The 230,686-nt window shown below is 43.3% G+C and carries 181 protein-coding genes, 1 pseudogene and 1 riboswitch; of the genes and pseudogenes, 92 read left to right on the top strand and 90 right to left on the bottom strand.

Annotated features, from left to right (window positions below; all coding sequences use genetic code 11):
• Positions 1 to 308 precede the first annotated feature (308 nt).
• Positions 309 to 776 (top strand): response regulator, encoded by a 468-nt coding sequence (locus tag LZG71_RS19335; RefSeq protein WP_233823119.1) that lies wholly within the window; start codon positions 309 to 311, stop codon positions 774 to 776.
• 362 nt (positions 777 to 1,138) lie between these two features.
• Positions 1,139 to 1,270 carry a hypothetical protein gene (locus tag LZG71_RS30495; protein WP_255713129.1) on the top strand — a complete coding sequence of 44 codons (132 nt, stop codon included), beginning with the start codon at positions 1,139 to 1,141 and terminating at the stop codon, positions 1,268 to 1,270.
• A gap of 71 nt (positions 1,271 to 1,341) precedes the next feature.
• On the opposite strand, the gene LZG71_RS19330 is transcribed toward LZG71_RS30495, so the two are convergent.
• A complete protein-coding gene (locus LZG71_RS19330) occupies positions 1,342 to 2,199 on the bottom strand; it encodes a dienelactone hydrolase family protein (protein WP_233823117.1) in 858 nt (285 codons plus the stop codon).
• Positions 2,200 to 2,362: 163 nt separating this feature from the next.
• On the opposite strand from LZG71_RS19330, the gene LZG71_RS19325 reads away from it, so the two are divergent.
• Positions 2,363 to 2,788: an SRPBCC domain-containing protein gene (locus LZG71_RS19325; RefSeq protein ID WP_233823115.1), complete on the top strand. Its 426-nt coding sequence runs from the start codon at positions 2,363 to 2,365 to the stop codon at positions 2,786 to 2,788.
• Positions 2,789 to 2,790: 2 nt separating this feature from the next.
• Here the strand turns inward: LZG71_RS19325 and LZG71_RS19320 are convergent, their stop codons facing one another.
• Positions 2,791 to 3,378 (bottom strand): hypothetical protein, encoded by a 588-nt coding sequence (locus LZG71_RS19320; RefSeq protein WP_233823113.1) that lies wholly within the window; start codon positions 3,376 to 3,378, stop codon positions 2,791 to 2,793.
• Between the two features lie 125 nt (positions 3,379 to 3,503).
• On the opposite strand from LZG71_RS19320, the gene LZG71_RS19315 reads away from it, so the two are divergent.
• Both LZG71_RS19315 and LZG71_RS19310 read left to right on the top strand, forming a co-directional pair.
• Entirely contained in the window at positions 3,504 to 3,815 is a 312-nt protein-coding gene (locus tag LZG71_RS19315; protein ID WP_233823111.1) for a MerR family transcriptional regulator, read from the top strand.
• A gap of 63 nt (positions 3,816 to 3,878) precedes the next feature.
• On the top strand, positions 3,879 to 5,105 hold the full coding sequence (locus LZG71_RS19310) for a M28 family peptidase (RefSeq protein ID WP_233823109.1): 1,227 nt from the start codon (positions 3,879 to 3,881) through the stop codon (positions 5,103 to 5,105).
• Between the two features lie 53 nt (positions 5,106 to 5,158).
• Here LZG71_RS19310 and LZG71_RS19305 read toward each other — a convergent pair whose 3' ends face one another.
• Positions 5,159 to 5,671, bottom strand: coding sequence for a metallophosphoesterase (locus tag LZG71_RS19305; protein WP_233823107.1), 513 nt, complete (start codon positions 5,669 to 5,671; stop codon positions 5,159 to 5,161).
• 276 nt (positions 5,672 to 5,947) lie between these two features.
• Between LZG71_RS19305 and LZG71_RS19300 the strand changes: the two genes are divergently transcribed.
• The 5 genes from LZG71_RS19300 to LZG71_RS19280 all read left to right on the top strand — a co-directional run bounded on the left by LZG71_RS19300 (position 5,948) and on the right by LZG71_RS19280 (position 12,308).
• Positions 5,948 to 8,785, top strand: a complete 2,838-nt coding sequence (locus LZG71_RS19300; RefSeq protein WP_310587764.1) for an outer membrane beta-barrel family protein — start codon at positions 5,948 to 5,950, stop codon at positions 8,783 to 8,785.
• A 31-nt stretch (positions 8,786 to 8,816) separates the two neighbouring features.
• Positions 8,817 to 9,551 (top strand): GLPGLI family protein, encoded by a 735-nt coding sequence (locus LZG71_RS19295; protein ID WP_233823105.1) that lies wholly within the window; start codon positions 8,817 to 8,819, stop codon positions 9,549 to 9,551.
• 184 nt (positions 9,552 to 9,735) lie between these two features.
• The gene (locus LZG71_RS19290) at positions 9,736 to 10,623 is read left to right on the top strand and encodes an OmpA family protein (RefSeq protein ID WP_233823103.1); all 888 of its coding nucleotides are present in this window, start codon (positions 9,736 to 9,738) and stop codon (positions 10,621 to 10,623) included.
• 124 nt (positions 10,624 to 10,747) lie between these two features.
• Positions 10,748 to 11,701 (top strand): threonine/serine dehydratase, encoded by a 954-nt coding sequence (locus LZG71_RS19285; RefSeq protein WP_233823101.1) that lies wholly within the window; start codon positions 10,748 to 10,750, stop codon positions 11,699 to 11,701.
• Positions 11,702 to 11,825: 124 nt separating this feature from the next.
• A complete protein-coding gene (locus LZG71_RS19280; RefSeq protein ID WP_233823099.1) occupies positions 11,826 to 12,308 on the top strand; it encodes a hypothetical protein in 483 nt (160 codons plus the stop codon).
• A gap of 105 nt (positions 12,309 to 12,413) precedes the next feature.
• Here LZG71_RS19280 and LZG71_RS19275 read toward each other — a convergent pair whose 3' ends face one another.
• The 7 genes from LZG71_RS19275 to LZG71_RS19245 all read right to left on the bottom strand — a co-directional run bounded on the left by LZG71_RS19275 (position 12,414) and on the right by LZG71_RS19245 (position 26,015).
• Positions 12,414 to 12,836, bottom strand: coding sequence for a hypothetical protein (locus LZG71_RS19275; RefSeq protein WP_233823098.1), 423 nt, complete (start codon positions 12,834 to 12,836; stop codon positions 12,414 to 12,416).
• 112 nt (positions 12,837 to 12,948) lie between these two features.
• On the bottom strand, positions 12,949 to 14,343 hold the full coding sequence (locus LZG71_RS19270; protein WP_409013643.1) for a BspA family leucine-rich repeat surface protein: 1,395 nt from the start codon (positions 14,341 to 14,343) through the stop codon (positions 12,949 to 12,951).
• On the bottom strand, positions 14,307 to 14,966 hold the full coding sequence (locus tag LZG71_RS19265) for a DUF285 domain-containing protein (RefSeq protein ID WP_233823094.1): 660 nt from the start codon (positions 14,964 to 14,966) through the stop codon (positions 14,307 to 14,309). The genes LZG71_RS19270 and LZG71_RS19265 overlap by 37 nt, the downstream gene beginning before the upstream one ends.
• A gap of 61 nt (positions 14,967 to 15,027) precedes the next feature.
• The gene (locus tag LZG71_RS19260) at positions 15,028 to 16,356 is read right to left on the bottom strand and encodes a hypothetical protein (protein WP_233823092.1); all 1,329 of its coding nucleotides are present in this window, start codon (positions 16,354 to 16,356) and stop codon (positions 15,028 to 15,030) included.
• Between the two features lie 69 nt (positions 16,357 to 16,425).
• The gene (locus LZG71_RS19255) at positions 16,426 to 18,459 is read right to left on the bottom strand and encodes a fibronectin type III domain-containing protein (RefSeq protein WP_233823090.1); all 2,034 of its coding nucleotides are present in this window, start codon (positions 18,457 to 18,459) and stop codon (positions 16,426 to 16,428) included.
• Position 18,460: 1 nt separating this feature from the next.
• Positions 18,461 to 24,331, bottom strand: coding sequence for a carboxypeptidase regulatory-like domain-containing protein (locus tag LZG71_RS19250; RefSeq protein WP_233823088.1), 5,871 nt, complete (start codon positions 24,329 to 24,331; stop codon positions 18,461 to 18,463).
• A gap of 4 nt (positions 24,332 to 24,335) precedes the next feature.
• Positions 24,336 to 26,015 (bottom strand): outer membrane beta-barrel family protein, encoded by a 1,680-nt coding sequence (locus LZG71_RS19245; RefSeq protein ID WP_233823087.1) that lies wholly within the window; start codon positions 26,013 to 26,015, stop codon positions 24,336 to 24,338.
• Between the two features lie 280 nt (positions 26,016 to 26,295).
• Between LZG71_RS19245 and LZG71_RS19240 the strand changes: the two genes are divergently transcribed.
• Positions 26,296 to 26,469, top strand: coding sequence for a hypothetical protein (locus LZG71_RS19240; RefSeq protein ID WP_233823085.1), 174 nt, complete (start codon positions 26,296 to 26,298; stop codon positions 26,467 to 26,469).
• Between the two features lie 213 nt (positions 26,470 to 26,682).
• On the opposite strand, the gene LZG71_RS19235 is transcribed toward LZG71_RS19240, so the two are convergent.
• Both LZG71_RS19235 and LZG71_RS19230 read right to left on the bottom strand, forming a co-directional pair.
• The gene (locus LZG71_RS19235) at positions 26,683 to 27,426 is read right to left on the bottom strand and encodes a LytTR family DNA-binding domain-containing protein (RefSeq protein WP_233823084.1); all 744 of its coding nucleotides are present in this window, start codon (positions 27,424 to 27,426) and stop codon (positions 26,683 to 26,685) included.
• A gap of 396 nt (positions 27,427 to 27,822) precedes the next feature.
• Positions 27,823 to 28,491: a hypothetical protein gene (locus LZG71_RS19230; protein WP_233823082.1), complete on the bottom strand. Its 669-nt coding sequence runs from the start codon at positions 28,489 to 28,491 to the stop codon at positions 27,823 to 27,825.
• A 398-nt stretch (positions 28,492 to 28,889) separates the two neighbouring features.
• Here LZG71_RS19230 and LZG71_RS19225 point away from each other — a divergent pair, with 398 nt between their 5' ends.
• Both LZG71_RS19225 and LZG71_RS19220 read left to right on the top strand, forming a co-directional pair.
• The gene (locus LZG71_RS19225; protein WP_233823080.1) at positions 28,890 to 31,103 is read left to right on the top strand and encodes a tetratricopeptide repeat protein; all 2,214 of its coding nucleotides are present in this window, start codon (positions 28,890 to 28,892) and stop codon (positions 31,101 to 31,103) included.
• Positions 31,104 to 31,378: 275 nt separating this feature from the next.
• Positions 31,379 to 33,592 carry a tetratricopeptide repeat protein gene (locus tag LZG71_RS19220; protein WP_233823078.1) on the top strand — a complete coding sequence of 738 codons (2,214 nt, stop codon included), beginning with the start codon at positions 31,379 to 31,381 and terminating at the stop codon, positions 33,590 to 33,592.
• Positions 33,593 to 33,805: 213 nt separating this feature from the next.
• Here the strand turns inward: LZG71_RS19220 and LZG71_RS19215 are convergent, their stop codons facing one another.
• Positions 33,806 to 34,339, bottom strand: a complete 534-nt coding sequence (locus LZG71_RS19215; RefSeq protein WP_233823076.1) for a YceI family protein — start codon at positions 34,337 to 34,339, stop codon at positions 33,806 to 33,808.
• Between the two features lie 260 nt (positions 34,340 to 34,599).
• Between LZG71_RS19215 and LZG71_RS19210 the strand changes: the two genes are divergently transcribed.
• Positions 34,600 to 34,992 (top strand): helix-turn-helix domain-containing protein, encoded by a 393-nt coding sequence (locus LZG71_RS19210; RefSeq protein ID WP_233823074.1) that lies wholly within the window; start codon positions 34,600 to 34,602, stop codon positions 34,990 to 34,992.
• A 109-nt stretch (positions 34,993 to 35,101) separates the two neighbouring features.
• Here the strand turns inward: LZG71_RS19210 and LZG71_RS19205 are convergent, their stop codons facing one another.
• A complete protein-coding gene (locus LZG71_RS19205) occupies positions 35,102 to 35,425 on the bottom strand; it encodes a nuclear transport factor 2 family protein (protein ID WP_233823072.1) in 324 nt (107 codons plus the stop codon).
• 68 nt (positions 35,426 to 35,493) lie between these two features.
• Positions 35,494 to 36,282 (bottom strand): SDR family oxidoreductase, encoded by a 789-nt coding sequence (locus LZG71_RS19200; RefSeq protein WP_233823230.1) that lies wholly within the window; start codon positions 36,280 to 36,282, stop codon positions 35,494 to 35,496.
• Between the two features lie 128 nt (positions 36,283 to 36,410).
• On the opposite strand from LZG71_RS19200, the gene LZG71_RS19195 reads away from it, so the two are divergent.
• The gene (locus LZG71_RS19195) at positions 36,411 to 36,770 is read left to right on the top strand and encodes a helix-turn-helix domain-containing protein (protein ID WP_233823070.1); all 360 of its coding nucleotides are present in this window, start codon (positions 36,411 to 36,413) and stop codon (positions 36,768 to 36,770) included.
• A gap of 79 nt (positions 36,771 to 36,849) precedes the next feature.
• Here the strand turns inward: LZG71_RS19195 and LZG71_RS19190 are convergent, their stop codons facing one another.
• The 3 genes from LZG71_RS19190 to LZG71_RS19180 are packed head-to-tail and all read right to left on the bottom strand — an operon-like array spanning position 36,850 to position 38,240.
• On the bottom strand, positions 36,850 to 37,269 hold the full coding sequence (locus LZG71_RS19190) for a hypothetical protein (protein ID WP_233823068.1): 420 nt from the start codon (positions 37,267 to 37,269) through the stop codon (positions 36,850 to 36,852).
• Between the two features lie 44 nt (positions 37,270 to 37,313).
• The gene (locus tag LZG71_RS19185) at positions 37,314 to 37,832 is read right to left on the bottom strand and encodes a histidine phosphatase family protein (protein WP_233823066.1); all 519 of its coding nucleotides are present in this window, start codon (positions 37,830 to 37,832) and stop codon (positions 37,314 to 37,316) included.
• 57 nt (positions 37,833 to 37,889) lie between these two features.
• Complete coding sequence (locus LZG71_RS19180) at positions 37,890 to 38,240, bottom strand: helix-turn-helix domain-containing protein (RefSeq protein ID WP_233823064.1); 351 nt, start codon at positions 38,238 to 38,240, stop codon at positions 37,890 to 37,892.
• A 23-nt stretch (positions 38,241 to 38,263) separates the two neighbouring features.
• Here LZG71_RS19180 and LZG71_RS30620 point away from each other — a divergent pair, with 23 nt between their 5' ends.
• Positions 38,264 to 39,235, top strand: a complete 972-nt coding sequence (locus tag LZG71_RS30620; RefSeq protein ID WP_233823062.1) for a DNA alkylation repair protein — start codon at positions 38,264 to 38,266, stop codon at positions 39,233 to 39,235.
• A 537-nt stretch (positions 39,236 to 39,772) separates the two neighbouring features.
• Here the strand turns inward: LZG71_RS30620 and LZG71_RS19170 are convergent.
• Both LZG71_RS19170 and LZG71_RS19165 read right to left on the bottom strand, forming a co-directional pair.
• Positions 39,773 to 41,275 carry a RagB/SusD family nutrient uptake outer membrane protein gene (locus LZG71_RS19170; RefSeq protein WP_233823060.1) on the bottom strand — a complete coding sequence of 501 codons (1,503 nt, stop codon included), beginning with the start codon at positions 41,273 to 41,275 and terminating at the stop codon, positions 39,773 to 39,775.
• Positions 41,276 to 41,294: 19 nt separating this feature from the next.
• Complete coding sequence (locus LZG71_RS19165) at positions 41,295 to 44,468, bottom strand: TonB-dependent receptor (RefSeq protein WP_233823058.1); 3,174 nt, start codon at positions 44,466 to 44,468, stop codon at positions 41,295 to 41,297.
• A 734-nt stretch (positions 44,469 to 45,202) separates the two neighbouring features.
• On the opposite strand from LZG71_RS19165, the gene LZG71_RS19160 reads away from it, so the two are divergent.
• Together LZG71_RS19160 and LZG71_RS19155 are read left to right on the top strand one after the other, a co-directional pair.
• Positions 45,203 to 45,403 (top strand): hypothetical protein, encoded by a 201-nt coding sequence (locus tag LZG71_RS19160; protein ID WP_233823056.1) that lies wholly within the window; start codon positions 45,203 to 45,205, stop codon positions 45,401 to 45,403.
• A 74-nt stretch (positions 45,404 to 45,477) separates the two neighbouring features.
• A complete protein-coding gene (locus LZG71_RS19155) occupies positions 45,478 to 45,600 on the top strand; it encodes a trehalase family glycosidase (RefSeq protein ID WP_304488665.1) in 123 nt (40 codons plus the stop codon).
• A gap of 24 nt (positions 45,601 to 45,624) precedes the next feature.
• Here the strand turns inward: LZG71_RS19155 and LZG71_RS19150 are convergent, their stop codons facing one another.
• Positions 45,625 to 46,977, bottom strand: coding sequence for an ATP-binding protein (locus LZG71_RS19150; RefSeq protein ID WP_233823054.1), 1,353 nt, complete (start codon positions 46,975 to 46,977; stop codon positions 45,625 to 45,627).
• A 257-nt stretch (positions 46,978 to 47,234) separates the two neighbouring features.
• Positions 47,235 to 47,600 (bottom strand): YtxH domain-containing protein, encoded by a 366-nt coding sequence (locus LZG71_RS19145; protein WP_233823053.1) that lies wholly within the window; start codon positions 47,598 to 47,600, stop codon positions 47,235 to 47,237.
• 215 nt (positions 47,601 to 47,815) lie between these two features.
• On the opposite strand from LZG71_RS19145, the gene LZG71_RS19140 reads away from it, so the two are divergent.
• Complete coding sequence (locus tag LZG71_RS19140; RefSeq protein WP_233823052.1) at positions 47,816 to 48,067, top strand: hypothetical protein; 252 nt, start codon at positions 47,816 to 47,818, stop codon at positions 48,065 to 48,067.
• Positions 48,068 to 48,227: 160 nt separating this feature from the next.
• On the opposite strand, the gene LZG71_RS19135 is transcribed toward LZG71_RS19140, so the two are convergent.
• A complete protein-coding gene (locus tag LZG71_RS19135; protein ID WP_233823051.1) occupies positions 48,228 to 48,779 on the bottom strand; it encodes a dihydrofolate reductase family protein in 552 nt (183 codons plus the stop codon).
• Between the two features lie 1,160 nt (positions 48,780 to 49,939).
• On the opposite strand from LZG71_RS19135, the gene LZG71_RS19130 reads away from it, so the two are divergent.
• A complete protein-coding gene (locus tag LZG71_RS19130; RefSeq protein WP_233823050.1) occupies positions 49,940 to 52,960 on the top strand; it encodes a DUF6923 family protein in 3,021 nt (1,006 codons plus the stop codon).
• A gap of 191 nt (positions 52,961 to 53,151) precedes the next feature.
• On the opposite strand, the gene LZG71_RS19125 is transcribed toward LZG71_RS19130, so the two are convergent.
• The 5 genes from LZG71_RS19125 to LZG71_RS19105 form a co-directional block, all read right to left on the bottom strand.
• Positions 53,152 to 53,967, bottom strand: coding sequence for a hypothetical protein (locus LZG71_RS19125; protein ID WP_233823048.1), 816 nt, complete (start codon positions 53,965 to 53,967; stop codon positions 53,152 to 53,154).
• A gap of 83 nt (positions 53,968 to 54,050) precedes the next feature.
• Positions 54,051 to 54,662 (bottom strand): hypothetical protein, encoded by a 612-nt coding sequence (locus tag LZG71_RS19120; protein WP_233823046.1) that lies wholly within the window; start codon positions 54,660 to 54,662, stop codon positions 54,051 to 54,053.
• Between the two features lie 134 nt (positions 54,663 to 54,796).
• Positions 54,797 to 54,985: a hypothetical protein gene (locus tag LZG71_RS19115; protein WP_233823044.1), complete on the bottom strand. Its 189-nt coding sequence runs from the start codon at positions 54,983 to 54,985 to the stop codon at positions 54,797 to 54,799.
• 298 nt (positions 54,986 to 55,283) lie between these two features.
• Complete coding sequence (locus tag LZG71_RS19110) at positions 55,284 to 56,624, bottom strand: S41 family peptidase (RefSeq protein ID WP_233823042.1); 1,341 nt, start codon at positions 56,622 to 56,624, stop codon at positions 55,284 to 55,286.
• Positions 56,625 to 57,023: 399 nt separating this feature from the next.
• Positions 57,024 to 58,838, bottom strand: coding sequence for an alkaline phosphatase (locus LZG71_RS19105; RefSeq protein ID WP_233823041.1), 1,815 nt, complete (start codon positions 58,836 to 58,838; stop codon positions 57,024 to 57,026).
• A gap of 441 nt (positions 58,839 to 59,279) precedes the next feature.
• Here LZG71_RS19105 and LZG71_RS19100 point away from each other — a divergent pair, with 441 nt between their 5' ends.
• The 3 genes from LZG71_RS19100 (at position 59,280) to LZG71_RS19090 (ending at position 64,103) form a co-directional block, all read left to right on the top strand.
• Entirely contained in the window at positions 59,280 to 62,492 is a 3,213-nt protein-coding gene (locus LZG71_RS19100; RefSeq protein ID WP_409013641.1) for a carboxypeptidase regulatory-like domain-containing protein, read from the top strand.
• Positions 62,493 to 62,665: 173 nt separating this feature from the next.
• Entirely contained in the window at positions 62,666 to 63,226 is a 561-nt protein-coding gene (locus LZG71_RS19095; protein WP_233823040.1) for a hypothetical protein, read from the top strand.
• A 16-nt stretch (positions 63,227 to 63,242) separates the two neighbouring features.
• Positions 63,243 to 64,103: a glycerophosphodiester phosphodiesterase family protein gene (locus LZG71_RS19090; protein ID WP_233823039.1), complete on the top strand. Its 861-nt coding sequence runs from the start codon at positions 63,243 to 63,245 to the stop codon at positions 64,101 to 64,103.
• A gap of 149 nt (positions 64,104 to 64,252) precedes the next feature.
• Here the strand turns inward: LZG71_RS19090 and LZG71_RS19085 are convergent, their stop codons facing one another.
• The 3 genes from LZG71_RS19085 to LZG71_RS19075 all read right to left on the bottom strand — a co-directional run bounded on the left by LZG71_RS19085 (position 64,253) and on the right by LZG71_RS19075 (position 70,319).
• Positions 64,253 to 67,093, bottom strand: a complete 2,841-nt coding sequence (locus LZG71_RS19085; protein WP_233823038.1) for a DUF6923 family protein — start codon at positions 67,091 to 67,093, stop codon at positions 64,253 to 64,255.
• A 597-nt stretch (positions 67,094 to 67,690) separates the two neighbouring features.
• Positions 67,691 to 68,920, bottom strand: coding sequence for a M14 family metallopeptidase (locus tag LZG71_RS19080; protein WP_233823037.1), 1,230 nt, complete (start codon positions 68,918 to 68,920; stop codon positions 67,691 to 67,693).
• Between the two features lie 208 nt (positions 68,921 to 69,128).
• Positions 69,129 to 70,319, bottom strand: coding sequence for a winged helix-turn-helix domain-containing protein (locus LZG71_RS19075; RefSeq protein ID WP_233823036.1), 1,191 nt, complete (start codon positions 70,317 to 70,319; stop codon positions 69,129 to 69,131).
• Between the two features lie 132 nt (positions 70,320 to 70,451).
• Between LZG71_RS19075 and LZG71_RS19070 the strand changes: the two genes are divergently transcribed.
• On the top strand, positions 70,452 to 71,012 hold the full coding sequence (locus LZG71_RS19070; protein WP_233823035.1) for a 2'-5' RNA ligase family protein: 561 nt from the start codon (positions 70,452 to 70,454) through the stop codon (positions 71,010 to 71,012).
• A 33-nt stretch (positions 71,013 to 71,045) separates the two neighbouring features.
• Here LZG71_RS19070 and LZG71_RS19065 read toward each other — a convergent pair whose 3' ends face one another.
• On the bottom strand, positions 71,046 to 71,618 hold the full coding sequence (locus tag LZG71_RS19065) for a cupin domain-containing protein (protein WP_233823034.1): 573 nt from the start codon (positions 71,616 to 71,618) through the stop codon (positions 71,046 to 71,048).
• Positions 71,619 to 71,860: 242 nt separating this feature from the next.
• Here LZG71_RS19065 and LZG71_RS19060 point away from each other — a divergent pair, with 242 nt between their 5' ends.
• Positions 71,861 to 72,133, top strand: a complete 273-nt coding sequence (locus LZG71_RS19060; protein ID WP_233823033.1) for a hypothetical protein — start codon at positions 71,861 to 71,863, stop codon at positions 72,131 to 72,133.
• A gap of 130 nt (positions 72,134 to 72,263) precedes the next feature.
• Here the strand turns inward: LZG71_RS19060 and LZG71_RS19055 are convergent, their stop codons facing one another.
• The 5 genes from LZG71_RS19055 to LZG71_RS19035 all read right to left on the bottom strand — a co-directional run bounded on the left by LZG71_RS19055 (position 72,264) and on the right by LZG71_RS19035 (position 75,224).
• Entirely contained in the window at positions 72,264 to 72,788 is a 525-nt protein-coding gene (locus LZG71_RS19055) for an antibiotic biosynthesis monooxygenase (protein ID WP_233823032.1), read from the bottom strand.
• A 24-nt stretch (positions 72,789 to 72,812) separates the two neighbouring features.
• Positions 72,813 to 72,986, bottom strand: a complete 174-nt coding sequence (locus LZG71_RS19050) for a hypothetical protein (protein ID WP_233823031.1) — start codon at positions 72,984 to 72,986, stop codon at positions 72,813 to 72,815.
• A gap of 222 nt (positions 72,987 to 73,208) precedes the next feature.
• Positions 73,209 to 73,682: a Dps family protein gene (locus tag LZG71_RS19045; protein ID WP_233823030.1), complete on the bottom strand. Its 474-nt coding sequence runs from the start codon at positions 73,680 to 73,682 to the stop codon at positions 73,209 to 73,211.
• Between the two features lie 209 nt (positions 73,683 to 73,891).
• Positions 73,892 to 74,272 carry a hypothetical protein gene (locus LZG71_RS19040; protein WP_233823029.1) on the bottom strand — a complete coding sequence of 127 codons (381 nt, stop codon included), beginning with the start codon at positions 74,270 to 74,272 and terminating at the stop codon, positions 73,892 to 73,894.
• 193 nt (positions 74,273 to 74,465) lie between these two features.
• Positions 74,466 to 75,224 (bottom strand): DUF72 domain-containing protein, encoded by a 759-nt coding sequence (locus LZG71_RS19035; protein ID WP_233823028.1) that lies wholly within the window; start codon positions 75,222 to 75,224, stop codon positions 74,466 to 74,468.
• Positions 75,225 to 75,379: 155 nt separating this feature from the next.
• Between LZG71_RS19035 and LZG71_RS19030 the strand changes: the two are divergent.
• The 3 genes and pseudogenes from LZG71_RS19030 to LZG71_RS19025 form a co-directional block, all read left to right on the top strand.
• Positions 75,380 to 75,829: pseudogene (locus LZG71_RS19030) on the top strand ((2Fe-2S)-binding protein); the annotation flags it as partial.
• A gap of 7 nt (positions 75,830 to 75,836) precedes the next feature.
• Positions 75,837 to 75,950, top strand: a complete 114-nt coding sequence (locus LZG71_RS30700; RefSeq protein WP_409013640.1) for a hypothetical protein — start codon at positions 75,837 to 75,839, stop codon at positions 75,948 to 75,950.
• Between the two features lie 6 nt (positions 75,951 to 75,956).
• Complete coding sequence (locus LZG71_RS19025; protein WP_233823026.1) at positions 75,957 to 76,223, top strand: response regulator; 267 nt, start codon at positions 75,957 to 75,959, stop codon at positions 76,221 to 76,223.
• Between the two features lie 69 nt (positions 76,224 to 76,292).
• Here LZG71_RS19025 and LZG71_RS19020 read toward each other — a convergent pair whose 3' ends face one another.
• The 9 genes from LZG71_RS19020 to LZG71_RS18980 form a co-directional block, all read right to left on the bottom strand.
• Entirely contained in the window at positions 76,293 to 77,873 is a 1,581-nt protein-coding gene (locus LZG71_RS19020; RefSeq protein ID WP_233823024.1) for a RagB/SusD family nutrient uptake outer membrane protein, read from the bottom strand.
• Between the two features lie 32 nt (positions 77,874 to 77,905).
• Positions 77,906 to 81,400 (bottom strand): TonB-dependent receptor, encoded by a 3,495-nt coding sequence (locus LZG71_RS19015; protein ID WP_233823023.1) that lies wholly within the window; start codon positions 81,398 to 81,400, stop codon positions 77,906 to 77,908.
• Positions 81,393 to 82,400 carry a FecR family protein gene (locus tag LZG71_RS19010; protein WP_233823022.1) on the bottom strand — a complete coding sequence of 336 codons (1,008 nt, stop codon included), beginning with the start codon at positions 82,398 to 82,400 and terminating at the stop codon, positions 81,393 to 81,395. Before LZG71_RS19010 ends, LZG71_RS19015 begins: the two co-directional genes overlap by 8 nt.
• A gap of 154 nt (positions 82,401 to 82,554) precedes the next feature.
• Positions 82,555 to 83,211: an RNA polymerase sigma-70 factor gene (locus LZG71_RS19005; RefSeq protein ID WP_233823021.1), complete on the bottom strand. Its 657-nt coding sequence runs from the start codon at positions 83,209 to 83,211 to the stop codon at positions 82,555 to 82,557.
• A 214-nt stretch (positions 83,212 to 83,425) separates the two neighbouring features.
• Positions 83,426 to 89,329, bottom strand: coding sequence for an Ig-like domain-containing protein (locus tag LZG71_RS19000; RefSeq protein ID WP_233823020.1), 5,904 nt, complete (start codon positions 89,327 to 89,329; stop codon positions 83,426 to 83,428).
• Positions 89,330 to 89,730: 401 nt separating this feature from the next.
• Complete coding sequence (locus tag LZG71_RS18995) at positions 89,731 to 90,120, bottom strand: hypothetical protein (protein WP_233823018.1); 390 nt, start codon at positions 90,118 to 90,120, stop codon at positions 89,731 to 89,733.
• 32 nt (positions 90,121 to 90,152) lie between these two features.
• Positions 90,153 to 90,383 carry a hypothetical protein gene (locus tag LZG71_RS18990; RefSeq protein WP_233823016.1) on the bottom strand — a complete coding sequence of 77 codons (231 nt, stop codon included), beginning with the start codon at positions 90,381 to 90,383 and terminating at the stop codon, positions 90,153 to 90,155.
• 58 nt (positions 90,384 to 90,441) lie between these two features.
• Entirely contained in the window at positions 90,442 to 92,181 is a 1,740-nt protein-coding gene (locus LZG71_RS18985; RefSeq protein ID WP_233823014.1) for a M6 family metalloprotease domain-containing protein, read from the bottom strand.
• A gap of 481 nt (positions 92,182 to 92,662) precedes the next feature.
• The gene (locus tag LZG71_RS18980; RefSeq protein ID WP_233823012.1) at positions 92,663 to 93,010 is read right to left on the bottom strand and encodes a helix-turn-helix domain-containing protein; all 348 of its coding nucleotides are present in this window, start codon (positions 93,008 to 93,010) and stop codon (positions 92,663 to 92,665) included.
• Positions 93,011 to 93,144: 134 nt separating this feature from the next.
• On the opposite strand from LZG71_RS18980, the gene LZG71_RS18975 reads away from it, so the two are divergent.
• From LZG71_RS18975 to LZG71_RS18945, 7 genes are all read left to right on the top strand, one after another.
• Positions 93,145 to 94,152: an LLM class flavin-dependent oxidoreductase gene (locus LZG71_RS18975; RefSeq protein ID WP_233823010.1), complete on the top strand. Its 1,008-nt coding sequence runs from the start codon at positions 93,145 to 93,147 to the stop codon at positions 94,150 to 94,152.
• Between the two features lie 211 nt (positions 94,153 to 94,363).
• Entirely contained in the window at positions 94,364 to 95,098 is a 735-nt protein-coding gene (locus LZG71_RS18970) for a DUF481 domain-containing protein (protein WP_233823008.1), read from the top strand.
• 92 nt (positions 95,099 to 95,190) lie between these two features.
• On the top strand, positions 95,191 to 95,760 hold the full coding sequence (locus tag LZG71_RS18965; protein WP_233823006.1) for a Crp/Fnr family transcriptional regulator: 570 nt from the start codon (positions 95,191 to 95,193) through the stop codon (positions 95,758 to 95,760).
• A 532-nt stretch (positions 95,761 to 96,292) separates the two neighbouring features.
• On the top strand, positions 96,293 to 97,675 hold the full coding sequence (locus LZG71_RS18960; protein WP_233823004.1) for a TolC family protein: 1,383 nt from the start codon (positions 96,293 to 96,295) through the stop codon (positions 97,673 to 97,675).
• A 27-nt stretch (positions 97,676 to 97,702) separates the two neighbouring features.
• Complete coding sequence (locus LZG71_RS18955) at positions 97,703 to 98,662, top strand: HlyD family secretion protein (RefSeq protein WP_233823002.1); 960 nt, start codon at positions 97,703 to 97,705, stop codon at positions 98,660 to 98,662.
• A 23-nt stretch (positions 98,663 to 98,685) separates the two neighbouring features.
• Positions 98,686 to 99,861 (top strand): ABC transporter permease, encoded by a 1,176-nt coding sequence (locus tag LZG71_RS18950; RefSeq protein ID WP_233823000.1) that lies wholly within the window; start codon positions 98,686 to 98,688, stop codon positions 99,859 to 99,861.
• Positions 99,862 to 100,357: 496 nt separating this feature from the next.
• Positions 100,358 to 101,374, top strand: a complete 1,017-nt coding sequence (locus LZG71_RS18945; RefSeq protein ID WP_233822998.1) for an FAD:protein FMN transferase — start codon at positions 100,358 to 100,360, stop codon at positions 101,372 to 101,374.
• A 44-nt stretch (positions 101,375 to 101,418) separates the two neighbouring features.
• On the opposite strand, the gene LZG71_RS18940 is transcribed toward LZG71_RS18945, so the two are convergent.
• Positions 101,419 to 101,646 carry a hypothetical protein gene (locus LZG71_RS18940; RefSeq protein ID WP_233822996.1) on the bottom strand — a complete coding sequence of 76 codons (228 nt, stop codon included), beginning with the start codon at positions 101,644 to 101,646 and terminating at the stop codon, positions 101,419 to 101,421.
• Between the two features lie 36 nt (positions 101,647 to 101,682).
• On the opposite strand from LZG71_RS18940, the gene LZG71_RS18935 reads away from it, so the two are divergent.
• Together LZG71_RS18935 and LZG71_RS18930 are read left to right on the top strand one after the other, a co-directional pair.
• Complete coding sequence (locus LZG71_RS18935; RefSeq protein WP_233822994.1) at positions 101,683 to 103,107, top strand: prolyl oligopeptidase family serine peptidase; 1,425 nt, start codon at positions 101,683 to 101,685, stop codon at positions 103,105 to 103,107.
• Between the two features lie 383 nt (positions 103,108 to 103,490).
• Entirely contained in the window at positions 103,491 to 104,399 is a 909-nt protein-coding gene (locus LZG71_RS18930) for an RES domain-containing protein (protein WP_233822992.1), read from the top strand.
• Between the two features lie 133 nt (positions 104,400 to 104,532).
• Here LZG71_RS18930 and LZG71_RS18925 read toward each other — a convergent pair whose 3' ends face one another.
• Complete coding sequence (locus LZG71_RS18925; RefSeq protein WP_233822990.1) at positions 104,533 to 104,955, bottom strand: hypothetical protein; 423 nt, start codon at positions 104,953 to 104,955, stop codon at positions 104,533 to 104,535.
• A gap of 368 nt (positions 104,956 to 105,323) precedes the next feature.
• Here LZG71_RS18925 and LZG71_RS18920 point away from each other — a divergent pair, with 368 nt between their 5' ends.
• The 8 genes from LZG71_RS18920 (at position 105,324) to LZG71_RS18885 (ending at position 115,003) form a co-directional block, all read left to right on the top strand.
• Entirely contained in the window at positions 105,324 to 106,622 is a 1,299-nt protein-coding gene (locus LZG71_RS18920) for a TolC family protein (RefSeq protein WP_233822988.1), read from the top strand.
• Positions 106,623 to 106,673: 51 nt separating this feature from the next.
• Entirely contained in the window at positions 106,674 to 107,774 is a 1,101-nt protein-coding gene (locus tag LZG71_RS18915; protein ID WP_233822986.1) for an efflux RND transporter periplasmic adaptor subunit, read from the top strand.
• Positions 107,775 to 107,783: 9 nt separating this feature from the next.
• Entirely contained in the window at positions 107,784 to 110,882 is a 3,099-nt protein-coding gene (locus LZG71_RS18910) for an efflux RND transporter permease subunit (protein ID WP_233822984.1), read from the top strand.
• Positions 110,883 to 110,981: 99 nt separating this feature from the next.
• Positions 110,982 to 112,463: a capsule assembly Wzi family protein gene (locus LZG71_RS18905; protein ID WP_233822982.1), complete on the top strand. Its 1,482-nt coding sequence runs from the start codon at positions 110,982 to 110,984 to the stop codon at positions 112,461 to 112,463.
• Between the two features lie 137 nt (positions 112,464 to 112,600).
• A complete protein-coding gene (locus tag LZG71_RS18900; RefSeq protein WP_233822979.1) occupies positions 112,601 to 113,428 on the top strand; it encodes an SDR family oxidoreductase in 828 nt (275 codons plus the stop codon).
• Positions 113,425 to 113,733 (top strand): hypothetical protein, encoded by a 309-nt coding sequence (locus LZG71_RS18895; RefSeq protein WP_233822977.1) that lies wholly within the window; start codon positions 113,425 to 113,427, stop codon positions 113,731 to 113,733. The genes LZG71_RS18900 and LZG71_RS18895 overlap by 4 nt, the downstream gene beginning before the upstream one ends.
• A gap of 16 nt (positions 113,734 to 113,749) precedes the next feature.
• Entirely contained in the window at positions 113,750 to 114,673 is a 924-nt protein-coding gene (locus LZG71_RS18890; protein ID WP_233822975.1) for an AraC family transcriptional regulator, read from the top strand.
• 6 nt (positions 114,674 to 114,679) lie between these two features.
• A complete protein-coding gene (locus LZG71_RS18885) occupies positions 114,680 to 115,003 on the top strand; it encodes a hypothetical protein (protein WP_233822973.1) in 324 nt (107 codons plus the stop codon).
• A 16-nt stretch (positions 115,004 to 115,019) separates the two neighbouring features.
• On the opposite strand, the gene LZG71_RS18880 is transcribed toward LZG71_RS18885, so the two are convergent.
• Positions 115,020 to 115,430, bottom strand: coding sequence for a DoxX family protein (locus tag LZG71_RS18880; protein ID WP_233822971.1), 411 nt, complete (start codon positions 115,428 to 115,430; stop codon positions 115,020 to 115,022).
• 122 nt (positions 115,431 to 115,552) lie between these two features.
• Here LZG71_RS18880 and LZG71_RS18875 point away from each other — a divergent pair, with 122 nt between their 5' ends.
• Positions 115,553 to 115,891, top strand: a complete 339-nt coding sequence (locus LZG71_RS18875) for a helix-turn-helix domain-containing protein (protein ID WP_233822969.1) — start codon at positions 115,553 to 115,555, stop codon at positions 115,889 to 115,891.
• Between the two features lie 81 nt (positions 115,892 to 115,972).
• Here LZG71_RS18875 and LZG71_RS18870 read toward each other — a convergent pair whose 3' ends face one another.
• Positions 115,973 to 116,407 carry a carboxymuconolactone decarboxylase family protein gene (locus LZG71_RS18870; protein ID WP_233822967.1) on the bottom strand — a complete coding sequence of 145 codons (435 nt, stop codon included), beginning with the start codon at positions 116,405 to 116,407 and terminating at the stop codon, positions 115,973 to 115,975.
• Between the two features lie 145 nt (positions 116,408 to 116,552).
• Between LZG71_RS18870 and LZG71_RS18865 the strand changes: the two genes are divergently transcribed.
• On the top strand, positions 116,553 to 118,016 hold the full coding sequence (locus LZG71_RS18865; protein ID WP_233822965.1) for a PLP-dependent aminotransferase family protein: 1,464 nt from the start codon (positions 116,553 to 116,555) through the stop codon (positions 118,014 to 118,016).
• 206 nt (positions 118,017 to 118,222) lie between these two features.
• Positions 118,223 to 120,019, top strand: coding sequence for a PQQ-dependent sugar dehydrogenase (locus LZG71_RS18860; protein WP_233822963.1), 1,797 nt, complete (start codon positions 118,223 to 118,225; stop codon positions 120,017 to 120,019).
• 33 nt (positions 120,020 to 120,052) lie between these two features.
• On the opposite strand, the gene LZG71_RS18855 is transcribed toward LZG71_RS18860, so the two are convergent.
• The 7 genes from LZG71_RS18855 to katE all read right to left on the bottom strand — a co-directional run bounded on the left by LZG71_RS18855 (position 120,053) and on the right by katE (position 127,787).
• Positions 120,053 to 120,595, bottom strand: a complete 543-nt coding sequence (locus LZG71_RS18855; protein ID WP_233822961.1) for a cupin domain-containing protein — start codon at positions 120,593 to 120,595, stop codon at positions 120,053 to 120,055.
• 307 nt (positions 120,596 to 120,902) lie between these two features.
• A complete protein-coding gene (msrA, locus tag LZG71_RS18850) occupies positions 120,903 to 121,394 on the bottom strand; it encodes a peptide-methionine (S)-S-oxide reductase MsrA (protein WP_233822958.1) in 492 nt (163 codons plus the stop codon).
• Positions 121,395 to 121,515: 121 nt separating this feature from the next.
• Positions 121,516 to 123,066: a DNA recombination protein RmuC gene (gene rmuC / locus LZG71_RS18845; RefSeq protein WP_233822956.1), complete on the bottom strand. Its 1,551-nt coding sequence runs from the start codon at positions 123,064 to 123,066 to the stop codon at positions 121,516 to 121,518.
• A 187-nt stretch (positions 123,067 to 123,253) separates the two neighbouring features.
• Positions 123,254 to 123,844, bottom strand: a complete 591-nt coding sequence (locus tag LZG71_RS18840) for a transposase (protein WP_233822954.1) — start codon at positions 123,842 to 123,844, stop codon at positions 123,254 to 123,256.
• A gap of 241 nt (positions 123,845 to 124,085) precedes the next feature.
• Positions 124,086 to 124,718, bottom strand: coding sequence for a hypothetical protein (locus LZG71_RS30565; RefSeq protein WP_304488664.1), 633 nt, complete (start codon positions 124,716 to 124,718; stop codon positions 124,086 to 124,088).
• A gap of 311 nt (positions 124,719 to 125,029) precedes the next feature.
• Positions 125,030 to 125,488, bottom strand: coding sequence for a hypothetical protein (locus LZG71_RS18830; RefSeq protein WP_233822952.1), 459 nt, complete (start codon positions 125,486 to 125,488; stop codon positions 125,030 to 125,032).
• Between the two features lie 115 nt (positions 125,489 to 125,603).
• The gene (katE, locus tag LZG71_RS18825) at positions 125,604 to 127,787 is read right to left on the bottom strand and encodes a catalase HPII (RefSeq protein ID WP_233822950.1); all 2,184 of its coding nucleotides are present in this window, start codon (positions 127,785 to 127,787) and stop codon (positions 125,604 to 125,606) included.
• A 256-nt stretch (positions 127,788 to 128,043) separates the two neighbouring features.
• Here katE and LZG71_RS18820 point away from each other — a divergent pair, with 256 nt between their 5' ends.
• Both LZG71_RS18820 and LZG71_RS18815 read left to right on the top strand, forming a co-directional pair.
• Entirely contained in the window at positions 128,044 to 128,217 is a 174-nt protein-coding gene (locus LZG71_RS18820; protein ID WP_233822949.1) for a hypothetical protein, read from the top strand.
• A gap of 54 nt (positions 128,218 to 128,271) precedes the next feature.
• Positions 128,272 to 128,799 carry a hypothetical protein gene (locus LZG71_RS18815; RefSeq protein ID WP_233822947.1) on the top strand — a complete coding sequence of 176 codons (528 nt, stop codon included), beginning with the start codon at positions 128,272 to 128,274 and terminating at the stop codon, positions 128,797 to 128,799.
• Positions 128,800 to 128,871: 72 nt separating this feature from the next.
• On the opposite strand, the gene LZG71_RS18810 is transcribed toward LZG71_RS18815, so the two are convergent.
• The gene (locus tag LZG71_RS18810) at positions 128,872 to 129,351 is read right to left on the bottom strand and encodes a hypothetical protein (protein WP_233822945.1); all 480 of its coding nucleotides are present in this window, start codon (positions 129,349 to 129,351) and stop codon (positions 128,872 to 128,874) included.
• Positions 129,352 to 129,688: 337 nt separating this feature from the next.
• Between LZG71_RS18810 and LZG71_RS18805 the strand changes: the two genes are divergently transcribed.
• Together LZG71_RS18805 and LZG71_RS18800 are read left to right on the top strand one after the other, a co-directional pair.
• On the top strand, positions 129,689 to 129,988 hold the full coding sequence (locus tag LZG71_RS18805) for a hypothetical protein (RefSeq protein ID WP_233822943.1): 300 nt from the start codon (positions 129,689 to 129,691) through the stop codon (positions 129,986 to 129,988).
• Between the two features lie 243 nt (positions 129,989 to 130,231).
• Positions 130,232 to 131,272 (top strand): YncE family protein, encoded by a 1,041-nt coding sequence (locus LZG71_RS18800; protein WP_233822941.1) that lies wholly within the window; start codon positions 130,232 to 130,234, stop codon positions 131,270 to 131,272.
• A 70-nt stretch (positions 131,273 to 131,342) separates the two neighbouring features.
• On the opposite strand, the gene LZG71_RS18795 is transcribed toward LZG71_RS18800, so the two are convergent.
• Together LZG71_RS18795 and purL are read right to left on the bottom strand one after the other, a co-directional pair.
• Positions 131,343 to 132,656 (bottom strand): DUF2268 domain-containing putative Zn-dependent protease, encoded by a 1,314-nt coding sequence (locus tag LZG71_RS18795; RefSeq protein WP_233822940.1) that lies wholly within the window; start codon positions 132,654 to 132,656, stop codon positions 131,343 to 131,345.
• A 593-nt stretch (positions 132,657 to 133,249) separates the two neighbouring features.
• The gene (gene purL / locus LZG71_RS18790) at positions 133,250 to 136,915 is read right to left on the bottom strand and encodes a phosphoribosylformylglycinamidine synthase (protein WP_233822938.1); all 3,666 of its coding nucleotides are present in this window, start codon (positions 136,913 to 136,915) and stop codon (positions 133,250 to 133,252) included.
• 647 nt (positions 136,916 to 137,562) lie between these two features.
• Here purL and LZG71_RS18785 point away from each other — a divergent pair.
• The 3 genes from LZG71_RS18785 (at position 137,563) to LZG71_RS18775 (ending at position 140,290) form a co-directional block, all read left to right on the top strand.
• Entirely contained in the window at positions 137,563 to 138,234 is a 672-nt protein-coding gene (locus LZG71_RS18785) for a hypothetical protein (RefSeq protein ID WP_233822936.1), read from the top strand.
• A 173-nt stretch (positions 138,235 to 138,407) separates the two neighbouring features.
• Positions 138,408 to 139,667, top strand: a complete 1,260-nt coding sequence (locus LZG71_RS18780; RefSeq protein ID WP_233822934.1) for a GTP pyrophosphokinase family protein — start codon at positions 138,408 to 138,410, stop codon at positions 139,665 to 139,667.
• A 194-nt stretch (positions 139,668 to 139,861) separates the two neighbouring features.
• Positions 139,862 to 140,290, top strand: a complete 429-nt coding sequence (locus LZG71_RS18775; protein WP_233822932.1) for an SRPBCC domain-containing protein — start codon at positions 139,862 to 139,864, stop codon at positions 140,288 to 140,290.
• Positions 140,291 to 140,365: 75 nt separating this feature from the next.
• On the opposite strand, the gene LZG71_RS18770 is transcribed toward LZG71_RS18775, so the two are convergent.
• Both LZG71_RS18770 and LZG71_RS18765 read right to left on the bottom strand, forming a co-directional pair.
• A complete protein-coding gene (locus LZG71_RS18770; protein WP_233822930.1) occupies positions 140,366 to 140,941 on the bottom strand; it encodes a hypothetical protein in 576 nt (191 codons plus the stop codon).
• 53 nt (positions 140,942 to 140,994) lie between these two features.
• Positions 140,995 to 142,209, bottom strand: a complete 1,215-nt coding sequence (locus tag LZG71_RS18765; protein WP_233822928.1) for an ATP-binding protein — start codon at positions 142,207 to 142,209, stop codon at positions 140,995 to 140,997.
• Positions 142,210 to 142,449: 240 nt separating this feature from the next.
• On the opposite strand from LZG71_RS18765, the gene LZG71_RS18760 reads away from it, so the two are divergent.
• The gene (locus LZG71_RS18760; RefSeq protein WP_233822926.1) at positions 142,450 to 143,724 is read left to right on the top strand and encodes an erythromycin esterase family protein; all 1,275 of its coding nucleotides are present in this window, start codon (positions 142,450 to 142,452) and stop codon (positions 143,722 to 143,724) included.
• Positions 143,725 to 143,908: 184 nt separating this feature from the next.
• The gene (locus tag LZG71_RS18755; RefSeq protein ID WP_233822925.1) at positions 143,909 to 144,133 is read left to right on the top strand and encodes a hypothetical protein; all 225 of its coding nucleotides are present in this window, start codon (positions 143,909 to 143,911) and stop codon (positions 144,131 to 144,133) included.
• 235 nt (positions 144,134 to 144,368) lie between these two features.
• On the opposite strand, the gene LZG71_RS18750 is transcribed toward LZG71_RS18755, so the two are convergent.
• The 4 genes from LZG71_RS18750 to LZG71_RS18735 form a co-directional block, all read right to left on the bottom strand.
• Entirely contained in the window at positions 144,369 to 145,178 is an 810-nt protein-coding gene (locus LZG71_RS18750) for a DUF4397 domain-containing protein (protein WP_233822923.1), read from the bottom strand.
• A gap of 19 nt (positions 145,179 to 145,197) precedes the next feature.
• Positions 145,198 to 147,948 carry a TonB-dependent receptor gene (locus LZG71_RS18745; protein ID WP_233822921.1) on the bottom strand — a complete coding sequence of 917 codons (2,751 nt, stop codon included), beginning with the start codon at positions 147,946 to 147,948 and terminating at the stop codon, positions 145,198 to 145,200.
• Between the two features lie 457 nt (positions 147,949 to 148,405).
• Positions 148,406 to 149,047: a YceI family protein gene (locus LZG71_RS18740; protein ID WP_233822919.1), complete on the bottom strand. Its 642-nt coding sequence runs from the start codon at positions 149,045 to 149,047 to the stop codon at positions 148,406 to 148,408.
• A gap of 221 nt (positions 149,048 to 149,268) precedes the next feature.
• A riboswitch (SAM riboswitch) is annotated at positions 149,269 to 149,370 on the bottom strand.
• Positions 149,371 to 149,513: 143 nt separating this feature from the next.
• Entirely contained in the window at positions 149,514 to 150,827 is a 1,314-nt protein-coding gene (locus tag LZG71_RS18735) for a hypothetical protein (protein WP_233822917.1), read from the bottom strand.
• Positions 150,828 to 151,139: 312 nt separating this feature from the next.
• Here LZG71_RS18735 and LZG71_RS18730 point away from each other — a divergent pair, with 312 nt between their 5' ends.
• The 3 genes from LZG71_RS18730 (at position 151,140) to LZG71_RS18720 (ending at position 154,023) form a co-directional block, all read left to right on the top strand.
• A complete protein-coding gene (locus LZG71_RS18730) occupies positions 151,140 to 152,453 on the top strand; it encodes a peroxiredoxin (RefSeq protein ID WP_233822915.1) in 1,314 nt (437 codons plus the stop codon).
• 144 nt (positions 152,454 to 152,597) lie between these two features.
• On the top strand, positions 152,598 to 153,053 hold the full coding sequence (locus LZG71_RS18725; RefSeq protein WP_233822913.1) for a protein-disulfide reductase DsbD domain-containing protein: 456 nt from the start codon (positions 152,598 to 152,600) through the stop codon (positions 153,051 to 153,053).
• A gap of 16 nt (positions 153,054 to 153,069) precedes the next feature.
• Entirely contained in the window at positions 153,070 to 154,023 is a 954-nt protein-coding gene (locus LZG71_RS18720) for a cytochrome-c peroxidase (protein WP_233822911.1), read from the top strand.
• 4 nt (positions 154,024 to 154,027) lie between these two features.
• Here the strand turns inward: LZG71_RS18720 and LZG71_RS18715 are convergent, their stop codons facing one another.
• On the bottom strand, positions 154,028 to 154,867 hold the full coding sequence (locus LZG71_RS18715; RefSeq protein WP_233822908.1) for an AraC family transcriptional regulator: 840 nt from the start codon (positions 154,865 to 154,867) through the stop codon (positions 154,028 to 154,030).
• 89 nt (positions 154,868 to 154,956) lie between these two features.
• Here LZG71_RS18715 and LZG71_RS18710 point away from each other — a divergent pair, with 89 nt between their 5' ends.
• From LZG71_RS18710 to LZG71_RS18700, 3 genes are all read left to right on the top strand, one after another.
• A complete protein-coding gene (locus LZG71_RS18710) occupies positions 154,957 to 155,898 on the top strand; it encodes an NADP-dependent oxidoreductase (protein WP_233822906.1) in 942 nt (313 codons plus the stop codon).
• A gap of 134 nt (positions 155,899 to 156,032) precedes the next feature.
• Positions 156,033 to 157,301, top strand: coding sequence for a YihY/virulence factor BrkB family protein (locus tag LZG71_RS18705; RefSeq protein ID WP_233822904.1), 1,269 nt, complete (start codon positions 156,033 to 156,035; stop codon positions 157,299 to 157,301).
• A gap of 251 nt (positions 157,302 to 157,552) precedes the next feature.
• The gene (locus LZG71_RS18700) at positions 157,553 to 157,975 is read left to right on the top strand and encodes an SRPBCC family protein (protein ID WP_233822902.1); all 423 of its coding nucleotides are present in this window, start codon (positions 157,553 to 157,555) and stop codon (positions 157,973 to 157,975) included.
• Between the two features lie 49 nt (positions 157,976 to 158,024).
• On the opposite strand, the gene LZG71_RS18695 is transcribed toward LZG71_RS18700, so the two are convergent.
• Complete coding sequence (locus LZG71_RS18695) at positions 158,025 to 160,259, bottom strand: hypothetical protein (RefSeq protein ID WP_233822899.1); 2,235 nt, start codon at positions 160,257 to 160,259, stop codon at positions 158,025 to 158,027.
• Positions 160,260 to 160,686: 427 nt separating this feature from the next.
• Between LZG71_RS18695 and LZG71_RS18690 the strand changes: the two genes are divergently transcribed.
• Positions 160,687 to 162,813 (top strand): ATP-binding protein, encoded by a 2,127-nt coding sequence (locus tag LZG71_RS18690; protein ID WP_233822897.1) that lies wholly within the window; start codon positions 160,687 to 160,689, stop codon positions 162,811 to 162,813.
• Positions 162,814 to 162,827: 14 nt separating this feature from the next.
• Here LZG71_RS18690 and LZG71_RS18685 read toward each other — a convergent pair whose 3' ends face one another.
• Positions 162,828 to 163,985 (bottom strand): hypothetical protein, encoded by a 1,158-nt coding sequence (locus LZG71_RS18685; protein ID WP_233822895.1) that lies wholly within the window; start codon positions 163,983 to 163,985, stop codon positions 162,828 to 162,830.
• A gap of 192 nt (positions 163,986 to 164,177) precedes the next feature.
• On the opposite strand from LZG71_RS18685, the gene LZG71_RS18680 reads away from it, so the two are divergent.
• Complete coding sequence (locus LZG71_RS18680) at positions 164,178 to 164,840, top strand: DUF5683 domain-containing protein (RefSeq protein ID WP_233822894.1); 663 nt, start codon at positions 164,178 to 164,180, stop codon at positions 164,838 to 164,840.
• Here LZG71_RS18680 and LZG71_RS30485 read toward each other — a convergent pair.
• The gene (locus LZG71_RS30485) at positions 164,832 to 164,966 is read right to left on the bottom strand and encodes a hypothetical protein (protein ID WP_255713126.1); all 135 of its coding nucleotides are present in this window, start codon (positions 164,964 to 164,966) and stop codon (positions 164,832 to 164,834) included. The two genes, LZG71_RS18680 and LZG71_RS30485, sit on opposite strands and share 9 nt — an antisense overlap.
• 243 nt (positions 164,967 to 165,209) lie before the next feature.
• Between LZG71_RS30485 and LZG71_RS18675 the strand changes: the two genes are divergently transcribed.
• A complete protein-coding gene (locus LZG71_RS18675; RefSeq protein ID WP_233822892.1) occupies positions 165,210 to 166,211 on the top strand; it encodes a glycoside hydrolase family 43 protein in 1,002 nt (333 codons plus the stop codon).
• A gap of 76 nt (positions 166,212 to 166,287) precedes the next feature.
• Here the strand turns inward: LZG71_RS18675 and LZG71_RS18670 are convergent, their stop codons facing one another.
• Positions 166,288 to 166,641: a hypothetical protein gene (locus LZG71_RS18670; RefSeq protein WP_233822890.1), complete on the bottom strand. Its 354-nt coding sequence runs from the start codon at positions 166,639 to 166,641 to the stop codon at positions 166,288 to 166,290.
• A gap of 149 nt (positions 166,642 to 166,790) precedes the next feature.
• On the opposite strand from LZG71_RS18670, the gene LZG71_RS18665 reads away from it, so the two are divergent.
• Both LZG71_RS18665 and LZG71_RS18660 read left to right on the top strand, forming a co-directional pair.
• Entirely contained in the window at positions 166,791 to 167,801 is a 1,011-nt protein-coding gene (locus tag LZG71_RS18665) for a fatty acid desaturase (protein ID WP_233822888.1), read from the top strand.
• Positions 167,801 to 168,415, top strand: coding sequence for a hypothetical protein (locus LZG71_RS18660; RefSeq protein ID WP_233822886.1), 615 nt, complete (start codon positions 167,801 to 167,803; stop codon positions 168,413 to 168,415). The genes LZG71_RS18665 and LZG71_RS18660 overlap by 1 nt, the downstream gene beginning before the upstream one ends.
• Positions 168,416 to 168,419: 4 nt before the next feature.
• Here the strand turns inward: LZG71_RS18660 and LZG71_RS18655 are convergent, their stop codons facing one another.
• Positions 168,420 to 169,457, bottom strand: coding sequence for an acyloxyacyl hydrolase (locus tag LZG71_RS18655; protein ID WP_233822884.1), 1,038 nt, complete (start codon positions 169,455 to 169,457; stop codon positions 168,420 to 168,422).
• Positions 169,454 to 170,476, bottom strand: coding sequence for a fatty acid desaturase (locus LZG71_RS18650; protein ID WP_233822881.1), 1,023 nt, complete (start codon positions 170,474 to 170,476; stop codon positions 169,454 to 169,456). Before LZG71_RS18650 ends, LZG71_RS18655 begins: the two co-directional genes overlap by 4 nt.
• Before the next feature lie 153 nt (positions 170,477 to 170,629).
• Here LZG71_RS18650 and LZG71_RS18645 point away from each other — a divergent pair, with 153 nt between their 5' ends.
• From LZG71_RS18645 to LZG71_RS18630, 4 genes are all read left to right on the top strand, one after another.
• A complete protein-coding gene (locus LZG71_RS18645) occupies positions 170,630 to 172,018 on the top strand; it encodes a serine hydrolase (protein WP_233822879.1) in 1,389 nt (462 codons plus the stop codon).
• A 240-nt stretch (positions 172,019 to 172,258) separates the two neighbouring features.
• Positions 172,259 to 173,611: a TolC family protein gene (locus tag LZG71_RS18640; RefSeq protein WP_233822877.1), complete on the top strand. Its 1,353-nt coding sequence runs from the start codon at positions 172,259 to 172,261 to the stop codon at positions 173,609 to 173,611.
• Between the two features lie 40 nt (positions 173,612 to 173,651).
• Positions 173,652 to 174,713 carry an efflux RND transporter periplasmic adaptor subunit gene (locus tag LZG71_RS18635; RefSeq protein ID WP_233822875.1) on the top strand — a complete coding sequence of 354 codons (1,062 nt, stop codon included), beginning with the start codon at positions 173,652 to 173,654 and terminating at the stop codon, positions 174,711 to 174,713.
• 35 nt (positions 174,714 to 174,748) lie between these two features.
• On the top strand, positions 174,749 to 177,904 hold the full coding sequence (locus tag LZG71_RS18630; RefSeq protein ID WP_233822873.1) for an efflux RND transporter permease subunit: 3,156 nt from the start codon (positions 174,749 to 174,751) through the stop codon (positions 177,902 to 177,904).
• A 133-nt stretch (positions 177,905 to 178,037) separates the two neighbouring features.
• Here LZG71_RS18630 and LZG71_RS18625 read toward each other — a convergent pair whose 3' ends face one another.
• Positions 178,038 to 180,353 (bottom strand): T9SS type A sorting domain-containing protein, encoded by a 2,316-nt coding sequence (locus LZG71_RS18625; protein ID WP_233822871.1) that lies wholly within the window; start codon positions 180,351 to 180,353, stop codon positions 178,038 to 178,040.
• A gap of 377 nt (positions 180,354 to 180,730) precedes the next feature.
• On the opposite strand from LZG71_RS18625, the gene LZG71_RS18620 reads away from it, so the two are divergent.
• The 4 genes from LZG71_RS18620 to LZG71_RS18605 all read left to right on the top strand — a co-directional run bounded on the left by LZG71_RS18620 (position 180,731) and on the right by LZG71_RS18605 (position 185,251).
• Positions 180,731 to 181,807, top strand: a complete 1,077-nt coding sequence (locus tag LZG71_RS18620) for a sensor histidine kinase (RefSeq protein WP_233822869.1) — start codon at positions 180,731 to 180,733, stop codon at positions 181,805 to 181,807.
• Positions 181,788 to 182,552, top strand: a complete 765-nt coding sequence (locus LZG71_RS18615) for a LytTR family DNA-binding domain-containing protein (protein ID WP_233822867.1) — start codon at positions 181,788 to 181,790, stop codon at positions 182,550 to 182,552. Before LZG71_RS18620 ends, LZG71_RS18615 begins: the two co-directional genes overlap by 20 nt.
• Before the next feature lie 95 nt (positions 182,553 to 182,647).
• Complete coding sequence (locus LZG71_RS18610; RefSeq protein WP_233822865.1) at positions 182,648 to 184,438, top strand: FAD/NAD(P)-binding protein; 1,791 nt, start codon at positions 182,648 to 182,650, stop codon at positions 184,436 to 184,438.
• An 18-nt stretch (positions 184,439 to 184,456) separates the two neighbouring features.
• The gene (locus LZG71_RS18605) at positions 184,457 to 185,251 is read left to right on the top strand and encodes an MOSC domain-containing protein (RefSeq protein WP_233822863.1); all 795 of its coding nucleotides are present in this window, start codon (positions 184,457 to 184,459) and stop codon (positions 185,249 to 185,251) included.
• A 34-nt stretch (positions 185,252 to 185,285) separates the two neighbouring features.
• Here LZG71_RS18605 and LZG71_RS18600 read toward each other — a convergent pair whose 3' ends face one another.
• Genes LZG71_RS18600 through LZG71_RS18590 form a run of 3 tightly spaced genes read right to left on the bottom strand, consistent with a single transcriptional unit; the run spans position 185,286 to position 188,801 of the window.
• Positions 185,286 to 185,981, bottom strand: a complete 696-nt coding sequence (locus LZG71_RS18600) for an ABC transporter ATP-binding protein (protein ID WP_233822861.1) — start codon at positions 185,979 to 185,981, stop codon at positions 185,286 to 185,288.
• Positions 185,974 to 187,365 (bottom strand): DUF3526 domain-containing protein, encoded by a 1,392-nt coding sequence (locus LZG71_RS18595; RefSeq protein WP_233822859.1) that lies wholly within the window; start codon positions 187,363 to 187,365, stop codon positions 185,974 to 185,976. The genes LZG71_RS18600 and LZG71_RS18595 overlap by 8 nt, the downstream gene beginning before the upstream one ends.
• Positions 187,362 to 188,801: a DUF3526 domain-containing protein gene (locus LZG71_RS18590; protein ID WP_233822858.1), complete on the bottom strand. Its 1,440-nt coding sequence runs from the start codon at positions 188,799 to 188,801 to the stop codon at positions 187,362 to 187,364. The genes LZG71_RS18595 and LZG71_RS18590 overlap by 4 nt, the downstream gene beginning before the upstream one ends.
• A 417-nt stretch (positions 188,802 to 189,218) precedes the next feature.
• On the opposite strand from LZG71_RS18590, the gene LZG71_RS18585 reads away from it, so the two are divergent.
• From LZG71_RS18585 to LZG71_RS18540, 10 genes are all read left to right on the top strand, one after another.
• Positions 189,219 to 189,869: a hypothetical protein gene (locus tag LZG71_RS18585; protein ID WP_233822856.1), complete on the top strand. Its 651-nt coding sequence runs from the start codon at positions 189,219 to 189,221 to the stop codon at positions 189,867 to 189,869.
• A 33-nt stretch (positions 189,870 to 189,902) separates the two neighbouring features.
• On the top strand, positions 189,903 to 190,418 hold the full coding sequence (locus LZG71_RS18580) for a phage tail protein (protein WP_233822853.1): 516 nt from the start codon (positions 189,903 to 189,905) through the stop codon (positions 190,416 to 190,418).
• 45 nt (positions 190,419 to 190,463) lie between these two features.
• A complete protein-coding gene (locus LZG71_RS18575; RefSeq protein WP_233822852.1) occupies positions 190,464 to 190,985 on the top strand; it encodes a phage tail protein in 522 nt (173 codons plus the stop codon).
• Positions 190,986 to 191,041: 56 nt separating this feature from the next.
• Positions 191,042 to 191,560 (top strand): phage tail protein, encoded by a 519-nt coding sequence (locus tag LZG71_RS18570; protein WP_233822850.1) that lies wholly within the window; start codon positions 191,042 to 191,044, stop codon positions 191,558 to 191,560.
• Positions 191,561 to 191,590: 30 nt separating this feature from the next.
• Entirely contained in the window at positions 191,591 to 192,088 is a 498-nt protein-coding gene (locus LZG71_RS18565) for a GNAT family N-acetyltransferase (RefSeq protein WP_233822848.1), read from the top strand.
• Positions 192,070 to 192,378, top strand: a complete 309-nt coding sequence (locus tag LZG71_RS18560; RefSeq protein ID WP_233822846.1) for a DUF6916 family protein — start codon at positions 192,070 to 192,072, stop codon at positions 192,376 to 192,378. Before LZG71_RS18565 ends, LZG71_RS18560 begins: the two co-directional genes overlap by 19 nt.
• A 40-nt stretch (positions 192,379 to 192,418) precedes the next feature.
• Entirely contained in the window at positions 192,419 to 196,372 is a 3,954-nt protein-coding gene (locus LZG71_RS18555) for an Ig-like domain-containing protein (protein WP_233822844.1), read from the top strand.
• Positions 196,373 to 196,556: 184 nt separating this feature from the next.
• Entirely contained in the window at positions 196,557 to 197,540 is a 984-nt protein-coding gene (locus LZG71_RS18550; protein ID WP_233822842.1) for a 2-hydroxyacid dehydrogenase, read from the top strand.
• Between the two features lie 172 nt (positions 197,541 to 197,712).
• A complete protein-coding gene (locus LZG71_RS18545) occupies positions 197,713 to 198,900 on the top strand; it encodes a two-component regulator propeller domain-containing protein (RefSeq protein WP_233822840.1) in 1,188 nt (395 codons plus the stop codon).
• A 69-nt stretch (positions 198,901 to 198,969) separates the two neighbouring features.
• Entirely contained in the window at positions 198,970 to 200,073 is a 1,104-nt protein-coding gene (locus LZG71_RS18540; protein ID WP_233822838.1) for a sialidase family protein, read from the top strand.
• Between the two features lie 411 nt (positions 200,074 to 200,484).
• Here the strand turns inward: LZG71_RS18540 and LZG71_RS18535 are convergent, their stop codons facing one another.
• Genes LZG71_RS18535 through lpxK form a run of 4 tightly spaced genes read right to left on the bottom strand, consistent with a single transcriptional unit; the run spans position 200,485 to position 207,104 of the window.
• The gene (locus LZG71_RS18535; protein WP_233822836.1) at positions 200,485 to 203,397 is read right to left on the bottom strand and encodes a PD-(D/E)XK nuclease family protein; all 2,913 of its coding nucleotides are present in this window, start codon (positions 203,395 to 203,397) and stop codon (positions 200,485 to 200,487) included.
• A 45-nt stretch (positions 203,398 to 203,442) separates the two neighbouring features.
• Positions 203,443 to 204,036 (bottom strand): tRNA-(ms[2]io[6]A)-hydroxylase, encoded by a 594-nt coding sequence (locus tag LZG71_RS18530; protein WP_233822834.1) that lies wholly within the window; start codon positions 204,034 to 204,036, stop codon positions 203,443 to 203,445.
• 12 nt (positions 204,037 to 204,048) lie between these two features.
• Positions 204,049 to 206,037 carry a putative porin gene (locus LZG71_RS18525; RefSeq protein ID WP_233822832.1) on the bottom strand — a complete coding sequence of 663 codons (1,989 nt, stop codon included), beginning with the start codon at positions 206,035 to 206,037 and terminating at the stop codon, positions 204,049 to 204,051.
• Between the two features lie 35 nt (positions 206,038 to 206,072).
• Positions 206,073 to 207,104 carry a tetraacyldisaccharide 4'-kinase gene (gene lpxK, locus LZG71_RS18520; RefSeq protein ID WP_233822830.1) on the bottom strand — a complete coding sequence of 344 codons (1,032 nt, stop codon included), beginning with the start codon at positions 207,102 to 207,104 and terminating at the stop codon, positions 206,073 to 206,075.
• A gap of 65 nt (positions 207,105 to 207,169) precedes the next feature.
• On the opposite strand from lpxK, the gene menC reads away from it, so the two are divergent.
• Positions 207,170 to 208,252: an o-succinylbenzoate synthase gene (gene menC / locus LZG71_RS18515; RefSeq protein ID WP_233822828.1), complete on the top strand. Its 1,083-nt coding sequence runs from the start codon at positions 207,170 to 207,172 to the stop codon at positions 208,250 to 208,252.
• A gap of 52 nt (positions 208,253 to 208,304) precedes the next feature.
• Here menC and hemF read toward each other — a convergent pair whose 3' ends face one another.
• The 4 genes from hemF to LZG71_RS18495 form a co-directional block, all read right to left on the bottom strand.
• On the bottom strand, positions 208,305 to 209,228 hold the full coding sequence (gene hemF, locus LZG71_RS18510; RefSeq protein ID WP_233822826.1) for an oxygen-dependent coproporphyrinogen oxidase: 924 nt from the start codon (positions 209,226 to 209,228) through the stop codon (positions 208,305 to 208,307).
• Between the two features lie 206 nt (positions 209,229 to 209,434).
• On the bottom strand, positions 209,435 to 210,850 hold the full coding sequence (locus LZG71_RS18505; RefSeq protein WP_233822824.1) for a M56 family metallopeptidase: 1,416 nt from the start codon (positions 210,848 to 210,850) through the stop codon (positions 209,435 to 209,437).
• 51 nt (positions 210,851 to 210,901) lie between these two features.
• Entirely contained in the window at positions 210,902 to 212,350 is a 1,449-nt protein-coding gene (locus LZG71_RS18500) for a TlpA disulfide reductase family protein (protein ID WP_233822822.1), read from the bottom strand.
• A gap of 37 nt (positions 212,351 to 212,387) precedes the next feature.
• Entirely contained in the window at positions 212,388 to 212,762 is a 375-nt protein-coding gene (locus LZG71_RS18495) for a BlaI/MecI/CopY family transcriptional regulator (RefSeq protein ID WP_233823226.1), read from the bottom strand.
• Positions 212,763 to 213,578: 816 nt separating this feature from the next.
• Between LZG71_RS18495 and LZG71_RS18490 the strand changes: the two genes are divergently transcribed.
• Together LZG71_RS18490 and LZG71_RS18485 are read left to right on the top strand one after the other, a co-directional pair.
• Positions 213,579 to 216,908: a TonB-dependent receptor gene (locus LZG71_RS18490; RefSeq protein ID WP_233822821.1), complete on the top strand. Its 3,330-nt coding sequence runs from the start codon at positions 213,579 to 213,581 to the stop codon at positions 216,906 to 216,908.
• Positions 216,909 to 216,914: 6 nt separating this feature from the next.
• The gene (locus LZG71_RS18485; RefSeq protein ID WP_233822819.1) at positions 216,915 to 218,687 is read left to right on the top strand and encodes a RagB/SusD family nutrient uptake outer membrane protein; all 1,773 of its coding nucleotides are present in this window, start codon (positions 216,915 to 216,917) and stop codon (positions 218,685 to 218,687) included.
• Positions 218,688 to 218,864: 177 nt separating this feature from the next.
• Here the strand turns inward: LZG71_RS18485 and LZG71_RS18480 are convergent, their stop codons facing one another.
• Entirely contained in the window at positions 218,865 to 219,299 is a 435-nt protein-coding gene (locus tag LZG71_RS18480; RefSeq protein WP_233822817.1) for a PepSY-like domain-containing protein, read from the bottom strand.
• A 159-nt stretch (positions 219,300 to 219,458) separates the two neighbouring features.
• Here LZG71_RS18480 and LZG71_RS18475 point away from each other — a divergent pair, with 159 nt between their 5' ends.
• A complete protein-coding gene (locus LZG71_RS18475) occupies positions 219,459 to 221,783 on the top strand; it encodes a TonB-dependent receptor (protein ID WP_233822815.1) in 2,325 nt (774 codons plus the stop codon).
• 58 nt (positions 221,784 to 221,841) lie between these two features.
• Here LZG71_RS18475 and LZG71_RS18470 read toward each other — a convergent pair whose 3' ends face one another.
• Complete coding sequence (locus LZG71_RS18470; RefSeq protein ID WP_233822813.1) at positions 221,842 to 222,360, bottom strand: HEAT repeat domain-containing protein; 519 nt, start codon at positions 222,358 to 222,360, stop codon at positions 221,842 to 221,844.
• A 31-nt stretch (positions 222,361 to 222,391) separates the two neighbouring features.
• Entirely contained in the window at positions 222,392 to 223,975 is a 1,584-nt protein-coding gene (locus tag LZG71_RS18465) for a Na+/H+ antiporter (RefSeq protein ID WP_233822811.1), read from the bottom strand.
• Positions 223,976 to 224,428: 453 nt separating this feature from the next.
• Between LZG71_RS18465 and ligD the strand changes: the two genes are divergently transcribed.
• Together ligD and LZG71_RS18455 are read left to right on the top strand one after the other, a co-directional pair.
• Complete coding sequence (gene ligD, locus LZG71_RS18460) at positions 224,429 to 227,116, top strand: DNA ligase D (RefSeq protein ID WP_233822809.1); 2,688 nt, start codon at positions 224,429 to 224,431, stop codon at positions 227,114 to 227,116.
• A gap of 139 nt (positions 227,117 to 227,255) precedes the next feature.
• Positions 227,256 to 227,552 carry a hypothetical protein gene (locus LZG71_RS18455; RefSeq protein ID WP_233822807.1) on the top strand — a complete coding sequence of 99 codons (297 nt, stop codon included), beginning with the start codon at positions 227,256 to 227,258 and terminating at the stop codon, positions 227,550 to 227,552.
• Positions 227,553 to 227,915: 363 nt separating this feature from the next.
• Here the strand turns inward: LZG71_RS18455 and LZG71_RS18450 are convergent, their stop codons facing one another.
• Positions 227,916 to 229,889: a sensor histidine kinase gene (locus LZG71_RS18450; protein ID WP_233822805.1), complete on the bottom strand. Its 1,974-nt coding sequence runs from the start codon at positions 229,887 to 229,889 to the stop codon at positions 227,916 to 227,918.
• Between the two features lie 25 nt (positions 229,890 to 229,914).
• A complete protein-coding gene (locus LZG71_RS18445; protein WP_233822803.1) occupies positions 229,915 to 230,559 on the bottom strand; it encodes a response regulator transcription factor in 645 nt (214 codons plus the stop codon).
• Positions 230,560 to 230,686: the final 127 nt, after the last annotated feature.

Here is a 230,686-nt window from a genome sequence, read left to right as displayed (position 1 = left end):
TTTTTCCCTTAATCTAAATTATAGATATTGTCGTCATTTTTATGATTTGGGTAACATAAATTTACAATAATCCATGTTGTTTTAAGTTTGGGAGCATAATTGTTCGGCAACTTATGTAAAAGTATGTGTCTATTTAGAAGTAACAAAATATTTTAGTTGTTTGCCACTAATTGATTACCATGATTTTCTCTGAAATCAGCTACAAAACTACTGCGCGGATCTTGTAGAATAATTATACAGGTTCTGAAAAAGTAAATTATCTTTGCCAGCCCTTAGATTTAATACTCCGAGATCAAGAAAATGACCCTATGGAACGCTCAGAAAAAATAAGCATATTATACGTAGACGACGAAATTAACAATCTGAATTCCTTTAAGGCGGCCTTTCGGAGAGACTTTAATGTGTTGTTGGCATCATCGGGACAGGAGGGGCTGGCGATTCTGGAGAAAAATGTTATTCATGTGATCATCACAGATCAGAGGATGCCGGAAATGACCGGTGTAGATTTTCTGATTGAGGTGTTGAAGAAGTACACCGAGCCGATTAGAATTTTGCTTACAGGCTATACTGATATTAACGCAGTAATTGATGCTGTGAACAAGGGGCACATCTACTATTATCTCAATAAGCCATGGGATGAGCAGCAGCTCAAAATTATTATAAAGAATGCCTACGAGATTTTCAGGCTAAGGGAGGAGAACAAGGAGTTGATCAGCAAGCTTATTGATGCCAATAATCAGCTGGAATTTTTGTTGCGCCAGAAACTGATCTCCTGAGCCCCAGGTGTTGTAAAGAACGGGCCAATTTAATTTTACGTATAAACGCTGTCCTCTTTTGTAGTAAAAGAGGTTTAAGCTCACGGAAGATATAAGTTATAAGTGATAGTAGGGTTGTCATTACCACCGCCAGGAAAAGTATTGCCGCGAAAAGTAGGTTGCCTACAGCTTTAAAAAAAATGACTACATCCATAACTCACATCTATTGTTTCCATGTGCTGGTTTAAAAATCGTACCAGGCCTCATTTAGCTTATGAATTTTTAGCGTTTTGCTACTGCTGGTATTGTTTTTGTAAGATGGAGAATGATGAATTGCTTATAAGGCATTCAAATCATTCAGAATTCATAAACCATTAGTCAATATGAAAAAGATCGTAGCAGTAGGTGTGGTAACAGGCGTTGTTGTTTTTGCATTTTTCAGAAACTTTTCCAAAAAGGTAAACAGGACGCTCGCTGAGAGGAGAGAAGATAAACTTGTACCCGAAGTTTGGTAACAGGTCAGATAGTAAAAAAGGGGCATCGGATCTTTCAAGTCCAATGCCCCTTTTTTTATAAACCATTGGTTTTATGAAATGTTTTTTTGAAAAAATTCCAGCGTTCTTTCCCAGGCCAGTTTAGCAGCCTCAGGGTTATAGCGGGTTGGTGCTGAATCGTTTAAGAAAGCATGTTGTGCACCTTCGTAGACATAGAGTTCATATTTTTTTCCGGCAGTTTTTAAAGCTTCTTCATATGCCGGAATCCCCGCGTTGATACGTTCGTCCAGTCCCCCGTAATGTAACTGAACCGCGGCCTTGATCTTTGGCACATCCGCTGCCTCGGGCTGTCGTCCGTAATATGCTATCGCTGCGTTCAAATGCGGATCATTCACAGCAAGCTGATTAGACAAAGCTCCGCCCCAACAAAAGCCTATGGTAGCTGTTTTTCCATTGCTGTCAGGTTGGATTCGCAAATACTCAAGTCCTTTCAGAAAATTATTCAGGTTTTTGGGAGCTTCAATTTTAGCAAAAAGCGCCCGGGCATCATCCTCATTTTCCGGGGTGCCTCCAAATGGTGCAAGTGCGTCCACGGCAAGTGCGATGTACCCCGCCTTTGCAATCCTGCGTGCTACGTCTTTGGTGTGTGGGTTGAGCCCTCGGTTTTCATGAATCACAACAACACTGCCTTTTTTCGCTTTGGTTTTAGGCTTTGCCAGATAGCCCTTCATAGTGGAGTCATCGCCGGGATAAGTGATGTCGCTGGTGATAATATCGTCATCGTTTTCCGAAATCGTTGCGGCTTGTGCGTAGTTTACTTCCAGCATGGGAAGAAGTGCTAAGGCCGCCGCCGAACTCCCGGTAAGTTTAGCGAGCTTTTTAAGGAATGCGTCTCTGGTTAGAGGCTTGTGCGTGTATTCGTCAAAAAGATTTATGATGCGTTGATCCATGAACGTAAGAGATTAGTAGTTAACGTAAATATAATTAAATATTGCTAAGCGGAGAACGTGCTTGAAGGTGCCAGTGTTTATCCAGCGTATGCCTGGCACCGTATTTTATATGTGACTAACAGGCATGATCGTACATCAAGTCTGCATAATTTAAGTCTTTGTAATGAAAAAGCTGAATGTAAAAAATAAGGTACTCATAGAAGCACCGCTGACTAAAGTATGGGAAGTGCTCATCGCACCCAAATTCATCCGTCAATGGGATGCGCTACCCGAAGATTTTCAGGACTATTATCTGGAAACTGGCAGGGAGATAGAATGGGCAGGCTCTTCTAAAATGGTGGTAACAGAAATGGTAGCACAGGAAACTTTAAAGTTATCGCTTTACCAAACCAAGTGGGATTTATCTCCTTCGGAGTGCGATATTTCGTTTACCTATTCCCTTAAAGCCGATGCAGAGCAGACAGCGCTTTCGATACAGATCGGGGATTTTGCACAACTGAACAACGGACTGGAGTATTACGAATCCTACACAGAATCTGCTACAAAAGTCCTGACGAAGATTAAGGCTCTCGCCGAAAATAAGGTGTAGTTTCAAAGTGAATAGGCAAGTCCAACACGAACACCCGTATTGAGCAAACTTTGACGTGTACCTGTGTCGTCGGGAAAGCTGACAAATGCATGTCGTTGCAAAAAGGGATTGATCACGAAAGATATCCTTTTTATGTTTATCTGCCCGCCAAGGCCGAGTCCTAAACCTATGCCCGACTGCTTGTCGATGGAATTTTTCTTATTCAATTCCACATCAACCAGTGCGCCACCGTGTACAAAAAGGTATTTTAGGAAATTAAGATGGGCATAAACAGGGACTGATAGGAGTTCCACCTTCTCTTCTCTTGATGTGGCTGGTATGTTTGGAGGTAAGTTGGACGAAATAACGTACTTGTGCCTGGCATATTCAAGTCCGGTTTCAAATGTAATGGCTTTTTTGCTTTTCAATATGTACCGCATTCCAAATGCCGAAGATCCTTTGCTTTCAAAATCAGCTCCGCCCACAACATTTCTGTTGTATACTGGCAGGGCTGCCGAGTAGGCATAAGTGGCCATTAATTTACCGGCGTTTTGAGCAAAAATATTACCACTGAACAGACAAATAACGAGGACGGTTATAAAGGATTTCATAAATTCACTGGTTTACTTGTCCATCTCAGCTCTGAGTCGAGAATTGGTACAAATAAAATAAATTATTTAGAAACATTTTAATTAAATAACGGGCTAACTACTTTTGTTATCTAAGCTTTCGGAATATGGAATCAAACGAAAAAATATACTACGACACCAATGAGGTTGCCGAAATGGTAGGGTGTGAAGCTTCGGCGCTTCGTTTTTGGGAGAAAAAATTTCCTCAGTTAAATCCTAAACGAGACAGCCGAAATCGTAGACGCTATACGGAAAGGGATATTGAGGTCATTCGTAAAATAATGCATCAGAAGGATAAGCAGGGAAGGACCATCAAAGGAGCAAGAGAGCAGTTGAGGCGGAAAGAAGAATCTCAACTACTGATTCAGCGCCTGTTGCGTGTTCGTAAGTTTCTCACTGACATCCAGGAAAAGCTCTGATTCCGGTTTGAGCGGAACTTGTTATTCCGCACAGAAAATTATTAGAATTTAGCCCACAAAATAATGAAATCAGTAATCGTTACTGCCCTTGCTTTATGTACTTCTTTATCCGGGTTCGCTCAGGATTTCAAGACAATGGATATCAAAAAACATATTGAGTTTCTTGCGTCCGATGATCTGGAAGGCAGAGGTACAGGTAGCCTTGGAGAGATCAAAGCGGCTAATTACATAGCAGACCAATTTAAAAACATTGGCTTAAAACCTGCCGGAAAAGACAATTCTTTTTTCCAGCCATTTCAGGTAACATATGCTGTGGATGGTCATCCGCATACCGTTACCGGACGGAACGTTATTGGCTTTCTTGACAATGGAGCGCAAAAAACGATCATCGTCGGGGCACATTATGACCATTTGGGTAAAGGTTACCAGAGCGGCTCATTGTCGCCCGACAGCAAAAATCAGATACACAACGGGGCAGACGATAACGCGTCTGGAACAACCGGGTTGATCGAACTTGCCAGACATTTTGCGGGGAATAACAATGCAGAAAAGCACAACCTGTTGTTTATGGCATTTTCCGGGGAAGAACTGGGGCTGCTTGGATCCAAATATTTTACGGATTCGCCTACTATTCCGCTCACATCGGTGTCTTCTATGATCAACATGGATATGATTGGCAGACTGGACGATGCCAAAGGAATTATTATCTCGGGATGGGGAACGAGCCCTGTTTGGGGAAGGGTAATCCCCGCTGTTGCCGAGAAAAGTAAAATAAGATACACGGTTGATTCGTCGGGAGTAGGAGCTTCGGATCACACCTCATTTTACCTAAAAAATATTCCTGTTGTACAGTTCTTTACAGGTTCACATGGTGATTATCACAAAACCAGTGATGACGCCGACAAAATCAATTTTGAAGGAGAAGCAAGAATATTAAAGCTTATAGCAGGAGTTTTGGAGAAAGTGGATGCAGAAGCAAAGGAACCTGAGTTTGTGGTTGCCGGCAATACGCATTCTGGCAGAACAACTTCCAATTTTAAGGTTACACTCGGGGTAATGCCTGATTACAGCTATCAGGGAAAAGGGTTGAAGATTGACGGGGTTACCAAGTCAAGACCTGCGGAGGTGGCTGGTATACAGGCCGGTGACGTTATAGTGAAGTTGGCAGGAAAGGATATCGCGACGATTTACGACTACATGGAAATTCTTGGAAAATATGAGAAAGGGCAAAGTGTGGAAGCCGAGTTCCTGAGAGATAACGTTAAAAAGACAACGAAGGTGACTTTCTGATTTTCCTCAAAATATTTGATTCAAACCCGGTGTCTTTTCAGGCATCGGGTTTTTTATGGTTCGATGGCTCCGCGTTTGCCTAATTCTACAACCTCCATCTGGCTTATTACACCTTCATGAAGATTAAAGCGAAGCAGCGTGCGCATCTTGTGAAATCCTTCTTTTCCCGCCGCTCCCGGGTTTATATACAGCATGTTTGACATCTCCTTATCCCTTATCACGCGTAATATGTGCGAATGTCCACATATGAAAATGTCCGGTGCATCGCTTTTCAACGCTGGTAAAACCGCAGGATTATAACGAGGCGGCGCTCCTCCAATATGTGTCATCCATATCCGGAAACCTTCGATTTCAAAATGCAGGTTTTCGTGCGTTCTTCTTTGAATTTCTTTGTCATCAATGTTTCCAAACACGATTCTGGTCGGCTTGAATGCTTCAAGCTGGTCAATAATTTTTACGGATCCAATATCTCCTGCGTGCCAGATCTCATCACATTGTGAGAGATGATTGAGCACGCGATTGTCCATAAAACCATGTGTGTCAGATAGTAAACCTATTCTTTTCATTATAACGACAATCTTTTATTTCAGGTAACTTGCTGATGGGGAATTTGAAACGGCTGCAAAAATAACAAATTATATTTTTTATTGATTTAAGTAAATTATATATACTATTTATTTAAATTGCGATCAGTTACATCTTAAATAAAGTTAAATATTACTTTTATTAGTAATAAAGTGGGTTACAACTAATTTTATAGTTGGAATTATGTAACCAATTTTATAGTATTGCACCATTGTATTTTACTAGTTACACTCTCTTACCCTTAATCACATTTAGCCTTGAAAAAAATCCTACTTCTGCTATTGTGTAGTCTCGCAGGACTAACCACTCATGCTCAGTCGGGCCGGTTCACTATGAAAGGTGTCATAGCAGATACCGCCGGCGTCGGGCTTCCGGAAGCCACGGTCATGTTGTTATTGCCAAAAGATTCTTCCCTTGTCAACTTTGGAAGGACCGACAAGCAAGGCGCATTTGAATTCCGTAATGTAAAACGGGTTCCTTATTTGCTCAAAGTGTCTTATGTAGGCTATTTGCCTTACCAGCAAAATGTTACCCCCAAAGAAGGTGATGTAACGGATCTTGGGAAAATGAACATGAAATTTCTTAATCAGGATCTTTATGAGGTCGTTATCAAAACGGCACGAGCACCGTTGAGTATACGTGGCGATACCGTTGAGTATGATCCGCGAGCATTTAAAGTACCACCGGGCGCAAGTGTAGAAGATCTTTTACGCAGACTTCCAGGAATGCAGATTGAGCAGGATGGAAGTATTAAAGCGCAGGGCGAGTCGGTGAAACGTGTAACGGTTGACGGTAAGCGGTTTTTTGGAGACGATGTAAAGGCTGCAACCAAAAATCTTCCGGCAGAAGCCATATCCAAAGTTCAGGTATTTAATGACAAAACAGAGCAGTCACGTATCACAGGTGTCGACGATGGGAAGCATGAGAAAACGCTCAATTTACAGTTAAAAGACAGTCATAAGAAAGGAGGATTTGGTAAAGCCTCGGTCGGAGTGGGGACGGACAAACGGCTCGAAGGCAAGATTAATTATAACCGTTTTAATGAGAAGAATCAGTTTTCTGTCATTGGTTTGGGAAGTAATACCAATACAGGAGGGATGTCGTGGGATGATTACCAGGATTTTAAAGGTAGCCAGTCGTTCAACTGGGGAGATGATGGTGATTTTGGATTTGGAGGGGGCAGTTACATATCGTTTGGCGGAGACAATGACGAAGAAAGTCTCACGATTCAGGCAGGCCGTGGTGGTCAAAACCGCGGATTTAATAAAAACTGGGCCGGAGGAGCCAATTATAACTACGACGAGAAGAAAACCAAATTCAATACAAGTTATTATTACAATCAAACAAGCCAGGATTTGGACGGAATATCGCGGAGGACTAACTTTTTGAACAATTCAGCGTTTACAACACTGGATACAAATGGTCGCCGAAATTACAATGCCAATCATCGCGGTGGGTTGAGATTTGAAAAAACATTGGATTCGCTTAACACCCTCATTATATTGAGTAACATGCGGATAGGGAATGGTACAACGGATTATGCAAGCCATCAGGAATATTACCGGGGACAGCAGGATGTGGATCAGCTGTCGACGATGAGTGATGTGAACAACTACTCCGATTTCAACTCGTTCGCTTTGGGTAATACCGCCATATTCAGACACAAGTTTAAAAAGAAAGGGCGGAATTTTGCGGCCAGTTTTGGTTATAATATTAATAACTCAGACGGAAATTCAATTCAAAAATCCATGAACAGGTTTTTTGGATCTTCCCAAACCTTGCCAGATAGTGTCATCAACATCAATCAAACTAACGAAACTAAGAGTTTAAGGAATCAGATCAAAAGCAGCATTTTGTATATAGAGCCCTTATCCAAGAAGTTTATTCTGGAAAGTTTCTATAATTTCAGTCTGAAAACAGATGACGTCGATCGGGATGTGTTTGATGTAAAGGAAGCGGGCAGAGAAATGAATACCAACCTGAGCCGTTACTACAAGAATAAATCGACATTCAACAGATTGGGAACATCATTACGCTACTCCAACAATGGACTTAATATCTCGGCGGGTTTGGGAGCTCAGGAGATACATCTGAATGGAGATTTTGCGGTGAACCAGTCCGATCCCGTGCGGACCAATATTGACCGGAAATTCTTTAATTGGACTCCGAATCTCTCACTGAATTATGACTTGAAGAATAACAGGTATCTGTATGGAGGGTACAACGTAAATGTATCTGAGCCCAGTATCAGCGACTTGCAGCCTATTGTGGATAATAGTAACCCGCTTTATATTCGTGTTGGTAATCCCAGCCTGGTTCCTACACTTACACACTCGGGTAATTTGGGCTTCCAGTATTTTAATCCCGGCAGCTTTGTCCAAATGTTTTTTGGATTGTACTACAACAAATATGAAAATCAGGTGATATACAACCAAACTGTATCAGAAAACCTGGTAACAACTACAAGGGCAGAGAATATAAGTGGAGGAAATAGCTTTAACGCATATGGAAACTATGGTTTCCCAATCGTCAAAACAAAAAGTAACTTAAGCTTAAATGCCTCATATTACAGGAGTAACAATCTTACTAACATCAATGCTGTGCTCAACGAGACGAATACCAATGGTTATAACATGGGATTGAGATTGGATTATACGCCTAGCGATAAATTTACGATCTATACCAACGCAGGTTGGAATATCAGTGATACGAAATATTCCATCAGTTCGGGCCAGGATCAGAAAATTGTGAATACAAACTACGGTGCGGAAATGAATTTCAAAATGCCAAAGGATATTTATTTCAACAGCAGGTTTTCATACAATTCTTATGTGAACAAACGTTTCGGATTTGACCAGTCAATGCCAATTCTTAATTTGTCGGTTTACAAAACGATGCTGAAAAGTAAAAAAGGAGAAATTCGTTTGTCTGCTTATGACCTTTTCAACAAAAACAGAGGTATATCGCAGTCCGCTTTTGGCAACGTGGTGTCGCAGGAGCAGGTGCGTACACTTGCACGGTACTTTATGTTGAGCTTTACCTACAACATGCGCGGGGTTAATAACTCGGTTCGTCGCAAGGGATATGGTTTTTAACAGATATTCTAAAACATTAAAATCGATTTTGATGAAACAAATAGCCATTTTTATAATTTTTATAGTGAGTCATGCACTGGCTCAGGCTCAATCGCACGAAGGTGTAGTGACGTATGAGCGTGTACAATATTGGACAAAGGTTATATCCCGGCTTGACTTTTTGAGTCAGGAGGAAAAAGATCGGGCGACATTAACCTGGGGTAAGCAGGATGAGTGGAAAACAAAAACAACTCTTTATTTCAATCAAAAGGAGAGTAAATATGAGGAGGTAAAAGAAGAAGGTGGATGGGGCCGACCGGATGATTTTCTTATTTATCGGAATTTCGAAAATGAAAAAATTACGGACTTGGAAACCATTTCAGGTAAAACCTATCTGGTAGAAGATAGTCTGAGAGCTCCTCAGTGGAAGGTCATGAATAAAATTAAAGAGATTAAGGGTTATTTGTGTATGATGGCTGTATCTAAGGATACTATTAAAAACCAGACAATTACAGCCTGGTTTTCCAACGATATCGCCGTACAGGCCGGGCCTGAGAAATACTTTGGACTTCCAGGTCTCATTTTAGAACTGGATATTAATGACGGAGATGTGGTAATTACCGCCGAAAAGGTTGAATTGAAGCCGGTTACCAGCGAACTAATGGCATTACCAAAAAAAATGAAAGGGAAAAAAGTAAATCAAGGCCAATATGACGTTATTCTAGCCGACCTAATGAAGACGAGTATTAAAGGCAGACGAAATCCTTTTTGGTCTATCCGCTATTAGAGGACTGATTGGTGAATTAATTAGAAAGAAATTAGAAAAATCAGATTGTCTTAGGCAATCTGATTTTTTTGTACCTTTGCGTTTTAGAATGCAATATGCCTGCCGTCTGGCTTGATTTTTGAGGCAGTTAAAGTATGTATCCTTTTAACCAGTGTTTATTATACCAAAAATAACCCTTAGTATTATGAGAAATACGCTTGTAGCCGTAGCTATGCTATTTGTTCTTGGATCCTGCGCCAGTAAGAAAAAAATGCTTGCTGTTCAGACCAAGGCAAATGAAATTCAAATCCAGCTTGACAAAGCAAGAGCAGATCTTAACGACTGTGATAGCAGAACGGCAAGTTTGAACAATGACCTTAAACTTAAAAATGACGAACTGACCAGCAAAACTTCTAAAATGAAGGAGCTGGAAGATCAGATCGAATTTTTGAAGAAAAACAACAACAACCTTCTGGATCGTATGTCTGATCTTTCTGTGATCAGCAAAGAAGGTTCTGAAAGTATCAAAAAATCACTTGCTATGATGGATGCGCAAGGCGGACAAATCCGTGATCTAAACGCTAGTATTCAGCGTAAAGACTCATTGAACATGGCACTTGTACTTAACCTGAAACGTTCTTTGCAAGATGTTAGCGATGAAGATGTTCAGATCGAAGTGAAAAAAGGGGTGGTTTATGTATCTCTTTCCGACAAGATGTTATTCCGTTCAGGAAGCTCAGTGATCAATACTCAGGCTGAAACAGTTTTGGGTAAAGTGGCTAAAATCCTTAACGATTACAAAGACATCGACATCCTTATTGAAGGCCACACGGATAATGTGCCTATCGCTACTGATAAAGTATCTGACAACTGGGATCTTAGCGTATTGCGTGCTACTTCCGTTGCTCGTACATTGCAGAAGAAATATGGTGTTGAGCCAGTTCGTATGATTGCAGGTGGCCGTGGTGAGTATCTTCCCAAAGTGTCGAATGATTCAGCACCTAACCGTAGCCTGAACCGTCGTACAGAAATCATCATTACTCCTAAAATGGATCAGTTCTTTAACCTGTATACACCAAACGCAGGTAAATAATCAGATTTAAATTTTGTTAAAAGCCTGTCGGGTCAACCGACAGGCTTTTTGCATTTTGGGAATAACTCAATTAACTTGGAAGCGATATAATTTACTCAATTCGATTATCTCTAAAATTCAGAATATGCTGGAAAATGCCCCGAACCGGGAAGATATAATTCAGGCTCACGAACTAGTAAAGCCGTACATTCATCGCACACCGATTTTTACGTCTGCTTTTTTGAATGAAAGAACCGGAAGCAGGTTGTATTTCAAATGTGAAAACCTTCAAAAAATTGGCGCTTTTAAAGCCCGCGGCGGACTTAATGCTGTACTGACACTTACAGAGGAACAGAGAAAAAATGGCGTAGCAACGCATTCCTCCGGAAACCATGCACAGGCAATTGCTTACGCCGCAGCCATGGTCGGCGCCAAAGCTTATATCGTAATGCCCGACAACTCACCTCTTGTGAAAATTAAAGCTGTGGAAGGCTACGGTGCAGCCATCACATTCTGTAAAAATACACCGGAAGAACGGGAAAGAACGGTGGCAGAAATTGTAGCAAAAACGGGTGCAACTTTCATACATCCCTTCAATAATTATGAGGTGATGACAGGGCAGGCAACTACTGCAAAAGAGCTTATAGAAGATGTGTCCGGGCATCTGGACGTGATCATTGCGCCGGTTGGAGGTGGAGGTTTGTTGAGTGGAACAGCCTTGTCGGCTCGTTATTTTTCTCCGGGGACACAGGTTTTTGCAGGTGAACCCGAAGGCGCTGCGGATGCCATTTTATCCTTTCGCAGTGGGAAAATTGAAAAAGCGCCTTATGTAAAAACCATTGCTGACGGACTGCTGACTTATCTGGGAGATAAAACATTTCCTGTCATAAAAGAACATGTGACCGATATCCTGACTGTATCTGATGAGGAAATTGTGGATGCAATGCGGTTTTTATGGGAACGAATGAAACTTGTTGTAGAGCCTTCGGGCGCGGTATCACTTGCAGCGGTTTTGAAAAATAGAGCAATTTTCGAGAGGAAAACCGTTGGGATAATTATCTCTGGCGGAAATGTAGATCTGGGCAAGTTGCCATTTTAAGTTTCCCTGCAAAAAAAACAATAATAAACTGCCCGGAAGGCCGTTTTATGCTAAAAAAATAAACAGTAATAAACAATACACTTTTTACCTTTGGATTTTCAAAGCTTACACCAATCACTATAATATGAAAAAGTTAATTTTTTGCTGTCTGGTTGTTCTAATGGGGGCCTGCAAGGATAAAGACAAAGAGGTGGATCCGGAAAATAATTTTGCAGCGGAGTTCGTAGGCAATTATTACACTCTTTATATAGACGGTCAGATACTGTCGGAGCATACGTGGGATGTGGAGCGCCTTGACAATAACAGGCTTAAAATTGCTTACACACAGAACAGGTCGACAACAATTTCGGGGCAAAACGTACCTATTCTTACCCAAAAGTGGAATCTTACCAATGTAACAACCACCTCTGGCGATCAGTTTTCAATTAACGAAACCGTTGATGTAGAGCAAAGCTCTGGGGCTGCTTTGAAGCAAAAGGTAGTAGGAGTGGGCACGAAAGTGATCAATGCAAGTGGTGTGCAGCAGATTAATATTGAAATGGCACTTACCAACACAGCTACTGGTGTTGAAGAGAAACTTCCTTATCTGGAATTCAAGAAAAAATAGGTAAGTTGAAATTACGCGCTAAGCCGTCTCCTCTTTGGTAGACGGCTTTTTTTTGCCCCGGCAGGGTTTGCTCTCAAATATTTTACCAAAACGCTCTTCTGAACTCTATTTAGTTAAATTCTTCAAAGAATTTAACTCCTGTAATTCAATGGGTTGAAACAGGAATAAGGAATCATTGAAGGATACACTTCCGCGCGAGTAGACCTTGAATCCCATGTAAGTTCCGGCTTCGCCTGTACCCAATCTCAGATTTCTGCCAGTTTTTAAGAAAACAATGGGAACAATAGACCTCGCGTTTTCTCTCGACAAATAGCGGAAATTTCCTGTCAGGGTATCGCCCTTTACATTACCGGTAATCTTGCCGTCATCTTTTGATTTATCATCGTATATAATTTGATAATCACCGTGAAAGAAATCCTTTGATATTTCCAGCTTCAATAGTGCAGTCTGCCCTTTATCCGGCGAAATGGCTTTGTAATACTTCGTATCATATTCCGGACCGCAGCCATTTAAAATTAACAATATCAAAAAATAAACTCTTTTCATCACTTCAAATACCCTGTTATCTGGCTCTAATCCGAAGTGAATTTAGTAAACCATGCTGGTTGTTAGTGGTTTTCGGGCTGAAATGTTTTGTTGGTTACTTGCTGATGACAATTTTCTGGCTTTTGCGCGTACCATCCTTCTGAAACGTACTCAGCATGTAAACGCCGGAAGGAAAGCGGGTCATTGAAATTTCCTCTCTATTCAGGCTGCCATTTGTGACATTCTGGTTTAGTACAATACGACCATTTGAGTCGAAAATGCTGATGGAATTGATATTGCCACCCTCATTATTAATGAAAAGCCTGTCAGAAGTTGGATTAGGATATGCAAGACCGGGCGAAGATTCCATTTCAGATTTTGAGACTTCGGCAAGATTGGATTCCTCAGGACTACCAGCTATCTCGTTGGCACCCATGCGACATCCCGTACAGTTGGAACAGTCCTTTCTGTCGCCAAGTATAACCCAGTAATACCGGGAAACGATCAGATTGCGAAAAGTAGAACCTTTGCAGTAAGTAAGTGTAGCCGCGCCCAGAACAACTCCACTTTGCAATATTTGACTTTCCCAATTAATAAATATCTGGCCATAATTATCGGTAGACATGGCTGTTGAATCCAACATTTGATACATACTTTTAACATTGCCAACCTGCCAGTTTCCAAGAGGCTGATTAAAGGAAGGCGCACTAAGAAACATGTAGGCCATATCTGTAACGGCTGCTGTATTCCAGTTTCCAACGGGTTGGTTGAAGGAAGTGGCGTGATCAAACATGTGCGACATATCCGTTACTGCGGACGTATTCCAATTTGCGATTGGTTGATTGAAAGCACTTGCATTGATGAACATATACGACATATTTTTTACTGAAGCTGTATTCCACGATCCGATCGGTTGATTGAAGAGTGGAAGCCCGTAAAACATTTTAGACATGTCAGTTACTTTTCCGGTATTCCATCCGCCGATGGGTTGATTGAATGCCTTGGTCATGGAAAACATCAAATGCATACTCGTGACATTTTGGGTGTTCCAGTTTCCAATGGGCTGATTGAAAACATAATTATGGCAAAACATTGCCGTCATGTCTGTCACATTCCCGGTATCCCAACCTGCGAGAGGTTGGTTAAAAACCTTCGAAAAATAGAACATTGCGCTCATGTTTTTTACCTTGGAAGTATTCCAACTGCCAATTGCCTGATTGAAAGCTTGTGCGGAATCAAACATGCCTTTCATAGTCAGCACATTTGCTGTATTCCAATTGCCAATGGGTTGGTTGAAAGCCCCTGCACTATTGAACATGTATGACATATCGGTAACATTTGCCGTATTCCAGTTTCCAAGGGGTTTGTTGAAAGAACCCGTGGCGTAGAACATATTAGACATATTTGTGACCTTTGAAGTGTTCCAATTTCCTATTTCCTGGTTAAAATTCCTGGCAAAGCGAAACAACCGGCTCATGTCGGTAACATTGCCTGTGTTCCAATTCCATATAGGTTGTTGAACTTTTGCGCGCTGCTAAACAGGCTACTCATTGTTCTCACATTACCTGTGTTCCAGGAGTTAAAAGTTGCATTGCCCGTCATCAGGAGACAATTTTCAAACATGCTGCTCATATCGATTACTTGTGACAGATTGGGAATATCCGTTGCAATTACATTCATATTGTGGCAATTTTTGAAGGCAGCCCCCATGGATGACCAAACAATACTTCCCCACTTATCCACGCTGATAAGCTTTTTACTTTCACTTTCATACATCATAAACCGATGGAAGGTGCCGCTGCCGGGGCCAACTCTAACCTGATAAGTCCCTGGCGCCGGGAAATCAATTCGGGTTGCACCATTGCCAACTAGCTGGCCGTATACGGTTCGTCCACCCACACGTCCCGTCCAGAAAATGGTATAGTTACGACCCCATCCCGGAAATATAATGTGTTTTGAGGTTGGGTTTTCACGAGAGGTGGTTTGCCAGGTTGTGATAAATGGCAAAGCCTGGGTTTGCGCTTTTACGGCATTAAGGGTCATGAGCGACAATGCCATTACAAATACGATGGCAATGCAATTCCTATTAGTCTGGAGAACCATTTTTTTGAAGATTGAGACGATCGTTTTCATGATATATTAAGTTTTTGAAATTGAAATATTTACAATCCATAAGGAGCCACGAATCCAATTATCAGTTTACATGTTTGGGTGTTTTGAAGGTTTTATCTGCACCATAAGTGGTAACTCCGTTCATTGTGACAAATGCCCGGTAATGGTAGAGGTTATCATCGATTAGTCCCTGTGCATACACCTGGAAGGATTTGGGGAATGTGGTAACATTTCCGAAAAACATATATCTGCCATTGCTGATCGTCGGGTTTGCAGTCTCCGACCAGCACACTCCGTAGTGCGTGATAGCTGCGCTTCCTCTGGCTGTAATTTTTCCGCTGAGATAGGCAGAGTAGTCGTAGGCTTTGGCGTCACCAGTCTCAACGGTCGGTTGAAGTTCACTGGTTCGGAAGGTTTTGTTTTCCCCATAAGTAGTTACACCGTTCATGGTCACGAAAGCACGATAATGATATGTCGTCGATAATTGCAGGTTGAAAAACGGAAACGAATAAGACCTGGGAACTTCACTCACATCTTCGCTAAGGAATGCCTTGAAATCCCCGATTGTCGGGTTTTCTTTTGTAGCGAGGCAAATACCGTATTGGGTTATGGGCGAAGTTCCTTTGGCTGTGATCTGTCCGAACAGCAATGAAAAAGTAGAGTTAACCCTCGCTTCTCCGGTCTGAACTTGCGGTTGGACTTCATTCGTCGTTCTAAAATTCAGGTCTGCCCCATAGCTCGTTACACCGTTGGAAATTACATAAGCTCTGAAATGGTAAGCGGTGTTGGGCGACAGACCACGCGCCTCCGTAGAAAAGGAAGTGGGCACAGCGGCAATGTCACCTTTAACTTGATATTTGGACGCAGAAGCCGTGGTAGGATTGGCTGTGCCGCTCCATACAATACCATACTCTGATATCGGGTAACTTCCTTTGGCTAAGACACTTCCTTTTAGTGTAGCCGAGTTAATTGTAACCGCCTCAAAACTCTCTGTCTTGACAACAGGCTGCTGAACATTGGAGGTTTTAAACTTCACACCCTCGCTAAACACCGGTCCGGTTTCAAGCAGGGCAAATGCATGGATATAATATTCGGTTGCAGTTTGCAAGCCGGTTAGCGAAGCATTGATGGCGATAGGCGTAGGCGTGGCTCTATCGATGGCTCCTTTTTTGATACTTCCATCGCCTATGACGGGAGCATCCGCAGAAAGAGACATTGTAAATCCGTAATCAAGAATTTCCTGATTACCCGATTTGGTTATGGCCGACGATATTTTGGCCGTGTTCACACCAACTTCGGTAACACTCACATCGGCAAGCGTAGGAGGGAGTAGGTCCAGTTTTTCTTCACAAGCCGGATGCAGGCATAAAGAAAAAACAGCTAGCAGGATTGTATGTATAATGCGTTTCATGATGTTGATTGTTAAAAGGTTTTACTGAAACCAGAGTGATCGTAACTCACTAAATATTTCGTTTTTGATCTAATCTCTACGTGCGCTTTTTTCAATTCCCAATGGACTTTTTGAGCCTCTTCCGCTGATTTGCATGGTGTAGAAATATTGCTGGCCTGGCTTGGCAGTGGAGTTGACATATAACTCTTTTCCGGGTTGTATTTCGGCGAGAAGGGCAGGTTCTTTTTGACCAGGAGTGCGAACGAACAAAAGGTATTTATCTACTCCGGTCACCAATACATCGTTCCAGGTGATTTCAATGCCTTTGCTGGTTTGTCGGACATAAATTTCCGGTGCGCGCAATGTGAGTTTAGGCGTATCCATTTTCTTTGCTCCGAGTGCATTTCCTTCAACTCCAAACTGGTCGGAGGACGTTACCGCATAGGCATAGCTGAGTCCCGGTGTGGCTGTTTTATCAACAAAAACAACTTCTCTGGTCAATTCCTGATTGATTTTTCTGAAACCATCCGCCCGTAATGCTTCTGCCGATAGCTCTGTATCTTTCGGTTTGATGGCTGCTCCCAATGCCTTCCGGTACACGGTATAGCCGCGGATATATTCATCATAAGCCACCATGTCTTTCCAGCGCAAGGTAATTTTTCCGGTTTCTGCATAACCTTCAACATCGTATGGTGTTTTGGGTAAAATCGCTACCGCCGGACTGCCAAATACAATATTGGAAAGCTCGCTCGTGCGGTTTTCGTAATTGATTGTTTTGATGGCATATTTATAAACCAGGCGACTGTTATGAACCGTAGTGTCAATGAAAACGGAATCCTGCAAAAGATTGGAAACCTGCTCAAACTGATCTTTTCCCTGTAACGTACGAAATACCTGATACCCGCTCACTTCCGGCGATGGCACTGGTTTCCAGGAGATAACTGCATTACCTGTTTGGTTGTAAACGATCTTTACACGCTCAGGTGCTTCAATAGGTCTTTTTTTGACAAACATGCGGTGAGATACGTAAGCCGAAGGTTCCGACAAACTTCCACGAATGCTCAGCATTTTGAAACGATAATGGTATAAAGTATTGGGTAAAACCCTCGTATCGGTATACGAAGTAGCCGATGCCGGAATGGTGTCCAGCAAGGCGAAACCTTCGGATGGAAGTTTACTACGTTCAATGACGATACCGCCCAGAAATGAAATATCTCCCACTGTTTTCCAGGAAATAAAAATACCATTGGAAGTATCCTTAACAGTGGCAATAGGTATTTGTGCCAAGCTTCTGAAATTTCTTGAAATCAGGGAAACGGTATCGGATAAAGGTCCGGGCAGATTCAAAAGCGTTTGCGGTTCCATGTAAAGCCCGTATGAAAGTCCGGGTTTAACCTTCTGCTGCCAGGTGAAAGTGATATTTTCATTCTTTTCGTCCCGGTTAGCAAAAGCATAACCTGCTTTTTTGAATGGTGCATTGGCTCTTTCTCTCAGCCAGATCTGTCCGAGCATCACATCAGGAGATGTTGCCTGATTCAGTTTCCAGGTAATGATCATGGAAGAGTCGTTTTCTACAACGGCTTGTAATTCTGGTTTTGCAATAACAGGAGGAGTGCCGAGTATAAGACTTGCTTCAACGGTTTTATTACCTTTTCCGTCCACTGTGATGAATTCAGCTTTGTAACGTACATCTTTGGCGCCCGACTTTTTAACTTCTGCATCTTTATAAACCGCACCCATCGCCACAGAAAAATCCGGGTTTAGTACGATCAGCCCGTAGTCGGTTAGGAGATGATGTTTTTTTACAAATTCCCAGGCTTCCTGTTCGGTCTTCAAATTCTTTTGAACCTGAATGTCCTTCAAAATATCTTTGCCCGCCTTGCTCTTGAAGTCTTCGGGAGTAAGCGCAGCCTGCACGCTACCCATCGGTTTAAAATCCTCCTTTCCAATTGCACGGAACAGGTTTACGCCCGTTATGGACTGCATCGGAGTTTGCGCCGATAGTCGTCTGTCGGCCAGGTACACATAAACAGCATCCTTGCCCTCCTTAACACCGATTTGCCCGAAGCCCGGTAAGGTACATGTGATTAAAAGGATCAGTAACAGAATATTTGACCGTTTCATTTTACTCGGAAAGTTTTAGTGATAAACTCAAACCATTTGTGGAACTGTAAGCAACACGAGCTGCACCGCTGGCGCAAATCTTGAAACCGCAGGGCACCGGTATTGGCCATGCAAAAGCAAAGAAGTTACAGCCGCCGTCACATCCAATATGCCCACGTATCGTTCCCGAAAGATTACCTTCGATACCCCATCTGTTACTGCCATAATAACCTTCCAGTCCTCCCGCAAATCGTACATCAGCAGATGCAATGTCTCCAAAAGGTGAGATTGACACTCTGGCTCCGGCACGCCAATCTGAGGCTATTTTTAATCCATAACTGTTGGATTTAAAGTTGGCATAGACCTCGCACATTCCGCTATTTTTATACCAGGCCGATGCGCTGGCTGGTCCTAACCGAGCCGTATAAGGACCCAGGTCAATCGACGAATGTGTTCCGAAATATCCGCCATAAAGCCTTCCGTTGGTAAGCGCATAATCAGGAATTCCGCTCAGTGAAGTATGTGTACTTTTCGGCACGTTCCATCCGGCTGCAATTGTAACGCCGGTGTCGAATATTCCTAAAATACGGGTTTTGGAATAACCAGCTACAAACCAGTAATTGCTTCCTGTACCTGTGTAAAGTTCGAGGTGAACACCAGATTTACTTTCTACATCTATTCCTTTCATCAGACTAAATCCTGCGCCGAATTCGCCGTCGATGAAGAATTGTTTTTTGTTAAAATCCAGTTTCATCGTAGCTGAGCCCAGCGTCCACGCATCAAGTACTTTCACGCCCGCATTTCCTTCGAAGATTGGCCCGCCTGGTGCAGAGGTGATTTTAATGGCGATCGGATCCAGCGCAACCACACCATAAGGATCTGGCGCAATAGTGATTCGCCCGCCTGCATTGATGCTGTAAATATTCTCAGCAAAATCGAAATCAAATCCACCGGTTAGCCCATCTAGTTTTACCAAACCAATAGGAATCACCACTTTGGCATCAAACTTGGCACCAACGCGGATACCGGAATTTCCTTGCGATCCGCCATTTATGGTTTGAAGACGATTCTTTTTCTCATACCAGAATTCGAGACCGACGCCAGGAATACCCGCCAGTTTCATGGCACCTTTGCCTCTGAATTCAGTATCATTGAGTTTGAGTTTCGCTTCCAATGCAATTGCGGATGCCAGATTGAAGTTAATCCCCAGTTCATCAATCCGTGGCGCCTGGCCTTTTCTGAAATAAAGTGTTCCGTCTGCCCCGATGCCAAACATGGGGATGTTCAACCTGAATTTTCCGCCGACTGTGATTTGAGAAACATTGGATGCAAAACCGAATTTTGTAATGCCCAATTTGGCCATGCCGGCGAAATCCACTTCGACATCCGTTTCGGCAACAACCGAGAAATCGCCGTTTGTGGCTACACTGAAATGGTCGAGCACAATACGCTGATTAATCCATTTCGGCAGGTTGATCGTACCGGCGCCAATGAAGCGGTAATGCGTACTTCCGGATATTTTCTGAATCGTAAAATCCTTACCTGCTGTGGTTTGGAATTTCACCTGACCGAAAATGTCCACGCCAGTTGAAGGGAGCAGGAACGTCCCGCCTGTAAGCTGTTCGCCATTGATACCCAGTTCCTTCACCGCAATTTTTGCCACATCGGACGACGGGATCGGCATTTCCATTTCCCCGTTTAATTTGAGGCCGTACTGGTTGATGCTCACTCCGCTTAGTTTCAGCTTCCAGGTAATTAAAGTTAGCGTAGGCTGCGGGTTCAGATTAACGCTCACATCTTTGATCTCACCCCGTTTACTAATCACAAAACGTTCCAGTTTCAACTCCTGATTGCTCAGGATGGGCACGTTATCAATCTTGACTTTACCTTTCAGGTTTAACCCTTCTTTGTCAATGGTGCAGCCCGGGAGATCAGGAATCACCTTTATGCCGTACAAACTCCAACCTTCGGCGGGTCCTGTTATTCCAAGTGATGTGAGTGATGCAGTACCGGCGCTGGTGATTGGCGCGATGATGTTGTCGGCATTGCCGGTTTTTATTTTAACCGGTATAGAAGGTAAGGTTATACCCGAGATAGCTGAGAAAGTCGCCCCCCAATCAATTTCCGCTTCACCGGCGATTTCGCCTTCCGTACGGTTGTTTGGGGAAGTTGGACGTACCCGAAGACCGCCCTGATTTTTTAATTTAATAACCAGATAATCAAATACTTTTAGTTTGATTTCGGAAACATCTGTAACCAGTTCTCCTCCTTTTGGATAAATGCTGTTGCCCTCCTTAATGATTGTTTTGTCCGTGAAACGAAGTGTTTGACCTGCATTACCCGCTTTTTTGAAAATCGGATTATCAGGCAAGTCTTTCAGCTCACCCGATATAATAAACTCGTTGGCGCCGGGACCTTGTTTTGAACGATGCAACACAAGTTTGAAACCCAGAAGTTTGGATGCGTTGAAACCGGGATCGGTCAGTGTAAAATCAATTGGGTATGCTTCATTCGCCTTAAATTGCTGCGACTTTTCTCCGGCAAGCAAACCTTCCTTGCTGGCAATGAGCGTGTATTCTCCAACAGGAATGCCGGAAAGCGAATATTTGCCTTGCTGGTCGGTTTTGGCATAAATGTGCTCCATGCCTTCCACGGCCACTACTGCATCAGCTACCGGCGAATTGCCCTGTTTTACCAAACCGGTTGCTTTGGATCCCGCTTTCAGGCTTACTTCCACCGAGAGCGTATCCTTTGAAGCTTCCAGAATAACTTCGGCTTTTCGGGTTTCGTAGAAAGAACCTTCCGGTCCGCTTACAACGATGGCTGCATTTCCACCCGCAACGTCTTCTACAATGGCAACACCAGATGCATTGGTAACGGAAATCTTCTCTCCGCCTTCTGCCGATGCATTTGCGCCGGCAATCGGCTTGCCCGTAGCTGCATCTTTAACCAGCGCTTTCACGAAAAACTTACTCATCACGATCACATGACCGGATGAAATAGACGAAGAAGCCATTCCGTCCGAGAATACATCAAAGTAGTTTTGAGCAGCTGTTGTAAGTGTAGCCGATGCGCTTGTTGAAGCAATATTCCTGAACTGATTTTGAGCGCCTGGTTTTGGAGGTGCAGGCGTTTCTGGTTTTTTAGGGGTAATCTTTTGTCCCGCATAAATGCCGGTTCCGTTGAAGTTCAGCTGTGCCGTACTGGTCGACTGTGTCCATTTGCCCACGGCAGCGTTGACTGAGGTGGCAGAAGTATTTGATACCGCAGATCCTTTTTGTTTGGATTCAGCTTTTAGCTCCACCACATACTCCGTATCACGGAAACCAGGTTTGCGGGCGATAAGCGTATGTTTCCCTTCGGTTTGACTACCCGTAAAACTGCCATCTCCTTCACTATAAAATGCTTTACCGCCACTTTTCCAGTTGAGCGATGCATCGGCAAGCGGCTCTCCGTTTACATCCACCACTTTACCTACAACCGTGATCAGCTCGGCATTGATAAACAACGGATCAATATTTTCGCGTACACCGCGCTGCGACAGATATAGGTCTTTGTCGTGGATCGTCTGCTTTCCTTTAAAGTTAACCATGACCTCGACGGCTTCCGGGTTTAACGGAATGTTTTCAACTTTGAATTTGCCGAGGCTGTCTGTTACAGCTGATCTGTCATTTAGATTATAAGTAACTCCGATCATACCATTAGACAGTCTGGTCGATTCACCGGTACGGCTTCCTTTTTTTCGAATCGTTACCACCGCGCCTGCTACGGGCACTTCACCATTTTTGGTGAGTACACGGCCTTCTACGACGGGCAGTGATACATTGGCTACAAAACTTTTTTCAAGAAAAACAACCTGATCAGACTCCGAGAGATTAGGACCCACATTTGACAAGTCGATCAGATTCAGATTATGAACTGTTTTGTTAATTCCTTCTCCTTCAATCACCACAGAATACGAATCTGCAAATCCCTGACTGTAAAACAATCTGGGCCAGAAAGAACCACTTTTCCCCATGGCAACAACTTCCGCTGGCTGCCCCGTGATGCTATCCTTCATCACTTCGTGTAAGAGATTCTGATTTGTGGAAGCACCGTTATAAAATCCGGCGGTACGTTCAAGCCTCACTTTCGGCAGTTCGAGTTCTGATCCTTCTTCGTTTGTTACCTTCACACGCAAGCGGAAAGTTTTGGCGAGTCCGACCAATTCACCGAAATCATATGTGCCATCCTGACCCGCAACCAACGGAATATCGTAATCTGCAAATTCAAAATAACGGTTTTCGATTTTCAGATACACGTCGTATCCGTCCGGAATATGATCCATGTAATTCAGCTCAAATTCACCGGCGCTATTGGTATTGGTTTGTCCCAACAAAATTTCATCCTGCACCTTCTTTCCATCAGTCCAGAAAATCATCGGAGCAGCCTGAGCTGGCTTTCCGGATTTTGATTTCTTTCTCAGATAAACGCTGATTTTCGTTTGTGATAAAGGATAACGTTTTTCATCAGCAAGTGAAAGGATTTTTTCCTGCTGACGCTGGCGCTGCGTGAGCATGTTCACTATATCTGTTTTTGCGCGACTTGCCAGCGTAATAGAAACCGTACGCATTGTGGTAGCACCACCGCCCAGCGCATACACGGCATTTGAACTATTATTGGCAGAATTGTTCTGAGTACCATTTTCTTTGCCCGCAGCCTTGCTCACCACATTGGACGCTCGTGCCTGAACCGCAGATGCAAGCTCAAATGCTTTGAAATTAACATTGCCGATTCCAGCTCCTGATTCACTCGGGAAATCGGGTTCTTTCACAGCGGCGGGTGGAGGTGTCGGTACGAAACCAGCCTCCGATTTTCTGAAAGCCCACACCAGCTTTCCTTTAAATTTATTGATGACAAGATCCCGAATTTGCGTATCCCGGGTAAATCTGACGTCAGACAACGCTATGCGCCCTCCTTTCTTAGGTTTTTCTTCTTTTTTCAACAAAGGAACCGTGGCAATTTGGCCTGGTAGAAAAGGTTTGTAGGTAAATGCCCTTACTTCACTTCGGCCATTGTTCCGGAAAGCTGTTTTGCTGCTTGGATCCACCGCGGACACCGCCCAGGCATAACGGCGACCAAGAACAAGCGCGTGATCCGACGGTCCGTAAACATATACACTGCCCACAATTTCCTGATCAAAAATCGGTGATCCGGATGCTTCGTATATCACGTTCGGGTCTATACGTCGTCCGTCTCCTTCAAACATTTCTACAATTCTTAGTCTGTAACGGGTGCTCAGGTCGGAGCCGGCAGGTTGTGTCCAGGAAAAAATAACGTTCTGTGGTTGAAACGCCTTCACCTCCGCATCCTGAAAAGGTTGGATCAATATGGGAGGCTCTGTATTTCGCATGAAAATGGTGGTACAACCGGCAGGATTGGCCATGGAAACAGGAACGTTTGTGCGCCCCGGTGTGTGATCATAAGCGCGTACACAAATGGAATACATTCCTTCGGGAACACGATCGGAGTTTTTGATTTGTCGCTGATCCGTACCAATGTAAACGAGTCTGTTCGGATCATAGATGTCCATGATCTCGTCCGGAAAAAGCTGCCGGGTTTCAAGGGGATTTAATACAATTGGTGTAGCTGGTACGTAATCCGGACTGGTGTAAATACGGACGCCGTTGTCTTCTCCCCGAACTTCTGCACGGATGTAAATACGCTGTTGTTGCTGGCCGAGGTTCTGTACAGTCACAATCATCTTGCCCGGGCCGGATGGCGACGGGCGATAGTCGGTGAGGCTGGTGGAGTAGGGAGGGAGCACGTTGAGCGTCAGCCGGATGGAGGTGTTCTGAGCTTTTCCTTCCAAACAGCCAAATAAAAACAGAATGTAAAATATAAGCCTTTTCATAATATCAGAAATTGAAAGTGTAACCCAGTTCACCCGTTAACTCAGAGTATTTTATCGGCTCCCTGTCGGAATATGTCAAGCTGTTATCCATTGCATTCACCCTGAGCGCGAACCGGTGGCCTTTGGCGGGCATGTAGGCCAGATTTCCACCCAGGTTCCATATTCGTCCGTTTCCCTGCATGGGTTTGGTAACGATGTAACTGTTGCTGCTGCTGAGCGCCAGTTTGTTCTTTAAAAATGACTTTGAAAAACCCAGGTTGGCACTGTAATTTTTGATGGTACCAATTGCGAGTTCGTTGGAGGTGTAGTTTAGTCCTGAGCTGATGGTCAGGCCAAGGCTGTTAAGCGTGAGATTATGGTTCAGAAACACAACCTGTGATAAAATGTTGGCTGCTTGCAAGGTATCCTTATTGAGATCTTTCAGACTACTCAGGTTATACGACAGAATTACAACCTGCGCCATCGTTTTTCCGGGCAAAATCAGTCGTGGCGTTACCGAAACGTTACTATTGGTTTGTGCGAGCAGATACCTGTTTTCGACCATGGTGACCGTGGGTTCAGCATTGGAAGTATAATTGGCATAATTGGCATCCAGTCCCAATCTGTCTGTAATGTCCCATGAAAGATTGGCCAGCCCAATGATCCGGCTCGTTGTCGCGGCCTTTTGTTTTTTTACATTGTCCTTCTGAATCCCGAAACTTCCTGCAAACCGCAATTTTCCATTTAGGGCGTTAAATGAAGGATTCAGGGTAATGTTTCTTAAATCATCCTGAAAAAAATACGCGCCCATCGACTGAAAATTTGGATCGACATATTTATAAATGAGTTTCAGGGAAAAGTGCTTGCTCGTGTAACCAACGCCTCCGTTGTATGCTACGTAATATTCCGTTGTACCGTTGACTTTCAGAATGTCAGAAATGCTTTTTATAAATTTTCGCGTTGAATCAATTTCAACCACCAGATCCGACTGACTGTCCCTGGTGTAAACGCTGATACCACCATCTCCGAATACTTCAAATTTCTTTAAAAAGCTGACTTTGAAACTGCTACCAAGCACCGAATTGGCGGACGGTCTGATACGCGCTGAGTCACGATCAATGCCAAAGTCCTTTTCACGATCCTTTGCTTGTAAAAAACTCAGATCGATAAAACTGGCTTCCGTTCCGTAGCCGACTTTCACCGCAGTGCCATATCTCGAAAAGCTGTAAGGTCGCATAGCTCCGGTTGTGGTGTCTACCGTCGTGGCGCGGTTTAGTCTGCCGGTCATCAGCCCGAATCGTAATTTACCAGGGCTTAACTCAACACCTCCACCTAACATCGTATGACCTGCAAGGGTATACGGCGAAAAGCTGATGTTGCGGTATCCGCCGTGTACCGTGATCCATTTGTAAGTCGGGCTGAGTCCGAACTGATTAAATGGTTGGCTGAAAGACCTTTCCTGTTCAGTGAATGTAAAAGAAATGGGGATGCGGATTCCGTAAAGAGCAATCGTTGGACTGCCCGATACAACCCATGACAAGGGGCTTCTCCTGGGAGCAATTCCCTTTGAATTATACCCGATCGCGCGAACATCAATCGCACCGCTGACGGTGACTGGTTTCTGGGTTCCGATCTGTGTCAGATCCTGAGCAGTTGCCTGAATCGCAAAGAATGATAATCCGAGAAATAGAAAACGAGTTTCCATGATGACTGTTTTTCCTGGTTGCGTTATAAATGAGCCGTTGGTAACAGCATTAGCCGATGGTATCATGATCTCTCTGCCTGGCCGCTATCTTGTTGGTTCGCGACGATTACAAAGGACGTTTATTAGATTGCGTGGGTCATTTGAATTTGCTGCAAATGCATTTGAAAATGTGTCACAGCCAATCAGAGACTGATTATTGATTTAAATCTATGCACCTTTCAAGTCACTTTTTGGGACAATGATTGAAGGGGGTATTTTAGTTAGTGAACTGTGTGTTAGTATGATTGAAGCAGAAACTTTATCACAAACGAACAAAAGAATCCCAGGTAAGAAGCATCTTACTTTACGCCAACACGCTTTTCAAATCATCGAAAAATGGGAAATTGTAGTATTTTGCGTGGGTATTCAACCCAACAATTACTTACTTAAAAATCATAAAGGATATGGAGAATAAACAGAATGGCTTCCCGATAATCATGGTTATTATTGCTGTAATTGTAGGCAGCGGACTATACAGAGAGTTCGACTTTGAAACATTCAGATTCAGGAAAGTAGGGTTAGGGATTGTCTATCTGATAACCTTTGTAGCTGCGATAATTATGATAGTGAGGAGCAGGATTGTCAAAAGATAGTTCTTGACCTTCCGGCGACGTTTATCGGAACCGCTTTAAAACAGCCTTGCCAACAAAGCTTCCTTTTTTTGAGAAGAAACCTCTATTTCCGATCCGTCGGATAGTTCCAAAGTCCCGCCATCACCTTTGCGGTATTTCACAACGAAGTCAAGATTGACGATCACAGACCTGTTGATTCGCATGAAATGGGTGTCATCCAGAACAGGCTCAAATTCTTTCAGTGTTTTCGAAACCACAATTTTTCGGGTATCCGTCAGCATGAAAACGCTGTAATTACTCATTGCTTCCACCCTGATGATGTTGGCCTTGTCAATAAGGTACACGCCTTCGGCTGTTGGCAGAGCAAGGCGGTTGTTGGGTTTCTTCTCCGGCTTTGCAACTTTGTATGCTGTCTTTTCATTCACCCGCTTTTTCAGACGAACCATTGCCGTTTGCAGATCTTCCTCGTCGATGGGTTTCAGCAGATAATCCACCGCACTTAAGCGCAGCGCTTTCAACGTATAGCTGTCATAGGCAGTAGTGAAAATGACTTCGAAATCAAAGCTTCCCAAACGTTCCAAAAACTGAAATCCATTTAGTCCGGGCATTTCCACATCCAGAAAAAGGACGTCAATATGGAGTGCGGAAATCGCATCTACCGCCAGCGTGGATTCATTGAACACACCCACGACCTGCAACTCGCTTTCAAAATCGGCAAGTTTGTGGACCAGCAATTTGCTCCCCCGTATTTCGTCGTCTAATATTGCAGCTCTCAGCATGGTTCGGGTTTTATAGTTCAATTTGGGTTATTTATTCCTTATACGCAACTCATCGGCATTTTGCAGGTAAACTCATTTCGGCTTCTGTAATATGTGACATACCCACCCCGCCCCTCGGGCACCCCTCCAAGGAGGGGAATCGGATGCCAACCCCCTCCTTGGAGGGGCGGTCCGCCGCGCGGTGCCCGAAAGGGCGGGGTGGGTTCGCCGATGCGGTGGACAAAACACAAAAAAATAAGCTTTCCAATAAATCTTTAAATGCGCTTACCCTTGTCTTAATGATCAGGCGAAGATTTTTGAACTCAACCTTAAAAGGTGCTACTATCGTAGAAGAATTAGATATTTTCAGGAATTTAGATTGTTGGATAAAGGAACGGTTTCTTTTCCATCCCTTTATTCCATAATCAAATCCCTTCTTTATTTGGAAATTCCCAATACGACCTGGTCTCCGGATTCTACCAGCATGCCTGCAACATTTTTACCATTAAAATTCCAGCTCGGAACCACTACACCCATGTACTCATCTTTATTGGTTTTGAATCCATAATTATCCAAAGTATAAGACGCATAACGTTTGCCATCAATCCATTGTAGTACTTGTTGACTGCCGTCCATTTCAATTTTAAAACCAAGCGTTTCTATCCAATATGTTTTGTTCATAATTGGAAGCGCATCTGTTTTTTTAACCAGTGTGGCCTGGCTCAGTTGGTTGGCAGCTCCTTTGTAAGTAAAGTCGTAGGATTGCAGTTGTAGATTTCCGCTGGCGTCCTTTCTCAGGGTAAAAGTATAAACAGACTCCCCATTTGAGTTGTAGTCAAACTTAAAAGTAGAATTTTCAACCTTTACCTCGTTAATTCTTAGTGCTCCTTGCAAATGTGCAGAGGACTTTACGACATCTCCTTCCTTGGTAAAAGACATAATCGCCAATCTGTTGCCGCCCGTTTTATGCTCTGCTACCAGGTAATAATTGGTAAGATCGTTGGTTGTAATCTCTGTGCTTACCGGATCTGCTGATTTTTCTTTGCAACTGCTTAATACCAATATTAGTACCGGAAGCATTTTACAGATGTTGATTAGATTTTTCATGATTTTACGTTTTGAAAGTTGTTTAAGAAAAAGTAAGTGTCCTGTTTATTGCCGTGGAGATACTTTTAAAGGATATCTACCGCTAATTCGATGAATCAAACTTAGATTCCTTTTAAATGATATTTTATGACACTGATTGAAGTGTGCCTTTTAGTTAGTGAACAGTACCGGACTATGAGTGAAGTAAAAATGCTGTTAAATAGCGGCCATTCAGTCCGAAAACTGGTGTGACGGGACATTAAAGCAGCCACTTATTTTATGCTGGAATCCGCATTGATTGAACCAGGTGTTTAAACCAGTGGAGTGGTAGTTTGGGTTATTGAAAGGCTGTCAATAGTCTATTAAATATTTTTACCTTTAACCTTGGTGATATCATACACATACCCAACGCCATACAGATGTACCGGTCAGCAATTTTTTTGAAAATTAGCCTCTTCTTTATACTGCTCATCCTGCCTGGCACTGTTGCTTGTTATGCTCAAAGTTATAAGATAGATTCCCTCTCACTGCTACTAAAAAGCCATCCAAAGCAGGATGACAAGCGGGCTGAGCTGCTGTTACTTCTGGCAACAGAGGGGATGAAATTCGATCCCAAGCAGGGCCTCCCGCATGCGGATGAAGTTCTTTCTTTTCAAAATGCCATCAAAAACAAAAACTATGTAGCCAGCGCTCACCGGACAAAGGCGGGTATCTTTTTGTACCTGTCAAGATTTCCAGAATCTTTGGAGTCATACAATAGGGCAATTACAGTTGATAAAATTCTGAAAAATGAGGTAGGAATAGGTGCAGCGCTGGGGAACATTGGTATCGTGTATATGACACAAGGTAAGTTTCCCGAAGCACTCAAATACTTTCTGCAAGCTCTCAAAAAGCAGGAGGAATTAAAAAATGAGCTCTATGTCGGCATTATGTTGACCAATGCCGGAATTGTTTATACTGAGATGGGGGACTATAAGGAGGCAATGAGTCATTATCAGCGTGCTTTATCTGTTTTTAAGAAATACAAACATTTTGTTGGTCAGGCAAATACATTGGGAAATATTGGTATCGTTCATTCCAAAATGAATAATTTAGATGAGGCCATTAAATACAGCAAACTTGCTATCCAAATAGGTGATTCAATAGGGAATACAAGGATAAGTGCCCGTGAAAACGGCAATCTTTCCGGCTATTACAGTAAACAACGCCAGCCGGATCAGGCTTTAAAATATGGTTCAATAGCGATCCAGAAAAATGAGAAAATTAATAATATAAAAAGCCTGGGATTTAATTATCAAAATTTCTCAGATGCCTATTACCAAAAGAAGAATTATGCACTTTCTAAATCCTATGCGCTAAATGCACTGAAAATAGGACAGGAAGTTAATGTGACCGACCTGAAAAGGGATGCCAGTCTGGGTCTGAGCGAAGTATATACCGCACTCAATATGCCGGACAGCGCATTTCGCTATTATAAAATGTATAAAGAGTATGGAGATAGTATCAGTAATGATCAAAAGAAAAATGAGATTACCCGAATGGGTATGCAATATGAATTCGACAAAACGGAGGCGGTTTACCGGGAAAAGCAAATTTTGGCAGAGGGGCAATTGAAACAACAGCAATTACAACTGGCCCTGAACCGCGCCGAACTGCAAAGAGGTTTGCAACAAACAGCATTACAAAAAGCACTTCTTGAAAACGAAAAATTAGTCAGTGAGGAAAAACAAAAACAGCTGATTATTTCTCAAAACAATGAAAAATTACAGTCAAATAAGCTGAATCTTCTTTCTCAGCAACAGAGGTTCGACCAGCTTGAAATAAGGCAACTTTGGCTCTACGGGATTTTGGCAATAGTCTCGCTGTTAACAGTATTGATATATTTACTAAATCTTTCCAGGATCAGGAAGCTGAAATTTGCCAGCACACTTCAACTTCGGGAAGCCGAACAGAATAACCTGAAACTGGAACACCAGTATCAATTGTCAGAAAGTGAATTGCGCGCAATTCGTTCGCAAATGAATCCCCATTTCATTTTTAATGTGCTGAATTCTATTGAGTCGTACATCATGGACAACGACAAAAGAACGGCTTCCAGATTGGTACAAAAATTTGCTTCACTGAGCCGTTTGATTCTGGAAAATTCGATCAAAAGTTTGATCCCCGCAGATAAGGAATGGAAAGCTTTACGCTTGTACACAGAACTGGAAGCAATGCGTTACAATAATTCCTTTACATACAGCTTTGAGCATGCACCGGAAATATCTTTAAGCACGATTTTGCTACCTCCGATGTTAATCCAGCCGTTGATCGAAAATGCTATTTTGCATGGCATCATCGGTCAGGCAATAACTGATGCGCACATTTCAGTGACCATGGTGCAGTCAGAACAAACCCTTATCATTAAGGTGTCCGACAACGGCATTGGTTTAAATAGGACCTCTAATAAAACGCTGGTTAACGTAGTCAAAGAAAAATCGATAGGTTTAAAATCCATCCGAGAAAGGATCAAGCTGCTAAATTTACAGTATCCGGGTTCAGCAAGTTTCTCGGTGGATGAAGGTCCTGAACAGCGCGGAACTATTGCGGTGATTTCCCTGCCGGTACTGGGCGTCGGTTCTGGTGAAATTTAAACACTTTGCCCCGATGCTGTGATCGTCTTACATAAATGGAGAATGCCGGACTATGAGTGAAGTGAAAATGCTGGCAAATAGCAGCGATTCAGCCCGAAAACTGATGTGACAGGACATTTAATGAGCTGTTGATTTACTACCAGAATCCGGATTGATTGAACGAAGGGTTTAAACCAGTGGAGTGGTAGTTAGGGTTATTGAAAGGCTGCCAATACTCTACAAAATTTTTTATCTTTAACCTTGGTGATATCATACACATACCCAACGCCATACAGATGTACCGGTCAGCAATTTTTTTGAAAATTACCCTCCTCTTTGTACTGCTAATCCTGCCTGGCGCTGTTGCCTGTTATGCGCAAAATAGCAAAATTGATTCCCTTTCATCACTCCTGAAAAACCAGCCACAGCAGGATGACAGGAGAGCTGAGCTGCTGTTACTTCTGGCAGCGGAAACCATGAAGCTGAACCCCAAACAGGCGCTTCAATACCCGGATGAGGTTCTTGCGTTCCAGAACAATATCAAAGACAAAAAAAGTGTCTCCGGCGCACATCGGAGTAAGGCAGCCATTATGATGTATCTTTCGCGACATCCAGAAGCTTTGGAATCATACAATAACGGTTTGTCCGTTGATAAGTCCATCAATCACGAGGTCGGTATTGCTGCTGGATTAGCAAACATTGGTTTGGTTTATATGACGCAATCCAAATTTTCCGAAGCATTGAAATACTTTTTGCCAGCACTTAAAATGCAGGAAAAGCTAAAAAATGAGCTTAATGCGGCAATTGTGTTGGTGAATATTGGCATTGTTCATACCGAAATGCGTGACTATGATCAGGCCTTGAAGAACTATGAAAAAGCCTTGCCTATTTTCAAAAAATACAAGCACACTCTGGGCCAGACACATGTATTGAGCAACTTTGCTATTCTGCACATGAAAAACAAAAATCTTCATGAAGCCATAAAATACAGTAAGCAAGCTTTGCAAATTGCAGATTCAACCGGAGATATACGTACTGCTGCACGTGAAAATGGTAATCTTTCAGGTTATTACAGTGAACTGCGCCAGCCGGATCTTGCTCTAACCTATGGCACCAAAGCCATAGCCGTTAATGAGAAAATCAATAATAAAAAGAGCCTTGGGTTTAACTATCAGAACTTCTCGGACGCCTATTTTCAGAAACATGACTATATAAAGGCAAAATCTTATGCCCTCAATGCATTAAAAATTGCCCGCGAAGTGGATGTTGCAGATCTTAAAAGAGCTGCAAGTCTGGGTTTGAGTGAAGTTTACACGGCGATGAATATGCCCGATAGTGCTTTTAACTACTACAAACTTTATAAAGTGACTTCCGACAGCATTCTAAACGACGAGAAGAAAAATGAAATTACCCGAATGGGTATGCAATATGAATTCGACAAAACGGAGGCGGTTTACCGGGAAAAGCAAATTTTGGCAGAGGGGCAATTGAAACAACAGCAATTACAACTGGCCCTGAACCGCGCCGAACTGCAAAAAGGTTTACAACAAACAGCATTACAAAAAGCACTTCTTGAAAACGAAAAATTAGTCAGTGAGGAAAAGCAAAAGCAGCTTATTATTTCTCAAAACAATGAAAAATTACAGTCAAACAAGCTGAATCTTCTTTCTCAGCAACAGAAGTTCGACCAGCTTGAAATAAGGCAACTTTGGCTCTACGGGATTTTGGCAATAGTCTCGCTGTTAACAGTATTGATATATTTACTAAATCTTTCGAGGATCAGGAAGCTGAAATTTGCGAACACACTTCAACTTCGGGAAGCCGAACAGAATAACCTGAAACTGGAACACCAGTATCAATTGTCAGAAAGTGAATTGCGCGCAATTCGTTCGCAAATGAATCCCCATTTTATTTTTAACGTACTCAACTCTATTGAGTCGTATATCATGGATAATGACAAAAGAACAGCTTCCAGATTGGTACAAAAATTTGCTTCGCTGAGCCGTTTGATTCTGGAAAATTCCATCAAAAGTTTGATTCCGGCAGATAAGGAATGGAAAGCTTTACGCTTGTATACAGAACTGGAAGCAATGCGTTACAATAATTCCTTTACATACAGCTTTGAGCATGCACCTGAAATATCTTTAAGCACGATTTTGCTACCTCCGATGTTGATCCAGCCGTTGATCGAAAATGCTATTTTGCATGGCATCATCGGTCAGGCAATAACTGATGCGCACATTTCAGTGACCATGGAGCAGTTGGAACAAACCCTTATCATTAAGGTGTCCGACAACGGCATTGGTTTAAATAGTACCTCTAATAAAACGCTGGTTAACGTAGTCAAAGAAAAATCGATAGGTTTAAAATCCATCCGAGAAAGGATCAAGCTGCTAAATTTACAGTATCCGGGTTCAGCAAGTTTCTCGGTAGAGGAAGGTCCTGAACAGCGCGGAACTATTGCGGTGATTTCCCTGCCGGTACTGGGCGTCGGTTCTGGTGAAATTTAAACACTTTCGCCCGATGCTGTGATCGGCTAATATACATGGGGCAAGCACCAATTACATGTGCGTACTATGCTTTAGGAGGGCTGGTAAGTGTCCTTGTTATCAAACGGCTCAGGACAAGGTAATTAAAGTCGGTCTTGCCGCATAGTGATTTAAGCGGGCAGACAACCGCATTTGAAAAAAGCGCACCGCTGTAATACGGTACGCTTTTCTTTTCTATACTTGTTTCGCAAGCTGAATGTTTGCAACGATCTTGATTTTTTCTCCCAATGCTAATCCGCCCGTTTCTGTCAGCGAATTGAAAGTTACATTGAAATCCTTTCTGTCGATTGTGCCGGTCACTTCAAATCCTACTTTTGTATTGCCCCAGGGATCCCTTTCAGTTCCTCCATATTCGGCTTCCAGTTCAACCTCTTTTGTAATTCCTTTAATGGTGAGGTTACCTGTCAGCTTATAAATATCTCCTTTCGTTTTAGTAAAAGCTGTTGATACAAACGTGAACTGCGGATAGGTTTCCACTTCAAAAAAATCTGCATTGCGTAAATGCTCGTCTCTTCCCGGCTGACCCGTATCCACACTATTGACATCAATCGTAAATTCGATCGCCGCATTTTCAAACTGATCTCCTTCGGTAAGGGCGCTGCCGCTGAAAGACTTAAAAGATCCCGTAACTGTTGAGATAACAAGGTGTTTTACCTTGAAGAGTACTTCTGAATGTAACGCATCTACATTCCAAATTGTCTTTGACATTTTAAATGAATTTAATTGTTTGAGTTAACTATTTATTGGCCGTACTATCGGTTTGAAAGCTATTTTTAATGTTTTTATCAGTTTAACGAGTCTGAAATTTTAACAACCTGACTCGGTTGTTGCTTAGCGATTTCATCAACGCTTCTGTTCACGGAAGTACTTGTTTGGCGGGTCAAAATTAGATACATTTGCTATGCATTATATATTAGTATACAAAAGGATACCGGTATCCTTTTGTATACCTTAAATAAGAAATGGGAATGAAAAAGCCGATTCACACCATCGAAACCTGCAATCAAAGTATTGGTGCAGTTCGGGACGCATTGTATGTTTTGAACGGAAAATGGAAATTACCGCTTATCGTCGCACTGGCAGGTGGCCCCAAACGGTTTAAAGAGATCCAGCGGGAGTTGAAGGATATCACGCCGAGGGTATTGTCGAAGGAGTTGAGAGATTTGGAGCAAAACGAATTCGTAACACGCAAGGTATTCGATACCGTACCGGTTTCTGTGACCTATGAATTAACAGAATACAGCAGCTGCCTCGATGAGATTATTGAGTCCCTTCGGGTTTTCGGCATGAGCCACAGAGAAAGGATCATTGGGGGACTTCATAAAGACCCGGAGTTGGTACTGCAAAGCGAAGAAGTTTAGAGCGGATTCAAAAAGTTGCCCCGGAAAGCGGATGGTGCGTCACCCGTTTTAACCCGGATGACGCATTAGCTCATAGTCCGAAATACAATTTTGCTTCACTGGTGTCTACTTAACCTGTAATCTTTAATGAGCTGATTAGCGCGTCATTTAGTTCGAAGTGATATTCCATCACAGCCGGACTTCCGGGGAATGTACCGGACACTTCTACTGTAAGTTTCCCTTTTGAGCCGGTTTGCTGGAAATCAATTGGTTTCGACTGCATCTGATATTTTTCCCCCGCTTCCTGAATCCACTTCTTGATTTCATCTCTACCTAAGTAAGACAAACCTTCATCAGAAACGGTTGCGTTTTCTGTAAAGTAATTCGCAAATGTTGTCGTGTCCAGGTTGTTTTGTGCTTTAATAAAGCCCTCTATATTTTCTGAAAATTTCATGATTATAAAAATATTTATGTTGATTGAAAATACTTTTGATGGTAAATAAGACATTGAGTAGTAGCTAACTAAACCGTGGGTATCGTCCCGCCGTCGATCACATACTCGGTGCCGGTGAGGTAAGCCGCCCTTGGTGACACCAGAAAACCGACAAGCTCTGCAACTTCCTGTGGCCAGGCCGCTCTGCCGAAGGGAATGCCGCCAAGTGCATCCATGACCCCGTTTGCAGCTTGCTCCACAGTTCCTCCCGAGCTTTCGGCAATGCGCTCCATCATTCTGCTGGATGCAGTCGTCATAATCCAGCCTGGCGATACCGTGAGCACACGCACACCTTTTGGAGAAACTTCATTCGAGAGACTTTTACTGTAATTGACCAGAGCTGCTTTTGCCGCGGCATAAGGAAGTGTGGAGTCATACAAAGGCAATTTTGCCTGAATGGAGGCGATATGAATAATCACACCTTCTCCATGTGCAATCATTCCCGGCAAAAAACCGCGGTCCAGTCGGACAGGAGCTAGTAAATTGGTCTGAAATGATAGCTCCCAATCCTCATCGGACAACACCGCAAAACCGCCGCCAGGCGTTTCAGAACCACCCATATTATTGATCAGGATGTCCAGCCTTCCAAACTTAGAAAGCACTTCGTGAACCACTTTTTGTGTACCATCCGGTTTGCTCAGATCGGCCGCTATAAAGTAGGCACCATTGTCCCCATCTTCGGGTTTGTTTCTTGCAGTAATGATCACTTTTGCACCAGCTTTCAGAAGACGCTCTGTGATCGCTTTCCCTGCGCCTTTGCTTCCACCGGTCACCAGCGCGACTTTACTAGATAACTCATTTTCAAAATTAAATTCCATCACTTTTCCGTTTTGTTCAGTACAAATTTCGGCAGTATGACCATTGCCGGCAAGTACGGACATACGATTCACATAGGGATAAATTTAGCCCTATTGAGCAATCAGACGCATATGTTTATATTTGCAATATGTACGAAAGAAAAACATTGCCCGACCTTAACTGCGGACTCGACCTGATTGGCGAAGTGCTTTATGGTAAGTGGAAAATACGCCTTTTGTGGTTTATCAACGAAGGCTTTCAACGTCCCAGCGAGCTGCAACGGAAGATTCCGGGGGCATCCCGGCGCGTGCTCAATGTACAGTTGAAAGAACTCGAAAACCATGAGCTGGTAGGCAAAATAATTTACCCCGTGGTCCCGCCAAAAGTGGAATATTACCTCACCGATTTCGGAAAATCATTAATTCCCGTCATTGGTGCGATAGGGCAGTGGGGGGATGCAAACGACCAGCGTTTGCGGACGCTCATTCTTAAAAACATCGGGTCTTAGCAAATCAGATGTGGGGCGATGGATTTCCTGTTTTGTTCGAAACCGTGTGGTTATCTCCAGCAACTTCGGATATGGTTGTCTAAGCGAGATAACACGAACCGGAATTAGCCCTGGTTCTTTCGGGAATATCGTCCATATCAGCATTGCCGTCACCCGTTCCTTCCAAAATTTGCTGTACATTATTCCAAAAACAATATCCAGGGAACATGAATCCGTAGCATACGCCCTGGAAAAATGAGCATAGCGAAACCAGGTGCCTTGCTAAAAGCATTATTCCTTCTTTAAGGTCTGTTTCTGAAAGGGAACCGTACCCCAACCTGATGCCGTTATTCGAAGAATCATTACTGTAATGATCTGGTGGCAGAATTTTGATCCCGCTTGAAGCCATCTTTTCGCTGATCTGTGACCAATCCTGTTTTTGTTTAGGCTGTATCCAGATGGCCAGGCCACGTTCCGGCACTGTATAATCTGCTTTGTCTTTTAAATAGGAGTTAAGCAACGAAACCTTTTTAATTCGTAATGATTCCGTAAGTACGTTTCATATCAATTAATATTGAGTACAAAATAGTTGTTTCTCTGCGGCTGGTTTTTGTAATAATGGATGACAAAAAGTTTACCGTAATCGCTTTCCTCCATCACTTCCAAACTGGCACCGGACACCAGCGTATTAATAAATTCCGGAACCGTATTGCCATGACCGATCACAACGATATTTTCAAGAGGTTCCTGATCAATTTGTGTCAACAACGACCTTACTTTGAATGGATCATAATCCCGGATGGTTACAGTATTGCGAATTGCAATACCGTTTGCCGTCATTTTTGTTCTTTTGTACGGTGTGGAAAATACAGCGTTTACTTTAACGTCTTTAAGTAGCGAATCCAGCGTGGATGCCATTTTCATTCCTTTCTGCGAAAGCTCAGGATCCCTGGTGCCATCGACCGCCTTCTGCGCATGTCGCATCAAAAAAATACGCACAGGTAAATCCTGCGCCAATAAGCTTTGTAAAGAACCCAAGGTGAGGCATGTCAACAGCAGAAATCGGAATAGGTGAGTTTTCATCGGAAAATGGATTAGGGAACAAAGAAAACATTCTGTTTCGAATTTCGGTGAACGGCATTAATTAACAGGAAATTGACTTTTTTCGGATACAAGCAATTTTCCCCAATCATTGAGTTGCCAAAGAACTTCAACAAGTTTTTTACCTGTTTCTGTGAGTGAGTATTCCACTCTGGGAGGAAGCTCGTTGAATGATTGTTTTGTCAAAATTCCGTCCGTTACCATTTCATTCAACTGCTGGTTTAAAACCCGTCTATCAACCTTGGCAATTCCTCGTAACATTTCACTGGGACGTTTTTCTCCCTCGTTTATCCGCCACACGATCGGGATTTTCCACTTTCCGCTGATGGAATTAACTGCTATTTCTAACGGACAGATTTTCTCTTCTATGGCTCGTGGTGCTGGTTTCATATAATTGACTTTTTTATCCCTATGTGATAAAAATATGCGCTATTGTTTATTCCATATACCTTCCTGACATTCGCAAAAATAAGGAGAATATCCTTCCCGTTCCTGTTGTATTTGTAGTCGCGCGGGACAGTATGGCTACCTGCAAAATTATGGATGCAGATAGCAGGCATGCAGAAATATTAGCAAGATATATGATAGAAGAAAAACGCAAAGGCGCTCGTTCAACCAAGGATATTCCTGTTGAAATATTGGTACAGCTCAACAAGGGAGTGATTCAAACTGCTAATTTGGTGGAATGGTTGGCGGTAGACCAACGAGAACTGCTTAAAAATGTATTGGCTGAATCTGGCAGGAATGACTACCTAAGTTACGTACTGAAATGTGTTGATGGATTGAACAAACAAACCGTTAATACCATTAATGAGGCAATAGGAGTAGGGCTGTTGCAGCAATCTATTGAAAACACAGACTTTGAATTGCTGGATATCCTGGCCCGGCATCCGTCAGACCTGGTTCGGTGTTGGGCTACTTATACGATTGGGAAGAACAACAATTTGAGTATAAACGAGAAGCTAAAACAAATCCAGGCCTTTGCCGCCGACAAGCATTTTGGGGTTCGTGAAATTTGCTGGATGGCGGTGCGCGAAAGCATAGCCGGAAATTTAAGTGAAAGTTTGTCGCTGTTATCCGCATGGACCAATAACGAGGATGAAAATGTGAGAAGGTTTGTAAGCGAAGCAACCAGACCCAGAGGCGTGTGGTGTGCGCACATTGAAACATTGAAACAGGATCCGGCGCAGGGGCTTATCATTCTGGAACCGCTGAAATCCGACAATTCGAGATATGTGCAGGATAGCGTAGGAAATTGGCTGAACGATGCTAGCAAAACGCAGCCAGAATTCGTAAAGAATTTGTGCGCCAGTTGGAAGCAGCAAAGCCAATCAAAAGAAACGAGCTACATCATCAGAAAAGCACTGAGAACAATTGGGAAGTAGCGGTTTTTAAATGATTGTATTTCCACAAACCGTTCCTACGGAACGGTGGTTTATGATTTGATCACGTTATTACTACCAACGAAACGTCCCCATCGGGACGTCTGGTCGGTAGAATAGCCAATCTACCTAATCCGGCTTCGTTCCGTAGGAACGTCTTGTGATTACGCGGATCTGCCTTCGCCGATGCTGGTGCATTTGGCGCGCATTATGAATACTTTTCTATGATAGATCTCACACTATCGTATTTCTCACAAACCGTTCCCACGGAACGGCGCTTTATGATTTAATCACGTTATTACTACCGACAAAACGTCCCTATCGGGACGTCCCTTAATTTATTTCATTACTTTACTACCGCACGGTGGACCGTCAACGAAACGTCCCCATCGGGACGTCTTGTTGGTAGAAATAGCCAACCTACCTAATCCGGCTACGTTCCATAGGAACGTCTTGTGCTTCCAGAACAAGGTGATTTTAAAAAAAAAAGCCCCGCAAATCAAAGATTTACAGGGCTTTTCGCACGCTAACAATACACATCTATTGCAGATTTGGATTGTTGTTGATCTCGTTCAACGGGATCGGGAAGAGGTAGTATTTACTGTTGGGAACCAGTGCCGTTCCGTCGGGGAATTTGGTGATCCAATGTCCCAAAACGTTGACCGTGTTTCCACGGGTATCTACAAACTTCTCGGTTGTTTCCTTTCTTACAGGTGCGGTTTGGGTTCTCAGGATGTCGTACAGACGGAAACCTTCGCCCCAAAGTTCTTTGCGGCGTTCCAGTAAAATCTCTTCGATCAAACCGTTTTTATCAAGTCCGGCCGGCAAATCAGCCAGGTTTCTTTTACGTCTCAGTTCATTCAGCGTTTCTATTGCTGCCGGAAGATTGCCCAATCTCGCTTCGCTTTCCGCTTCAATCAGCAGTTGTTCTGACGAACGCATCAGCACAATATGCCCCTCATGGTTGGGATATTTATTTCTGAATTTTTTGTAGCGGTAACCTCTGTAAAGTGCCTCGGTTGGTTGTTTGGCAATTTCGAACAATGATTTACGAATATCTGCCGGGTCAAATAAAGCGATGAAATTCGGATCCGGCATGATGCTGTTGTAGCCGTAATAAAGGTTCGTTCCGGTTGCATCTGTTGCGTACGGTGTCGTTTCGATATACGCCAGATACGACGAGCCTCCCTTATTCTGCGTCACCGTTTGCGGGTGTCCCCAGATCCATTCAGAATTGCTGACGTCACTGAATCCTTCGGTGTATTGTTGCGGCGTCATAATCGGATAGCCGACGCGGGCTTTGGCAGCATAATCTCTCGCCAGATCCCACTTTTCCTGAGTCAGATACGTGCGGGCAAATAGTCCGTATACCACGTTCAGATCAGGGCGGTTTTTAACAGTACGCTCAAATCCAGACAGCAGTTTTTCGGCTTCTGTCAAATCGCTGATCACCTGATCGTAAACTTCTTTCACCGTTGCAAGTGGCTTGGGTTCGGTAAGTGGTGTGGTGGGTTCTGTGTAAATCGGAACGGCTTTCGCATTTGCATCCTTCACGTACGTAAACTGATATTGCCGTACCAGATTCAGGTAATTGTGCCCACGTAGTGCATACGCCTGTCCTTTGAGGTGTTTCAAACTTGCCTTGCTCGTTTCGTCGATTTTGACATTGGCAATAATATTGTTGCTGTGATCGATCGACGTGTACTGTAAGGTCCAGAAGAAGAGTGCCCGGCGGGTTGTATTGTCGAACGGATCGCGGTAAGGGTAGGAGTCTCTGAAACCGTAACGTCCGTCACGTGCAAAAGCATCTTCACCCATTACATCATGCGTGAGAAAAACGGTGGGCAAACCCGGATTGTCCTGAGAAGTGCTGTTTTCGAGCAAAAAGCGAATTGAGCCGTTAACGAATGCGTCAATATTGGCCTCGGAGGAGAATACTTCCGGAGTGGTAATTTGTGTCGCCGGAGCGGTGTCGAAAAAGTCGTCGCGGCAAGAAGTAAATGAAGCAAGCGCAACGAGTAAATAACTGAATTTCCGTATCATAGTTTGATAAGAGTTGTAGTTAAAATGATACATTTAAGACTGCTGAGAATGACTTTTGTGCGGGATAACGGTAGAAAGTAGAGCCGGAAATGTTTTGCTCAGGATCCAATCCTTTGTGTCCGTAAAAGGTCAGAAGGTTATCCCCAACCAGCCGTATCTTCACATCGCTCAATGCCAGCTTGGATACCAGTCCACGCGGCAATGTGTAGGACAAGGCGACATTTTTCAACCTCGCGTAGGTAGCGTCATACAAGAATCTTGTGGAAGGAATGGTGTTCCAGGCATCGGAGACGTAGGATAGGCGAGGGTATTCGGTATTCGGGTTCTCTGGCGTCCATCGATTAAGTGCTTCCTGCGACCAGGCACGACCGGGTGCATTGCCCAAATGTGTTACCATCGGCTGGTCTCCGTCAAATATTTTTCCGCCAATGCTATATGCCAGCAGGAATGAGAAATCGAAGTTTTTGTAAGAAATGCTGTTGTTAAAACCGCCGTAGAAATCGGGTAGGGAGCTTCCCTGAAAGTAAGGAGTGGCTTCTGTCTGGTTTTCTGTGGTTGTTCTGCCGGTAACATTTTTGTTTTCATCTAAAACGTCTTTGTACCAGGTTGCCTTGCCATTTGCCGGATTTACGCCCGCCCATTCTTTGATGTAGAAATCGTAAATAGATCCGCCTTCAACCAGCTTTTTGGTATTTCCGTATTGACCAATGGAACCCGTCAGGATTTCTTTTTGAGGCAACTTGGTGATCTTGTTGATGTAGTGTCCAAAGTTCAGGGTGGCATTCCATCTGAAATCTTTGTTGCGAATGATTACACCAGTGATTTGTCCGTCGATACCTCTGTTGCTTAGTGAACCGATATTGGCATCAATTCCACTGTAACCGGTTGATGGTGAAAGTGGTTTGTTGAAAAGTAAGTCTTTTGACTGGCGATCGAAAACATCCAGCTGTGCTACGATCCTGTTATTGAACAGGGCAACGTCAACACCAAAATTGAGATTGAGGTTAGTTTCCCATTTCAGATCCGGAGTGGGAAGATCGGACGGTAGCAATCCAAGTTTATCCAAACTGTTGTAAATGGAATAGAAACCTCCGTAGGCATAGTTTCCGACATTGTCGTTACCCTGGGCTCCATAACTTGCCCGCAGATTCAGGTTATCCAGATTGGATACATTTTTAAGAAATGCCTCTTCTTTGATATTCCAGGCAGCGCCAACCGACCAAAAATTTCCCCATCTGGTTTGTTTGCTGAATCGGGATGACCCGTCGCGGCGATAGCTGGTCGAGAAGTGATAACGTCCCAGGTAATCATAATCCAGTTTGGCAAGTCCGCTGGCAAGTCGATAGTCAGATGACGTTCCGTTGAATACGCCGCTGAGTGTACCGGCAGATGGTTCGGTTTTTCCCAAAACCTGAAAACCAGTGCGGCTTCCGGATAATTCAGAATTGTTGTTTACATAAATTTCCGGTCCTGCGAGCAGGCTCAATGCGTGGTTTGCGCCCAGGTTTAATGAATAATTCAGGAAACTGTTTACGGTGTAGTTCAGTGTACGGCTCGAACTTCTGGATGCTGTTCCTGCACCGTCGGTAATTACCCCTGTGCTGTAATAGGAGTGGGAGTAGGTGTGCGAGGTACCGGCACGGTAATCCACATTTGCAGTGGTTTTAATGAACAAACCTGGCAAAAATGTAAGCGTGAAATTGGTTCCAAGCAGCACCGCATCTGTCTGGTCGCCCGAGATCGCGTTTTCAGCAGAACCCAGAATGTTGGAACCGCTGGATGCCGTTGTCGGGCGATATCTTCCGTAATCCCATCTCTTGTTTCCCTGCTCATCCAAAATGAATGTCCCGTCCGCATTGCGTTCGTAAACGGGGTAAATGTTGGATATCAAACGTTGGAAATTGGCGAAATTTCCCGTGTTGCTGTCGCTTTGGTTTGGCGATTTTTGCAAACCTGATGACAAGGAAACGGTAGCTCCGGCATCAAGCCAGTTGTTTATTTTCGACTGTAAATTGGTACGCAGATTGAATCGACGGAAATCAGAAGTTCTGATCCACCCTTGTTCATTCAGATAACCCGCTGAAAGGAAATATTTGGTATTGGCACTTCCGCCACTGATGCTCAGGTCGTACTGCTGGCGAATACCGGGGCGTGAAATGGACTTGCCCCAGTCGTCGTTCCAGAGTGCCGTTGCACCGTCCACCAACCTTCCATCCAGCCCAACCGGCTTCGGGAAGTTCGGACCGAAAACGTTGACTTTAAGTGAACCATCCACCAGATAATCCGTCGCATATTGTGCCGCTACTTCGGCGGTTTTGCCCTGGTCTACCTGCGTGTTGCGGATTGCTTCCCATTGTAATTCGTAATAATCTTTTGCCGACAAATATTCATAATCTTTAACGGCACGACCGGTAAAACCGTAGTTGACAGAGAAATTGAAAGTCGGTTTGGAGTTCAGTGAGCCCGATTTCGTCGTAACAACAATGACTCCGTTCGCACCTCTCGAGCCATAAAGCGCACTTGCTGTTGCGTCTTTCAATACCGAGATAGACTGAATATCTCTTGGATTTAAATTGTTGGCATTGGCTCCCGGAATCCCGTCAACCACATAAAGCGGCGCTGTTGAAGCATTTACCGAACCTACGCCACGTACAAACAATTCGGCATCCGCTCCGGGCTGTCCTGCCGAGGCGATGGATTGTAGTCCCGGTATTGTTCCCTGCAAAGCTTTTCCTATGGTGGTAATTTGCAGGTTTTCAAGGTCTTTGGCGTTCACAACGGCAACCGATCCTGTGTAGCTCGACCTTTTGGAAGTGGTGTAACCAACAACAACAGTCTCGTCCAGCTGATTGGTGGTTTCGGATAACTGAATATGAAGTGGTTCAGAGCTGTTTCCCGTTGAGATTTCCTGTGTTTTGTATCCCAGATAACTCGCCGCAAGCGTCAAGGGCAGTGCTTTGCTAGTGGAGATGCTGAATTTCCCGTTTGCATCGGTAACCGTTCCAGAAGTGGTTGATTTAATGGCAATGGTAGCACCAACAACCGCCTGATTTTTTTCGTCAAAAACGGTTCCTCTTACTACATTTTGTCCAAAGCCGGCCAAACTGCTGGTCAGCAAAATTATAAATGTGTATTGTAATCTCAGGAGCGGAGCCGTGCGCCAGCTTCGTAATAATGGTAATTTATTTTTCATAAGTTGGGATTGTTGTTGCTTTGGATGTTATCGTTTCGGATTGAAAAACCCGGCTGGGAAGCTGGCCCCGGATTTTTGCTGGCTTACAAAGAAAATCCGCCAGTTATGCACCGCGGATGAAGTAAAATTCATAGTGGTATTTCGATTAAGAATATATAGCCCATAAGTTTAATAGACAAAACAAATGGTTTTGATTCAGACTGACGAAAAAAATCTTCATTGTTTTTTTATCGTACCACAAGCTTTGCGTTTACTTCCCGGGTCAGTTATATTTTTTCATTTCATAGATCAATTCTCTTCAAAATCGCTCTGCAAAAATGGCTGGACTTTTGTCTGGAAGATGCTCTTCATGTGAGTCAAAATGCTGATCCGGGATTGGAAACTTCGCTTATCCTGGTGAACTGCCACTTAAATCCGGAATTGCTTAATGGTTATAATAATGTGGGCATAAATGTATTCAAAAGTCCCAGAGTCATTTTGCTGCCGGTTGTATGATTACTTCCTGAAAGCTAGTGTTGTAACAACACAAATCGGTTCATGGTAATAGTTCGGTAGTAGAATTATATGGACGTATCCGGGTTTAAAACATACAATAGGATTGATTCACTGATGGATGTGGTTAATTTTTCATTAGAATGCCGGGTTGTTCTCTTTTATCCCAAACCTCGGGCCGATCATCGCCCTTTTTCCAGCTCTGCTGTTTGCTTCACTCGACGGGCCCGATCAGGTTTTGTATGTTGCTGGTCATGTACCTGGGTGTACAGGCATTTGAAAGCAGTGTAGCGACACCTCTGGTTCAGAAAAAAATGATCAACATGCCTCCGGCTCTGGTGTTCGGCTCTCAGCTTGTGATCGGAGCTTTTGGCGGTTTGCTGGGTCTTACACTCACAATCCCGATTATGGCGATGCTGATGGTACTGGTCAAAATGGTGTAAGTACAGGATATTCTGAAAGACGATTCTGTAAAAGTAATTGCCTGACGCACATGTTATTCTGACATTCTGGGTGGATGCTCGAAAAATACAATGTGTCACATACCAGCCTGACCGCGGGCGGTGGTGAATATGCAAACCAGGAAGGATTCGGCTGGACAAACGCGGTGTTTCTGAGAATGAAAAACCGGGAACGCTAAATAAATCAGAGTGAAGGGGTTGGGCTAAACCGCTGGTAAATATACGCTGAATACAGCCCCTTTGTCTTTTTGTCCCCTGGCGGATATAGCACCACCATGGCTGGCGATCACTTTTTCGCAGATTGCCAGGCCAATACCCGTTCCGGGGAATTCGCGCGTGCTGTGAAGCCTGCGAAACAGCTGGAACATTTTTCCCGCCTGTTCCTGATCAAATCCGATACCATTGTCTGCCACTTCTATCAAATGGTAGTTGTCGCAAATTCTGGCGAGACTAACATCCGCAGGTAAATCCTTTTTGGGCACCGTTTTGTGGCGGATCTCTATCTGCACGGGCGTGTCGTTCCTTCTGAATTTGAGTGAATTCATAATCAGGTTTTGAAAAACCTGGCACAGCTGCGTGTGATCGGCCTCTACCATGGGTAAAGGATCGCATTTCAAAACCGCTTTTGTTTCGGAGATAGCCAGTTCAAGATCATAAAGCACAGTTTGCATTACCTGGTCCATTGAAATAACACCTTTGGACTGTTTGCCCGATGATATTTTTGAAAAGCTCAGCAGACTGGTCAATAGTTGCGACATACGGAGCGCGGCAAGCTGGATCTTAGCCATATATTCTGCTCCTTCACCCAGGCTGCCCGAATATCGCCGCATAACCAGATCGCTGAATGACTGGATCTTGCGCAACGGTTCCTGCAAGTCGTGCGATGCCACAAAGGCAAACTGTTCCAGATCCAGATTCGACTTTTTCAGATCATCGTTATTTTCCGTGACCTTCCTGTTCAAGTCCGAAAGTTCCTTATTTACACTTGTAAGATGATAGGTGCGCTGGCTAAGCAAATCTTCCAGCCGGCCTTCAAAATCCAATTCGAAGTCAGACGATTCGGAACGGAGTTTTCTGACTTCAAGAAGCCGCACAATTTGCTTTGAAAGTACTTTAAGTGCCGAAAGCTGCTGATCCGAAAGCTGTCTGGGTGTGTTGTCAATTACACAGAATGAGCCCAGAGCGAAACCATTACTGTCGACAAGAGGAACACCTGCGTAAAAAATCACGTGCGGATTACCATTTACCAATGGATTATCGGCAAACCTTTCGTCTTTTCTGGAATCATTGATGACCATGGTCTGGTCAGGTGTGGTAATTGCATGAGAGCAAAAGGACAGGTTTCGGTGCGTTTCACTTACCGGAAGTCCGTGCCTCGATTTAAACCATTGCCTTTCTTCGTCGACCAGAGAAACCAGTGAGATAGGCGTATGGCATATTTCCGAAGCCAACCTGGTCAGTTCGTCGTAATCCTGCTCTGGCAGCGAATCCAAAATATTGTAACTGCGAAGGGCAGCAATTCTCTTCTCCTCGTGTTCAGCGGTGGCCCCATTCATAAGTTACTATTGACAGCCTGCATTATCGTTGGTTCGTTTTTTAGTCAGAAATTGTAGTTTCTGCTGACAAGTTTACAAATATCACGCCAGCCGGGGAGGGGATGTGTATCTTTTTCAAAAACTGTTTCTTATTGTAATTTATGAATTGCTAAACTTAGTAACTCAGCTCATTGGGTGTAGGTTTCAAATCAAAAAATGAGGACCAACCGGCAGGTTAGCCCTCATTTTATATCCTTAACAAGTGGTATTACGACCTGTTAAAAGCGGGATTTTATTCTGTCAACAATGGAGTTCGCCTCACCCGAAACTTCCGATACTTTATCTTCCGCCTGGTCAGCATAATCATTCAATTTATCTTCCGCCTCATTGGCCAGTGAATTGGCTTTGGTCGACACCTTGTCCAGATTCTTTCCAACTTTATCCCCGGCTTTGCTCAATTCAGATTCAAGATCCTCTGCATGACCGCTCACGGCTCCTGTAAGTATATCCAGTGTATCCTTTCCGGATCTTGGTGCTAAAAGGATACCCGCGATTGCTCCCAGGGCAACTCCGGCCAATAAGCCAGCGAAGAATTCTTTGTTAGCAATGGACTCGTCGTATCGGTTCAGTTTTTTGATCTTCATGTTATTTAGTGTTAATCTGAAAAATTTAAGATGACTATAAAAAATACATGCCACAGGTTTCCGAAAGGCGTGCATCTGGTGCGGGATGTTGAATTCTGGCAGTAGCTGCACGGCCATCCTCCGAAGTGGTAACAATATGTTAACCTGGTGGGTACGCAATAATTCAGCGACGGTAATTATATTTAGACATCATAAATCAACCCAAATAAGTCAGGATGAAATCTCTTTTTCAAGATCTGGATCAGATAAGCAAAAGAATTCTGGTCATAGCATTGTCTGTATCCGCCCTTCTGCTGAGCGGAAGCGTATTACTAATCACAGCTTCACGGTCATTTGCACAGGAGAAAACGAAACAGTCCGCTCACCCCATGATCGGTTTGGGTTGCGACGATTCCAATGTTTATTATTTTGACTCCAACTACGAATTCAGGCGCAAGCCAAAAAATATTGCCAAATACGACATGTAATTGCAGGACTAGCATAGCCTTTTCTTGTTTGGGGTGGTTTTGAATTGAATTCAGTGTAGAGGCGAGGCCTGGTCGGAAAGCGAATGCTTGTCCTTTCCAAGATTTTCAATCGAAGCTGTTGAGTTCTCCTTTTGGCAATTCCTTGCTCGTAGCTCGTCGTCTACTCACGTGTCGGTTCGTAGTAGAATATCGTTGCACCTGAGCTCAGCGATTTTGTCTTTATGAGTTTTAACATGATCCTGTCCGTGATCTTGTCAAAAAGTTTGAGCCCTTTTCCTTCGATGACGGGGTGAATACAAATCTGTAATTCGTCAACAAGATGACTGTTCAGAAGTTGAACGATCAGGCTCCTGCTTCCAATAAGAATGTCCCTGCCTACTTGTTGTCTGAGTTCCAGCACTTCTTCGTCAAGAGGTCTCTTTACAAGTTCTGCACTTTCCCAACCCGTGTCTGTCAGCGTGTTGGAAAAAACAAGTTTTGGAATTTTGTCCATTGAGACGGCAAAGTCATCCATAGATTTTTCCCCGGAAGGATTTTGCAACAGTGTTTGCCAATATTGCATGAGCTGGTAGGTCGTCCGCCCATACAATATAACACCACCACCATCCATCAAATCAGCATAATGCTGATGCAGTCCCTCGTCTGCAACGCCAGTCGTATGATCGCAAACACCATCAAGTGTCATATTGAATGCTGCAATTACTTTTCTCATGTTTAATTAGTGGCTTGTTTTGAATTAATAATAAATACCTGATAATCAACATTGTAAAAATATGATATATATCTATGATTGCAACCAACGGTCCGATCGCTCTATGATTACCCTTAACGACTGAAGGTAGTCCCGGATCTTTATCATGCCATAGAATATATTGGAACAATGGCTGTTGCTGCATTTGACATCGGTTCGGAGCCTATCCGGAGCGTTCTAAATCTGCGTGTTCACGGGATGAGCAAAAGGTGGCATATCGGTAGACAGCATATTGAATCATATGAGCAACACATAGTCTTTTAACGACAGTTTGTAATGCACCCTATCAATGTCTTCGATATGATCTTCGTGATATTTCATCCATACCTTGCGTCATTCGAGCGAAACTTCCACTAAGGATACATGGTAGAAATTCTTATGTATCGATTAATTTCTGCACGAAAATGTTAGCTCAATCCTTCAAAAACAAAATATTGATACCATATTGACAAGATTTTCAACCTATTTCTGGTTCATTCGTATATATATTGCGCACTGTTAAGTAGTATTAATTACTGTGATATTATAGAATTGCAGCGGCTGTGGTATCGACAGGGTATGGCAGATTTCTGCGGTTGGTCGTAATTTTTCAAATATACCTCCACATACAATACAAGACTTATCTATCAAAATTGTCTGCGATTCGTGAGGATCTGATATCAGTTGATTCGACTGCTTGTGATGACAACAAATAGATACGGATTTTAATCGAACAAAAATCTTAATTCTTTATTATCCTTTTTAAAATTCATGCTATACACACCATCCAAAAAGCGTGATAACTATACCTGTTTTGGATGATCATTAAGTCTCATTTGATGAAATTTAGTTCAATTTTTTTTAACCAAACACAAAAACTGATGAAGTGATATAAAGCCGGATGATCAATTGGATGATACTTATTATTATAAGTTAAAACAACTAAATAACAATTATGAACAAACTCTATTCAACCTGTTTTACACGCCCGGATAGCTTTTCATCACGACGAAGGAGACATTGCAGCGTACGCGAATCATTGGTTTCGGCAAAACGGATACGGGTAAAAAGCAAATAACTCCTCTGATCTGTCTACATCAAACTGAACGAAAAACTAAACACCTTACTTAAAACCATTGCATATGGGAACAGCTAACTTTTACAGCAGAATGCTAAGAACAGCATCAATTAATTTGATTCTAATTCTGAATATTTCCTTTACCTGGGCGCAAACACCTACCCCATTTGAATGCTCTAATCTTGCGTATCAAGTGAGCGGGCCTAATGACGAAAACTCGATTCTTTATAGCTACAATGTATCCACAGGCGCCCGAACCCTGCTGGGGGCGCTCCCGGCGAGAGTTAATGCCATAGGTTACAATACATTGGATAATTATATCTGGGGTGTCAATGTCCTGACCAATCAGGTAGTCAAGATTGGTTCTAATGCTGCCCTTACAAGCTACACAATTCCTAATTTACCACCTCCGGCGGTCTCAGCATACTACAATGTCGGGGAGGTCTTTGGAGACGGCTACCTGTTCATATACAGCAGGCTGGCTACAACATATTACGTAGTCGACATCAATCCAGCCAGGGCATCCACTTATCTGCAACTGGTTGATCCAACAGCCGCTTATACACTGGATACCGCTCCGTTCGGAAATACTTTAGCCGGCGCTGCTACGACTCTGCAGATATCAGATATCGTCTACAATGCTTCAAGTGGGCTGTTAACTGGTATTATTGACGCACAAAGTGCAACCAATGCGTACCGCAGATTTACCATTAATCCGGTCACGCAACAGGTAACAATTACGGCAACAACAATTGCGGGAGGCGGCATCCAAAATGATGAAAAGGTGGCCTTTGGTTCGATTTTTATCGATCAGACGGCCAATTCATTTTATGTGTTTGCCAATACATTGGGAGGATTTTACCAGGTCAATACGGCTACAAATGCCGCCACTCTGATATCGACAGCTGCCACAGGAGGTGCAAACAATAATGACGGAGCAAGTTGCCCCAATGCAATCTTGAATACATCTGTTTCCGGCACAGTATTCCATGATCCGAATGCAGGAAATGTTAACAACAGCACAGGAGATCCCAATACAACACCTTCCGGAATTTACGCCAATTTGATCGGAACTGACGGAAACGTCGTTGCTGTTGCTTCCGTAAACTCATCTGGGTTTTATAGTTTTCCGGGTATTCCAGCCGGCGATTATCACGTGGTGCTAAGCACTACAAATGGAACGCCAGGTAGTACGGCCCCGGCACCAAGCCTTCCTGCTGGCTGGGTAAATACAGGAGAATTCAATGGTGCTGAGAATACAGGAACCACAGCCCCGGTAGACGGAATCAGTCCGGTTTTTACAGTCGGAGTTAACAGCACAGATATCAATTTCGGTATCCAACAGCCACCGGTAGCTGATACGAAATCGTTTACGTTATCTACAACACCAGTAGCTAATTCCACAATTTCGCTAAACGCTGGAGGTAACGTAGATACGGGTAATGTTCCTGGAAATTTAACAGGGAATGACCCGGATGGGGGTATTTTGAACAGCACTTCCACTGAACCATATGATGTTACCATCAATACCTTACCAGGAAATGGTACACTGATTTACGATGGAGTACCAATCACGACGTCTGGTTTCATGATTTCCGACTACGATCCGACAAAACTGGAATTCGAGTTTACAGGTTCGGGTTATAGCAGTACATCGTTCACCTATTCTGTTCATGATGCTGCCGGATCGGTAAGCCCATCTGTTCCTTACACGATCGGGTGGACCGGAGACATTGCCGCGCCAATCCTTTCTGGTACGGTATTCCATGATCCGAATGGAGGTAATGTAAACAACAGCACAGGAAGCCCCAACACTGTCCCTTCCGGACTGTATGCCAATCTGGTTGGAACCAATGGAAATGTCGTAGCGGTAGCGCTCGTGAATGCTGACGGGACTTATGAATTCACTGCTGACATCGCACCCGGAGATTATACGGTGGTTTTGAGTACCACAGATGGTGAGGTAGGTGAGGCAGCACCTGAAGCAAGCCTCCCGACAGGATGGATGAATACGGGCGAGTTCAATGGTGCGGAAAATACAGGTAGTACAATTCCTGTTGATGGAATCAGCCCTCCATTCACATTCGCAGGGAATAGCACTAATATCAATTTTGGTATCCAGCAGCCACCGACAGCAACAACTATTATAAATCCTGCCAGCGATCCGGGAGAATTTTCCGCCACACCGCCAAGCGGATTTGACCCCGTGACCGGTTACTTGTCTATACCTTATACTTCTTTACTACCCTTCGCAGGAACAGACCCGGAGGATGGAGCAATAGACCTGGAGGCGAATACACTGGTTATTGGCAACATCAATTCGAATACGCAGATATTCTATGACTATGGTGCTGGAAATGGAGGTGTGGTTCAGATAACCCCAAACACTACTATTCCTAACTTTGACCCGGATATGCTGGTGTTCTATGGAGCGCTTGGCAGTGGTAGTGGCAGCAATCCGTTAGGTTTCCAGTACCAGGTCCTGGATGCCATGGGAGCGATTTCAGCCTCTGCAAACTATGTTTTCTCATCTAGCTCCGCTTTGCCCGTGACTCTTTCAAGCTTTACTGCGAAGATCGGGGAAGGCAATACAGTCGATCTGGCCTGGACTACCACAGAAGAAGTCAATAGTGATAAGTTCGAGGTGGAGCACAGTATCAATGGGAAAAATTGGACCTTAATTGCTTCGGTTGGTTCGAAAGGAGAAAGTAAGAAATTGTCCGGATATAGCTATGTACACGCTAAACCGTCTAACGGTGAGAATTTGTACCGGCTGAGAATGGTAGATATGGACGGAACATACGCATTCAGTTCGATCAGAGCAGTATCTGTTGAAAATGCAACGGCCCGTATCTCAACTTATCCTAATCCTGTTCAGGAGGAGCTGACCATCGAAGGATTAAGCGGAACGGAGACTATTAAGGTTCTGAATGTATCTGGACGCGTCCTGATTGAAAGTCGCAACAAGGCGGGTGACAACAAGAAAACGCTTAACATCGGATCTCTCCCTGGTGGGATTTATCTGATCAATATTCAAGCGACTGATGGTTCGTCTGTTTCACAAAAGGTGATAAAAAACAACTAGTTATCCGATTGACGAGTCCCTGGATTGATTTCCAGGGACTCGTATAAATCCATCTTGGATGAACTTGTCGTTCGGCGCCGTTCTGGTACGTTTGAACGAAATCGGTCTCTGACCGAAAACATCTGAAATTAGTACAATATATCGAAGTCGGTTGGAGCTATTCGTCTGCCAGTATAACAGTAAATCCCAGGCTAGCAGATGTACTTTTGTGTATCAAAAAGAACCAAAGACATGAGTTCCTCTTTTTCATTTTCTATGTGATTAGTTGTATGCCAACCTCTTACTTTACCTATATGTTTTGATGTGGTATTGGTATTAAATACTTTTAATTCATCCATTGTCTGTTTTATTTCGTCTGGTAAATTCTTTAAATTTATCAATAACTTTTCTAGTAAAAAATCGGCAACAGCTTTTGTCGCTATATCCATTGAAACTTTAAAAGATAAATAGTCTGGAAGCAAACACATCTGTTCGTGCCGCAAAAGGTTAAGTTTTAAAACTATTGGTTGAAATGTTTTAGAATGTCGGAAATGGTCAACTAAAATCTGTTTTTTAGCGTCAATCAAATACTGCTTGTATTCTGATTTTAGAAAATGTACTTTTTCCCGGTCAGAGTTAAAAACTGCATACAATGGCATCAAATCTTTACGCAAAGAAGGAACTAAAATGTTTTTGTAATAATCAAAGCTTTCTTCTGCCGCTTTCAGTTGAGGTAAGTATTGTTTGTCATTTTCAATTAAACTTTCTTCTATTCGCCTTAGTTGATTTGGGCGTTCGGACATGTAGCTTTCAAATTGCGACGAAGTCAAAATCTCTTTGAACTTAACTTCTTCATAGTCTAATTCTTCCCATGTCGAGAAATAATATTTGGAAGAACCAGAATTTTTTTCTCGTTCATATATAAATACTTTCTCAGCCTGGTCTTTGGTTAGCTCAATACAATTCAGAGCTTTATAGCGATTCTGTAAAGCTTCAATCTCCCATTCGTGCTCGTGAAATGCTGTCATAGTATATCTGCTGACGTTAAAGTACTTGCGTTGTGGTTGGAATAGAATTCCGTCAGCCGAAATAATGCCCGGCTGGGCTTCTCTTATCGTCTCATTGAAATATTTTCATGAACCCATTTTGCTTCTTCCTCCGGAGTGACCTTGTCCAATGTGCTGCCAAATCTGCTAAATGTTGCTTGAGCAAAGTCATAAGGTTTGCTATCTTCAAAATAAGGACCGACAACTCCTAACATCCAGCCATCTTCTGCTGCCCAATGTGGTTCATTCATTCTGTATTTAAAAACTTCATAATGAACCAGGTTATTCTTTCCGTCAAAATCCAACGTTACTCTTTTGATATGTTCAATTTCGTCCGGGTGAGCATCGAGTTCTGTTGGGAATTCTAACCAATTTGAAAGATGACTTTCAGCTCCTGAGATTAGATTATAGTATTCATTGGGAAAAAGATTTGTCTTGTCGTAGTCAGCCAAAAGTTGAAATGCAGTCTCTCTTGTAACTATATTTTTAGCATACGGCAGAACATCAGCCTCGGTTACTTCCTGTCCGCTTTCAAGTTTATCATAAAGTTCTTTAACCCTGTCAAACCGTTCAGCGTTAAGTTTGCTATTCTGTTTTCTGACGGTTACAAATCTATATATGGCAAAAGTTACAATGGCCGCAACCACCAATCCAATCGCCATAAAAACTATTTTCATTCCTCTTCAATTTTGAATTCGTGTTTCTGAGAGTTTTAGTTGGTAGCCTTGCTTACATGGATATTATATTTCTCAGGCGGTTGGAGAACGATGACGCTTGGACGTAGTCTGGAGACTACGCCTAACTTGGGAGTTTAGTCTCGGGCTATTTGCGCGGTGATCTCTTCCACTGTATCATTAACGTAAACGTAGTTCCCATTTGTGAGCAAAAGGTAAGCCCTTTCTTCACCTGTCTGAGAAGCACTATAATAGACAATTGAATTCACGTTGTAGTAAAACTCAGATTGATAGTTGGTATCTACGACTTTAATAAATTTTGCCATTTCTTATAAAGGTTAGTTTGGTCAAAGATTCTGTTAGGCCGCTATTAATATTGAATAACCCACCAACTGTCAAAATAAAATTTCCGAGTAAATAATTCTCTTAGATTTAATCGCTGTATTTCCTTCTATAATTTGTCTAGTTGTATTTTCCATTCGGATCCTTTTTTCTAGCCTATAACGATTTGCGGCTTGGCGAAGTGGCGGAAATCGAAGAACAAAAGTTAAGTTTTGCATAAATGCTCAATAGAAGAACTGATGTTGAGGTTTGCACTTCAGCCCCGTTATTGCCAAACCGATGTTAACGGCTGTTATTCTTTTCAGCAAGTTTAATACCTAGACTAAGTTGTACGTCTTTTTTGTTAATCAAATCCGCAACAGTTGGTTTGATAATGTAATCAGGAATTATTCCTCTGTCAATATTATTTTTGTCAGTTGTAACCATTGTGTATTTGGTTGTTGGAGTGAACACGATAAATTTGGAATAGGGAAGTGACGTTTCGATAAAATTTCCAGAAGTATTTCCGCAATAAGTACCACCTGTTTCTTCACCTATGAAAATCGCCCGGTTGTTATTTTTTACTATTGTGCAAAATTCACTTGTTACCGAAAAGCTCAGTCCGTTAATTAGTATATAAACCTTCCCTGGGAAGTAGTTATTTTTCGGTTGTTGAAGTGATAAATTTGGATGTTCTTTTTCATCTAATATTTTTGAAGACGTTTCGAGCTGTTGATAATAGTGGAATGTTGTGTCACATAAATAGGAATATAACAAAGCACCATAAGTATCACGTCCGCCACCATTTAGTCTAAGGTCTATGATTAAAGAGGTTATTTTCTTTGTCTTTATTTCATTAAATGTAGAATTAAGAAAATCTGCGAAATCAATATTAGCACTTTGTAAATCATCGTTTGCAAATGTTCTGATTGTCAATAAGGCAATGTTCTGATGTAAAAATTTTAAATCAACTAATTTATCATCATTGTTGTCTGTCAGGCTCTTACATTGAATTTCTTTTTCATGAACTGCATTGACTGTTGTTTTTAGTAATTGACCGTTGCTGTTTTTATAGGTAATCATATATTCCTTATGTTGACCGTAGACTAAACTGAAATAGAACCAAAATGAGTGGTTCAAAATCCAATATTTTTTTGCTTCTATCTTGCCGTCGGAAACGATATAATTAAAAAGGTTTTTTTTGATAGCCGAGATGCTTACGCCATTAATTTCAGTTATTTCTGTTCCCGAAGGAAAGCCTAACAAATTTGAACAATCCACATAAGTCTTGTCCTCTGTAAAATAGAGCGATAATGGAAAATGCTTTTCCTTTACATCAATTAATTGTCGCAGGCTGTCAGGAGCTGAACAGTTTAAATGACCATCTTCTATATGGCTCAATATCAATTTGAGTGTCTTGTAAAAATCTTTCTCTGATGTGCGACTGTCGATTTCCTGAATGCAGTCGTCAAATAGCTTGTTGATAGAAGCCTTGCTTTTAAATCTGTAAAGCGAAGGATAATTTTCTTCAAGAGACTTTTTGAGAAAAATTAAATCGTTTCTGTACCCTGTGCATTGCTCGGACTGTCCAAACACAGGGTTTGAAAGTAAAGAAAAGAGTATGATTATTTTAAATAGTTTCATCTTATACGGAATGTCAAATATAACAGCTGCCAACTCCGTAATATGATTTTGCAAAATCAAATACCCTAATCACTTGACAAAAACGCGATACGAAGCCAAACCAAAATCTAGTAGAGAACCCGCCAGTGCAGCAAAACCAAAATTTGTAATCATCAAAGAGGGTAATATCCTTACAGCAATTAACAAATCATTTCCTGCCACACGAAATTGTCAAGAAAAATATTATTACCGGCTAGTTACATCCCAAAAGGGCATAATCTAATAATCCTACTCCATCCAAAAACAGAAAAGCCATCACACCAAAAGCATAACGCTCGTTGGCATGATGGCCTTTTTTAATGAAGGGTTTAGCTAGTTGGAGTAGAAACTACACCGATGCGCTATGTTACATCAAAGGTTTTATTTCCCAATCAGCTTCATCAGCTTGTGGTATATCTCCGTATTCTCATATACGCCGCGGAAATCGAGAGAGTGGGGGCCGTAGGCGAAAACGGGTACCATGATTCCGGTGTGGTCGTCGGTGCTGAAATGTCCGTCTACATAACCGGTTTTCAGATTGCCGTCGAGTAGGGTCAAGCCGCCCGTTTCATGGTCTGCGGTGACGATGACCAACGTTTCTCCGTTGCTGTCTGCAAATTTGAGCGCTTCGCCAACGAGTCTGTCGAAATCCAGCATTTCGGTAACAGCATAACTCACAATATTGGCATGTCCGCCGTAGTCGATCTGAGCGCCTTCGGCCATCATGAAGAAACCGGGCTTGTGTCCTTTAAAACTGTCGATGGATTTTTTGAAAGCATCAGCCAGGAAGTTGCCTCTGCCGTTGGTCACGGACTTGGCATTCTGTTCGTCAAGCAATACAAAAGGCGTTTGAAGAGATGCCAGATCCTTCCACTGATTGGAGACCTGAACGCCCACGTCTTTGAGCTTCTGATCGGTTCCGGTTTTTTGAAAATGCGCATAACCACCACCAATCAGCACATCGACTTTACCAGAAAGATAATCCTTGGCAATACTGTCCTGCATGCTTCTTTCCGGACGGTGGGCATAGAACGAAGCCGGCGTGGCGTCCGTAATATCACCCGAAGAAATCAGCGCCGTTTTTCTGCCCGTTTCCTGAATGTCAGCGATGATCGACCGTGAGGCAACCAGATTAGAGTCCACACCAATCGCCCGGTTTCTTGTTTTTTTACCCGTTGCAAAAGCAGTAGCTCCGGCAGCAGAATCGGTGATGTAATTATCGGAAGAGGCGGTTTTGGAAAAACCAATATTTAAAAATTGAGCAAGATTCAATTTGCCCGCATTTCCGGTGAGACCGGCATGTATTTGCGCCAGACCCATTCCGTCGCCAATCAGCAAAATGATGTTCTTCACCGCACCTTTGGAGTCGTTGTTCCGATAGGTCGGTTTGTATGGTTCGTAAAAACTTTCCGCCTGAAATTCCGCGTTCTTTCTGCCTTTCAGGAAAGTGCCCAGTGCCGTAACCTTGTCGGTATTGATGTAGTCAGCCCCCAGATTCATCAGCACTTTCCAGGTATTGATGTTATCCGGACTTGCCCAAAACCGAAACGGCTTTTTGTTCTCATGCGCCCGGCGAATCACCTCGGTCAGTTTTTTGCGGTCGGCCTCCACGGGAATTCCTTTGCCGTTCCATTTGGAATAGAAACCAAAATCCTGGCTGATGAGTCCGATTCGTTGCAGCTGGTTCGCTGTGTAAGTCACATTCGGGCGGCCATCAAATGAGATAAAAGACGGATAATTTTCAAAAGCGCCCGGTGCAGGTACATTACCACTCACTACAATTTGGATCGAGCCATTCTCAGCAAACAATTCCTGATGTGGTGCAAGCAACTTCACCAGCGCCTTCAATGTAGGCTCGGATGATGTTTTCAGATCAATGAGCAATTGTAATTTTTTATCAGCATAAATCTGCCCTTTGTTTTTGCCCGCGGCTTTCAGGATCGGTTGCAGATACAGCTTATCCAGCGTGCGTTCGCTGTCGATTTCCCGGCTTTCGTGTGCAACAAACAAGGTATCATTTCTCAGAAAAACATCCGCCTCTATCGAACCAAACTTTTGCTGGTATGCCAAAGTAAATGGAGCAGCCTGAAGATAATCGTTATGCGAATGTCCCTGCGGAAATGCGGTGCTATTGAGTTGCTGAGCAGAGACTTTCAGACTCGTGATAAGGCATAAGGTTAGAAGGTATTTTTTCATGGTGGATATGGGCATTGAGGTTGTTTTAATCTTGAAAATGTATGGCAGATAGCTGCAAACCAAATGCGATTGGCTAAATAAGGTATGGCGCTATCTTTAAAATAACCACAAAGATGGTTTGACGTTTGTCCACGAAAAAGGCGTTGAGAGATTCTTAACAATTAGTTAAAAAACCAAATTAAGGGTTCGGCAGGCAACAGGTTTCAGTTTTGTTTGATGCCAGGGAATTTGCTATGCGGCTAATTGGTAAGAAAGCCATTTCAGTTGTGCTTTATCTTACAAAATGTCGATTTATGATAGTTTCAGGAGATTTTAGGACTATTACACAAGCATGTCGCTTGCACGAAAACCTTCACAATTCGGTAATGATTTGGTAACCTGACGGCGTAGAAAAATATCTTCATTTGTCGAATTATTTAATACACAAATGAAAATTGTCTTATGCTAAGAAGAAATTTACTCCTATTCATCATGCTCGCGTTTGCCTGTGTTTTTACAGGCGCAAACGTATGGGCTCAAACTACGCAGGCATCTATTTCAGGTACGATATCCGACGGTAGCAATGCTGAACTTCCGGGTGCAACGGTGCAGGTTCGTAATGAATCAACCGGTTTTTCTACTGGGACAACTACAAATGCAAAGGGAGAATATGCATTCAAAGAATTGCCATTGGGTGGTCCTTATACTGTTACTGTGAGCTTTATAGGTTACGGCGAACAAAAGCAAACGGGCTATATGCTGAATCAGGGAGATGCGATTAAAATAAAAATCAGCATGAAAGAATCTGATCAGACGCTGGAAGTGGTGCAGGTTGTTGCGTCTGGTTTGAAGAATAAAATCGAAAACATTGGTGCATCTACGGCCATTTCGGCAAAGGATATTACCAGACTTCCTGTAAACGGAAGGAATTTTACGTCATTGATGGACCTTTCTCCATTGAGCCGTGGCGGTAATATTTCTGGTCAGTTGGGATCTTCTACCAACTACACCATTGACGGTATGAACGCGAAAAACCCAACGTCTGCCGGTGCTACAACCAGCCGAAGCGGCGCTCCTTATTCCATTTCGATTGAAGCCGTTCGTGAATTTCAGGTAGTAACCAACCAGTATGACGTTACTTATGGTCGTGCGGGTGGTGGAACTGTGAGCGCGGTAACGAAATCCGGAACGAATAAACTGAGCGGAAGTGTGTTCAATTACAGCCGCGCCAACTGGTTGTCGAGCAAATACGATATTCGTGGAAACAGAATCAATAACAAGTTTTCTACAAACCAATTCGGATTTTCATTGGGCGGCCCGATCATCAAAGACAAGTTACACTTTTTTGTAGCCTGGGATCATCAGCAGGATTCACGTCCATTTGTGATTGCAGATATTCAGTCACCAATTGATGAGAACCGTTTCAACACGACCAGAGCGACATTGGATCAATTTGTAGGAATAGCACGTTCGAAATATGGCGTTGCCAATACAGATCAGTACGGTACATTTGACAAAAAGAGAGGTTCTGATGCAGCTTTTGCACGTATCGACTGGCAGATTAACAGAAATAACTTGCTGACAATCCGTAACAACTACACCAATGACAGAAACAAACTTGGGCTTACGGATAACTCATCGATCAATATTTACGAATCGACCGGTAACGATTACAACGTCGACAACAGCTTACTTGCTTCGTTGCGTTCTTCGATCAATTCCCGTGTAACGAACGAGTTGAAGATTCAGCATTTGTACACGTTCCAGGAAAGTAGTCCGGGTGACCAGCTTCCGGGCGCGAACATTCCCCGTGCAATTGTTGAGAACGTGAACTCAGTCTTGAGTGACGGGAGTTCAAAGGCAATAGGCAGCATCCAAATGGGAGGCCACCGTTTTGCGCAGGAAGGTTTTACCAACAATGTATTACAACTGGTTGATAATTTGTATTACAACACAGATAAAGTTCAGTACACTTTTGGTGTGGATCTGATGTACACAGGCTCAAAGTCAACCTATGGTAGTGAAGTAAATGGCCGTTTCCATTACACGGTAGATGCGCCTAACAACAGGACTGCGCTGCAACAATTTGAAGACCTTAAACCATACCGTTACTACCGCGAAGTGCCTTTGATGGACGATTGGTCGGTAAAAGGGAACATTCTGAATGCCGGGATTTATGGTCAGCTGAAAACACAGCTTGCGCCCGGTCTTGATGTGGTTGCCGGTCTTCGTTTGGACTACGCACATTACCCGACTTCCCCACTTAATCAGGAACTCTTCGACGAATTGCAGATCCGTACCGATCACCGCCTGAAATCATTTGTGGTTCAGCCTCGCGCACAGTTTACCTGGGATATTAATGAGCGTCATACCGATATCATCCGTTTGGGTGGTGGTATTTTCGCATCAGATATCAACAACTATGTGCTGATCAATAACCTGACATTTGACGGTAAACACCTTGCAACCGTGGATGTACGCGGTGCCAATGTTCCTACACCGGATTTTGCAGCATACAGAAATAATTACAACAGCATTCCAAGTCTGACGGCCTTGCAAGTGCCAACGATCAATACCAACGGTCCTGATGCGAGAGTGCCGGTGATGTACAAAGCCAATGCTTCTTACAGCCATTATTTTACGGATAAACTGAGAGTGGGTGTTGCCGGATACATGACTTTGGGCCGCAACAATTACTTTTATGTAGACCGCAACATGGTGGATCAGCCATTCTTCCGTTTGGCAAATGAGGACAACAGAGGGGTTTTTGTGCCTTTGGAGTCGATGCCGAACAATGGTGCCGGAGACTGGTTACAGGGACGTAAAAGTACGAAATTCGGACGTGTATTGGAATTGAACAGCGAAGGGAAAGTAAACCAGTTTGCTTTTGTTGCAGATGCAACGTATCGCTATTTCAGAGACGGGGAGATTACGGCGAGCTATACTTACAATGATACCCGAGACAACGCTTCGTACAACGGGAACGTGGCGAATACCGCGACACTTTCATTGCCTGTGAAAGATGATCCGAGAGATTTGAGCATGATGACGGCTTCGGACAACCATTTCCGCCATAAAATTGTATTCTACGGTTCATTACCCTCTTTTTACGGTGTCACAGTGGGACTTAGATATTCAGGAATTGGTGGAACAAGGTACACGCTACGTTCCGGAGCGAACAGTAATGGTGACTTCGTTACCGGGGATAATGACCTTGCCTTTGTATTTGACAGAAACAATCCGGCAGTACCTGAGAACGTAAGAAAAGGACTTCAGGCGATTCTTGACAATCCGAATGCAAGCCAGAGTGTGAAAGATTATATCACGAAATATTCTGGCAAAATGGCGGAAAGAAACGGTGGTATCAATGGTTTCTATGGCATATTTGACCTGCGTGCGATGAAGAAATTCAACTTCTACAAAAGCCATGCACTCGAACTTTCTGTTGATATTTTCAACGTAGCCAACTTCCTTAACAAAGACTGGGGAACGAACAAATCTTTGGGTAGTCAGGCATTGTACGCGTTGGGTATTCCAGCAAGTGAGGGTGTTCCCGCAAAAGCTGGATTTGATAAAGCCAACCAGAGTTTTGTATACCGTGTCAATACGGCTGGCGTGGTTACGCCATCAGGTAATCCGTTCCAGTTCCAGTTGGGATTGCGTTATAGTTTTTAATTTTTTAGGCTGATCAGGAGGTGTCCGTGTTAAGATCGGGCACCTCTTTTTCTTTTAACAAGTAACTGAAATTGGATTTGTGCTGGAATTATAGAAACGTGTTTTGATAGTAATCGTGTAAATTAGAAGTGATAATCGTATTCTAAACTTTTAGGTAATATCAATTCTAACACATGATTTTTCTGTCAAAAAATAATTCGTCTACATTGTTACTTTTAGTGATGATGTTCATGTTGCCTCTCGGCGTCAACGCGCAGGATATGAAGTCCATAACGTTTAACTTTCCAAGAAACGCATCAGGAAATGCAGTTATACTGACGGACTTTTTGCAAAAAGATGTGAGGTATTCTCAAGAATGTGAATGTAACAGCGAATTTGGATTTTTTTACTTCAAAGTGTCTTATCCCAATCTCGTTGACAGCATTTCATACTATGGTACGTTAAGCACCGATAGATCAGAAAAAATAATTGAAAATATAAAGAAAACCAAGAGTTACTGGTCTTTCAAAAAGGGCAAAAATAATAGTGCTTCCAAATGGTTTATCTACCCCTATTTTGATTTTGGGGATGACAGAAATATTAAAAATACCTGTACGGAAGCGGAGAAGAAATTACAGGATGCGGTTATGATGTTTGCCGAGAATACTGGGCAAACGGAGTTATCTCTAAGAAGGAAAGATGGGGTTTTGTTAAGAGAAAAAATTAATAGTCAGCGAGAGATTAAGTGTAACTAAATGATATGCAATTAATATGAAAAAAATAGTTTTTATTCTCCTGTGCTCATCAGGCATGGTTTTCGGACAGGGAACGCTCGACAAACAGGGACACAGGGGAGCCCGCGGATTGATGCCTGAAAATACAATTCCGGCCATGATGAAAGCCATACAGGTAGGAGTGAACACGCTTGAACTGGATGTGGTTATTTCGAAAGATAACCAGGTGGTGGTTTCACATGATACTTATTTGTCGTCGGATTTTATGCGTCATGCAGACGGAAGTGACATTAGTGCAGCAGAGGCAAAACAGCTTATTTTGTTTCAAATGCCATATGATGAGATTAAAAGGTTTGACGCCGGAAGCAAGCCACATCCACAATTTCCCAGGCAGGAAAAAATCAAAACCTATCGTCCATTACTTTCTGAGCTGATCGATTCTGTGGAAACTTATGCGACTCAAAAAGGCATAAAACCATTGAAATACAACATTGAAATAAAATCCGCTCCACAGGGCGACGGTAAGCACCATCCGTCTCCACAGGAATTTGTTGCGCTTGTGATGCAGGTATGCGAAAGTAAGAAACTTGGGGAACGGTTGACAATCCAGTCGTTTGATGTGCGTCCGTTGAAAGTGCTGCATGAAAACTATCCTGACGTCACGATTTCTTACCTGACGGCTAATGCTAAATCCATAAACGAGAATTTGCAACTCCTTGGCTTCACCCCGGAAATTTACAGTCCGTATTACAAAACGGTAAATGCTGCTTCTGTAAAGGAATGTCATGATAAAAAGATGCAGATCGTTCCCTGGACAGTTAATACCAAAGAAGAGATCAAACAGCTGACTGATATCGGCGTGGATGGTATCATATCTGACTACCCGGATTTATTCTGATTGCATTTTGCAAGTTGGTCTTTCAGACAGTTTTCCGTAGTCATTTTTTAAACATAAAAACCAGAGACTATCGCATGCTATATGCTGATAATCTCTGGTTTTTTTAGAATACAAACACCTACACCGAATGCGTGTAATTGATCAGGAACTTAATCTTTCAAAATCCTGTGCGATACCGTTTCGCCAAGGGGATTTGTTACCACAATGATGTAAATTCCAGTCTTCAATACGGAAATGTCATATCTGAAACTATTTCCATTGTTCGTGGTGGCAGCAATTTTAATTCCTGTTGAGCTGATTATTTCAATAAGTTCCCCTCCTGTAAGGCCGTTTATCGTTACAAAATCCTTTGTTGGATTCGGTGAGAAAACCAACGAGCTACCATTTTCATTTGCGACACTGACAATCCGGCTGTAAGCGAATGTCTGATCAGTATCAATCATTTTAAGGCGGTAGTAATTGGTGCCTTTCGATACTGCTGCGTCAACAAAAGTGTAGTTTTTTTGCGTACTGCTTTCGCCTGCGGCTTTCTGTTCTCCTATTTTAATCCAGCTGTTCGCATCGCCGCTGCGTTCAATTTCAAAGCGGTCAGCGTTTGACTCTCCTGTTGTGGTCCACAATAGCTGCACAGTTTGCCCTTCATTTTTTGCCTGAAATGAAGTGAGTTTCACTGGTAACGGACTTGTCCATTCCACCTTGTAGACTACGGGAGCGGACTTCGCGCCGGCGGCATCAATCACCACATATTCAAAGTCAAAACCAGTGTATCCGCTTCCATTAAGCGTTGCTGCAAGTTCGGCAAAGTCAAAATCTGTTATGACGGCGTTGTCAGTTGAGGTAGATAGCACCGTTGATCCGTAGCTGATACTAAGTGACGGTGAAGCTCCATCAATCGCCGTGAATTGGAACGTGCTTCCCAAAATCTGGACGGTCGGTTTTGGAGCATCAGGCGATGTAGACGAGCCGAAATTGGCATATGCTCCATCTTGTGGGTCAGAACCAGTGAGTGGTTTGAAAACATAAATATCTCCCGGACGTGGTGTTGGTATCATGTCGTTTACCGGCACGGCTGTGGGAGCCTGATTAATACCGAAGTTCACATTAGGCAAATTACCCGTAACCGTGATCGTTATGATACCGTTCGCATCTCCGTCACTTCCTGCTGTGGTACCAACATACTCGCCAGTTGACAACCAGTTTCCTCCTACAGGAAGGGAAGCCTGCGCAGGAGCATCGGCTCCGGTAACAACTGCTGCGTTACTCAACTGCACAGTGTAACTTCCATGTAAAACATTCGTAAAACTGAAAGTGCCATTGGCTGCAACTTCCTGTGAAGAAAGGATTTTTCCTGCGCTGGATACAAGCAATGCATATAGTCCCTGCTCCGTATATGGACTTCCGTTTACAATTTCGTCTGTCAGGCCATTGGCATCTACAAAAACATTTCCGCTCACAGTGACCATTGGCAGATAGTTCGCCGTAATTGTTGCAGGATTGCTCACCGCGCCAGTGCTGTTTTTGATTGTGTAACTGATGGGAGTTGGGCTTGTTAGAAAACCTTCCTCGGGCGTGAATGTTATATTACCCGAAGCATCTACTTTCCAGATTCCCTGACCGGGTACACTGATCTGATCAATGTCGCCATCGCCATCTGTATCTTCTGCAATGGCTGCGGGAATTGAAGCAGGAGGGATCAGGTTGATCGTCGAAACAACCAGCGTTGTGCCGGTTGGAGCAGTATCATTACTGTTGATGGTTGGCAGTACGGCAGGTTGTCCCGGCGTGACTCCCGTGATTTGATCATTAACAGCCGTAGGCGGAGTGCATATGGTTACTGCGATGGTTGCCGCAGCGGACAGGTTGCCCTGGTTATCGGCAATGCTGTATGTCGCTGTGGCCGTTCCTGATACAAAGCCTGCGGCAGGCTGAAACTGAATAACTCCGGAGGTTGTATTTACTGAAAAAGTCCCCTGTGTTACATTCAGTGAAGTAACTCTTTGGTTGCCCGAATTGATAAGCCGAACAGAACTGTTGTTTAACGGATACGTTCCGGCAGCATCATTACCCGCTACATTTATGTTGACAGGTGTGGTGCTCGACGCCGGACTACATGCCTGGTCGTTACTGGCGCTTGGCTGGATAATGGCCGAAGAACAACGTGCACCGTCACCGGGTGCTTTCCCCGCCAACGCGCTGGAATAGAGTGTCGTGGTTACGGGTGTGTTTGTCGGAAGAGAATGCGGTGTAGCAATTCTGTAAATTCTGCCACTGGCGTTGTTGCTGATAAACAGGTTTCCCAGGTTATCCATAAAGGCGGTACCAAAAGAATCAGTTTCTCCTGGTTCGAACCCGGATGTGTTTCCAAGTATCGTCATAGTATTAGCCACAGGATCAAACTGAAACAACTGTCTGGCAGGATTGCTAGTAACTCCATAGATTTTTCCGTCAACGGGGCTAAACGCAAAGTCATTGATAGCGGAAGTGTACGTGAGTTTTTGGGTAGCCACAAGGTAATTGGGCGATGATGGGTTCAGGTCAATTGAGACAAATCTATTTGATCCAAACAGATACAGAATGCCTGCGGGACTTACATCGCCAGCCGCATAAGCACCGCTTGCAACGTCGCCCGTCATGTTCAAAAGTTCAATATTTCCATTGGCACCGACTTTCGCAATCTGGCTGGTATTGTATCTGTAACCATACAGGTAATTGTCAATCGTATTGTAGCCAAAGGCGTTTAAAAATCTCTGATTGGCAGTTATAGTTGGTAAGATGTCGGCCTTGATGAGGTTGCTTGCACCTGTTGTCAGGTTGAATGAATAAAGACTGGTAATGTTATTTCCACTTACGGAGTTGTTGGTGAGGATGTATCCCAGACCAGTCGAGCATTCGAATGTGGACAGCTGTTGGGCAGCTGTTTTAAAAAACATGGTAGCCATTACAAGAACGGCAAAGAGTATTCGTTTTTTTTGGATAAAATTTTGTTTCACTGGTAATTCATTTTGGATGGATAAAATAACGACGAGAAACAGAGGGGGGGCATTACAATAGTATGTGGTTGGCAGGTAAGATGCATTTCATAACAATGTAGTACCTATGAATAATTTGATGATAACTATTCATAGATAAATACAATTAATATAATCGAATTTTTCTAATAATGTAACCAAATGTATATAAAATGGGAACAAATACAAACTCGTAACTGGCGTCGCAGTGTACAATAATATCGTGTTGAGTCGCTGTTTTCTACAAAAACTACCTGTAAGTCATGAACTTAATCAAATTTGAGCTTTCTCGAATTCGTACAATTTTAGCTATAAAAATTTAGTGTAAGTCTCGTAGCAGATCGATGTACAGTCTATTTGTTGGAGTGCCATGAGCATAGCCGGTATTGCGGGGAGCTGCAAATAGTGGCCTTTATTGATGTGAACAACTTTTGGGGTATAAGAGCAAAAAGACGGTTAAAAGCAAAACCTGCCGCTCGTTAAAGCCAGCAGGTTTATTTTGGTTTTTAAAATATGCTTTTCCTGTGGTGTCGCCGGTTTCCATTTGCCTACACCTGGCAAAACATCTTTTCAAACAAATTATTTGGAACCAACAAACTCATTCAATAAACGCGCAAGTTCTTCGGCAGATACCCGTCCTTTGGTGCGGATGAACTCCGGGTCTGTAGCGTCACCAATTTCATAAACCAGAGATTCGGCGCCGTATGTTTCGAACAGGTAACTAAAGGAAGTGTATGTCGGTGGTTCAGAATACAACGGTTTGATGTTTGGTAAATATCCCGGAATACGCTCTTTCAGTGAAGAAAGCCAGTTAGGTACCAGGTCCGGGACATTGCCTTTTCTTGCGGGTTCAACCACATAATAGATGTCGTCGAAAGTCGAGTGGAAGTCTATTGACGCCAAAAGCTTTTTATCTCCGGTAATTTCTTTTTTCAGAAAATCCCTCACTGCTTTCGTCTCGGGTTGGTTAAATGCCGACCAGTCGCGGTTGAGGTCTATACCACCTGCATTGTGCCGCCAAAAACCTTCATCCACACCATCGGGATTCAGGAGTGGTAACACAATAACCTGAAACTGATCCCTCAAAGATTTCGTTGCCGCATTTTCGGAAAGAAGTGCTTCCGTGAACGCCACCAGCGCTTTGTGTCCAGTAACTTCGGGCGGATGCTGTCTGCCCAGTATCACCAGATAATTTTTGCTTTGATCGTTGCCGAATCGGAATGCCTGAATTGGCCTGCCCAGTGTACTTTTTCCAATTGAAAATGATTTTACTCCCTGCTTTTTTTCGAGATTCTTAATCCATTGATCAACGTGTGCGGATGTGGTCAGTTCCTGTGCTGCAACCCATATCGTGTCTTTTCCGGGATTCACCTCATACAACCGGATTCCGTTTTCTTCTTTAAAGGTCAGCTGCTCCCAATGTGTGCCGTCTTTGCTTATTTTGGGCTCGTACCTGTGTTTTACTTTGTCAGGATAAGAAAAGGAAAAACGGACCGGACCGTCCTGGTTGGCCCAGACTTTAAACGCATACCATGGACTTCCATTCACTGGTGTATTTTCCGGCTCAATGCGCAAATCATACGTGCGTTTCCCGATCTCGTTTGCCTTATTCAACCTGGCACCAGTAAAGTCATTTGAAAAAAATACCTGTTCCTTTTCAAAAGGAAATATGCCTTTCCACTGTTTTTCAACGGGTCTGCTTTCAGTTGGTACACCTTGTATAGGGCCTTGTCCTTTAAACTGCGCCAGGCTTTCAGAACCTGCTCCGGAAATTGCCAATGCGGTCAACATCACCTGTATTAATTTCATTTTATTTGTTTTAATGAATGCTTTCCATGAAGATTTTCGCTGCCTGCGTGTAGAAATGAGAGCTTCTAACCCCGCAACTTGTAAAAACGCAAAGGTAGGAAGCAAGTTTGGATTATAGACCATTAAATATATCAATATTATAGACTATTATTTCATTAGACATTGGTTCACTGAATGTCTTTTCCTATAAATACTTAAGATGAATCTTCTAGGAAAAGCGCCCGCTGATCGTCTCCAAATACGCATCATTATTGGATCTGCTGAATATCACCTCACGGCATTGGTTGAAGCTCACAAAAGCTTTGAGGCTTTGGATTAGCTTTTCTAAAATCAGCGGGTCAACGTCGCCGGGTTCAAAGTGGATGTTATGGACAATCAGCACCTTATTCTTCCGATCGGCTTTGGCATCCATCCTTGCAATGAATTTATCTCCTGTAAGTATGGGCAATGAAAAGTACCCGTACTTGCGTTTGGGAGCAGGTACGAAACATTCGATCTGATAATCAAAATCGAAGAAATCTTTGAGCCGATGCCGGAATACGTTCAGGATATCAAACGGGGAAAGGATGAAAACGTCACTGGAAATTTCAAAGTTAAATTCCTGTTTCGGAAGCATGTATAGCGGTCCTTTCAAGTCATCCACCACCACCATTTTGACCTCGCCTGCCTGAACCATTTTTTGGAGTTCGCTCTTGATCAGGTTGTTTTTTACACGGCAGGCACGCCAGGCCATCTCTTTGGCTGACGAAATCCCCAGCGCCCCTAATGTTCTGTGAATGATGTAACGGGCATATTCTTCATCGGCAGGCATGGTTAAGTCTGTTTCCTGCGGAACAAAATCGAGAGGTAGTCCGTAAACTTTTTTGAAGGTCTTCGTCCGGCCAATCATGAGCTCACCCTCCAGATAAAGTCTTTCGAGTGTAACCTTTGCCGGACGCCAATCCCACCATCCCGTGCTGGCTTCGATGCGATCATTCTCGAAATCCCCGACCATCACGCGTTCTTCCCTTTTTACCCGATCCAGAATCTGCTTCTCCAAACTCGCTTCCTGGTCTGTTATGGGTTTATGCTGGTTTTTGAAAGCTTTTTTGACAGGTAATGTAAAGCGAAAATCGTGCATGGGAATGTAGCCTGCATCCGAGGCAAAATACTCGAATATGCTGCAATCATCGCAAAGGTCTGCAAGCCACTGAGGTTGGTAGCCAGGTATACGCGCGGCCATCACATGGTGATGCGCCCGTTCCACAACGTAATTCGTATCCAGCTGCACAAATCCCAGATGGTCTATCACACGGTATACGGCCTCAATTCCCGTTCCAAATTGTGCTTTGCGGGCAAGTCCTGCCGCATTCAGAATAATCTTTCTTGCTTCCTGCCGGGTTAGTGTAGTAGCTTCCATGATACGAAGATAGGACTTTTGGATACGTGTATCTTGTGAAATACCTATTCGGAGATGAATGGCACTATATTGGTGAATCGGTTTTGTTATGATTTCAGGAGCTCAGTTTGTGAATACTTAACATCCACCTTTATGCAACAAATATCCTTTCCAAGTGAACCGCTGGCATCAAAGCCACTTGTTGCTACATTTTGTATTACGCCCTCGGCACAAAGCTATTTTAACCAGTTACGCAAGCTGCATTTCCCTGCCGAACGCAATTATCTGAATGCACATCTTACACTTTTCCATGCCCTGCCTGACAAACCGTGGATTTTTGAAGACCTACAAAAGCTGTCAGACAATCAACAGCCATTTGATGCAACAGTTCAGAGCATTATGTCCCTGGGAGGTGGAACCGCTTTTAAAATTATTTCTCCTGAGCTTCCATCACTTCACCAAAAACTTCAAAGGATCTGGTTTGAGCACATGACAAATCAGGACCGGGAAAAGAGAAACTTTCACATCACCGTTCAGAATAAGGTGGAACCTGCCGAAGCCAAAAAATTACAGACTGATTTGATGCAAAGTTTTCAACCTTTCGGCTTTACCGTTCATGGTATTCAGCTCTGGAGGTATCACAATGGCCCGTGGGAGTATTTAACGAAATTTGACTTTACGAATCAGCCAACATCTCAGATACGGGCCATGTAATCGGTTTGTAATTGTATTGGCTGCGAACAACAGTTAAAACTTCTTGAAATATTCCAGTGGCGGACCAACTCGGCGAAAGCCGTGTTTTTTTCTAAAATCATCCTGTTCTTCCTCAGATTTGCCCTTCATTGCTCCTGATGCAATCGCGGTAAAAAAAGCCTCCATCTGTCCCGCAGGCTGGAAAGTGATAAGCATTCTGGCTATTCCTTCACTTGTTTTGGTAAATGTATGCGGCACACCTCTTGGCCCAAAAACACTGTCACCTGTTTTTGCCTTATAGATCTCTTCGCCGACTTTAATATTAAATTCCCCTTCCAGAATATACCACCATTCATCCTGATTGTCATGAATGTGCAGTGTCGGTCCGCCATTTTTGACCCTTGTAGACTCAAAGGTGTATATATCTCCGTCGGTATCTTTTGATGAGACTTTGGTGTAAAAGGTATCACCTTCCAGCAGCGTAATGCTTTTACCGAAACGGTCTTGCCCACCTTTTACTGTAAATCCCTTTATGGGTCTTACCTGATTAAAAAATCCGGCTTTATGCCCCGAAAGCATCGTGACCGGCAGAGCCATAGACAGGTTGAGAAATTCGTATCGTTTCATGATATGCAAGTGATGATGGAAAACCTTCTATCAAGTTAACGAGCAGCTGCATCAAAGTCTAGTAGCATTTATTTACCGGCATTTCCATTGACCTGCACATCGCATTTTATACAGGGTATGATCCAACAGGCAGACCGAATCCAACGATCCGATTTGCCTGTTGGACGAATACTTGAAAGGATTAACCTCAGTGATCAGGAGATTTGGCATAGATAAATTATTCACACCCAAATTCTACAATCATGGAAAACACCGGACTAAGTTTCAAATATGAACTCGAAAAGAAAACACCCCGTATCGGAGCAGGACATTACATCAAAAATACGGGTACGAAGGTTTGCCGAATTCTGATCGGGTTCAACAGTGGTCATTATGAGGCGATTGATCTGAGCGAATGGCTTGCTGGAAATCCCAAAGATGTGATAGAAACCAACTTTGGCGTTCACGCTGATTTAACCAATAAATTACCTCAGCGCAAGTTGTTTGCTGTGCCTGCTAAAAGTAGTCAACAGTGATACCCAGTTCAGAGGGTCTTAGCGAAACGCTGACAGAAGTGCACGATGAGCAGGGATTGATGGTGACGAGGGCTTTTTTTACTAAAATTCTACCTTTCTAAAATGAATCCGTTTTTCTACCAGAGCCTGTCTATCTGCCACTCCGCAGCCACGGTTTCAAAATTTTTGTTACTTGCGGCATAACCACCCATGTTAATAGTGTAACCATGCACGATGCGATAATGAGAACACGAAGCAGTATTGGAAGCGGCTGAATGTGGGGACCGATGGTTAAGGACAAAAACAGGCTGGTCGGAAAGACACCACACAAGGTAGCAATCGCCATTTTCCAGCGGGGAGGCGGCGTTGGTGAACGAAACCAGGCTTCCAATCCAGTCAGCTGACGATAATTTGGCTCCTCTGTGAGCGTGGAGGCGTAGGCTTCCCAATCTTTAAAAAGCTGCGAATTATAAAATGCATCGCGCTCAGCTTCATCTGCGAAAGTTCTGAGAATACCGATTTCCCGACTGTCGGTTCCGGGTAATGGAGAGATCATGCCGGCTCCCTGCACACCGCCGTGCAAAAACGATTCGCCGAGAAAATGGCGGAGTGCTTCTGTAAATTCCTTTTCTTTTCCCGGAAGAACTCTGCGCGTAATGGCAACATGTATAGGCATGATATTCAGGTTTTTAATTCTTCATTACACCAGCTTGCTGTAAACAGCCTTCGCTTCTTGCAAAGCTCCTAAGCAAATATTCTTCACAGTATTCACACAACTTAGTAAGTCCACAGATTTCGGGCCAGCCTCTTCCAGCTGATCCAGGTACTCGCTGAGCAGAGGAGTCAGTCCCATAATGCCGATGCTCGTTTTCATATGTTTCTGGTGATTGAATCCTCGGCCTGGCTGAACCGCTCGAAAATACTTATTTTCGGTCGTATATTCCTATCACAGGAATACGAAAGCTAAGTTATCAATTTTGGTATAAAACCACTGAATTGAGCTCATAAACACTTTTAAGTAAAAAATACGAAAAAACCGCTGAGCTATTCAGCGGTTTTGAGGGGAGAAGTGTTATGGTTTTCTGAAATGTTTTATTCAGGCAAAATGAGCGCGTAACATCCAAGCCATTTCTTCATGTGTTTCCAGCAGTCCCGTGATGAAATCACTCGTTCCGGCATCGTGGTATTCGTTGGCAAATGGGTTAATGTTTCCGCGAATGAATGTGATGATACTTTCGTGGTCTTCAAGCAATTCTTTTATAAATCCGGCGCTGTCATTTTTATTGGCGGTGGCCTCTGTAAGGTGGGTTAGCTGCAAAAGCTGCGTTAATGTAGCTGGTGCATAGTGGCCGATCTTACGTATACGTTCGGCAACGCTGTCCATCACATCGTCCAGTTGCTGGTACTGCGCTTCGAAAAATAAATGCATGGCATGAAAGTCGGCGCCTTCGATGTTCCAGTGGGCATTTCTGGTTTTGGTATACAATACAAATTCATCCGCAAGTAATTTCGCCAGCTGGGCTGAAACCGCGTTTCTATTTTCTTCTGAAATTCCAATGTTCGCTTTCATGATCTGATTATTTAGAAGTATGCTTTTCTTTTTTTGTGATAAACAAAATTATACTTTTTAAAGTCTGATCAGTTGTAATTTTCGGTGAACAGGCAAATAGCGTCGTTGAAAGAAGATGATGATATGGTGATTCAGGTAAATTTTGAAAAGCGATCGCTAACTAACAGGGCCGGTGAAAACAGACCGGATTCGGACGCAGTCAGATCCAACTACCTCTTTTTAATGTGGGTCAGTTCAATAGGTAGTCCAATACTATTTCCGAAGCCATGGTCTAGGAAAGATAACGCATGCCCACTGAATCTGATCCGCAAACCATTCTTTTGATACTCTTCTGGTAAATTACAGGGAACGAGGGGTTGTGTTAACCCATCCGCATCATCATTTTTGATAAAATAGCTGTCAAAAGTGGTGCCATCCTGTCTGGTATTTGTCATGGAAAAAACAAATGTATCCACATTTTTCAAAACTCTGAAACAGTTCGCACCTGTTACATTTGTACAGCCCGTAAGCTCAGCAGGACCCAAATCATCCGCTTTATTACAACCCATTAACAACACAAAAGCTAGCTGGAAAAGAAGACTTGTTTTCATAATTTCAAGATTGTTTTGTACGATGACTCATCAGTCGGGCAAATGGTTGGAAGGGAAGATTATTTGATATTACGACAGTCTAAAATAGGATTTGCTGGGTTCTATAGGATGTTTTTCATTCACTTTAACAAGTATTTGTTTGGTTTGACGTAATAGGATGATGACTTTGATTTGGTGCTATACCAATGATGTATCATTCGTCCTCAGCCATAAATTTTTCAAGCGTTCTTAAATTCTCCAGTGCGGCACCCATGGTATTGTTGAAATAGACATAAACGGTTTTTCCCGCATCCTGCCATGCGCTTACATAACCTGCATACTCGTAAAGAAATCCCTGGTCGTAGCTTCCCTTGTAATTTCCGTTTGGTCCATGGAAACGAAGGTAGATTATGTCGGCATCCAGCTCCTGGTGTGGCGACTGGCTGCCTGATTTGTCATGATAAACCATAGCCAACTGGTTTGTATTCAGAAGATCAAAGGTACGGGATGTATACCACGACGGACTTCGGAACTCAACTGCCACAGACCAGCGATTTTTATTGAAATGTTGCAAAGTTTCAAGCAGGGAAGATACTTCTTGGAACAAGGCGGCTTTAACAGATGGTGGAAATTGCACAAGAATACAACCGGCTTTTTCTCTGGCTGGTTCGATTACTTCAAAAAACCTTTCCACATCGACCTCATTGAATTTCAGTGACGGACTGTGAGAAATCTGTTTCCACAATTTGAAGGTGAAACGGAAATCCTGGCGAACCGCCCGGGTCCATTCGCCAATGGTCGCCGGCCTTGGCAGCTTGTAAAAAATGGAATTGATTTCAATCGAATTAAACAGCTTTCCATACACCATCATCCGGCTCTGGCCTTCGAATTCGGCAGGATAGGCCTGTCTGTTTTTATACGGCAAAACCAGCCCGCTGGTTCCCAGATAAATTTCTCCCCGCTTAGCCATCATTTAATAAATATTTCATTCACCGGAGCTTTCTATTAAAATCACGCCGTGTAAAATTTTCACATGTTCATGGAATAACTTCAACCTTGCCATGCGCTCCTCAAACCTCAAAAGTGAGAAATTGAGGAAATTCCGGATCGCGGATTCTCATTATTCCGATGGCACGCTTATTATGTCTTGCTACGCACGCTAACCAATTAAACACGGAATTTGTGCTCACAAAATCTTCCACCCACTCAACCCTTGATGCAATAGCACCAGGCGACGTGACTTTGCTTATAAACGGGCAGCAGGTTTCATTATAACTGGCTCCATGGGTGAGCTTGCTGGATGCGATCAGAGAATATGCGAACCTTACCGGAACGAAGAAAGGGTGCGATCATGGCCAGTGTGGCGCATGTACGGTGCTTTGTGATGGTGAACGTATGCTTAGCTGTCTTACGCTGGCTGTTATGAAGGATGGTTCAGAGATTACCACCATTGAAGGTATCGGAACAAGCGGGGACATGCATCCTTCACAGAAGGCGTTCATTGAGTATGACGCTTTTCAATATGGTTATTGCACTCCGGGGCAAATTTGCAGCGTGATAGGGATGTTGGGTGAGGGTAACAGGAATGGGGCTCGCAATTTGTAAAAAAATAGCAGAACGTCATCAGGGAAAAATGTGGTGTGAATCGGAACAGGGAAAACCTTTTACTTTACCATATATCAAAACTACTATGAGCTAACAAATCATGAGAAAGTATAAGATAGCAATGCTGATTTTATCTGACCTGAATATGCCAGGGAAAAATGGCTATGATATTTTATCAGAGATGCAATCCGATGATAAGTACGCAGCTATTAAAGTGGTCATTACGTCCACCTCTTCAATTAAGTCGGTCAGAGATAAATGCCTAGAATTGGGAGCGTTCGATTTTATTCCAAAACCGGAAACCTTCATTGATTACAGCTCTTTTGTAACTGAGTTGTATACCAGGGTGGAAAACACCGCGATTTAGTCCTTATTTATAGCTAAAAACGCCCCGCTGACAGATAGATGTCGGCGGGGCGTTTTTAGCTATTGTCAGTTAGTTCCAGTCGTTGGCGATGTCTTTTGCCACAAGCGGATTGGTGTTTTTCTCGGATAAAGGTATAGGGAATAATACATGTTTATCTTGGAAAAAAGGCTGGCTGGAAGTTGGATACTTCGCTTTCTTTTCCGCGTTCAGTGTCTGTTTAGCAACTCCCCAGCGAATCAGATCAAACCAGCGTACCTGTTCGCCGGATAGTTCAAGCTGGCGTTCGAGCATAATCTTTTTAATCGCTTCCTCCTTACTTCCCAGATTGGTATAGGCAAATGCACCGGATCGGGTTCTTACCTGGTTTATCAGCGGAAGGGCGTCAGCGATCTTGCCGTTATTGATCTGCGCTTCGGCGAGCATCAGCAGCACATCGGCGTAGCGTATTACCTGTGAGTTAATATCCGACTGAGGCAGTTCACCTTTCTCTTTGTACTCGTATGGTTCATATTTTCTCCAACGGAAACCGTTGCCGTTTTCAGCATATGGGTAAGGCTTTGCACCACCAGGACAGTTATCGCAATAAGTCACATCGCCGCCACTTGTTTTGTCTCCGTAAAAAGTATTTTTCGCTCTCGGATCCACATAAACTTTGCCGGATTCGTCGGAATACGTAAATGCTTTTACGGCTGCATCCGAGATGAATACGTTACGCCAGTCGTTCCAGCCATATTCCATGGCGCGTCCGGTCAATGTGTTCTTACCACTTCCTGATCCTTCCTGAGAACCGAACATATAGTATGGACTTCCTTCGGCCCAGCCGCCCCATGCTTTATGAGGGATATCAAAAACTGTTTCGGCATTTTTTACAGGTGATTTGGTAAACAGTTCGTCAAGATTTTGCACCAGGCTGTACGTGTATGGAGCTTTGGTAAGCAAGTCAAACTGTGTTGCTGCTTCTGCATATTTTTTCTGAAACAAATAGGATTTACCCAGCAGCGCAACAGCTGCTCCTTTGGTTACCCGGCCCAGATCGGCCGTTGCATAAGTGACAGGCAGGCCGCTGATCGCATTTTTCAGATCTGATTCGATCTGCTTCCAGTTATCCTCCACAGTAGCTCTCGATAGATAAAATTCGCTGTTGCCGCCGTAGTCTGTACGAATAGGAACACGGCCCCAGAGTGTTACCAGCAAAAACTCCGCATAGGCTTTCAGAAAGTAGGCCTCCGAAATGTACTGGGTAAGTTTTGCTTTCTCGGCATCAGAAGCCGGAACCACTTTTGCCGCCTTGTCAATCACCAGATTGGATCTGAAAGTGAGCTTGTAAGCGGTAGACCAAAGGTCATTAATCTGAGCATGATTGGCCGCATAGCTATAATCATGAAGCTGCAAAACATCTCCCAAAAGCGGTGCATCAGCCTCAGCCTCATTACCGGTCAGATCCATGAGATAGTAGAAGTCTCTTGAATAAAGCCCTTTGTAGAGCATCAGACCATAGGCTGCTGTGAGCGATTCCGAAATGGTTGCTGGTGTTGTGAAATAGGTGTCGTCGTTATAACTCGCTTGGTTTTTTACATTATCCAGTGAGTTGTCGCAGCCGGCTAAGGCCAGGCAGGCCAGCGTTCCGAGCGAAAGTATTTGCTTTTTCATTATCGGTAAAATGAAGTTGAATGAAAAGAATTTTAAAACCCAACCTGTAATCCAAGAAGGAAAGTCCTTGGCTGTGGATATTGACCTGTATCGACGCCTTTTGTGAAAATAAACGATTTCGCATCGTTAACACTGGCGCTCACCTCCGGATCATATCCTTTGTAGTTGGTGACAGTCAGCAAATTCATCGCCGTTGCGTATACCCGGAAGCTGGAAAACACTTTACCAACTGTGGAGTTTAACACCGTTTTTGGTACCGAAAATCCGAGTGTGAGATTACGAAGACGCATAAACGAGCCATTTTCAAGGAAACGATCAGAGGCACGCAGGTTGGACGGTGTGTTCTGTCCTGATCTTGGCATATCCGTTACATCACCGTCTTTTTTCCATGCATCCAATACCGCAGTTGAGGAGTTAAACGGTCGGGTTGTTCCTTCTGTCCAGTAGCGCAGTGCGTTGTATACTTTCACATCTCCGATACCAGCCAGTCCCATCGAAAGGTCAAACGCTTTGTAAGCCAAGTTGACAGAGCCGCCGTAAGTCCAGACAGGAATTGCAGAACCTAAAAACGCCTGATCCAGATCTGTAATTTGTCCGTCACCGTTCAAATCTTTGTAAACGATATCACCCGCTTTCAAACCGTCCTGATAACTTTTGAATCCTTTGCCGACCGCCAGTTCGTTGTATCGGGCAACCTCAGCAGTGCTTGACACCACTTTGTCAACCTGGAAACCGTAAAAGGATCCGATTGCTGCGCCAACGTCTGTTTTGGTAATGTTGATCCCACCGTTTGTGGTTCCGCTTACAATAGGTCCGCCGCTTCCAAGAGACACCACATTATTCTTGTTGTAACCCGTGTTGGCAGATACGCTGTAACTAAAATCTCCTGCCTGTCCTGCATATGAAAGTGCCACTTCAAAACCTTTATTGATCGCATTGGCTGCATTTTGAACCATACTTGCATCGTTGTAAACATCTCCGAGTCCTGTAGATACCGGCAGTTTTACGTCCAGGAGAAGATCCTTACTATCACGTTTGTAGAAGTCCAGACTAACCTGCAATCTGTTGCGTAGCAGACCAAAGTCAAGACCGAAATCTGTCTGTGTTGTTTCCTCCCATTTCAGGAAAGGGTTTGGGACTCTGGTAACTGTTGCACCTTGCTGGAACGCTTTGCTTTCTCCGAAGGAATAAACAATGTTGTTGTTTCCATAACCGCGATATACAGTTGGGTCGGTAAGGAAAAGTCCGATGTTGGCATTTCCGGTGATCCCCCAGCTACCTCTGATTTTAAGATCGGAGATGAAGGAAACATTTTTCATAAATCCTTCATTGGCAACTTTCCAGGCTACACCAACCGACGGGAAATTACCTTTCCTGAACGCTTTTCCAAATGCGGGATTGATGTCCTGGCGCAGAGAAGCGTTGATCAGGTATCGGTCGTGAAATCCGTAGGTTACGCGTCCAAAATAGGAGCGGGAGGCGTAAATTCCGGATCCGGTACCGGTAATGCTGTTCGATTTAGATACGCCGATTTGTTTGATCAGATCATTCGTAAATCCCGATCCTGTCATATTCACACTCCGGCTTCTGTTGCCTTCGTTGTAGGTATTACCAGCCATTACCGAAAAGTCGTGAAGCCCGATTGTTCTCGTATAGCTCAGGATGTTTTCAATAATCGGTGAAACAGAAAAACCGTAACTCTCATCAATTTTGCGATCTGTTTTAAGGTTGCCATTCAGATACTCACCAGTATAGTTGTAGCTGTTTGTATTGGAAAGACCAATGTTAGCCTGCGTTCTGAATTTAAGACCGTTGATGATATCCACTTCACCCCAAAGCTGAAACAAATTGGAAACACCTCTTGAAAGTTTCTCCGTCAGGTAAATTCCCGGCAACGGATTGAGGGCATCATTCTGATCCAGAATGGTAGTAACTCTGCTGTAACCACCAAGGTTTGTAGGATCCATGGTTGGTGCGTAAGGTGGCATGCGAAGTGTTTCCACAAAGCTGGCCACATTTCCGGTTGTTCTGTTGTATCTGAAATTGATGGTCTGTCCAAGTCGAATTCTTTTGCCGATCTGCTCTTCAAGCTGCGTACGTAAATTGATACGCTGATAACCGTAGTCTTTCATAATCCCTTCCTGATCCGTATATCCGGCTGAGAAATTATAGGTTGCTTTGTCGCTTCCGCCTGTTACGTTCACATGGTGTTCAGTTATTTTTCCATTGCGAAAAATCTCCTTTTGCCAGTCTGTTCTCGTAACCAATACATCAGGCGTGTTCAGCTTGTCGGGTACTTTGTTTCCCTGCGCTTCATCAATGTCCTTCACCAGTTGCACATATTGAGGAGCATCAAGCATATCAAGTTTTTTCCATGCCTGCGCTATCCCTACATAGCCATTGTAGGTTACTCTCGGCGTGCCGGCTTTCCCTTTTTTAGTGGTGATCAATACCACGCCATTTGCTGCGGACGCGCCATAAATGGCCACAGATGCCGCATCTTTTAAAACCGTAATGTCCTGAATGTCATAAGGACTAACCGAGTTGATATCTCCGCCCTGAATTCCGTCGATCACATACAGAGGATCGGAATTGGTGAGCGAACCTACACCGCGAATAATGATTTTGGCGTTGGAACCCGGTAGTCCGCCTGTATTAACGATCTGTACACCAGCTATTTTTCCTTGTAAAAGCTGCTGCGCGGATGTGGCTGAAACATCTCCGAATTCTTTACGGCCCACCACTGCAACTGCTCCGGTGAGGTCTTTCTTCTTAGCCGTTCCGTAACCTATTACGACCACTTCTTCCAACGCTTTGGTATCAACTGCCAGTGAAACATCAATAATAGAACGATCACCAACATTCTCTTCCTTAGGTAGATATCCTACGAATGAAAAAATCAAAACCACGTTGGAGCTTGTGCTGCTTATTTGATACTGACCGGATATATCTGTCGTGACGCCTCGTTGTGAGCCTTTTATCACCACACTCACGCCAGGTAGTCCGTCGCCTCTTTCGTCGGTTACTTTACCTTTCACAGTAATTTCTTCCGGACTAAGTTTTGCATTTCTGGAAACAAGCACATCGGGTGTGTTAAAAGTCTCAGGCGAAGTTGCCGGTGAAGTGGTGGCGCTCTCGATGGTAGCAACAGCAGATTCTACGGTCTTTTTTTCATATCGCGAAACGATTACATATGCTTCCTTTCCTGCTTTTTTGAATCGAAGGTTAAAGGGTTTTAGCAAATCACTTAACTGCTTTTCGAGCTTGTTTCCCTCCTGGTGGTATTCAGCGCCGGTAATCATAATATTTCTCACCGTTTCTTCTTCAAACAATATGCTCACCTGATGTTGCTTACCCAGGTCGATCAATAGGTCTTTAAGGTTTTTTGCTCTGTTACGGTTTTCCGTATGCTGTGTACGCGCTGGCACCTGCTGACTTGCAAGGGAAATTGCCTGCGCAGTACAAAGCTGCTGAACAGATAACATGGTCAGCACGATGCGGGTTTTTTGTAGAAATCTGCTACTCATGATTTAAATTGGTTTCTGATTTTCTCAATTCTATAAATTCATTATGTTTTACCACTTCCAGATGTAACAGCTCGGATAATATGGCAAGCAGGTCATCGGCTTGTCTGGCTTTATACACACCGCCAATCCGGCGTTTTCCAAGAACGGGATCAAGAATACGCACCTTCACTTTAAAGCGGTCGTTCATTTGCTCAACTGCCTCAGACAAAAGCGTATTGTTGAAATAGAACATGTCCTGCTTCCAGGCCACAAATTCGGCTGGCGCTGCGGCTGTGAGTGTAGCTTTGCCATTTTTTTCGGAAGAAAACAAGTTGCCTGGTTTCATGTAAAGCTGTTTTCCTTTTGGCAGGCTCAGTTTTACTTTTCCTTTTGTTAAAAAAACCTTGGTTCCTCTTTCACGGGAGAAAGCGACAAACTCGGTTCCGAGGACTTCAATGCGATAATCGTTGTCCATTTTTACGATGAAACGACTGTCGTTTTCTGTGTGCACAACCTTAAACTCGGCTTCTCCTTCCAGGATCACTTCCCGGTTTCCCGATCCAAAACCTAACCTTGGTATACGTAATACCGAATTGGCGTTCAATACCACGCCTGTTCCGTCGGAAAGCTGATAGGACGCGATCTGACCATTTTCTGAGATCAGCGATTTGTACATCAGTTCTTTTCTGAAAACAAAACCGGCTACCAGCACAAAACATGCTGCCACCGCGCCCCAGAGCCATTCTGTTCTGATGACTTTTGATCTGACTTTTTCTGTCGGTGCCAAAATCGGTTCTTTGTCCACCGCTTCGTTATGAATGAAGGCAACGTATTCGGACAGAGCCGCTTCTACTTTTGGTGAGAACTGCGGATGGCGGGTTTCCCATTCGTCCAGATAGTGATAATAAAGCTCTTCGTTCTGCGGGTCAGCGAGCCATTCTTCAACGAGCTTACGCTGAATGGATGTGGTCCTTCCGTCGAAAAAATCGAACAGGACATCCTTTGATAGTGATTCTTTCATTTTATACTTTTTAGCTTTTACAGTCCGGACAGGACTGTTTTGATAATTTCAGAGCAACTGCAAAACCGTTGTCGTGCGACAAGGCGATGTTCATTTTAGCATTGTAGAGAACAGACAATTACAGTCTTCTCAACCCCATGCCGGGTTTGCATTTTTATTGAAGCAACAGCGCCAGGAATAAAAACCAGCTGTCTTTAAGTCCGTTACGGAGCCGGGCAATTGCGCGTGTGATGAGCGCTTCCACCGATTTTGGAGTGATCTGCAGTTCGGCGGCGATTTCTTCCAGGGTTTTGCCTTCCACACGTTTCAGCAGATACGCTTTGCGGCATTGAGGCGGCATCTCCTGTACAATACGTTCCACCTGCTGGTGCAATTCACTGTAAAGCAATGCATCACACGGATTAAGAGCCTGTGCAACAAAAGGGGTTACTGATGTTTCAAGAGGGGAGGTGCGGTTCATATCCCATTTCAGATAATTGTAGGACCGGTTCCGTACAGCCTTGTAAAGATAAGCCCGGTAGGAGGTCGTGATGAGCTCGAATGTGCGGCTCTGCCAGAACGCTGCAAATACTTCGGAAACGATGTCTTCTGCAACTTCATCCGAGTGTACAAATCGTATGGCGTGGTTGCAAAGGTTTGTGTAGTATCTGCGAAACAGGAGCTCGCATCCTTTCTGAGGATTTTGACCAAACATTTCACGAATAAGGTATTCATCATGAAGCATTACCGGCTCGTGATCGGTCAGGGGAAGATCCGGATGCTCACTCGCAGCTGATTCGGGTCCCAATTTTTTTATAGAATTAATTGCCATACGCATCTGATTATTCTTACTGTGGATTTACAGTTTAATCATACAGACAAGACAACCTACTACATCCCCATACTATAAATAATATTTTTTTTTCATCAAATAATTCAATTGAAAAAAGAGGAATGGGGTTATACTGATCACATCATGAAAAAGTCCGGATCAACTTATGCTGACCCGGACTTAAGACATTGAACTGATAAAAATACTTTAAGAATTACTGCTTAATAACTTTTACCGATACTGACTCTTTAATTGTGCCTGCTTTGATAATATACAGACCGCTGTTTTTGCCAAGAGGCAGAACATGTTCCTCATTCTCAACAGGATTGTCTACTAACTTCCTGAACAGAACGCGCCCGTTCAGATCGCTCACCACAATGCGGACAGGACTTGATTCTGAACCGCTGATGACGATATTTGCTTGGTCACCTGCTACCGGATTTCCAAGCACGGTAACACTTAGCCGGCCCGAAGTTGCATCACTCACTGATGCTCCAAGTCGTGCATTTGCTTGTGTAGCGGGTTCCAGACCATAAATCAACTGACCTTTGTAGTAAACCGTTATTTTATCATTCTCCGCAAATGAACCTGCCGATTTGAAGGAATAATCATTGGTTTCATCAAAAGCTGACCAATTCGATTTTCCGATTCTATACTGAATATTGCCTGTGCTGCTCAGCGGATATAGTTTACCAAGAGATGCCGCCGTTTTCAGTTCGAAATAGGTATCGGCATTTGCTCTTTGCTGATTGTTTACAAACTGTCCGGAAATATTTCCGTTGCCTAGTTTGGCGAAGTCAATCCAATGATTGAGGCTGGCCGTACCATCTGCTGTGAACCAGTACCGGATCGAAAGATCAGAGTAGTCGACAGGCACATTTCCTTTGTTCTCAATTTTCAGCCAGGTGCTCAGTGACGTTGGGGCCGCATTGGTGTTTTTATTTTCGGAATAAACCCTCAAATCAGTTACCGATACTATCGTATCGGGTTCAGTGCCCCACCAAAGTTTACCATTTCTGTACAAAGTGATGTGATCGTTTACCGCATAAGAAGAACCATTTTTGAATGAATAATCATCGCTTTCTGCAAGATTTTCCCAGTTGGTATTCGCAAACCGTGACTGTATCACACCCGAGTTTCCTCCTGCATTCAAATTTCCTGCCGAAGTGTTAAACTGATATTCAATGTATCCCAGAGCGCCCTGACGCGGTTTGTCAAGTTCAACGTAGTTCATGGAAACCTTGTTATTTCCCATCTCGGCATAATCAATCCATTTGTTTATTCCTGAATAATTTTCAGCGGTAATCCAATAGCGTGCTGTAAGTTCGCTGTAAGGAATCGCAGCCGGGCTTTCATTAACTATACTCAGGAAAGGTTTGATGTTATTGTTATTTACCTGACCATTGTCGCCGTCTTTGTAAAGTACTTTCAAACCAGATGAAACAACAAGCGTACGGCTAACAGTGGCAGCTGCGCTATATGCTTCATTGCCGTTCTGAGAAGCGGTAATTACAGTAGTTCCTGGTGCTACGACCTGTATTTTTCCATTGGAAATAATGGCAACCGTAGTATCAGAACTTGCATAGCTAACCGGTAAACCAGAAGTTGCTACCGCGCCAGCATCAAAAACGGCGTCTCCAACAATTTTCGGTGTCAGGCTGTCCAAAGAAATCGTTTGTGCGGTTTGTGGGGGAGGAGCGATCGTCAGACAGAAATCATCTAATACAAGCTGTCCTGTCGGACCTGCTTTCGAAGCCCAGATACCGATGGTTGCGGCATTTGCAGGTGCGAATTTAGTGGTTGAATATTTGGTATACACCGTTGCAACAGAGGCTGGCGTAGACGGATGTACCTGGAACTGTATTTTTGCACTCTCTATTTTTACGCCCTGAGCATCATAGAAATCTAGCCCAATTCCGGCCCACCATGGGAGTATCAATTGTGCTGCATTGGCAGGGTTTGGCGTTCCTTCCACTTTGGCCCAAACATCAAAAGTAATTTCCGAACCACCGGTTATTGAGATTGATTTCCCATAATTAATCGCTCCCTGATCGGCTGTAATTACGGCGCTTTTCAATCCACTTGTAGCAGATGTGCCAATTTTTGCTGCCGAGACATTCGGATTTCTGATCCAGTTTACAAAGCCACTTTCAAAACCATTGTTCGTCATGATACCGCATGCTCCCGCACTGACCACAGTGATGGCTGAACCAGAAGAAATACCGCTTGCATCTTGTGCTGTTGCAGCAATGGTGGCTGTACCAATAGCGATGGCGGTCACGATTCCGGTACTGCTTACTGTTGCAACAGATGGATCTGATGAACTCCAAATCACCGTTTTATTGCTTGCAATTGCAGGAGCAACGGTTGCTTTAATCGAAGTCGTATCGCCCACACCAACTGTTGCAGTCGTTTTATTAAGAACTACCGATGTCAGCAACACATTGGAAGAAGTAATCACACTGCTTGCTGTTTTTGCGCCATCCTGCGTGGTCACCGTAATGGTTGCATTGCCTGGTGAAACACCTGTCAACACGCCACTCTGATTAACCGAAACAATACCTGCATCTGAGCTGGACCAGGTGATGGCTTTGTTTGTAGCATTTGCCGGTTGTATACTTGCAACAAGGGTTATTGAATTGTTTACACCAACGGCGCCAGTTGCAGGAAGGGTCACGCCGGTTACTGCAATGTTGGCAGCTGTGACTGTTGAAGAGGCAGTTTTTCCACTTTCGTTGGTCGTAGCAGTAATGACCGCGGAACCCGGAGATTCACCTTTAAGAAGTCCGTTTGCATCAACACTTACAATGGAAGTATTTGACGAGGTCCACGTTACCCTTTGATTGGTCGCGTTTGCTGGTAATACCGTTGCTGCTAGTCTTGTTGTATCACCCACACCCACAAATGCAGTTGCAGGGTTTACAGCAACAGAGCTAAGCGGATTTAGCCCGATTTCTATTGCATTGATTGCAGGATAGTTCAGGTTTGCAATCGGTCTGAAAACCAGTGCGATCTGTCCTTGTGCTGTGGATTTAACTTCAAATTCACGCACAATCCCTTTGTATTTGCCACCTGCTTGTGTTAAAATATCAAAGTTTTTAAGCAACGTATCGGCAACGGTGTTGGCTGTTACGTTAAATTTCCTTTTTCCAGCCGTGATGACGGTTGATAGCTCTGCAAAATGCAAGCGTACCACATACTTGGAGTTGGGAATCAGATTTTCGTAGCGGTAGGTCATCGGCGATCCGGTGTTACGCTGCGTTTTATACGCATCCGCTGGTGCGGGTCTTACCACGCCGCTGAGGTCTATTGCCGTGGTAACAGTCGAGGTCCACATGTTTGGAGATTGCGGGTTGTCGGCTATAAAGTTGCCGATTGTTGGTCCGCCGCAATTGTTCGCGATTACGGTTGTCCCAACTGTCAATACACCTGTTGCCGTTTTGGCTCCGTCCTCCGTGGTAACGGTTATGGTGGTAGTGCCCAGTTTTAATCCTGTCACAAGTCCGCTTGAATTGATCCTTGCCACCGTGGTATCAGACGAAGCCCAGCTCACGTTTTTGTTGAGCGCATTGGCAGGTAAAATTGTAGCCGTCAGATTTTTACTTGTGCTCAATCCAATGCTGATGGCCGAGTCCAGCAATACGCTTGCCACATGAATAACAGGAGTGACTTTTATACTGCTTTGGGCAGTTTTGCCTCCATCTTGTGTCGTTACTGTAATATTTGCAATACCAGTACTCACGCCCGTAACTAATCCGGTTGCGTTTACAGTCGCAATGTTGTTGTCGGACGAGGTCCAGCTTACTGCATTATTAGAAGGATACGCCGGTGTCAGCGTTGCTTTCAGTTGTTTGGTTAAACCTACTATCACAGAATCCGCGGCAGGAGTTACCGCAACAGAAACAACCGGTCCGCCGGAAGGCTCGCCAACGAAAATTCCGTTCCCTGCGATCCCAAGATAAACTCTGCCGTGCAAATCGGCCGTCATGTTACTCACAATACCCGGAACAGGGTTTGCGATGGTGGTCCATGTAGCTCCGTTGTCATCAGAACGGAAAACTCCGTAGGTAACACCGTTGATCGGCGTGCTTTCGGAACTGACATAAAGTACCGGATTGGAGGAAGCTGTTGTATCAGCTTTCCCCACTGCAATCCATTTCACTTTGGTGATACCCGCAGGATTCACTTTTGTAAAAGTATTGCCTGCATCTGTAGAGTGAAAAAGTCCGTCACCGGAGAAAGAAATCCACAAATCACCTTCGATACCTGGTGTGGTTTCAACGTTCATTTGCGCGACATTTCCCACATTAGGCAAGTTGGTAGCAGCGGTAGGCGCAAAACTTACACCGCCATTCGTACTGACGTACATTTTACCAGCTGCATAAATGTAAAAGAGATCTCCGTTCACCTTGTCCGCGGCAAGCGGATTCATGCCTGCCCAGATTTGGTATATGTCTCCGGGTTTTAGCACAGCATTGGGTACTCCGCCGGCTGGTGTCCAGGTTGTTCCCAGATTCGAAGATTGATAGGTGAGGCCTCCCTGCGTTACCCAAACCATTTTTCTGCTTGTGGCTGAAACGGCAATACGTCCGCGTGCTCCGGGTAATGAAGCAAATTTGGTATAGGATGTGCCGCCATCGGTAGAATAACCACCAATGCCCGATCCGTTCCAGCCGTCACTACCTACACGAGCTATAAAATTGGGGTCGGAATACTGAATTGCTCCGCCGGAAGTATTGCAACCTGTATTGGTCGCAAAAAAACTTGATATTCCTTTGGCAGGGGGTGTATCAAGCGTCTTGTGATCAAAACCGCCTACATCACCGGTCGTAGATACCAGAAAATTTGGTCCCGAAGGTGGCGCTACCAGCGGTCCTGCTACTACTATTTCTTCCAGACCGTTGTTACGAAGTTTCCAGGTAACCTGGCTTGCCCATACATTGGTCGTTTGTCCTACATCGAGCATGTCGGTGAACCACACCTGCCCTTCATTGAAAGGATCCCATACAAATCCGTTGACATCATGCCCGATATTTCCGTTTGCTCCATTGCCAGCTGAATGAGGTGCTTCCGTTACGTCACGTGTTGCTGGCACCATTGGCGTCCAGCTTCCGCTGCTTCCGCCGTTTGTGCTTCTGTAAGCCACATCGTGGTTCCAGGTTCCGGAGGTTGCTATAATGATCTCGTTACTATTTACCGGGTTCACACCAACGGTACTATACTGTTTACCGGCGGCCGGAGTAATGTCAATCCAACTGTTTCCATTCCATTTATTCACGGTCGTGCCTTCCTCTTTTACATTCCAGTCCCGAAGGGTTTGCGTTACATAAAATGTACCATCGTTACTGATGCTCGCACGACGTGGTCGGATGGGGCTGCCCGGCATTAATGTAAATGTATTTCCGGCATCGGTGCTGCGATAAACGCCATTGAGACTTCCAAAAAAGATATTTTTTGTGACGCCGTTAAGTGTTCCTCCACTTTTATCAAAAAAGATAAATCTGCCTGCCACGTTGTCGGCTAAGGAAGTATTCACTTTTGTCCAGGATCCCACGGCTCCTGCCGCTGTACTTTTATAAGTGCCGTTCGCGCGTGTTGTCACATACACCACATTGCTGTTGTTGGGATCAACCACCAGGCGGTCTGTGAAAGTCTGGTCGCTGTTTGGCAGCACCGTAATCGGAAGCTGACAGTCAGTCCAGGTAGCACCCCGGTCCACCGACTTCATTACCGTGCCGGTCCCGGTACCACCACCGGGCACAGTTCCTTTTCCAGTCTGGTGTGTGGCATAAAGTATGTTTCCTGTTATGTCATTCGGATCAAAGGCAAGATCTCCGCATCGGGCTGCCACTTCCCAGTTCCAGTATGTGGTCGGTATCTTATCGTACCACATCAGGTCTTCCCATTTTTGAGTGGCGTGGTTCCAACGGTAAGGTGTGCCTACATCGGTCGTGATAAAATAGAGATTGGGCACTTTGGGATGCGCCTTCAAGCTCGTCACATTGCCGCCACCGCCCATCCGCACCGACTTCCAATTGTAAGTCTGTGCATTAGTTACAAAATTCAGGGTTCCTGTGAGTGCAATCAACAGGATCAGGATTCGGATTGATGTTTTCATAAATGTTGTTTTAGTAAGAAATAAACTGTGTTACCTCATTAGAAAAACAACCTCTATGCAAGGTTCTTTTTTTGTAGAAAAAAGTCGGCTATTATAGAAATAAGTTTCAATAATTCGACAACACATCTCCATACAGACAAGTAAAAACGGAAATCCCCATATTATAACTTCATATTTTACAAAAAAATAAAGTTTAATGTATCAGGATGGTTTGACTGCCACCGGATCTGAGGTCATGAAATGAATGGTGAAAGCCTGCACATGCCCCTGCCATAAAAAACAAAAAGTTACAAAGCCCCGAAATCAGCGATTTAGCAAGGCTTTGTAACTTGAATTATCTCCACGATTATGTCATCTGCCGGTATTCCTGCTGTTTCCGAACAGGAACTGATTCGGCATGATCATTTCCCGGATCCTTTGGACGTTGGCTGCCTCGGAGGGACAGGGCCATCGTTCTCATTTTGACTGCCTGATTCACCTGATGGAGGAGGCTGGATTTCGTCATCCGAACCCGAGTCCATTGCAGCATCTGTTGGCAATGGAGGTGGTTGGGACGAGGTGTCCTCATCGGTGAAATCTAAACCTGCTTCCATGTTGGCACTAGCAGGTGGTGCGGGAACCATCCCGGCAAGTGCGTCTGTATTTCCTTCGTCGTGAGGTGGCGGCGGAAGTACTTGCGTTTCGAAGGCAGCTGAATTGCTGGCATCTGTTCCCTGGCTGGACATGCCACCCTGAATGGCTTTAAGCCCTTCAATGGTGTCTGACTCATATGTTATTTTATAATACGACATAAGTAATCCTTTTTGATTTTGAAGTTCAAAAACTAGGACATGTAAACACCTGTGATTGTGTTGGCCGTAATTTCGACATTTACACCCCGGCCGCTTGCAACTGCTGCGGTTAAAATAGAGATCACGTTCGTTACGCCATCGGTAGATGTAGGCTTAATGCTCAGCCAGCCGGTCATGCCGGGTACATCATTGATAATGGCATGGCAATTTTTGGACGACGCATAAGAAGAAACATATCTGACAGTTTTACCATAGTACCACATAATAATAGAATTTAAGAGGTTAGAAAATGATTGAAAAGAGATTTTAAAATTGGATTGGTCAGGACATGTATACGCCACTCACTTCACCATTTGCTTCAAAAAGTACATTCACGTTTCTTTTGTAAGCGACCGCCGTTTTCAGAATGACCAGCATATTCGTTATCCCATCTGTCGACGTTGGTCTGATTCTGCGCCATCCCGGATAACCGTCGATGATTGTATGTGCCCACTTCGTACTGTCGTCCGCACTCACGTAACTCACTTTTTTGCCATAGACCCAGCCGGCATTTCCCAGTGCCTTAAAGGTCATGATCGCTCCCGGAGCAGAGATTTCCGTAATTTTCAAATCCGAATTGGTATTGTCCCACCACTTGCTATTGGGACTGCTGGTGTCGTTGAACTGCGTATTACCGGGTGAGCCAAACAAATCATTCGCATCCCCGCCGTTCACAAGGCGTTCCATATCAAACAGATTATCGGCCTGTTCCAACGAACATTCATAATGCTGGGCGGCGGTCATTTGCTGATGACTGTTGTTCCCGTTTTCATCCACATGCCATATTGCAAGTCCGGCATCCGGCAGGGAACTGTCCCGGCCTGTCCTTTGTCGGTTTTCGACAATGAAGTATTCCGTGGCATTTTTTGAATGAATATAGAACTCATTATTTGTAGCATTCAGACTTGCCGTGATACCCGGAGTAATTGTCGTCAGACTCGTACTCCAGCCTGCTTCGTTTTTCAGATAGGCACCTACCTGCACCGGATTGAGATCGCTGCCTCCATAACACATGAGGCAAAAATGTCCGATCCCATAGGAAGAATTAGCGCCACTGTCGTAGTCGTACAGATCGGGAAAGTTGCAGATCATGTGACCATTCTCATGGCAAAAAGTGCGGAGGGCGAGCGTGCTGCCCATGTTTGTGATCTGATAATCCGAAAACTTTTTACCTCCTCCTGCATCAAATGTACTTGCCAGAGACCATTGGTGTGGCCAGAGTCCCTCACTCCAGTTGTTCACCCTTGCGCCTGCATAAAATACATTCAGTGCATAAATGTAGCCGCTGCCATCGGATGTTAACTGGGCAAAATTGAAACCCTGCGCTTTTAAATGGTTTAATGCTTCAACGATGAGCTGGCGTGCCCTTGTACCAAAGCCGATGGCAGGATCGGTGTAATAGGAACGGTTGTGTGTTGCCGTGTAATACTGCGTTACAACATTGGTATAAGTGAGCCTGCCTCTTGAATTGTCGAAAAAATAATCCTTCACTGAACCATTGTTTCCATAGCCGGAGTAACCCGTTTTATTGCAAAAATCGGTAACTTCCTGTCTGCTGATGGTTTGCGGTACATCCGGAAATTCGATCAGTATGCAAAGGCCGACATAGTTTCCAACCGTTGGCGCGAGCATTGGACCAGCGCTCAGTCCGGCGTTCAGGCTTCTCATTTGCTGCGCTTTCTTTTCCTCTCGCCGTTTTTTCCAGCGCGGTTCCGGTCCCTGCAATAAATTGGAAGTGCTTGCTACACCACGCGCCACACTGGCAGAAGCGCGAACATGTTTTTCAAGATTGAGTGAGGCCGGGTCCACCTTGCCGACAATGGCATTGCTGACCGGTGACAGGTCTTTGTCGTTCGTAATCTCCGCGTAAGTGTAAAAACCAGATTGTGGATCCTTGACAACCGTGTATCCATCATCCGTTTCGAAGTGGGCAAAAAACTGATTGCCGCTGCCTATTACCTCCACCGTGCTTCCATCGGGATTGGTAAATGTAAATCGCTCGTTTAAAAAGGGTGCTGCCATTTGATCTTGGTTTAAGGTTAGAAAATAGTTTGAGAAGATTTATTTATCGTTGAGGCGTAAGGAATCAGAATGCTGCCAAACGCACAGAGATTGGAAAAGCGAGATAGTACAGGGCACAGTGAACCGGGCAGAAAATTCCTGCGGCAGATACATTTTATGTATAGTGGGGTTGCAGCTCCGACGATTTTAAGATCTGTCAGAAATGAGATAGCCTTAGCCTTATTCCACGCTTGGAACGGTGAAAATCAGCTCTTTAAAATGATGGGGTTATTTATTGCAGGAAACCGGGTTGTAACTCTGGTTTAAAACGCTGGGACGTTTTACCAGGTTGATTTATAATTACTTATAAATCATTTAACTTGTTCGAAAGGTAAGACGCTTTAATCTTGACTCCAAATTTTATTATTGATATTGAGTAAGCGGTAAGGTGGGCTTGACTGAAGAATCCAGGCCCGTTGAGTTTCATTATGCAGATAGACAATTAATCTTCAAGTACCTTCTTTTTATGATTCAGCCCCCAATCTTTGAGTGAATAAATAATCGGTGTCAGTGTATCGGCATAAGGCTCCAATACATAACTGATCTTCACGGGATACTCGTTGAGGATGTTACGCTTTATAAGTTTATGCTGCTCAAGGTCTTTCAGCTCCTTGGCCAAAACTTTGGGAGTGATGCCGGGAATGCTATCCTGTATATCGGTAAACCGGTCATTGCCAACGCCCACGGAGATGATGATAGACAACTTCCATTTGCCACTGATTACGTCAAGCGCATCACGGACAGGCTTCACCGTGTTAAGGCAATCGCAGTACATTTTCTTTTGTGCCATGAGCTTCGCCGTTAATTGATTTACTTTCCTTTGGTATAGTACTATACAAAGTAAAGCAAAATGTTGTAAATTTGCAAAACGGATTTTCCCGCGGTCGTTGTGGCGGAAAATTTCGACAAAATAAAAAGCAATACATGAAACATATAGATTATTCGATTTTAGAGCTTGCGCTTGTTCCGCAAGGCAGTACGATCAAACAGACACTGAATAATTCACTCGCTCTGGCAAAAGAAGCGGAGAAATTAAATTATAAACGATATTGGTTTGCAGAGCATCACAATTCCGGACACATAGCCAGTAGTGCAACCAGTATTCTGATCGGTTATGTTGCGGAAAATACTGAGACGATCAGAGTGGGTTCAGGTGGTATCATGCTTCCAAATCATTCTCCCTTAATTGTCGCCGAACAGTTTGGGACGTTGGCTCATTTGTATCCCAACCGCATAGACTTAGGACTAGGAAGGGCTCCCGGCACAGACCAATTGACGGCTCAGGCTATCCGTTCCGATTTCAGGCAGGCAGCGCAATTATTTCCGCAGGAAGTTGCCAAGATTCAGGAATACTTTTCGGTTGAAAACAAAAGTTCAAAAGTGAGAGCCGGTGTTGCCGAAGGCACCGATGTCCCGATATATATCCTGGGATCCAGTACAGACAGCGCATATTTGTCTGCTGCAAAAGGTTTGCCCTATGCATTTGCCAGTCACTTTGCGTCGACACATTTAAATAGTGCCTTAAAGATTTATCGGGAACAGTTTCGGCCTTCGGAGTTTCTGCAAAAACCTTACACAATGGCCGGTGTCAACGTATTTGTTGCTGACACTGATGAACAGGCTCAGCAACTTTTCACTACGTTGATCAGGATGTTTATAGGTGTGCTTACCGGAAATTCGGAAGGTTTACATCCGCCAACAGAACTGACCTATGATTTGAGAGATGCATTGACACATCCTACTTTACAGCAAATGCTCAAATATTCCTTTGTGGGAAGCAAGGCAACGGTTAAAACAGAAATTCAGGCATTCCTTGAAGAAACGGAGGTGGATGAGCTCATCATGGTTTCAACAGCCTACGCCACCGAAGACAGGATCAAATCGGCAAAGTTATTTGCCGAAGTGATGGAGGAAATAAATGAACACCAATAAATAACTTGATGGTAGCAGCTAACCTTTGATTGAATTACCCAAAGTGTTGTATTTATCCTGACAAACGGTCATAGCAAATGGCCGTTTGTTTTTTGTTTCATCACATGTAAAGGATTGGTATTGTTCTTTAACTGAAACCGAATTTTGATGCATTTCTGATGGCATTTGCCTGTGAAATGCCAATCTTTGTCGGCCACCATCACTCAATACAATGAAATACAAGCTCATCGTTTTTTGCTTTTTTACCTGCATTTGTACTGTCTACGGACAATTTAGTGACTCTCTCAATCATCGTGTCAGACTGTCGACCTCCGGGACATTTAATAAAACTGCCGATGGCACAACCTATCTTCTGAACAACAGTGCCAATTACAGCGTGAAAAAGAAACGTTTTGTGATGAATTCCAACGCTGCCTGGCTTAACGGAGGTACTTTGGACACGAGGACCAATAACGATTTCAACAGCTCAGTAGACTTTAATGTATACAACCAAAAGATTCCGGATTTCTATTACTGGGGACTTGTCAACTTTACTTCCAGTTTCTCTCTGAAAATCAGTGAGCAGGTTCAGTCCGGAGCAGGACTTGCATACCGGGTTTTTAACAAAGAAGGATTCATGTTCAGTGTCAGCGACGGATTGCTGTTTGAACACAGCAACATCACCCAGCCAGACAGTGTGAAAGTGAGATACCAGACAGTGCGAAACTCACTGAGACTGCAACTCAATTGGAAACATAAGGAACTGGTAACGGTGACCGGTGCTGGTTTCTGGCAGCCATCGCTCATAGATCGAAAAGACCACATTGTAACCAGCAATCTGAACATCGGTTTTAAAATTTGGAAATGGGTAACGCTCAACACCGCCCTGAACTACAACCTGATCAGCCGGACTAAGAAGGAGAACTTTATCCTTACTTACGGTATCGCTTTTGAGCGGTTTTTTTAGACAGATTTTATCCGTTTGTTCGTATTGCCAAAAGCTGTATTTTTTGGAAATGCGCCATGATCTCGACATATTAGGCAGACAAAGTCGGAACCATGGATATTACACAATACTTCAAACACATCACACCCATTTCAGAAGTTGCGGAAGCGGGTATCATATCAGGTTTTCAGCGGTTGGAATATCCCAGAAAAAAACATCTTTGCGAGCAGGGACAGTTTGTCAACCATCTGTATTTTATTGAAAGTGGATTGGTGAGGATGTATTACATTAACAAGCAAGGAAAGGATGTAACCTATGGATTTTATACAGAAGGACAATTTGTGACAGTCCCGGAAAGTTTTTTTGGACGAACAGCAAGCCGTTATTATCTGGAATTGCTGGAAGACTGCACTTTACATTCCGTAAGCCACAGCGGATTGATGAACCTGATGGAGAATTTTCTGGAAATAAGGCTTATTGAAAACCATGTTCTGCGAGAATTTCTTCTCAAAACCTCCGACCGTATCGTTGCCCTTCAATTTCTAAGTGCCGAAGAGCGCTACCAAAAACTGAACGAATCGCAGCCAAGCATTTTACAGCGCGCACCTCTCGGCAACATCGCCTCCTACCTCGGAATAACACAAGAAACGCTAAGCCGCATCCGGGCTAAGCGGACGGTGTGATATGTTGTTGATGAGGGACACAGAGTTGCACAGAGAAAAGGAGAGAGTCACAAAGATTTTAGTATCGGTATATCTTTAACCTTATTACCATAAATCTCAGCATAATCATAGGGCAAACGCATTTAGGCTTTTGTCAACTGAAATATAGCAATTGCGGCGGATGTTCTGTCCGTTGGGCAATTACCCACCCCGCCCTTTGGGCACCGCGCGGCGGACCGCCCCTCCAAGGAGGGGAATGGAGTGCAAATCCCCTCCTTGGAGGGGTGCCCGATAGGGCGGGGTGGGTAAATTAAAAAGAATAGAGCTATCCAACAAAATCTTTAAATGCGTTTACCCTTACACAATCAAAATTCCCCTCGCGTCCATTGCGCAAAACCTTAGCGCCTATTGCGGTTAAACTTTCATTTCCACAAAATCCACCTTGCCCACACAGCACTCTTCACCACCCTCAAAGCGTTTTTTGATTTAGATCAAAAGAAACAACCCTGAACATGAGGAATTTTGCATCATCATAAAATGCAAATCGAACCTTATGAACAGGATATTGAAATGGGGACTTGGGCTGGCTACTTTTTTTAGCCCAACCTTGCAAGCACAGCAGGCACCCAATCTGGAAGAACTCGTATCAGCAGCACTTCAAAAAGATCACAGCCTTGCTATAAAGCAACTGGATATTGGCCTCACACATGTAGATCAGCAAAAACTCAGAGAGGTTTATTTACCTCATCTGGATTTGTCGGGCAAATATGCCTTTATGGCTGCAGGGATCAACGCCAAAGCGCCTGCCAACTCCGTTCCTGAACTTGGAATAGCGTTACCGGCTCTGGATGATGCTTTTACGAACCGTGCGAATCTGGTAACCGGCGGTCTGAAAGCCGATGTGGTTTTGTACACAGGTGGAAAAGTTCCGGCACTCAAAAAAGCCTTGATCGAAAAGGAAAAAGGGCAGACTGCGATGCTGGAAAAAGACAGACAGCAGATTATAGCTGATGTCAGTACCGCTTACGACCAGCTTGCTCTGCTCAAACAGGTGAAACTGGTTTTGGACGAAAGTAAAAACAGGTTACGCCTCAATGCTGAAACCGCTGAAAAAGCTTTTGGATATGGTTTGATTACGAAATTTGAATACCAAAAAATAGAAGTAGCGCAGGCTCAGCTCGATGCCAAAATACAGCAGTATGAAGGAAAACGTACGCTGCTCATTCATTTGCTGCATACATATACGGGTTTAGAGACCGATCGTATCGCACTCATTAATAATGAACTTACACCACTCAACGAGTCGGCAGACGATCGCTCGATCATGGGCAGACCAGAGATTGCGGCGCTCAACGCGAGTATCAACGCGCACCGTTATCAGATAGACGCCGCAAAGAGCTGGTGGAAACCAAAAGTACAGGCTTCAACATCATTGGGTTATCTGAATATGTTCGGGATTCAGTTGAAAGCAAAAGAGCCTTTCCCAACCGGGAATACCATGACTTTGAAAACAAATAAACTGGAATTGATGCCCAATTTTAACATTGGGGTTGGCTTTAAATGGGATTTGTTTGATGGAAATAAGGGTAAAAGGGAAGTGCAGCAAAGCAAAATTGAGCTGCAAAAAGTAGAACATGAACGTGAAGAAGCCATGGAAAAACTGGAACTCAATCTGATCAAACAAGAAACAGAAATGAGTTCTGCCAGGGCGGAAATATATGTCAGGGAAAAACAGAGGCAGACTTCCCTGAACGCCTTGACACAGGCAGCGAAAGAATTCAAAACCGGGCTTATCAAAACCACGGATCTGGTGGGAGCGGAGACAGACTACCAAACCGCAGCATTGGAATACTTGCAATCAGTTTTTAACCAGCGCCGTGTAGCGGTGGAGTTGTTAAAAGCGACCGGCAGCCTGAATGTCGCCTCCATTCAATAAAATACCAAACTGAAAAATCGAAATATCATGAATACGAAATCAATCTTCGCCTATATCACTATCGCAGGCTTTTCGCTGATCGGTATAAGTTGCTCGCAACAGCCGGAGCGCCCGTTGGAAGGAAAAGTAAAAAGAGAAACACTGGCTTTTTCACCCAAAGTGACCGGCCGTATTTTGAAAGTATATGTACAGGAAGGCGACCTCGTTAAACGTGGAGACACACTCGCTATGCTGGATGTCCCGGAGGTGAATGCCAAACTGGCTCAGGCCAAAGGAGCTGTAAAAGCAACCGGAGCACAAAGATCGCTAAGCCGTAACGGCGCAACCGAAAACCAGCTTAAACAGCTTCGCGCCAAACAATCGGGTATGCAGCAGCAATTTGCCTTTGCCGAAAAATCATTTGCCAGAGCCCAGGCCATGTTTGCCGACAGCATGATTACGCCACAGGCACACGATGAAATGATTGCCAAATACCAGGGAGCCAAAGCACAGCTGGAAGCTGTAAATGCGGAATTAAATGAAGCGCAAAAAGGAGTGCGGGTAGAAACCCAAAATGCAACCCAGGGACAGGCAGACCAGGCGCTGGGCGTATTGCAGGAGGTGGAAGTGGCGTATTCGGAACGTTACATCATTGCTACAAATGACATGCAATTGGAAACGGTAAGTCTGCGTGAAGGAGAACTTGCAACAGCTGGCTACCCGCTTTTTAGCGGCTATTTGCCGGGAACCACTTACTTCCGTTTTACCATTCCGGAAAGCCGTATTGCCGCTTATAAAAAGGGGGATGAAATCGCAATAAAGATTCCTTATTCCAAAACGGAAACGAAGGGTAGAATACAGAATATCAAACAGTTGAATCGGTATGCAGACGTAACCACTGCTTATCCCGACTACCAGATTGAGGATGCAGTATATGAATTAAAAATAACTCCGGCAGATGTGAAACAGGCCGAAAACCTGTTGGCCAATGCTACCGTGGTACTTTAAGTTTCTCCTAAAAAGTAATTAAAATGAAGAATTTCATCCCAATGGTGAAAAGAGAGTTTAAACTCTTTTTCGGCAATAGCACGTTACTTTCTGTAATGATATTTGCACCCATTATTTACGCGGTACTGATCGGTTTTGTATACAAAGAAGGAAAGGTTGTGAACCTTCCGGTGATTGTGGTCGACGAAGACAACAGTCCGCTGAGCAACCACCTGATGGACATGATCGAAGACAACGAACGCCTTCATATCGTGAAAGTGAAGCCTGAGAATACGGGCACGCAACAGGATCTGATCAATGAAAATGCGGTGCTTGCGATTACCATTCCGGAGCGTTTCGAAGCAGATATTTTGCAAAAAAGATATCCGGAAGTGAATACGTTCATCAATACCTCGAACCTGCTTACGGCCAATATGGCTTCTCAGGGTGTGCAGACCGTAATGGGCACTTTTAATGCAGGAATTGAAATACAGGGATTGATGAAAAAAGGAGTTTCTGCTTCACAGGCAGGTACGCAATATGAAACTTTTAAGGCAAATTACATACGGCTTTTTAACCCGACCGGAAACTACTTCACCTTCATGTGGCCGGCTGTGCTTGCGGTTGTTTTGCAGCAGGTTTTGTTGCTGGCTTTCGCTGTCAGTTTTGCGGCTGAGGTTCAAAACAAAACTTTCGGGTCAGAATTGATGGGATATACACGCAATGCCGGTCTTGCAGTTTTTGTAAAATCGTTACCGATATGGTTGCTTACAATTGGTATTCTGGGTTTTTATTACATCATGCATGGTGTGTTCAGGGCACCGATTCCGTTGTCGATTGAGCCATTTTTGGTTACCACCTCGCTGTTTGTATTGGCCATTACTTTTATGGGAATACTGTTCAGTGTCATCATTCCCGATGCACTCAAAGCGACGCAAATTCTAATGATGTTCTCAACCCCGGCGTTCCTGATCGGTGGTTTCAGCTGGCCGTTGGCATCCATGCCGGAAGGCGTTCAGTTTATTGCCAATCTGATCCCGTTGACTCCGTTTTTGAATGCACATAAAATACTGTTGATTGAGCACGGCACATTGCAAAATGTATTGCCGTACATTAAACATCTTGGAATACAGATCGCTGTTTACGGAGTTCTCGCATTGGCAGCTTTACAATTTAGAATGTGGCGTACAGGTTTGTTGGAAAAGAGGATAGAGGCATAAGAAATAAATCAAGAACAAAAGAATGAGAGACCAGTCGGAAATCTGTAATGGATTAGTGGCTGGTCTTTTTTTAATTAAGACATACGTAAAGTAAAAAATATGGTTCGTTATGATTTGCAGTGGGTGAGATAAAAATCGGATTTATCGCATTTCGATAGATTTTACTTTTTTGTCTTGACACAAAAAAGTAACAAAAAAAGTCAAGGCTGAATGCAAATCTTAACGGGAAACGACTCCCTCATCACCTGAACAAAAAAAACTCCTCCTACCGTCGTCAAACAGTTTTTTGTTTTTAACGGGCTGAGCAAGTCGTTTCCCTAATTTGCATAAGGCCGATCCCAATCCCAAAGTCACTATTTTCGGTTGGCGAAAAAGTATTCTATCCATTATGATCCATCTAGAACCGTAAAAATATAGCTATAACGTTATCCGGAGCAGGGCAGGCTGCGAATTATTTCTCAAATTGCCGGTCAGAATATCTTTTAGAACGATAAAAATGAACATCGCGTTTTTGAGAAAATATACACTGAAGCCCCAACTTGTACTTTTCGTTTTCCTGATTTTAAGTAGCTTGAACGCCCAGGCACAGGTGTTACGCAAACGAACCACCATGCTCATGGGAAGCAAGTTTGACATCACCGTTGTCGCCAATGATTCTGCTGAGGCGGTACAGTCTATTGATTTGGTCGTGGCTGAAATAAGTCGCATTGAAAACCTGATCTCGGAATGGATTCCTGGGACGCAGGTTTCGGAGATAAACAGAAATGCAGGAATCCAGCCTGTAAAAGTGAATAAAGAGGTTTTTGAATTGACACAAAGAGCGATTAAACTTTCGGAGATGACAGGCGGCGCTTTTGATATCAGTTTTGCAGCGATGGATAAAATCTGGAAGTTTGATGGTTCCATGACCGAAATGCCAACGCCGGAAGCGGTCAAAAAATCGGTTGAGAAAGTAGGTTACCAAAACATCGTTCTGGACAGTACCAATTCTACTGTTTTTCTTCGCCTGGAAGGAATGAAGATCGGTTTTGGGTCAATAGGAAAAGGATATGCTGCCGACAAGGGCCGGAGTCTGATGTTGGAACGAGGCATCAAAGCGGGCATTGTGAATGCGTCGGGCGACATGACCACCTGGGGAACACAGCCAGATGGCAGCGACTGGAACATTGGCATTACGAATCCAGGAAAACCAAACCAACTTTTAGGAACCATTCAATTGCAGCATGGTGCGCTGACAACTTCGGGGAGTTACGAGAATTATGTCACTTTTAATGGCAAGAGGTATTCCCACATCATCAATCCCGCCACAGGTTATCCCGCAACGGGACTGAGCAGCGTAACGGTATTCGGACCAAGTGCAGAAATGGCAAACGGGTTCAGTACCTCGCTCATGGTTTTGGGTAAGGAGGCAGGTTTGGAGTTAATCAGAAAACATCCTGACTACAATTGTATTCTGGTTACTGACAAGGGGAAAGTGTTTTATTCTGATAAAAGGAAGCTGGACTTGAGGTGAAGAACACCCGTTATTCTTAGTTTGCAAAAACTGCGGAATAGGAGTCATTTACCGTCTGTGACGGTCTTTACAAGTTTTCGTCCATAAAAATGTAAAGATTCATGGAGGTCGACTGACTGTATCTTACCGTCGCACAAGGTCATGTATTTCAAGTTCAGAGCCGATGCGGCGCGGTTGGAATGTTCCGCACAACAGGTCAGGATTGTATCCTTGCCGTTGGTTGCCTGATCATTATACAAAGTGATCATAAATGAAGTAAAATATCTGGACATTTACCTTAATGGGTAAGCGATCAGGACTTTGCTTGTATGACAAAAACATTCCATAATAATGCCGTTTTCTTTCTGGGTCTTTCCTCGGCGATGGGCATTTTTCACTGCATTTTATCGATCATAGCTGGCGCTGACCTGGTAACACAGAACTCGTTTTCGCATTATTTTTTACTGGCCAATGTCGTATCGTCTTTTGCAACAGTCTTCGTATTACGGTCTTACCATGATCAGCATTTTCGTGTAGCTTTTGTAACGGGTTGTATCGCATTTTTTACCGCCTTGCTGCGCGCAGTATTAGTCTATTGCATAATATTTCCGCTTACAAGGGTGTTTCAACCCTACTATCCTCTGGTTTTAGTATTTGATCTTGCTACCACACTTGCAGCTGCCGGCACCCTGGTGTTTTCTCGCTCAGGGAAAAACGGGTGGTTGAAGGCTGCCGGTGCGTTAGGCTTCCTGTTATCGTGCGCTTCCCTGGCCCTGTTAATCTGGTCAGCGCAGATGCACGAGGGGCGGAGTACACCAGCGCTTGAAAAGTGGCAACTATGTTTATCCTTTTTTGCGAGTTTACAGCCGTTGCTTTTAATCGGTTACTTTCGTCAGCTTCATGCGGTTGAGTCGAAATCATCAGAATCACGGCAGCCAAACCTATTCGTCATAGTCGGACTACTGGCTTTGTCCATATTCCTGTTTTTGGGTGTACACCTGATGGGCGAAGGAATAAGAGCCACTCGCCCGCAACCACAGGCTCTCATTCAGGCTCAATCTTTTAAAGCGCTGACTTTCAAAGGTCAACATGGTGATACGCTTTCATACCGGCTACTAACGCCGGAGGGTTATGATTCTACACAACAGTACCCGCTGCTGCTGAGTCTGCATGGAGGAGCGGGTTATGGGACAGACAATATCAAGCAACTGGCTAGTTGGGAAATCGAAAAGCTGACTGAGCCGCATAATCGAAAAAAATATCCGGTCTTCATTGTTGCTCCACAGATCATGCATGGAGCCGGCTGGGGTGGGATTCCACGCGTAGTAACCCGTGATACGATCGTTTTTGACCTACTAAATGCCCTCAAAACAGAATACAACATTGATCCTGACCGGGTTTATGTAGCTGGCCATTCGCTCGGTGGATACGGAACCTGGCACTTTATTGGGACTCGTCCCGGTGAGTTTGCCGCTGCTATTCCATTGAGTGGAGCTGGCGATCCTGCTATGGCAAAAAATATGGTGGATGTGCCAATTTGGGCATTTCATGGAGAAACAGATCGCAATGTACCTGTTGAAGGTTCGAGAAACGTCATTAACGCGATCCGACAGGCGGGTGGAAAGCCACAATACACTGAGTTTCCGGAAGTTGGACATTATCTTAATCCAAGCCTGAATGCTACGCCTGGAATATTAGATTGGCTGTTTGCTCAGAGACGAGTGCGTGAACCACAACGAGATGGTATGAAATGAGCCAAAGATTATTAAAGCTAAATCCCCCGTTATTCGTAGTTCGCAAAAACTGCGAATAGAGGTCATTCACCGTCTGTGACGGTACGTATTTCAAGTTCGGGGAGTGAACACTCCGCACAACCGGGGAAAGAATATATAGAATTTTATAACGGTCAACGCAAACACACCGGTACTGCATTTATTCCTAATAACTTATTCTTTGACGCAAAAGCATCTTAATTAAAATTAACTTTATTCATTGGCTGTCTAGCAAAACGAAAGTATTTCAATAAGACGTCTAAATTTCCAATACAAACTATTAAGCCAACTTTGCCTACTTTAACTATTAAACCTTTCTGAGATATAGCAAAATGATAAAGACCTGGATTAACAATCTAACAAGTTTGGATGAAATAAGTGGTGAAAATGTCCATAAACTCCAAGACGTTTTAGAAAAGCTAGAATATTTTCGCAACATTAGCAAGGCTGGAATCGAGAGCCTTAGTGATCAGCAGTACATTGATTTGCAGAGTGAAATAAATGATTACTTCAGCGCCTGGGGTTATTGGATCGGCAATTTTAATCAGGATCAAAAGTTCTATCGGGTGACAGTTAATAAAAGAATAACTGGCAGAAACGAACAATATCTTGATAAGATATCTCAATTAACAGGTCCTCCGAAAAGATTTCTTAAAACAATTGGTAGGTGTAATTCCTTGGAAGTACCGATATTTTACGCTTCAAATTCACTTAAAGCTGCTATAATGGAGGCTGTCCCTGAAGAAGGGGATGTACTTACAATGACTATATGGAAACTGAAGCCAGATCAAAAAATGAATTGTTGTCAAATATTCCACCCAGACGTTACACCCTATGACCCTACCTACCCAACTATTTATGACCACTTTATAAAGGGAGAGTCTACTGGTGATGTACTCCTGGATCGGGTCCGAACCGAAAACATTAAATTCTTAACTGAGGAGTTTGTCAAGACCGTTGAAGGTAAAGACCCAAGGAATTACATTTTTTCATCATTATTTTCTGAAAAAATCTTCGTAGGTAATACTAAAAGAGAGGCGAATCACATTGATTCGGTATGGTATCCCAGCACTAAAATTCGTAACGGACAGAAGAACTTAGCCATGGCCGATTCAATGGTTCATCAAAAGCTTGACTTGCTCGAAATAGCTTTCACCATGGTAACGCGTATTTGGGAGACTCCTGAGGTTCCTTATCGAAAAATAGATTTCGAAATAGAAAAGATTACAACAACTAAAGATTTTGAAATAGCAGCAGATAAATTTGCCCCTTAAACCATCTCTTAATCATGACCGATTTGTCATGAATTTATCGACGGATCGCTTTACAGTGGTTCGATCCCGACAGGAGGCTAAAAAAAGGCCCGATCTTGATGACCGGGCTAATTGTTGTTTTTGGTGCATTAAATTATTCACCTTTAACGAAAGTCGCTAAGGCTATACAAGTATCTAACATTGGCAAAAGCCCTTTAACCTTTTTTAGGATTTCTGGTTTTTCCTTCTGATCACCGTTTTTCAGTATGTCATTCACTTCATACAGCAGCTTGTCTTCTAAGAGGTTTTTGATACTGTTTTGTTTTGCAAAACCACCATTTTCATAAAATGTGTCTAAGGAAGATATTGTGAAGGCAACAGAACTCGAATCGCATCCTGACAATTTTCTAACCATTCCAATGTCTTGAAGTTCGCTCAAAAAGCTATAAACTAGCCCACCTGAAACCCCGAAGGTTTTCTCTACATAAGAATTCTTCAGCTCGAAAAACGCCTCGTTTCTTGATTTAATGATGTGATCAAGAAGCTCATCTTTAATTGCAATTGTTAATAGTTTCATAAATGCTTAATTTGTGTGTGTAATTATTATAACCTTACAAAGGTAACGATAGTGTGTATACGCAACAAGTGATATATTTTATATAGAACAATTCTAATTACTCAAGTCTTCACCCGTTATCCCTAGTTTGCAAAAACTGCGAATAGAGATCATTTACCGTCTTGTTAAGTTTTGGTCCCTAGAAATGTAAAGATTTATGGAAGTCTACTCTTAACACTCCGCACAACGGTGCAGTGTTAAACTCCTTAGCCGTTTCTAATAAATTCTCTCATTTACTTTTAATGTAGGACTCATGCAGTTATAATTTACCTTAAAGAAGCCTCTAATCTGTGGCTTTTAATTTTGTGCCTTTATCAAACCCATTTGTTTTGAAGGCATACATTGCAACTTTCATACTCCTTCTGTCAGTCCCGTTTTTTACCGAAGTATTTGGTCAAACTGAGGATACCCTTAGGATTTCCCAAAAAGAGGCAGAGGCATTATTTCTTACTAATAACTTCGATCTGGTCGCTCAGAAGCTGAGTATGCAGCAGGCTGAGGCGCAGATTATCCAGGCAAAACTATGGCCTAATCCGGAATTCAGTCTGGATGAAGTCAATCTCTGGACTACCAAAAATCAGCTTTCTTCTGGCGAAACCATTCCTCCGCTGTTCGGCAATTTTGGAAAGAACAGGGAATTTACTGCGGATTTGAGCCAGCTTATTGAAACCGGTGGAAAAAGAAGAAAACGCGTCGCGCTTGAATCGGTGTCCCGGGATATCGCCAGCGAATACTTTGCTGAACTGGTAAGGGAATTGAAGACACAGCTGAGAAAAAATTTCTTTGAGTTGTCGTACCAGCAGGCTTATCTATCGGTGCTGAATACCCAGCTGGAATCTCTGGATAAACTGCTGATTTCATTCGAGAAACAATACAAAAAGGGCAATTTGGCCAAACAGGAAGTATTCCGGCTTAAAGCACTTCGCATTGAATTGAACCAGCAGATTGTGGAATCCCAAATGGAAGTTCACGGCGTTCAAAAAGATTTGGCGATCCTGCTGAATTTGCCGGCAAGCAGTTACCTCGTTGCCGAAACCCAGGCTAGTCCTGCCGTTGAATCTCTGAAAATGTTGGCATTGGACCAACTCCTCGCCACTGCTTACGCAAATCGTCCGGATGGAAAGATCAGTCTTTTGGAGCAGAAATGGTCTGAGAAAAAATATGATCTGGAATACGCACTCCGCAAGCCTGATGTAACGCTGGGCATGAACTACGACCGGGGTGGTAATTTCCTGCTGAACTTTTTCGGTTTTGGGGCAAAAATTGATTTACCCGTTTTCAACCGGAACCAGGGTGCTATTCTGGAAAGCAAGATTGGTATTGAAAAAGCCAAAGTCGCAACAGATCAAAAAAATAAGGTGATCGAAGCGGAAGTAACCAACACGTTCCGCGATCTGAAAAAAGGGCTCATCGCTTATGAGAGTCTGGATGCAGAATATGCTGCGGATCTGGATCAGGTATTTGAAACCTATACTCAATATTTCCTGAAAAGACAGATCAATATGGTTGAATATCTGGATTTTTTCGACGCCTACATTTCCAATAAACGTACCATCCTGGTCACGTTAAAACAGTTGCTAGACAACCGGGAAGAACTCTCATTTGTGACTGCATCTGATATAAATTAAAAACCTGCTGAACTCATTCAGCGTCATTCATTTTAGTAAATAATCATCCTCATGTTGAACTCATCACGCTCGTTACTGGCGTTCGCCGTTATTACGCTGGCACTCTCTGGTTGCAACTCTACTCCGGAAGAGGTTGTGGAGCAAAAGCCAAAAACAACCACTGAGACTGCCAGACCTGTTGACACTTATACCGTTGAAATGGAGCCGGTAACGCAGTCCATCAGACTCAATGGCCAGATCGAATACAACCCGAATCAGGTGGTCCATTATGCCAGTCTGGTTAACGGAATAATTACAAAAACTTACTTTTCTCTCGGCGACAAAGTGGCCAAAGGACAGGTACTCGCTGAGCTCCGGAGCAGTGAACTGACAGACCTCAGTTCGCAAAGCAAAACCCTGGAATCGCAGCTTAATGTTGCCAAAAGAAAATTAACCATTTCGGAGTCGATGTTTGAAGACCGGATCGGTTCGGAAAAGGATTTGGTGGAGGCGCAAAGTGAAGTAGCCATTCTGAAAGCTGAGATTGACAAGGTGCAGTCGAATTTGTCCTTTTACAATGCAAGTTCCGAAAAAGGAGTATTCCAAATCCTGGCACCTGTTGGGGGATATGTGGTTGAAAATAACATCTCGGCAGGCACGCAGATCAGCGGAAGCGACTCAGATCTGTTTACGATTTCCAATCTTTCCGATGTATGGGTAACCACCAATGTCTACGCAGTTGATCTTCCTTTTGTCCAAAAAGGAATGAAAGCGACCATTAAATCCAAAGCATATCCGGGTGAGCAGTTTGAAGGTGTTATCTCCGAAATTTCGCAGGTTTTTGATCCCAATGAGAGGGTTTTAAAAGCACGAATTTTAATGACAAACAAGGAACTCAAATTTAAACCGGGGTTGACTATCGAAGCTGTTGTAAAGAAAAATATGAGCGAAACGGCCATTGGTGTTCCTGCCAAAGCGCTCATCTTTCACAACAATGAAAACTATCTGCTGATACAGAAACCCGACCAATCGCTGGAACCACGCAAAGTGACCGTGGATGTGAAGGACAACGACCGCGTATTCCTTAAAAATGGTATTTCAGCAGGCGAAAAAGTGGTCATCAACAACCAACTTCTTCTTTTCTCGGAGACGTTGAATTCTTCGGATAAATAACTTCATTTCATGCAAAAACTAACACAAGGTATCGTCGCATTCTCTTTGAAGAATACGATGATCATATTTTTTATGACCGCCGTACTGGCTGTGGTGGGTGTATTCAGTTACATTCACACACCCATAGAGGCATTCCCGGACGTGACCAATACCAGGGCCAGGATCATCACCCAGTGGCCCGGTCGCAGTGCCGAAGAGATTGAGAAATTCGTGACACTTCCTGTGATGAAGGAGATGAATACCATTCCTAAAAAAACAGATGTAAGGTCCATTTCGCTTTTCGGGTTATCGGTTGTTACGGTGCTTTTTGAAGACAAAGTCGACGATTTTTATGCGCAGCAATATGCATCCACCAGGCTGAGAAATATCAATTTACCTGCTGGCGCAGAGGCGGAAATTGAACCGCCTTATGGTGCTACGGGAGAAATTTTCAGATATGTACTGAAAAGCGATCGCCCGATCAAAGAACTGACTGCATTGCAGGAATGGGTGATTGAAAGGGAAATGGTGGCGGTGCCGGGTGTGGCCACGGTAGCCAGTTTTGGAGGTGAAGAAAAGATATATGAAGTGCGGGTGAATCCGGCTCTGCTTGCACAATACAACCTCACTCCGCTGGATGTGTATGAGGCAGTTGAAAAAAGCAATATCAACGTAGGCGGAGATGTGATTCAGAAGGGCGACCAGGCTTATGTGGTGCGTGGAATGGGATTGCTCGAAAGTACGCAGGATATTGAAAACATTCTGATCAATGTAAAAGGCTCCACGCCTGTGCTCGTGAAGCAGGTTGCGGAAGTGAATATTACCGCCAAACCCCGGCTGGGGCAGGTCGGGCTGGGAGAGGATAAAGATCTGGTTGAGGGAATTGTGGTGATGCTTCGGGGGGAGAATCCGAGTGATGTGATCATTAAACTTCAAAAAACGATTGACGATCTGAACAACCGAATTCTTCCGTCGGACGTGAAAATTGTACCGGTTATTGACAGGACAGAACTCGTTGATGCAACCGTTAATACAGTCACGCACAACCTTGCCGAAGGCATTGTGCTGGTTTCGCTCATCGTTTTTGTATTTCTGTTCAACTGGCGTACCACTGTTACGGTTGCGTTGGTGATCCCGCTTTCTTTCCTGTTTGCCATCACCATGTTGCGCATACAGGGACTTCCTGCCAACCTGATTTCTTTGGGAGCGATTGACTTTGGATTGCTGCTCGAAGGGACGATGGTCATCGTCGAAAAGATTTACGTGGATCTCGAAAAATCATCACTTCGGCTCGGCGTCGACAGGTTTAATAAAATGTCAAAACTTGGGCTGATCAAACGCAGTGTGAAAAATGTGGCTTCGCATATTTTCTTTGCTCAGATCATCCTGATCGTTGCCTTGCTGCCAATTTTCTCTTTTCAGAAAGTGGAGGGAAAAATGTTTGCTCCGCTTGCCTTCACGCTTGGATACGCGCTGGTTGGTTCGCTGATACTCAGTCTGACATTTGTGCCGGCGATGTGTAAGGTGCTGCTCAATAAAAATGTGAGGGAAGTGAACAACCCGGTTGTGAACTTTTTTAGAAACAACATCTTCAAACTATATCAATGGAGCGATCGGAATAAGAAGATCGTAATGGGTTCTTTCGTGATTTTGTTTCTGGTTTGTGCTGTAAAATTCATGAACTACGGAACCGAGTTTATTCCAAAACTGAACGAGGGAGCAATTTATGTCAGGGCTACTTTGCCGAACAGCATCAATCTGGAACAGTCGGTAAAAACGGGGAATGCTTTGCGGGATACACTCCGTTCTTTCGATGAAGTAAAATTTGTAATGAGTCAAACCGGCCGGCCTAACGATGGTACGGATCCGACGGGTTTCTTCAACAACGAATTTCACATTCAGCTAAAACCGGAAAAGGAGTGGAAAAGGAAGGTGAATAAGGAAGACCTGCTCCGTGAAATGAAAGAAGTGCTTTCGTCGTATCCGGGTGTGCAGCTGGGTTTCAGCCAGCCGATACAGGATAATGTGGAGGAATATGTGGCGGGGGTGAAGAGCTCGCTTGTGGTAAAAATATTCGGGGAAGACCTGGAAGATATGGAGAATCTGGCCGATCAGGTTGCAGACAATCTTCATAAAGTACAGGGAGTTGCGGATGTATTGGTTTACCGGAACATTGGTATTCCTGAGCTGGCAATCAAACTAGATGAGGCACGCATGGCAAGACACGGCGTATCCATGGCCGACGCTCAGGCGGTAATAGAAATGACGATAGGAGGTAAGGCGGCATCCGTATTTTATGAAAATGACCGGATGTTCGACATTACGATTCGTTATCAGAAAGACTACCGGGATACAGAAGAAGAGATCGGCAATATACTAATTCCTTCACTGGACGACCATCAGGTGCCGTTGAAGGAAATTGCAACTATCGGTACCAAAACCGGTCCGGCATTTATATACCGTGATGGCAGCAGCCGTTACATCGGAATCGGATTTAGTATTGATGGCCGTGACCTGGGCAGCACCATTGCGGAAGCGCAGAAAGTGGTAAAGGAAAATGTCAAATTTGCCAAGAATACAAAGGTTGTTTGGGCGGGAGAGTTTGAAAGCAAAGAGCGTGCTACCAAGCAGTTGTCGGTAATCGTTCCCGCTGCATTGGTGCTCATTATCTTCCTTTTGTACATGGATTTTGGCAATGTCAAAGATACGCTGATCTCACTCATTACCATTCCGTTTGCTTTTGTCGGAGGATTTATTTCATTGTGGATCACCGGTACCATTTTCGGCATATCTGCCGGTATCGGGTTCATCATACTTTTCGGAGTCTGTACGATCGACGGTATCATTCTGGTCCATGTGATGAAAGAAAATTTGGTCAGGAAACTTCCGTTGAAGCAGGCTATTTCAGAGGGTATTTATGGCCGTATCCGACCCGTAATTATGATTGCGCTCATGGGGTCTCTCGGACTTTTACCAGCGGCACTTTCCAATGGAATGGGTTCGGAAATACAGAAACCACTGGCCATTATGATCGTAGGTGGTTTGCTCATCTGTATGTTTTTATCCTTCACCGTTTTACCCCAGATTTTCTACTGGGCGTACCGAAAGAGTGACAAGGTAACTCATTAAAATGTCTGCAAAGTGACCCGTTAAACCATGCGTTTGGCGGGTCACTTTGTAAACTTCCCAGAACACATACTTCCATTTAAACAGTAAAATATGCAATGTTTGAGTTGTCGGATTATTAGAAAAAGCGGACTTTTTATAGCCATGATTCACAGCGTAAGTTTTGCGCAAAACAGCGGTGAAATTCAGCAGAACTACGCTGATTCAACTAACAATTATATAGAAATTTCTGGTTACGCAAGTTCAATCGACAGTACTCCTTTCTGGCTTCAGGCCAATCAGTTTGGAACGGTCCCGTCAACGGGAAATGCAGGAAGAGTTGGTGTTGGGTTGGAACATTATTGGAGATTGGGATCCGGTATGCAAAAACCCCTGAGAATTGGTGGCGGTGTAGAGGTAATAGGATTGGCAGCTGAAAAATCGCAGGTTATTCTGCCTCAGGCACATTTTACAGTACGCTACCGGAATTGGGAATTTTTTGCAGGACGAAAAAAACAGTGGGTTGGACTGGCTGATTCATTACTAAGCTCCGGATCCTATTCCTGGTCGACCAACGCCATGCCAATACCTAAAATTCAGCTGGGGACTACAAAATTTGTTGCCGTGCCGTTTACCAAAGGATGGGTGTCATTTCAGGCATTTTATTCCGATGGTTGGTTTGATAAAAACCGACCTGTTACCAGCAATTTGAAACTGCATCAGAAATCACTTTACGCCAGAATAGGAAAGGTCAATTCGCGCCTGAAATTGTATGGAGGCTTCAATCACCAGGTTCAGTGGGGCGGTAAGTCAGCGTATAATACAGAAGACGGGCAAATGCCCAACGACTTTCAGAACTACATCAATGTTGTGACCGGAAGAGCGCACAGCAACAATCCGAGCCACCACGATGCAACCGGCCGGGTCGGCAATCACCTTGGTAGTATTGATCTGACGGCGGAAATCGAAACTTATGGCATGAGTATTTTTGTATACCGTCAGAATATTTATGAGGATGGCTCACTGTTTTGGTTGAGTAATATTGCTGATGGCCTGAACGGGATCCGATTTAGAAGAAAAAACAGTTATGGTTCAAATTTTGAACTGAACACGGTTGTCCTGGAATTCCTTCATACTAAAAATCAGGGTGGAGCGGTTGCCGACGACCTTGATCCCAGCTATAAGAGAGGGAAAGATGATTACTTCAACAACGGCCAGGTAAGAGATGGCTGGTCCTATTTGGGCAGGGGAATAGGAACGCCATTTATTCCTCCAACTTCGGAAACCATCTGGAACTGGCCTAACTATGCAGATTTTTTCACGAGCAACAACCGCGTTTCTGTATACCATCTCGGCATGAGCGGAACCCTTTTTCAGAAAATAAACTGGGCGGGGAAGTTCTCCTATTCCAGTAATTCCGGCGCGTACGACAATCCTTTCGAAGGTACTCCAAAGCAATTTTCCGGCTTTATTTCACTACTTGCTCCAATTAACATTTTAGGAGGAGTTGCAGGAAAACTTGCTCTTGCTGCCGATAAGGGTGATTTGTATCCCGTTAGTTATGGTGTTTCGTTTGGTTTTCAAAAGAGTTTTGGGTTTAGGTAAAGGGTGTGCATTCTTTAACTTAAAGAAAAAGTATTCTTAGTCCCACCAACCATTTCGGCTACAACATAACTCAGTTTGGATACTTCCGGGTATTCGCAACCAGTGACCTTTGTGATGTAAAATTTAAACATCTCAAAATGAAAACGATTTTCATCACAGGGGCTTCCACAGGTTTGGGAAAAGCAACTACCCGGTTGTTTCAGGCAAAAGGCTGGAATGTGATTGCAACCATGCGCAATCCTGCAAAGGAAACGGAATTGCAGCATCTCAGCAATGTAACGTTACTTCCGCTCGACGTCACAAATTTATCCCAAATAGAAAGTACGGTAAGTGAAGCGTTGAAAAATTCCACCATTGACGTGGTGTTCAACAATGCCGGTTACGGACTCGTTGGTGCATTGGAATCTTGCACGGATGACCAAATTACCAATCAAATCGACACCAATCTCACTGGTGTTTTGCGGGTTATAAAAGCATTTATTCCCCATTTTAAAAAACAGAAAAACGGTCTTTTTATCACCACAACTTCTGTCTGCGGAATCTCTTCCAATCCTTTATCTCCGGTTTACAACGCTACCAAGTGGGCTTTGGAAGGATTTAGCGAAAGCATTTCCTATGACCTTGCTTTGTTTAACATTGGCATCAAAACAGTTGCACCTGGCGGCATCAAAAGTGATTTTATCAACGGAATGCAGGCCGTTATTGGTGAAGAATATGAAACGCTGAATCAAAGATTGGGTGAACTTTTCGCGGACGGCACTTTGATTGAATTTACAGAAGCAGAACACATTGCGGAAGTGGTTTACGAAGCGGCCACAGATGGCAAAGATCAGTTGCGTTATCTGGCTGGAAATGATGCCGTCAGAATTGCCCGGCAACGTGAGGAAATGGGTAACGAAAATTTCAGAAGAGAACTCAGCAAAAAGCTTCATCTTCCGGCAACTCAAAACAAACTGAACTCATGAAGAACACAGAAGCACTGGAAATTACGACATTCAAATTGAACAGCTTTTCCTGTAAAGAATTCATTGAAGCCAATACAGAAATTGATCATTTTCTGAAACGCCAGCCTGGTTTTCGGTCGAGAAAAATTGTGCAGCAAAACGATGGAACAATTGCCGACATACTCATTTGGGGTTCTGTAAAAAACGGCACCGATTCCATGCACAGGCTTATGGACGAATTGGCGGATTCTGTTGTTCACGACATGATCGATCAAAGCACTGTCAACTGGAATATTTCGAAGGTGGAGCACGACCTGACCAATTAAGGATTAGCTTTATAACATGAAAAACGAAATCAGTCGCCCGAAAAAGTTCAGTTCCATATCGGAACTGCAACGGGCATTGGGTTTGCCAAAACCTTTGCATCCGCTGGTGAGTCTGGTTAACTATGCCGATATTACTACGCCTGCGGACGAATTGCCGACAGTACTTCTTCTCGATTTTTTCAAAATTTCATACAAAACAAAACTGACCGGAAAAGTAAAATACGGACAGCATTATTATGACTTTGATGAAGGGGGGATTTCGTTTGTATCTCCGAATCAGATCATTGCAGCGGCGGAAGACGAGAAGGACTATGCCGGCTACACGTTGCTCATCCATCCTGATTTTCTGAGGAATTATCCGCTGGCAAAAACAATCCAGAAATATGGTTTCTTTTCTTATTCAGCCAGCGAGGCGTTGTATTTGTCGGAAAAGGAAAAAGTAACGATTTCTCAGGTTTTTGAGCATATTTTGCAGGAATTGAACGGCTCCATAGACGATTTCAGTCAGGATGTGATCATTTCCCATGTTGAAGTGCTTCTCAATTACAGTAATCGATTTTACAAGCGACAATTCATCACGCGCAAAGCGGCCAATCATGATGTACTGACCAGGCTGGAAGATTTGCTCAATCAGTATTTTAACGATAAGGAATCCCTGATGCAGGGTTTGCCGACGGTGCAATATCTGGCGAATAAATTAAATCTTTCGCCCCGATATCTCAGTGATTTGTTGCGCGTACACACAGGACAAAATACGCAGCAGTTCATTCATGAAAAACTCATTGAAAAGGCGAAGGAATATCTGGCGTCGGACAATCTGAGTGTTGCCGATGTGGCTTATCAGCTGGGTTTTGAGCATCCTCAGTCTTTCAACAAGATTTTCAAAAAGAAAACAAACCTGACACCCGTTGAATTCAAACACACTTTTAACGCAAACTAATCACTCATGGAGGATTTAGATTTAAAAGAAATAAAACAGCGGTCACTGAAAATCAGAGAACGATATCACCAACTGGAACAGCAACACCAAGGCAGCAACTGGACGGTGGAAGAAGACGCACTCGCTTTCCTGACGGACGCCGGATTGGTTGGCCGATTAACGATGTCACAACAAGGCCGCTGGCCGAAAGGTGAACAAACCATTCCTGAGCTTGAACACAAATTGGGCGAATGCGTATGGTGGCTAACCATTCTTGCCGACCGCATGGGTTTGGATATCAATGAAGCGACGGAGAAGTTTTTGACAAAGACGGAAAAGTTGCTGGAATAGGATGAAGACTTGGCATTTACTTCGGTGCAATAGGTGCCTTAGTAAACCTGCCCCAGGCGATGAAAATTGCTACAAAGGCAAATGCCACATTCGCTCCGATTTGTGATGCTTCGTCTCTTTGGATATGAAATGCTGCCGCTGAAATCATCAGAACTACAATGCCAACTGCTGCAATCGGTGTGAGTGTTGGCTGAATACGGAGCAGTGCGGGAAGTATTAATCCTAATGCTCCGAGTATATCTACAATGGCGGTGAAGTTCAGGAACGCAGGTGAAACTTGGGCAGCCCAAGGCCACATGTTCGATAACTCATCAATTGGTGTAAATAATTTCATTGTTGCGCCCCAAACCATACTGGCTGCCAGTAATACCTGTGCACTCCAAAGTGCGATGTGTAGAAATCCTGTTGTTTTTTGCTGAGTGGCCATGATTGGTTGTTTTTTGAATGACACAAAAGTATCTACATTTGCTATCTGCGATATAGTACTATCCGGTTGGATAGCGATATCCGAACGGATAGTATCGGCAGAGTTTTAAAACCAAAAAGAAAATGCTCACTCGTGAAGGATGTCCCGGAAATGTGCTTGCCATCAAGGACGCACTTGAAGCTTTGGAAGGTCGTTGGAAGCTGCTGATCATGCTGTCTCTGTCGACCGGGAACAAACGATTTAAACAGATTTCAAAAGACATTGGTGGAATTACGGATAAGATGCTTTCGAAAGAGCTGAAAATTTTGGAAACAAATAAACTCGTGACCCGCACAGTTTACGACACATTTCCACCCACAGTTGAGTACGCGATAACAGAACACGGCAAATCGGCCGAGCAAATTCTGGATGTGCTGTATCTGTGGGGAGTCAAACACAGGAAAGAGATTATGGGGGAGTAGGGCTGATTGGTTAATAAAATAACAAAAGTACAGCCATCAACAGCTGTACTTTTTAGAATAAATAATTCAATAATGTTGAATTTAAACCGGCATCAGTTTGGTGGTGATACCAATGCGGTTCCAGGCGTTTATAGTGATGATTGCCATGATCACTTCTGACAGATATTTTTCTCCCAGAATTTTAACTGCACGTTCATAAGTTTCGTCTTTCACATGATTGCTGATCAGCGTAACTTCCTCGGTAAGAGCCAATATTGCCTGTTCCTCTTCTGTGAAAAAATTGGTGTCACGCCAGGCGCTGAGGGTATAGATCCGCTGCTCGGTTTCTCCGGCTTTACGGGCATCTTTGGTATGCATATCAAGACAAAACGCACATCCGTTCACCTGTGAAGCTCTTATCTTGATCAGTTCTTTATGCGCTCTTGTGAGAGAAGTGCTTTCTATGAATTTTTCCAGTCCCAGCATGGCTTTGTACGCCTCAGGGTTTACTTTTTGAATGTTGATTCGAGTACTCATCTTAAATTTAATTTGCTTGATTAATAAGTTAATTTCAGGTGTAATCCGAATATAGAATGGCTTTCCTAACCAGACTATTTTATGCAAAAGTATCAGATATCTGGTATAGCTTTGTATACCAGTTTACACAAAAATACCCACCCAGATGTTGCCGTATAAATCGCTGATTCAAATTGACCGGAATGCGCATGCAACCCTGTACATCCAGGTTTGTAACCAGTTTATAGCATTAATCACAAACGGTACGCTACGCCCATCGGATGTACTGCCAGGCTCCCGTATTCTTGCGGAGTTAATCGGTGTCAACCGGCATACGGTTAAAATGGCTTACGAAGAATTAACCAGTCAGGGTTGGGCTGAATCAGTTCCGCGAAAAGGGGTTTTCGTACTATCCAAATTGCCTGCAATTAATAAACCGTCAATACCCCAGTCAGGTAAAAAAGGCAATACGAAAGAGACTTTTGTGTGGACAAATCGGTTTGAAAATGCAACACCGGCAGAAAGTCTCCAACACACCGGTCTGGCTATTGATGAAGGATTCCCTGACGTCCGTCTGGCACCGGTAGATCAGCTTATGCGTGAGTATCGCAGCCTTTCGCGAAAATTTTATGGGAAAAGCTTTTTGAGATATGGCAGTTCCCAGGGCTCACAAAATCTTCGGATAGCCATTAGTAAATACCTTTCCAATACCAGAGGTGTCATTGTTTCTCCTGACAACATCATCATTACGAAGGGTAGCCAAATGGGTATATATCTGTCAGCTCAGTTATTGCTTTCGTCGGGTGACAGTATAGCTGTCGGTACGTCCAATTTTCTCACTGCCGATGATACTTTCAAATATGCTGGCGCGAGTCTGGTGAGAATTCCGGTGGATGAAAATGGAATGGATATTGATTATCTGGAAGGTGTCTTACTGAAAAAGAAAATAAAAGCGGTTTATATCATCCCGCATCATCACTGCCCAACCACTGTTACCATGAGTGTAGAGCGGCGGCTAAAACTTTTAAATCTTGCCAAACAATACCGCTTTGCCATCATAGAAGATGATTACGATTTTGATTTTCATTATGACAACAAACCTCACTTACCATTAGCAAGTATCGATCACAATCAAAATGTAATTTACCTTGGGTCCATCACCAAAACTTTTGCCCCCGCTATGCGAATTGGCTTCATGATTGGCCCGTCCCCTTTTATTCAGGCGGCGTGTGGCCTAAGGCAGCTCGTGGACAGGCAAGGAGACACGTTGCTGGAAGAGGCATTTGCCGCTATGTTTGATAACGGGGAAATGGACAGGCATTTTCGTAAATCTTTAAAAATTTACAAACAAAGAAGGAACCTCTTTTGTGAAATACTCCGAACCGATTTTCGGGATAAAATTGAATTCCAGGTTCCGGAAGGAGGTCTGGCTGTGTGGGCAAACTTAGATGAAAAAATTGTTTTGACGGAAATGGCTAAGAACGCCTCTAAAAACGGTCTCTACATCAGCAATGGAAGTTTCGCTAAAAACGAATTCTTTTCCACCAACGCAATAAGAATGGGCTTCGCTTCACTTAGGGAAAATGAAATGGTGGAAGCATTGCGAGTTTTGAAAAAGGTGCTTGATTAGTTGAATAGATAAAGCAATGTGGTTACCTGATATATTTTTCATCAGTATGTACTGCTCAATTATCTCAAAGTGGTTCATTTACAGTGCAAAATGGCCAATATAGTGGGATTTTAGTAAGCCTTATTTCAGGCATGAATATTGTAACAGTTATTCTGTATTAAGTAGAAATAACTTTAATGTATATGTCAATCTAAACTTTACCACACATGCAGCACGTTATTAGGAATCCGAAAAAGCCGGAGTTGCTTTGGCTATTAAGCAGTATTTTGAGCCTTACGATGCTATCCTTTTTTGCACAGGCACAGCCATCCACTTTGACACTCAGTCCGGTACTTACCAGCGGACTTTCATCGCCGATGCAGGTTCTTCATGCGGGTGATGGTTCGGGTCGGGTTTTTGTGACGGAACGGGCAGGAGTTATTAAAGTATTTAACCCCAATGCGGCTACACCCTCGCTCACTACATTTCTCAATCTGAACTCACCGGTGGCAAAAGTCGGAACACTGGGCGAAGGCGGATTGCTTAGTATTGCTTTCCACCCCGACTATGCAAGCGCTTCGAGTACAAATCGGGGCGTTTTTTTTGCTTTTTATACCAACACCCGCGCATCATCAGGTGATCTGGTTGTTGAAAGATATAAGGTGGCCGATCCCTTGAACAATGTGGCAACGGTGACGGAAGCCGCGGTTGTTTTGCTGATTCCACATAGGGACGCAAACAATCACAATGGAGGTGAGATGCATTTTGGGGACGACGGATTACTCTACATATCGACTGGTGACGGTGGAGGCGGGGGAGATCCAAACAATAACGCGCAGCGAACCATACAGGAAGGAGCTGATCTGTCGTATTTGTTGGGTAAAATGTTAAGAATCAACGTGAATAGCTATTCTCTCGCAAGTCCTTATACAATTCCGTCAGGTAACCCCTTCAATAATGAAGTATTTGATTATGGTTTAAGAAACCCTTTCAGATGGAGTTTTGACCGGGGTACGGGCGATATGTGGATTGGGGATGTGGGACAAAGCAACTGGGAAGAAATAGATTTTCGGCCGGCGACTGCTGCACCCGGTGTGAATTATGGCTGGAATTGCTTTGAAGGAAATGCGGTATATCCAACAACGGGAACCAGTACAAATCCGAAATGTGGAACGTTCTCAAACTTTGCTCCGGCTTACCAATACAAGGGAGCATCGGTAGTGGGTGGTGTGGTGTACAGAGGCAGCCGATATTTGGACTTGGTTGGCTATTATGTAGGTACCGATTATTTTTCAGGGGAATTTCAACTCATCAAACGCAATGCAGAGAACACCGCCTGGACCACAACGATCCGACCTGCTGCCACAATCGGAAGCCCGGCGCAAAACATAACCAGTGTGTCGGATATAGGTGAAGCACAGAATGGTGAACTGTATGCAGTGAGGCTAAATCCGGGCTCATTGTTCAGAATTGAAGCTAGCGGGGCACTGCCAGTTACGCTTACGGAATTTCGTGGTAGCAGGACTATTGAAGGAAATAAACTATTTTGGGAAACCACAAGAGAAGAAAATTTCAGCGCATTTGAGGTTGAATATGGCACGGATTTGAACACTTTTTCTAAAGTGGGCTCGGTTACTTCCCAAAGCAGTATACAAGGAGGTAAATACCAGTTTTCGCACATAGCCGGAAATTCGGAGAATGCCTACTATCGTTTGAAAATGGTTGATCTGGATCAAAGTTTCAGGTATTCCAGAGTGATTTCGATACAGGATGCAGAGAATGAAGCGAGCAATTTCGTCAGACCATCGTTTATTAATTCCGGAATCCTCAATGTGCTGTTAGAAAAGGATTTTCAAACTATTGAAGTCATAACAACGAGCGGCAATGTTTTGCATAAACAGGATATTAGCGGCAAAAAGGGAAATCTGGAAATTCAGATTAATGACGTGCCGTCGGGTATTTATTTAATCAGACTGCAAAACCGGGAACAGGTGTTGCAGCAAAAGGTATTGGTGATGCACTAGGCTAGATTTGAGAAGCAGAAACGCTTCTGCTTCTCACACTTTGTTTTCATGTAAAGGCTCGTTTACCAGGTGCCAAATATTTGTCAGTCCTCCGTTTTTACCCATCAAAGGATCTTTGTCGGGCAGGCTTACATGCTCAATGTTTGAATCTACCTTGGGTCTGGCGCTTTTTACTTCTCTAATCAGGTCAGGTTTAATCCCATTGGGATAAGCACCCAAGACCACAAAATCAGCACTGTATGACAAACATTTGTGCCCCACACCAGCCGGGATCACGAGCACATCACCGGATTCAACCTGTTTTTTGATTCCCTGTTCACCTCCCAAATGCAGCAAGGCCTGGCCGCTGAGCAAAGCCAATACCTCGTGCGTATTGCTATGGTAGTGATGAAAAGGATAAATTCCCCACCGCCAGCTATTTGTCCAGTTGTTGGAAGCAAAATGTTTTTTAATCCAGTCGCCCGCTTCATTACCTCTTAATGTAAATGCCTGTTTGTAAAGCAGCAGCGGAAGTGTATTGTTGGGGATAATTCCATCATCCTTGAAATGGAATTCCAATGGTTTCATGATATCCATAAGGCAACATGTTTAGTTGATAATGTTACAATCCGTATCCTGACGAATGCCAGACTATAAATTTCAAAACCTTGGTAACCCATTAATTATGCGTGGAGAGGTTACCATCGATGAAGCAACTTCGCAACAGAATCATGCCAGTTGGAGCGGAGCGAGGCGTTGGTGAAGAGAATGAGCCAGCTTTTATGGTTAATTTTTATTGCTGTCATAAAACAAGATAAGCACACCAAAGTACGCCTATCTTGTATGACTAATCCCTAATTTATTGATCCTTTATTAAAAGGCAAATAAGTTCATCTGCAGATAACTAGTTCAGTTTCCAGTCTGGTCTTTCGAAGTGACAGGTATATCCTCCTGGATTTTTCTGTAAATAATCCTGATGTTCAATTTCTGCATTCCAAAAGTCACCAGCCGGAACTACTTCCGTAACAATCTGTCCCGGCCAGGTACCTGATGCTTCCATTTCTGCGATCAGCTTATTGGCCTCTTCTTGTTGGTTTGCATCTAAATAAAAAATGGCAGACCGGTAAGAAGTTCCGATATCATTTCCCTGCCGGTTTCTTGTAGTCGGATCGTGAATCTGGAAGAAATATTCAAGCAGTCCACGATACGTCAGCTGAGCCGGGTCAAATGTGATCTCAATTCCTTCTGCATGCGTGCCATGGTTGCGGTAGGTAGCATTGGGTACATCACCTCCTGTGTATCCCACAACCGTTGAAATTACTCCTGGACGGTGTCGGAACAGCTCCTCCACTCCCCAAAAACAACCACCTGCCAAAATGGCTTTTTCAGTGCTCATATTATGTGTTTTTATGTTCTAATGTAAGGGTACAAATTCTATGCCCTCAAAATAAAATATATTTATTGAATTTGATGACTGAAGTAAGCTTGCAAGAGTAGTCTTCTTGTCATAATCTTTGTCAAAACTGGTCTTCCCCACCAATCAATTTCTCCTCATCAAACGAATTTGGCAACCCAAGGTCTGGCAGGTTTTTCTTCGTTTTTAACCCCAGATCTTTCAGTTTGGTGGCCTGCAAAACGAGATTGTCGTTACCCACAGACAATTGTTTAAATGCCTCGCCATATTTGAACTGCGCCTTTTCCATGTGTGTGCCAACATCTTTCAGGTTGGAAACAAATGCATAAAACTTGTCATACAGTTTTGCTCCACGCTCAGCAATTTCGAGTGTATTCTGGTTTTGGTATTCTCTTTTCCAAAGGTCAACAATCAGCTTTAAGGACGTGATCAGATTGGTTGGGCTGAGTAATAATATTTTTTTATCGTACGCAAAATTCCAAAGATCCGGGTCGCCTTGTAATGCCGCAATATAGGCGGGCTCGCTGGGTACAAACAGCATGACAAAGTCGAGGGACTTGTCGTAATCATCGTATCCTTTTGCACTAAGTGAAATGATGTGGGATTTGATAGCTGCAATGTGTGCATTCAGTTCAGTTTTTTGTTCATCCACATCCACGGCAGCAATGAGCCTTGTAAATGCATTGAGCGAAACTTTTGAGTCAATGATCACATTGCGGTTATCGGGATATTTGATAACGGCATCGGGTCTCATTTTCTTTCCTGCCAAATCCGATCTGAGCGCAATTCCGTCCGCATCACGAAGCTCGTGTTCCATGAAATACTCCCGACCTTTCACCAGTCCGGACCGTTCCAGAATACTTTCCAGAATCATTTCTCCCCAGCGCCCCTGCGTTTTAGCTTCGCCTTTCAGAGCCTTCGTGAGGTTCCGTGCTTCATCACTGATGATGCGGTTGAGTTCTGCGAGTTTTGAAACTTCATTTCCCAGGGAAAACCTTTCCTGCGCCTCTTTGATGTATACTTCTTCAACCTTGTTCTTAAACTCGGCAATGTTTCTGCCCAATGGTTCCAGAATCAGATTGAGATTGGTTTTATTGAGTTCGGTAAATGTGGCAGTCTTCGTTTCCAGAATTTCATTGGCAATGTTTCTGAATTCCAGATTAAACTTTTTACCCAGATTTTCGATTTCAATTTTCTGAGTTTCCATTTTTTCGTTCAGCGCATTGTTCTCAGCATATGCCGTCGCCAGGCGTTGATTCGCTGAATTAAGATCTTGCAACAGCAATTCCAATTCCTTTTTTGAACCTGCAAAATCGGCTGTTTTTTCTGCCAGAGTTTGTTTTGCAGCATGTAGATTGGCCGTTACTCTCGACAAATCATCCTGAACCAATTGTTGATTATGACGCAGACTCGTGATCTCGTTTTTTAATACAACATGCTCACCGTCCTTGTCCCTGATTGCATTTTCGAGTACCTGAATTTGTACAAAACTTCGTGTTTTCAGCTCACGGTAATCAAGCTCTATTTCATTCAACCGCCGCTGCGCCTCATCTTTTTCATTCTGACGTGTTGAGTTGGTACCGGCTTTTGACATGAAGTAGCCAATCATGGCTCCCACAACGGCACCCAGCACCAGATATATTAGTAATTCCATATTATCGATTTTCATTGTCAAGTATAAATACTAACCACAAGTGATCCTTTTAGTTTCAATTGAAGAAAGAGATTACCATCCTGATTTTACGCCACAGTTGTATTCTGGTCACAAATTTGAAGAGATAAATTGTATCTCGTTGACTAACTGGTTCCAACAAGAAGATTTAAGCCGACAAGCGCAAATATTATTTCTCATGAAATTTGTCTTGTTTCCATTTTGCAGGGTTGTTGACAATATAGTCGGAAATCCGTTGGTATGACTGATCATTTCGTATTATGATTTCATAATAATTCCGTTGCCACAATTTACCCATGGTTTTATTTTTGATTTTAAATATTTTTAAACATTCATTGGAAACGAGCGATTTATACGCGCCAACAATGTCCCCAACCGTTACCGTCCGTCCGGACGTAGGGACAGGGCTAGCCCCTGTCCCCATCTCAATGTAATTATCGCACCCTGTCCCCACCGTGTCATTTTGGGCAACCGCGAGGGTTGCCCCGACGGGAACAATCACAATAATGCCATGCATATGATTCGGCATGATTTGAAATACATCCAATTCAATATTTGAAAATCGCCCAGACAATGCGACCCATTCATTATATGCGATAACACCCATTTCATTTAATATCATCTCCTGATTTTCAATGTAACCAAAACGGTTTTTCATGTTCTCGCAACAGATGGTAATGAAATAGGCGCCTTCCCGGGAATAGTCATAACCCTTAAGTCTGATTGATCTGCGGTGGTGGATGCGTGGATCGAAAGCCATGATACAGCATAGTTTATGATGAAGAATTGTTCCGTAATGTAGCAATAGATTTATAAAATTCGAGGTGCCGATATTTGTGGAGTTCATTAGGAAATAATTGTCTTTCTGATGAAAAATGATCCTGATGGATTTGAAGTTTAAAATAGCAAAGCAAAAAAATGACCTGAAACACAAATCATAAATTTGTATCCCAGGCCATTTTCTCCGTCAGTATTTACAACGGGTTCTTTAAAAGTAAAAATCAATCAGGAATGTTGTAAGCCCTTTTAACCTGTTCGTAATTTTTATAATCGATACCTGCCTGGCGGGCTCCTGCAACTCCGCCTGGAATGATCACATAACGAAAGCGATAGTCAGTTGCCATAGATGCAGTTCCCCAGAGGTTAGCGGAATTTTGAAAATTTACATTTACAGTTCCTGTCTGCGCCACTGCCTGCCACGATTCGGTTTGAATCACACCCGCGCGGGTTACTGTCCCTGATATTGGAAGCATGGCAACCGCAGATGGGGATAGCCCGTAGATAGTCCCATAGGCTCCTAATTTTGCATAAACCAAAACAACCCCCTGGTTGAGAATATTTTCGGTTACTACTGATGCCGCTTTTTTGGTTGTATTTATCAGTCGTCCCTCGAGGGTTGTCCCGGTCCATACGCTCCCTCCGTTAAAATCCGGCCCGTACCAGTCTGAATAAATCACATTTGCGGTTCCCGTAGTACCAGCAGCTCCTGCCGGTCCCGTAGAGCCAGCAGGACCAGTTGCTCCTGTGTCGCCCTTATCACCTTTCGGGCCTGGTTCTCCGTCTGTGGATTTCTCGCAAGAGGCCATCATGAAAACCATCAATACTGCTGACATCAAAATAGTTAATCGTTTCATTTTCTTAGATCGTTTAAGGGTAAAAAAGTGTGACTGTTGTACTTTTTCGACTTATTGTCTAAGACAAATTTCAAGATTATGCGAAGTGGTCACAATAACATATATGGGTTATGACTGTATGTATTGAGCTGGTTTTAGTTGTGTTAATTATTTGAATATCAAATAATTAAATTACAATTTACCGTTAAATAATTCAAGTGGCAGACAAGGGTTGTCCAGCATAGGTTTATTACCTGGAACAGATATAAAAAGACACAAAAAAGCCTGAGACAAAAATCATGTCCCAGGCTCATTTCTCATATCTCGCGATCCTATTTACAAGGCGCTTTCGCTAATACAATTCCGTCAAATTTAAGCTGTTGCGGATCTTTGAAAACCGTTTTCCCGTTTTTCTCTTCCAATGCTCCGTAGCCTTCAACCAGAAGAGAATCCTTTTTTATAAATGCTACTTCCCGTACGGATTCTTTACCCTCGGACATAAAAGTGTACATGCCACGAAGCGTATCTCCGTACATTTTACCGAGAATAGATCCGTTGTTCTGGTCTTTTTCATAAAGTTTATAACCAAGACTTCCGGTAACACTGTCACCCGACATGTGCGCATTTAACAAAACCGTATCCTTTTTTACAATAGAAGAATAGCAAATATTAAACGTCGAATCCTCATCCGAACGTTTGGTATCAAGAGCCGTATTCTGGGTTGGATTGGAATTACAGGCAGCCATAAATATTGCAACAGCCATGGCTGCAAAGGTTTTTAGTTGTGACATAGTATTGTAGAGGTAAGTGATGATCTGCCTTAAGCACAAAGATTATGCCATTAATCCAAAACACAAAAGACTTCCTTTCGGGAAACCTTTTGTGTCTGATATAAAGTGAGCTTGATCAGGCAGGAACCTTGCTTTTAAGCTCGCGGTCCCAGAATCTGTGCTGTGCAACGGCCTTGATGAACTCTGATTCACGGTTGGAGCCTTCACCATCACGGAAAATTAGAACCACACCTTCTGCCGCCTGAACATCCATTTCGAGTGGAGTTACAGGGAAATTTTTACCAAGATAGGAAGCCTTCAAAACATCAATTCCGTCGGCCTCTGCACCAATTACCTTGCAGTGACGATATGCCTCATTAATAAAATGAATGGCATCAGCGTCGTCCGCCAGAGTGGCAGCACTTTGCGCACCACCCGGAACAAACACCGCATCGAACAATACCGAAGCGGTAGTAAGGAAACTCATATCCACTTTTGTTTCATTCCCTTTGATACCTTTAATTTTGCCCAGTTTCGGTGCAATAATCATGGGTACTGCTCCCTCAGCAGTCAGTGCATTTTTCATGTCGTTTAACGACTTTTCATCGACACCATTTGCTGCAAGTATCGCTATTTTACGCGTTTTAATCGAGTCTTTCTTTGTGTTTAGCATACTCAATGCAGTCGATGCATCAGGTTTCTGCTCTTTGGTAAATGGCTGAAATTCCTCAGGGTTGCCATCCGCCGGAACAGAGTGGTTTAGCTGTGCAGGAGGCTCAGGTACTTCTATTCCAAGGTTGTCGGCCACTTTTGCAGCCAGGTCCTTGTCAACCAAAGTGAGTATTCCTACCATCCGTTTTCTAATCTCAGGTATTTCAACCTTGCCCAGTTCGAAAGAGAATGCGTCAACGATGTGATTTTTTTCGGGTTCCGACTGGCTGTTGAAAAACAGAGTCGCCTGGCTGAAGTGATCGAAAAAGCTGTTGCTTCTTGCTCTCACTTTTTTAGCATCAATGCGCTCTGCATAGGATGTGAAACCGCCTTCCGCTGCCTTTGCCTGCATAGGATGGTTATCTCCTAAGCTATTTGGTTCGTAACTGACCCTGCCTTTGTTGACTTGCTGACGCATGTGGCCATCGCGCTGATTATTGTGCACGGTCGGTAGCGAACGGTTGATCGGTATCTCATGGAAATTGGGACTGCCGAGACGTGAAAGTTGCGTATCGGTATAGGAAAACAATCTTCCTTGTAACAATGGGTCATTGGTAAAATCAATACCAGGAACCAGATGTCCCGGATGGAATGCTACCTGTTCTGTTTCTGCAAAAAAGTTATCGGGATTGCGGTCCAAAGTAAGTTTCCCTACAAGTTGAATAGGAACCAGTTCTTCCGGAATTATTTTGGTAGGATCCAGCAAGTCGAAATCGAATTTGTGCTCGTCTTCTTCTTTTACAATCTGAATTCCCAGTTCCCATTCCGGGAACGCGCCTGTATCAATTGCTTCCCACAAATCGCGGCGGTGGAAATCAGGATCTTTCCCAGAGATTTTTGTTGCTTCGTCCCAGGCTACCGAATGCACGCCCAATAGCGGTTTCCAGTGGAATTTTACAAAACTTCCTTCACCTTGTTCATTGACAAACCGGAAAGTGTGCACGCCAAATCCTTCCATCATGCGCAAGCTGCGTGGAATGGCACGGTCGCTCATTGCCCACATAATCATGTGCGTACTTTCAGGCATTAGCGATATAAAATCCCAAAAGGTATCATGTGCAGATGCCGCCTGGGGAATCTCATTGTGAGGTTCTGGTTTTACTGCATGTATCAGATCGGGGAATTTGATTGCATCCTGGATAAAAAATACGGGCATGTTATTTCCTACCAGGTCGTAATTACCTTCCTGTGTATAAAATTTCACCGAAAACCCACGTACGTCACGTGCCAGATCACTGGATCCTCTCGAACCTGCCACTGTTGAAAACCGTACGAAAACTGGTGTTTTCAACGCAGGATCGTTAAGGAACTTCGCTTTTGTATACTTTCCCAACGATTCGTACACCTGGAAATAGCCATGTGCTGCCGAACCTCTTGCATGGACTATCCTTTCAGGAATACGTTCGTGGTCAAAATGAGTTATCTTTTCTCGAAGAATAAAGTCTTCCAGCAGTGTAGCGCCCCTTTCACCAGCTTTCAGTGAGTTTTGGTTGTCGTTAACTTTTAGTCCCTGATTCGTTGTCAGAAATTCTCCCGATCCATATTCTTTAAACCTTTCCAAATCTTCGAGTTTCTGATTTGAGTTCTTCGATTTTTCATTTTGAGCCATAGTAATTCTAGTATTTAATGTTGAAGGTGAAGTTGATAGTGCGGACCCGCACAACAATAGATACTAACAAGAACTATACCAATATGAATGACTATCGAAATTATTCTATTACCATTTCTTATGTGAACGTTTGAGGAAAACTTTTTGAGAAACAATTCGTGAACCACAAGACGTCACTGGCATAGTATTGTTAGCCAGGGAGATATTGGTTGGAGTTTATGTACTTCAATGCTGATTAATTGTAAAAATCAACATTATGGAAAATCAAAAATTCAAAGAAGGAGACTGGGTTAAAGAGAAAAACGGAACGCAGGGAATGACTGTAATTGGTTATGCACACGATTCGGATGAGGTACGTTGCAAGTTCAGGGATAACGAAGAGCACGATGTGGAGGAGAGTTTTAAGGAGGACGATCTCATTGCGCTGTAAGTTTTGCTCTAAGTCAATTGTCAAAAGTTGTCAAAGTTAAACGCACTGATTAAAATGGTAAATAAAGGTTTTTCATCCAAATCTGTCGGAACCGTTTCCGGAGTATTCTTTACCAAAAAGGATGCGGACAATGCCTATCACAATCTGATACAGATGGGGCATACGGAAGATGACATCTCTGTACTTATGTCCGATGAAACGCTGAGTAAGAATCAGGTTTATACCGATGAACCAGTAGATGAATCGGCGTTAAGTAAGGCAGCGAACGCTTTTACAGGGTTCATCATCTCCATTACTTCCATGATATCTCTGCCCGGAGTAGGTATCGCAATCTCGAATACTTTGCAAAGAAAAATGCCTGCCGAAGCTGTTTCTGCTGTCACGGGAAAACAAGATGTGATGCGGGGATCAGGAATTCCTGAGCAACATTTTGATTCTTACGACAGCGGTATGCGGGAAGGGGGAATTATAATCAGTGTGGATCCCCGCAATGGCAAAGAAAAAAAGTCTATCATCCAGAATTTTCGCTTGAACAACGGAACAGATATTCTTGGAGATGACGGATATACCGAATTCGGCTAAAATTGTAGAATGCTATATAACAACAAAAGGCTCGCAGAACGAACCTTTTGTTGTTATTGACCTGTACTGATTTCAGGAAGCTAGCGCCACCTGAAATGATCGGACATTTTCATAGCTATGTATAAGTTCTTTATTTAGTTGAAAATCAATGTCTTTCAGTTTTTGTAAATGATCTGAAAAAATATCGATTTCATCCTTTGACAAAGTAATACCTGATATAATCGAGTTGTAGATCCGGATTGTTTTTTGTTCCTGCTCACGTAAAATTCTTGCAATGGAAAGTCTGTCAATACTTCCAAAAAATTTTGCAGGGATAGTTTTAGTGTTTAATTTAAGATTAATATCGCCATCCTGCAAAGAACATTTCACCCCGTCATAAATCCACTGAATCTCTTTTTTGAATAGCAGCGAACTAATGTATCCGTGGCTACACACTCGGCGGAGAGAGCCAACGTTGTCCAGGGTCATTGCTTGTTTGTACAGGTCCTCCCTGTGCTGATGTATGTTCCAGATCCGAACAATATCATTAATGAAAGTGGGTAGGTTATTCATTGTTGAGTTTCTTTAAAATTGCATTAAAGTATTTCTACTAATATGCAATTGCTTCTATAAAAACTGTACCCTGCAAACGATTGTAATTGCATTTTATGAGGCTAATTTGACGTATACAATCAAATTCTTTCAAAAAGTAACGTTTGCACTAAACCGTGATTATCGAGTTTTCTTATCGATTATAGTTTAGCGAAAAAAGGAGCTTCCTATTGCGGACGTAAATACCCAGATTCGTGGTGAGGCAGGGGCAACGGCTGACTACACATTATAGGGTCTGGAATATATACCGGTGGGTATGGTTATTTAAAACTCTAAAACAGAACTAACTAACCACAGAATGAAAATCTTACGAAATAGCATAGGAACGTTATGTTTGGCAGCTGCACTGATGTGCACATCTTGCGGGAAGGAATCAAATAGTACCAACGACAGTGGCTCAGATTCTCAAACGACGCCAAACGATAGCTCGGGAGCAGCGAGCCGGGCGGCCATGGGCACGGGAGAGGGCAATCAGAAAGAGGTTGGCGGTTATCCGTCAAATCATGCAAATCTGAACAGCGATTCAACGCGGAAGAGGCATGACGTGGACACCACATCCAGAAAAGTGCAGAAAGATAAGCCGAACAAACACCAATAAATGAGTACTGTCCAAAAAGCACCGGGAGCCTTTATGAAAAGGAACCTGGTGCTTTTTTGTGCGTGGGCTTTGACATATTATTGTATTGAAAGTGAGGTTTGTATGGTTATTTTATGTTGATTTTTTACATTCCATTTTTGAAAGCATTGTGAAAAATAATTGAGTTGTCGACTGTGGCTTGCCGGCTGTTACGCTACTAACAATCGAGAACCAAGTTTATTCAAACATAAATCATTCAATACGATGCGTACATTATTTTTCACAGTCTGCCTTGCCGGTTTGGCGGTGGCCGCGGTTGCACAAAGAAAGAAACCGGAGCCAACATACAAGATTGACGGCGTACAAAAAATCAATGCGGAAGTTTATCAGCTGGTGCATAATCCTACCAACGGAAATGTTTACGTCGTTGGGCCGAAAGCTGGTTTTAACAAAAATTCCGAAAATTTTGTGTACGTATTAAATGGCACAAATCTGGCGGTAATCGATTCGATCAGTCTGGGCAAGAAACTGCCATTCGGTATAACTGTCAACAATAAAACCCAGACTTTGTACATCGGCCATGCTACACAGAACTCTGTAAGTGCGGTGGATCTGAAAACGAAAACCCAGAAGATTATTGAAGGCGTTAAGGAAAAGGGGAGAATCAGAGAGCTTGTGGTTGATGAAAATAGGAATCTGGTGTACGTTTCTGACCATGGTCATCCGTCTATCTGGATTATTGACGGCGCTACCAATACTTTGAAGAATTCCATCGAATATCCTGACGCTTCTTTGCTTGGACTAAATGTGGATTCGGAACGTAAGCGCATATATACCACCGACAGCAATACCATGGAGGGTAATATTCTTGTGTTTGACTCGGAGAAAAATGAGCTGATCAGCAAGTTTAAAACCTGGTCGTACTGCCCGTTGAATATCGCAATTGACTACAAAAACAATCGGCTATTTGTGAGCCAATCCAACGACAACAACGTTACTGTGGTTGACGGCAATACGGGTGAGATCATCAATAAAATATACCTTGGTTACGATACTTCTCCGATTGGATTGGTGTATGACGAGAAACTGAATGTGGTTTACACTGCGAACCGCAACAAAAAGGAAATCGCGGTAATTGATGCAAAGGATTACAAGGTGACCGAAAGAATTCCAACGGGCGGACTTCCAAATACCATCAGCATCGACAAAGCCACGGGAGCAATTTATGTAACCAACAAAACGGGGCGCAATCCAGAAGAAAAACTTGAAAACACGAATGCTGTGGTAAAAATTAGCAAGATTTGAAGGAGTAAAATCTGACGATGTGAATTGAAGTAAGCGGGGTGGTACAGTGCTTGTGCCAGCCCCGCTTGTTTTATTTGGTACTTCCTGAAAGTTTTTCGTCAGCTTTACTCTGTATCAAAAATGCCTTGTAATCCTTAATATTGAGCATATCGGATATTGCCTTTTTTTTGTCGGATGCCTGCTCGAAATAGGCTTTGCAGATTTGATAACCAACCCAATAGCCCAGATCGGAAGGGCGATCAGCAGTTTCCTGATTGCTATTTGCAATCCAGTTAGAGTAACGATCCAGATACATTTCCTTCTTAAATTCTGCCCATACCTTCTTTTCGTTGCCGACAGCCCAAACCTGAAGTCGCTCGTTGGCTGTTTTACCACTGATCAACTCTCCAAGAAAATCGGCCATTCCTTCCTGGATCGCATGACAAAGCAGGGTTGTATCACCCGCCATATTGTTTTGTTGTACATGTACCAGTTCATGGGCCACCACATGTTTCAGGCCAACAAATGGAATCAGGTTTTTTTGCTGCCACAAATTCAATTCCGAAATTGGTGTGTTGGCATTGGCCGACTGCATGTCAGCACCGAGTATTGAACCATAATTGGTAACGGTTCCCCCCGAGCTCCACGCGCCAATTACGAAGGTTGTATTTGGGAATTTACTGGGTTTATACCATCGTTTCAAATTACGGTATATTACCCGAATGGTGTCTTCCAATGCAGCAACCTGCTCTGTATTGGCTCTGATACTTTCATAGAACCGAGGCATTTTTTTGATGTTGTGTACAAATCCTTTCAGACCACCAATGTTGGGGGTTTTAATTCTGTAATACTCCTGAAGACTCGGGCTGCCTTTCTCAAAATACTCGGTTAAGAAAATCTTCTGTGCATTGGAGGAGTCTTTTTGATATAGATCGTAGGCTTTCCAAAATAAATTAATGTCACTTGTTACAAACATTGCCTGATCAGGATCTTGTTGCGCACCTTGTAGTTCGGACATATACTTCCGAAGTTCAGTAAACCTTTTCAATTTCCGAACCTGTGCCAAGGCAGGTTCCGTGTCCAGCCAGTTGCTGTTACTAAGTCCAAATTGTCTTACGGCGTTTTCAAAGCAAACAAGAGCACTATCTGGCATCTGCGCCATTGCATAGCTATAACCTGCATTTACAGATGCTTGCTTTTTGTAAGCTATCATTTTCCTCAGTTTAACCTCGGCCTGATAGTGCCGGGCGGCTGACTTGTATTGTTTTGCGTGCTCCAGACTGTCTCCGAGCTTTTGATGCCTATTGGCCTCCTGGTTAAAATCCTGTGAAAAAATCTCTGTGCTAAAACAAAGAAGAATGGCTATACACAATTGAATGGCTTTCGGTAGGCTAAGTCTTGTCATTTTGTATGTATTGAAGTGAAATTTATACAAGCTCGTTAGAAAAGGAGTCCATTACAACAATTGGAAGTAAGTTACAACCATGGGCCAGAATCGCAAACATTGATACTGTATTTTATCAGACTCTGAAGCTAAAAATGGCTCTAGACGGATCATAGTGGGTAAAGGGATTTTAAGTCAAGTTTTTTTGAAGACTGGCCTTGCGCAGATTAGGAAATTGGATTGTCCAGGGCCGTTAAAAACAAAAAACTGTTTGACGACGTCAGGAGGAGTTTTTTTTGTTTAGGCTCTGGATGATTCAATTTCCGTTAAAATCTGCGTACAGCCTTGACTTTTTTTGTTACTTTTTTGTGTCAAGACAAAAAAGTAAAATACTCGTTCGAGCCGAAAAATTACTTGATTGACCAATTTCAGGTTCCCCACTTACAAATCATATAGAACCCTAAAAACAAACACGCTTGAAGGAAAGCTTGTTTTTTGATAAATTATAATTCAAAATTCACAAAACTTAGGATAAATGAGCAGAGTGTTTTATTGTAAAAAACGAAAGGGTTGACCTCATCGGCCAACCCTTTCATATCTTAATTTATAAATGGTTATTTCTTAACCCCTTCAATCCACTTCCGGGCGTTCACAAATGCCTCCATCCATGGAGATACTTCGTCTTTTCTTCCTTCCGGGTAATGTGCCCAATGCCACTGGAACAACGAACGCTCAATGTGCGGCATCATCACCAGATGGCGGCCTGTTTCGTCGCAAAGCATCGCCGTATTGTAGGCAGAGCCATTTGGGCTCGCAGGATAAGTTTCGTAACCGTATTTGGCAACGATCTTGTAACGATCTTCGGCGTACGGCAATTGGAAACGGCCTTCTCCATGTGATACCCACACCCCCATCGTACTCCCCGCGAGGGTAGACAACATCACCGAGTTATTTTCCTGAACAGTTAACGAAGTGAAGATACTTTCGTGTTTATGACTTTCATTGTGAAGCATTTTAGGCTTCTCCTCATGATCCGGATTAATTAGTCCAAGTTCCACAAACAACTGACAGCCATTACATACACCAACAGACAATGTATCTTCTCTCTTAAAAAAGTTTTCAAGCGCAGTTTTTGCTTTCTCATTGTAAAGAAATGCACCTGCCCATCCTTTGGCAGAACCCAGTACATCCGAATTTGAAAATCCTCCCACAGCTCCAATGAACTGGATGTCTTCCAGCGTTTCACGGCCTGAGATCAAGTCAGTCATGTGGACGTCTTTCACATCAAAACCAGCGAGGTACATGGCGTTGGCCAGTTCTCTTTCCGAGTTACTGCCTTTTTCACGAAGTACCGCCGCTTTTGGTCTTGGTTTGCCAGCTTCAATTACAGGTTTGCTTCCGTCAAAATGTGTCGGAAAGGAGTAATTGAGTACGTGGTTTTTATAGTTGTCAAAGCGTTCTTTCGCCTTCACAGGACCGCTTTGTTTTTTATCAAGCAAATAGGAAGTTTTGAACCAGACATCACGCAGATGATCCACATCAAAACTGAATGTTTCAGAGCCATTTTTTACTTCCAGTCCGGCCGTCGTTGTCACGTTTCCAATTTTATGGAAATCGATTCCAGCCGCTGTTAACGTCTCTTCTGCTTCCGCATCAGCCTGGAAAACGATTGCAATATTTTCAGCGAAAAGTTTTTCAATAATATCCTGACTACCCAATGCTGAAAGATCAACGGATGCGCCAAGGTCGCGGTCAGCGAAACACATTTCCAGTAATGTGGTAATGAGTCCACCGCTGCCGATATCGTGTCCAGCCTGAATTTTTCCACCTTTTATCAATTCCTGAATGGTGTTGAAGGCTATTGCAAAACGATCCGCATTTACAACATCCGGCGTTTCAGTTCCTATCTTGTTCAGAACTTGTGCAAAAGAAGACCCGCCCAGTTTGTATTGATCGCCGGAAAGATTGATGTAATAAATGGCACCGCCACTTTTACGAAGTACAGGTTCAACCACAGCCGTAATATCATTGCAATGTCCAGCTGCGGAAATGATAACGGTTCCCGGAGCAATCACTTCGGTATCCTTATATTTCTGCTTCATCGAAAGCGAATCTTTTCCGGTTGGGATATTAATTCCCAGGCTGATCGCAAACTCGGAGCAGGCTTTCACGGCTTTGTATAAACGGGCATCTTCACCTTCGTTTTTACAAGCCCACATCCAGTTGGCCGAAAGCGAAACGCTTTTCAGTCCGTCCTGCAATGGAGCCCAAACCAGGTTGGAAAGTGATTCTGCAATAGCGTTACGGCTACCTGCCGCAGGATCGATCAGTGCAGAAAGAGGAGCGTGACCAATCGAAGTCGCGATACCATCTTTTCCCTGGAAATCCAGCGCCATCACACCCACATTATTCAATGGCAATTGCAAAGGACCAGCGCATTGCTGTTTTGCAACACGGCCACCCACGCAACGGTCTACTTTGTTGGTAAGCCAGTCTTTACTTGCCACAGCTTCAAGTTGCAACACTTGTTCCAGGTATTCATTCAGCTTGTCTGCCGAATAACTTACCGGTGCATATTGACGATCGATCGTTTTATCGTGCATGTATACTTTTGGCGAGCTGCCAAACATATCATCCATTTCCAGATCCATCGGTTTGGCTCCGGTTTTGGCCGATTCGAAAGTGAAGCGGTGATCGCCAGTCACATCACCCACGGTATACATAGGTGCGCGCTCACGATCCGCTATATTTTTTAGTGTCTCAATGTTCTCTTTGTCAATCACCAATCCCATTCTTTCCTGAGACTCGTTGCCGATAATCTCCTTGGCTGAAAGGGTAGGGTCACCCACCGGTAATTTATCAAGATCAATTTTTCCACCCGTTTCTTCAACAAGTTCCGACAAACAGTTCAAATGTCCGCCTGCGCCGTGATCGTGAATGGAAACAATGGTGTTGTTATCACTTTCCACCATGCCGCGCACTGCGTTTGCAACACGCTTCTGCATTTCCGGGTTAGACCGTTGGATCGCATTCAGCTCAATACCAGAACCGAAAGCACCTGTATCTGCCGACGAAACCGCAGCACCACCCATCCCGATGCGGTAGTTTTCACCACCCAGAACAACGATTTTATCTCCAACTTCCGGTTTTTCTTTTTTTGCCTGATCAGCCTTTCCGTAACCGATACCTCCTGCCTGCATGATTACCTTATCGTAACCCAGCTTGCGGTTGTTTTCTTCGTGTTCGAATGTAAGGACCGATCCAACAATCAAAGGTTGGCCAAATTTGTTACCAAAATCGGTGGCACCATTTGATGCTTTGATCAGGATATCCATAGGAGTCTGATACAACCATTTGCGTTCTTCAACGCCTTTTTCCCAGGGACGGTTTTCTTCAAGCCTGGAAAGAGCAGTCATGTAAACTGCCGTTCCAGCCAGTGGCAAAGATCCTTGTCCGCCAGCCAAACGGTCTCTGATTTCCCCTCCCGATCCTGTTGCAGCACCATTGAAAGGCTCAACCGTGGTAGGGAAGTTATGTGTTTCTGCTTTCAGCGATATTACAGACTGAAAGTCTTTTATTTCGTAATATTCCGGAACGTCAGGACGCTTGGGAGCAAACTGCTGAACAGTTGGTCCTTTTACAAATGCAACATTGTCTTTATACGCCGAAACGATTCCATTCGGATTTGTTTCGGAAGTTCTACGGATCAGCTTGAACAAGGATACAGGCTGTTCTTCGCCATCGATCACAAACGTTCCGTTGAAAATCTTGTGACGGCAGTGTTCAGAATTGACCTGTGAGAAGCCGAAAACTTCGGAATCAGTCAATTTTCTGTTCAGTTTTTCAGCCAGTTTGTTCAGATAATCAACCTCTTCGTCACTCAATGAAAGACCTTCCTGCTTGTTATACAAGCCTATGTCTTCTATTTCAAGAATGGATTCGGGCAGAATGCTGATCGTGTACAAATCCTGACCCAGCTTGTTATACTTTTGGGAAAGCATAGGATCGAAGTCTGAAAAATCGGCATCCACACGTTTGAATTCCTCGATCCGGATGATGCCCTGAATATCCATATTCTGGGTTATTTCAACGGCATTGGTGCTCCATGGAGTAATCATGGCAGCGCGCGGACCAACGAAAAAATCAGTGAGAACAGTTTCCTGGCTAAGTTCAGCACCTGCAAACAGCCATGTTAATTTTGAAGTATCTGACGATGTGAGCGTTCGCTCCAATTGCACTGCATAAACAGTATTCTGATCGTCGGCGAAGAAATAAATCATAGTATCGTTTTATGGTGCAAAGGTAATTCTTTTAATTTTTTATCCCTATGAAATTGGAGAAGGATAAAGCGGTTTACGGGCGGAAAAATTAACCGAACCTGACTGGGATTGTAATAGTTATTTGGTTTTGGTAGTATTTGTTGGTTTTTTAGGGTATTGTTAAGGAATGGTTTGCTAAGTTACTCCCTTATCAACCGCGTCGTTTTGCTTAGACAGTCTCAATTTGCGTGGTATAAACAGACGAAAGCGCGCAACGGGAATATATGGAAAACTAAAAAAATACTTATCAACTGCAAGTCTGATACAGGAGTGTGGCGAGTTTGTATGGTCATTCATGGTACAATGCATAACCTAGCATCGTTTTGGATCATGGGGGTATAGGCCTGATAAACGTACAGCTTGTAAAGGTGGCAACATGTGGAATTAATGACTGCGCATTTTGTATTGTTACGGGTGTATCAATGAAAAATACGCAATGTGCATTCTGTATTGTTATAGTATATAATTTTTAGTCAAAAGTTGTATACTGTGCTGATTATCAATGAATTGTTGTAATTGATTTATCAATCCTTATTTATCAAGTGCAAAATCCGATCCATATAGAAAATCTGGTAACTTGCGTATATTAGTAAGTTACCAGTAATGCTATGACAGACTACGAACTTAAAAATATCGACCCAGAAGACATCGAAGACTTACTCGTAAAAGTTGAGACCTCGTTTGACATCAAGTTTGTTGGTGACGAGTTAGTTCATATCACAACCTTTGGACAACTCTGCGACCATATTTCAAACAAAATACAGCTTGACAATTCAGATGACTGCACAAGTCAACAAGCGTTTTATAAACTTCGTGACGCAATTTCATCGACACTTCAAATTGACAATAAGACAATATCGACAGACTTTCCTCTTGCCGACCTTTTGCCAAGACAAAGCAGACGTTCAAGGACAAAGAAATTAGAAAAGCATTTAGGTTTTAATCTAAATATTTTGCGACCACCACATTGGGTGACGGGGACGCTTGCAATTTTAATTCTTGCATCTCTCGGTAGACTTTACTTTAATTGGCAAATCGGACTTTTAGGACTTGTGTTTTCTATCGGTGGACTTTGGTTCGCAAATAAGGTCGGAAACGAACTTGACTTGCAAAAAGTTGGACAAGTTGCTGAAAAAATGACGAGAGAGAATTACTTAAAATCAAGACGAAATCCAAAGACATTTAATGAAAAGGAAATTGAAAAAGTCTTGACCGACTGGTTCAGTAACGACCTTGACTTAGACAAAAGTAAATTAACAAGAGACGCTAAATTTGTATGACGACAGAAGAAAGCACTACTGGTAACAGGCGTTTGGCTCAATGGCGGGTGACGTGGTTAATTGAACATTCTACCTCGCATCAACTTTTGTGGTTAAATGAAAGTTTTGTGTTCCGAAATCCGCCACTGCGCCAAGCGCCAAAACGTTAGCAGCAATAATACAAAGACATCGATATGAAGGTAATTGACGACTTTATAAAACAGTACAACAAAGAGTTTGACTACTATCAAAAACTCTCTCAAATTGTTGCGAGCAAAATTGAAGACCAACTTTTTAAAAGAGGTATCAAAGCTATTGTTACTCATCGAGCAAAGCGACCAGACAGACTAAAAGATAAGCTGACCAAAAGAAATGAAGAGAAGCAATACAAGACTGTTGACGACATATTCAAAGACATTGTTGACTTAGCGGGAATTCGAGTTTCATTGTATTTCCCTTCTGAACGAGAAATTATTGATGAAATAGTTAATGAGCTTTTTATTATTGACAAGAAGAAGGAATTCCCAAGTGCAGCCCATACACCGAAATACACAAAACGTTTTTCAGGATATTGGGCGACTCATTATCGAGTTAAACTTATGGAAGAAAATCTGACTAAAAGATATCTTGACACTTTAGCAGAAATACAGGTAGCATCCGTTCTTATGCATGCTTGGTCTGAAGTAGAACACGACCTTGTTTACAAACCATTTTCAGGGGACTTATCAAAAGAAGAGCTTGCAATACTTGATGAAATTAACGGGCTTGTTTTAAGTGGAGAAATAGCACTTGAAAGATTACAATCGGCAATGGCTGAAAGAACTAAGAAACGTAACGATATTACAGACAAGTATGAATTGACCAACTTTCTTTTAAATTCAATCGACAAAAACTATTTAAATAAAATTAAGCTCGGTGATACCTATTTATTGAATAATTATTTAAATACCATCAAAAAATTAGACACAAGGGATTTCAACAAATACATTAACTTAATCAATATTGAATCAAAAGAGTCAGTGACTGACCAATTATTGAATATGTTATTAGTGGAGTTCTATGACGAAGGCAATCCAAATCTTAAAAACTACTTTAAGAATTTGCATGTTTCAGAAAAGAAAGCATCTGGCTTTGAATCATTTGTAAAATGTTGGGTTGTTTTAGAAAAAGCGGCAAGAGAATTCTTGACAGAGGAAGAAGTAAGGTCAAGGAAATATATGATTCCTGACTTTAGAATATTAAAAGAGAAAAAGATTTTAACCGTTGCAGAGACATCACAGCTTAGTCAAATGAGACAAGTTAGAAATTACTTATTACACGGTATTGAGACACCTTCAGAAAGCTATTTAAACGACAGCTTTCAAATTCTAAAATCATTGACTGAAAAGGTTGTTGACAAAGTGCCTTCAAAAGCGACAAAGGACAAATTGAAAAAGGAACTGACAGACATATGAGAAGAATTACTGCTGCTAACACGGGTAACCGTTGCACAACCACCTTCTTTCCCTTACACGCCCAACGATCGGGAGATAGAAATGCGTTTTGAACCTCAGAAATGAGTATGGCTTTTTCGGACGTCTTACTGCAAACTACACCTCCAAATACAACCTACTTAACCAAAAAACATCCCTACGCCCAATTTTAACCCATGGAAAAAATCGAACAAATCAACTACATCAAAGCGTCTGCCGCAGTGGTGTATCAGGCATTGACCACCCAGGCAGGATTGGCAAAAGTTTGGACGCAAGATTTAGTTGTGAAACCCGAAATTGGTTTTGTCAATGAGTTTGGTTTTGGGGATGAACCTGTTACCAAAATGAAAATAGTAGAACTGGTGCAGGATCAGAAAGTTGTTTGGGAGTGCATTGCTTCGGATCCGGAGTGGATCGGAACAGGTATTTCTTTTGACATTATACGACGCGAGAAAGCTACCGCGGTAATTCTCAAACATTACGACTGGCGTGAACTCACAGAGTTTTACCAGTATTGCAGCTACAATTGGGCAATGTTCCTTTTCAGTTTGAAACTGCACTGCGAAGAGGACAAAGGAACGCCGTTTCAGGAGCGGCAGTTTTAAAATTGCAGTGTTGGCGTTGTGCCAACAAAAAACGGTGAACTACCGCGTTGCCAACGCGGTAGTTCACCGGAGCATTCACTTAAGCTTTATTATTCCGCTTTCTTTTAGAAGCTTATCTTTTGCATCCCAAAATTCAGTTCTGGTAAATTTTAGGGTGCTTATATCCATGCCGTCCGTAAGCGGAAGATCCGTGACGGAACTTCTGTACAAGTCGTATCGAAAAGGTTGCTCAGCCCATGCTAGCGTGTATTGAAACGCGTCAATGATTTTATTTTCATTGTTCGTTTTAATAATTAAAATATCGTGGAACGTCTTTATACTATCTTTTACATCATCACCTGAAAAAATCATTCCCAGCCCTTTGAAAGTTGATATGAACTGGTAATAGTTGTATTCTCCACTTAAAGGTTCAAAAATCTCTCTTATTGATATTGAGTCTTTTCTATATTCGTCAAAATTATTAAGCTTTGACATGTCAAAATTCGCGTGAATGGCCTTTTTGGTAAGCCTGTAAATTTGTACTTCATTTAATTCGGTTGGCAGGTCAGTTTGCTGTGATGAGTAAACAGTTTGTAACTTTTTTGTTTGACAAGAACAAATTCCTGATGAAATGATATTCAACAATGAAAATAATAGTAAAGAGAGTCTCATTTTAGATCGTTAAGTCGGGGAAATGATACGGGCTTATACGGAGGTGGTAACTTTTACAAGAGATAAAGAGGCAACGTTACACAAAACCTCGAACCTCGTCCCGCCAGTGAGTGGGCCGTTATATCGCCTCCGTGGTTGCGGGCAATTTTCCGGCAAAATGCCAGTCCCATTCCTTTGCCCTGTGCATCCTGATGTGTGGGCAGCCTGGTAAAGAGGTCGAAAATCTTTTCCAGCTGAGATTCTTCAATACCAACACCATTGTCTTCAATGTGAATCTCGGTAAATTTTTTATCAGGAAAATATGCCTTTGAGAATATCCTGATGAGTGGTTTCTGATCCTTCTTTGAAAATCTTAACGTATTGTTGATCAGATGGTAAAAAAGTTGTTCGATCTGAAGTCGCGATGCCAATGTGCTCGGAAGAGACTCTATTTCAATTTTCGCTTCCAATGTATCGACGGCAGCTGATAACTGGAGGCAAACATCTGTCGCTATTTCGTTCAGATCCACAACTTCGTAAACATCGTTATTAGATCTCAGCTGAGAAAAATCGGAAAGATCCTGGATCATCATCGAAAACTTTTGAGCGCTCGAATTCACTTTCAGTGCAAGTTCTTTCACTTTGTCAATATTGTTATTCTCCGTTGCCTCCACCAGTGAGCTGCTGAAAATCCGGATTTTACGGAGTGGTTCCTGCAAATTGTGGTTGGATATATGGCGATACTGACGATTTTCATCAAGGGAGTCAGTAAGCTTGCGGTTCAGCGACTGGACCGCAGCGGTGCTCCTGTCCATCAGATCGAGCGCTTGCAGATGAAATGCGATGAGCTCGGCAAACATCGTAAACATGCCAATGGTTTTGGTATTGTTCAGTTGTGCCGGATTTGGATCTATGGCACACAATGTCCCGAAGAAATCACCATTTTTTAAAATAATGGGCATCGAAATATAGCTTTGGAAGCCATACATCAATGGTGTATGATGGTTGTTATATTCACTTTCTGCAACATGATCAATCACAACAGCTTTTCTCATGTCGCGTATTTCGTCGCAGATGGTGGTTTTTACTTTCAGCTCACCTCCGGGCACAAGTCCGAATTGAATTTCATCCTGTACACTGCAAACAATCCACCGGTCGGTCGTTACCCTTGCAATAGCTGCGAAGCCCATGCCTGTAGATTTGCAGATGACGTCCAGCATTGTGGATACAACGGGGATTTGTTTTATTCGCTCAACATCTTGTGCCAAACTTGCATCTGAGTACATCATATTTCCGGGGCGTGGGTGCAAATTAATCAAAGGTAATGCTTGTGTTCGAATTTGTTCGTAGCAAATTCGAACAGCGCTTATTTTGTAGTATCTTCTTTATATAGCACGATCGAATGTTGAGACGAGACGGAAACTGATATCGGTAATAGATTTCTGTCTGCTAAACATTTTAAATTTTATATATGATAGTAAACTTAATATGATATGTGCTTTAGGTTGATAGTACCAATACGATTAAAAATGAAATTTTACTCTGTCACTATTTCTGCGATATTACTTTTTTTGTTTCTCTCTTGTGGATCAATCACTTGCCACGCGCAGTCCCTGGAAGAAGTCCTGAGCCAAAATGCTATAACCATTGACCCGGGTTTTCTGGCAGGCGATGAGCAGCAAATTAAGAAAACGGGAGGCATGATTGATTTTGGCCGGTACGATGTGCTGGCTATTGGTGAGCAGTCACATGGAACTTCGGAGTTTTTCAAGGCGAGAACGTCGTTTCTGAAAATGCTTGCTGGAAAAAAGCTGGTGACGAAAATCGGTCTGGAAGCTCCTATGGCAGAGATGGAAAAACTCAACGGCTATATGGCGGGAAACGGGAAGGATTTGAAAAATATTCTCAAAAGTTTCAGACTGTACGGTTACGAATGTGTCGAGTTTGCTGAACTTATAGATGCTGTGAAAAAGATCAATGAAGAGCGAGAGCAAAAGATCACCTTTTTCGGTTTTGATATGCAGAGCCCATTTGGAGCGCTGGAAAATATGCTTGATTACAGCGTTAAAAATAATATTGAGGCAGCAGATTCACTTAAAAAACTGATAGGGTATTATCATCTGCTGAGCGATCAGGTCTATGAACACAATTTCAGCGCCGAGGACTTCGCTGAGTTGAATACGTTGAGTGAACATATTATAAACCAGTTTCCTGCCGAGGGGAAAAGGTTTGAGATCCTAAACAAAAACATCGCAAATTACAAACAGTTCCTGACGTTGAATGATCCTGGAATTACTGAATGGGATGGGGAAAAATTATCGTTGGTCAGAGATTCGCTCATGGCAGTGAATGTACTTAACGAAATGACTGAAAATAACAAAATCATCATTTTGGCTCACAATGCACACGTACAAAAGCAACCTAGCATGTATTCGAAAAGTATGGGGTATTTTCTTTCCAACAAAATGGCAAACCGCTACAAGGTTCTTGGTATCACCACGTCGTCCGGCTTTTATACGGCTACAAATCCTGAGGCTGGGAAAATTGTTGACAACAATGTAGTAATTGCTCCTGACGACAAAGCTTTTGAATATTACTTTACAAGAACAAAAAAGCCTCTATTCTTCTTGAAAACTGCACCGGTAATTAATAAAACAAAAAACTTAAAACTTCCAACACAGTACCGTTTGCTCCCTACCGGCTTCACCGACAAACAATTCGTCCCGGGAAATGCGTTGCTGGATTTCGATTTCATTTTACATATAGATGTTACCAAGGGAAATGGGAGTTTTTATTTGAAGTAGGGGGAGAAGTGAGAAGGGGACGGCGGATGTTTTTTAGGGGATAGAAAAATATTTGAATTGAGGAGGAATCTAAACCAACAAGCTCAAGCATCGCCCTCTGACGTTCCTGAGTATAAAAATGGCGTTGATATTGGCGATGTGTTCTCTACTAACTCTTAATGGATCACATCGCTGCTAAAATTGCATGAGTAAATTCAAGGTGTTCAGAATCAGTATACAGCTTGCTTTTAGATGTTCAATTCTTACAAAAGAGGGTAATTTAAAGGCTTCCAGTAGCCTTACTTTTTTTCTTGATAAAAAAAGTAACCGCAGCGGCGGCCGCAAAAAAATCAAGGCAAAAAAAAGCTTCCACGCTGTAGCTACCGCACACCCCGCTTTTTTGCCCGGCCTGCGCACGCTTCGTGCTTGACTATCCACTACAAAACATATATCGCCAAGAAAGAAGTGAAATGTGAGGTTGCATCTTTTAAACAAAAATCTCCGTTGGAAAACTCTTTCCGACGGAGATTAAACTATAACCACCTATTAAACTATTATTAAAGATTATTTGTCCGATCGGACAGTATACTCACAATAGTCTGTTTTTTTAAGCTAAAAGCTAAAAGCTAAAAGCTAAAAGCTAAAAGCTAAAAGCTAAAAGCTATTTATTTTACTGGATGTTCGATCGTTGAGACTGAAAAAGAGGGTGCGCCGCCAATCAGGCCATTTGTAAATACGGTGTAAATTTTCCCACTTTCCAGCGTTACAGACTTTGCCGTACCTACTGCATTACCAGTGATTGAATTGGTGAAATTCAAGTCGTATTGACCTGGATTCACGCTCTGAAATGGCCCCAATGACCACGCACTTAACGCTTCTCCCGAGAGAGATGAATTTGCGGCTCTGCCATAGGCCACATTGCTGAAAAGCGCGGTGCTGCCATTTAACACATTCAATGTGCCTGCGCCAGGCGATAAGTTGACGAAGCGTAATTTAGCTTTTCCTGCATCCGGAGCCTTCAAATCATCGTAAAAAAGAATGAGTGAATCGGCCTTGTTACTGCTTGTTCTTGCTGCCACCACGGTATGATAAAATGTAGCAATCGGGCCATTTGGCCTGCCCGTTGCTGAAAAAGTTGGACTGTTGCCAAACTGATAAGATGCTTTGTAACCTGTGTTGTTGGCTTCGGTGAAGTTGATCTGTACACTGCCGAAAACGGTAGGGTAGTAAGCCGAAGCGACATTTACCGGTATGGGAGCAGGCGAGATTTTATCCGTGAAAGTCCAGAAATTCAGATTTTCGTTAACTGGTCTTGCATTGACAAAACTGATAAAAGCGCTGAGTGCCGGACGGTCAGATGCGTCCACATCAAGGTAGCTGGAATCCTCGCAGCCCGACAATGTGGTTGCACCAATAAGTGTTGCCAGCAGTGTTTTGAAAACAGATTCTGACGTGAAAATATTTTTCGTTTTCATAATATGAAGTTCTTTTCTGTTAAAGTTTGGCTGTAATCCGGATGAATGGCTGTATACCAGCGCTACCATTTTGAAGACCTATCACCGACGGATTGTTGAGTGCTGATAACTTGGGATCCGTGTAATCGCCCAGTTCGTTAAATGCATTGTTAACGCCGATCACCCCTTGTATCGATTTGGTCAGGGAATAGGCAACAGATGCATCCACCACCCATATCGGGTTCAGCTTTTGATAGAAATAATCTGGCTGGGGGAAATTTGCATTTTGGGCAGAAGCCGTTGTAACCGAGCCGAAGTAAATTGCCCTTGCCATGTAAGTCAGTTTTCCAATCTTAAATGTTCCCTGTAAATTCATTTTTCTTCCGGGAATGTGTGAGGTCACACGAGCCTTTTCGCCATCGTTGAAAATGATGTAACGATATGCTTCCAATCCTTGCGGAGTGTTCACTTTGGTAACCTGATTGTTTACGAAATTGGCTCCAAACAACAATGTCAAAGCTCCTTTGCGGAATGGCGTGCGGTAGCTTCCTGTCAATTCCAACCCCTTTGTGCGCGTGCTGAAAGAGTTGTAGAAAAACTTGGCTTGCGTGGTACCGGTTTGAACAAAAAGCGATCTTACTTCCACGGGCAGATTCACATCCGTAGCAGAGAAATTACCAGTGTTGCCTACTCTGTTATTGACATCCACAAGGTAGGCGTCTGCGGTGAACTCAAAGTTCCGGAACGGCTGTGTGGTGAAACCCAATGTGTATCCTTTTGATTTTTCAGGGGTTAATGTCGGGATCCCGAGCGCTCTTGTGGCAGCACTCTGGTTGGAAGCCGTCACCTGATCAATCGCTCTTCCCTGCTGGAAACTGGTTGAAGTTTCGGTGTAATAATATTGTGCAAGATCGGGTGCGCGGAAGCCCGTGTTATGTGATCCGCGTAGTCCGAGCCAATCGGTGATGCTGTATTTTGAGGCAAACTTATAGGTTGTGACATTGCCAACGCTCGAAAAGTTTTCGAGACGCAAAGCCGCTGAAACAAGCCATTTGCTGGTGATGTTCGCTTCAATATCTGCATAACCTGCCAATATGGACCTGTTCACATTTACAGCATTTTCTGGCCGGAAACCTGCGTGTATCTGTGAACCGGGAGAGAGCCCGTTCAGCCCGATTTGTCCTTCTTTGGTATTGTAAACAATGCCGGCAGCAGTGGTATCCAGCCCATATACTGTGCGAAGGTCAGCCTTGGAATAGGAAGCTTCTTCTCCGGCAATAATCTGATAAGTTTCAACCCGATACTGTGCTCCGAATGCGACGTTGACACCTTTTAATGCTTTTTCGAAATAGCGGCTGATGTCCAGACTTCCTGTATTCTGGCTTGCATTGTAGCTTCCTGCATCAAAGGTAGTCGGGCTACGCTGGCCCAGGCTAGCATTCAGGGAATTGGTAATCACATTGCCAAAATCATTCTTGCCGTATACATTAGAAATGTCTACATCCCAATTACTGATCTTGCTTTTGATGCCAATTGCCAGAGATTTGTCTGTAATGATATTGTCCATGTTGGGCAAAAAACCATCCGGATAAAGGAATGCATTGTTACGCTCCGTCCATCCCGGAAGGCGGTATACAGCAGTAAACTGGGAGTTACGGTGACTGATTCCCCCGAAGGTGTACAGCTCCGCATTTTGTTTCAAAGGAATGGCTGCATTAAAAAACAGCAGGGCGTCTTTTGCTTTGTTTGATCCACCTGCACGGCGGTTAAAATTGTGACGTGTAAGGCCACGATCCGCTAAAATGGCCTCGTCAATTTCACGTGTGTATATTGCGTCGTAATTTCTTGTGTTAGCCCCGCCGCCATAAATCGGACCAAGGTAAAGCCCTGCGTCGTCCCGGCCCGGAAGGATACCAATGGCCTGAGTAGCAAATTCAGCCGTGGTGTTGAGATAACCGCCACTTTTCCCAAGAGCAAATCCGTAATTGGCACTGGTGCGGGTGGTTGTTCCATCCCCGCGACGGCGCGTGCTTGCGGTCGAAGTAAGAGACAACTTGTCTGTACTTTGGGATAATACAATATTGATCACACCTGCAATCGCATCCGAACCATATTGAGCAGCAGCACCGTCTCTCAGTACTTCGACTCTTTCGATGGAAGCGGTCGGGATCGAATTAAGGTCATATCCTGTTGCTCCGTTTCCCAGGCCACCCCAGTTAATGTTAGAACTTTTGTGACGGCGCTTGCCATTTACAAGTACTAATAATTGATCCACCCCCAAACCTCGCAGTTGCGAAAGATTGAGTGCCGATCCGGCGTCACCAGCGTTACTTCCGTTTACTGAATGAAAAGATGGTGATACATATTGAAGCAGCTGTGTGATGCTCACCTGCGGTGCGGATTCAAGTAACGGTTTCAGGTCAATAACATCCACCGGTACGGGAGAATCCAGTTTAGTCCTGTTTGCATTTCTGGAACCTACCACCTGCACCTCACCCAGAGTATGTGTCGAAGGGAGCAGCGCAACGCTGTATTCATCCGATTTGGTCACAGGAACTTCCTGAGTAGCAAAACTGAGATAAGAAAAAACCAGGGTTTCTCCTTTCACCAGATTGAGGCTGAAACGTCCTTCGGCATCGGTTATGGTACCTTGTTTGGTATGTTTAATTGTGACCGTAACACCCGGCAGCGCCAGTTTACTGCCGGCGTCTGTAACCGTTCCCGTTAATGTTCGTTGGGCGAATGCGGCGGTGGAGAGCAGAATAAATAGAATAGGAAGATATTTTCTCATACTAGGTTGAGGTTGATAGTAACGTTAATGGATTGGTAATGTTAGAGAGAGGAGGGGGCTGTAAAAGCAGTAGTGTTGTAATCTTGCATTTCGGGATGATATCACGACTTGGTATATACGTAATTAATTTCCTGATTAGGTGATGACAGTCTGGCGAAACTACCAACCAGATAGCGCGGGGGAGCCTGCAGTTCCTGCTCCATCTGATGTGGCGGTGTAACCTCGACAAGAGCCACCTGTCTTCCTGTTCATCACCTAATCAGGAGTATGGCGGTGTGTTAAGTGAGAAGTGAGAAGTTTGGAGTTCACAGTTTTGAGTTTACAGTATTTACATGGTCACTTTTTGTGTAAACCGCGTCTGTAAACTGTTTACTGTGAACTAAATACTTTCTTTACTTCTCACTGTAAACTATTTACTAAAAACTGTAAACTCTCCACTAACATTTCACTAAAAAACCTACTTCGTCTTGCTCGCTACTTTACCGGCAGCAGCTTCGGTTGCAACCAGGTCAACATCGAGGTTAAAGGTATCGTCAATGGCTTTGTCTCCTATGGACGAAAAGAACGTTTTCGAGTTGTAACGAATGTCATATTTGGTGCGGTCTACAACCACTTTGGCATGGGCTTTCAGGTTTTTACCTGTGGTGGTCACTTCTGCCGGGAAAGTCACATCATTGGTAATGCCTTTGATGGTCAGTTTTCCTTTCACATCATATTTATTGCCTCCTGCCGGTGTTGCTGAGAGAATTTCCAGCCTTGCAACAGGGTGTTTTTCAACCGAAAAGAAGTCATCATTTTTAAGATGACCAACCAATTTTGCATTGTATTCAGCGTCTTTGATGTCGGTTACAGTCAGGTCTTTGAGGTTGATGTCAAAACTTCCGCCTTTCAGTTTTCCATCTGCCAGCACCAGCGATCCGCTCTTGATTGGCGTTAATCCTGAATGCTCACCGGTTACTTTTTTAGCATTCCAAACCAGTTTGCTTTGCTGCACATTTACCGAGTATGGTGTTTCCTTTGCTTTTTTGTCACCAGGCCCAACGAAAGAAAACAGTCCGAAAGCAGTAAGAGACAAGATGGATAATACGGTCTTTTTCATGATATAGTTTTATTTAATTTATTTAACCTATGGATTTTATATACTAATGATTTTATAGTCACACCAGTCTGAAAGCGTTCGATCAAACCGGTGCGACTAAGCTAAGGATTCAACAGGTGAATTTTCAGCTTCTCCATTTGTCGCCGGGGCAACATTTGTGATTGTTTGCAATTCCGCACTTGGCGGGGCCGGATGCACAGCGTTTGTTTGACATGGTTGTAAATTTATAGTTCCTAATTGTTTTAGGCAGGTTAGCACTTATTCCACCCTGGAAAGTTGCTAAGAGTTCACAGAGCCTGTCTCTCCCTCTTTCTTTATAAATCCACATTTACTTTGCAGGTAGTAATTGTAAGACGTTGCAAAGGTAAGCTCAGGATTTTGGCATTATCAAAGTTTGGCTACATTATTTTAGAAAAAATCGGGGATTGTGCCACCAACTTTAATTTTTAAATTGATGTCATTTTCGTTACCATTTTCGCTTTTCTTCCAAAGGATACTGCTTGTTTATTTTTGTCAGAACGATGTACAGCGAGTCTTTGCTTTCGTTAATTCCTGAAAGTGTAAGTGTTTGGTTATTAAGTTTTTTATAGGTAAATTTCAAAGTGCTCGTCGTGTCAGCGCGGTTCTTCAATGTGAAAATATGGTTGACGGTATCGGCAGAATATCCGTAGTAATACCGGCCAATATTGCCATAATATTCGGTCGTTCGAATGGAGTTTTTGGTGTTGAGTTTAAAAGGTTTGTCGAGCTTGATACTAATGCTGTTGAACTTTTCAAATATCACATTTTGCCAACGTGTTGTATCCGCAATACCTGCCGGAATGGCGCGGTTGTTGAGCCTGAATTCGCTTACATCATACAGGCCCACATATTCGGATAATCCATCTTCGAGAGGTAATTTAAACGACTTTCCGTTAGCATAAAGACTGCCATAACTATATCCTCTGAAAAGGACGAAAAACAGGATGAAGGTGTATTTTAGTAACAGGCCTATCTGGTTTTTCCAATGATGGCGATAAGTAAATTTAGGAACGTAGGTAAGTGCAACCGCTTTGTGTTCGATCAAAATTTCGTAGAATCTCTTGCTGTCGCGCACCAGAAGCATCAGTGACAAACTTAAAATATGAAGACTTGTTAACTCCACGCCGGCATCGTAACCAATATTCACAAACCAGATCGGAACCAGTATCGCAATCATCATCAATGCACCTAATGTGGTGGTGCGTCGGTACAGAATAATTACTGTGGCAATCAACTCAAAAACACCTGCAAACACCTCGAAAAATGGTGAAACACCTGTGGTGAGCCAGTAAAGTTTACCGGGCGTAAAGTCGCCCAGATTGGTGTTAAGCTGGCTTATTGTTGGAAATGGCATTTGAACCGGGAATACTTTTGCCCACGCAAACCACGACATCCGCAAAACCAGGCCGTAACGTGCGGCGGTGTAAAACCAATAATAAAGCCGTTCATAATCCCTGCGTTTTTTATCAATAAAATTCCAGATTACGCCTGCAAAAATACAGACAAACACAGTGATGAGCCAGCCTGTGTAGTTCTTTCCTTCGTTACTTGCAAAAAACCAGGGCTTGTTCTGCGAAATGGCATCCAGCCACCTGAATGGATAAGAATTGACATTAAAGCCGGCATCGAAATCCTGTTTGTAGAATTCAGGAGTGAAAGGAATTGTGCTGATGACCGCGTAAATGAGCGCAGCACGCAATGCGATTTTTTCATACGCTTTCCATCCGGAAGGCGATACGGGAGTATCTTTAGAAGACATGAAATAGAAATGAAGTTTTAAAAACGTTGGCAAAAGTAGTGGGCGGTATTTGGTCAAACAAGTGGTTTGGTGGTACGAAAACAAAATATCCTATTAAGTCTATTAAAATTATAGAGAAATAATTGTGATCATTTTTTCCTTGCTCTATATTTGCATCACGTTTGAACGAAACACCAGTTAAATGCCACCTTTAACTGACAAACGTACCGGAAAAAATCCTGCAAATGTTTCCGGATAAAAGAGTACGTCCTTGCTGTTCCGGCAAGGCAAAATATTTAACTATTTGTTCCAATTTTTAACAAAAACAGTTGTATGAAACTCAACAATCATGTGAAGACCGTGGTGGTAGCAGGCGCCACTTTCTTAGGTAGTTTGGCCTATGCAGGAGACAATCCGATTGCAAAAGCTCCCAAACAGGGAATCTGGAGAGGCGAATTCGTGATCAGCGAAACACACATTCCGTTCAATTTTGAATACAATACTAAAGACAAAGAACATCCTGTTCTTACATTGTTGAACGGTACGCGACGCGACGACTTTAAGGTTACCAAACTGGGTGGCGACTCGATTTTTGTTAAAATGAATACCTACGATGCGGCGCTTGTTGCGCACGTGGAAACCGACGGAAAAATTACAGGTGAATACCGTAGTTTGGTTCCGGGTTTCAGAGGTAGTTCACTGCCATTTTCTGCGGAACACGGTAAAGATTACCGTTTTGTTGAAAAAGGCAAAGAGCAGCCTACCAAACACAATTTGTCGGGGAAATGGGATTTGCAGGTTTTCAGCAAAGCCAAAATGCCTGATAACGTAGCGTTATTGAAACAGGAAGGAAACAAACTGACAGGCGTGGTAATGTCTACAGTTGGCGATAGCCGCGAGCTGGAAGGTGTTGTGCAGGGAAATGAGTTCGTACTGTCACATTTTTCTGGTCCGAATCCACGTGTATACAAAGGTACTATCAATGAAGATGGCTCTATCACAGGTGTTATCAGCTCTGGTATCTACGACAATACAAAGTTTGAAGGTGTGAAAAATGCTGAGGCTGCTTTGCCGGATCCTTACAAATTGACTCACCTGAAAGAAGGTTACAAGAGACTTGATTTTACTTTGCCCGATTTGGACGGCAAGCAGGTTTCGTTGAGCGATGATAAGTATAAAGGTAAAGTGGTGATCGTGGAGATCGTTGGTACATGGTGCCCGAACTGTACGGATCAGACTGCTTTCCTTTCTCCTTGGTTTAAAGAAAACAAAGCACGTGGTGTAGAAGCAATCGCAATCGGTTTTGAACAAAAAGACGATCTTGAGTATGCAAAATACACTTTGGGTACTTTGAAGAAAAAATACGGAATCGAATACGATATTCTTTTCGGTGGAATTGCAGACAAAAAGGTAGCTTCTGAAAAACTGCCTGCATTAAACCGCATGATGGCTTTCCCAACGACGATCATCATCGACCGCAAAGGGGAAGTTCGCCAGATCCACACTGGCTACACCGGAACCATTACCGGTGACTACTATACGGAGTATGTGAAAAAATGGAATACCGATCTGGACGCGCTTATCGCAGAACCGGTTCCGACAACATTTACTTCTTCTGTTCAGAATTCTCCGGTCAAAGGAAAATAGTTAATGGGTAATTAGGTACGCGTATTTTGGGACAACTGCAAAGACAAGAATAAGTGCTTTGCAGTTGTTTATTATCCGAAATATTAATGCGTATATCTATTGCCGTTTTTTACTAAAAACTACGCATCCCTTAAAAAGTACACCATGCTTATTCGTATTGCACTGGTTTTTCTGTTGATTTCAAATTTTGCGTTCGCACAGGAAAACGAAAATATTTCAAAGTGGACAGTGAAACTTTCAAAGCCCGCTGCCAAAGCCGGAGATGAGGTAGAAATCCTGTTTTTGGCATCCATTGATAGAAACTGGAAGTTGTATTCGTCAGATTTTAAAGGAGAAATTGGCCCTTTGCCAACCGAGTTCAGGTTTGAGGAAAATACTGCTTACGAACTGATTGGCGACATTACTCCGGTAAATCCCAAAAAGACGGTTGATCCTACCTGGGATGTTGCCTATACCTACTTTACAGAAAAGGCGGAATTCAGACAAAAGATCCGTTTAAAGAAAGGCGATTTCGCCATCAGCGGTACCATAAAAGGTCTGCTGTGCAGCAATGAAGACGGCCTTTGTGTGCCTTTCACTGAGACTTTCCGGGTTAACTGACATATCATTGATTGTAATGAGAAGTATAAAAAAACTGACTTTGCTGTTAACAGGCATTGTGATATTCGTGTTCGCTGTTGCATTTCAGCCCCAGGAAGAACCGGTGCTCAGCAAAGCCAAACTGGGTGAAAAGCTATTTTTTGATCCGGTCTTATCAAGAGGAGAAGCGATAAGCTGTGCATCCTGCCACATTCCGGAGTTCGCTTTCGCGGACACAGCCGCTTTCAGTATCGGTGACAAAGGAACACGTTTGCCGCGCAACAGCCCCACTCTTACAAACCTTTCGGGAAGAACTGATTTTTTCTGGGACGGACGCGCTTCGTCTCTTGAAGAACAGGCGCTTGGACCATTAGCTGCACACGACGAAATGGATTTGCCCGTTGAGAAAGCCGTAGAACGGTTGAAAAAACATCCTTTTTACGGCAAAGCTTTCCAGGCTACTTTTAAAACCGAAGTAAACGAAAAGAACTTGCTAAGTGCAATTGCTTCCTACGAGCGTACGCTTGAAACGACTGATACACCCTACGATCGTTTTCTGGATGGTGATGAAAGTGCCATGACGGAGTCGGCCAAGCGAGGACGTATACTCTTTATTGGTAAAGCCAATTGCGCAACATGCCATTCTGGCGAAGATTTTACAGCCGATCGTTTCAAAAGCATTGGTCTTTTTGATGGCAAGAAACTGAACGATACCGGAAGATTTAAGATCACCGGAGACAGTACACATTTGGGATTGTTCAAAGTTCCCGGTCTTCGTAATGTAGGCGTTACAGCACCATACATGCACAACGCCATGTTTAAAACATTGAAAGAAGTGGTACAATACTACAACACGCCGGATAAATTTGTAAGCAACAGCATCAACCGCGATTTGTCACTCGGCAGTTCGCTCAACCTGAACGATGTAGAAGAAAACGACATTGTCGCGTTTTTGGAAGCGTTGACAGACGATCGTTTTAAGAGGAAATAGCTTTTCAGGCTCGGATCATATTCCTATACGCTTTCGGACTGTGACCTTTTTGCTTTTTGAAGAATTTGTTAAAATGGCTTTCATCCGCAAAGCCGAATTCACCTGCAATTTCGCTGATACGTTTTTCGCTGAATTGAAGGCGGTGCTCAATCAGTTTGGTTTTGTAGTTGGTTACGTATTGCTGCATGGTTTCATTTGCATGTTTTTTGAAAAATCTGCCCAAATACGCTTCCGAAATCCCGAAAATATTACTAATGTGCCCCGCCCGTAGTTTTTCCGGATCATAAATATTCCCCTGTATATATTGCAGAATATCCATGGCCTTCTCATCTCGTCCCAAGCTGATCTGTTCAGGTAAATATTTGGCGATGTTCCTTGCCACCACCACGATAAGGGTGTTTACCAGCTGCTGCACCATTTCATGGTTATGGACATCCCGGGTTTCATATTCTCTGATGATAGCATCCACAACAGGTGCCACGAGCAATTTGTCCGTTTGATTTTTAAGGATGCAGCCAGGACGGTGGTTGGCATTTTGCAGTACGTATTCGAGCCGGTGAATGTGCTCGGCAGGCAAACCATTATTTTTAAGGTAAATATCATTAAACCGCAAAAAGAAAAAACTGGTGGTTGTCGCTATTTCCAGGGAATGGCAATCCTCCGGAGTGATCAGAAACATGTGCCCGGCATGATATTGAAAGGTGCTTTTGTTGATGCACTGTGTTCCCGTTCCGGAAATGATGTAAACCAGCTCGAAAAATGTATGCTGATGTTCATGTTTGGCACAAGCGTCCAGTGTTTTGTAAACAACTGAAAATGGTTCGTACAAGTTTTCTTTAGTCATGATCCAAAATTACCAAAATATGGAAAACTTATACCAGTAATGATTAAAAATTATGGTATAAGTTTGCACTATTAAAACTGAACAAGAAAATGAAAGCAATTATTTTAAATGAATTTGGTGGCGTAGAGAATCTCATCGCTGCTGAGGTTGACAAACCTGTGATAGCATCCGATGAAGTGCTGGTAAAGCCGTCTTCCATCAGTATTAATCCGGTTGACGTTAAAACCAGATCGGGGAAAGGTATTGCCGGTCTGATCAAAGATCAGATGCCGGTGATACTGGGATGGGATATTGCAGGTGTGATCACAGAAATAGGAGTGGACGTAACCGATTTTAAAGTCGGTGATGAAGTGTTTGCCATGCTTGCCTTTCCCAAACCCGGAAAGGTATATGCAGAGCATGTTGCGGCCAAAGCCACTGAACTGGCTCTGAAACCTGCAAACATTTCCATGGACGAGGCTGCTGCGGCACCGCTGGCTGCACTCACCGCCTGGCAGGCACTTACACATCATGCTAAAATTAAGGCTGGTGACAGAGTATTGATACATGCAGCAGCTGGTGGAGTGGGTCATTATGCTGTTCAGATCGCGAAATATCTGGGTGCATACGTCATCGGAACTTCATCAGATGCAAACCGGGATTTTGTATTGTCGCTGGACGCCGACGAACACATAGATTACAAAGCAGGCCCATTTGAAGAGGTGGTTGAAGATATTGATTTTGTGCTGGATAGCATTGGTGGTGAATACATAGACCGTTCTTTGAAGGTGATCAAAAAAGGAGGGACTATCATCAGTATCCCGTCCGGGTTGAATGAAACAGTTACGGAGAAAGCGAAAGAACTGGGCATTGAAGGATATACCATCAAAGTTTTTCCAAGTGGTGCAGGTATGAGGGCTTTGGCAGATTTGTTGGAAAGGGGCATTATAAGATCGCACGTTTCCGAAACTTTTTCATTCGACCAAATGGCCGAAGCCCACCGTCAGATTGAAACCGGCAGAACAGTCGGAAAGATCACTTTGCAGTTCTGACACACAACAGGATGATTGGAAAAGTGCCGCTGTGTGTAATCTGAACAATCATTGAGGCATGGAAAAAACGGTTTCTGGCACAGATATTTTTTGATAACTACGGTTACAATCAACATTAATCACCAGAAATTATCATGATGCGCCTGAAATTTATCTTTTCACTTGTAAAGGAAAGTTTTTCCGAATTTCTTGATGACAACGCCTTAAAGCTCAGTGCGGCACTTTCCTATTATACTGTATTTTCTCTCGCCCCGTTGTTGCTGGTCATCATTTCTCTGGCAAGTTTTTTCCTCGGGAAGGAGGCTTTTCAAGGCGAGCTCTTCGGGCAAATCAGCGGACTCGTGGGAACCCAGGCTGCTGGCCAGTTACAGGAAATTATCAAAAATGCTGAGGTATCCAACAAAACAGGGACGGCTGCTGCGATCGGGGTGGTCACCCTTGTTATTGGTGCTACCGGGGTTTTTGCTGAAATACAGGATTCTATTAACTATATCTGGTCAATTAAAGCGAAGCCAGACAAAGGGTGGTTGCGGTATCTCAAAAATAGGTTTTTGTCTTTTTCCATCATCATCACACTGGGTTTTTTACTCATTGTTTCACTCGGTGTGAATACCATGGTTGACCTGCTCAGTCAGCGGCTCGAAAGGTATTTTTCAGGTGCATCTGTTGCCATCTTTTCCGCTCTTAATATTGCGCTCGTAATTGTTGTCATCACCGCTCTTTTTACAGTAATTTTTAAAGTGCTTCCAGACGGTTATCTGCGTTGGAAGGAATGTATTGTCGGAGCCGCTTTTACAGCATTTATGTTCATTATCGGCAAATTTGCGATCGGTTTTTACCTCGGACAATCCGATCTGGGTGCAACCTACGGAACTTCGGCATCCATTGTAATCTTGCTCACATGGGTCTATTATTCCTCGATCATACTGTATTTCGGGGCAGAGTTTACCAAGGTATATGCCCGGTCAGATGGATTCGCCATCACGCCAAACGCACATGCCGTACTTATCGACCGGCACGAAGTAGTGAGCCAGTCGGGTGTGCAGGAGGAAGAGATTAAAATGCCCTTGCTGAAAAAGGTAAAGCAGAACACCGTTGGCAAAATAATTCAACGGATAGACGATCGGATAGATGAATTAAAGGCAGAAATCAAAGGAAAACTATCCACCTTCATTACGCCCGCAGTTTACTATGCCATTGTAGCACTCATTGCTTTCACGATTGCGATTACCCTTATTCTGGTTCTCGGAAGTTTGCTCAACAGATGGCTTGACAGCTATTTTCTAGGTTACCTGATCATACTTGGCGTTTCGATTATTTTGATACCCGTGTTGCTGTTTTACCGAACCCATGTTCTGCATTTTATCCGAAAAATGATGCTTGGAAGCAACCGGTCTGCATAAGTTGATGGTTTTAAACAAAACATCTTGCCCGCATTGCAGGCAAGATGTAACACCATTACAACCTTAATTCCAATTTCTCTGCATCCTTCCGCGCTAAATAGCGTGGCGGTTTTGTTTTTCAAATATAATGGAATAAATCCATTAATTGGAAAATATCCAATCAATTAATTCGATTTTGAAAAATGGCTCGCTTTTCAATTATATTTACGACATAAAATTTCATTGATAAATTATATAAAAAAGCAACTACGATGTCAGAAACACAAAAAACGGTTATCACCATTGATACTACAGTAAATGCACCGGTAGAAAAGACCTGGGAGTTTTGGACAGAACCGGAACACATCAAACAATGGAATAATGCTTCGGACGATTGGCATACACCCAAAGCTGAGAATGATCTGAGAGTAGGGGGCAAATTCCTTTCGCGCATGGAAGCCCGGGACGGAAGTTTCGGATTTGATTTTGAAGGCATTTACGACGAAGTTGAACCGTTGTCGGTAATCGCCTATTCATTGGCAGACGGACGTCAGGTTCGGACGGTGTTTGAAAGTGAAGGCGACCAAACCAAAATCACAACAAACTTTGATGCCGAAACTCAGAACTCGATAGAGATGCAGAAAGGTGGATGGCAGGCAATCCTGAATAATTTCAAGAAACATGTAGAGGCTTAAAAAAAGTACTCATTGGTGCAAGCGGGAACAATTCCTTTTGCACCAATGATCAATTCATTTTGGCATGAATTCCGTTGCCGGCTACTCTTTCCTTGGCAATGGAGCCGTTTGGAAGTTCGACTTCAAGCTGATGCCACTTGTTGTCAGCAAATGAGTTCAGGTAAAACCAGGCTGTTTGTCCGTTCTTAGTTTCAGAAAAAACAAAACCTCGTTTGTCATAATACGCATCCACAATTTCCTCCGCGCTATACTGTGAAGGCGTAATCCATTTACCGTTGTCGATCCGGTACTTCAGATACTTTCTGCTTCCACCTGTTACTCTTCCAAATGTATCATTATAAAGTTTCTGGCTGAAATAGGAGAGGTCGTCGCTACCTGTGTATCCCGGATATGATTCTGTCTGTGGTTTGGCGTAATAAGGAAATCCATTTTGTGGTTCCTGTGAGCCGGTGGGATACCACAATCCTTTGCCCCATTCACTGTCGAAATTTTTGACTATTGTTTTCCCCGAACCGCCCCATTCAATGTACATTTTCCCAAATATCTGAGCGATGAACCCGTTTGCAATAATCACGTTGGGATCAAGAGGAAGTTTGTTGTAGGAATAAAACTTACCTTCCGGATAGTTGTACTGGTACAGGTTGTTGGGCCGCCATTCGTGCACACCAAACAGAAAAATACCGGTTTCATAACCCATGTTGTGGATCACCTGCATTTTGTATACTGCCTCATAAACCTGTCCTTGCTGCACATCTGGCGCTCCAATGTAAACCGCCTCCGGAATGAGCGTAGTTGATGAAAGCGAGCCACCTGGTGAGAAATTCGTCTTCGGGAGCGCTGATCCTTTCAGGCGTAATAGCTGTTTGTAATGATCCTTGGCTTTACTCCGTGAAAGGGACATTTCAGACGGCCAAAACATAAAATAGTTATGGGCAATGTAATATGGGATGTTTCGTGTGCCCCATTTTTCCTGATATCGTTCGTTAAGGCGTTTGTAAAAGTGAGCCCACATCTCCGACTCTGCGGACATAAACGAAGCACCTTCCATCGTTTCGCCGATCCATATCGCATCGCTGATGTCTGCTTCGTTTGCCTTTTGAATTGCCTGTTCCCTTGTCAGTGGGCCATTTGGCCAGTATTTTGCGTTGTAACCGTCTTTGGTACGATCAGTTCCATTCTCTTTCAAATGAAGAAAATGCTCGGTACGCGGAACGTTGTTGTAGGTGTGTCCGGCGTCTTTTAACTGCTTTACTTTTGATTCGTTTTCCCATGGCAACTGATGGTGCGGAATGTGCGTAGCGCCTTTGGCGAGCAAGGTTTCGCTGCTCCATTTACCTCTTGTGGCAACCCAAACGTGTCCCTTGGGCAATTTCATATCCGGGGCAATGTCTGCCCATTGCGCTACCTGTGTCGCCGGATTGTAATTGGATGGGATGGGATTAATAAATCCTTTGCCATGAAGAGCGGGAAACACAAACGTGTTAAAAGCAGCGGTAGTGTTGTAGGAAAAACTTTCACCAGCCTTGGTACTGAAATACCCGTTATTTTCTTTATCTGACCAGCGGGCCGTGCTTTCCAGACCCTTTTGTGTCTTCATTTTCCAGATACGAAGCGGATTGTTGCCGGCAAATACGTAGTTTTTCAACGGCTTTTCAGAAGTTACTACTTCGGCACCGATCATGTATCTGAATTCGTATCCGTCACCAGCTGTTGCCGTTGCATTGTCGGTGACGAGGTAAATATCGTCGTGCCAGCTTATACTTAGCTCCATGTGCTCGTCCATTCCTTTGGCTATTGTAGCGGGAGAAAATGCGCCCATTCTCGCTGAATTATCAACAGATCTGGAAGGAGAGGTAATGGTAAATGCCATGGTACTTGGAGCTGATACACAACTTTTCCCTAGATAAGTGAGTGTGTATTTGCCCGCAGGAAGTGGCTTAAACGTAAGGAGAGGATTACTGTTTACGGGGGATTCTTCACCCTGCCGAAGTATGTTTCCTTTCAAATCTTTAATAAACCAGGAAAATTCGAAAACATCCAGACCATAAAACTGACCGTTGAGATAGGATGTGGAAATGTTACTTACAGAAAGAAGTTTCGGACCCAACTTACAGGAGTCTGCGGTTGAAAAAGCTTGGCCTGATATTTTATTTATGCCTGATTCATGGGCAGTCGCTTTTGCGATGGAACCAAAGGCCATATTTGCAAAGAAAAATGCTATTAATGAGATGTAAAGTATTGATAATGAATCGCTTTTTGGATATAAAAATTTAACGTCGTTCATTATCGGAGACATTGGAATATATGGAAAGTAATTCGTTCTTGTAGAAATCATACAGTCTGAACGACTTCGAAGATATTTAAATTATAAAGATGATATTATTGCCACCAATTTTCCGAAAATTATCTGCGTAAAAGATTTGTTGATTTTATTTCAAATAGAAATATGGGTACATTTCGCATAATAGTTTTACTATTCAACTTTTTAGCTTAATTAATATGTAATTTTTTATAGCTTTACATACCTTACAAAAACCAAGAAATAACGAAATATTTTGTGTTTACAGGATGATCATATTTTCGGTGGTCTCTACATCTTTTTCGGTATATGTTGTTATTTAAGTGATTGGAAAAAGTGTTTTTTGTGTTGCTGCAAAGCCGGTTTTAATGGACTTTGTTTATCTTGAAAACATAAAAAACCCTCGTCAACTATGAAGAATCCTCTTAAAACTGCCTCTCTATCCTCATTTATCTGGATTATCCTGTTAATAGTTATCCTTATCAGTTTTGTTTTTGTAACCCTGATGAAGGATTCCAAATCTCAAATGGTTCGTAATAACATTACGGCGCTGAACCAGGAGAATGAAAATTACCAAAAACTCGACAGTTGTATTTCGGTTTTGTATGAGGCCGAAAATAACAGCCGGCTATTTGTTACTACCCTCGATTCCTCCTATATCCATATTTATAAACAACAAATAGCCTATGTTTCTCATTCGCTCGCCGAATTTGAAGCTTCCAAGAAGCGGCTCGGGTTGCCGTTGTCAAGCCTTATTGTTGACAAAAAGATCAAAGACGAGCAATTTGTTAAAATGAGAATGCTGGTAGATAGTCTGCTTTCTTTTTCATTTGAGCTGCGAAATTCCAAACCAATTGTAAAGAGCAAGCCGATACCATTAGTAAAAACAACCCGAAGGATCGCAAAAACGGATTCGGTTTTTATCGATAAAAACAAGAGTAAAAAGAGACTTTTTAAACGCATAGCGGAGGCGATCGCCAATAAAGAACCTGAGGGCAAGTCGCTTGCGCGCGCTGAAAGCAGTATCATCATAAAGGACTCAATGCTGTTGACTGGCGAAACTTCGGGTGCCGGCGGAATAGACATTTTTGAACAATATGAAAAGGCCAGAATGCAACTGAATGCCACCGAGCGGCAGATGTTGCTCATTAACGGACGGATATTCGCCAACCTGAAAAAAGCACTCAGGGGGATGAGAGCGGAAGAGGAAGCGCATGTGAAGGCTTTCCGGACCTCGCTGGTTAAAGACATGAAATACCAGTTTGAAGAAGTAAACAGACTGTCCTCGGGAAGCGTGTTCATTGTACTCGCCCTCACCATTATGATCATCTGGAACCTCGTGAAACTCTACAGACAGGAAAATACACTGCTCAAATATGCCAGGGTTACAGCAGAGACAACCCGAAAAAAGGGTGAATTCATGTCGCATGTAGCGCACGAGATTCGTACACCGCTCAACTCAGTGATTGGATTTGCACAGTTGATAGATGCCGAAAAGCTTGATGACGAACTGAAAGGAAATGTGAACGCCATAAAGAATTCGTCGAAAACGTTGCTGACGCTGGTTAATGAAATATTGGATTTCTCTAAATTTGAAAGTGGGAAAATTACACTTAAGAGTCAGCCGTTTCTTCCGGCAGTGATATTGGGAGAGGCAGAAGACATGCTTTCTGTTCTTGCTGCGGAAAAGAAAATTGTGCTTCGGAAAGACTATCAGTTCAGTACGACACTGAATCTTATCGGGGATGATTTCTGGATAAAACAGGTGGTCATTAACTTGCTTACCAACGCAATAAAATTTACATCAGCAGGTGGGCAGGTAAAGTTAAATGCGTCTTTTGAAGCTGCAAGTGCGGGAAACGGGATTTTTAAGATCAGTGTTAAAGACTCCGGCGTTGGAATAGCGAAGGAGGATATCGAGAAAATCTTTGAAGATTTTATTCAGGTTGAAACACCTGACAATGAGTCGAAACAGGTTGGCACCGGACTTGGATTGGCCATTTGTAAGCGGATTGTCGATCTGTACGGAGGCAATATCAGTGTGGAGAGTGAGGTTGGCAAAGGTTCTGAGTTCAAAGTAAGTATTCCGCTTGCAATTGTATCACCTGGCACTGCCACAGAAACGAATGTTAAAAAGACAGAGGTTTCGAAGGCCTTTTTAAAGGATAAGAAAATACTCGTTGCAGACGATACCAAGATGAATCTGATCCTTGTAAGCAAGATTATGGACAAGTATGGAATGAAATACGATCTGGCTAACGACGGTCAGGAAGCATTCCGAATGTTTGAAGCAGGAAGGTACGATTTGCTCATTACCGACATCCACATGCCGGTAATGGATGGAGTGGAACTTACCGAAAATATCCGGAAACACAGTGAGGTGAGCAAGTCCCGAATGCCCATTTTGGGCTTCACAGGTAGCTCCACGCCCGATAGTAAAAGTCAATACATCAGCTCAGGAATGAATGACGTATTGCAAAAACCATTTGATGAAGGAAATCTTCTGTCTGTGATCGAGAGGTTGATAAAGGAGAACTGAACAGGATTTGGGAATTATTCGATGATCTTTCGAATGACAGCGTATTCTTCCCGGTCGAGTACGTCAAGTTTGCCTTTTGTAGCACGGTTGATCTGATCTCTGAATTTCTTAATTCTGGCCAGCATCGGCTCCACAATGGTGTTGCTATGGTTGATAAAATCGTACAGATCTCCCTCACTTGCAGGCAGTTTATAGCCACGCGAACTGCTGGCAATAAGCACGCCGGCGTCTCTGAGCGGCGCTATTACCTTGGTTTGGAAATAATGAAGTGATACAGCTTTCCCACGGCGAACACGGATATGCTCCATGATCTCGAAACTGGAAATGTAACGGGTTGGATTAATGTGCCTGAAATGAAACACCAGATAACCCAGGCATGCAAGCTGGTCGATCACATGAGGTGTTTGGTTCCCAGTTTTTCTATGAAGGAAATCGTTGGCAAGGTTCACGCTCACATTAGCCAGCTCCTCATTGTATCTCAGTTCTCTTGCATTGATTTTCACCAGATATGGCGCAAAAACGTCTGGCCAGAACTTCATGGTTAACAATGCAGGTTGTATCAGCTGGACAAAATCCTGTCGCTGTTCAGTGAGCACGGTTTCGTCGTAACAGCGGGCAAGCGTACCGGCTATGAATGAAGAAGCCTGCAGAATGACTTCCGAACGGGTGTTAACAAATCCAAAAGTCGATTCATTGAAAAGATTAGGGATGTGATTTTGATGCGTGTATTTGATAAAACCATCCATAAATCCATTGCCTTCGTCAGGATTTCCTACCATTTCCAGGTTTGGAAAAACACCAAAAAGTGCCCGGTCGGTGAGTCCGTGAAGAAATTTGTAGACGGATCCTTTATAACGAAGCCCTTCTCCGATCAGCTGACGCTTATCTACAACAAGCGCGAAAATGCGCACGGGCTCAGAGAGTATATCTGTGAGAATAAGTTTTCTTAACTCATGGTCATTGTCGATAAAGTCGGAGTCTATCCTGCCATTTTCGAAGTATTTACTCGCGGCGGATTTAAAAACTGTTTCAACAGCAGGCATATCCTGCCTGGAAAGCAAGAGCGCAGTTACTATAAAATGCGTGGAAATTGCGGAGCCATCCTGCTCCTTCTTGCTAAAATCTAACCCGTCGTTTCCCCATTCACTAAGAAAGGCTATCTGGTCATTCATGAAATGCTGTTTTCAAATGGCTCATTACAGCCGGTATAATGGCAAAACTAAAAATTTTACCTGATAAAGTGCCAGATTCCTGTAATGATGTTCCACGAACGTTAAAGAACCTTAAACGGGCAGTTTCCGCGTCCTAAATGAGCACGATTTCCGTTCTGATGATGAAGTGAAACATTAAAACTACATATCATTGTGAAAATCTGGTGGTTGATGCTCATGCTTATTTCTGTTAAAGGAATGGGTCAGGATGTATTGTTAAATAAAAAAGCAGCTATGAGTGAAGTAGTTAAATCCTCTGACTCTGTTGCAGCGGTCGAAAAAAATCAGAAATTCTCACCCGACCCGCGGAGAGCGGTGCGCCTGGCCTTGATCCCCGGAATGGGGCAGACATATAATCGTGATTACTGGAAACTGCCAATTGTGTATCTGTCGCTTGCAGGAGGGATTTATTCCTGGCATTTAAACAATCTGAAATACCAGGATTTTCTGTCGTCATATATAGAATTTTACGATATGGATGAAGCCAGTAAAACCTATGGAGCAATGAAACCCGGTATGGCGGGAGCAACAGTTCCTGTCAGGATCAGAAATTTGTTTAATACTGAAAGTGAGTATCGGAATTTAACCCGCGACATGATTGCCAGGAATAAGGATTACTGGCGTCGAAACCGTAATTTGTCCATCATCGTAACCGGCCTGATTTATTCTTTGAGTATCATAGAGGCCAACGTGGCGGCCCACCTCAAAACCTTTGACCTGTCAGACGACATTTCTCTACGGATCGAACCGAAATTAAGTCAGCCGATGGTGAAGCAGCCAGCGCCGGGAATCAGATTGGTTTTTAATTTAAAGTAGCCAACCATTATTCTGCACCACTTCCATTTCCCACACACCTAATCCTGCTGCCCTGATGGCAAACTCTGTATCCAACTGGCTGCTGTTTATCTTTGATTCATCCACCGGTAAATCACCTGTACTCATTTGCAAGAAGTCTTTTTTTGCGCACGCAACGCAACTGGAAATACATGAAAAATTATTCCTTTAGAGACAATCCGGGATTTAGAAACTGCCGGATCAGTTTTGTAGATTGAGATAATGAACCACAAAAGCAACAACATTGAATTTAAACTCAGCAATTATGATTCAATTATGGGTAAATAATGCTTTTACCCACTTAGGATAAATGTGTTAGTTTTATCTCTGGAAATTTTTGATGATTAAAGTATGAAAAATATCTTAGTGTTGGTCTTGTTTCACCTTTTGGTAATCAGTGCATTACAAGCGCAGGAAGCCAGGAAAATAGAATTCAGAACAGGAGTTCCTTTGGATTCCATTGTCCTGAGCGATCCGGCTATTCTGGCAGATTCCAAAACTAAAATGTATTACATGACGGGCACAGGCGGCATGTTATGGAAAAGTAAAGACCTGAAATCATGGGACGGTCCAGCGCGGGTTGCCGAAACGGATCCTGGCTCCTGGATGGGACCAAAGCCGATGATCTGGGCGGCTGACCTTCACCAGTACAAAGGCAAGTACTATTACTTTGGAACATTTACCAATCGTGCAGTTAAGATCGACACAGTTGATAACGAAATTATAGAGCGCCGCGCTTCACATGTGTTGGTTAGCGACAAACCTGACGGACCCTATGTGCCTATGAAAGACCCCATATATCTGCCAGCCAATAAGCCTACGCTGGATGGTACTTTTTGGGTTGATGAGGACAAAAAACCTTACATGATCTATTGCTACGAGTGGTTGCAGGCAGGGAATGGAACAATGGAGAAGATTGAATTGAAGCCGGATCTGAGCGGCACAGTAGGTGAAAGCAAGTTGTTATTTTCGGCGAGAGATTCTCCCTGGAACCGGGAGAAAGACGAAAATGGAAAGGATCGCCCGAATAAAGTAACCGACGGACCGTATCTCTTTAAAACCAAAACGGGCAGATTGGGAATGATCTGGACCAGCTGGATTTACGACGTTTACACACAAGGTGTGGTTTATTCACAAAGCGGTACTTTGGACGGCCCATGGATTCATGAGAAAGAACCAATCACGCCACCTAATTTCGGGCACGGGATGTTATTTCATACGCTTGATGGAAAACTGCTCATGTCTGTACATAGCCACAAAAGTGTGAACGGCCGTTATGTACGCGTTCCGCATTTGTTTGAAGCCGATCTTTCTGGTGATAAACTGATAATTGGCAAGCGCTTTATTCCTTAAATGTGTTTTTGAGAAAGTGTTATTTATGTCCTTGCAACTTCGGCAAGGACATTTTTTTATTAAAATTCAGATAAACTCAATCCTTTCTAATACTCGTGATTTCCAGCGGACTTGGTTGGGCTATAAGTGTTGGTCCTGTAAAGCAAACAGATTTCATGTTCCCGCTAATTGTATAGTCAGCGACTTTGGGATCGGAAGATTTTTGCCAGGTTGAGTCTATTTTGCAGGCAAACATGCTGGCGTAGGAATATCTATCTCCACTTTCGTACACTACTGAAAAGAGGCCAGAACCATAGTAAACTGCTCTGGCATTTTCTATCTTTTTAATAGTACTTCCTTCACAACCGCAATCGGGCTCGGGATCTTCCTTCCGGCATGAGGAGACCATTGAGACGAATAGAATGATGGAGTATAGAACAGATTTTTTCATAAATGTTATTTGATGAACCGCGATAAATAAAGTTAACTTTTTATGTGGCCATATTTATATATGGAAATGTAAATTAAATATAATGGCATAATTATTTTAAGTTTTATGAATATTCTAACACTTCTCATCAAGCTTAATAAGATAAACTCATGGAGCGATACTGGCGATACATGATTCCGGCCATACTTACATTGCTTTACATTTATGTGAGTATGTACGCTCAGTTTTATTATCTATATGGAATCCTTCTCATTGCTAATTTTCTCAATGTCTACTGGGGAGAATTCAAAAACAATGAGCTTCCAGACGAACTCAGATTTTTTTACCGTTCATCTGCTGCAACCTGGATCAAGTCCATCAATGCAATCGTGTTTTTAGGGCTTATCATTTGGGGGATTGTTTTCGTTGACCGGGCAGGTTTTTCCGTTTCCCAACTTCTTGCATTTAGTTTTACCACCGGGCTGCTCACAGGATGTTTTGTTGTTACGCTGGCACACGACATGTTGCATAGCAATTCGGTATTTCAAAAAGGGTTGTCTGTTCTTCTACTGACCTGCTCCGGAATTCCGCACTTCGCAACCGAACACTTGTGCGGCCACCATCGCGATATTGGTTTAAAGGAAGACCCAACCACCGCAAGACTCAACCAGAATTTCTATTCTTATTTCGTGAAAATTACCTTTTCTACAATTTGGAGCTGCTATGTGACGCAGTTTGGATTGCCGGCTTATCTACGCAGAAAAATCCGCCTCGCCAATGTAGGAATGCTTGGTTTGCTGCTGGTTTGCTGGATACTTATCGTTGTGTTCACCAACAACCCAATGCAGACAATCGCGTTTTTTATTATTCAGGGTTTTGTCTCCTATTTCCTATACGAGCTGATCAATTACATACAGCATTATGGTTTGTTCAGAAATGGCAGGGGAGAAGATATTACCATGCGGCTGTCGTGGAACTGTTATTACAAATACACCAATTACATCCTTTTTCTGTTGCCCTTGCATTCTCTCCATCATTTGCCTGCAAATGGAAGAAAAATTCAGGATTTGAAAGCCGGACCGCGCATGCCCTATCTCTATTTTATGATGATTACCATGGCGCTTATTCCGCCGTTGTGGTTTGCAAAAATGAACAAACTGGCACTCAAACACAATCCGTAATGATGTATCGAAAATTGCTCTGCAAGTTATTTTTGCTCACATTTCTGGCGCCAGTCACCTTGGTTAGGGGTCAGGACAATATTGGTTTACGCTTTGTATTTGGAACACTTCACCCGCAGGGAGAAAAAATGGCTTTCCTGATGCCTAACAAACTTGATAAAAATGCAGTTGCTGTGCTCAATTGGGGCTTCATTGGTTCTTATCAACGATATATTTATAAAAAAAGATTTTCACTGAAAGTAGCGCAGGGCGCATATAGCGACTGTGCCCGTTTGTTTGCAGGACATACCCATTTAGGATTCAGGGTTAATTTTTTGAATGGTAAAAAGCATGCATTGGAATTTGGATTCGGACCTACCTTCGTTTATCGGGAAAGCTGGAATCGCTTCGAAGGTTATGTGCAGGATACCAAACTACTTAAAAATACCAAAAACTGGCAGTGGAATTTTGTGTGGTACGGCGGAGAACTGGAATACGATTATTCGGTATCAAAAAATTTAGATCTGAATATCAACTGTATACCGGGTTATCCCAAGTTTTTTACATTTGCGGTTGGTGCACGTTACTGGCTCAGGCCGATACGTTCCAACAGAGAGTATAATCAGGATCGTTAGTAATTTAAAAAGTGTAGCCCGCTGCAATCTCCACATGAGCTGCGCGGAAGGCGTGCGCTTTAATGGCTGTTCCAATTGAGAATTTTTCTGCGACTTGATTTTTCAAAGGAAACGGATACCAGGCAATGCCAACTTTTTCATATAACAATGATTTTTCATCAGGATTTAAAACATACAATCCGATTCCGTAACGTGTAACGAGATGTCCTATTAAAACCTCCTCCTCGGCATAAATAGCAGTTGCTGTTGCAGACCCCCGATTTAGTTGTGAAACCTCCGTTCCCAAACCCGTGCGAAAGCGCATTCCATGTTGGTAAAAGGCTAGTAAACTAAGCTGGTTATTCGTGTGAAGATTTTTGGTAACTTTATCATAGTCATACAAACCGGTTATTGCCGCGAATCTGTATCGCCAGCGTTTGATTTGGATGGGCGCATTTTCTCTTTTTTCTTCATGCGACTTCCCATCAAAATAATACAGCATTGTACCATATCCTGTAATCGAATTGAGACCGGCGTTGGGCTGAACCAGATTGCCATTTGAAATATGTCCCAAAGAAAACCCTGCCTTAACGTTCAGTGCTGAACCGAGTTTGATCAAATACCCCAGGTCAATTATGGAAGCTGCGTTCAGCTTGGTTCCAAGCAATTTATTTTCAGGATTTGAAGTTTGGTGATGGCGGCGTGTAACGTATGCAAGTCCGGTTCCGTGTTTGATTTGAAGTGTTCCAAAATTACTTTTCCAGATGTTAAATTCGAGATACGGAATGAGACTAAACTGATTTCCCACCATCATTTCAGCACTTTTGGTTGCAGTAAACTGAATCCCCATTTGCGGATATTTGTGAGCTATTTGCCAGATATGTTCGCCGTAAGTGGCTTTATTTATATCGATAGAAAAACCGTATAGCGCTTTTTTGAAGTCTCGTGGCTGTCCCAGAATTTGTCCGTAACGCAAAGAAGGTTGAACAGAAACGCTACTTTGCCCCAACACCAAATGTGCTGACGAACTTAACATCAGGATCATCAAAAGTATTGATCTCATAGATGTTTGGTCCGGATGGAAAACACGATTTCTTCGTTCATCAGTTTAAACCAGCGTGAAGGAAAAAGTGCGGTCATCATCATACTTGCAAAAGGTAGCGGCATCGACGGACCTGTGTAGTCACTAATCGTGCTCAGGTTTTCTTCTTTCAAATGATGGATAGAATGAACCGGCATCATGAAATGCATGTATGCGGAAGTTTTGTAATAACAGTTCCAGGCATGATGCAACTGAACCGGTTCAGGTCTGGAGTCACTCGTTTTTTGACGAATCAGACCGTAATGCTGAATGTATGTGATCGATTCATATATGAGCGTAACAAGCAGGTATTGAACCAGAATACAGATGAACACCTGGATACCCAGGAGTGTAGAAATAATCAGCCAAACAAGACAGATGCCAAGTCTGACCCGGTTTCCGGCAATAATAGCTGATTCATCCGATTGAGGAAACGTACCTCCTTTTAATAAAATCATTTTGAAACGCGCGCTGATTGATCGTTTGAAATAGCTGTAAATGTTTTCGCCATACCTGGCAGTGGCGGGATCGGCATCAGTTCCTACAAAGCGGTGGTGAATAAAAATATGATCCGATTCCAGATAGAAAAATCCGTTTTGTAGCAATATAAATGTGGAAAGGAAGCGGTCTCCAGCCCGGCTGGAATGCATCAGATCATGAGCCAGCGAGATGGCGAAATTGCTGTTGAGGATCAGAACCGAATAAAGAAAAATAAGATATGCAGGCAGTGAAAGTTGATTTGTATAAAGGAAATAAGGAATCCAAAGATTAAAGCCAGTGAAAAAAATGCCTGAGCAGGTTTTCAGATTTGCCATGCTTTTGTCGTAGTGAAAAAAAGCATATTCTGAAACGACTTCAGAAGGACTGAATTTCCCAACCGATTCACGTAAAAAGGCAATAAGAAAAACCAATCCCACCGCCACCCATAAAAACCAGGTTGAAGCCGTGGCTATAAAAACGCTGGTGATAATCACCGGAATGGTATATGGAAGTATTCGCATGTATACAGCCTTGATTTATCGCAAGGTGAGAAAATTTTCGGGTAAAGAAAATACCGGATTATCAGGCTTTGGGAGACACGCACTGAAGGTGCAATTTTTCCGAAATACTAGGAAACTTATGTACCTTTCAAAAAAGATTTAACTGCAAAAAGTATGGCCAGGTTACACCTCATTTTCCTGCTTGCGTTTGGTACAACAGCCGCATTCGCTCAATCCCGTTTTAAGGTTTCTTATGAGGATCTGAAAGCCTATGAAGGAAAGTATGAATACGTCGAGAATACAACTTTAAGTATTGCGGCATCTCCACGTGACACTTTGTTATATGCAGTCATATTAAAGGGAAGGTATCCGCTGAGGCCAGTTGGTAAAGATCTTTTCCTGAACAACGGCAACGATTCGGTACGTTTTGTGCGTGACAAAGAGAACAGAATTTCGGGATACGAAGTCGGCAAGGAGCGGTTCAAACTTTTATCCCGTGACGTGGTTTTTCCAAAACAAATGTGGTATGCAAGACTGAATGCTGGGAAGTACGTTTACAGTCGACCGAAGAACACTGGTGACGGTTTGGCGACTGGCGATTTGAAAGGTTCAGGTTTGAATCCGGTTTTGCTTGCAGAAATGGTAAACAAAATCAGTTCGGAACAATACAAGGGCGTACACGGTATTCTCATTCTTAAAAGTAACAAACTGGTTTTTGAAGAATACTTTTACGAATACACCATTGACAGCCTTCATGAACTTCGTTCTGCTACCAAGAGTTTTGTTTCGGCACTGACCGGTCTGGCTATTGAAAAAGAGTTCATCGGCAGTGCAAACGACCCGGTATTGCCTTATTTTCCTGGTTACACGCCAGCCAATAATTCTGCGTTGAAGTCGCAGATAACTATTTCTCATTTGCTGAGTAACCAAAGCGGATTGGACTGTGATATCACGAATCCCGATTCGGAGGGAAATGAAACGAAAATGAATTACTCGGACGACTGGGTGAAGTTCACATTAGATCTTCCGATGATTGATGTTCCGGGCGGCAAGGGTATGTATTGTTCGGGAAATGTAGTTACGCTTGGGAAGATTATTGAGAATGCGACCAAAATGCCGCTGCCGACATTTGCAGATAAGAACCTGTTTGAACCATTGGGAATCAAGAAATTTAGCTGGAATTTTAGACCCGACAAGTCTAATGCGGAGGACTTCTGCCAGGTCTACTTACGACCTCGGGACATGGCAAAATTGGGTTTGGTATACATGAACCAGGGAAAGTATAACGGCAAACAAATTGTACCTGCCAATTGGGTGAAAACATCTTTATCTCAACATTCGGTTGTGGAAAATGTGAACTACGGCTATTTGTGGTGGTTAAAATATTTGGATAGCAACGGTGTCCGGTATGAAGGAATGGCTGCGCAAGGGAACGGTGGTCAACGGATTTTTCTCTTTCCTGAGCAGGATCTTGTCGTGGTCACAACGGGTGGAAATTACAATATGCAATCCCCAGCCGACGAGCTGATCAGCAAGTATATTCTGGCTTCATTTAATAAATAACGCGATTTTATTTTGACACAACAATCAGCACTTTTCTGGTACTACGATTGCCGCAGAGACGAATCTGTGGCAATTTTTATGTATAAGATGAGACGTTTTTTATAAATTAATTACCTCCCGATAATACGTTATCCGTTCCGGACTTTTCACCCCCTTTTTTGTCCGTTTCACCCATTTGTTGCTTTCTAAAGGAAGCTTAACGAGCCAATTTTGTATCGTTAAATCCAAAAGAACAACATAATGAAGTTTACAAAATTCATTCCTATCGTATTTAGTTTCCTGGTGATCGGAACGGTAAATGCGCAAACTCCCGTTACGCTGCAAAATGCCCTGGAATACGCGCTGGCAAACAGTGAGGTGATCCGTCAGGCTCGTATCGACATAGATAATGTGGCTCAGAAGGTGATTGAAACCAAAGCCGGTGCTCTGCCGAAAATTGATATCAATAGCTCGGTTACGGGTAACCTTCTTGTACAGCAATTTATATTGCCTGCGGCGATTGGTGGTGGTGCTCCGGGAGAGTTTATCGCTATCGAAGCCGGACAGACCTGGAACGCCATGTCACAGGTTCAGCTGAGCCAGCAGATATTCAACAAGCAGGTTTTCACTGGTTTGAAAGCTGCGAAAAGCAGTGTTGAACTGTATCGGTTATCGGCACAGTTGAGCGAAGAAAATGTGATGCAGCAGGTTGCCGCCAATTTTTATCAGGTGGTGATTACCAAAGAAAAGATCAAAGTTGTGGATGCCAATCTGGATCGCGTGCAGCAGCTTGAATCTATGATCAAAGGACAGTTTGAAAACGGCCTTGCCAAGAAAATTGATCTGGATCGTGTATTGGTGAACAAGAGCAATCTGGAAGTTCAGAAACTGGAACTGATCAACGCCATTTCTCAGCAGGAAAACATGCTGAAATACTACATGGGAATGCCTATTGAAACAGAGATCGCACTTGTGAATGATCCTATTGAAAACATGGAAGTTCCTGCCGCACCAGTAATGAACAACGAGCCCTTCGATTCCAAAAGTTTGTTTTCATATCGGGTGCTGAATAAACAGCAGGAGCTTTTGGATTTCCAGTATAAGGCAATCAGAGCTGAGGCTTATCCAACGCTTTCACTTGCGGCCAACTACAACTACAATACCCAAAGTAACAAGTTCAATTTGTACAGCGGAAAGGCACTCAATTATGACGTTTCGGCGGTGAGTTTGAGCTTAAAAATTCCTGTGTTCGACGGTTATTCAAGAAGGGCACGTGGAAAGCAGACACAGTTTGAAATTCAAAAAGGTCAGGAAGAGATGAAAAAAACAGATAATGGTCTCCGGATGAACTACGACAACGCCAAAAAGCAGATTGCTTACAGCATGCAGGCGATTAATGCGCAAAAAGCCAACAAGGAGCTAGCTTCGGAAGTGTTCGCAAGTGCCCGTAACAATTACAAAAACGGACTTGCCAGCTTAACAGATCTGCTTGATGCGGAATCGGAACTGGTGAAAGCTCAGAACAGCTACAATGAAGCGCTGCTGAATTTCAAAGTGGCAGAAGTTGAATTGATAAAATCGAAAGGGGAGATCAAAACCCTGTTGAATAAATAAAAGTCTCTCATTATAAAGCATTCCAATAAATAAATCAGCAATGAAAAAAATTATCATAACCATCGTTGTCCTTGTTGTAGCCGGCGTTTTGGTAGGAACGGTTTTGACCAACAACAAAAAGAAGAATGAGCAAAAAATTGAAATTGTAAATAAAGGGACTGGTGCTGCGGCAGTAAAAGTTGTTACGGTTGCCAAGAAAACGCTTGATTCAGATTTTAGCTCAAACGGTAATTTCGTTCCGAATCAGGATTTGAAATTGCTTTCAGAAACGAGTGGTGTCGTTACAGGCATTCGTGTAAAAGAAGGTGACAGAGTGAGCAAAGGGCAGATCCTTGCTACAATCGACCAGAAATACTTATCCATTGATCTGGAAACGGCTGAGGATTCTTACCAGAAAATCAAGGTGGATCAGCAGCGTTACGAGAGCTCTTTCAAAACCGGTGGCGTAACGCAATCTCAGGTAGACGATATCAATTTGCAGTTGCGCAATGCAGCCAATAAAGTTGAACAAGCAAAAAGAAAGATTGGCGACGCACATATCAAGGCTCCCATATCAGGAATTATCAACAAAAAACACATTGAAGTAGGAGCTTACCTGGGTACAGCTACGGCTTTGTTTGATATCGTAGATGTATCTCAGTTGAAACTGAATGTATCGGTGAATGAAAGTCAGGTAGTCCAACTGCAAACAGGAAGCAAGGTTGACATCAAAGTACCGGTTTTTCCAGACCAGACTTTCACAGGTCGTGTGTCGTTCATCGCTCCCAAAGCAGATGCTTCTTTGAATTTCCCAATGGAAATAAAGGTCGATAATGACAAAGGCAATAAGATCAGAGCAGGGATGTACGGAACAGCTGTGTTCAAATTTGAAAAGCAAGCTGAATCCATTGTAATCCCAAGAAGTGCATTTGTCGGCAGTGTGAATGCCAATCAGGTTTATGTGCTTGAAGGAGATAAAGTGCGCCTTACAAAAGTGACGCCGGGAGCAATTATCGGCGAGTCGGTTATAGTGCTGGCAGGTTTGAATGAAGGACAATCGGTAGTGGTTACAGGTCAGATTAATCTGGTGGATGGGGCTACGGTTGCTGTTCAAAAGAATTAATTCAAGCACGAATTCAAATCTATAATACGGAAATAATGAAAATAGCCAATATATCAATTAAACGTCCAACACTGGTCATCATCGTGTTCATCGCGCTGACCTTGTTCGGGGTAATCAGTTACTTTTCGCTCAACTATGAGCTGCTTCCCAAGTTTTCTCCCGGCGTAATATCCATCAGTACGGTGTATCCGGGGGCGTCTCCTGGCGAGGTGGAAAATACGGTAACCAAGAAACTGGAAGACGCCGTTTCGACGCTTGAAAATGTAAAGAAAATGGAATCGGTGTCATACGAAAGTCTTTCGATGATCACCATCACATTGACCGATAATGCAGATGTGGATTTGCTCCTGAACGACGCGCAACGTAAAGTGAATGCGATCATTTCGGACCTGCCTGATGACGCCGATGCACCGTCGCTTGCCAAATTCTCTCTGGACGATTTGCCCATCATCACGATGGCGGCAACGGCCAAAATGGATGCGGCTGCGTTTTATGACCTCATGGACAAAAGGATTCAGCCCATTCTCTCACGTGTGAACGGGGTAGCGCAGGTGAACCTGGTAGGTGGACAGGAAAGAGAAATACAGGTGAATCTGAATTCATCAAAATTGCAGGCTTATGGTTTGTCGATTGCTCAAGTACAGCAGGCAATTATGGTTTCCAACCTGGACTTTCCGACGGGTAGTGTGAAGTCTGATAATCAGGATATTTTGGTACGACTTGCCGGTAAATACAAATCTCTGGATGAGCTGCGTAATCTGATCGTTACCACAACAGACCAGGGTGCTCAGATACGTTTGAGTGAAATTGCGGATGTGCAGGACGTGCAAAAGGATGTAGAAAAAATCGCGCGTGTAGACAGGGTAAGTGCATTAACGGTGCAGATCATCAAGCAGTCGGATGCCAATGCGGTGGAGGTGAGTAAGGCTGTAAAAGCGATTTTATTAAAGGTTCATGATGAATACAAAAAGGAAGGGCTGAATATTGACATAGCCAACGACAGTTCGGAATATACACTCGAATCTGCTGATGCAGTGGTATTTGACCTTGTACTGGCCATTGTGCTGGTGGCTATAATCATGCTTTTGTTCCTGCACAGTTTGCGAAACGCGATGATCGTAATGATTGCCATTCCGGCATCTTTGATCGCCACATTTATAGGCATGTATCTGATGAACTTCTCACTCAATTTGATGTCGCTGATCGCCCTTTCTCTGGTGGTAGGTATTCTGGTGGATGATGCCATTGTGGTAATTGAAAACATTTACCGGCACATGGAAATGGGTAAAAACAGGGTTCGTGCATCTATTGACGGAGCTAAGGAGATTGGCTTTACGGTAATCTCGATTACGCTGGTTATCATCGTGGTGTTCCTTCCTATATCGCTGAGCAGCAGTATGGTGGCGCTTATTTTGAGAGAGTTCTGTTTGGTGGTTGTCATTGCGGTATCGCTCAGTTTGCTGACATCGTTTACCCTTGTTCCGCTGATGACGTCTCGTTTCGGGAAACTGGAACATGTAAAAGGCGACAACTGGTTTGGTAAATTCATTCTTTGGTTTGAAAAACAAATTGAAAACTTCACAGCCTGGATCGGCAGCCTGTTGAAATGGTGCCTTGGACACAAAACCATTACTTTGGTTTTGATTACGATCATGTTGTTCAGTTCTTTCACTTTGTTCACTGGTAAGTTCATTAGCTCTGAGTTTATGCCAATGGGTGACAGAGGTGAGTTTATCGTGCAGATCGAATTGCCAAAAGATGTTTCCATTGAACAAACCAACCAGATGACCCGTAAAGCAGAGGATTATTTGTCTGCGAAAAAAGAAGTGGTTTCGATGATCACGACCGTAGGGCAGTCGAGCTCGGGTGGTATAGCTTCGCTTGCTCCTGCTTATCAGGCCGAAATCAACGTACGGATCGTTGATAAAAAGGACAGAGACGAATCGGCGGATATATATGCTGCCAAGGTGAAACAGGAACTTGAAAAGATTCTGGTTGGAGCAAAAGTGAAAACTTTACCGATCAACATCATTGGTATGGCGCAAAGAGCTCCTGTGGAAATGATCGTAACAGGTTCTGACCTGGATAGCGTGACGGTGTATGCTGATAAAGTATTGGCAGCACTCAGAAAAGTGCCGGGAGCGGCCGAGGCAAAATTATCCGCTGAATCGGGAAATCCTGAAATTTCGGTACAGGTTGACAGAGATAAAATGGCAGCACTGGGACTGAACCTGCAAACGGTTGGATCTACCATGCAGCTGGCGTTCAATGGAAATACGGATGGAAAATTCCGTCAGGGACAGTACGAATATGATATCAATGTCAGGTTCGACGATTACGACCGTAAGAACGTGGCGGACGTAAGCAACATTCAGTTTTCAAACAGCCGTGGAGAGTTGGTGAAACTGTCTCAGTTTGCACTGATCACCGAAAGCTCAGGACCAAGTCAGTTGGAAAGACGTGATAAAAACACCTCTGTAAAAGTACAATCTCAGGCCATCGGTCGCTCGGCGAGTGCAGTTGTAGGTGATCTTGAAACAGCAATCAAAGATGTAAGCAAACCAGTTGGTGTGAGTTATATCTGGGGTGGTGACATGGAAAGCCAGTCGGAAGGGTTCGGTTCGATGCTTGTGGCTTTGTTGATTTCGGTACTGTTGGTTTACTTCATCATGGTAGGTCTGTACAACAGCTTTGTGTATCCATTGGTGGTATTGCTTTCTATTCCATTGTGTATCATCGGAGCCCTGCTAGCATTGGCATTAACGAATAATTCGCTTAACATTTTTACCATACTGGGTATCATCATGTTGATCGGTTTGGTGGCAAAGAATGCGATTATCCTTGTAGACTTTACTAACCAGCTGAAAGCAGAAGGCAAGAGCACTTACGAGGCATTGTTCCTGGCCAACAGAGCACGTCTTCGTCCGATTTTAATGACAACCATTGCAATGGTAATTGGTATGTTGCCGATTGCGATGGCATCCGGTGCGGGTGCTGAGTTGAAAAACGGTCTTGCCTGGGTAGTAATAGGAGGCCTAATGAGTTCGCTGTTCCTGACATTGATTGTAGTGCCTGTTATCTACCAGATTGTCGACAACGTCCTGCACAAACTTAAAATGGACGGGCCGGAACTACCAGTGGATGAACTGGCGGTAGAGCCTTATGAGCACAAGGAGGTTTTGGAATATTGATGGTTGGTTATCGGCTGTCGGCGATCAGCTTTCGGCTGAATCAAACCTGATAATGGAGTTTATTAAATGTAAAAGTGCCCCGAAATACAGATTTTCGTATTCGGGGCACTTTTCTTATTGAAGCGTGAACTTCCTATTTTTTCACCAGGATTTTATGAACAGTCCGCTCGCCTTTATCAGTGACGATTTGTACATTGTATAGTCCTTCGTTTAAACCGGTTACCGGAAGCTGTACATTCGTCCCAACAGCTTTTTGCTGATAAACAACACGACCCATCAAATCAAACACTTTGATGCTTTCGCCACCGGTCAGTCCTGTAATATTGAGGTTGGTAGAAGACGGGTTAGGGAAAACGGTAATCGCCTTTCCTTCGACGCCCATGCGTACCGTTCGGATCGTACTGTAAGCGAAAGTATTGTCCAGATCAATTTGTTTCAGACGGTAATAATTTTGTTCGGCTATCGGGTTAATGTCTGTAAAATGATACTGTTGTACAGCACTACTATTTCCATTCGATGTGGCAGGGTTAACCGAACCAATGTTATTCCAGCTTTTACCATTTGCACTGCGTTCAATCTCGAATACCTTGTTATTTTGTTCTGAAACAGTACTCCATCTTAATACAATACTGTTTTCGCTCTTGTAAGCATTAAATGCTGAAAGGCTAACCGGCATAGCGTCCTGGCATACCTGAGACATCACGTCCTTGTTGTAAGTATCAAGAGGAGTTTGCCCGCTGCTGCCGGTAACTGTAGGGATACCATTGGCATCGACACAAGTTGGAGAGGCACATAAATTGCCGCCGGTAGCCGGTGAACCAGGGCCAACTGTTACCGTTCCGGTTGCCGGAGTTATGTCAGATAATTGAAATGCAGCACTGCCCTCAAGTGCATCCAGACATCCATCGTTATCTGAATCCAGATCCAGCCGATTCGGAATTCCGTCGTTGTCATCGTCACATTCTGGCAGTATTTCTACGAAGTAAGTCGCCCATTCATCACGGTTATTGGCGGTTGAGGCCACCTGGAAATATTTGGGTTCAGGATCAATAGATCCCACAGACAATGTACCCTCGCTGGGAGTCGGATAGGTTCTCGCGTTGTTATTCGTAAGCCACCAGTTGTAACCATCATTTCCAGAACTCCAGTTGCTTTGAGACGGATTGCTTTGCCCCTGAGCTCCTACGAAACGGAAAGGAGTGCTGTTCAAAAGTGTAATTGTACGCGTGTCATAACTGAAATATTGAAGCCCCTGTGTTATCAACAGATAGGTACCCAAAGTTCCTGAAATTGTCCATTGAGATGGCCCTGTCATGTCGTTTGCATAAAATACATCTGCCGTAGGGTGGGTGTTGGCATTGGTGACTGTGACGATGATAGATCCGGCTGGTTTAGAAAATAACGCGCTGATATCCTGTGTTAAATTTAAACCAGTTCTCTGGGCAGGTGTAGTAAAACCAAAATGAGAGGGTAAAAGGGAGTTAAATCGCCCTGTTCCATAGGCTGTAAGAAGGTTGGCGTAACCATTGGCCGGATCATTTAAGCTACATTCCGCAACATCGGTAATGCCATCGTTGTCGTCATCAAGGTCGAATCGGCTCACCACTGCATCATTATCTCCGTCAAGAAGAGCAAAAGGTATAACGTAGGTCGCACTGTTCGACTTTGTGAGCGCATTGTCCGTAACATTATAAGTGAAAAAATCCAGCTCCTGAGACAATGCAGTAGTATTAGGCTGATATGCCAGCGTTGCAAATTCACTTGGGTCTAAGGATATAACATCCGTTAGAGAACTAACAGCAATACCGCCCAGGTAAAGCGTGCCGTATTTTGGTAATGCAGTGATTGAATAATCAGTAATTGAGCCTCCGCCATTATCGGCACCGCTCAATACAGCAGAGCCATTCTGAGTAAAAGCGGCGGACGAATTTACTGATAATGCAACCGGGCTTGCCGAGTTCTTATCTAACAAAGTATTCAATTTGTTGTGTGCAAATGGTCTTTCCTGAATACCAAACAGCACATTAGAAAAGTTACTACTTACATTGAAGGTTTCCGTAAAGCCATTTGGGGAAACATCAGCAGGTCCTATCGGCACAACCGACTCACCAGTGAAAGTCCAGCTGGTTTCCAATATTGATGGAGGCGCAGGAGTGCCCAGTGGCGAAGGCGCATCTGGCGTAATTAACATGGCATAATATGTTCCGGTTGGAACACCAGATAATGTGAACGCGCCGTCTGCCTTGTTTACTGACGATGAAGCGGCTACTGTATTTCCGGTAGTTTCTATAAGGACAACGACCAAATTATCCTTTGGCATGGAAAATGGAACGGCGCTATCATCAACAGAACCCGCATTGGGATCATTGCGAACGAAGCCAGAAACAACCTGTTGAGCCGAACTCAAATAAGTGATTAACAGGAAGCAGGATAGTAAAAGGAGTCTCATAAACGATGATTTAATTTAACCAAATTGATTTGATAAGAAAAAAATATAGAATTAGACGAGTTTTAAAATTAAGGTAACAGTTTGTATATAGAATTATGTCTATAAAATATTGTGAAAATTAAAAGCATTTATGTATTTCAAATTGAAGCAAATGGCTGTTGAAATTTGCTAAGAAATTCCTGAAATTGAGATTCGGAATTGTAGGCTCTGTGTCAGACGAAGGAAATTACGAATAATTATTCAATTGCTAACTAAAATTCTACTTCAATTGTGGACAAGTTGTAGTAATTCTATTGTGTTAGTTTAATAGACAAATAACCTGTTAAGTCATAGCCGGAAATAATTTAATAACTTTGTCATGAAAATTTAAGTGGTTCATGCATCAGAAATTACCAGTAAAACACCTGATCAGACAGAGCGGTAGACTGCTTTTGTTTTTTGTTCTTGTATCTCTTATTGTGGGCACCACCAATGAGTCGGATGTGACGGCAATTTTGTCACGGGCGCTGGTGACGCTTGTTCTTTTTTCGCTTACATTCTTTGCCAATATCGCAGCATTGATTTTTTATGATAAAAAAAGAGAAAGCCCGACAGAAAAAATTGGCACCAAAACTTTCCTGACTGGTTACGCAATAACTCTCGTTATCTTCACCGTTTTCCATTTTTTTGATAAATATCTGAGGACAATGGGGATTAATCTGAGTCCTCCCGACAGGAATGTTCTGAGGCAGATGGAGGGCTGGCGTGCATACGTTTTTGTGCCGTATATCAGTCTTATTATTTACGCGTTCATTTATCTGATCCAGAACTTTATCGTGCATCAGTACGAAAAAAACAGAATAGAGCTGGAATTACTTAAACTGCAATCCATCAATACTGAAACGATTAATCAACTGCTGCGTCAACAAATACAACCTCATTTTCTTTTCAACGCACTCAACATTCTGAAGTCACTGATCAAGAAATATCCGCATACCGCCGAAGCGTATCTCATGCGACTTTCTGATTTTTTACGCGCATCGGTGGTCAGAAATACATCTGGTCTTGCTACTGTAAAAGAGGAGCTGAAACTGTGTGATGATTATATGGAAATGCAACGGATCAGGTTTGGTGAGGCGCTGGAATACAAAGTTGAAATAGATCCCGAAGACGATTGCCTTCAAGATACATTGCCATTTTTCGCCTTACAGGCCTTACTGGAAAACGCGATTAAACACAACGAATTAACGAAGGTACATCCTCTGAAAATTTCAATAAAAAGAGTAGGGGATTACGTTTTTGTGCAAAATAACCTTCAACCCAAGAAAACGATCGAACAGTCAACAGGAAGCGGACTGGCAAATTTGAGAGAGCGGTATAAAATGCTATCTGGAGATGACATTGCTATAGAATCAAGCGAAGCTTACTTTTCAGTTGGGGTAAAAATATTGGATCATGAACATCATCATAATTGAAGACGAAAGACTCACTGCGGAAGACCTTGCGGACATGATCACGGATGCAGAACCGGGTGTGAACATAGAAGCATTGCTGAGTTCAGTACAGGAAGCTTTATCCTATTTTAAAAACCACGATGAGCCCGATCTCATTTTTAGTGATATTCAATTAGGTGACGGCCTGAGCTTCGAGATTTTTCAAACCATTGACATAAAATCGCCGATCATCTTTTGCACTGCTTACGATGAATATGCCATTGAAGCGTTCAAAACAAATGGAATTCATTACATATTGAAGCCTTTCAAGGAAGAGGAAATCGTGAAAGCGCTGGAAAAATACAACAAACTCCGCTCAACCTTTGCTCCGGCCGACAGCTCACTGAACAGCATACTGCAACTTTTTCAGCAGAAAAATCAGCCCAAAGCAACTTCCGTACTGGTCCATTACAAGGAGAAAATTATTCCTGTGAAACTGGACGATATTGCCGTTTTTTACATTAAACACGAGGTAACGCACCTGTACACGCTGGACAGGAAAACCTACACACTCAACAAAACGCTGGACGAAATACAGCAAATAACCGGAAACGATTTTTACAGAGCGAACCGGCAAATTATTCTCAACAGAAACGCTATTCAAAACGTTGAGCAGTATTTCGGAAGAAAAATTTCCGTGGCGCTCACCGTCCCTTTTGAAACAATTATCACGATCAGCAAAGAAAAAATTTCACACTTTCTGGAATGGCTGGAAGGAGGAGCGTGAGCTAAAATCTACAAAAACTGCCTGGCACAAGTTTATATAGGATATCTTTTGATGATTACTATTCAGACAATTGCATCAATTTCATATCCGCTAATATGAGCGAAAGAGAAGGTAAGTTTAGAATTGCCATACTTGGAGGTGGCCCAAGTTGTTTGTTTGTCCTGAAAAGACTGGTTGATCTTAAATCCAGTTTTGAAGTTGATATTTTTGAAAAAAAAAAGGAAGTGGGACCTGGCATGCCTTACAGCCAGGAAGGTGCTAACCGCGAACATATTACCAATGTTTCGGATAACGAAATACCCGTAATTGCTACTTCCATTGAAAAATGGATAGAAACCCTCGGAGAGCCTACCCTTAAAAAATTCGGTATCGACGCCGATTACTTTAATCAGTACAAAGTTTTACCCAGGTTGTTTTTTGGGAAATATCTTAAAGCACAGTTTAAGCTGCTGTTGGAGGAAGCGCGGGATAATGGTATAACCGTTCGGGTTCATATGGGAAGCAATATTGTCGATGTCATTGATGATCCTGATACCGGCCTTGTCAAGGTTGTGACTGATGAGCTTGGTATTGAGGAATTCAATTCGGTTATTATTTGCACCGGACACAACTGGCCCAGGAAGAACGAGGGCAAAGTGGAGGGATTCTACGATTCTCCGTATCCGCCATCCAAGCTGGCCATAAAAATCAACCATCCTGTTGCCATAAAGGGGTCGTCGCTCACAGCTTTTGACGCCGTCAGAACTTTGGCAAGAAGTAATGGAAAATTCGTGAAGGACGACAACGACAAACTTGTATATGTGGGAGATGAGGGAAGCGAGAAGTTCAAGATTGTGATGCATTCTCGTAATGGTTTGTTACCTGCTATCCGCTTCCATTTGCGCGAACCCCGCTTGTCTCCTGATTCGTTGCTTACCAAAGAACAGGTTGAGCAAAACAGAAAAGAAAACGGCGGCTTCCTCTCGCTGGACTTTGTGTTTGAAGAAAACTTTAAAAAAGGATTTAGGAATAAGGATAAGGCATTTTACAGCCGCATCAAGGACATGAGCCTGGAAGCCTTCGTAGACGAAATGATGGCCATGCGCGAGAAAAAGGAGCCGTTCCAGTTGTTCAGAGAGGAATACGAAGAAGCTGAAAAGTCGATTGAAAACCGCAAGTCGATATTTTGGAAAGAGATGCTCGCCGAGCTTAGCTACACGATCAATTATCCGGCCAAGTACTTTTCCGCAGAAGACATGCTTCGCCTGAAAAAAGTGCTCATGCCGCTGATCGCCGTTGTGATCGCCTTTGTACCACAGGATTCCTGTGATGAATTGTTTGCCTTATACGACGCCGGCAGGCTCGAAATAGTCTCCGTTGGCTCCGACAGCACCGTTGAACCTCTGGAAAAAGGTGGTGCTGTATACAAGTACGAAGACGAGCAGGGAAAATCACATGCAATTCGTTTTAAAACTTATGTTGATTGTGCCGGCCAGCCGCATCTGCCCTACGAGGCGCTGCCGTTTAAAAGTCTGCTCGCGAAGCGATCCGTAAGCCAGGCTGTTCTCAAATTCAAGTCAGGCGACGAAGCTGAAAAATGTGTTCGGGAAGGCATTAAGGAGGTAATCCAAAATGCCGTCGGGGAATATTTTCTGATGGTTCCTGGAATCGCTATCAATGATCACTTTCAGATCGTGAATGAATATGGCATAGATAACGAACGTATTTTCATCATGGCTGTACCGTACATCAGTGGTTATAACCCCGATTATTCAGGTCTTGATTTCAGCGAGCAGGCGTCACAATGTATCGTAGAAAAACTTTCTCAGGTGTTGCAGGACCCGCCGTTCGCGGCCAGAGATAGCTCCGGTTTGGTGAAAGAGTGCGACAATAGTAATAGTTTCTAAAATTTTGCTGAACCCGTTATGCATCTTTCGGAAATTTGGATATACCCTGTAAAATCACTGGGAGGAATAAGACTGGAAGAAGCTCTGGTGCAAGAAAAAGGGCTGCAATACGACCGGAGATGGATGGTGGTGGACGAGGCTGGTAAGTTTATGACGCAGCGAAACCATCCGTCCATGGCACTGATATCGACAGCAATCAACGCCTCGGAGCTGGTGTTATCCGACCACGAAAACCCGGGAGATTACATAACGGTGTCGCTTGATCCGAAATCAAACGACACGGGAATTTCTGTGCAGATTTGGAAGGACACTGTACAGGTAATGGTTGCGCATGATGATGTGAACGCATGGCTCAGTACAAAGTTGGGGAAGCATGTGCGGCTGGTCAGGATGTTTGGAGATAGAAATATGAATCCTGATGATGCACCTGACGGAGTCCGATTGAGCTTTGCAGATGATTTTCCTTATTTACTCACCACCGAAGCATCTCTGAACGATTTGAATACCAGGCTCGAAAATACCGTGAACATGAGCCGGTTTCGTCCCAATTTTATCATTTCGGGAACCAGTCCGTTTGAGGAAGATGGCTGGGGTTGCGTACGTATAGGTGCGGTGCAATTTTTGGTTTCAAAACCCTGTGAGCGTTGCGTACTCATTAACGTCGATCAAAGCAAAGGCATACGCGGTGTGGAACCTTTGAAAACCCTTGCTTCTTACAGGAAGGAAAATCGTAAAATTATTTTCGGGCAAAATCTGATCGCCCAAAGTTATGGAATTGTAAGACGGGGCGATCTGGTGGAAATATGCAGCTAGTCGAATCATTTCAACTAGCTGCTTACTGTTGTTTCTAAACCGTTTGCAGATACAACTGTTCCAGCTCATTTGCAGATATATCACCCGCATTAATCACCGATTCAAGATTTCCTTCTTTCATAATCCCGACTCTTGTGGCTACTTCTTTTGCCCGGAAAATGTCGTGTGTTGCCATTAAGATGGCAGTGCCGCTTGCAGCAAGTGTTTTGAGTATTTCGGAAAATTCGTTTGAAGCTTTTGGGTCCAATCCGCTCGTTGGTTCGTCGAGCAAAAGCACCTTCGCTTTTTTTGCGACAGCAATGGCGATACCCACTTTCTGACGCATGCCTTTTGAGTATCCGGCCAACCTTTGGTCAAAAGCCTGCGAGTGTAACCCGGCTGATGTCAATAATTCTCCGAGTTCTTTTTTAGAATATTCAAATCCTGCCAACAAGGAGAAATATTCCAGATTTTCCAGTCCCGTAAGGTTTGGGTAAAGCATCACCGTTTCAGGGATATAGGCCAGATACTTTTTAATCTCCTGCGGATTTTCGGCAACCGAAATGCCATTGATGGAAGCAGAGCCTTCCGTAGGTTCAATAAACCCCAGAAACAGATTGATCGTAGTCGTTTTACCCGCACCGTTTTGTCCAAGTAAGGCGAAAATTTCTCCTTCTTTAATGGTCAGATTCAGATTGTTGAGGGCAGTGTGAGTGCCGTATTTTTTAGTCAGATTTTTAGCTTCAAGCATTTTGAGAGTCTTTAATAGAAATGAAATTTCTTTTGAACAATAAGATAGAAATCAGCAGTGTCAGCACCGACCAAACAGAAACCGCCAGCACACCTTTGGTCAGTGAGTCCTGCGAATAACCAGCGGGCTCGTATGCAGGGTAGCCATTCCAGTTTAAGTTTTCTGTGAGCGTATTTTCAAAAATGAAAGGATAAAAATATTCACGCACATGCCTGTGGTGCTCTTTTACCGATTGCAAATAGCGAATGTGACTGCTCAGATCGGTGTTTGCAATTTTGTTCAAAAGCTGCTGGGCAGCGATCACCGGATTCAGTCCAGCAATGTTTTCAGAGAGTAATTGCCTTTGATCCAATTTTTCAAAAAGCTTCGCAGAAGAACCAGCCGATTCCAGGTCACCTGAAAGTTGCATGGCATAATACCAGCCGGGTGAATACTGATCTTCCGGAATCGGGTATTTGCGATATTGAGGATACAAGGCATAAAACTTTTCCATGGTGGGTTTCTTGGGCAAATCCCACTTTTCATGATAACCTTCCCGCTGTTTAATCGTCGTTTCCGCCGCCTCTGGAACAGGGATGCTGTTGTTGACCACAATATTGGCAATTCCGGGAAACAGGATGCAGAGAAATATCCATATTGAAACCAGGGTAGTGGCGTTAAAAGATGAACCCTTGCCAAGAGAAATGACCAACACAGCTACCATAAACCAGAAAATAACATACAGCAGCAGCACAGCGCCGAGCTGAAAAGTAGGGTAGGAGAAAGGAAGTTGCAGGTATATAACCGCTGCGAGAAATAGCAGGACTGACGTGCCCAATACAACAAGCAAACGAACCAAAAGCTTATTGATAATCGCTGATTTGATACTTTCTGTGGTGGTACGGACAATTTTCCAAACGCCATTTTCCTGTTCTTCGGAAATGGTATTGTACGTAAAAGCAATAATCAGTAAAGGGAAAAGGAATATAAAAACGAAAGACGCATCCAGATTTCCAACGAGCAGGGTCAGTGGGTTTGTAAGTTCCGAATCATAGAGTTGCCCCTCAATGGCCAGCATTTTTACTTTGAGCGAAAACGGATTAATGTCTCTTTGCCCGATGGAAAACTTTGCCCAGGGCGAAGCCGGATTGGTAGTATAGAAAAAAGGATAATAGGCCGTTGAACCCGCCGTTTTGCCTTTTCCGTGCTCAACCACGACATCCAAATGGCTCTTATGCACTTCGGGAACGGAGCTGATGGTTTTCTGCTGACGCTCAATTACCTGGCTGCCATGGTAAAATCCGTATATGCCAAAGAGCACCAGACTAATTGCGCCGATCAGTACGGTTTTGCCCAGGAGGAAGTTTTTAGCTTCCAGAAACAATACTTTTTTACTGATTTTCATAGTTGGTAGGAGCGTTTGGAAGAAATAGATTTTAAGGCAAAGAAGCCAGCGATTACCCAAGCGATCAGTGCGCTAAGGCTAAGCATCCCGTTGGCCAGATTGTCCTTAATGGATACAGGTTGAAAAACAAATTCAGCTTGTTTTTTCCAGTTTTCGGTGCTCACTTTTTGGTTACGGTCGTTCTCGAATTTGATCTGGGTTAAGTGGATCTCATTGATACTTTTCGTTTTTTCGAAACGGTATTTCTCTGTTTGCTTTTGGAACGCACTGAATGTATCGAAGTCCGTGCCCGAGAGGTTCATAGATATATTGCGTATGGCCAGATAAGGATCTGCAAAGCCTAAAATTGAGGATATTGAATTCTGCGCTTTGTAGGTGCTGATCAATTTATCGTAATGTTTGTTGAAAATACGGGACGTAATGTTTTCACCTTCCTGCATCACCAAGGCCCCATAATTGACTAGTAGGGCCTGAATAGAATCCACACCGTATTTCTTTAAAGTTTCAGCTTTGAGTTGGGAAAAATGCGGATCATCCGGATCGTGGCTGTCGCCTTCTTTGCTTACGTCAGCCTCTATTGCCTGTTCAAATGCGATTTTGTCGGGAGCAGCATAGAGACTGTTGCCAAGAGTTTGGGCACTTTTTGGAACTACAATAAAAAACAGAATCCATACCAATACTAGTACCATCAACGCATTTTTGGCTGTGGAACTCATGGCAGAAATGGCTACAACAATGGTGGTTATGATCAAAAAATACAAACCGTAAAGCAAAAGAATCAGCCCGACACGCAAGAAACTTTCCGTATTGATTCCGTTGGAAAGCGAAACAATCCCGGCAAACAAACTGAGCAGGAGCAGAGGTAAAAAGAGTACCCACGTCACCGCCGTGAGTCCAATGGTTTTGCCCAAAAGAATATCAAAATAGGTAGCCCTCTGGCATAGAAGAATTTTGAGAACACCGTTTTGTTTCAGTCCTGATACGGTGTGAAAACCTATAAAAATAATGAACAGCGGAACCAGCAACTGCAACACCATAGCCATGCTCAGTTCTCCAAAACGAAGCATACCGTTGGAAAAACCAGCTTCACTCATGTTGACGGTATTTTGTCGATGTGCTTCAAGAAAAACGGAATTTCCGACATAGCTGTCCAAACCGAAATCGAAGAAACTGAGCGGTGACTTTTCACGGAAAACGAGATAGCCGTAATGCGCTACACGGTGCGGATGCCTTTCGGGCTGGTTCATCCAGTGGTCGTGTACTTCTTCACGGGCGGCTGTCTGCTGCTGGTTGAATTTGCTGACGTATTGCCATCCTGTGAAAGTGGCGAGTAAGCTTACTGCAAGAAGTACTGCGTATAGGGCAAGCGGAACCTTGCTTCGAAAGACGGAACTCCATTCTTGTCTGGCAATAATCCTGATGAATTTGAACTGCATAAATTAATGGTTGTTGAGCTGTTCTGTCCTAAAAATTTCCCTTCCAAAGTCGTGAAGGAATCAAGTGCAAATCATGCAGAATTTGCCAAACTGTCACTTTGTTAATTTGCAACAATGTTGCAATATTAGAAATTTTAGATCGAATTCGTAGTTCACATGGTGAAATTAATTTTGAAAAGGGATGGTCGAATTGAGGCGAATTCGATAAGAGAGTAGTACGATTACAAAGAATTTGAGTAATAAATTGTGGCTAGAAGTTAGTAGCTATTTTGATTAATAGAGAATATGTTTTTAGTATAAGTGTGAAACATGTAAGGTGTATTCCTCAAATATTCATATAACTAATTGGTATTTTTTACTATTTGGAACTACTGTTTGACTGGAAAGTATTATCATTGTAACCAAAACCTCTACTCTATGAAACGAAGAAACTTTTTGGCGGCCTCGACGCTAAGTTTGGGTGTAATGATACAATCCAGGGCAGCCGTTTTTTTGAATTCTTCATCCTCACAGGAACAGAACTTCCTAAGTTATATTAGTATTTCCGGAGCGATCGCTCAAAACCTCGTTTTCCTGGATGACCAACAACTCGAAGCAGTTTATACAGAAAAATCTCGAAGTCTAATTTCATTAGGATACCGCAACCTGAACCGTAAGTTCTACTTGCTTGATGGTAATGAAATGGCCATGTTTCCACTCGTTCTGAAAAATCGTGAAACAGGATTTTTAGATATCAGCGGATTATTCTTTCGTAAGAATCTAACTGGCAACTGGCAGCATTGTACCACGTTTTCTGGCTATCATTTCGATGCCATTAAGCAGGCCTCAGGTGAATTGGCGAAGACTCAATCACATCAAGAACTCGCCAGTCTGATTATGCCGGTATTTACATCTTTAAAATCTTACAGCCCGGGACGAATTGCAACTGTTGGGGGTAAAATGGATTTGTTGGTGAAAATTGGGAATGAAGGCACCACGCTGGATTTTAAACTTATAAAAGGAGAAACACCATTGGTCGCGAAGATTTTTACGAATAGAAATTACTTTGAAGCTGGTATTCTGGCCTAATTTTCAATATTAAAATGTGTTAAACTTCATATTATGGCAGAACCTTTCCTATCCGAAATACGAATTTTTGGCTTCAACTTTCCACCCAGAGGTTGGGCTCATTGCAGTGGACAGCTTATGGCAATTGGTCAAAATCAGGCCTTGTTCTCACTGCTGGGAACTACATTTGGCGGAGATGGACTGACAATCTTTGCTTTACCTGACTACCGGGGACGAGTGCCCATGCACCGAGGTAATGGACATACGATTGGTGAACGGGCGGGGCAGGAAGTACATACGCTGACGATATCAGAATTACCGACACACAATCATTCCGTTAAAGCGATTGACAATGGAAGTACCGCCTCTAATGTGAGCAATCCCGCAGGTAATTCATTTTCAAATTCAAAGCCTGCCAATCTTTACCAGAGTTCTCAAAATAATGTGGTGCCGCTATCTCAAACGACCGTTTCCAATGCTGGTGGAAACCAGCCACATGTTAACATGCAGCCCTTTCTGACGGTTAATTTTTGTATTGCTTTGCAGGGTATCTTCCCTTTTGCGTACTAATGCATCTCGATAGGGTACCATTTTAAAACTTGAAAAACTTACGTTATGGCACTGCCTTTTGTTGGAGAAATAAGAATGTTTGCGGGCAATTTCCCACCGAGTGGTTGGTTGTTTTGCGAAGGGCAGGAAATGCCCATAAGCGAGAATGAGGTGTTGTTTCAACTTATTGGAACAACCTACGGAGGCGACGGAGAAACCACATTTAACTTGCCCGATTTACAAGGACGGACTCCTATACATCATGGTACAGGCCAGGGGCTGTCGCCTCGTACTTTTGCAGAGGCTGGCGGCGTAGAGCAGGTTACTTTGACCACGAATCAAATACCTGCTCATTCACATCCTATGGTAGTCTCAGAAGCGATTGCCAACCTTTCGTCGCCGGCAAATGCCGTGTTGGGTGTGTCGTCGCAAGCAACCGTTTTTTTCGGAGATCCTCCTGGAAATACAACCATGCATCCGGCTACTATTGAAGCAAGGGGTGGGAGTCAACCGCATTCCAATTTTCAACCTTACTTGTGTATTAATTTCATTATTTCGCTTTTTGGAGTCTTTCCATCACAGGGTTGAAACTGGTTAAATGTTAACGAAGCAGATTATTTATTTTAATACGAAACTCAATAGATATGGCGGATCAATTTGTGGCAGAGATCAGGATCTTTCCTTTTAATTTTGCACCTAAAGGTTGGGCATTTTGTGATGGACAAATCATGCCGTTAGCTCAGAACACGGCTCTATTTTCTCTTCTGGGTACCACTTATGGAGGGGATGGGAAATCGACTTTCGCTCTGCCCAATTTGCAAGGATCAGTACCCATGCATCCGGGTCAGGGACAAGGGCTTTCCTTACATGACCTTGGCGAAACCGGAGGTGAGGAGGTAGTCAGTTTGCTTCAATCCGAAATTCCTGTGCATTCGCATGGAGTAAAAGTGGCTACAGAACCTGGCGAGGTGAGGTCGGGTGGTGGCAACAGCATTGCCATTTCCACTGGCGCTCAGGTATATGTTGCCGGTACACCTACCGTGAATATGTCTCCCAATCAGTTGTTACCCAGCGGAGGTGGGCTGCCGCACAATAATATGCAACCTTATTTAGTCTGCAATTTTAGCATTGCCTTGCAGGGAATATTTCCGCCACGCTGGTAGTAGCTATCAATATCCTAACACGACAGGTCATTGAAATTAACAGATAATACAATACAGTTAAAAAGGATAGACGAGGCTGATATGCTTGTGTTGTTCGACATCTATTCCAGTACCAGGAAGAAGGAACTGGAAGTTGTTACGCACTGGTCTGCTGAAATTAAAAAGGCATTTTTAATGCAACAGTTTAATGCACAACATACTTATTATCAGAATAATTATATAGGTGCGGATTTCTGGCTTTTGATAAAAGATGAACAACCAATAGGAAGGTTGTATGTGGATTGGAATAATGCAGAAAGTACGGTAAGGGTCATCGACATTGCTATTTTACCAAGTTGGCAAAATGAAGGGATAGGATCCGGAATTTTTAAAGATCTTATGGTCAAAGCAACTGAGCTGGATCGGCCGCTAAGTATACATGTAGAAAGTTTTAATCCTGCCAAAAAACTTTACGAAAGGCTTGGATTTAAAATGATTAGTGAAACCAACGGAGTATATCATTTAATGGAATGGAAAAATACGATTTGAGAATGCTCACCAGTCAGGATTTTGCTGCCTGTAAGGACGAAAATTTTAGTGTTCATTTGGCACCGGATATGGTGATCACCACCAAGCTGATCCAGGTGACAGAATTTAAGAGTTTTTCCCCGCTCGAAAGGTTGCCCTTTTCACTGGTATTTAAAACGGTAGGCACGCTCAACGGTTTTCCTCAGGGAATGTACGTAATGGAAAATCACACGATTGGTAATCTGGATGTTTTTCTGGTACCCATAGGTCCTGATCCCGATGGCATGAAATACGAGGCAGTTTTCTCCTGATTTTTGATGCGCTTATAATGTCTCAGCCTTTAACGTTATTATGAAAAACCTCTATCTATCCCTCCTTCTTACCGGTCTTGTTATTGCTGGTATCACCACACTTCCGGTCTCAAAAGTGGCTGTGGAGTATGATGTTCAAGGCAGTAATGTGCAGATGACTTCTGCAAAAAACCAAAGCAAAAGGCCGATACAGCCAGTGTATTTGCCTGAGTTAAATAAAACTGGCACCAATAAAATTCTTCTGGCACCATTGATCACAGCTACAAATGCTTATGTTCTCACGAATGATCAGGGTTTGACCGGAGCTTCGGCGGGAGATGAGCTGGAATACACAGTAACCATTTCCAATGGGGGGACGGATGCTACCGGTGTTATTTTTGAAGACGTACTGGATGTTAATACGACCCTGGTTCCCAATTCTTTGATTGCAGGGCCATTGGCACAAAATGATAATTACAACACCATCGGAAACGTTGGGTTAGACATTCCTGGTACGCAGGGAGTGTTAGCCAATGATGTAAGTCCTGGTGGCGCTGCTTTGGTAATTTCAACTCTGTCACCCATCATCACCGCACAGGGAGGAATTGTAACATTGAACCCTGTCACTGGTGCATTTACATATGAAGCTCCGGTTGGATATACAGGAAATGATTCATTCGATTACACAATCGGTAACGGCTCCGGAATGACAGCAACCGCGGCAGTTACCATTAACATTGCCGGGAAGATCTGGTTTATCAATTCGGCATCCACTGCCACTGGTGAGAATGGTTCTGTGCAAAGACCTTTTAAATCTATTGGGGCTTTTCAGGCGGTCAATACAGGAACGAGTCCTGCTGCTACAAACGACGATAACATTTTTATTTATACAGGAACGGGTGATTACGAAGCAGGTATTTCGCTAAGAAATGGCCAGAAACTGATCGGTCAGGGTGCGCAGGCTACATTAGGTACAATAACAGGGTATGCTTCCCCTTCCGGAACGAATAAACTACCCTCCACCGCAGGAACTGCTCCTATTCTTAAAACAACCACCGCAAATACGAACGCTGTTACTCTGGCCAATGGCAATACCATTCGTGGGTTAAATATTACAGCTACAACGGGCAGAAAAATAACCGGTAATAATTTTGGAACGCTCGCGGTGAAAGACGTTGCCTTGTCTGGCGATGGATCAGCGTTGCTATTATCCAATGGGGTGCTTGATGCTGTTTTTACATCCATCTCTTCCAATGTGACAGGCTCGGCGGGAATTTCAATAAGCGCTGCAACAGGTAGTTTGGCAGCGTCGTCGGGTACAATAGCTGCGGCCAATGCAGCTGCCGTTACGATTGCAGGAAAGAGTATTGCAGAAAAACTGACGCTTGGCTTGCAGTTAACAGCGCTGAGTTCGGCAAATACCACAACAGGGATTAAAGTCGAAAATACATCAGGAAGTTTTGTAGTAAACGGAAATGGTTCTGCCGGTTCAGGAGGTGTAATTAATAATATTTCACAACGTGGAGCAGAGTTTCGTGAAGCAAGTGGAATTTCATTAAAACACATGAATTTCGCCAGTGCTAATACAAGCGGAGGTACACCAGTTACGAATGGAGATAATGCTGGTTCCAATGCTGCAATTTATGCCAATAATGTAACCGGATTAACGCTTGAAGGGATATCGGTTTCCGGAACAACAGTACAACAGGGAATTAACCTTAAAGGAGTGTCTGATTTTGCTCTGACAGAAAGCACGTTAACCAATTGCGGTACGTCAGGTTCAGCGGAAGAAGGCTGTATTTATGCCGTAAATACAAAAGGGGCTAGTACAATTTTGAACTCAACGCTTTCATTCCCATCGGGCAGAGCGGCTTATTTCAGAAATACTGATACCAATCTGTCTATGCTAACCGTCGATAATTCAGTATTTGAAAATGCACTCAATTCAACAGGATTGCTTTTTGAAGGATGGGGAACGTCAGACATGTCGCTGAGGGTTGTCAATAACAGCAGGTTTCTCAAAAACCAGGGAGCGGGTGTAGCGGTTTATGCAAATGGTAGCTCTATAATTAAGGCCGACATTCTGCAATCGGAATTTGATCCTACCAATGTTACTGTTTCTCCAAATGACGTTGGAACTGGTATCGATATTGCCGGAAGTGGTACCTCCATTTTGAAATTTAATGTTAAAAACAATACAGTGAAGGCCAAAAATGGCACTGCCATTAATTTATTTTTCTATCAGGATAGTTTTGGAGAAGGAACTGTCGATGGAAACACAATTACATCTAATGGTGGGAGTGGAGCCGGAATTGCTGCACGCGCAGAGGGACTTACGGGCAATCGTCTGGCCAAGGCTGTGGTACGAATCAACAACAATAACATTAATGGGGTAACTTTTGACAGTGGTATCAAGGCAGAATCAGCTTCCCTTAATGCTGGCAGAGTAGATGCAACCATTACCAATAATATCATTGGGCTAAATCCTTCTTCAAGTTTATACAACATTGATGTGAATGCAATTGGTAGTGCTAATTCTGGATCTGTCTCCTATGATTATTACGGAAAAGTATGTGCGGCTATTTCATATAATACCGTTCCCGCAGGCAGTATAGGTGCTGCTGGAATAGCGAGAGTGAGATCTGCAACACCCGCGCACGCTGGTAATCCCGGAACACAAATACTATTGCAAGGTGGGGGAAGTACATTTCAGAATGTATGGAATGGTAATGGCAATACAGCGGGAACGGTCACTTCTACTGGTACCGGTGTATTTACCTATGGAGTTACCTGTGAGGTGCCGACCAATACTGATCTGCCCAATGCCCGGATCGCAGCTGCGAAAGTTGAAGAAGCCCCTGAGGTGAAAAGTGAAAACCAGGCTGTACCAGTCTTGGAAGAACAAACCGCTAAACCTGTTGAAAATACAGAAGGACTTGTAGCAAACAAAATAACAACCAAACCAGCTGCCAGAACTTCGGCGTCGCTGGCTGGTGAAACGGTACTGGTAGATGGGGGAGGAAGTGGTTTTAATATCCCCGCTAACCAGAGTGTGGTCATCAAGTTTAAGGTAACGATCAACAGTAACATACCGGCTGGTACCTGTACGGTTTCCAATCAGGGAAAAATTACTGGCGATGGTTTCAGCGAAATACTGACTGATGATGTTGCACAGGCTGGCTCCACAGATCCAACGGTTACAAATGTTGTTTCAGCACCGGTTTTAACTTCCGTTCCTGCCAATGCAGTTCGGGATTTGGAAGGAGAAAACTGCGTGTCGGGCGAAACATTTACTGCGGTTGCCGCCAGTTGTCCCGCATCTACTGTAACATACAGCGTGAATGGATCGCCAATCACATTCCCATATAATTTCCCCGAAGGGGTTACAACTGTTTCGGTGCTTGCAAGCAACGGTCTGGGAACTGATGCTGCTTCATCTTTCACTGTAACAGTGAATTGCAAGGCGCTACCTGTAACCCTGGTTAATTTCTCTGCCAGAAAAGAGCTTAACACGACCATTCTGAACTGGAAAACAACTGCCGAAACTAATAGTGACAGATTTGAAATACAACGCAGTACCAACGGTAATAATTGGGAACAACTTGGAACGGTGAAAGCAAAAGGTGAAAGTGTTGCAGTGATTCCTTACAGCTACACAGATAATAGTCCGGTACTAATCGGTGCAGCCAATGCTGAGAATCTGTATCGTCTGAAAATGATTGACAGAGATGAAACATTTGCTTACAGCCGTATTGTGAGCGTGCGTTTTGACGAGCAACATCAAATGATACTGTACCCAAATCCGGTTTCGGATGAACTTCGTATCAGTACCAAAGATTGGAAAAACGTTGCAACCGTAGAAATATATAACAACGGTGGTAGCCTGATGTACAAATCGGGCAAACAGCCATCAGAAAAAGTAAGTGTGAAAGACTTTAAAACAGGTACTTACATTGTTCGGGTTAAACAAAAGAACGGAACTGTATCAAGCTATAAGTTTGTAATTATGAGATAAAAGCGAATTTTAAAATGTATTAAAATTCCGGTAACCTGATTGACACATGCAAATGTGTCAATCAGGTTATTTTTTGTTGAATGGTTACAAATAGCCTGTGCAATCGAATGTAAAATTCGTATTTCCGGTCAAAACCAAAATACAATGTTTAAATTGGATGTGAGTCACCTTACACCTCAACAATATGAAAATAGCAACATTCAGTACCCAGGCTTACGACAAGCAGTTTCTTAACGAGTTCAATACAGGTCATGAAATTTCTTACCTGGAAGTTCCGCTGAATGAGCAGACTGCCTCACTTACAAACGGTTTTGATGCTGTATGTGTTTTTGTTAATGATCTGGTGAACGAAGTTATTCTCGATGTGCTGGCGTCGAATGGTGTAAAGCTAATTGTGCTGCGTTGCGCAGGTTTTAACAACGTGGATGTTAAAGGAGCAGCAGAGCGCAATATTACTGTGGTGCGTGTTCCTGCCTATTCGCCGGAAGCCGTTGCCGAACATGCTATGGCGCTCATTCTCACACTCAACCGGAAAACACACAAAGCTTACAATCGGATTCGTGAAGGAAATTTTTCTCTGGAAAAACTGATGGGTTTCAACCTGCACGAACGGAAAGTTGCCGTGATTGGCACAGGTGCTATTGGCAAAGCTTTTTGTATGATCCTGAAAGGTTTTGGCTGTAAAATTGCTGCCTACGATGTCAAACCCGATGAATCTTTGAAGGAACTTGGCGTGAATTACGGAACTTTGGAAGAAACCCTTGCCGAAGCGGATATCGTATCGCTTCATTGCCCATTGCTGGAAAGTACGCATCATTTGATCAATACAGAAACCTTGAAACTGTTTAAACCGGGAGCCATGCTGATCAATACAAGTCGCGGTGGATTAGTAAAGACGGGGGATGTAATAGAAGCTCTCAAAAGCGGACTCTTAGGTGCTTTGGGACTGGATGTATACGAACAGGAAGCTAGCCTGTTTTTCAGAGATTTTTCCGAGGACGTTATTCAGGACGATCAGATCGCACGACTTATCTCCTTCCCAAATGTACTCATTACTTCGCACCAAGGCTTTTTTACCCGCGAGGCCATGGAGCAAATTGCCGTGACTTCTTTCAAAAATATAGACGCCTTTGTAAATGGGGACGAACTGGTGAATAGGGTGGAGTAGATAGCTCGCTCGCCGTCTCACAGCGATTTTTTGAATTAGGTTTATCAATTATAGTGGTTGGGAAATAGCCCGCAAACAACTTTTACATTTCGTTAACATTCTTTTACGGGTATTTAACGGACGCCGCGATAATGCATTTTAGCTTTGTTCAGATTCTTGAAAACAAAAGAAAATGACCAAACTCCTGCACGTCTGCGGCCTATTAATTATTGTTTTTTGTTCCTCCTGTGGACAAAATCAAACTGACACTGTAAAAGACAATCAAAAATTTGCAACCAAAGACTCAGTCATTTCCTACCGGCCTAACGCAATGGTTCGGAATGTAAAGCAGGATAGAAACGGAAACATTTTGCTTGCTGCATCACTGGCTGGTGTCTTTCGGTATGCGGGAAACTCATTCACTAATCTCACAAGTAAACTAGGTCCGCTTAGATACTGGGATGTCCTGGAAGACCGGCGCGGAAATATTTGGGTCGCTACTACTGATTCAGGTGTTTACTATTACCCTTCGGCCGCAGCGGCGACCACCTCGGCAGGGAGCAAATCCTTTCAACATTTTACAACCAGGGAGGGACTTGCCAGCAATAGCGTTATGTCTATTTATGAAGACAAAGCTGGTATTATCTGGTTGGGCACCGGAGGCGGAGTAAGCCGTTACGATCCCAGACGGGCAGTCCCTAGACGGACCGTCGCCCAACGGGCAGGGAATTATTTTCAAAATTTTACAACAAAAGACGGGCTTCCGAATAACAGCATTACTACCATCATGGAAGACAAAACCGGAAAATTGTGGATTGGCTCACGTGGCGAGGCCTGTTTTTATGACCCTTCGTCTGCTCGGCGGTCCGATCCGCTCGGGGCAGGAGGGAAAACATTTACCGTTTTTAAAAATAAAGATGGTAAAGCCTTCAACAACGTATGGGGCTTTACCGAAGATAAAAAGGGCAATATCTGGTTCAGTGCAACGATAATCGAAGATAAAAAAGGCGATAGATTGGTAGTAAAAGCCGGACTTTGGCGCTATGATCCTTCGCTCGGGACAGGCGGTAGTGCTTTTATCAAAATTAATGACAAGGGTACTTCTGCTATAATCGAAGATAAAAAAGGAAATATCTGGACTACCGGTGCAGTACATCCAAATGGAGTCGGAGCATGGAAACTTTTAAGATATGACCAAAAGTCACTATACAATGAAAAGCCCATCGTAACCGAAATAATGTCAATAGACCAAATGCTCTGCGGGATTCTGGAAGCTGAGGATGGGAGTATCTGGTTTGGATCTTTGAGCGGAGTGTATCGTTATGATGGAAAGAAGATAACGGACTTTAAAGACAATAAAGACAAAGAGAAGCAGAAATAAAGTGTATTGCTCCACCTACTTTTTTCGCTAATTATTTATTCACACGGTTTTACTTTAAATAAAAAAAACATGAAAAAATTACTTGTGTTTATTCCTGCAATCCTCCTGGTATTTTTTGTACTAAACTCTTTTGTGATAAAAGAGAAGGAAGCAAAAAAGAAACCAATAAAAGAGGGCAAATCAGCGGGGATTTCCAACATCATTTTTAAGTCTATTGATGGCGGACAAACCTGGCGGGACATTAGCAAAGGACTGCCCGAAAAGTTGCAGAGAGAAGGTGTGGCGAGAGATGGTTTCTTTACAAATGACAGTGGGCTTTACTTACGTGCAGGAAATGGGATTTATCACAGTGAACCAAACTACACAACCGCCTTTTGGACCAAAGAGATTTTTCCGGGTAAACAACGGTACATTACCGCTGGCAAGAATGGGATACTTGCCTATGATTTCAGGGGGCAATTTTTACAAAAAATAAATGGAACGAGTAATTGGTCACCCATGTTCACGACTTTTCAGGAGCAGGCCATACGCATAGACACAACGACAGATTGGATGACCAGGAATTATAATGAGAAAATAGTACATAACGTTTTTGAAACAGACGGAGGCACCGTTTTCATTGCTTCCAACAACATTCTTTTCAGATCCACTAACAGTGGAAAGACCTGGAAACCAACCCAAGTTGGAGATTCTGGAATGAAATTGGTCGAGTCAAACGGTGTACTTCTGTCTACCAGCAAAGAGGGAATATTAAGATCGGGCGATGATGGTAAAAACTGGGATCGTGTGCTCAATGAATGGGGTGCTGGTATTGCTGTGGAACGAATTGATGGAGGATTTGCTGTTATATTAAACAACACATTAACCAAAACGAACAGCATACACATTTCATTGGATAATGGAAAAACCTGGAATGCCATAGGTGAAGACCTCATGCCTTCCTGGGGTAGTTTATTAATGAGAAAAATTGGCTTACTTCAATCTTTATCGGATATTTTATCAATCAAACAAATGGGGAAATATTTAATTTGTGGTCGCACAGATGGTATATTCCGCTCATCTGACATGGGTAAAACATGGGAACAGCTATCACTTCCTCAAATAGAAAATTTCGGCTTCAATTTTTCGGTTTCGGGCAACGTAATGTATGTCATACCAAATAAGGGATGTTAAAAACAACTCCAAACTCAGGAATAATGTGTATTGCTGAGTTTGAAAATATTTGGTTCTATATGATTTGTTGTGGGTAACTTAAAATTGATCACTCAAGTAGGTTTTCGGCTCGAATTAGTATTTTACTTTTTTGTCTTAACACAAAAAAGTAACAAAAAAAGTCAAGGCTGTATGCAAATCTTAACGACAATCGACTTGTTCAGCACCTAACAAAAAAAACTCCTCCTATCGTCGTCAAACAGTTTTTTGTTTTAACGGTGCCGAACAAGTCGGTTGTCTAATTTGCATAAGGCCGCACCGGACAGTGAACAGATATTTGTGATAATTACAAGATTACTTTACCCACTGTGATCATTATGAGCCAAATAATTCGTTAACCGGACGTCTAAAACAACCACCTATATATCAAAATCACCTTCCACAAATCCCCACAAAATCACAGTAAACACAAGTGTTCAAATCATCCGTTTTCCGGAATGGTACATCGGGATCGAGCATGTCGTTGAGGATGTCTGTCAGGAGCAGTTCCGATTTGGCAATGAAATGTTTTGTATCCAGGCCTTCTGTTAGTTCAAGCGGATTGGCAATCAGGTTTTTGGGATCACGGAAAGAGTAGAAACCCGATTTTACCAGGTGATTCCCAAATTCATATGTGGTGTTTTGAAGTTTTAATCCTTTTTCGTCCAGCATTTTGCGGTACATCAGGTATTCGTAAAGCCACAATTGCCTTACGTATCCCATTTTGCGGTCGCCGTCTGTTCTCAGCACTTCATCGCGTTGGGCAGGATCGGCCAGTTTTTGCTTTGCCGAAATCTCCACACTACCCGTTTTGTAGTCCATCACATACAGTGTTCCGTTCTCATCCAGCTCAATGCGGTCAATTTTTCCGCCAATGTTAACAGGCGTAGTTGTTCCCTGAATAATCAGATTAATGGAGGTCCGGAGCGCCTGTTCGGCAGCGAGTATGGTGCGTCGCGGCGTTAGCTCCATGTGGTGTTTCAGGAAGGTCAGTATCTGCTGCTCGCCGATCTGATAATAAATCCGGTTGAGTCCCATGTCAGTCACATAACCCCTGAACAGGTACTCAAACTGTGCCTTCAGAACTGTTTTTATCTCTTCCTCGGATGGATCATTCCTTTTGAGGAAGTACTCTTTATCCAGTGTTTCCAGCGAAGCATGCAGCCAGGTTCCGATTTTGTCCATCCCCAGCTCTTCTTCCACATCTTCTTTTTCCTGTACACCCACAATGTGTTTCAGGTAAAACTGCATAGAGCATCGAATGAATTCATTCAAATGTGTAGGGTAAATGCCTTTTCCTGCCAGATATTGACGAATTGAAGTAAGGATTTCTTCATTTTTTACAACCAGTTCTTCCGGTTCTTCATGTTTGTCCGACTCGAAAACGACGATCTTGTTTTCAATTTTAATCAGTGGATTATACTGTGTCAGCTCGTATTCCACCTGCCTGATAAACCTGCTCTTTTCGCCGCCTCCTGGCGCATCAGTCGTGCTGGTATACAGCATGTGAATTTCCTTCGCCCTTTGTATCAAATGATAAAAATGATAAGACATCACAGCCTCCTGATGCTGGTGTGTAGGAAGCCCAACTGCCTGAGCGGCATCAAACGGAATTAAAGAATTTTGTCTTTTCGCCTGAGGTAAAATGCCTTCATTCACTGACAAAACAATGATTCGTTCAAAATCCAGGGCGCGGGTTTCCAGCATTCCGAGTATTTGAAGATCACTTACTGGTTCGCCGCTGAAAGGAATGCGCGTTTGTCTGATAAGTTCAAACATAAATGAACGCAGGGTTTTCAGCGTAATCAGTTCGGAACGTTCTTCCAGTGTTTGTTCAAACTGTTTTAACAATGTATAAAAAAGATAGAGATACTCTGTTTCCAAAGCGTTTTTGTAATCTTTATACACATCCCGCAGCAGATCGATCAGCTGGTAAAATGAAGACAAAACTTTACCAGAATCGTTTTTCGGCCAATGGCTGAACAATATCCTGAACAGATCATGCCCGTTTCCAAGCTCAATCAGCTCTTCCGAACTCAGGAAAACCCTGTTCTGATCCGTTATTTCTCTGAGCGTCTTTTGAATGATCGTTTGCCCGTCGTCTTCCGGTTTCAGCATCACGTGTTCGTAATGCCTTACAAAGGGATGATTTAAAACCTTGCTCACCGATTTATGTCCAAACTTGGGAACGCGTACCAGTTTGCCGCTTTTATTTCTGAATTCTACAACGTTCTGCTGCAATTCGAAAACACTATCGATGAGCGTGTAAAGCAAAGAACTTCGAAGTGAAAGACCCATGGTGATGTTGAGATCCGTCACGCCTTCGTCCAGCGAATAAAGCATTGGCATCAGCAGGTTTTCATCAGCCAAAACAATCGCGGTGAGCACAGGTTGGGCAGGGTCGTCGTTTGCCCGCATCGTTTTATACAACTCACCCGCAACTTTCGCCTGCAATGTGGCATTGGGGACACCGTATAAGGTGATGTTTTTTGCGGATGTAAGTAAGTGATCGGTGGTTTGATTCCACTCGGTACCGAAGCGTTTGTCTTTCTGATATTCTCTCAGGCTTTTCCCTGCCTCCACGCCTGTATTCGCACTCATGTAGTATGAGTCTGCATCCCAGATCGTCTCCGCTTTTCCTGCTTTTACCAGCGCTGTCACAATCCGTTTTTCCGATTCAGTGAAAGCATTAAATCCGGCGAAATAGATCTTTTCGTAGTCCGTGCCCGAAACCAGCAAAGAATTCACGTTCTCCGCCAGTTGACGATATGCCATTCCACGGTAAGCCTTGTTTTTCAGTAAAAGCCTGCCCCGAAAACTGGCGTATATTTTTTTTATATTTTCAAAAAGTGAAAAGTACTGTTTGGTGCCGTTTCCACTTGGCAATGTGCGACCTGAAGGTAAACTCTCCTGCCAGCGATCTATCGCTCTGGCCTCAGACAGATAATCGAAAAGGTAATTGGTATCAACCAGATACTGATCTATTTTGTCCAGATCGCTCAGCAGAACCGACGCCCATCCCATAAACCGGTCGAATTCAATATCCGGATCTATTTCCTTGAAGGTCTCGTACAGTTCAAAAAGCAGGTGAACCGAATCTTCAATTTGTAACGTACAAATGCTTTCAACAAAATCATCCACAGCCAATACAGTTGGGCTCATTACCGGCTCTGTGGCGGCATTGGCAAGCTCCTGCACCACAAAAAACGCCGCTCTTCGGGTAGGTACCACAATGGTAACTCCACTGAGGTCGGAAGGGTGATTTTTGAAAATATGAGCAGCAACGTGTTGAAGAAAAGTTTGCATTTTGTTTTCTGTAAGTGCGAAATAAAAGAAGGATTCGGGAACAAATCAATGCATACGATCGCCTCTCGGGCTAAGTGTCTGAATGATTTCGGCCTCGTTGTAAAGTAATTCTTTCCAGCGGTTCCTCACAATCTCCTGAGGAATGTATTCTTCCGCGAGTTCAATAAAAGTACGGTAATGACCGGCTTCGGAAATCATCAGTTCGCGGTAAAATTTTTGCAGATGTTCATCATCCAGCGATTCAGAAAGTAATTTAAAGCGTTCGCAACTGCGTGCCTCAATCAAGGCACAAATCAGCAGGCGGTCGAGCAAAGCTTCTTCATAATCGCCCTTGTTTCGAACCAGTTTTAAAAGCTGACCGACGTATTCGTCTTTTCGTTGTCTGCCAAGCGGAATATTACGCTTTTTTAATTCTTTCAAAACCCTCTGAAAATGTCCCCATTCTTCGGCTACAATGGGCGTAAGGGTTTCAACAAGTTTGGCTTTTTCAGGATAATGAACAATGAGAGATATGCAGCTTGATGCAGCTTTTTGCTCGCAATAGGCATGGTCTATCAATACATCACCGATTTGCATGGCAGCGATATTGACCCATCTCGGGTCCGTGGGAAGTTCCAGCCCCAGGGTGGTTAAAGACATAATTCAAAGGATTTAATCAAACAAAGGCCAGAGTACGCCGAATGAGAAGGCGCGGCCTTGTCCCATGTATCCTGGGGTAACGTAATATCCTTCTGGTGCAGCGCCCCAAAGTTTCATGTTGAGATACGACATCTGGAAAAACAACCGCACCCGTGAAATCCTTACATTGGCAAAAGCATCCGTTACAACACGTCCTTGCAACTGGGTGGTATTCTGGCGATGGAATTGCTGGGTAACCGGCATGTAGGCATCCGCATAATACGTGGAGCGGTAGCGTGCTGCAAGCCCAAGCTGGATATACAATACCTTCGCATAAATAAAATCAAAGGTTACCTCGCCGCTTCCGAAAATATTTGGAACCTTAAAAACGTCGCTGTTCCCAGTTGCAGAGTAATAAGCCATCCCTGCAAAATTCCATCTTTTAAAATGACTCTCTGTTGTAAAACCTACACGATATATGTTAAAAGCTGATGAAAGTTGTTTGGGTAGTGCAAGGGTGTCGTAATAAATGTAGTTTTCAATATTATGAATGTGAACCTCAGGAACAAAATCGATACGTTTCGTTTTCAATGGAAGTGATCCATAAATTGTCAAAGCATTTTGAGTGGAGAAGTTGTTACGCCAGTCAAAATGATTTCCCAGATATCTGCGAACGATTAAATCGGGAGCGGTTCTAATGTACTGAGCTCCGGCTAAACCCCATTTGGTTTTCAATTCTCCTTTGAGATTAGACTCAACATTGTCTGACAAATTAAGCTCAGCTTCAACAGTCAGATGTTGTGCCGAGTCTTTTAGATAATAACCAGCCCAACCTCCGACGATGTTGTCAAATCTCAATCCGGTCCGATAGGATGCGTACGGGCTTCCGGTTGTGTTCGGTACCTGCCCGCCGGCAGTCATACTGTAAAGTCTTGGTCGAAAATATGCCCGGTAATTGAAGCCTGAATAATAACCTTTCACGCCCAGTTTGGTATCCAGCACTTTATGGTAAATATCCTGACGCGTGTAGGATTCATCAAAATTCACGTCTTTATAAACCATATATTCTACCCCTCTGGTAATATCCAGATCGGTGTAGCGGTTGATTATACTCGTGAAGTCTCCCTGCTGAAAAAGCTGAAAACCGTTTGCAAGCTTGTATTGTTGGTAAATGTGAAATACGTGACGGCGTTCCCAGGAGTTGGCATTGTCACTGATCCGGGCAGGGCCGTCGTAAGGATAAGGACTGGTGATGCCTGTACTTTCATCAGTTGCGATTACCACGCCTCCCTGTTCTCGCACCTTTTGATTGAGGTGTCGGTAATTAGCAAGGATGAGGTATTTTTTATCTTTAGAAAAATAGCTGCCGTGTAACAAAAAGGTCCAGTTCTGACCTAAAAAAGCTTCTGAACTTAGCGTATTGTAGATTCCGTATTGCTTATTGGATGTAAACCTTTCAAAATTCAAACCGAAATTGAGGCGGGAATGCACGTTCTGAGAATAGCCGAATTTACCAAGCGAAGTTTTCTTGCCTCCATTGATGTAACTTAGATAAGTATGCTGTGACTTGGTGTCGATGTATTGAACTTCTTCCTGTTTGATAGCGTAGGCGTCATAAGCGCGCATTCCAAGCTGTGTTCCGATATCTTGCCGGGGTTGAAAAAACAGGTTTCGTGAAGCCGTTACTGCATTCCCAAGATCGACCAGTTTTCCCCAGGACCTGTCTATTGGCGACCACCGGTGGAAATTGGTAAGTGCAGTATCCACCAGATATCGTACAGAATCACGGTTATTCAGAATGTCGTTTTCGAAGTAGTGCAGCGTTGTTTTAGGACCGTAGATGTTTTTGGTACTGTCGTCGAGCACAGCGCCACCGCCTCCTCCGCTACCAAGACCTCCACCTCCACCACCTCCGCCGCCAGGCATTTTCAGTCCACCTGGCAGATTTACCTGTGCGGTTGCCTGATGCTGTACAAAAATGAAGCTGCAAAAGAAAATGAATACACTAAAAGCAATTCTCATAAACGAAACTCTATTTCGGCCGGTTTTAAAGGAGGTCATCGGGTATGTTGCAGAATCCATTCGTTAAATCTTGTCGCATCTGTTTTGAAATCGACGACAATGGGTACATATGCAAATTGAGCCGTTAAGCCAGCTTCTTCCACCAGTGGTTTCAGCTTGACCATATCCTTTTCGGTTGTTACCACAAAAGTATCGTTTTTTAAGTACTTAATCAGGCCTTCCAGGTCACCGGGTGAGTAATTGTGGTGATCAGGGAAAATTATTTCTTCCATAACGTTGGTTTGCTCCCTAAGGTGTGCAACAAATGTCTCCGGATTTGCTATTCCTGCAACCAGTTTAACATTCTTTAACCTAACCGGCATCCCTGAGTAACCAAGCGGTGCGGCATAGCGGATAAAAGAAAAGAACACGGGAACATCCAGTTTGCTGTACCTTCTGATATTTGATGCGATTTTCGTTTTTTCAACCTCTGAGATATTTTCAGGACACTTGGTGACAATAACCACGTCTGCGCGTTTTGCGCCATTTCTGGTTTCCCGCAAGCGACCGGCAGGAAACGGCATGTCCTGGTAAAACGGTCGGTTGTAATCATTGAGAAGCAATTTAAGATCTTGTCCAATGGCGCGGTGCTGAAAAGCATCATCAAGCAGTATGAGCTTTATTTCAGGATGCACTATGGAAAGCTGGCTGGCTCCTTCAACACGTTTTTCGCACACGGCGACAAAAACCTGTTCCCCGAATTTTTCAAAATACTGTTTGGGTTCATCACCAATGTCAGCGGCAGTGGAAGTGTGGCTGGCAAGACGGAATCCCCTGGTTTTTCGTCCATATCCGCGACTCAGGATCGCCGTTTTGTAAACGGGTGATAAAAGTCGTACAAGATACTCTGTCATAGGTGTTTTGCCTGTACCACCCACAGTGAGATTACCTATCGAAATGGTGAATTGTTTCGGTTTTTCGGTATGGAAAATTTGCTGGTCATAAAACAGGTTGCGAATACCTGTCACCGAACCGTATATCCAGGAGAGTGGCGTTAATATGACTTTTATCCAATTATGTTCTTCCATCTTGTCTGCATAATTACGTAATTTTTGGCTAATATTGTGCCCCTTGAAACCTGACACCATAAATCATGCCGTTAAAAATCGCGTTTAAACCCTATACATTCCTGTTCAAAAAGGAAGCGGGTACATCGCGCGGTGTGATGACGGAACGAAAATCCTGGATGATCAGGATTACAGATGAGGAACAGCCGGGCTTGGAAGGTTATGGTGAATGTGCGCCTCTGCCCGGGTTAAGTTTCGACGATGTTCCTGATTTTGAAACCCAGCTGCTTTCCGTTTGCGAATTGTTCAATGAGCTCGATCTGGAAGTATTTCCTTTCAATCTATCCATCATTCTAGAACAGATCGTTCCGGAACATTTGCCTTCCGCCCGCTTCGGAATTGAAACTGCGTTATTGGATTATATGAACGGAGGGAAAAGGATTATTTATTCCAATACTTTCTCTACCGCAGGAAAAGGGATTCTGATGAATGGCCTTATCTGGATGGGATCTTATGACGATATGCTTGCGCAGGTAGAGCAAAAACTCGCTCAGGGATATTCAACCTTAAAAATGAAAGTGGGGGCTATTGATTTTGAGCAGGAACTGCGCATTCTGGCTTCAATTCGTGAGAGATTTTCTAAGGAAGAAATTACATTGAGAGTGGATGCCAATGGCGCATTTTCACCTGCCGATGTTGATGAGAAACTGGCTCGGCTTGCAGCGTTTGATCTGCATTCAATAGAGCAACCCATTAAAGCAGGACAGCACGATTTGATGGCGAATGTTTGCAAATCTTCTCCTGTGCCGATTGCACTTGATGAGGAGCTGATCGGCATTTTTGACTATCGGGAGAAGTTCGCATTATTGAAAAAAATACAGCCGCCTTATATTATTTTGAAACCCGGACTGCTTGGTGGTTTTCAACATACAAAAGAATGGATTGAAATTGCCAACCGTTTGAATATTGGCTGGTGGATTACTTCTGCACTGGAATCGAATATCGGGTTAAATGCCATTGCTCAGTTTACTGCCGGTTTCAGCAACGAGCTACCGCAGGGATTGGGTACCGGGCAACTTTATCACAACAATTTCGAATCGCCGTTGGATATCAGGAACGGACATTTGTTCTACAATCCAAATGCAAAATGGGAACTGCCCCGTTTTTGATAACGAGATAATCCCCACTTCACCTGTCGCCGTTCAGCCCGCTAAAATGCGTTCAGACCGGGCTAACCCAATCGACACCTTTGCGTAGCCACTGCAAGGTTTCAGCTTCCTTGGAACCTTCTTCCGGAATCATGTTATACTCCCAATTGGCCTGCGGCGGCAAACTCATCAATATGGATTCGGTGCGACCATTCGTTTCCAGTCCAAACTTGGTACCTCTGTCCCAGACAAGATTGAATTCCACATAACGACCACGCCGTAAAAACTGCCATTGTTTTTGCGCTTCCGTAAATGAGTCGTCTCTGTGTTTCGCCATCAAACTTGTGTAGATAGGAGCAAAGCTTTCTCCAACTTCTTTCAAAAACGCAAACAATGCTTCCTTGGACAGCCCTTGTCCGTTTCCTTCTTCATCCGGTTTCAGGTAGTCGAAGAATATACCGCCAATGCCACGGGTTTCGTTTCGGTGCTGGATAAAGAAATAATCGTCTGCCCAGGTTTTAAATTTCGGATAAAAAGAAGCATGGTGTTTGTCGCAGGCCGTTTTTAAATGCTGGTGGAAATTCCTCGCGTCTTCTTCCACCACATAATGAGGTGTAAGGTCGATACCACCACCAAACCAGCATGTTCCGTTGTCCAATTCGAAATACCGCACGTTCATGTGGATGATCGGTACGTTGGGATTATGCGGATGCAAGACGATGGAAACGCCCGTTGCAGTGAAATGAAAATCATCGTTTTCATTAAGATTCATTTGCTGCCTAAGCCTTGGATGAACTTCGCCACGCACACTTGAAAAGTTAACGCCACCTTTTTCAATAACTCCGCCTTGCTGGATGAGCCGGGTTCTGCCACCTCCGCCCGAATGATGTTCCCAGGCGTCTTCCTTGAATTTCGCCGTACCATCGGCGTTCTCTATGGCCGCACAAATATTGTCTTGTAAGTTTTTGAAAAACGTTTCTATATCTTCAACCTTCATGAATTTCACTTCTTTTGTATAACGGCAAAAGTACAAAATATGAGAGTGTAATCTTAATTGAAAGGTATGTAGGATCAATTCGCCTTGTTTTACATCTGGTAGCTGACTCCGTCACTCATCCTTTCGTCATAAGTTTCAAAACCTTAGAAGAGAATTTACTTGGTGATGTAAGTTATTGGTTGATTTAGCATTACATTCTTGCCAGATTATTCAGGAATAGCTGTTAACGGAGTGTATTTTTCTTGCCATGCACGGAAGGTCTTAGGCGTGGAGAGCCCAATTTGAAAATAATGCTTCCCGTAGTTTATCGCGTTTTTTTCGAGTTTACTCACAAAATAGTGATCGAAGTCGGATGGCTTATATTTTTTTAATTCGGCATTGCTAATTCTGCGCTCATCCAGCCATACACCAAATTTCTTTCCGTTTTGCCATTCATCAAGCTGAGCCTGAGTGGGCCGTGTGATTTGGGGAACTTCGAGCATAGGAATAAATGGCACTTTGGTGGCTTTTGCTTGCTGTTCTTTACTCATTGATCGAAAAATAACATCGGCTATTTTTACCTGGTCGTTATCCATCATGGAATAATAAGTGTATTTTTTTCCATTTCGACCGACTCTTGTCTCGATCATTTTCTTTAAAATAGCTTCGTATCTGTCAAATTGTTTGTCTGTAACACCCTCAATTCGAGTTGTGGAATTACTTTTGGCTGGTTGAGTAATTTCTTTTTGAGCCACGATTTCTTTAAAAGAAATTAGGTAGATCATGCAGGTCATCAGAATTAGAACAGTTGCTTTTTTACTATTGGCAACAATTGTTGAAGTACTTCTGGTCATCATCGCTAATCGTTGTTTGGTGATTGAATAGTTAAAACTGCTGGTAAGGTTTACTTGTTTTGTAAAAAGAATTTTGTCCAGGAGCATCAATTGATACCTGCTTACATTAAAATGGTTTGAAAGGACGGCTTCGTCGGCAAGAAATTCGTGATTAAGGCGAATTGCTCTTTTATAGAGAAGTAGCAACGGATTAAACCAGAATACTGCGAGCACGATTTCCAGAAAAAGAATATCCAGTGAGTGTTTCTGTCTGACGTGCGCCATTTCATGGATCAACACTTCTTCTTCGATTAATTTCTGGTTATACTCGCCTTTACTTATAAAAATATAATTCAGAAACGTGAACGTAACTGTTTGCTCAGGCAGTAGCACCAGGTAGGTTCCCTGGTGTAAGATTATTTCGTTTGCATATGTTTTGGAATAAATGGCACGAAGATTACGGGTTAGTCGGGCGAGGAGAAACATAACTATCAAGATGTAAAAGCCCATGGGCACATATTCCATCCAGTTTATTCTCGTATCTGGTCTTACAGTTAGCGGTTCGGTATGGATGTTATTGTTCGGGATTTCAAACAATAAACCGGAAGTTTGGTCATAATTGAGAATAGATATGGGCATGGACTCCTGTTTTAATTCAATACTGATCAACGGAATTACCAGTGAAAGAATAATACTGATCAACAGATAAAATCGGTTGAAGTGATGCATTTTCTCTTTCTGCAAAAAGAGATGGTAAAACATCAGCAGAACACCTGAGCATAGGATTGATTTAATGATGTAAGTTGTCATTGGTTTTTGTAATTAATTGGTGACGGTAGTTCATAGAATTACAGTGCGTTTTTACAAAAGCTGCTCTATTTCCGTTGTGATTTTGCTATCTGACGGTCTGGGCGCATTAGGATTAACTACTTTTCCCGATTTGTCGATCAGGAAGTATCTCGGAATGCTAGTGATGCGGAATTGCCTTTTCAAGTCCGATTTGTCGGGCTGAACGAGAATGTAGTTTCCCGGGGCATCAATGCCCTCCGATTTACAAGCTTTCTTCCAAGCAGCACTATTTTCGTCCATAGAAATATTTATAAATACGACATCTTTTGTTTTAAATCGTTTCTTTAGTGCTTTGGACGCTGGCATTTCTGCCCTACAAGGACCGCACCAACTTGCCCAAAAATCAACATAAACCACTTTACCTTTGTTGTTTTCCAACATTCGACTCCATGAAATGTCCTCTCCGACTGCATTTGCCAACTTTCCCGTAGCAGATTTCTTTATTTCCAGGAAATCATACGTCTCTTTAATGTATGATTTGAGCAAAGGATCTCGCGCATCAATCTGAAATTGCCTGGCAAGTTTCGGGTTCGGTTTTGTGCTATTGAACATTCCACCCAATTTTATCAGATTGTACAACAGATAATCCCGAGTCCGTCCTTTAAAATTTTCAGCATACGATCCGTAAGCCTTTTCTGCTCCCACCTTAGCCGGGTCGGCGATGAAGTTTTTAGCAAAAGCTTCAGTCAAATAGGGGAAGTTGGGATCGTCGAAACAACTATCGCAATTCATCATGGGCAATAGTTCGTTAAATAAGGACTTGCTATCATTGAGGTACTTCCGAGTCTGATCGGATGTTTTTTTGTTGAAGTTCAAATGAGCAATTTTGTATTGATAGAGGAGATTTCGAAGTAGGATTTTCTTCTGATCCGGATCAAAATCGTTTTTCGAAGTATATGCCGCCAAAAATTGAAGATTGTCTTCATAGTCGTTCTTCAAAACCGAGTCCCTTGCTTTGAAATCCATTTTGGTAAACTTTCGATATCTTGGTATATCCTTCAGGTCAAATTCAGTGATCCTTTTTTGTTTTTTAATGTGCCTGGCTAGCTCCTTGAGCGCATTGAGTTCATAGGTACGTTTAGGATTTCCAACCACCTCAAAGTTCGAAAAAACGGAATCTTTAGTAATTCTGTACGTCTCGCCGGGTTTGAGATAGATGTAGCTGTGAGCCATCCAATGAATATCTTTAATCAGTATAGGTCTGGACGAGACAATTTCTTTTTTGAAAATGGAATCGACTTTTAATTTTTCAGGGGTTTCGATGATATTAAAGTTGAACAGAGGATCCATATATTCGAAGAAAAACTGTTCTCCTGGCTTCGTTTTTATCTCAAGGGTAATAAGGCTGTCAATCTTCGGAATTTCTTTTAAGACAGCTGTTTGTTTTTCGCTGTTCTCATTCTTTGTGTTCTGAGTGCAGGAAAATAGTGAAATAGTAAAAAATAAAATAACGTATTTCATGGCTGAATGCGTTTGATTTTGAGTTAAGATACTTTTTTTACTCGCTTTTTTTTCTGTTTATTTCTATCTCTATAATATTCCGCAATTCCTCCAATTCTGCCGTGCTCATGTTCGTATCCTTTGCGAAAAAAGAGCCGAACTGAGACACGGAGTCATTGAAAAAAGTTTTGATCATTCCCCCAACCTGCTTGGAGAAATACTCCGTTTTTGGGACAATAGGGTAGTATTCCCGGGAGTTTCCGTAAAGTGTGTAACCCACAAAACCCTTATCCTGCATTCGTTTTAAAAGCGTAGCAACCGTGGTGGTGGCGGGCTTTGGTTCGGGAAATGAATCAATCAGGTCTTTCATAAAAGCTTTTTCCGCTTTCCATAAATAGTCCATCAGTTGTTCTTCGGTTTTACTCAATTGTATCATGCGATTCTATGTTTGTCTATCATGCTCTACAAATGTAGAGTATTAATTTTTATTCTCATATATTTTGTTGGAATTTTTATTTTTTTTTGAAAATGTTATCCCAGATCTATCCTAGGGATATCAATTTTGTGCATTACGTTTAAAGCGCTGACATCGTGGCTGGTTATGGTGAAAATGGAGGCTTTAAAAAAGGGAGAAGATTATTAAAATGTAATTTTTTAGGATAATTTAAAGAATAATTAATACTTTTAGAAAAACCTAAACCTGACCAATTATGAGAATGTATACGTCATTTCACACAACGGCCTTGCCCTTTTCCATGTTATACCTGCGTAAGTTGCCGCTGAATTCTTACCGCAACAGGTACAAACTGTAAATCAATCTATTCGCTCTTCAGGCATTCTGATACTAAATTATCAAATTGTTAATAAGAGATTAGCGGAAACTCAGGTACCTCAAAAATGTACAACTTTGCGGTCAGAATGGTTGGTTGAGCATTATTCATCTGTCTCATCCTGCTTTTCGATATTGTTTCCCTTCTCTGTAAAACATATTGGTTGTTAAGTATTGTCTACTGCGTATATAGTAATAGGTGTCTTTTTCGAAAGGTGATCTCCATCGTTTTTCAAACAATATGCATTCATCTGATTTTAACATACAACTTTACTCAGCACCATGAATAAACAAGGTACATAACTGCTTAAATCGTAATGTGATGTAAGTCACCGTTTTCAAGGTAACTATGTGAACCGGGATCGACCGGGTAATGTCCTTTAGTTCTGTTGAATTTCTTTAGAATAAAACAAATCATCTATGTCCCTTTTTAAAGACAGGAGGATTTCGGTTATGAAATCTCTCGACAAATCTCTCGTCCAACTTGCAATTGTAGCCATGGCTCATGGTGCGGTTTGGGCAAATACTCCCATTTCCCCGGCCAACCTGGGAAGTTCGTATGTCTCACAGCAAAACCCGGCAGTAGCTGAACGGAAAATCACAGGTAAAGTGGTGGATGCAGCCAATAAACAGGGGCTTCCCGGGGTCAACATTCTGATCAAAGGGTCTCAGGTCGGGACAGTTACCGATGTAGACGGTAATTATTCGCTGGATGTGCCCGATGATGGTGCTACTCTGGTATTTTCATTTGTGGGTTATCTCACCATTGAAGAGATGAGCGGAACCAAAAGTGTAATTGACGTAAACCTTGTTGCTGATACCAAAGCACTTTCAGAAGTAGTGGTGGTAGGTTATGGAACTCAGAAAAAGGCAAACCTGACCGGCGCCGTGGATCAGGTTGGAGAGGAGTTTTTCCAAAACCGGCCCATTCCCAATATTGCGCAGGGGTTGGTTGGAGCTATACCCAACCTCAATCTTAACCTGTTAGATGGAAAACCAACTCAGTCGCCCTCATTTAACATCAGAGGTACTACTTCGATTGGGCAGGGAGGAAATGCTTTGGTTTTGATAGATAACGTGGAAGGTGATCCACGTATGCTGAACCCCAATGACATCGAAAGCGTATCGGTTCTAAAAGACGCTTCATCGGCTTCTATTTACGGAGCGAGGGCGGCTTACGGTGTGGTACTGATCACCACCAAATCGGCAAAGTCGGGCAAGACGAACATCACTTATTCGGCAAATTATTCACTTAAAACGCCTACCGAAGTACCGGATAATATTACGGATTCCTATCCGTGGGCGCAGGGTTTCAGTGATGCCTGGTCGCGCTGGAACGACAACGGAAGTACTCCGACGGCAATTAACAAAACGATCAGTTTTTCTCCCGCTTATCTTGCTGAGATCAAGAGGCGCTACGAAGATCCTTCTCTGCCAAGAGTGGAAGTAAATCCGAACACGAATGAGTATCAGTACTATTACAGCACAGACTGGTATAAGGAGCTGTACAAACCACGGATCAGTACGCAGGACCACAATCTTTCCCTGTCGGGTGGAAGTGAGAAGGCTACGTTTTACCTGAGCGGGCGTTACAATGGTCAGGAAGGTTTGTTCCGGTACAACAGCGACGACTACCGGATGTACAACATGCGGGCAAAGGGAGCAATACAGCTTACGCCGTGGTTGAAAGTTGAAAACAATATGGAGTATTCTCACACGAAATACCATCAGCCCATTAATGTGGGTGAGGGAAGTGGTATATGGAGAAATATTGCTGATGAAGGGCACCCGCTGGCTCCGATGTTAAACCCGGACGGAACGTTGTCTTTCTCTGCTGCGTATACTGTGGGTGACTATTACATCGGGAAAAATGGAGTGGACAACATTCAAAGATTTCTGAGAAACAGGGTTTCCGCAAAATCAGAGTTCTTTGACAAAAGTTTGATTATCCGGGGAGATTTTACTTTCCAAAGCAATGATATCGCCAATCAGCAAAATCGGGTGCAGGTTCCTTACAGCCGTACAAAGGGTGTATTTGGTTACACAGGAACAAATACAAATGACATTCAGGAAAGAAAAAGAACGACCCAGTACATTGCCACCAACGTGTACGCCGATTATGTAAAATCCTTTAACTCGACGCATAATTTTGGCTTCCTGGTAGGATTTAATTACGAACGTTCGCTTTTCAATAACCTCACAGCTCAGCGAAACGGAATTGTATATGCAGATGCTGATGACATAAGCCTGGCATTGGGACAAAGTATTGTAACTACGGGAGGTTATCAAAAATGGGCAGTTGCAGGTGGGTTTTTCAGAATGAACTACAACTTCCGTGAACGTTATCTGTTGGAAGTAAATGGCCGTTATGATGGTTCATCCAAGTTTCCAACCAACCAGCAATGGGCATTCTTCCCGTCTGCTTCCGTAGGATGGAGGCTTTCTGAGGAGCCATTCTGGAAGGTGAATACAAAGGCGTTGTCAAATGTGAAGTTACGCGCTTCTTATGGTTCGCTGGGTAATGGTAACATTAATCCCTATTCGTTCAATGAGAAATTCGAAATCTTGCAGTCTGACCGTGTGATCAATGGCATTCGTCCGCAGCTAACGAGCCAGCCGGGAGTTGTACCTAACGAGCTTACCTGGGAGACTTCAACGAGCGGCAACGTTGGTTTGGATTTGCAGAGTTTGAATGGGAAACTTTCTCTCGTTGCCGACCTGTATCGCCGCTGGACAACCGATATGTTCACTGTCGGACCAACCGTTCCGGCAGTATTTGGAACCGGAGTGCCGAAGGGTAACTATGCGGATATGAGAACCACGGGTTGGGAGCTTTCATTAACCTGGGCAGACCAGTTTAAGCTCGCTTCAAAACCATTTAATTATAATGTACGCTTCACTCTGGCAGATTACACTGCGGTAATTACCAAATACAACAATACTGACAAGTTGCTGACGGATCATTATGAGGGGAAGAAAATCGGGGAGATCTGGGGTTATCAGGTTGAAGGCTTGTTCAGGTCGTTGGATGAAATCGCAAATTCACCTTCGCAGGCCAACGTGCAGGCTACCAATACCAGAAAAAATTATCCGGGAGATCTTAAATTCAAAAATCTTGATGGCGATAACATTATTTATCAGGGATCTAACCGTGTGGGAGATTCAGGCGATAAATCAATTATAGGTAATGCTGAACCACGGTATACCTATGGATTGAGTCTTTCCGGAGACTGGAGTGGGTTCTTCGTTTCAGGTTTTTTGCAGGGTGTGATGAAACAGGATTATTATCCTTCGGCTGAGGGACGTTTCTGGGGACAATATAATCGTCCTTACAACGCCTACCCACGTTGGCAGAAAGACAATATGTTCCGTGAAGAGTTGGGTAATTTTGATGCTTATCTGCCACGTCTGGTGGGTTATCAGGCTCAGGGAGCAAACCGTGCGATGAGTACTCCGAATGACCGCTTCCTGCAAAATGCCGCTTACATCCGTTTGCGAAATTTACAGATTGGCTATACCATACCGCAGCGCCTGCTTTCCAAAATCCATGCGCGTGACGTGAAAGTGTATTTGTCGGGAGAAAATCTCTGGACGTGGTCGCCGATGTACAAGTGGACCAAGGATACAGATGTTACGAACATCTACGGCTCCGACAGAGATTTGAGTAGTGACGGAAAAGGAACAAGTGGCGACGGTTACAACTATCCCATGCTTAAAGCGGTATCAGTTGGTTTAACCATTAACTTTTGATTTACGATGAAAAACATAAAGCTATTTAACTATACGCTGGCAGCAATTTTTGTTGTTGCCGTAAGCTCCTGCGATTTGGGTGAAACGCCCGTGGATACAGCTACAAACCAAGCCGTTTTTGGCTCTGAAAGTGGTCTTGAACTTTACGCTAACTCTTTTTACAAAATACTTCCGGAACCCGATATTGGAGTATTTCAGGAGGACGATAATTCGGATCTTATTGCCCGCAATGGTGTGGATAATTACCTGGCTCCCAATGCGCTGAGTTCGATTACAAGTACAGGGTGGGAGTGGGACAAATTGCGTAATATCAACTACTTTATTGAGAGTGCGGAGACAAGTCCTGTGGCTACCAGAAACCATTACATAGGTGTAGCCCGGTTTTTCAGAGCACTGTTCTACTTCGATAAGGTGAAAAGATTTGGAGATGTTCCCTGGATTGAGAGAACCATTGATGTGAACGATAAGGAGAAATTGAACGCGAAACGGGATGATCGTTTTGAAGTAATGGACAAGGTGTTAGCTGACCTTAATTTCGCTATTGAAAACATCACTCTTAACTCAGATCCAAGTACTACAAGGATTACCAAAAATGTGGCGCGGGCTTATAAGACGAGAATCTGTTTGTTTGAAGCTTCTTTGCGTAAATATCATACGAATTACAACAAACAATCCACAGCAAATGCCTGGTTTGAGGAGGTAGTAAAAGAGGCTAATGCCATCACCGGATTTACACTGCATACGGGAGCGAATCAGAATACGTCGTACAGGGAAATGTTTATAGCCAAGAGCGCCTTTGCCGATGAAACGATCTTGTCTGTTGCATTGAGTGCAAACTTGCAGGTATTCAGTTCAGCCAACCGCCGGTTTATAAGCCCGACCTACGGGAACCGTCCAAGCCTTACCCGCCGTTTTGTGAATACCTACCTGAATCTGGATGGAACTTCTTTCACAAGCAATGCAGGTTATAAAACGACCCCCTTTGTCGAGGAAGTTAAAAACAGAGATTTACGTTTGAAGCAGACTATCAGACTTGGGGACTACCGTCGCACCGAAAATGGAGTTTCAGTGGTGGCTCCTCCGAATTTTAGCCAGACTTATACCGGCTACCAGCCTATAAAATGGTGTTATGATGAACGTTTTCCTTATGATGATGAAAGCAGAAATGACAACGCTCACATTGTAATGCGTTGGGGAGAAGTGTTGCTGAATAAGGCAGAAGCACTTGCAGAACTAGGTACAATCACAAACGCAGACTGGACTGCTACCATTGGTGCGTTGCGCAAAAGAGCGGGCATAACCGGTACCACTTTGACAACCTTGCCGACAGTGGCTGACCCTTACATGGTGGATTTCTATAAAGGAAAGTTCACGAACCCGGTATTACTGGAAGTTTTGCGAGAAAGAGCGGTTGAGCTGGTTTTTGAAGGCCTGAGACCGAGTGATCTGAGAAGATGGAAATTGGGAGAATTGTTTCAGCAAGCGACATTAAACGGAATGTATGTGCCTGCTTTGGGTGAATATGACCTGAATGGAGACGGAGTGAAGGATGTATATTTTTATCAGGGTACAAAACCTACATCCAACACACCAGGACTTGCGTTTGTGGATGTTTCACCTTCCACTGCTGTGGGACGAATTCAGTTGTCCAACGGAACTTCCGGTGAAGTGTTGTGGAATCCGGGAGCACGCGAATGGGCTGATAAAAAATATCTGTATCCGATCCCGGAAAATGACCGCACCCGTAATGCGGCATTGGGGCAGAACCCTGGGTGGTAAATAGGGGTGATATTGAATAGAAAATGGCGGCAATCCTGTTGGGACGGCCGCCATTTTTTTTCTTATAGCTAAATATTTCAATCCGGCAGAGACAAAATACTTACGCCTTTAATACTATGTTTTTAACTTTCTATTACCAGTTTTAAGGTTAGCTCAAAGCTAATGGCTACGAGCTAATCAGTTATCAATTCTCAAAAACGAACCACTCAGATTAAATACCAGCTCAACACGGTTGGAAAGTTTTACTTCCTGATCCGTTTTGTCTTTTTCCCATTCAATTATAAAGTGATCTGCGTAATTAGCCTTCACGTATTCCAGAACCTTCGAAGGTATCATCGAATCAGGCAGTTTGAGAGTAGCCGGGCTTTCAGCGTCGTAGCAGTCTCCGTCTTTGTCAAAAGACAGTTTTACCTGATTGTCAAGAATCACATCGTATGTTGTCTGCAAATCGTCCCTTTCTTTCACCACTTGCTGCACATTGGCAGCCGGGAAGTGAGCTTCCACAAATTCCTTTGCTCCCCCTGGTAATTCGTTCTCGTTTACAACTTTGTCTTTGTCGCAACCAGTTATTAAAAGCAGGCTGAATACGAGGCTTGTTAATGCGATTTTCATAAAGTGTCAGTTAGATAAATTGTTCATTAGTTTGATCTGAGACAATCCGGAATGAGCTTCCCCCTATCGATCGGGAGAAAATTTAAGATTTGTCTTCGCAGGTAAACAGGCAGGAACATACTATTTTTGTGCCAGCATTGAAATTACCTGTACTTTGAAATGATTCGAATTCTCCTTTTTCTCCTGCTTTCGTCCTCTCTGGCTTTCGCTCAAACTTATACATCTACCATTCGCGGTACGATAAAAGACGCAGATACGGGTCTTCCGCTGGAAGGAGCCTCAGTTGCTGTTGAAAACCAGGTGAATGGAGTAAATACTTCGAATGAAGGCACTTTTCGGTTCGATAAACTTCCCGTGGGCAGATACGTTTTATCAGTTTCATATCTCGGTTATGAGTCAATCACCATCCCGGAAATACTGCTTGAATCTGGAAAAGAGAATGTACAGGATATCAGGCTACATCAGTCCGGACGACAACTGGAGGCTGCAACGGTGACTACCAACCGACCTGGCGCTTTCAATAGTGTGCAGGAAATTACGATTGAGCAAACACTGCGCTATGCGGCAACATATCTGGATCCTGCCCGTGTGGCAACGTCTTTTCCGGGTGTGGCGGCAGCAAACGACCAGGCCAACGGGCTTGTGGTTCGGGGAAATTCACCCAACGGAATGCAATGGCGGCTTGAAGGAATTGAGATTGTAAATCCCAACCATTTGTCCAATGCAGGTACTTTCAGCGACCGGGTTACCACAACGGGAGGCGGGGTAAATATATTGAGCACGCAGTTGCTTTCGAATTCATACTTTATGTCGGGTGCTTTTCCTGCACAATATGGCAATGCCTTATCTGGCGTGCTGGACATGAATCTGAGAAAGGGGAACGATGAAAAAACAGAATTTGTAGCTCAGGTTGGTCTCATCGGAATTGATGTTGCCGCAGAAGGCCCTTTCTCTAAGAAATCGAAAGCATCCTATCTTGCCAATTACCGCTATTCATTCACCGGCTTGTTAGGCGCTATGGGGGTGGACTTTGGCGGTGAGGTTAACAAGTTTCAGGACTTTTCTTTCAACATTAATCTGCCAGCCGGTAAAACCGGAACCTTCACTGTTTTCGGGTTGGGTGGCATTAGCGAAAATGTATTTACTGCCGACAGAGATAGTGTGTCCTGGGAATTTCAGAAAGACGGAAGGGATATTATTTTCAAAAATAAGATGGGAGCAGGGGGGATTTCCCACACTTTACCGCTAGGGAACCGCACCGCCTGGAACACCACCATCGTTGCCTCGGGCCTGACCACTTCCAGAGAAAGTTATGATGTCAGCATCTCGGCAAACAACCGGAACCTCACCGAACGGGATGAACAAAACAAGGGGCGCATTTCACTGAGCACTTATGTAACCCATCGGATCAATAACAAAAACAGATTAAAAGCGGGTTTATATGTGACACGTCAGAACGATCAGATTAGTCAATACAGATACTACGGAGAATATAAAAATGAACTGGATGGCTGGCTGACTCAGCCATTTGTAAATTGGACATCCAAACTTACGGAAAATCTTACCTCCGAAATTGGTATGCATGCCATGATCAGTAAGCTGAGTATGGGCGTGCAGGAGGGAGAATCTTTTTCCCTGGAACCACGAGCTGCGATTAAATGGCAACTGGACAATAGCCAGCAGTTGAGTTTTTCATACGGACTTCACAGCCAGTTGCAGTTGCCGCAGGTGTACATGTCCAACCAAAGCACGACAACATTTTCCGGTAACATCGGGCTCAGCCCCACCAGGTCGCATCATTTCGTAGCAGGATATCAGAGAAACTTTGCCAAAAACAGCAGTTTAAAAGTGGAAGCCTATTGGCAGCATATCTATGACGTACCGGTGAGCAATGGGGTCAGCAATTCTTTTTCAGCGCTTAATGTCATTGAAAATGATGTAAACAGAAGCCTTACCAATGCTGGCAAAGGCAGGAACTATGGGGTTGAGGCAACGTATCAGAAGCTACTTACGGATCAGTATTACATCCTTTTGTCGGGTTCGCTGTACAGCGCAACCTATCAGGGCAGTGATGGCATCAGAAGAGACAGTCGTTTTAACGGCAGGCATACATTGAGTTTCACCGGAGGAAAGGAATTTAAGTCGGGAGAACAAAGTACCTGGGGATTTAATACCAAAATTCTGTGGGTTGGAGGATTCAGAGATACACCCATTGATGTAACAGCATCCGCTGCAAACCGCCTAACCACTTATATTGAAGATCAGGCATTTTCAATCAAAATGAAAGATTATTTCCGTCCTGATATTCGTATTTACTGGAAAAAAAGCAAGACAAAATACAATCGGACGCTTGCACTGGATATCCAGAATATTTCCGGTACCAAAAACGAAGCTTACAGTTATTACGACACACTTCAAAAAAGGGTGGTACGTCAATATCAGCTCGGTCTCATTCCCGTGTTAAGTTACAGATGGGAGTTTTAACTGTCCCAAAAGTTGGTTTGTATTGACTTTCGCACGAAATCATTACACCGTCGGACATTCACTTTTTTGCCTTCTTTAACGCGTCCAGATATTTTTTTCTGACACCGTTATCCTCCTCCTGTGCGCTTAGCTTTTCAATAGCGGGCAGGAGTTTATGGTTGTGATCCGTCTTCAATTTCAGGATTTCGCCTAGTGCGTAGGCTGTGGCCCAGCGAACTACGGTACCCGGGTGTCCGGCATTTGACAGCAGACTTTCGATCACATTTTCCAGCTGGTCCGGGAAGTGATGGGCCACATTGCCGATCACCCTGGCACTTTCCCATTTCACTTTCGGCTCGGCCGTGTCCAGTGCTTTTGTTACAAATCCTAATACACTTTCGTCAGCTATTCCGGGCTTTTTACTTGTGGCATACTCGAGTGCTTCGATGGCTGTGGCCAGCTCCGCGCCTTTTTTGGTTTCTGCAAATGCCAGTAATTCATGTACGGGAAGCTCGTCACTTAGCAGCCATTCTCCAATCCGGGTCACCTTCGCTTTTGCCTTAATCGATTTGTCACTAAATAAGTCTGCTAAGTCCATAGTCGTTGCTGTTGTCAAAAATATCAGTTGGTTAAATGATTTTCAACCGTTCCTCTTCCAGATCCAGCTGATACAACTGCTGCCGGATCACCTCTTCATCAATTTTCGGATTTTCGTTCAGTACTGTCAGATATTGACGTTGAACTTCAAGTATCTCCGTAAAAATCTCCTTCGTTCTGGCACTCATCAGGTCTTCGTCATTGGCTTTCGCACGCTCTTCCCATTGTTTCATAAACAATTGTACACCAGCGTGCGGGTTGGCTTCATTTGCATATTTTTCTTTCACATGTTCGTAAACGTGTTGCTTCAATCCACGTTTCATTTCCTTTTTAGTAGCTTCTTCCGACTCTTCATTCATGAACGCGTCGAAAGGGCGCCAGCGATTAATGATGTATGGAAGTGTAAGTCCCTGTACCACCAATGTGAGCAGGATGGCAACGAAGGTGATGAACAATATTAAATCCCGGTGAGGAAATGCATTACCGTTGTCCAGGGTAACCGGTATAGCCAGCGCCGCGGCAAGGGATACCACGCCCCTCATGCCAGTCCATCCTAAAATGAGAGGCGTGAACAACATGCGTTTAAAAGTTCTGATCTGTGGAAGCACGCCCGGTCTGAAAATCAGGGTGGCAAGCATAGACGCATAAGCGCTGATCATTCTGGCGACGATTAAAACAACCGTTATTAAAGCACCGTAACCGATGGCTGTACTCAGCGGAATACCTTTTGAACGAATGCCGGACACGATTTCGGGTAGTTCCAGCCCTATGATAAGGAATACAATGCCGTTTAAGATAAAGACAAAACTCTCCCAAACGCTGTAACCTCTGATGCGGCTGGCGCTGTTCAGGAATATCAGGCGTTTCGCAGACATGTACAAGCCGCCGGATACCACTGCCAGTACCCCCGAAGCATGCAGCTGCTCCGCAATCCAGTACATAAAATACGGTTCTATGATGGTGAAAGCGATATCGGAAGGTGCATCGGTAGGCAGCTTTTTATGCGCCTGTACAAACAGCCAGGCAATAAGCAGACCGATACTCGCACCGCCCAGCACCATCCATAAGAAAGTGAGCGCGGCATCCTGCCAAACAAACTGGCCGGTACCAACTGCCACCATGGCGAAGCGAAAAATAATGAGTGAGGATGCATCGTTCAAAAGGCTTTCTCCTTCCAGAATGGCAGTGGTGGATTTAGGTATTTTTACAAATTTGGTAATGGCGCCGGTGCTCACGGCGTCAGGTGGTGATACAATTCCGCCAAGTAAAAATCCCAGCGCAATTGAGAATCCGGGGATGTAATGATTGGCCACCACCGCCACGGAAAGCGCGGTAAAGAACACGACCAGAAACGCATAACTGGTGATCATCCGCCACCATTTTTTCATCTCCTTAAAAGAAACAGTCCAGCACGCCTGGAATAGCAGAGGCGGCAGGAAAATGAAAAATATGAGGTCTGGATCTATTCTTACAATTGGCAGTCCGGGGATGAAACTGATGAAAAGTCCACCGATAACCAGCAGAATGGGATAAGCGATTTTTAGTTTGGCGGCCCACATGTTGAGCAGCACGATAACGGCCACCATGGCAAGCAGGAAAGGCAATAGTGTATGCATTTTTTGCAATTATGAAGTCTGTACTTGGTTCGAAACGGTGTGGAGGCAAGATATCAGTTACCAGAAATGATGTTCGGTAAAATGAAGAAGTTCCGGCAAGTTTATGTTAACCAGCATGATGAAGTGTGTTTATCAAATTTGGACAAATTTAACCAAACTTTTTGCTGATAATAAAATTTCATTTTTGTCAGTCACTGATGCTTCATCAGTTCAAATTCTGCCAGTTAAGATTGATTCAACTACTTTCTTTAAGTTTAAAGCGCGGTAGGGACGATTGTAATCTGTAACGTCCCTGGCTGCACGGTGAAAGTATAGTTGCCAACAGAATTGAGCAGGTCTGACGGCTTTATAGGGAGCTACGGTTTTGGGAAATGTTCAGATAATATTTGCCAGCTGGCACGTGCTTTGATGTGGTTTGACTTTATGGATTAAATACTCATCCCACAATGCACTATGAGCTTGGTCAAATACAAAGCAAAACGATCGACGGGTAAAACGCCTGAACCATTTGGAGGCAAACCGGATAAAAAGGAACTTCGGTTTGTGGTGCAGAAGCATGCAGCTTCACACCTTCACTACGATTTCCGACTTGAAATGGACGGGGTGCTTAAAAGCTGGGCGGTGCCCAAAGGGCCATCCATGGATCCGGATGTAAAACGTCTGGCCATGATGGTGGAGGATCATCCATATGACTACCGGACTTTTGAGGGGATTATACCGAAAGGTGAGTATGGCGGAGGTACTGTGATGGTGTGGGACCAAGGCACTTACGAACCGGCAGAGGATTTGCAGAAAGATAAAAAAACGAATGAAAAAAATCTGTTAAAGCAGCTGAACGCCGGAAAAATCAAGTTCGACATAAACGGGGACAAGTTGCAAGGTCAGTTTGCGCTTGTCAGGGCGCATGGGAGAGGAGATAACGGCTGGCTGCTTATGAAGCTGAATGACAAATATGCGACCAAAGACGACATTACTTTGCAAGACAAGTCGGTGATCTCGGGACAGGATCTGAAAGAAATTGCAGCAACAAGTGACAACATTTATCGCCAGAAGAAGGAAGGTAAATCTGTTTCCAAAAAGACCGTTAAAAAGTCTTTGGACAAACAGTTAGATCCTGAAAATACGCATGTACCCGAGCCGCAGCTGGACGTAACTGAGATCATAAAGAAAGCACCGAAAGGTAGGTTTGACACGAAAATCACACCCATGCTCGCCACACTGGCAGATGCCCCTTTTGACGATCCGGGATGGCAATATGAAGTGAAATGGGATGGATATAGGGCGCTGGCGTTCATGAAAGGGGAACAGGTGGAGCTAAAATCGAGGAACAACAAATCATTTAACGATAAATTCTATCCGGTTTATGATGCGATCAAGGCCTGGAATCTGAATACGATCATTGATGGGGAAATCGTGGTCGTGAATGAAAAGGGCATTTCGACTTTTGGTGCTCTCCAAAATTGGCGGAGCGAAGCGGATGGCGAAATTTTATTCTACGTATTCGATATTCTTTGGCTGGACGGAAAAAATCTCACGGGACTGACCCAAAAGGAACGGAGCGCAGCGCTGTTACCATTAATTCCAGAAGGCGGTATCATCCGAAGTGGATTTAGCGTCGAAGCACGGGGAACCGATTTTTTTGATGCTGCTAAAGAAATGGGACTGGAAGGTATTATAGCTAAAAAATTAGACAGCACTTATTTGCCTGGTGAACGTTCACGAGACTGGTTGAAGATTAAAGTACAGAAACGTCAGGAAGTGGTTATTGCTGGCTATACCCGGAATGAAGACACGCCAAAGTTGTTCAGCTCGTTGCTGTTGGGGGCTTATGAAGGTAAAAATCTTAAATATGTGGGTAAAGTAGGAACGGGTTTTAACCAAAAGCAGCAAAAGGAAATGATTGCGCTTTTTAAACCTCTTATTACAGAAAGAACGCCATTTGAAGAAATTCCTGACTATAACAAACCGTCCCGTTTTCGTCGTAATCCACCTCATGCTACTGTTACCTGGCTGAAACCGGAATTGGTTTGTGAAGTAAATTTTTCAGAGATCACACAGGACGGCGTGTTTCGTCATCCGTCTTTTGTTGCCATGCGTGAGGATAAAAACGCAAAGGAAGTTGTTGTGGAAACAGCCACCGACAGTGGTAAGGTTACTAAATCCCGAAAAGCAGGTCTTGAAGAGATTGTGAGAACGCCGGAAAAACAGGAAGGCAGGACTTTGCTAAATCCCAAAGAGAAAACCCAATGCAAAAAGCTGCAAGGGCATGAGCTGAAATTTACCAATCTGAACAAAATTTACTGGCCGGACGAGAAGATAGCCAAGCGGGATCTGATCAATTATTATTACCAGGTAGCGCCTTTTATACTGCCGTATCTGAAAGACAGACCGGAATCCCTGAATCGGTTTCCGGGTGGGATCAAGGGGCCCAGTTTTTACCAAAAAGACGTGACTAGGAAAGTCCCCGAATGGATGACCAGGTATCGCTATCAAAGCAGCGACGATCCGGAGGATAAAAATTATCTGGTTGCCAATGATGAGGCTACCCTGCTGTATATGGCGAATTTGGGAGCCATTGAAATCAATCCGTGGAGTTCCACAACGGACAATCCTGATCATCCGACCTGGTGTATCATCGATCTTGATCCTGCTCCCAAGACCACCTTTGAACAGGTAATAGAGGCAGCACAGGTTACGAAGTCGGTTTTGGACCAACTGGGCGCCGCTTCATATCCAAAAACGAGCGGATCCACAGGTATACACATCTACATTCCGCTAGGAGGCAAGTATACCTACGAGCAGTCCAAGGAGTTTGCACGTGTGATTGTCACGCTTGTGAACGAGCAAATCCCTGACTTTACAAGTCTGGAAAGGGCAGTAAAAGCCCGAAAGGGTAAAATGTACCTGGACTTTTTACAGAATAGGCCCGGAGCAACGCTGGCAGCGCCATATTCAGTAAGACCAAAACCAGGTGCAACCGTTTCCATGCCGCTTCATTGGGAGGAAGTAAAACCAGGTCTGAAAATGTCTGATTTTACGATCTTTAACACCATGCAGCGAATAAAGGAAGTCGGGGATTTATTTCTGCCTGTTCTGGGAAAGGGAATTGACCTGCATAAAATTGTAGGAGCCGATGAATGAGCGGAATAGCTGACTCAGATGCAGTATAAAAATATGGACAGGGCTGAAAGTCTGTTTTTAATTTATGCTGGTGTGGTGACCATCGTTCCTCCTACAGGTCAGAATATCCTGACTATAACTCCTAAATCATCAACTTTCCATGTACCCGCAATTATTTTCCAATGAGCTGAAACTTGTTTTTATTGAAACCGCGGTATACGATCATAGTGGTGCCGTGGCATGTGTCAGGTTCGGTTTTGAGTTTGTTAATACAGAGTACACCGTTTTGCTGAGCAAGAATAATGTTGAGAAAGACATCAACTTCGTTGACGCGGAAGGCGATTCGGACCTTTTCGATGCCTTCTTACATCAAATCGAGGATGTACATTGGCACGAAATGAAGAATCTGTTTTCAAGGCATGAAATGCGGGAAAATCAGTACGTTGGAATTTCGTAAGGCAGGGTCGTTAAGCGATCGGCCGCAAGTACTTTAAGGATAAATAAGTCTGCCAATATATCATAACCGATACCGCATTTGAGGTAAATATGTACCGCTTATGCAGGTATTTGTTTGTCAATGAGTTACTTAAATTTATTTTCTCGTCCACAGCTTAGCATATTGCTTGTTGTTGAGGAATAAAGGGTGGGTGTTTTACGCGCACTCTTTATATTTTCAAACGATAATGTTCAAATTCATCCGGCATGGATGGCAGCTTATGCTAGTTAGGTTTACAATAGTTAAAGGGTGAGTGCCTTTCATTCACCTTTTTTTCTTTCACAGTGCTGAAAATTATATTAATCAGAGCCCGACAAACATAAGTCAGATCGGAATAATACACAGGAGTTCAGTGCCTTTGGGAGATGTAACGATATCCAGAGATCCGTTCATTTCCTGTATTCTGTTTCTGATGGATTGCAAACCGACGCCTTTGGTATTTGTCTTCGGGTTCGTGTCAAATCCCCTGCCATCATCAGTGATCTGAAGGGTCAGTGAATGATCTTCTTCATAAATAAAAAGCTTGATTTTACTGGCCCTGGCATGTTTGATAATATTGGCCATCGCTTCCTGAATGATGCGCAACAGATGAACGCGGGTTAGAGGAGATACTTTTTCCAGAGAAAGGTGATCTACCTCAATTTGTTTTTCATATTTGTCGCCGGCAAGCGCATTTGAAACGATCTTTTCTACACTTTTGGAAAAAGCATCAAGTTCATCTTCTGTTCCTTGCGTGTACCACTCGTGGCTTTTTTCTCTGGTAGCGATATAGGTTTTTTTTGCCAAATCGGATAATTGCTGCAACCTGTCTCTTTTTTCAGGATCATTTTCACCCATTAATTCTGTGGCCAGGTGATTACAAATGTGGACCAGGTTGCCAGAAATTCCGTCGTGAAGTTCCATTCCAAGCTTTTTTTGCACCGTATTGGCTTTTGCTTCCAGTTCTGCGATTTGAATCTGAGTGGTGTTATTGAGGTCTTCTATTTGCCTTTTCATTTTCGCATCCCTGGCCTTTTGCCTTAAAATTAATGAAGCAACTGCCACAATAAGTAAAGTTGATATGACAAAAATGACGATGTTCCTGTTGCCTTTTTCAATTTCGGCAGTCACGAGTTGCTCGGCACGTTGCTCAGCTACCATGTTGGCGTACATGTTATTATGGATGTCGGCCGTTTTTGTCGCTATGATGGAATCATTTATTTCGTATGCCTTCAGCAACGTATCATATGCAGATCGGTAATTGTTTTCCTTCGCGTTTAGTATACTGGAATAAAGTAAATATTTAGTAGCACCATCTCCAAACGCATTTTTGGACTCAGAAGCAACTTGGCCTTTTAGGATGTTAAAATAGTATCTGCCGCTATCAATTTGATTTTGTTTGATATTGAAGTCTATCATTTTCGTCAGCACAGCCCTTTCAAAAGCCCTGAGCCAGGCAGATGGTGATTCGGTTTGCATAGCCCTGACAAAGGTTTCGGCATCGTGTAGCACGGTCCACTGCTGCCTGGTATCCTTTAATACCTTCGCTCTTGCATGTTCTGTCATGTACAACAGCAGCCTGCATTGTTGTCTCCTTATTTTATTGAACCCCGCATCCTTTTCAATCTCTCTGAATATGCCTTCCGACAGATTGCATATTGCAAGCACTTTCAGGCTATCCTCTTTTTTTGCATAAATCTGAGCGGCATGATTAAGGATAGTCATCGCATTAAAGCAGGTGAGATAATGCACCTGCTGTTTTTTTAGCAGACCGGGCAACGATTTTAGAAATGGGAGATTATCCTGAAAAATACCCAGACGTTTATCAATATTACTTTGCTCATCTCTTCCATAAATGGCCAGAAGCAGCCGGGGTTCACTCAGGGAATTGACATAATCAACCGATTTTTTTAATTCTTCCTCCTGTTTCTGTAAATAATAAATTGAAAATCCCTCCTGATGAATGGCAATGGAATGATTCGCAAGAATACCATAGTAGCTGGCCCTGTAAGGATGATAAGATTCTTTGGACCATGCTATTTTTCTAAATGTTGCCAGTCTTTGTTTTAGTTGTGGTTCTTTCAGCGACTGCCCTGCAAGTACCTCCGCTTTCCGAAGGTAAACTGTATCATGCACTGATTTTGAAACATAGTCCGATAACAAACTTTCCCACTCCCGGGCAGGTGTATTCTTTTGTCCAAAACTATTAATCCAAAAAAGCAGGAAGCCTATCAGAAAAAGTATAGCCTGCTTTCCATTAATAAAACCTGGGCGGCAGGATCTGTCCCGGAATGTAGAAACGGAGCAATATTCTTGCATGAAGCCTTTCTGTTAATGTATCTGTTCAAACCAAATTGTTGTCGTAGGCGTATTTCACCAGTTCGGTAGCGGAGTGAAGGTTAAGCTTGCGCAAGATATTTCGTTTATGGGTCATCACCGTAATAGGGCTTATGAACAATATCTCTGCAATCACTTTGGTGCCTTTCCCGGCGGCTATCAGTCTGAGAATTTCCATTTCCTTTGCGGTTAATGCGGTATTTTCTGCTGATAAAATACTGTCTGCCAATTTTCCACTCAGGTCGTTGCTGATGAACTTTTTACCAAGATACGTGTACTCAAGAGCAAGCTTCACGTCACGGGGTTCAATTGCCTTACTCAGGTAACCATTGGCTCCGGCAGCAAGACAGGCCCTGATACTATTCGCATCGACTACACCCGTTATTACTATAATAATAATATTCTTAAAGGTTTTTCGGCAATAGGTAATGAACTCCAGCACATCCTGGCCCGGTATCATCAGATCGGTGATTACAAACCTGTAACTACCGCCCTGTAAATTCATTCTCGCCTTGTCGACAGAAAAGCAAATATCAACTTTGGAACCGGGTGGTAAAATCTTTAATAATAGCTCTTTAAAGCCTTCTGCTACCAGAATATGGTCATCAATCAATAATATATCCGATGCGGCGATCTCGGCTGTGTTGTGCATTTTATAAGGTGATTTTAATACAAATATATCTGATAAAATGAAATTTTAAACTACTGTATATGAGGTATATTGAGATAGATAAAAGGTATAAAAATGATCAATTTGAGTGATTGTTTTGGGCTGAAAA

This window comes from Dyadobacter sp. CY312 (assembly GCF_021390535.1).
In the GTDB taxonomy this organism is placed as follows: Bacteria; Bacteroidota; Bacteroidia; order Cytophagales; family Spirosomataceae; genus Dyadobacter.
This window is presented reverse-complemented; position numbering and strand designations above follow the sequence as displayed.

Coding starts and splice junctions, on each gene's coding strand:
- LZG71_RS19335 (WP_233823119.1), top strand. CDS start 309: ATGGAACGCTCAGAAAAAATAAGCATATTATACGTAGACGACGAAATT.
- LZG71_RS30495 (WP_255713129.1), top strand. CDS start 1,139: ATGAAAAAGATCGTAGCAGTAGGTGTGGTAACAGGCGTTGTTGTTTTT.
- LZG71_RS19330 (WP_233823117.1), bottom strand. CDS start 2,199: ATGGATCAACGCATCATAAATCTTTTTGACGAATACACGCACAAGCCT.
- LZG71_RS19325 (WP_233823115.1), top strand. CDS start 2,363: ATGAAAAAGCTGAATGTAAAAAATAAGGTACTCATAGAAGCACCGCTG.
- LZG71_RS19320 (WP_233823113.1), bottom strand. CDS start 3,378: ATGAAATCCTTTATAACCGTCCTCGTTATTTGTCTGTTCAGTGGTAAT.
- LZG71_RS19315 (WP_233823111.1), top strand. CDS start 3,504: ATGGAATCAAACGAAAAAATATACTACGACACCAATGAGGTTGCCGAA.
- LZG71_RS19310 (WP_233823109.1), top strand. CDS start 3,879: ATGAAATCAGTAATCGTTACTGCCCTTGCTTTATGTACTTCTTTATCC.
- LZG71_RS19305 (WP_233823107.1), bottom strand. CDS start 5,671: ATGAAAAGAATAGGTTTACTATCTGACACACATGGTTTTATGGACAAT.
- LZG71_RS19295 (WP_233823105.1), top strand. CDS start 8,817: ATGAAACAAATAGCCATTTTTATAATTTTTATAGTGAGTCATGCACTG.
- LZG71_RS19290 (WP_233823103.1), top strand. CDS start 9,736: ATGAGAAATACGCTTGTAGCCGTAGCTATGCTATTTGTTCTTGGATCC.
- LZG71_RS19285 (WP_233823101.1), top strand. CDS start 10,748: ATGCTGGAAAATGCCCCGAACCGGGAAGATATAATTCAGGCTCACGAA.
- LZG71_RS19280 (WP_233823099.1), top strand. CDS start 11,826: ATGAAAAAGTTAATTTTTTGCTGTCTGGTTGTTCTAATGGGGGCCTGC.
- LZG71_RS19265 (WP_233823094.1), bottom strand. CDS start 14,966: ATGAAAACGATCGTCTCAATCTTCAAAAAAATGGTTCTCCAGACTAAT.
- LZG71_RS19260 (WP_233823092.1), bottom strand. CDS start 16,356: ATGAAACGCATTATACATACAATCCTGCTAGCTGTTTTTTCTTTATGC.
- LZG71_RS19255 (WP_233823090.1), bottom strand. CDS start 18,459: ATGAAACGGTCAAATATTCTGTTACTGATCCTTTTAATCACATGTACC.
- LZG71_RS19250 (WP_233823088.1), bottom strand. CDS start 24,331: ATGAAAAGGCTTATATTTTACATTCTGTTTTTATTTGGCTGTTTGGAA.
- LZG71_RS19245 (WP_233823087.1), bottom strand. CDS start 26,015: ATGGAAACTCGTTTTCTATTTCTCGGATTATCATTCTTTGCGATTCAG.
- LZG71_RS19240 (WP_233823085.1), top strand. CDS start 26,296: ATGATTGAAGCAGAAACTTTATCACAAACGAACAAAAGAATCCCAGGT.
- LZG71_RS19230 (WP_233823082.1), bottom strand. CDS start 28,491: ATGAAAAATCTAATCAACATCTGTAAAATGCTTCCGGTACTAATATTG.
- LZG71_RS19225 (WP_233823080.1), top strand. CDS start 28,890: ATGTACCGGTCAGCAATTTTTTTGAAAATTAGCCTCTTCTTTATACTG.
- LZG71_RS19220 (WP_233823078.1), top strand. CDS start 31,379: ATGTACCGGTCAGCAATTTTTTTGAAAATTACCCTCCTCTTTGTACTG.
- LZG71_RS19215 (WP_233823076.1), bottom strand. CDS start 34,339: ATGTCAAAGACAATTTGGAATGTAGATGCGTTACATTCAGAAGTACTC.
- LZG71_RS19210 (WP_233823074.1), top strand. CDS start 34,600: ATGAAAAAGCCGATTCACACCATCGAAACCTGCAATCAAAGTATTGGT.
- LZG71_RS19205 (WP_233823072.1), bottom strand. CDS start 35,425: ATGAAATTTTCAGAAAATATAGAGGGCTTTATTAAAGCACAAAACAAC.
- LZG71_RS19200 (WP_233823230.1), bottom strand. CDS start 36,282: ATGGAATTTAATTTTGAAAATGAGTTATCTAGTAAAGTCGCGCTGGTG.
- LZG71_RS19195 (WP_233823070.1), top strand. CDS start 36,411: ATGTACGAAAGAAAAACATTGCCCGACCTTAACTGCGGACTCGACCTG.
- LZG71_RS19185 (WP_233823066.1), bottom strand. CDS start 37,832: ATGAAAACTCACCTATTCCGATTTCTGCTGTTGACATGCCTCACCTTG.
- LZG71_RS19180 (WP_233823064.1), bottom strand. CDS start 38,240: ATGAAACCAGCACCACGAGCCATAGAAGAGAAAATCTGTCCGTTAGAA.
- LZG71_RS19170 (WP_233823060.1), bottom strand. CDS start 41,275: ATGATACGGAAATTCAGTTATTTACTCGTTGCGCTTGCTTCATTTACT.
- LZG71_RS19165 (WP_233823058.1), bottom strand. CDS start 44,468: ATGAAAAATAAATTACCATTATTACGAAGCTGGCGCACGGCTCCGCTC.
- LZG71_RS19160 (WP_233823056.1), top strand. CDS start 45,203: ATGTTGCTGGTCATGTACCTGGGTGTACAGGCATTTGAAAGCAGTGTA.
- LZG71_RS19155 (WP_304488665.1), top strand. CDS start 45,478: ATGCTCGAAAAATACAATGTGTCACATACCAGCCTGACCGCGGGCGGT.
- LZG71_RS19150 (WP_233823054.1), bottom strand. CDS start 46,977: ATGAATGGGGCCACCGCTGAACACGAGGAGAAGAGAATTGCTGCCCTT.
- LZG71_RS19145 (WP_233823053.1), bottom strand. CDS start 47,600: ATGAAGATCAAAAAACTGAACCGATACGACGAGTCCATTGCTAACAAA.
- LZG71_RS19140 (WP_233823052.1), top strand. CDS start 47,816: ATGAAATCTCTTTTTCAAGATCTGGATCAGATAAGCAAAAGAATTCTG.
- LZG71_RS19135 (WP_233823051.1), bottom strand. CDS start 48,779: ATGAGAAAAGTAATTGCAGCATTCAATATGACACTTGATGGTGTTTGC.
- LZG71_RS19130 (WP_233823050.1), top strand. CDS start 49,940: ATGGGAACAGCTAACTTTTACAGCAGAATGCTAAGAACAGCATCAATT.
- LZG71_RS19125 (WP_233823048.1), bottom strand. CDS start 53,967: ATGACAGCATTTCACGAGCACGAATGGGAGATTGAAGCTTTACAGAAT.
- LZG71_RS19120 (WP_233823046.1), bottom strand. CDS start 54,662: ATGAAAATAGTTTTTATGGCGATTGGATTGGTGGTTGCGGCCATTGTA.
- LZG71_RS19115 (WP_233823044.1), bottom strand. CDS start 54,985: ATGGCAAAATTTATTAAAGTCGTAGATACCAACTATCAATCTGAGTTT.
- LZG71_RS19110 (WP_233823042.1), bottom strand. CDS start 56,624: ATGAAACTATTTAAAATAATCATACTCTTTTCTTTACTTTCAAACCCT.
- LZG71_RS19105 (WP_233823041.1), bottom strand. CDS start 58,838: ATGAAAAAATACCTTCTAACCTTATGCCTTATCACGAGTCTGAAAGTC.
- LZG71_RS19100 (WP_409013641.1), top strand. CDS start 59,280: ATGCTAAGAAGAAATTTACTCCTATTCATCATGCTCGCGTTTGCCTGT.
- LZG71_RS19095 (WP_233823040.1), top strand. CDS start 62,666: ATGATTTTTCTGTCAAAAAATAATTCGTCTACATTGTTACTTTTAGTG.
- LZG71_RS19090 (WP_233823039.1), top strand. CDS start 63,243: ATGAAAAAAATAGTTTTTATTCTCCTGTGCTCATCAGGCATGGTTTTC.
- LZG71_RS19080 (WP_233823037.1), bottom strand. CDS start 68,920: ATGAAATTAATACAGGTGATGTTGACCGCATTGGCAATTTCCGGAGCA.
- LZG71_RS19075 (WP_233823036.1), bottom strand. CDS start 70,319: ATGGAAGCTACTACACTAACCCGGCAGGAAGCAAGAAAGATTATTCTG.
- LZG71_RS19070 (WP_233823035.1), top strand. CDS start 70,452: ATGCAACAAATATCCTTTCCAAGTGAACCGCTGGCATCAAAGCCACTT.
- LZG71_RS19065 (WP_233823034.1), bottom strand. CDS start 71,618: ATGAAACGATACGAATTTCTCAACCTGTCTATGGCTCTGCCGGTCACG.
- LZG71_RS19060 (WP_233823033.1), top strand. CDS start 71,861: ATGGAAAACACCGGACTAAGTTTCAAATATGAACTCGAAAAGAAAACA.
- LZG71_RS19055 (WP_233823032.1), bottom strand. CDS start 72,788: ATGCCTATACATGTTGCCATTACGCGCAGAGTTCTTCCGGGAAAAGAA.
- LZG71_RS19050 (WP_233823031.1), bottom strand. CDS start 72,986: ATGAAAACGAGCATCGGCATTATGGGACTGACTCCTCTGCTCAGCGAG.
- LZG71_RS19045 (WP_233823030.1), bottom strand. CDS start 73,682: ATGAAAGCGAACATTGGAATTTCAGAAGAAAATAGAAACGCGGTTTCA.
- LZG71_RS19040 (WP_233823029.1), bottom strand. CDS start 74,272: ATGAAAACAAGTCTTCTTTTCCAGCTAGCTTTTGTGTTGTTAATGGGT.
- LZG71_RS19035 (WP_233823028.1), bottom strand. CDS start 75,224: ATGATGGCTAAGCGGGGAGAAATTTATCTGGGAACCAGCGGGCTGGTT.
- LZG71_RS30700 (WP_409013640.1), top strand. CDS start 75,837: ATGGGGCTCGCAATTTGTAAAAAAATAGCAGAACGTCATCAGGGAAAA.
- LZG71_RS19025 (WP_233823026.1), top strand. CDS start 75,957: ATGAGAAAGTATAAGATAGCAATGCTGATTTTATCTGACCTGAATATG.
- LZG71_RS19020 (WP_233823024.1), bottom strand. CDS start 77,873: ATGAAAAAGCAAATACTTTCGCTCGGAACGCTGGCCTGCCTGGCCTTA.
- LZG71_RS19015 (WP_233823023.1), bottom strand. CDS start 81,400: ATGAGTAGCAGATTTCTACAAAAAACCCGCATCGTGCTGACCATGTTA.
- LZG71_RS19010 (WP_233823022.1), bottom strand. CDS start 82,400: ATGAAAGAATCACTATCAAAGGATGTCCTGTTCGATTTTTTCGACGGA.
- LZG71_RS19005 (WP_233823021.1), bottom strand. CDS start 83,211: ATGGCAATTAATTCTATAAAAAAATTGGGACCCGAATCAGCTGCGAGT.
- LZG71_RS19000 (WP_233823020.1), bottom strand. CDS start 89,329: ATGAAAACATCAATCCGAATCCTGATCCTGTTGATTGCACTCACAGGA.
- LZG71_RS18995 (WP_233823018.1), bottom strand. CDS start 90,120: ATGTCGTATTATAAAATAACATATGAGTCAGACACCATTGAAGGGCTT.
- LZG71_RS18990 (WP_233823016.1), bottom strand. CDS start 90,383: ATGTGGTACTATGGTAAAACTGTCAGATATGTTTCTTCTTATGCGTCG.
- LZG71_RS18985 (WP_233823014.1), bottom strand. CDS start 92,181: ATGGCAGCACCCTTTTTAAACGAGCGATTTACATTTACCAATCCCGAT.
- LZG71_RS18980 (WP_233823012.1), bottom strand. CDS start 93,010: ATGGCACAAAAGAAAATGTACTGCGATTGCCTTAACACGGTGAAGCCT.
- LZG71_RS18975 (WP_233823010.1), top strand. CDS start 93,145: ATGAAACATATAGATTATTCGATTTTAGAGCTTGCGCTTGTTCCGCAA.
- LZG71_RS18970 (WP_233823008.1), top strand. CDS start 94,364: ATGAAATACAAGCTCATCGTTTTTTGCTTTTTTACCTGCATTTGTACT.
- LZG71_RS18965 (WP_233823006.1), top strand. CDS start 95,191: ATGGATATTACACAATACTTCAAACACATCACACCCATTTCAGAAGTT.
- LZG71_RS18960 (WP_233823004.1), top strand. CDS start 96,293: ATGAACAGGATATTGAAATGGGGACTTGGGCTGGCTACTTTTTTTAGC.
- LZG71_RS18955 (WP_233823002.1), top strand. CDS start 97,703: ATGAATACGAAATCAATCTTCGCCTATATCACTATCGCAGGCTTTTCG.
- LZG71_RS18950 (WP_233823000.1), top strand. CDS start 98,686: ATGAAGAATTTCATCCCAATGGTGAAAAGAGAGTTTAAACTCTTTTTC.
- LZG71_RS18945 (WP_233822998.1), top strand. CDS start 100,358: ATGAACATCGCGTTTTTGAGAAAATATACACTGAAGCCCCAACTTGTA.
- LZG71_RS18940 (WP_233822996.1), bottom strand. CDS start 101,646: ATGTCCAGATATTTTACTTCATTTATGATCACTTTGTATAATGATCAG.
- LZG71_RS18935 (WP_233822994.1), top strand. CDS start 101,683: ATGACAAAAACATTCCATAATAATGCCGTTTTCTTTCTGGGTCTTTCC.
- LZG71_RS18925 (WP_233822990.1), bottom strand. CDS start 104,955: ATGAAACTATTAACAATTGCAATTAAAGATGAGCTTCTTGATCACATC.
- LZG71_RS18915 (WP_233822986.1), top strand. CDS start 106,674: ATGTTGAACTCATCACGCTCGTTACTGGCGTTCGCCGTTATTACGCTG.
- LZG71_RS18910 (WP_233822984.1), top strand. CDS start 107,784: ATGCAAAAACTAACACAAGGTATCGTCGCATTCTCTTTGAAGAATACG.
- LZG71_RS18900 (WP_233822979.1), top strand. CDS start 112,601: ATGAAAACGATTTTCATCACAGGGGCTTCCACAGGTTTGGGAAAAGCA.
- LZG71_RS18895 (WP_233822977.1), top strand. CDS start 113,425: ATGAAGAACACAGAAGCACTGGAAATTACGACATTCAAATTGAACAGC.
- LZG71_RS18890 (WP_233822975.1), top strand. CDS start 113,750: ATGAAAAACGAAATCAGTCGCCCGAAAAAGTTCAGTTCCATATCGGAA.
- LZG71_RS18885 (WP_233822973.1), top strand. CDS start 114,680: ATGGAGGATTTAGATTTAAAAGAAATAAAACAGCGGTCACTGAAAATC.
- LZG71_RS18880 (WP_233822971.1), bottom strand. CDS start 115,430: ATGGCCACTCAGCAAAAAACAACAGGATTTCTACACATCGCACTTTGG.
- LZG71_RS18875 (WP_233822969.1), top strand. CDS start 115,553: ATGCTCACTCGTGAAGGATGTCCCGGAAATGTGCTTGCCATCAAGGAC.
- LZG71_RS18870 (WP_233822967.1), bottom strand. CDS start 116,407: ATGAGTACTCGAATCAACATTCAAAAAGTAAACCCTGAGGCGTACAAA.
- LZG71_RS18865 (WP_233822965.1), top strand. CDS start 116,553: ATGTTGCCGTATAAATCGCTGATTCAAATTGACCGGAATGCGCATGCA.
- LZG71_RS18860 (WP_233822963.1), top strand. CDS start 118,223: ATGCAGCACGTTATTAGGAATCCGAAAAAGCCGGAGTTGCTTTGGCTA.
- LZG71_RS18855 (WP_233822961.1), bottom strand. CDS start 120,595: ATGGATATCATGAAACCATTGGAATTCCATTTCAAGGATGATGGAATT.
- msrA (WP_233822958.1), bottom strand. CDS start 121,394: ATGAGCACTGAAAAAGCCATTTTGGCAGGTGGTTGTTTTTGGGGAGTG.
- rmuC (WP_233822956.1), bottom strand. CDS start 123,066: ATGGAATTACTAATATATCTGGTGCTGGGTGCCGTTGTGGGAGCCATG.
- LZG71_RS18840 (WP_233822954.1), bottom strand. CDS start 123,844: ATGGCTTTCGATCCACGCATCCACCACCGCAGATCAATCAGACTTAAG.
- LZG71_RS30565 (WP_304488664.1), bottom strand. CDS start 124,718: ATGAAACGATTAACTATTTTGATGTCAGCAGTATTGATGGTTTTCATG.
- LZG71_RS18830 (WP_233822952.1), bottom strand. CDS start 125,488: ATGTCACAACTAAAAACCTTTGCAGCCATGGCTGTTGCAATATTTATG.
- katE (WP_233822950.1), bottom strand. CDS start 127,787: ATGGCTCAAAATGAAAAATCGAAGAACTCAAATCAGAAACTCGAAGAT.
- LZG71_RS18820 (WP_233822949.1), top strand. CDS start 128,044: ATGGAAAATCAAAAATTCAAAGAAGGAGACTGGGTTAAAGAGAAAAAC.
- LZG71_RS18815 (WP_233822947.1), top strand. CDS start 128,272: ATGGTAAATAAAGGTTTTTCATCCAAATCTGTCGGAACCGTTTCCGGA.
- LZG71_RS18810 (WP_233822945.1), bottom strand. CDS start 129,351: ATGAATAACCTACCCACTTTCATTAATGATATTGTTCGGATCTGGAAC.
- LZG71_RS18805 (WP_233822943.1), top strand. CDS start 129,689: ATGAAAATCTTACGAAATAGCATAGGAACGTTATGTTTGGCAGCTGCA.
- LZG71_RS18800 (WP_233822941.1), top strand. CDS start 130,232: ATGCGTACATTATTTTTCACAGTCTGCCTTGCCGGTTTGGCGGTGGCC.
- LZG71_RS18795 (WP_233822940.1), bottom strand. CDS start 132,656: ATGACAAGACTTAGCCTACCGAAAGCCATTCAATTGTGTATAGCCATT.
- purL (WP_233822938.1), bottom strand. CDS start 136,915: ATGATTTATTTCTTCGCCGACGATCAGAATACTGTTTATGCAGTGCAA.
- LZG71_RS18785 (WP_233822936.1), top strand. CDS start 137,563: ATGACAGACTACGAACTTAAAAATATCGACCCAGAAGACATCGAAGAC.
- LZG71_RS18780 (WP_233822934.1), top strand. CDS start 138,408: ATGAAGGTAATTGACGACTTTATAAAACAGTACAACAAAGAGTTTGAC.
- LZG71_RS18775 (WP_233822932.1), top strand. CDS start 139,862: ATGGAAAAAATCGAACAAATCAACTACATCAAAGCGTCTGCCGCAGTG.
- LZG71_RS18770 (WP_233822930.1), bottom strand. CDS start 140,941: ATGAGACTCTCTTTACTATTATTTTCATTGTTGAATATCATTTCATCA.
- LZG71_RS18765 (WP_233822928.1), bottom strand. CDS start 142,209: ATGATGTACTCAGATGCAAGTTTGGCACAAGATGTTGAGCGAATAAAA.
- LZG71_RS18760 (WP_233822926.1), top strand. CDS start 142,450: ATGAAATTTTACTCTGTCACTATTTCTGCGATATTACTTTTTTTGTTT.
- LZG71_RS18755 (WP_233822925.1), top strand. CDS start 143,909: ATGAGTAAATTCAAGGTGTTCAGAATCAGTATACAGCTTGCTTTTAGA.
- LZG71_RS18750 (WP_233822923.1), bottom strand. CDS start 145,178: ATGAAAACGAAAAATATTTTCACGTCAGAATCTGTTTTCAAAACACTG.
- LZG71_RS18745 (WP_233822921.1), bottom strand. CDS start 147,948: ATGAGAAAATATCTTCCTATTCTATTTATTCTGCTCTCCACCGCCGCA.
- LZG71_RS18740 (WP_233822919.1), bottom strand. CDS start 149,047: ATGAAAAAGACCGTATTATCCATCTTGTCTCTTACTGCTTTCGGACTG.
- LZG71_RS18735 (WP_233822917.1), bottom strand. CDS start 150,827: ATGTCTTCTAAAGATACTCCCGTATCGCCTTCCGGATGGAAAGCGTAT.
- LZG71_RS18730 (WP_233822915.1), top strand. CDS start 151,140: ATGAAACTCAACAATCATGTGAAGACCGTGGTGGTAGCAGGCGCCACT.
- LZG71_RS18725 (WP_233822913.1), top strand. CDS start 152,598: ATGCTTATTCGTATTGCACTGGTTTTTCTGTTGATTTCAAATTTTGCG.
- LZG71_RS18720 (WP_233822911.1), top strand. CDS start 153,070: ATGAGAAGTATAAAAAAACTGACTTTGCTGTTAACAGGCATTGTGATA.
- LZG71_RS18715 (WP_233822908.1), bottom strand. CDS start 154,867: ATGACTAAAGAAAACTTGTACGAACCATTTTCAGTTGTTTACAAAACA.
- LZG71_RS18710 (WP_233822906.1), top strand. CDS start 154,957: ATGAAAGCAATTATTTTAAATGAATTTGGTGGCGTAGAGAATCTCATC.
- LZG71_RS18705 (WP_233822904.1), top strand. CDS start 156,033: ATGATGCGCCTGAAATTTATCTTTTCACTTGTAAAGGAAAGTTTTTCC.
- LZG71_RS18700 (WP_233822902.1), top strand. CDS start 157,553: ATGTCAGAAACACAAAAAACGGTTATCACCATTGATACTACAGTAAAT.
- LZG71_RS18695 (WP_233822899.1), bottom strand. CDS start 160,259: ATGAACGACGTTAAATTTTTATATCCAAAAAGCGATTCATTATCAATA.
- LZG71_RS18690 (WP_233822897.1), top strand. CDS start 160,687: ATGAAGAATCCTCTTAAAACTGCCTCTCTATCCTCATTTATCTGGATT.
- LZG71_RS18685 (WP_233822895.1), bottom strand. CDS start 163,985: ATGAATGACCAGATAGCCTTTCTTAGTGAATGGGGAAACGACGGGTTA.
- LZG71_RS30485 (WP_255713126.1), bottom strand. CDS start 164,966: ATGAGTACAGGTGATTTACCGGTGGATGAATCAAAGATAAACAGCAGC.
- LZG71_RS18675 (WP_233822892.1), top strand. CDS start 165,210: ATGAAAAATATCTTAGTGTTGGTCTTGTTTCACCTTTTGGTAATCAGT.
- LZG71_RS18670 (WP_233822890.1), bottom strand. CDS start 166,641: ATGAAAAAATCTGTTCTATACTCCATCATTCTATTCGTCTCAATGGTC.
- LZG71_RS18665 (WP_233822888.1), top strand. CDS start 166,791: ATGGAGCGATACTGGCGATACATGATTCCGGCCATACTTACATTGCTT.
- LZG71_RS18660 (WP_233822886.1), top strand. CDS start 167,801: ATGATGTATCGAAAATTGCTCTGCAAGTTATTTTTGCTCACATTTCTG.
- LZG71_RS18655 (WP_233822884.1), bottom strand. CDS start 169,457: ATGAGATCAATACTTTTGATGATCCTGATGTTAAGTTCGTCAGCACAT.
- LZG71_RS18650 (WP_233822881.1), bottom strand. CDS start 170,476: ATGCGAATACTTCCATATACCATTCCGGTGATTATCACCAGCGTTTTT.
- LZG71_RS18645 (WP_233822879.1), top strand. CDS start 170,630: ATGGCCAGGTTACACCTCATTTTCCTGCTTGCGTTTGGTACAACAGCC.
- LZG71_RS18640 (WP_233822877.1), top strand. CDS start 172,259: ATGAAGTTTACAAAATTCATTCCTATCGTATTTAGTTTCCTGGTGATC.
- LZG71_RS18635 (WP_233822875.1), top strand. CDS start 173,652: ATGAAAAAAATTATCATAACCATCGTTGTCCTTGTTGTAGCCGGCGTT.
- LZG71_RS18630 (WP_233822873.1), top strand. CDS start 174,749: ATGAAAATAGCCAATATATCAATTAAACGTCCAACACTGGTCATCATC.
- LZG71_RS18625 (WP_233822871.1), bottom strand. CDS start 180,353: ATGAGACTCCTTTTACTATCCTGCTTCCTGTTAATCACTTATTTGAGT.
- LZG71_RS18620 (WP_233822869.1), top strand. CDS start 180,731: ATGCATCAGAAATTACCAGTAAAACACCTGATCAGACAGAGCGGTAGA.
- LZG71_RS18615 (WP_233822867.1), top strand. CDS start 181,788: ATGAACATCATCATAATTGAAGACGAAAGACTCACTGCGGAAGACCTT.
- LZG71_RS18610 (WP_233822865.1), top strand. CDS start 182,648: ATGAGCGAAAGAGAAGGTAAGTTTAGAATTGCCATACTTGGAGGTGGC.
- LZG71_RS18605 (WP_233822863.1), top strand. CDS start 184,457: ATGCATCTTTCGGAAATTTGGATATACCCTGTAAAATCACTGGGAGGA.
- LZG71_RS18600 (WP_233822861.1), bottom strand. CDS start 185,981: ATGCTTGAAGCTAAAAATCTGACTAAAAAATACGGCACTCACACTGCC.
- LZG71_RS18595 (WP_233822859.1), bottom strand. CDS start 187,365: ATGAAAATCAGTAAAAAAGTATTGTTTCTGGAAGCTAAAAACTTCCTC.
- LZG71_RS18590 (WP_233822858.1), bottom strand. CDS start 188,801: ATGCAGTTCAAATTCATCAGGATTATTGCCAGACAAGAATGGAGTTCC.
- LZG71_RS18585 (WP_233822856.1), top strand. CDS start 189,219: ATGAAACGAAGAAACTTTTTGGCGGCCTCGACGCTAAGTTTGGGTGTA.
- LZG71_RS18580 (WP_233822853.1), top strand. CDS start 189,903: ATGGCAGAACCTTTCCTATCCGAAATACGAATTTTTGGCTTCAACTTT.
- LZG71_RS18575 (WP_233822852.1), top strand. CDS start 190,464: ATGGCACTGCCTTTTGTTGGAGAAATAAGAATGTTTGCGGGCAATTTC.
- LZG71_RS18570 (WP_233822850.1), top strand. CDS start 191,042: ATGGCGGATCAATTTGTGGCAGAGATCAGGATCTTTCCTTTTAATTTT.
- LZG71_RS18560 (WP_233822846.1), top strand. CDS start 192,070: ATGGAAAAATACGATTTGAGAATGCTCACCAGTCAGGATTTTGCTGCC.
- LZG71_RS18555 (WP_233822844.1), top strand. CDS start 192,419: ATGAAAAACCTCTATCTATCCCTCCTTCTTACCGGTCTTGTTATTGCT.
- LZG71_RS18550 (WP_233822842.1), top strand. CDS start 196,557: ATGAAAATAGCAACATTCAGTACCCAGGCTTACGACAAGCAGTTTCTT.
- LZG71_RS18545 (WP_233822840.1), top strand. CDS start 197,713: ATGACCAAACTCCTGCACGTCTGCGGCCTATTAATTATTGTTTTTTGT.
- LZG71_RS18540 (WP_233822838.1), top strand. CDS start 198,970: ATGAAAAAATTACTTGTGTTTATTCCTGCAATCCTCCTGGTATTTTTT.
- LZG71_RS18535 (WP_233822836.1), bottom strand. CDS start 203,397: ATGCAAACTTTTCTTCAACACGTTGCTGCTCATATTTTCAAAAATCAC.
- LZG71_RS18530 (WP_233822834.1), bottom strand. CDS start 204,036: ATGTCTTTAACCACCCTGGGGCTGGAACTTCCCACGGACCCGAGATGG.
- LZG71_RS18525 (WP_233822832.1), bottom strand. CDS start 206,037: ATGAGAATTGCTTTTAGTGTATTCATTTTCTTTTGCAGCTTCATTTTT.
- lpxK (WP_233822830.1), bottom strand. CDS start 207,104: ATGGAAGAACATAATTGGATAAAAGTCATATTAACGCCACTCTCCTGG.
- menC (WP_233822828.1), top strand. CDS start 207,170: ATGCCGTTAAAAATCGCGTTTAAACCCTATACATTCCTGTTCAAAAAG.
- hemF (WP_233822826.1), bottom strand. CDS start 209,228: ATGAAGGTTGAAGATATAGAAACGTTTTTCAAAAACTTACAAGACAAT.
- LZG71_RS18505 (WP_233822824.1), bottom strand. CDS start 210,850: ATGACAACTTACATCATTAAATCAATCCTATGCTCAGGTGTTCTGCTG.
- LZG71_RS18500 (WP_233822822.1), bottom strand. CDS start 212,350: ATGAAATACGTTATTTTATTTTTTACTATTTCACTATTTTCCTGCACT.
- LZG71_RS18490 (WP_233822821.1), top strand. CDS start 213,579: ATGTCCCTTTTTAAAGACAGGAGGATTTCGGTTATGAAATCTCTCGAC.
- LZG71_RS18485 (WP_233822819.1), top strand. CDS start 216,915: ATGAAAAACATAAAGCTATTTAACTATACGCTGGCAGCAATTTTTGTT.
- LZG71_RS18480 (WP_233822817.1), bottom strand. CDS start 219,299: ATGAAAATCGCATTAACAAGCCTCGTATTCAGCCTGCTTTTAATAACT.
- LZG71_RS18475 (WP_233822815.1), top strand. CDS start 219,459: ATGATTCGAATTCTCCTTTTTCTCCTGCTTTCGTCCTCTCTGGCTTTC.
- LZG71_RS18470 (WP_233822813.1), bottom strand. CDS start 222,360: ATGGACTTAGCAGACTTATTTAGTGACAAATCGATTAAGGCAAAAGCG.
- LZG71_RS18465 (WP_233822811.1), bottom strand. CDS start 223,975: ATGCATACACTATTGCCTTTCCTGCTTGCCATGGTGGCCGTTATCGTG.
- ligD (WP_233822809.1), top strand. CDS start 224,429: ATGAGCTTGGTCAAATACAAAGCAAAACGATCGACGGGTAAAACGCCT.
- LZG71_RS18455 (WP_233822807.1), top strand. CDS start 227,256: ATGTACCCGCAATTATTTTCCAATGAGCTGAAACTTGTTTTTATTGAA.
- LZG71_RS18450 (WP_233822805.1), bottom strand. CDS start 229,889: ATGCAAGAATATTGCTCCGTTTCTACATTCCGGGACAGATCCTGCCGC.
- LZG71_RS18445 (WP_233822803.1), bottom strand. CDS start 230,559: ATGCACAACACAGCCGAGATCGCCGCATCGGATATATTATTGATTGAT.